Source organism: Bradyrhizobium sp. MV1.5, assembly GCF_055807615.1.
In genome coordinates, this window is sequence record NZ_JBVVPL010000001.1 from 12201 (window position 1) to 240505 (window position 228305).

Below are 228305 nucleotides of genomic sequence, written 5' to 3' on the forward strand. Positions count from 1 at the left end.
GCGGGTTATTCCCCCCCCACCCCCCCCCCCCCCCCCCCCCCCCCCCCCCCCCCCCCCCCCCCACCCCCCCCCCCCCCCCCCCCCTCCGCCCCCCCCCCCCCCCCGGCCACCGCTGCCCCGCATTCCGCTGCGCTCCATGCGGGCTACAAGCGCAGAAAGCTGTCGCCACGGTCCGTCCCGCCGTCGTCTTCCGACAAATCCCGCCGAATCCACCCCCGATTTGAACCTCTCCGCGTTTCGCGGCGTCAAATGCCCGGAATTTGCAGTCGGCGCCCCCCAATCATGGTGCCGGAGAGGGGCGAGAAATCAGATGGATGCAGCGAAAACGTCGGGCATCTTCATTCACCAATATGCGGGGCTGCCACACGGCCCGGCCTTCGAACATTGGCGCGAGCGGACTTTCGGAGCCTGCGGCCTGGATATCGGGCCGAGCCGGGGCGACAGCATCGATTGCCGGCTCCAGGTCAGCGTGGTCGATAATATCGCGCTCGCCATTCCCGAAGGCGCCTCCGCGCAATATTCACGCACCCAGAGCCACCTTGCCGACGGTAGCGACGATCTCGTCCTGATCGCGGCGCATGCGGGTCTCGTCCGCGTCGGGCAGAACGGCCATGCCGTGGAGCTTGCGCCCGCGCAGATGGTGCTCGTCGACATGGGCATCACCGGCACCGTCGGCCACACCGAGGAAGATCGCTTCACCACCATCCGCATGCCGCGCCGCGCGCTGCTCGAGATCAATCCGCGCGCCGAGGACAAGCTGTCGCAAGTGCTCTCGGATGGCGCGGTCGCCGAGACGATCTTCCGCTACCACTCCCTTGCGGCCCATCACGCGCCGCATCTCGACGCCGTCGGCCAGCGCCTCACCGCGCAGCACATGGTCGATCTCGTCGGCCTCCTGCTCGGCACCGACGCCGAGCATGCGAGTCTTGCGCGCGGGCGAGGTCATGCGGCGGCCCGTCTCGATCTCATGCGCGCCGACGTGATGGCTGCGCTTGGCCGCAACGATCTCTGCCTGTCCGAGATTGCCACGCGCTCCGGCCTCAGCCCGCGCCAGGCACAGCGCCTGTTCGAGCAGGCCGGAACGACCTTCACCGAATTCGTGCTGGAGCAGCGCCTGCTGCAGGCGCGCAAGCTGCTCAGCGATCCCCGTGCCAGGACCCGCAAGATCAGCGACATCGCGCATTCGTCGGGCTTCTCCGATCTGTCCTATTTCAACCGCGCCTTCCGCAAGCGCTTTGCCGCGACGCCGTCGGAACTGCGCGAGGCCTGAGCCGCGCCGAGAATTTGTGCGGCGCGCCGCTGCCACCGCAGTTGGTCCGCCCGCAGGGCAATCGCATATGGTATTTTGGGAGTTCTGAACGCGCGCCTCGTCCTTCGAGACGACCGCTTCGCGGTCTCCTCAGGATGAGGCTAAGCTGCATCGGTGCCCGTTAAAACTGCTGCCGCACGCTCGGTCCTCATCCTGAGGGCCCGCCAACGGCGGGCGTCTCGAAGGATGGCCTCAGAGACCCATATGCGATTGCCCTAGGTCCGCCCGGCCGGATGAGCTACAGTCTGCGCGGTCAGACGGCTTGACCGTTCGTCGCTTCGTCGTCGCTCTCTTGGGAAATGCAGTCAACGGACATGGCGCGTATCGTCGTGCTCGGCGCCGGATTTGCTGGTCTGTGGGCGGCCATCGGTGCCGCACGCAAGCGCGAGGAGATCGGCGCGGCCGGCCGTGACATCGAGATTCGTGTCGTCGATCGCAATCCCTATCACAACATCCGCGTCCGCAATTACGAGGCCGATCTCGGCGAGGTCGCGCTTCCGCTTTCGCAACTGCTCGATCCGATCGGCGTCAGTCACGGGATCGGCGAGGTCGAGGCCATCGATCCGGTACGTCGCGAGATTTCGCTGGTCAGGGGTGGCGGCGACGAGACGCTGGCTTATGACCGGCTGGTGCTGGCGCTCGGCAGCGAAGTGATGCGTCCGGACATTCCCGGCCTTGCCGAGCATGTTTTCGATGTCGACACTTATGCAGCAGCGCTCCGCCTCGAGGATCATCTCAATTCGCTCGGACGCAGCGCGCCTTCGCCGGGGCGTTCGACGATCGTCGTGGTCGGCGCCGGCTTCACCGGCATCGAGGTCGCGGCCGAGATGCCCGACAGGCTGGCGCGCGCCGGCATCACCGGCAGTCGCCGCGTCCTCCTGGTCGATCCCAATCCTGCGGTGGGCGCCACGATCGGCGCGCATGCGCGTCCCGTCATCGATGCGGCGTTGGCCTCGCTCGACGTCGAGACACGGCTTGGCGTGCGCGTCGTCTCCGTCGAGGCCGCCGGCCTGGGCCTGAGCTCGGGCGAGTTCATTCCGACGCGGACGGTGATCTGGTGTGCCGGGATGCGCGCGAGCCCCTTGGCCGCGAGCTTCCCGGACGCACGCGATCGCCTTGGGCGCCTTCTCGTCGATCCCCTGATGCGGGTTGCGGATGTCGGCGGTGTGTTCGCGGCCGGCGACGTCGCCTCGAGCGTGGTCGACGGCTTGCATCCGACCGTGATGTCCTGCCAGTTCGCGCGTCCCATGGGCCGCTTCGCCGGCCACAATGTGGTCGCCGATCTCGCGGGACTGCCGATGCTGCCGCTGCGGATCGACTGGTACGTGACCGTGCTCGATCTCGGCGGCTGGGGCGCGCTCTATACGGAAGGGTGGGACCGCGACGTCCGCGCCACCGGCGCCGCCGCGAAGGCAACCAAGCAGACCATCAACCGCAAGCGCATCTATCCGCCGCTGTCGGGGCGCAAGGACGAACTGTTCGCCGCAGCCGCGCCGACGGTGCAGGGGCCGCCGCCGACGTATGGCGCGCCGCGTGTTTGAGCTGACCCTGCACCCATGAGCCGGGCGAAGGAAGCAAAGGAAGGCAATGCCCGCCGAGGCTTTGACCCGACGCCGGCTGAGCCGTTGGGAACGGCATCACTGCAATCTCCTGGTCAGGACCTCCACGAAGCCGATAGAATGCTCTTTACATCTCGGGGGTGGACATGCGGCGGCGCGAGCTTCTTGCTATACTAGGCGCGACGGTAGCCTTACCTCTTGTGGCGCGTGCCCAGCCGGACTTGCCGATCGTCGCCGTGCTGGTGCCGGGACCTGCAAAAAACGCTGAAGATCGGATTGTGGCTATCCGTCAGGGCATGCGGGAGGCTGGCCTTACCGAGGGCATCAACTTCACCTTTGCTTGGCGCTACGCGGACGGTGTCTTCGACCGGTTGCCCGCCCTTGCGCTTGAACTCGCTGCTCTCAAGCCGCGCGTCATCATTGCTTCGGCTGCCGCCGCGCCGGTCGCGCACAAGATGCTGCCCGACCTGCCCTTGGTCTTCACATCCTATGCCGCAGATCCCATCAAAGCAGGATTCGCCGAAAGCTATGTGCACCCGGGCGGCCATGCGACCGGCAATGTGATGAGTGCGGTTGGCGGCGAGCAGGCACTTACCGGCAAGCGCTTCAATCTGTTCAAGGAGCTGGTGCCGGACCTGAAGGCGCTCGGTTTTATCGGTTCGTCGTCTCTTCTGGCCACAATCGAGCTGAACGCATTGCAAAGCGTCGCTGGTCAACTCGCCTTTTCGGTTGTTCGACATGAAGTTCGTGGGCTCGATGACGTCGAGGCCGCGGTTTCGGCGAGCATGCGAGATGGCGTTGATGCCCTCTATGTGTCCGGCGAGCCGCTGCTCTACAACAACATGCGCCGCGTCTTGCCCCTGGTGATGGCGCCGGGAAAACCGACGGTCGGCACTTATCCGGAATGGGGCCGCGCCGGGCTTCTGATGTCCTATTCGGCCGATCTGATCGACGACTTCCGCCGCGCCGGCATCTATGCCGCAAAGATCCTCGGCGGCGAAAAGCCTGCGAACCTGCCGATCGAGCAGGCCAGCAAGTTTGTGCTCGTCCTCAATCTCAAGACGGCCAAGGCTCTGGGCGTCACGGCGCCGGACCGCCTCCTGGCGGTGGCCGATGAGGTGATCGAGTCATGAAGGCACGGCCCTCCATTGCAAAGGCATGATAGCCTCATACAAGCGCTAGCGTTGCCCGCCGGGCAAAACACCCAAGCTGCCGGTCAACCCGCACCGCCCAAAATATTCCACTTTCCCGAAATTCGGAATTGCGTATATTCCGCCTCACTCCGGCCCAAGGAAGAGGGGCGTATCGCGATCGTCACGAACGCGGGCCGGACGGCGGTGGACGTTGGTCACATCGGCGCGAAGGACTTCGCAGGGCGGGCAACCGTGAGCGAAGGCGTCGCGCACACGACCGGTGTGATCGGCGTACGGCAAAATCGTGTGGTCCTGGCGCCCGGGGTCTGTGCGCCAAGTGTTGCGGTGATGTGGGTTGCCCAACCGGGCACGCGCGTCAGCCATCCGCAAGGCGACGGGGGCAATAGTGCATCGCTCCCCGGGGAGATCACGACATAAGCCGTAAAGCCACTGCGCAGGGAAGGCCGGATGTTTTGGCTTCACCTGTATGCCGCTGTGCAGATTTTTTATTGCAACTTCGCACAGTGGACCGCGGGTGCCAGCCGGCACCCGGTCTTCCCTGCGCCCTCTTTCAATCGAGGGTGAGGCGACCAAGCAAAGCTCGGGCGAAACTAGTCGCGAGGATGCGAAGGTGTGTCTACAAGTGAGATGTGAATCTAAGAGCGACGTTCTTGCCTACACTCCGTCATTGCGAGCGCAGCGAAGCAATCCAGCCTGTCTCTTTGGAGGGATTCTGGATTGCTTCGCTGCGCTCGCAATGACGATGTTGAAGCAGGTGTGCCTGAAAACTCAGTCTCGTGCCCCGGACGCAGCGCGTCACGAAGTGATGCGCTGCAGAGCCGGGGCCCATGTGTCAGCGGGCGGCGTGGCTTGCTGGTCCCCGCTCTGCGCAGCAACGCGGAGAGTGTCGCAGCGCGTCCGGGACACGAGAGGAAAGTATCGCGCGACATACCCCAGACATGAGAAAGCGCCCGTGGGGGGCGGGCGCTTTCTGTAGTCGACTTGGGGTTGGGGTCGTCTACATATCCACGTGGCGACTTTGGGGGGCTGATAAAGAGCCGCGTGAATTCCTGAAACTCAAATCTCCTTAGCGAACGAGGGAAACGTTCGAGCTGGTGATGGCGATCGGCTTGCCCGCCTTCATGACGCGAGCGGTCTGGGTCAGGCCTTCGTCTGAACTCGTACGCGCGGTGATCCCGAGACCCGCCACCGCGATGCCGGCAACGAGCGCGACAACCACGATCTTGAGGTGGGTCGAGCGATCTGCGCTGTAAATCGAGTGGTTCATGGAAGGCTCCTGCCGCCATCTACCCGAAGTAGTCGCCTGCGTGTTTGGGCAGGTTCATGCTTCCGGTGCCCAACAACCTAGTATTGGGGGGATTCGTTCCCAAGAGGCGATCACAAGAGCGTGACAGGACGTGAGAAGCCGCGATCAAAAACGGCCCTGGATCGTGCAATTTGGCAATTATTTCAAAGCTGTAATGTGCCTGTCTGGCGCCTTGCCGGCCGTTGATCGGCAAGGCGCCAAAAGCTGAAAAACCATTTGCCTGTGGCCGAAAAACACACGGCTTCTTAAGGCAAATCAGATGCTTCCGACCGTTTTCAACCTCGCCCTGGGGTGGATTTCAGCCTGCGACAGCACGGTCGTCTGGGCCCGGAACCGCTCGACCAGGGAACGCACGAAGGGACGAATTGCCGCAGAGGTGACCAGTACCGGGGCCTCGCCTTCGCGGGCGGCGCGCTCGAAGGCCTCGCGCACGCCGGTCATGAATTCCGACAGCTTCGAGGGCTGCATCGCCAGGCTGCGCTCTTCGCCCTGGCCGATAATGGATTCGGCGAAGGCTTGTTCCCACCGCGCCGACAGCGCGATCAGCGGCAGGTAGCCGCTGTAGGAGGTGTTCTGCGCACAGATCTGCCGCGCCAGGCGGGCGCGGACGTGCTCGACCATGGTGGCGGGATTGCGCGAGAAGGCGAGCGAGTCGGCGATGCCTTCCAGAATGGTCGAGAGGTCGCGGATCGAGATGCGCTCGGCGAGCAGCAGCTGCAGCACGCGCTGGATGCCGGAGACCGTGACCTGTCCGGGCACGATGTCCTTGACCAGCTCGCCCTGCTCCTTCGGCAGCTCCTTGAGCAGCTTCTGCACCTCGCCATAGGAGAGCAGGTCCGACATGTTGGCCTTGAGCAGCTCGGTGAGGTGGGTCGAGAGCACGGTCGCGGCGTCGACGACGGTGTAGCCCTTGAGCGAGGCCTCCTCCTTGAGGCTGGCATCGACCCAGGTCGCGGGCAGGCCGAAGGTCGGCTCGGTGGTGTGGATACCGGGCACCTGCACCTGGCTGCCGCCGGGGTCCATGACCATGAACTGGCTCGGCCAGATCTTGCCGGTGCCGGCGTCGACCTCCTTGATCTTGATGATGTAGGTGTTGGCTTCGAGCTGGACGTTGTCGAGGATGCGCACGGCGGGCATCACGAAACCCATCTCGATCGCGAGCGAGCGGCGCAGCGCCTTGATCTGCTCGGTCAGGCGATCGGTGCCGTCGGGGCCGTTGACCAGCGGCAGCAGGGCATAGCCGAGCTCGATCTTGAGGTCGTCGATCTTCAGCGCCGCGGAGATCGGCTCCTCCGCCGCAGCGGAGCCGGCTGCGCCCGGCGTTCCCGGCGCGGGTGCGGTCTTCGCAACTTCCTCAGCCCTGGCAGTTGCCCGGTTGCGGTTGCGGGCGTGCCAGGCGAGCGCGCCGGCGCCGGAGCCGAGCGCCAGGAAGGGAAGGGTCGGGATGCCCGGCAGGGCCGCCAGCACCAGCATGACCGCCGCGGACATCGCGAGCGCCTGCGGATAGCCGGAGAACTGCTTCATCAGCGCCTTGTCGGCGGCGCCGGACACGCCGGCCTTGGAGACGAGCAGGCCGGCCGCGGTCGAAACGATCAGCGCCGGCACCTGGGTGACGAGGCCGTCACCGACGGTCAGCAGCGTGTAGCTGCGGCCGGCGTCGGCAAAGGACAGGCCCTGCTGCGCCACGCCGATGATCATGCCGCCGACGACGTTGATGAAGACGATCAGAAGGCCGGCGATGGCGTCGCCGCGGACGAATTTGGAGGCACCGTCCATGGCGCCGAAGAAGCCGCTCTCGTCCTCCAGATCCTTGCGCCGCTGCTTGGCGACCGTCTCGTCGATCAGTCCGGCGGAGAGGTCGGCGTCGATCGCCATCTGCTTGCCTGGCATGGCGTCGAGGTGGAAGCGAGCGGCGACTTCGGCGATACGGCCCGAACCCTTGGTGATGACGACGAAGTTGACGATGATCAGGATGGCGAAGACGATGATGCCGATGACGAAATTGCCGCCCATCACGAAGCTGCCGAAGGCCTCGATGACGTGACCGGCGGCGTCCGTGCCCTCGTGCCCGTGCGACAGGATCAGGCGGGTCGAGGCCATGTTGAGCGACAGCCGCAGCATGGTCGAGATCAGCAGGACGGTCGGGAAAGCGGAGAATTCCAGCGGCGCCTGGATGAACAGCGAGGTCATCAGGATCAGGATCGAGAGCGTGATCGAAATCGCCAGGAACAAGTCCAGCACGATCGCGGGCAGCGGAAGGATCAGCACCACCAGAATGGTGAGGACGCCGAGCGCCAGGGCGATATCGCCGCGCTTGAGGATGTTGCCGATCTCGGCAAGGGTGGGGAAACCGGCGTTCGTGCCGCCTACGCCCTGTCCCGCGGTGACGTCGACCATGGTAGCTGCCCCTCCGCGCGACTGCCGTCCGCGCGCCCCAAACGTCTGCGCGGCGGCCGAAGGGCCGCCGTTCCGAAAGTGAGGCACCGCACTGGCGTCCACAGGGCACTCCCCGTTCTACGCGGCTGACGACACTCGACTCCACTGGGCAATTCTTGCCGGGTGTATGGTTAGCAAAGGGTTAATAAAGGGTGCGGCATGGGGGCTGACCGCGGTATTTGGGGGCTCTCAGGCCGTCATTACGGGGCGCGCGAAGCGCGAGCCCGGAATGACCGAGATGACCTACTTCGCCTTCTCTATCCGGGTCACCGTATAGCCCGAAGCAGCCTCCTCGGCTTCGAAAGTCACCTTGTCGCCGACCTTCACCTGCTTGAGCACGGCCGGGTCCTTGACGCGGTAGACCATGGTCATGGGTTCATCCATGCCGAGGTTTTTCGCGGGTCCGTGCTTGAGCGTGATCTTGCCAGCGCCCTCGTCGATCTTCTTGACCTCGCCACTGATCGCGGCGCCCTGGGCCGCCAGGGCACCTGTGGCAAGGCCGACGGCCAGCGACAGCGCGGCGGCGATACGGATGATGCGGTTCATGGGGACCTCCCTTGCGTTACTTCACGGTGACGTGGCCGACCATGCCGTAGTCGCGGTGGTCGGGAATCAGGCAGGAAAATTCGAACGTGCCGGCCTTGCTGAACTTCCAGAGGATCTCGGCTGTCTTGCTCGGCGCGAGCCTGACACCGTTCGGATCGTCGTGCTCCATGTGCGGATGCTTCTTCATCTCCACTGCATGCGCGAGATTCTCTTTGGTGGTGGCGAGCAGGAATTCATGGTCCTCCTTGCCGACATTGCGCAGCACGAAGCGGATCTGCTCGCCGCGTTTGACCTCGATCCTGGCGGGGGCGTAGTCCATCTCGTTCAGCAGGATCTCGATCGTGCGCGCGGATTTTTTGGGATCGCCGGGCTCGCCGGCCGAAAAGGTGCCGTGCCCGTTCTGGTCGTGGGCAAAGGCCGGCGCGGCCAAAAGCGCGGCCAGCGCGAGACCGAGCTTGATCGTCGTCTTCATTGGTATCTCCAGTTGGTGGTGGTTCATCGAAACGCTCACATCTTCATGTTCTTCATCGGCGGCCCGCCTGGTTGTTGCCGCACTGGCTCCGGGGCCGGCGGCGTGACTTCGTAGGCGACGGTGTCTTGCGGGAACTGGTAGGGGCCGGGATCGCGATAGTCGTCGCGCGCGAGGCCTTCGCGGATCTTCATCACCGTGAACATGCCGCCCATCTCGATCGGGCCGAACTGACCGGTGCCGGTCATCATCGGCAGCGTGTTGTCGGGCGCCGGCATCTCCATGTTGCCCATCGCCATGCCGGTCGAGCCCATCGCCATGCCGTCAGGCGCGAGCTTGCCGACGGCCCTGGCGAGATCCTTGCGCGACACCCCGATCATGTTGCGCATGTCGTGTCCCATCGCGTTCATGGTGTGATGCGACTTGTGGCAGTGGAACGCCCAGTCGCCGGGGTTGTCGGCGAGCATGTCGAACACCCTGACAGCACCGACCGGTACGTCCGTCGTCGTCTCCGGATATTGCGCGCTCTCCGGAATCCAGCCGCCGTCGGTGCAGGTCACCGCAAAGCTGTGGCCGTGCAAATGGATCGGATGGTTGGTCATGCTGAGATTGCCGATGCGCACGCGCACCTTGTCGCCGAGCCTGACCGGCAGCGGATCGATGCCGGGAAACACCCGCGCATTCCAGGTCCACATGTTGAAGTCGGTCATCTCGTTGACCTTCGGCAGATAAGTGCCGGGATCGACGCGATAGGTGCTCATGACGAAGACGAAGTCGCGGTCGACCGGGCGAAAGCTCGGGTCGCGCGGATGCACGACGACCATGCCCATCATGCCCATCGCCATCTGCACCATCTCGTCGGAATGCGGGTGGTACATGAAGGTCCCGCTCTTCCTCATCTCGAACTCGTAGACGAAGGTTTTTCCCGGCTGGATGTGCGGCTGGGTCAGTCCGCCGACACCGTCCATGCCGCTGGGAATGATCATGCCGTGCCAGTGCACGGTGGTGTATTCGGGCAGCCTGTTGGTCACGAAGATGCGGACCTTGTCGCCCTCGACGGCCTCGATCGTCGGGCCCGGCGACTGGCCGTTATAGCCCCACAGATTCACCTTCATGCCCTCGGCGAATTCGCGCACCACGGGCTCGGCAACGAGATGGAATTCCTTCCATTCGCCATTCATCCGGAACGGCAGCGACCAGCCGTTCAGCGTGACGACGGGGTGATAGTCCGGCCCGCTGACGGGGTGCAGCGGCGGCTGCATCACCACCTTGTCCATGTGCGGGCCTTCCGGAATGGAGGCTGCCTGCGCGCGGCCGCTGACGACGGATGCGCCGGCGAGCGCCGCGCTACCCAAAAATCCTCGGCGGGAATACATGTTGGCCCCCATGTCAGTGACCGCCATCGGCAGGCGCTGCCGCGGCGATGGTGGTTGAATTGTCGCCGTCAGCAGGCGCGCCGCCGCCATTGACGGCGGTCTGCAAGTCGGACTGGGCGAGGAAGAATTTTTGCCTGGCGTCGATCGCGCCGCGCAGCGAGGCCAGGCGCTGCCGCGCCTCGGTGAGCAGCGCGAAGATATCGACCTGCATGCTGGAGAAGCGGAGCTGCATCTCCTCGGTGATGATTTTTCGCAAGGGGATGATCTCGCGCTGATAGTGACTGGCGATGTCGTAGCCGGAGCGATAGATCCGGTAAGCATCGCGCGCCTCGGAGCGTACATTCACGGCGCGCTCGGTCAGCCGATTGAAGGCGAAATTGTAGGTCTCCGCCGCCTGCCGCACCCGCACCTCGCCGCCGTCGAAGATCGGGATCTGGAACTGGACGTCGAAGCCGCGCTCGCGGAACGGCGCGCCTTCCGGATCCCGGGTGCGGCGGGAGATGCCGGCGAGATCGAGCAGTGTCACGAAGCGCGTCGCCTCGGTGAGGTTCAGCGACTTCGCCAGCGCGGTCAGCTCGAGCCGCGCGATCTGAAGGTCGATGCGATGGGCGACCGCGTCGGCTTCGATCGACGGCAAAGCCTGCGGCCGGCGCGGCAGCGGCGGCAGCTGGTTGGGCAGGCGGAAGTCGAGGCCGCCGTCCCACAGCCCCATTAGGCGCGCCAGCTTTTCGCGCGCGCTCGTCGCCGTCTGTCGCGCGGTGGCGAGGTCGGCGGTGGTCTCGGCGTAAAACACCTGCTCTCGGGCCTGATCGAGCTTGTTGATCGAGCCGGTTTCGCCGAGCTTGACCGCGAGCTGCGCGGTCGATTCCGCCGTCGCCTTCGCATCCGTCAGCAACGCCGCCATCTCGTTGCCGCCAACGGCGCGCCAATAAGCGCGGCGGACGTCGGCAGCAAGCCGCAACGTCGCCAGGCTAGCTCGCAATTGCGCCTGGCGAAAACGATCGCGGGCGATGTCCGAGCGGAACGGCAGGGTGGCGAGCGCGAGGATGTCGCCGACAATTTGACGCTCGATTTCGCTGGCGCCGTTGCCCGAGATCCGCGAGACCGAGAACACGGGATTGGGCGGCAGGCTCTGCTCGACGAGATCGGCCTCGGCCAGCGCCAGCTCGTTATAGGCGGCCTGAAGCCCCTTGTTGTTGAGCAGTGCGATCTGCACTGCGGCCTCGACGCTGAGTGTTCGCGAGAGCAGCTGGCGAACGCGCGCGCCGACCGCGCCGGCTCCCTCGGCCGTTCGCACGAAGGCGACGTCCTTGTTGATGGCCTGGCTCGTCAACTCCGAGACGGCATTCATCCCGCTGTCAGGCGAGAAGGCGGCGCAGCCGGCAAGTCCGGGCGCGCAAAGGCCGAGCGAGGCAAGAACGAGCAGGCTTGGCGCGAGACAGTGTGTCATGGCGCGCTCCTACCGGTTTTGCTTGGGTTGCGGCGCGACTCTCTCGTTGCGCTCGCGCCATGGTGCGGGCGTTGCTGGCCGCAGGCTGGTGTAGGGCGCAATCGTCGAACGATAGCTGGCGCGCGCGACCTTGGCCGCGGGATCGGCAGGATCAGCGCCGGGGACTTGTGTCGTTGCCGGCATGCAGCCGGACAACCCCAATGCCGTCGCGGCCAGCAGCGGCCAAATGAATCGAAAGTGTCGTCCCCGCGCTGTGGATGCAGCGGCGGACTTCGCCCCGGAAAGCGTAAGCATGAGTCATCCCTGATCTGTCTGGAGACCACAGGTTCGCGCGCGCGGATGCGCGCTCGGCCTGACGTCGTCGCGCGTCAGATCAGGCGATGGGAGGGCGGTAGAGCAGGGGCCGCGCCGCGCTGTGCAGGCTGGCCACGATCTCGGGCGAGCAGGCGGAAACCGGCTGAAGCGGCTTTGCGACGCTGGGCAGGTCGGCCGGCAACGCGCTCACACACATCATCGCGCAGCACGGTCCCGGCGTACCCTTGCCGTCGTGATGATGCGGCGCGGGCGCGTCCTGCGCGGCGGTCTGGTGATGCGCATGCGGCCCGGCGTGGTCATGCGAGGCGCCGTCATGCGTGTGGCCGGCCTGCATCTGGTGATGCACCGGCACGAGGTCCGCGAGGAGCGCGTCGTCGAGGCACGGTGCTGGAGCGCTACCCCAGGCGAGGCTTGCGGCCGGCGCGAGCACGCAGAACAGATAGGCAAGGGCAATGAGGCGCCCCACCCTGATCCGCATCGATCGTGTCAATCGCAGCAACATTCCGCCGACATGCGCTCCGCGCGGCCATGTTGCACACGCTGATTGCAAATTAATGGCAAACCGCGCGTTCGCCAAGCTCCTTCTTACCGCAGTGCACCGTGCATGCCCAATATCGCGCCACAATGCTTGACCCTGTGGCGATCCGCGGGCCATGGTCCCGCCCGTGCACGCGCCAAATCAATCAGGACAGACACCTGAAGCATTCACGCCTGATTCGCGTCAGGCCTGGATGCGCCTCGTCATTGCGCTTCTGATCGGCTCGATCGGCGGCGTCGGCATGTGGGCGATCGTCGTCATGATTCCCGCGGTGCAGGCCGAATTCTCGGCGACGCGCGGCGCGGTGTCGCTGGCTTTCACCCTAATGATGTTCGGCTTCGGGCTTGGCGGCGTCATCGCCGGCAGGATCACCGACCGGTTCGGCATTGTGGCGGCGATGGCGATCAGCATCGCCTTCCTCGGCATCGCCAACGTGCTGGCGGGTCTGTCAGTCCAGCTCTGGCAGTTCGTGGCGGCCTATTTCCTGATCGGGCTCGGCACCTCGGCGACCTTCGCGCCGCTGATGGCGGAAGCCTCGCACTGGTTCGAGCGTTATCGCGGGCTGGCCGTGACAATCGTCGCGAGCGGCAATTATGTCGCCGGCACGATGTGGCCGCCGCTCGTGAGCACGGGCATGCAGACGATCGGCTGGCGTTACACGCATATCGGCATCGGCCTCGTCTGCGTGAGCCTGATGACCATCCTGGTGCTGGTCCTGCGCGCGCAGATGGGCCACGACAACGTTCACGATCATGCCAATGCAGCGCCGCCGCGGGTCGACCTCAAGCTCTCGACCAACACGTTGACGGTGCTGCTCTCGATCGCCAGCATTTCCTGCTGCGTTGCCATGGCAATGCCGCAGGTGCATATCGTCGCCTATTGCGGCGATCTCGGATATGGCGTGGCGCGCGGCGCCGAGATGCTGTCGCTGATGATGGCCTGCGGCATCGTCAGCCGGATCGGCTCGGGCTATCTCGCCGACAAGATCGGCGGCATCCCCACACTGCTGATCGGTGCGCTGGCGCAAGGCTTTGCACTTGTATTCTACCTGTTCTTCGACAGCCTGACCTCGCTGTATTTGATCTCCGCGATGTTCGGCCTGTTCCAGGGCGGCATCGTGCCGAGCTATGCCATCATCGTGCGCGAAGCGATGCCGGCGAGCGAAGCCGCAACTCGGGTCGGCATCGTGATCTTCGCCTCCGTGTTCGGCATGTCCTTCGGCGGCTGGGTGTCCGGCGTCATCTTCGATGCGACGGGCTCCTATGCCGCGGCGTTCGCGAACGGCGTGGCGTGGAACGCGCTCAATATCGGCATCGTCTTGACGCTGCTGATCCGCTCGCGGATGAATGCCGTCAGGACCGGTCCGGGCTTTGCGACCTAGACTGCCTGCCCCGCCTTCAGCAACGAACAACCCGTGATCTTGTAGCTGCCATCCGCCTGCTGCTCGAGCGTGTAGAGCGCTTCCCAGGCCTCGCCATTGGCATCGATGATATGGACGTGCTGGGCAATCCGGCTGCCCTCGCTCTTGCTGTCGCCGAATTCAAAGCTCTTGTGCCGGTAGACCGGCGGGTAGCCGTTTTGCACCATGGACATGAAGATGTCAGGCGCAGGGAAGATCTCTTGGATCGCCGGCGCGGCGTAGGAATAGGCCGCGCGCGCGTCGTCGCGGCCGAATGCCTGCTCCTGGGCGCGGATGATATCCTGTGCCGTCGCGACATCGTCGGCGCGCGCTGAGATGGGGCCGAAGGCGACACTGAGAAAGACCAGCAAGGCGGCGATGCGCATGACAGGCTCCGCGTTGAAATCCCGGCGGTGCCGATCCTAGCACATCTCTCGGGCTATCGCTTCCGCTTTGCAGCCGGCTTCGCGGACTTGGCGGCCGCGCGGACCCTGGCTTTCATGACAGGCTGCACCCGCAGCCCGTCAACGAACACGTCGAGCATTCGCAGCACCGAGGATTGCCAGCCGGGCTGGTCGTGCATGTAGCACATGCCGAAGAACGCGCGCAGCAAGTCCTCGGGACTGACGTCTGCCCGCATCGCGCCGGCCGCGGCTGCGCGATCGAGCAGCGAGCCGATCGCCTTGGTCAGGCGCTCAAAGGAAAAGGCATGCAACTCCGACCCGCTCTGCACCGCGAGTGCCAAGGCTGCCACCATGCCCTTCTTGGTAGCAACGAATTCGACCCCCGAGCGGAGCCATCGCCTGAGCGCGTCGACGGGATCCCCGTTCTTCAAATGCTCGGCGAGCTCGCTGAGCTGCTCGACCTCGCGCCGGTACACCGCCTCGAACAAATCCTCGCGGGTCGGAAAATGCCGATAGAGCGTGCCGATGCCGACGCCGGCGCGTTTTGCCACGGCTTCCAGGCTCGCCTCCGGACCACCCGCGTTGAACACGGCCTTGGCCGCCTCGAGCACGCGCTCGCGATTGCGCACGGCATCGGCGCGGGGCTTCCGGGTCTGGTCGGTGTGCTCGTCCATCCACGCAATGTAGATCACGAATTGGTTAGATTGAACCCTTACGGGGCTGCATCGCGTTGATGCGCACGGGCTTTTGACGAATTCCAAATATTTCCCGCCGGCTCTTGTTAAGCGGAGGCTGCCTCCGTATCTTCGCTGAAGACGTTGGCCCGGATGATGTTCGGGCGGCGCATGTCGACGGCGGCCACGGCGGTGGCGCGCTGCGCGACGACTCATGTCCATATCTGATCGGAGCCTTGTATGAACCACTCCATCAGCCTCACCGTGAACGGTGCGCGGCGCGATTTCGTCCTCGACGATCCGCGCGTCACGCTGCTCGATCTCTTGCGTGAGCGCCTCCATCTGACCGGAACCAAGAAGGGATGCGACCGCGGCCAATGCGGCGCCTGCACCATTCTCGTCGACGGCAAGCGCATCAATTCCTGCCTCGCGCTGGCCATCAGTCATGACGGCGCCGACATTCTCACCATCGAGGGCGTGGCGCGGGGCGACCAGCTTCACCCGGTGCAGGCCGCCTTCATCGCCCATGACGGCTTTCAGTGCGGCTTCTGCACGCCCGGCCAGATCATGAGCGCCATCGGCATGATGAGCGAGGCACAGGCCGGCAACGATCCCGAGCGCATTCGCGAATGCATGAGCGGCAATCTCTGCCGCTGCGGCGCCTATGCCGGCATCGTCGATGCCGTGCTCGACGCGCAGGCCGACATGGACGAATCCAATCAGAGGCGCACCGCATGAAGCAATTTGATTATGTCAGGCCCGCCACGGTCGCCGAGGCCGTCGCGGCCGCCGCGCAGCCGGGCGCGGTCTATCTCGCCGCCGGCACCAATCTGCTCGATCTGATGAAGGGCGGCGTCAGCCGTCCGGATCGTCTGGTCGATGTCAGCCATCTCGACGGGCTCGATCGCATCGAGCGCCTCGCCGAGGGTGGGATGCGTATCGGCGCACTGGTGAGCAACGCCGATCTCGCGCATGACGCCGACTTTGCCAAGTCCTACCCGGCCGTCGCCGAAGCGCTGCTCTCCGGCGCATCGGCGCAACTGCGCAACGCCGCGACCGTCGGCGGCAATCTGCTGCAACGGACGCGCTGTGCGTATTTCTACGACACCGCCAGCCGCTGCAACAAGCGCGAGGCCGGCAGCGGCTGCGACGCGCGTGAGGGCGAGAACCGCACCCACGCCGTGCTCGGCTGGAGCGAAAACTGCATCGCAACGCATCCGTCCGACTTCTGCGTGCCACTGGTCGCGCTCGACGCCATCGTCGAGATCGAGGGCAGGAACGGGCGGCGCGAGATCGCGCTCGACGAGCTGCATCGCCTGCCCGGCGAGACCCCCGAGCGTGAATCGGCGCTCGAACCGGGAGATCTCATCGTCGCGGTGCGCCTGCCGTCCGCTGCGCGCGGCTTTGCTGCTCATGCGCGTTATCTCAAGGTCCGCGATCGAACGTCCTATGCGTTTGCCGTCGTCTCGGCTGCGGCTGCGCTCCGGATCGAGAACGGCAAGATCGCGGAGGTGCGGCTTGCGCTCGGCGGTGTCGCCGCAAAGCCCTGGCGCGCTCGCGCTGCGGAGGACATGCTCAGGAACGTCGCGCCCGCGGTGGACGCTTTCCAGGAAGCCGCCTCGCGCGCGCTCGCCGACGCAAAACCGTCCGGCGACAACGCCTTCAAGATCGAGCTCGCGCGCCGCATCGTCGTGCGCGCGCTGAGCCTCGCCGCCGCCGGTACGCCCGCGCGCATCCCCGCGCTGCCGGCCTCTCCCTTTGCCTCGACCTCCGGAGCCATTCATGCCCGAGCTTAATCTCACCAGCGCGCCCGCTCATCTGCGCCACGGCTCGAACATCGGCCAGCCGCTGACCCGCCGCGACGGCGTGCTCAAGGTCAAAGGCCAGGCGACCTATGCCGCCGACAATCATCCGCCCGGCATGCTGTTTGCGGTGATGGCCGCCGCCAGCATTTCGCGCGGTCGCGTGACCTCGCTCGATGTCGCGGCTGCCAAGCGCCATCCCGGCGTCGTCGATGTCATGACGTCGGACCACAAGCCTGAACTCGCGATCGACCCCGAGATCAAGACCAATCCATTCGTGTTCCGGATGGAGGTGTTGCAGAGCAATGAGGTCCGCTACGCAAACCAGCCGATCGCCGTCGTGATCGCCGAGACGCTGGAAGCGGCGACGGAAGGCGCGGCGCTGCTGGCACCGCGCTACGAAACGCTGCCCGCGCTCGTCGGCCTCGATGCGGGTGAAAGCTTCGTGCCGCCGGTCGTCGGCGTCGGCAACCCCACGGAAAATCACCGAGGCGATGTCGAGGCGGGGCTCGCGTCTGCCGAGAAGCGGATCGACGCGATCTACGAAACGCCGCCGCAATATCACAACGCAATGGAGCCGCATGCGATCGTGGCTGCCTGGGACGGCGACAATCTGCAGATCGACATGCCGACCCAGGGCCTCATGCTGTCGCTGGCGCGCGTTGCCGAATTGTTCGGCATCGCGCACGACAAGATCCACATCCGCAGTCCGTTCCTCGGCGGCGGGTTCGGCTCGAAGGGGCTCATGGCCGGTCCTCCGGTGCTCGGCATCATGGCGGCAAAGCTCGTCGGCAAACCGGTCAAGCTGGTGCTGCGCCGTGAGCAGATGTACGGGCCGGTCGGTCATCGCGCGCCGACGCGGCAGCGGCTGCGCATCGGCACCGACCGCGAGGGGCGCCTGACAGCGCTCGATCACCACGCGCGCACGGTTTCGAGCACGTTCGATGATTTCTACGAGCCTGCGGCCGATGCCTCGCACACGCTCTATGCGGCGCCTGCGATCCGCACATCGCATGATGCCGTGCGCGTCAACACCGGCACGCCGTTGTTCATGCGGGCGCCCGGCGAGGCCACCGGCTCGATCGCGCTGGAGAGTGCAATCGACGAGATGGCATGGGCCTGCGGCATCGATCCGCTCGCCTTTCGTCTGAAGAACTATGCCGACGTCGAGCCGATCACCGGCAAGCCGTTTTCGTCCAAGGCATTGCGCGCCTGCTACGAGCAGGGCGCCGCGCGCTTCGGCTGGGCCAAGCGATCGCTCCAGCCGCGGCAGATGCACGACGACACCGGCCTTCTGGTCGGCTGGGGCATGGGCACCGCGACCTTCCCCGCGCTGATGTTCCAGGCCGAAGCGCGTGCCGTGCTTCGCCGCGACGGCTCCGGCGCCATGGAAATCGGCGCGCATGACATGGGGCAGGGTGCCTGGACGGCGCTGGCGCAGATTGCGGCCGACGAACTCGGGCTTGATATCGATCGCGTCGAGTTCAAGGCCGGGACGTCCGATCTGCCCGATGCCGGCATTGCCGGCGGCTCCGCGCACACCGCGACCGCGGGTGCCGCGATCCACAGCGCGGGCGCGGCCGTGATTGCAAAACTCGCCGATTTCGCCACCGGCGATGAGCGCTCGCCACTGTTCGGTGCCGGCAATGCCGGCGTGATCGCGCGCGATGGCAGGTTGATCCGGCGCGACGACGAGAGCCGCGGCGAAAGCTATTCCGAGATTCTCGCGCGCGCCGGTGTCGCCGAGGTCGAAGCGCGCGGCACCGGTGCGCCGAATCCGGCGGCAATGGAGGAGTATGCGATGCACGCCCATGGCGCGGTGTTTGCGGAGGTGAAGGTCGATCCCGAGCTCGGCCAGGTCCGCGTCACCCGCATGGTCGGCGCCTTCGCCGCGGGACGCATCGTCAACCCGCGCATGGTGCAGAGCCAGCTGTTCGGTGGCATGATCTGGGGCCTGTCCTTCGCGTTGCACGAGGAAGCCATAACCGACCGCCGCACGGGCCGGATCATGAACGCCAATCTCGGCGAGTACCATATTCCCGTGAATGCCGACGTGCCGCCGCTCGACGTGATCACGGTCGAGGAGCACGATCCGCACGTGAACGCGCTCGGCATCAAGGGTGTCGGAGAGATCGGCATCACCGGCAGCGCAGGCGCGGTCGCCAACGCGGTGTGGCATGCGACGGGCGTGCGCGTGCGCCGCTTTCCGATCCGGATCGAGGAGTTACTGACGTAGCCTGAGGCCGCGGGCCGGCGAGACCGTCTCGCTCCGTCGGGTGCTAATGCAGCTTCTTGCGAAGAGCCTTGAGCGCTTCTCGCTGCGACTCGATGTAGTTCGCGATGGCCTTGCGCAGCTCCTCCGAATGGAGCTTGTCGCTGTCGCGCTGCACTTCATCGAGTGCGGCCTCTGCATTTGCGAGCGTGATCTTCATAGCGAGCCCTGTTACGAAGCGGCTCCGGAAAGCGGAGGCTGCTTGGCTATCGCTCGAAACATATAGAGGATCAGGCTACGGAAATTGAGATGGCTCAAGCTCCGTATGATACCGGTGGCTCCGTGGGATTGCGGATAACTTCAAAACGTCGGCGGCGTGCAGGCCGAGATCACCTCGCACGGCTTGCCGCCGACGCAGCGGAAGCGATGCGGGCGACGGCTCTCGAAGTAGTAGGCATCGCCCGGATTGAGGATGCGGCGCTCGTCCTCGACGGTGACTTCGAGCTTTCCCGAGATCACGATGCCGCCTTCCTCGCCGTCATGGACGAGGTGAACGCGCCCGGTGTCGCTGCCGGGCTCGTAACGCTCCTTCAGGATCTGCAGGCTGCGACCGAACAGATTGTCGCCGACTTGCCGATAGGAGATCGGCTTCTTGCCGACCTCGGTCAGCTCTTCGCCGCGGTAGAAGATCTTGCGCCGGCTCTCCGGCTCCAGCGCGAAGAATTCGGCAAGGCCCATCGGAATGCCGTCCAGGATGCGCTTGAGCGCCCCCACGGATGGGTTCATCTGGTTGGATTCGATCAGTGAGATCGTCGAATTGGTGACGCCGGCGCGTTTGGCGAGTTCGCGCTGCGACAGCTTCTGGCGCGCCCGGATGAATCGCAGCCGTCCACCGATATCGACGCTCATGTCCCTGACCCGTGTTGCAAGTGTTGCGGATCGCGCAAATATGGACCGGCAGCCCCAGTCAAATCAATGGCTTGCAGCCCATCAGAAAAGGACTTGTTGCGCTTTTCAAGCCGTGCCTCTGGTAGCAGGTCAGCAAAGGAGCGTGGCCCGTGACCCTTCATCAGATTCCGAACACCATCAAGACCGACTCGTTCTGGATGCCGTTCACGGCCAACCGGCAATTCAAGAAGGCGCCGCGCCTATTCTCCTCGGCCGAGGGCATGCACTACACCACCGTCGACGGCCGCAAGGTGATCGACGCCTCCGCCGGCCTCTGGTGCGTCAATGCCGGCCACGGCCGCAAGCAGATCGCCGCCGCCGTCGAGCGCCAGCTGATGACGCTGGACTTCGCACCGTCGTTCCAGATGGGCCATCCGCTGGCATTCGACTTCGCCGAGCGTCTGGCCGAGATCGCACCAAAGGGCCTCGATCGCATCTTCTTCACCAATTCCGGCTCAGAGTCGGTCGACACCGCGCTGAAGATCGCACTTGCCTATCATCGCGCCAACGGCCAGGCGAGCCGCACCCGCCTGATCGGCCGCGAGCGCGGCTATCACGGCGTCGGCTTCGGCGGCACCTCGGTCGGCGGCATGGTCGCCAACCGCCGCGCCTTCGCCACCCTGCTGCCGGGCGTTGACCACATCCGCCACACCCATGATCTCACCCGCAACGCCTTCGCCAAGGATCAGCCCGAGCATGGCGCCGAACTCGCCGATGATCTCGAGCGTCTGGTCGCCCTGCACGGCGCCGAGACCATCGCAGCCGTCATCGTCGAGCCGGTGCCGGGCTCGACTGCGGTATTGCCGCCGCCGAAGGGCTATCTCCAGCGCCTGCGCGGGATCTGCGACAAGCACGGCATCCTCCTGATCTTCGACGAGGTCATCACCGGCTTCGGCCGCCTCGGCACGCCGTTCGCCGCCAACTTCTTCGGCGTTACGCCGGATCTGATGACGACGGCCAAGGGCATCACCAACGGCACCATTCCCTGCGGCGCCGTGTTCGCGAGCCGCAAGGTTCACGACGGCCTGATGGTCGGCCCGGAGAACGCGATGGAGCTGTTCCACGGCTATACCTACTCGGCCCATCCGGTCGCCTGCGCCGCGGGTATCGCCACGCTCGACATCTACAAGGACGAAGGCCTGCTGACGCGCGGTGCGTCGATCTCCGAATATTGGCGCGATGCGCTGCATTCGCTGAAGGGCCTGCCCAACGTCGTCGACATCCGCAATTGCGGTCTGATGGGCGCGGTCGAGCTGTCGCCGCGTGACGGTACGGTCGGCGTGCGTGGCTACGACGTCATGGTCGATTGCTTCAATCGCGGGCTGTACTTCCGCATGAGCGGCGATAGCTTTGCGCTGTCGCCTCCGCTCATCGTCGAGAAGAGCCACATCGACGATATCGTGTCGATCCTCGGTGATGCCATCAAGCGGGTGGCCTGATAATTGCTCTCGCCGTTGCGAGTTGCCTCTTGCAGCGGCGCGCGTGATGCCGCGGGAGTTTGACGAAGCGTGAAAGTTCTGATCCTCGGCAGCGGTGTCATCGGTGTCACCTCTGCCTACTACCTCGCGCGTGCCGGCCATGAGGTGACGGTGGTCGACCGTCAGCCCGAACCGGCGCTCGAAACCTCCTTTGCCAATGCCGGCGAAGTGTCGCCCGGCTATTCCTCGCCCTGGGCCGGTCCCGGCGTCCCGGTGAAGGCGGTCAAATGGCTGCTGATGAAGCACGGCCCGCTGGTGATCCGGCCGAAGCTCGATCCCGTGATGTGGGTCTGGCTGCTCAAGATGCTGCGCAATTGCACCAGCGAACGCTACGCGGTCAACAAGAGTCGGATGATTCCGATCGCGGAATATAGCCGCGATTGCCTGCGCGACCTGCGCCGCGACATCGGCATCCAGTATGACGAGCGCTCGCAGGGCACGCTGCAGCTGTTTCGCTACCAGGCCCAGCTCGACGGCACCGGCGAGGACATCGCCGTGCTCAAGCAATACGGCGTGCCGTTCGAGGTGTTGGACCGTGAGGGCTGCATCGCGGCCGAGCCGGCGCTGGCGGGCGTGAAGGAGAAGTTCGCGGGCGGACTGCGCTTGCCGCAGGACGAGACCGGCGATTGCCACATGTTCACGCAGGCGCTGGCCAAGCACGCCGAAGCGCTCGGCGTGCGCTTCATGTTCAACACCGGCATCGAGCGCATCGTCACCGACGGCGCGCGCGTCAGCGGCGTCGCGACCAGCGCCGGGATGTTGCTGGCCGACAGCTACGTCCTCGCGCTCGGAAGCTGGTCGTCGCGGCTGGTCGCGCCGCTCGATATTTCGCTGCCGGTCTATCCCGTGAAGGGCTATTCGATCACGGTACCGATCAAGGACGCTTCCGGCGCGCCGGAATCGACCGTGATGGACGAGAGCTACAAGGTCGCCATCACGCGCCTCGGCAATCGCATCCGCGTCGGCGGTACCGCCGAAATCTCCGGCTTCTCGAGCCAGCTCTATGATGCGCGCCGCGCCACGCTCGATCACTCCCTGACCGATCTGTTCCCGCGCGGCGGCGATCTCTCCAAGGCGACGTTCTGGAGCGGCCTGCGTCCGATGACGCCGGACGGCCCGCCCGTGATCGGCCCGACGAAGTACGCCAACTTGCACCTCAACACCGGTCACGGCACGCTGGGCTGGACCATGTCGTGCGGCTCCGGCCGCGTGCTCGCCGACATGCTGTCCGGCAAGAAGCCGGACATCGATGTGAGTGCGCTAACGGTGGATCGGTACAAGTACCGGTTCGGTTGAGACCTGTATCCCCTCGTCATTGCGAGGAGCTCTTGCGACGAAGCAATCCAGACTACCTCCGCGGTGAGAGTCTGGATTGCTTCGCTTCGCTCGCAATGACGGCTGCGCTACCCCGTCCCCGTCACGCAATTCACCCACAGCACCACGGCCTTCGCATCTTCGGTCGGGTTGGAAAACCGGTGCGGCCTCCGGCTTGCAAAGCGAAAGCTGTCGCCGGTCTTCAGCGACCACGTCTCGCTGTCCACCGTCAGCATCATCTCGCCTTCGAGCACGAGGCCGGCTTCCTCGCCGTCATGGGTGTAGAGCTCGTCGCCCGTGGAGCCGCCGGGCTCCAGATGTACCAGGAACAGATTGAGCCGGTTGTCGGCGCTGGCGGGGCTCAGCAATTGCTTGGACACGCCGGTGCGCCAGAGCTTCAGCTCGGGCCGCTGAAGCCCGCGCGTGACGATTTGGTCGGATGCGCCGTCGGCGCTCGGGCTCGCGCCGAACAGCGCGGCGATGCCGACGCCGAGCACGTCGGCGAGCGTGGCCAGCACGCGCAGCGACGGCGACGACAGGCCGCGTTCGATCTGGCTCAGGAAGCCGATCGACAGCTCCGTGCGCGCAGCGACCGTCTCGAGAGAGAATTGGCGGATGCGCCTGAGATCGCGGATACGGCGGCCGACCGCGACATCCATCGCCGGCTCGGCCGCTTTCGCCGTAGCCCTGGCGTTGGCTTTCACCTTCACCTTTATCTGCACCTTCTTCGCCGGCTTTGCGGCGGCCGGTCTGCGCATTCTCTTGCCACCGCTCACGTCAAACCGCTTCCTTCATGTGCATGAAAACCGCTTGCATCAGTCGTGAAAGTGTGACCAAATTTTCATATTGGTGAAAATAGGCCGAAACGGCTTGGCCCGCAACGTCTGCGATGACGAGATCCGCGAGCGCCGCCATCGGCCGGACCCAAAGGGGAATGCGATGAAGCGTTTTGGTCTGGCCGCGGTCGCGGCACTCGCGATTGCCGCAGCAGCGCCGGCTTCGGCGCAGCAAGTGCTGAAGGTCGGCTCGACGCCGACAGGCATTCCCTTCACCTTCCTCGACACCAAGACCAATTCCATCCAGGGCATCATGGTCGATCTCGTCACTGAAGTGGGCAAGGACGCCGGCTTCAACGTGCAGATCGAGCCGATGCAGTTCTCGGCGCTGATCCCGTCGCTGACATCGAGCAAGATCGACATCATCGCGGCCGCGATGTTCATCACCGCGCCGCGCAAGGAGGTCGTCGACTTCTCCGACCCGATCTACACTTATGGCGAAGGCCTCGTGGTTCCCAAGAGCGACACCAAGGCCTACGCCACCCAGGACGATCTCAAGGGCGAGACGGTCGGCGCCCAGGTCGGCACCGCCTTCGTCGACGCGCTGAAGAAGTCCGGCCTGTTCGCCGACGTCAAGGCTTACGACACCATCCCCGACATCCTGCGCGACGTGAACACCGGCCGCCTCAAGGCCGGTTACGCCGATTACCCGATCCTCGCCTACAATCTGAAGCAGGGCGGCTTCCCCGAGGTGCGACTCGTCGACAGCTACAAGCCTGCCACCGTCGGCTCGGTCGGCATCGGCGTGCGCAAGGGCGAGACCGCGCTGCTCGGCAAGATCAACGCCTCGCTCGCCAAGCTGAAGGCCAACGGCACCATCGACAAGATCCTCGACAAATGGGGCCTGAAGGCACAGGGTTGATCGCAAGAGGCCAATCGATGAAGGCTGATCGATGAAAGGCTTCTGGCACGACGCAGCCGAATTCTTCCCGATCCTGATGAGCGGCGTCGTGCTGACGATCGTCGTCACCATCGGCTCGCTGCTGCTGTCGACGGTGCTTGGCCTCGTCTGGGCGATGATGCGGGTCTCCGGCATCCGCGTCCTGTCGCTGCTCAGCGCCAGCCTGATCAACGTGATCCGCGGCATTCCGATCATCGTGCTGTTGTTCTACCTCTACTTCGTGATGCCCGATCTCGGCGTCACGCTGTCCGCGTTGCAGGCCGCGATCCTCGGGCTCGGCATCGCCTACTCGGCCTATCAGGCGGAAAATTTCCGCGCCGGCATCGAGGCCATCGACAAAGGGCAGATCGAGGCGGCGCAATCGATCGGCATGGGCTGGTGGCTGACCATGCGCCGGGTCGTGCTGCCGCAGGCGGTGCGCATCGTGCTGCCGCCCTACGGCAACGTCATGATCATGATGCTGAAAGACTCCTCGCAGGCCTCGACTATCACGGTGGCCGAGCTCGCGCTGCAAGGCAAGCTGATCGCATCCTCGACCTTCAAGAACACCAACGTGTTCACGATGGTCGCGCTGATGTATCTCACCATGAGCATTCCGCTGATCCTGCTGGTCCGTCACTTCGAGAAGCGGGCCGGCAAGAAATGATCGAGCTGACCGACGTCCACAAGAGCTTTGGCGAGAACGAGGTGCTCAAGGGCATCACGGCGTCCGTCCAGAAAGGCGAGGTGGTCTGCATCGTCGGCCCCTCCGGCTCCGGCAAATCCACCATCTTGCGCTGTATCAATGGTCTCGAAAGCTACGACAGCGGCGAGATCAGCGTCGAGGGATTGAAGGTCGATCGCGACGCGCCGTCGATCGTGAAGATCCGCACCCAGGTCTCGATGGTGTTCCAGCGCTTCAATCTGTTTCCGCACCGGACGGTGCTGGAGAACGTGGTCGAAGGTCCGCTCTATGTGAAGAAGGAGCCGCGCGCTGCCGCATTCGAGCGTGGCCGCGCGCTGCTCGCCCAGGTGGGCCTTGCCGAGAAAGCCAACGAGCATCCGCCGCAGCTCTCCGGCGGCCAGCAGCAGCGCGTCGCGATCGCGCGCGCGCTGGCGATGCAGCCCAAGGCCATCCTGTTCGACGAACCGACCTCGGCGCTCGATCCTGAATTGGTCGGCGACGTTCTCGGCGTGATGCGCAAGCTTGCCGACGACGGCATGACCATGGTCGTCGTCACCCACGAGATGGGTTTTGCCCGCGACGTCGCCGACCGCGTGCTGTTCATCGACGGCGGCGTCATCGTCGAGCAGGGACCGGCGAAATCGGTGCTCAACCAACCGCAGCATGCGCGGACGCAGGATTTTCTGCGCCGCGTGCTGCATCCGCTCTGACCGGTTCTTGCCATGACCACGCGCCTGCCTCTGCCGCCGTCTCTCTATGCCGACACCGCCGTCGCGCCGGTGGCCACGCCGCCGCTCGACATCGACAAGACGGTCTCGGTCGCCATCATCGGCGGTGGCTACACTGGTCTGTCCACCGCGTTGCATCTGGCGGAGCAGGGCGTTGAGGCGCTGGTGCTGGAGGCGCAGGAGCCGGGCTGGGGCGCATCCGGCAATAATGGCGGCCATACCAATCCCGGCCTGAAGCACGATCCCGATCAGATCGAGGCGGATTTCGGCACTGAGCTCGGCCGCCGCATGATCGCGTTCTCCTACGGCACGACGAACTTCACCCACGATCTGATCCGCCGCTATCAGATCCCGTGCGAGGCGCGGCAGAACGGCACGCTGCGCGCCGCCTATAACCAGGCCAGCGCCGCCGCGATCGAGACAACCGCGCGGCAGTGCATCGCCCGCGGCATGCCGGTGTCGTACCTCAATCGCGAGCAGCTGCGCGAGATGACCGGCACGGATCGCTACATCGGCGCCATGCTGGATACCCGCGGCGGCGACCTGCATCCGCTCAGCTACGCTCGCGGCCTTGCGCGCGCTGCGATCTCCGCAGGCGCGAAAATCCATGGCGAAACACCGGCACTATCACTCCGTCGCGAGGGCAGCCGCTGGCGCATCGAGACGCCGCGCGCGGTGGTGCATGCCGACAAGGTGCTGCTCGCGACCAACGGTTTTACGGACGATCTCTGGCCGGCGCTTCGCCGCACCATTGTGCCAGTGTTCTCCTCGATCGCCGCCACCGCGCCGTTGTCCGACGATGTTGCCCGTTCGATCATGCCGACGCGTCCCGTCCTTTACGAGAGCGGCCACATCACTGTCTATTACCGCATCGATCAGCAGAACCGCCTCTTGATGGGTGGTCGCGGTCCGATGCGCTGGATCAATTCGCCGCGCGACGTCGCCTATCTCATGCGATACGCCGAGCGGCTATGGCCGCAGCTCAAGGGCGTTGCCTGGACCCATGGCTGGAACAGCCGGCTCGCCATCACCAAAGATCATTACCCGCATGTGCACGAGCCCGCGGACAACATCCTGATCTCGCTCGGCTGCAACGGCCGCGGCGTCGCGCTCTCGACCGCGATGGGCGCGCAGCTCGCGCGACGTCTGATCGGCGGTGCCAAGGCCGAGATCGACATGCCCGTCACCGGCATCAAGCCGATCCCGATGCATGCCTTCTGGCCGGTCGGCGTGACGACGGCAGTGATCGCTGGTCGCGTGCGGGACCGGCTGGGGATCTAAGCTCAGCCTTCCGCCACCGCGTCCGCCCAAGGCTGGAAGATCTCGACGGCGCCGGAATTGGTGTCGCCGTCGCGCATCACGACGCTCGGGCAGGCGAACTTCTGCGGCAAGGACTGCACTCGCGCTTCTTCATAGTCGAATCGCGCCGCAAGCGTCTCGCGTGTGTCCGCCGGCAACCTGGTATCGCCGATCACGATCGCGCCTTCGCTGGCGTCGATGCGCGGTTGATGGATCGCGGCATCGAGATCCATGCCAAAGTCCATCGCAAACGACACGATCTGCATCACCGACGGAAGGATGCGGCGACCGCCGGAGGCGCCGACCGCGAGCCGCCTGCCGTCCTTGGCCTCGGCGATGACAGGCGTGTAGTTGGTGAGACAGCGCTTGCCAGGGGCGAGCGAGTTGGTGGTGCCCGGCGTCGGGTCGAACCACATGATGCCGTTGTTCATGGCGATGCCGGTGTGCGGCGTGACGTATTTCGAGCCGAAGGATGACAGCAGCGTCTGCGTCACCGCCGCGATGTTGCCGTCTCGGTCGACCACGGAGAAGTGCGTGGTGCAGGCGGGCGCCAGATAGTCCGCGCCGAGCGAACGCTTGCCGTCGGCATCACCCATATCCTTGAGCCGCTCGCGATAAGCCGATTGCAGGGCGAGCGCATATTCGGCGTAAGCGGCCGCATCGGGCGCGCGTCCCGGCTTCAGGTTCTGCTGCAACAGGCGCAGCGCATGCGCCATTGTCGGCCCGGCCGTGAGCTCCGGCGTCGCAAACACCTTGCCGCCGCGATAGGGGATCGCGAGGGGCTCGCGCAGATGGGCTTGGAACGCGGCGAGGTCCTCCACCGACAGCGCGCCGCCGTCGGCCCTGATGTCGGATGCGATACTCCTGGCGAGATCGCCCTGGTAGAAATCGCGCGGACCGGCGGCCGCGAGATGCGCCAGCGTCGCCTTCAGCGTGTCCAGCGGCAGTCGCGTCTCGGACTTGATGCCCCATGGCGCGCTTGGCGGGAGGCCGTCCTTCAGGAACGTTGCCGCGCTCGCGGGATAGCGCCGAAGATCGGCCGCGGACGCCGCGATCGTCAGCGTGGTCCACCAGTCGACCAGCAGGCCTTCGCCGGCGAGGGCGGCAGCCGGCGCGACCAGATCTTTCCACGGCAGCCTGGCGTGGCGGCGATGCGCCTCTTCCATGCCGGCGACGACCCCGGGCACGGCGATCGAACCGGGGCCGTGGATGTTGCGGTCGTCCTTGACCCGCTGCCAGGGGAACAGATCGGAAGCCGCGCCTTCGCCGCTGAGCGGATAATCGGCGGTGCGCAGACTTTGCGGCGCGCACATGCCGTAGTCGATCACCTCGTAGCGATTTTCCGCGGCACGGTAGAGCACCATCGCGCCGCCGCCGCCCATGCCGCTGTTCCAGGGCTCCAGCACGTTGAGCGCGAAGGTGGTGGCGACGATCGCATCCACGCAGTCGCCGCCCGCCGCCAGCACTTGCGCCCCCACTTCGGCCGCCCGCCGCGATTGCGCGGCGACGATGCCGCCTTTGGACGTGACGGCGGGCTTGCGGACGGTTTGGGCGTGGCTGAACTGGTGCGGCATGATGATGTCTGTGTGCTGTCTTCGGTTTGGCTTCGTTGCGCTGAGCTCCGCAATTGGCGGGAGCGCGCGAAGAATGGCACATCGCCCCCACCGAGAACATCGAAAGGGCGACGCGGCATGGCTGGTGTGAAACAGGCGGGGGTGGCGCCAACGCGTGAATGCCCGGGCATAGGCGAGCGGAAGCGACGCCGTCCTTCGGACGGCTATCCCCGGGCATCACGAGTTGAGAGACCGATCAGTGGGAAGCGGAAGCCGCAGGGCTCAGCGCGCGCGATCCAGTCGGCTGGCCTGATACTTGGCGTGCCATTTCGGGCCAGGCCCGCGCATGTAGTGGAGTTCGGGCCGGTAGGGATTGCCCGCGATCCGGATCAGCGTCAGCCATTTGCTGGCGACGAAGTTCAGGGGCTGGCGGAGCAGGGTCAGTGACGCGAGCAACATGGCATCACCTCAGTGCGGCTTGCCGAGCATGGCAGTGAAGGGGAGGTCGAAGATCTCCTCGCCGTCGGAGCCGCTGACATGGATCACCCAGTCGCGCCAATCCTCAGCGCCGGGCGTCAGGATCATCGCGTTCATGATCTGGGCGGCACGGTCGCGCGCCTCGGTCAGGTTGGTCACGGCTGTGCCGCTGCGATCGATCAGCGTGCCGTCCAAGTTGGAGCAATGAAAATAGACCTGGACCATATGCGTCTCCTATTGGGAGCGATTGGGACGGCAAACCGATACCATTCCAAGCCTTCGCGAAACATTCGGGTCGAGCCCGGTAAGGGAATCTACGGAGATTGGTCGGCGCCAAGCCCCCTGCTGGTTTGATCACAAGGGGGTGTTGATCAACTGGACGGCATTCCCACGGCATGGAACAACCCTGGACGGAAAGTCCGGGAGGCGCCGTGAACCACCTCACATTTTGGCGTGAAAGCCGAAGCCTGCATGCATGCGCGGGCGCCTTGGTGGTCCTCCTGACCCTCGCCTCGGTAGGCTCATCAGAACCGGTCCGCAAGAGCGGCTATGCGATCGGCACGGAGACCTGCGGCAGCGCCGATCTCGCCTTTCCCAGAATCCAGATCGACATGAAGGCGGGATTTTGCGCTGGCCTCGTCGCCAGCGAGGAGGATCCGCTGAAATTCCCGCGCTCGATCATCCAGGTGCCCGGTCGTGACCTGTTCGTGGTCGCCGACATGGCGGGCTGGGGCCATACCGATGGCCGGCTGCTGTTGCTCGACCCGCGGGCACCCCAGGGACAGCGGTTCAAGGAGCTGCTGACTGCAATCGAATATCCGTTCGGTCTCGTGATCGGCCCGGACAAGAAGCTCTATGCCTCGAGCGCGCAGACGATCTTTCGGTTCGATCCGCTCGCCGACAATCCGCGCGACACGGTCGAGACCATCGTCCGTCACATGCCGGGCCGCCGGATCACATTGCCCGACGGCGCCAGGGTCGACGAGAGCGCGCACCCGCTCAAGCAGTTTGTGTTCGACAGGAACGGCCGGCTGTTCGTCAATGTCGGCTCGCACAGCGACGACTGCATCACGCCGGCGCCGATCACGAGACCTTGCGCGGCGGCCGAGGGCGCTTCCGCGATGGCGTCGATCTGGCTGTTCACGCCGCCCCCGGGCGGTATCTTCCCGGCGTTGAAGCCTGGCGAACCCGACCCGCCGCACGGCGTCTATGCGCGGGGCCTGCGCAACTCTATGGCGCTGGCGCTGCACCCGAACTTTCCCGATGCGGGCTATGCCTTCCTGCAAGGCGAGAACGGTCGCGACCTGCCTGACATTTTCAAGCCGAACGAGGAGATCAACGCGATCGAGCAGGGCAGGCATTACGGCTGGCCCTATTGCTACGATCTGTCGACGCCGAGCCCCGAATTCAGGATCGTATTGCAGTCGGGGATCTACAAATCGCTGTGCACCGCCAACGCTCTCTACAAGGCGCCGTTCTCGCTGCTGCCGCCGCACGGCGCGCCGCTCGCGATGCTCTATTATCACGGTGCGAAATTTCCGGAGCTCGAGGGCAAGCTGCTGGTCGGCCTGCACGGCTATCGCCCGACCGGCAGCCGCGTCATCGTCTATGACGTCGACGACCACGGTTTCCCGAAGCCCGCCCCGGCGCCGGTGCGCTACCATGTCAGCTGCGCGGCCGATCCGACCCACAGCTTTCAGACCGAGGCCGGCGACGTCGCCGCCGCGCCGTTCGAGGAGCTGATCGCAGGCTGGCACCGCGTCAACGGCGTGCGGCCGCAGGGCGCCCCGGTCGGCATGACGGTCGCGGAGGACGGCGCAATCTGGCTGGTCGAGGACAAGAACCAGACCGTGATCCGGATCGACCGCACCGCGGGCGACGCGCCGCCGCCGTTGCCCTGCGACGTGCGCAGCCAGTTGCTGATCGATCAACTGGCGGTCTTCGTGGCCAGGGACGCGCAGAACAGCGTCCGGCTCACCAATTTGCGCAAGGGCCTCGTCGAAAAGCACTGCGTCGGCTGTCACTCGGATTTCGGCTTGAAGCCGGGCCAATCGGACGCACAGAAGGACGAGACGGTGCTTCGCTTCATGCTGTCGCAGGATGGCTGGATCTATCCTGGTGATCCCGATTCCGGCAAGTTGCGCACGCGGCTTCGTGGGTTAGGCGCAGAGAAGCTGATGCCGCCGGGTGGCGAAGGCCTGCCGAAGGCCGAGCCTGGTTACACGCGCCTGCTCGACACGGCGGATCTGCTGGTGTCAAAAATGGTTCCAGGAATCCGGATGCGGATCAAACCGGGCCCGCCGCAGCGCAAGTTCTTTGGCAAAACCAACAAGGAATGCGGCGAAATACCGGCTGCCAAGGTCGTCGTCGTGACACAAAGGAACGCTGTAGACAAACCCGGCTTCAGCCGCTTCTTCCGGCCGGCCGATCCCTATCTGAATGGCGAGTGCAGCGACGGCGATGGCTATTACATCCGGCAGGAATTTCTGGCGCCTGTGCAGTAGCGTTGTTCTCGTCCTTGCGACGGCACCGGCCCGAGCGGAAACAAAACTGTTCGAAAGCGTGCAGGTGACGCCATCAGGCGAATACACCTTCGGCATCGAAGGGCCTGCCGCCGATCTCGATGGCAATCTCTTCGTCGTCAATTTCGGCAAGCCCGGCACCATCGGCAAGCTGCCTGTCGGCGGCGCGGCGTCCGAGCCGTTCACGGCGCTGCCCGAGGGCAGCATCGGCAATGCCATCCGCTTCGCGCGCGACGGCACCATGTTCATCGCCGACTACAAGAAGCACAACATCTTCGCGATCCCGAAGGGATCGATCGAGCCCGCCCTCTGGTTTCACTCCGACGAGATGAACCAGCCCAACGACATCACCATCGCCCGCGACGGCACGATCTACGCGAGCGATCCGAACTGGAAAGGTCGCGAAGGTCACATCTGGCGCATCGCGAAGGGAGCCGACGGAACGGTGCAGGGACAGCTCATGTCGGCGCCGCGCGCGATGGGCACGACCAACGGCATCGATCTCAGCCCCGATGACAAGACGCTCTATGTCGGGGAATCCAGCAGCGGCCAGATCTGGTCCTACACGGTCGGCGGCAACGAGCTCACCAGTCCAAAACTCGTCAAGGCGTTTCAGCCCGACACCGTCGACGGCCTGCGCACCGACGTGGCCGGCCGCCTCTATGTCGCGCGCATCCTCAAGGGCACGATCACGTTGATGAAGGCCAATGGCGCGGTCGAGCGGGAGATCGCGCTCAGGGCCAAGGAGCCGACCAACCTCGCCTTCGGGGGCCACGACGGCAAGACGATCTTCGTCACCCAGCGTCAGGGCGGCTTCGTCGAGTCCTTCCGCACCGACCAGCAGGGCCGCGAGCACTGCCTCCAGCGCGGGCGCTGCTGAGCTTCACGAGCGATCTGCTTCCGGCGCAGGGCGGCGCGACAGGGACGGCATTCTTCTTGCTTGCATCTCGCCGCCGCGGAGATTTAGACATCTGTGGCACCCTCAAAGCGTCCACGGAGTGTTCGAGTGAAAGCCGTCCATACCGAGCTGCATCGCAGACATGATCCGCAATTCTTCCTGGTTCGCGGTGTGGTCAAGCGCACCACCGAGCAGCCCGAGCGTGCCGATCGCCTGCTCAAAGGGCTCAGGGACGGCAAGCATCACCTGGTCGAGCCAACCACATTTGGGCAGGGACCGCGTGCGCGCATCCATAGTCCGGAATATCTGTCGTTCCTGAGCGAGGCCTGGGACGCGTGGACCGCGCTCGGCGATTCCGGACCGGAGATGATCGGCAACATCCATCCGGTGCGCCACGCTGCGACCTATCCGACCCACATCGTCGGCAAGCTCGGCTGGCACACCGCCGACACCGCGGCGCCGATCGGCCCGGGCACCTGGGCCGCGGCTTGCGCTGCGACCGACGTCGCGGTCACCGCGGCGCAGATGGTGATGGACGGCGAGGACGCGACCTATGCGCTCTGCCGGCCGCCCGGCCATCACGCCTATCGCGATATGGCCGGCGGCTTCTGCTTCCTCAACAACAGCGCGATCGCGGCGGCGCATCTGCGGCAGAGGCACGAGCGTGTGGTGATCCTCGACGTCGACGTTCATCACGGCAATGGCACGCAAGGAATCTTTTACCAGCGGCCGGACGTCTACACGGTCTCGATCCATGCCGATCCCGTCGCATATTATCCTTACGTGTGGGGCTACGCGCATGAGCGCGGCGAAGGTCCCGGCCTCGGCACAAATCTCAACATTCCCCTGGCGATCGGCACCGGCGATAACGGCTATATCCAGGCGATGGACGTCGCACGCAAGGCGATCGAGTCCTTTGCGCCCGGCGCCCTCGTCATCGCGCTCGGCCTCGACGCCTCCGAGCACGATCCGCTCAAGGGCCTCGCCGTCACCACGCCCGGCTTCCGCCGCATCGGCCAGGCCATCGCGAAGATGGGCCTGCCGACCGTGTTCGTGCAGGAGGGCGGCTATCTCTCGGATATCCTCGGCGCGAACCTGACGTCGGTGCTGGCCGGATTCGAAGACGCGCGGTGAGGTGCGCGGAGTAGCCCGTCATTCTCCGTCATTGCGAGCGTAGCGAAGCAATCCAGAATCTTTCCCCGGAGGGACTCTGGATTGCTTCGCTACGCTCGCAATGACGATGTGGATGGTTAGGTCGACTTCATCAACATCTCAAAACATCCCGCTCGCCGCGAGCGCCTTGCAGACGTGCTGCATCTCGGTCTCGTCCGCGACCATGTCGAGCATGATCGTGGTCAGCCCCTTCGCGGCAAATTCCTTCAGCTTCGCGCCGATCTCCGCGTAGCTGCCGACAAGATAGGGGCAGTCGGCCTGGAAGGTCAGGAACGGCAGCAGCCAATAGCCATTGTCCGCGAGCTCGCCGCTCTGGCCCTCGTAGAGGCGCCGTTTCCACACGGAATCGCTGTTCTGCACGGTGAGCACGAGCAGCTCGCGATCGTCGGCATTGTCGCGGAAACGCGCCTTTGCCGCTTGCCGTGCCTCTTCTCGTCCCTCGCGGGCGAAAATTCCAAAATTCACGCCCGGCGCATCGAGGCCACGGTCGAGATCGGGCGGCAGCATCTGCATCTTGATGCAGCCGGTCTCCTTTGCGACGCGCCGTGCCGGCTCGGACTGGCCCGCGACCAGAAATTCCGGCATCAGCTCCGGCGGCAGGCGCGGCCGCAGTTGCAGGTTGCTTGCGCGGTAGAACCGCCCCTCGACAGTGGCCGGCCGCGGGCTTGCCAGCAACTGGCGCATCAGCGCAACGAATTCGCCGAGCCGGACATAGCGGTCGGCATGCGACTGCTCGTCGCCCAGCCCCTGCAGATCGCTGACCGCCGTCCCCGTGATCATGTTGAGATAGACCTTGCGGCCGTGGAGCTGCGCAAAGGACGAGACGAATTTCGCCGCCGTGAAGGGGTGCATGTAGACCGGATTGACCGCGATCAGCGGCGAGGATCGGGTCGTCTCGCTGATGATGTGCTGGGCCATCGCCCAGGGCTCGACGAACACGTCGTTGCCTTCGAACAGCAGGATGCCTTCGAAGCCGTTGCGGTCCGCGAACTGCGCCACCCGCATCAGCTCGCCGGCATATTTCTTGGGGTCGCGGTTGCGCGAAATCGCGGGAAAGACGCGCAGCCGCGGCAGTGTCATTCAGCCGCCTCCTGCAGCGGCCACGCATTGCGGGTGATGGGAAGGCCCCCGCTGGCGCGGGAGCCGTCGGCAATCGCGAGACGATGCGAGGGCGACGGCGAGATCAGCTGGAATCGCCACCCTTGCGGATCGTCGGCGATATCAGGCTTGAAGCTGATCTCGATCGCCTCGCGCGATACCTGCATCGCGAAGGCGTCGAGCGGCAAATTGAGGCCGAATCCCCTGGCCTTCAGATAGGCTTCTTTCAGCGTCCAGTAGTCGAAGAAGCGATCAGTCGCGGCGGGCTCCGGCAGCCCGCGCAGCGTTTCGACCTCTTCCGGCGCGAAGAACCGAAGCGCGGTCGACAGCGGCGCCACCCGACGCGACACGGTCTCGACGTCGACGCCGACGGCCTCATGCCCTGACACGACGCAGGCGACGCAGCCGTCGGCGTGCGACAGGCTGAAATGCAGCGTGCTCGAAGTCTTGGGCGATGCGACAAACGGCCGCCCGTAACGCCCGGCCGCAAACGACCAGTCGGTGGGTGCGACCTCAGGTGCGACGTGCGAGAGCGCAAGGCGCAACATCGCATGCGCGAAAATATACTGCCGCTGGTGCCGCTCGAACATGAAGCGGTCGGCTCGTACCCGTTCGTCGACCGAGAGCAGGCGCCGGCACGTATCGACCGCATCCGGCGCGTCAAAAGTCTCGATCAGTCCGACAAACAGTTCAATTCTGTCGTCTGCCATCAATTGGGCCCATGGCGTCAGGCCGGGGCCAAATCCCCTGCCATGACGGAAGAATCAACTGAGCAAGAAGCAACTGAGCGGACCGCTTGTAGCGGTCCACTCGGGCGAATCCTTGTCGATTGCTGGCCGGTTTACGGGCGCAAGCTTGTGCGAGACCCCAACTCGACACGCGAGCGGCCAAATCTGAACACTGAAGCCCGAAAACTGAAGCCTGAAGATTCGTGCGGCGTCCCGGCCGACGAGTCTTACGACTTCTTCTTCTTCTTCTTGGAGCCGCCCAGCATCGAAATACTGGCATCGACGTCCTTCAGCGCGGACTGCAACTTCTTCTTCTCGGCGCCGAGCAACTTCTGCAGGGCCTTGCGGTCCTTGTCGCTCAACGAGGTGCCCTTGGTAAATTTGATGAAACCCATAACGAACTCCCCGGTTGAAAATAATCGTCCAAATCAAAACGCGAGAATAATCTTGCGCGATGGCGCCAAATAATCAAGATGCAACTTGGTCATTCACAGCTTTGACGAGTGACCCCGTATTCGCCCGTGCTCTGCGGCCGGTCATGCCGCCCTGCGATCGAGCAATCGGCCGAGTGGCGCATTGGGTTGGACGAGAGCCGCCCCGAGCAGCGCGACGAGATCCTCCATCCACTGGCCGACCGTAGCGCCGTCGAGCAGCTCGCTCTTGTAATTGCACGAACCGCTGATTCCCGTCGACCGCTCCTTGAGCATCAGCGACAGCCAGGTCTGGTCGATCGGCAGCACCGGCTGGCCTTCGCGGGCGATGTTGCCGATCGATCCTGTCGTGAGATCAGGCAGATCGAGCGGCTGGCGCAGCGGATTTTGCAGGGTGAAATAGACCTGGAGCAGCGAGGCCGGATTGACCCCCTCCTGCTCCAGATGGTCGGCCAAGATGTTGAACGGCAGCTCCTGGCGCGCATGCGCGTCAAGCACGCTCTGGCGGACCCGGGCGACGGCCTGCGCGAACGACAGCTCCGGCGTGATTTTGGTGCGAACGATCACCGTGTTCTCGAACGGACCCACGATCCGGTCGGTGTCCGGCTGGGCGCGATTGGCCATGGCGGTGGCGATCGAGATGTCGTGGCGGCCGGTCCGCGCCAGCAGCACGGCTTTCAAGCCGGTCAGCAGGCACATGAACAGCGTGCAATTGTGCTGCCCGGCGAAGGCCGCGAGCCGGCCGATCAGCTCACGCTTGAGGCTGACCGGATGGTGCCTCCTGGACGGGCCCGGCCTTGATACGCCCTCGAAGAGGGGAGCCGCCCCGCGCAAATTCTCGGTCCAGTCGGCCGTCTGACGGCGGGCGGCATCGGTGCCGCACCACCAGCGCTGCCAGCGCGCCACGTCCGAAAAGGCCGGCGGCGGTTTCGGCAGCGGCATCGACCGATGGCCGGCCAGCGCCGCATAACGGTTCGATAATTCCTCGAACAGCACGCCGATCGACCAGCCATCGACAACGGCGTGGTGCAGCGTCAGCAGCAACACGTGATCGCAATCGTGGAGCCGCAACAGCCGGGCGCGCAGCAGCGGCGCGCGCGTGGTGTCGATCGGGACATAGGTCTCCTGTTCGATCAGGAGATCGATCTTGCGGAGCTCCAGCGCCTTGCGCCGCTTGTTGTTGTGGGGCTGACCGTCGCCGATCGTCTCGACGGTCAGGACACGGCCGAGGGCGCCGGGCGCGGCGATGCGGCTGACGGGCTCCCCGCCGCTCCAGCCGAAATGGGTCCGCAGCGATTCGTGCCGGCGCACGATCTCATCGATCGCCTGCGCCAATGCGGCCAGATTGAGCGGCCCCTGGAGACGGAAGGCGAAAGGCAGGTTGAACAGCGGCAAACCCGAAAGATTCTGCTCGATCCGCAGCATCTGGTCCTGCGCGATCGAGAGCGTGGGAGGGCTGCCTTCGGCCAGGCTCGCTGTAGCCAGCCTTGCGAAACTTGCGGCCGGCTTGCGCGGCTTTGCCGCCACGGCCTCGTCGACCCGCCGGCCAAGCTCGTCGATCGTCGGTGCCTCGAAGATGGTCTTGATCGGCAGCGACACGCCGAGCGCCCGGGCGACGCGCGCCATGACTTGGCCCGCCAGCAGCGAATGGCCGCCGAGGTCGAAGAAATTGTCGGTGACGCCGAGGCTCTCGACCTTCAGCAGGTCGATCCAGATGTCGGACAGCACCTTTTCGGTGAAGCGCCGCGCGGGCACGGCCGCATCCGGTCCGGACGTTTCCTGCTGCGCCGGCGCCAGCAGCGCGGCCCGATCGATTTTGCCATGGGCATTGAGCGGCACCTGATCCAGGAACAGGAACGCGGACGGGATGGCATGGCCCGGCAGCCGGCTCTTCAGGAAGTCGCGCAGCTCGCTGGCGCTGCTCCGGCTGCCGGATTTTGCGACGATATGAGCGATCAGCCTGATATCGCCGCCCGCTTCGCGGCGCGGCTCGACGATGCCGGCGCGCACACTGGGATGGTCGGCAAGCGCGTTCTCGATCTCCTTGAGCTCGATACGGTAGCCGCGGACCTTGACCTGATGGTCGGCGCGACCGAGGCATTCGATCGTGCCGTCGGCGCGGCGGCGGGCGAGGTCACCGGTCCGGTACAGTCGGCCGCTTGCTTTGCGCGAGAACGGATCGGGCAGGAAGCGCTGCCGGTTCTGCGCGGGATCGTTGACATAGCCGCGGCCGATACCGGCGCCGCCGATGCAGAGCTCGCCGGTCACGCCGACCGGCTGCGGCTGCAGGCCTGCGTCAAGCACGTAGAGCCGGGTGTTCGGCAGCGGCGCGCCGACCGGGACGTTGCCCGTCGTGGTCCTGGGCGCCCTGGTCAGGCGATGCAGCGAGACGTCGTCGGAGCATTCCGAGGCACCATAGGCGTTGATCAGCGGCACTTTCGGACAGCGGGCGAACCAGGCCTTGCAGAGATCGACGGGCAGCGGCTCGCCCGTCGAGATCAGAAGGCGCAGCCTCGCAAAGGCGCGTCGGATTTGTGCCTCGTCCATGCGATCGAGGATCCCGCGCAGCAGCGATGGGACAATCTCGAGCACCGTGATGCGCTCGCGCTCGATCTCGCGCGCGAGCAAGATCGGGTCCTGCACGATCGCGGTACCGCAGACATGGACGCGCGCACCGACCATGGGCCCCGCGAGGAACTGCCACACCGAGATGACAAAGCTCTGCGGCGCGGTCTGCGCGATCACGTCCCGGGACGAGAGGTTCAGCTCGGAGATGAGCGAGGCCAGATGGTTCGAAAGCCCGCGCTGCTCGATCATGACACCCTTGGGCGCGCCGGACGACCCGGAGGTGTAGATGAGATAGGCGAGGCTCGAAGCCGCGCGCCGCGCCGCACGGGCCGGCTTGGTCGACGCTGGCGCGATCGCGTCCTCGAGCTCGGCGATTTGAATGCGCTCGACCAGCGGTTCGAGCAGCGTCTCCGCCATGGACGACTGCGCCCGTCCGGTCAGCAGCATGCGGGCGCCGCTCGATCCGAGGATGGTTGCGAGCCGTGCCGGCGGCTGGTCGGGATCGAGATTGAGAAAGGCGGCGCCCACGCGTTGCACGGCGATCATCGCGGCAAGCAGGTCGGGCCCGCGATCCGCAAGCAAGGCGACCACGGCCTCGGCGCCGACGCCTTCGCGGGCCAGCCAGCGCGCGGCCGCCTGGCTGCGGCGCGCCAGCTCGCGGTAGCTCAGGGATGTGCGGCCGTCCGACACCGCGATCGCGTTCGGGGTCTTCTTGACCTGGCGGTCGAAACGTTCGCTCAAATTGCCGCGCGTGACGAAATTGGCCGGCACGCCCCGGCCCTGCGCCAGCAGCTGCCGGCGTTCGGCCTCGGTCAGGAGTGGCAAGTGCGAGATGCGCTGCTCGGGATCGGCGATGACGGATTTGAGCAGGGTTTTGAACTGAGCGGCCATGCCCTCGATCGTCGCCGCGTCGAACAGATCGGTGGCGTATTCGAAGAAGCCGGTGAAACGGCCGTCGGCCTCGACCAGTTCGAGCGTGATGTCGAATCGCGCCACCTTTGGATCGATCTCGATCCGCCGCGTCGACAGACCGGAGAAACGTGCCGCCTCGATCGATGCATTCTGGAGGATGAACATGATCCGGAACAGCGGATTGCCGTCCGTCCTTCTCGCGATCTGAAGCGCGCGCAGGACTTCTTCGATCGGGAGGTCCTGGTTGCGGTAGGCATCGAGTGTGACCTGCCGCACCCGGCGCAACATGTCGCCGAAGCTCGGATCGCCGCCAAAATCATTACGCAGGATCACGGTGTTGGCGAACAGTCCGATCAGGCGCTCGCTCTCGATCTGGTTGCGGTTGGCGATCAGCGAGCCGGTCGCGACATCCTCGTGTCCGGTGTGGCGGAACAGCAGGCACTGGAATACGGCGAGCAGGGTCATGAAGGGCGTGACGCCCTGGTTCTGGCTCAGCGCGCGCAGGTCGGCCGACAGAGTTTTGGAGAATTCGAGATAGTGACGGGCACCGTGGCCGCTCCAGACCTCCGGCCTTGGTCGGTCGGTCCGCAGCGGCAGCGTGGTGACGCCGTCCAGCTGCGTCCGCCAGTAATCGAGCTGCTCCTTGGCCGCCGGCGACTGCGCCCAGCTCTGCTGCCAGAGCGCAAAGTCGCGGTACTGGAAGGCGGGCGAAGGCAGTGCCGCCACGTCGTTCCTGCGCGCTGCCGAATAATGGGTGGCGAGTTCTTCCCAGAACAGCCGCTGCGACCAGCCGTCGGTGACGAGGTGATGGACATTGACCACCAGCGCGTGGCTGCTCTTGTCGAACGAGAGCAGCGTGACCCTCAGCGGCGCCTCGTGCGCAAGGTCGAACGTATGCTGCGCGAGCCGGAGCGCTTCGCGCCTGACAACAGCGGCCCGCTTGTCCGCGGCGCAGGGCTTGAGCTTGATCCGATCGAACTGCGGCGGCGATTGCAGCACAAGCTGCACCGGCTCGCCCTCGCGTTCGACGATGACCGACCGCAACGCCTCATGGCGCGCCGACACCGCGGCGAGGCCAGTAGAAAGTGCGGCGACGTCGAGCCCACCCTTGAGGAGCGCGACTTCGACGACGTTATAATTGTAGCGAGTGGGATCGAGCCGCGAGAGCACGTACATCCGCTGCTGCTGGAACGACAGCGGCGCGTCTGCTTCCGTGGCCTGGCGCCAGGCCGGCAGCATCGTCTGGGTTGCAGCGGTCTCGATCCGGGCCGCAAGCGCGGCAGCCGTGGCGCAATCAAACACGTCCTCGAACGAGAAATCGACATTGAAGCGTTCGCGCAGGCGCGAGCGCATCTGCGTCACCGCGAGCGAGTCGGCGCCGAGCGCGAAGACATCCTGATCGCTCCCGACCTGCGGCAGCTCCAGCAAATTGGCCCAGATCCCGGCGAGCTCGGTCTCCAGCGCGTTGTGCGGCAGACGCGCCTCCTCCTCGCCGCCGCCTACTGTTGCGATCAGCTCGGCGAGCGCATTGCGCTTGACCTTGCCGCTGGCGCCTTTCGGCAGCGTCGCCACGCTGCGGATCAGGCTCGGCACCTTGTAGGCCGCGAGCCGTTTCCGTGCGAACTGGCGCAACTGGTCCGAGGTCGCCTCGGAATTCGGCCGCAGCACCACGATTGCGGCGACGTTCTCGCCGAGCTTCTGGTGCGGGACGGCAAACACGCCGGCCTCCAGCACTGCCGGATGGCTGAGCAGAACCTCTTCCACCTCCAGAGGCGAGATCTTCTGCCCGCCGCGGTTGATGACGTCCTTGATACGGCCGACGATGAAGAGATAGCCGTCGGCGTCGAGATAGCCGAGATCGCCGGTCCGGAACCAGCCGTTGCGGAAGGCGGCCTGCGTCGCCGCCTCGTCATTATAGTAGCCGCGGCTCATGTTGGGTCCGCGCAGCATGATCTCGCCGTGCTCGCCGCTGGCGAGCGCGCGGCCCGTCTCGTCCATGATTGCGATCTCGGGGCCCGCGGCGCGGCCGACCGATCCGACCTTGCGCAGCTCGAACGGGTTGGCCGCGATCTGCGAGGCCGCCTCCGTCATGCCATAGGTTTCGAGCACGGGAACGCCGAACGTCGCCTCCAGCCCGTCGAGGATCGCAGGCGCAAGCGACGCCGAGGCGGAGCGGATCACGCGCAGCGACGACGATCGGGCAAGATCCGGGTTCGCTTCCGCCGCCGTCAGCAGCGCGCGATGAATGGTCGGCACTGCCGTGTACCAGGTCGGTTGCAGCTGCCGCATCCAGCCGAAGAAGGAGGATGCGTCGAAACCCTCGGTACAGATCACGCTGGAGCCCGCGGCCAGCGCCGTCAGCAGGCCCGAGATCAAACCATGGGCGTGAAACAGCGGCAGGACGTTGAGCAGACGATCGTGGGACGCAAGCGACAGCACGCGGCCGGCATTGTAGGCGGAGAGACAGACGTTGCGATGCGTCAGCGGCACCATCTTCGGCCGCGCCGCCGTGCCTGAGGTCAGCAGGATGAACGCGTCATCGTCGCCGCGCGAGGCGCCGATGCTGCTCGCCGGTCCAACCGCCGGCCCGACGAACGTACAGCCGCCGAGATCGTCTTGCGCCCCCCGCACGAAATCGATCACGGCAATATCGAGCGCCTTGGCGACATCGCGGGCCGCCGAGTTCGTGTCCGCCCGGGTGACGAGCGCCGTCAGCTTCAATTCGCTGAAATAGCGTTGCAGCTCGTCCGCCGTCAGATCGGGATTGACGGGGACGCAAGCGCAGCTCGAGGCGACCGCAATCAGGGCCATTGCGCTGTCGGCACCGCGCGGCAGCGCAACCGCAATACGGTCGGCAGGGGCGATGCCAAGCCCGCGCAGCGTGCGGACCAGATCCTGCGTCCGCTCGCCAATCCCGCCGTAGTTGAGGAGCGGCCGGCCGGGGGCGAGGAGGGCCGGGGCCGCCGGCGTCTTGCGGGCATGGAAATCGAGAAGACCGCCGATATCCGCGAATATCTTCGCTTCGGCCGTCGTGCTCGCTGATTCCCGCGGGGCTGGGTCTGTGACGTCCGACAATTCCGTTCCCTTTTGATCCGATTGGGCTATTCTTCCAAGAAGTTGGGGAACGCGTCCAGTCTGAGGTGAAGTTTTGGCCCCAAAATCTGTGGTTGCGGGGCCCTAAGCCCTTCGACGGAGTAATTGGTCGGGCGGAATCACCATGCTGGAGAATGAGCCGGGCACGGGAACGGAAGGCGGGCTGAAGCGCTGGCTCGAGGGCATCGGTCTTAGCCACTATACCGATCTCTTCGCGCAGCACCGTCTCGATCTCGACGTCATGGCGGACCTGACCGAATCCGATCTCGTCGAGCTCGGATTGCCGCTCGGCGATCGGAAGCGGCTCCAGCGGGCCATGACCGCGTTGTTCCGGGCTGAAACCGCGGAGAAGCCCGACGCGGCGGCGCGCCCGCAAATCCGGACGGAGGTCGGCGCCGAGCGGCGTCAGCTCACCACCATGTTCTGCGACATGGTGGATTCCACCTCGCTCTCGGTGCAGTTCGATCCGGAAGACGTGCGCGACATGATCGCGAGCTTCCGCGAAACCTGCGTCCGCGTGGTGAAGCATTACGAAGGTTTTGCTGCCCGCTTCGTCGGGGACGGTATTTTGGTCTATTTCGGCTATCCGACCGCACATGAGGACGACGCCGAGCGCGCCGTGCGCGCGGGGCTGGAAATCGTCCGGGTGCTGTCGACCGCCCGCGCGATCGAGCCGCGTGGTGCGCTCAGCCACTCACCCGCCGTCCGCATCGGCATCGCAACCGGTCTCGTCGTGGTTGGCGACCTCGTCGGACAGGGTACCGAAGAGCGCGACTCCGCGGTCGGAGAAACCGTCAATCTCGCCGCGCGCCTGCAAGGCCTGGCGCCGCCCAACGGCGTGGTGATTTCCACGTCGACCCAGTCGCTGCTGAAGGGGAAGTTCGACTACCGCGATCTCGGCGTCCACGCGCTCAAGGGCATCTCGGAGAAGGCCCAGGCCTGGCACGTGATGCGCGCCTCGCGGGTGGAGACCCGCTTCGCCGCCGCGATGGGCACGCGGCTGACCCCGCTCGTCAACCGCGAGGAGGAGATCGCGCTGCTGATGGGGCGCTGGCAGCAGGCCAAGGACGGCGAGGGCCAGGTCGTGGTCAAGTTCGGCGAGCCCGGCATCGGCAAGTCGCGCATTATCCAGGAGATATTCGACCGGATCGCGGGCGATCGCCATGGACAGGTCTCGTTCCAGTGCTCGCCCTATTACACCTCCACGGCGTTCTATCCGTTCGCCGAGCAGCTCAAATTCTCTCTCGGCCTCGATCGCGAGGATGCGTCCGTGCAGTCGCTGGCGAGCCTGGAGACCGCGATCGCCGCCGCTCATGGCGACATCGAGCAGGTTGCGCCGCTGTTTGCCGCGCTGTTGTCAATTCCGACCGGCGACCGCTATCCGCCGCTGGAGCTGTCGCCGCAGCAGCAAAAGGATGCGACCGTCGCGGCGCTGGTCAATCATTTCCTCGGCCTCGCGCGCGAGCAGCCGCTGGTGATCGCATTCGAGGATCTGCACTGGATCGACCCGACATCCCGTGAGGTGATCGATCTCCTGGTCGACCGGGCGCAGAACCGGCCGATCCTGGTCATCATCACCGCGCGCACCGAATTCCAGCCGAGCTGGAACGCCCATTCGCATATCACGACCCTGGTGCTGAATCGGTTGAGCCGGCAGTTGCGCGCGACGCTGGTCGAGCGCGTGGCGGGACGCGAGCTTCCCAAGGAGGTCATCGAGGAGATCATCGTCAAGACCGACGGCGTGCCGCTGTTCCTGGAGGAGCTGACCAAGACGGTTCTCGAATCCAACCTCCTGACCGAACGGCACGGGCGCTATGTGCTGTCGGGCCCGTGGCGGCAGCTTGCGATCCCGGCGACGCTGACGGACTCGCTGATGGCGCGGCTGGACCGGATGGGACCGTTCAAGCGGATCGCGCAGATCGGCGCCACCATCGGTCGCGAATTCTCCTACGAGACTCTGCACGCGGTCGCCAATACGCCCGCCGAACAGATCGAGGCCGCGCTCAATCACCTGGAGGAGGCCGGGCTGATCATGCGCCGCGGCCATCCGCCCGACGCGCTCTACTCCTTCAAGCACGTGATGATTCAGAACGCCGCGCATGCGAGCTTGCTGCACAGCGAGCGGCGCAAGCTGCATTCCCGGATCGCCCAGGTGCTCGCCGAGATGTATCCCGAGAAGACCGAGCGCGAACCGGAACTGCTCGCCCATCATATGACCGAATCCGGCCAGAGCGAGAGCGCCGCCAGCTTCTGGCTCAAGGCCGGCAAGCAGGCGGCCAAGAGTGGCGCCAATCTGGAGGCGATCGGGCATCTGGGCCGCGGCCTCAGCGTCGTGCAGGCCAATGCGCGCATGCAGGGCGCCGACGAGATGGAGCTCGAACTGCGCATCGCGCTCGGCAACGCGCTGATCGCCGCCAAGGGCTATGCCGTGCAGGAGGTCGAGGAGAACTACGTCCGCGCCCTCGAACTCGGCCAGCAGCTCGACGACGACGAAAAGGCCTTCGCCGCCACGCGCGGGCTCTGGGTCTGTCATTTCATCCGCGCCGATCTCACCCGCGCGCACGATCTCAGCGTCGAGCTATTGAAGTTCGCCAAGCGCGAGCGGCTGAACGAGGGGACGCAACCGGCGCAGCAGACCGGCTATCTGATCGAGGCGCATCGCTCGATCGCGATGACGATGCTCTATCGCGGGCGCTTTGCCGCGTCCCAGCACCATTTGCATCGCTGCATCAACCTCTACAGCCCCGACCTGCACTCCGATCTGATGGAGCGGCACGGCACCGATCCCGGCGTCGTCTCGCTGTCCTATCTCGGCTACCTCCTGTGGTTCCTCGGCCGGCCGGACGCGGCGCGCCAGCACAGCGAGCAGGCGATCGCGAACGCCGAGAAGATCCGCCATCCCTTCACGCTCGCCTTCGCGCTCGTGTTCGGCGCCTATCTCTGCCAGCATTTGCGCGATGTCGAGGGCACGCGCGACCACGCCAACCGCGCCATGATCATCGCCACCGAGCACAATTTCCTGCACTGGAAGCAGCAGGCGGCGATCCTGCGCGGGTGGGCGCTGGCGCAGCTCGGCGAGGCCGACGAAGGTCTCAGCCAGATGCGGTTCGGCCTTGACGAATACGAAGCGATGGATTCCTGGCTCGCCGGCTGCTGGTTCCGCTGCCTGCTCGCGGAGGCCTACGCCAAAGTCGGGATGCGCGATGCCGCCTTGCGCGCGCTGGACGGTGCGCTCGCGACCGCAAGACGGACCGGCGACCACTCCTACCTCGCCGAAGTCTACCGCCTGCAAGGCGAAATCACCCTGTCGGACGGGAATCCGGCCTCGGTGCAGGAGGCCGAGGATCTGTTCAACCTGTCGCTGGAGATCGCGCGCAAGCAGGGCGCGCTGTCCTGGGAGCTTCGCACCGCCGTCAGCCTCGCGCGCCTGTCGCACGAAGCCGGCAAGCGCGAGCACGCTCGTCTCCTGCTCGTACCGATCGTCGGCAAGTTCAGCGAGGGCTTTTCCACGCCGGACCTGAAACAGGCGATGCAACTGATCGACGAGCTCGGCGCGGACGCGCCTGTTCGTGAACAGGCCGATCCCGTGAGATGAGCGATCTTGCCGCCGCGCGTGCGCGTTACGTGGAGCTGATCGCAAAGCGCGAGCGGATCTCCTCGACGCGCCTGCTCGAAGCCCTCGCCACTGTTCCGCGCGAAAAGTTTCTGGCGAAGGGACCCTGGCGCGTCAAGAGCGAAGCGGCGCGCAACTATCGGCTGACGCCGGATGCCGATCCCGTTCATCTGCAGGACAATGTGCTGGTCGCGATCGATGCGCGCCGCAAGCTCGACACCGGACTGCCGAGCCTGTGGGCGCACTTCATCGATTTGCTCGACGTCGGGGAAAAAGACCGTGTCGTCCAGATCGGCTGCGGGCTCGGCTATTTCTCGGCCGTGCTGTCGAAGATCGTGGGGCCCAAAGGCAAGGTGCGGGCGATCGAATGCGATGAGCGGCTTGCGGCGCGCGCCGCAACCTATCTTGGCGCCTATCGCAACGTCGCGGTCGTCCGTGGTGACGGATGCGAGGACATCGGCGAACCCGCCGACGTGATCATCGTTCATGCCGGCTTCTCGCAGCCGCATCCGCTCTGGCTTCGGTCCCTTCGTCCGCGCGGTCGCCTTCTGGTGCCGCTGACCCAGCGAGATCGCGAAGGCGCCGCCCTCAAGATCACCCGCAAGGGCAAGGCGTTCGAAGCCGAGGCGGTGCAGCAGATCCGGATCTTCCCCGGTCAGGGTCGAGGCGTGACCGCGCTCGACGACCGCGTCGCCGACTGGTGGCAGCGTGCCTCCGCGCTGGCGCCGCTGCGCTTTCGCGGCATCGAGCAGGGGCTGCCGTTGGATTAGGGCGCACCGCGCCAAAGTGGTAACTATTGGGAAGTTGCACCCTGTTTTGTTCCCGGCGAGTTGTCTATATTTCCAGCTGGGCCCGGATGAACAGATGGATGACGGATTGAACGAAGGTGTGGTTGGCGATACCGCGAAGCTGATGATGCATCGGCTGATCGTGCGGAGGCTTCGCCGCGACCCATCTTTGGTCGAAAAGGCCAAAGCAGCTCATACCCGTCAGGCTGACCAGTTTACCGATTGGCCTTTCGTGCGCGAGTGGCAGGAGTTGCTTGCTCTTCCGACTGGAGAACTTGCGGTGAAACTGATCAGTCGCGATCGCGTGATGGTCAAATTGCGCAATTCGTCGCCATTCTTTCTCACCGAAGGCGTCCATTTTGGGGATTACGACATGCGCATCCGGCTACGAAGAGCTGCAAGACGAATCGTCGAACGCGCCTTGAGTACTCAAATTGCTTCTGATTGAGATCTGTGATGGCTGAGGGTGGCCCCCGTACGTGATTTCGAGGACTTGCTTAGAGTCGTCAGAGCCCTGGCCTTCGCATTTGACACGGATACGGTGTACATCGTTGGCAGTCAGGCGATACTGGCTTCCATGTCCGATGCGCCAGAGGCGACGAGGCAATCGCCGGAAATCGATGCCTTTCCAGCAAATGCAAAAGTCTAGGAAATGAAGGAGGCCAAGCACACGCGTGACGGTGTGCAGCCCATTGCGTCTGAACACATCGACGGCCTTTTTGGATCTGAAAGCCAGTTCCACCGCACGCATGGTTTCTACATCGATGGCGTCGATGAGACGACGGCTAAGCTCCCGAGAGGATGGCTGAACCGGGCGGTCAGGGTACAAACTGAAGTCGGGGGACGGACGGTGACCGGCGTGGCGCCTGCGCTGGAAGACCTCGTCGTGTCAAAACTCGCCAGGTTGGATGATAGGGATAAGAGGTTCGTCAGCGCGATCCATGGGACGCGGCCTTTGGACCTGGAGCTGATTGAGCAAAGGATACGTAAAACGGATCTTGATCCCACCGTAGCTGAGCAAGCGATCGCCTACGTCAGAAGCCTTGCGTCCGAAGGCTAGCCTTTCCTGCGGTCACCCCTCTGTTTCGCTTTACCTTGATTCAGATTGTGAGTTTCCAGCCTATCTATGCGCCGCTATGAGTACGGCCCATCGCCATACGAGCGCGCGCCATGCATTCCGTTGCCCTGCTGACCGCCAGCTACGCCAAGGATATCGAGCGCTTTTCGCTGCTCAGCGAGAGCATCGACACCTGGTTGACGGGCTACACGCGGCATTATGTTCTCGTTAACGATGAGGATCTGCCGCTGTTCGCGCGGTTCGCTTCCGAGAAGCGTGTCATCGTTCCGGCCTCGCGCTATTTGCCGAAATGGCTGTGGGCGCTGCCGCCGGCTCTCCAGTTCGTCAGCAAACGGCGCGTCTGGCTGTCGCTGCTGTCGTCACCTGTTCATGGTTGGCACATCCAGCAGATCCTCAAGATCGCCGGCGTCCTCAACGCGCCCGAGCAGCGCGTCTGCATCCTGGATTCGGACAATCTGTTCTTCCGCGAATTCGACGTCGGGCAATATGCCGGCGCTGAGAAGACGCCGCTATTCGTCACGCGCAACGGGATCGACGCCGCCCACCCCTTGCATGTCCTGTGGCTCCGCACCGTCGATCAGCTCCTTGGCATCAAGGACCGGTCCTTCCCCGCGGACGACTATGTCGGCAACGCGCTGGTCTGGGACAAGGACACCGCGCGTGCGATGACCGACGCGATCAAGTCGGCGACGGGATTGAACTGGGTTCTGGCACTGTGCCGGAAGAAGAAGTTCTCGGAATATCTCATGTACGGCCATTTCGTCGCGAACGGGCCCGGGCATCTCGCCACCCATCGGGTCACCGAGGACAGCATCGCGGTCTCGCATTGGGATGACACCCGCCTCGACCGCCCGGCCATCGAAGCGATGATGCATGCCGCTTCGCCCGACCAGGTGGCGCTGTGCATCCAGTCCTATTCGTCGACCTCGATCGACGACATCCGCGACGTGTTCCGTCTCAGCTCGCGCGACCGTCGCGGTCCGAGCCTTTCGCCCGATCACATGGGCGACGAGGCCGAATTCGAGGTTCCGAAAGCTCACTAGACCTTACACGTCTCTCGTGAACTTGCTGATCACGTTCATGAACGGCTTCGGCTTGAATTCGCCGTCGAGCGGCAAGGGGCGGTTCGGCTGCTTGTCCGCCCGCGCAAAGGTGCCGTTGATCCAGCTGTAGCGGTCCGAGAGGCCCCAGGTCAGGATCGAGCGCACCGGTCCGCTGGTCGAGATCGCGGTCAAGAGATCGTCGACGCGCTTGGCGACGATGGCATCGCGCACCGCCGGCGTCCCAGTCAGCTTCTGGTCGTCGACATCGAGCTCGGTGACATACACCTCCAGCCCCCAGGACCGCAGCTCGGTGACGAATTCAGCAAGCCCATGGGTGTCGATCTCGAGCTCGGCATGCAGATGCGATTGCAGTCCCACGGCGTGCAACGGCACGCCCTGGTCGAGCAGCTCCATGATGAGATGGCGGTAGGCCGCGCGCTTCGCGATGAACGTGTCCTTGGCCGACTCGATGTCGTATTCGTTGATCGCGAGCTTGACGAAGGGATCGGCCGCGGCCGCCGTGCGGAACGCCAGCGGAATCCAGCGATTGCCCAGATGCTGCGTCCAGAACGACTCGCGCCGGTCTTTCGGGCTGCGCGGATTGTCCGGGATCGGCTCGTTGACGACGTCCCACGACGTCAGCTTGTCCTTGTAATAGGAGACGACGGTGCCGATGTGGTCGACATAGGCGCGCTCGACGCCCTTGGTATCCTTGATCTGCTTGGTCCAGTCCGGAATGTCGTGATACCAGGCGAGCGCGTGCCCGCGCATCGTCAGGTCGTTCTGCCGGGCGAAATCCAGGATCGCGTCGGCACGTTCGAAGGCAAAGGTGTGCGCGTCGGGACGCAGCATCGGCCATTTCAGCTCGAGCACCGGAACCACCTGCGTGCAATAGGTGCTGATGGCTTCGCCGAGCCTGGGATCGGCTTGCAGATCCCAGAGCGTGGCCGCGGCACCAAATCCCTGATTGCGCTGGGCGAGTTTCGACGCCGTCGCTGCGGACGCCGATGCGCCCGCCGCGAGTGCCGCGGCGCTGCCGAGGAGAAATTCGCGTCTGTCGAGCCTGGTCACGGCATTCCTTAATCGGAACCAACGCGCCATCGTACCAAGCGACGCCTTGCAACGCCGGGGTTTCCCCTCGTTGGGTTAACTTTGCCATCTGCGAAATCACGGTTCCTTTCGGTGGCCCTGCCGCCGTCAGGGAAGGGCAAATTTAACGCTAACCCGCGAAAGCGGCCTCAAAGCCGCATTCGCCGCCCGATCTCCAGACTTATGTGACATTCTTCAGAGATGCTGCGGCGCAATTCGTTCGCCCTGCCATGGTCCAATTGATGAACGGCCGTCACACTCGCAACAATGTTGCCGGTCCCGTGCTCGCATGCTGAACCGCCATTTCTCGATTTATCTCGTCGCCTACATCCTGCCTGCGGCGGTGGGCTTCTTCGCCGTCACGGCCTACACCCGGCTGCTGACGCCGGCGGAGTACGGCGTCTATGTCGTCGGCATCAGCCTGGCGGGCATTCTGGGCGCGATCTTCTTCGCCTGGATCAAGCTCTCGGTGTCGCGCTATCAGGCGATGTCGGCCGAGGTGGATTTCCGCGGCACGGCAATGGTCGCCTTCGCGCTGACCGTCGCCGTCCTCTGCGCCACCACGCCGCTGGTCTTCCTGTTCCGCAGCGATCTCAGCGTTGGGCTGCTGCTGGCCAGCATGTTCGTCGCGATCATGGCGAATGCCGTCGATGTCGGCCAGGAGTTCGAACGCGCAAAACTGCGCCCTTACAGGTTCGCGGCGATCTCCATCGTGCGCAGCGTGTCGAGCGTCGGTTTCGGCCTGCTCGGCATCTGGCTCGGCTGGGGTGGATTGGGACTGCTCGCCGCATTCGGCCTGGGTTCGCTCGCCGGGATCATCCTGAACCTCGTCGGTGACCGCACCAGGATCGCGCGCTTTCAGCGCAGCCAGTTCGTGCAGCTCGCGCGCTACGGCCTGCCGCTGACCCTGGCCGGATTGTCCGTTGCGGTCTATTCAGCCTGCGACCGCCTCATCGTGGCTTATTTGCTCGGCAAGGACGCCGCCGGCATCTTTGGCGTCGCCGCCGATCTGCCGCGACAATTCATGGTCATGATCGCCTCCAGCGTCGCCGCGGCGACCGTGCCGCTGGTGTTCCGGTCATTGTCGGAGAAAAACACCGGGACGACGCGGGAGCGGCTGATCGAGAGCCTCGAGCTTCTGCTCGTCGTGGTCGCCCCCGTCGCCATCTGGCTCGCGCTCGCAGCCGACCAGGTCGCCGGCACGCTCGTCGGTGTCGACTTCCGCGCCGGGGTCTCGGCATTGCTGCCGACCCTGGTGCTCGCGCGCTTGTTCGGTATCGCCAATCAATTCTATGTGCAGATCAGCTTCCAGCTCGCCGAGCGACCGTTCATGCTGGCGGCGCAGTCGTTCCTGACGCTGGTCGTCAGCGTCGCGTTGATGTTCGTGCTGGTGGCCAGCCATGGCCTCTACGGCGCGGCGCTGGCGACGCTCGCAACCGAAGCGATCGGCTTCCTCGTTGCCGTCGTCCTGATGCATCGCGCCCATCCGGTCCCGTTCGACCTCCACCGCCTCGCCGGCGTTGCGGTCTCCGCTGCGGCGATGGCGGCTGCGATCCTCCTGGCACGATCCCAGGTCAATGGGATCGGCCTCGTCCCGCTCATGGTCGTAAGTCTCGCCGGCGGGCTCGCTTATGCCGCTGCCGGCTGGTTGCTGAACGTCGCAAACGTCCGGACGCTGTCGCTGCGTTTCCTGCGTACCTTCAACCGCAAGGCGCTGGGCGTTTAAGCCGCGATGTCTGACGAGGCTTGGCCTCACCGTCTGAAGCTCTGAAAGCGCCGCTTGGCCTGGCGATGGCTCGGTTCCGACGGGAAGCTGTCCAGGCGGAGGGCGATTTTGTTGCGTCGGTGGCCATAACCGTGCTTCTTGGGCGGCATGTCGGGAGCAGAGCAGATATGAGCCAAGGAATACCGGAAATCCGCGCGTCGGCGCAGTTGCTCGCCCGTTATCGCGAGCCCGACAACGCGCGGGGTATCCTCGAACTGGCGATTACAGCGATACCGTTCGTCGTCCTCTGGGCTCTGATTTGGGCCGCTCTTGACCAGGGCTATTGGTTTGCCCTCCTGCTGGAGGTGCCCGCGGCGGGTTTGCTGGTCCGCCTCTTCATGATCCAACATGATTGCGGACACGGCTCGTTCTTCCGCGGCCGCGTTGCGAACGATTGGGTCGGCCGAGCCATCGGTGTGATGACACTGACGCCATACGGCTATTGGCGGCATAATCACGCAGGCCATCATGCGAACTCCGGCAATCTCGATCGCAGGGGCCTGGGCGACATCGATACGCTGACCACGCGCGAATTTCTCGGGCGGTCGCGATGGCGTCGGACGCTGTATCGCTTGTATCGACATCCCCTCGTGATGTTTGGCGTCGGTCCCACATATTTGTTCATCTTGAAGCACCGATTGCCGGTCGGGATGATGCGTCGCGGCTGGAAACCCTGGCTGAGCACGATGGGCACGAACATCGGCCTCGCGGTTCTCGCCGTCACGATGATCCAGCTGGTCGGCTATGGGCCGTTCCTGCTCGTGCATCTGCCGATCGTTGTTCTGGCGGCATCGATCGGTGTCTGGCTGTTCTACGTCCAGCACCAGTTCGAGCACACGCACTGGGCCCACGACGAGACCTGGAATTTTCACGACGCCGCGCTGCACGGCAGCTCTCACTACCAACTGCCGGCTGTCTTGCGATGGTTCACGGCAAATATCGGCGTTCACCACATCCATCATTTGTCCAGTCGAATTCCCTGCTATCGCTTGCAGGACGTCTTGCGCGACCATCCGCAGTTCGCTGGTGTCGGGCGGATTACGCTGCTCCAGAGTTTGCGGACCGTGCGGCTGACCTTATGGGACGAGGAGCGGCAGCGGCTCGTCTCCTTTGGCGAGGCGGCCTTGTTTGGCAAGGCAGCCAAGCTTGTTTGAAAAGGCAGTGTCTTGACTCCAGTGGCTCAGCTTACGCCGCCCCCGCGCGGCCGCCGAATGGCGTGAATCCGCGCGATCGGAAGGCGATGGGCGTTCATCGTCCGTTCAACGTGGCTTCGCCGTCCGACGCCGGGCGCTGGGAGCCGTGTCACCGACCCCCGGTCATTCTGTCGCAGCGATAGACCGCCAGCTTCGGCCGCGCGCCGCCCTTCCGCCTGCGTCAACCGTCGTATATGAGATTTATCGCCAGAACGTGCCGAATGTCGCCACAGACGGAACGTAAGGCGGCTGCAATTTCTTAATTCAAAGATCGCAATCTGATCAATGACCGGCGGACTGGCATTTCGACCGAGGATGGCATGAGAAACCTGATGACAACGGCGCAATCCACCGTGGCGATGCGGCGTTGGGGGCCTCCCGGAATTGTGACCCTGGCGGCAATGCTCGCCTTTGCGGCCGTGGCTCCGGCCAATGCCGCCAAGCAGGCGCGTCAGCCAACCGAGGCGGTGGCGCCGCGCGAGGCCGGCGAACCGATCATGGCGATCGTCTCGATCAAGAGCCAGCAGGTCACCTTCTACGACGCCGAGGGCTGGATTTTTCGCGCGCCGGTGTCCACCGGCACGACGGGGCGCGAGACGCCCGCCGGCGTCTTCGCCATCGTCGAGAAGGACAAGGACCACCACTCGACCATGTATGACGACGCCTGGATGCCGAACATGCAGCGCATCACCTGGAACGGCATCGCGCTGCATGGCGGGCCGCTGCCGGGCTATGCCGCTTCGCATGGCTGCGTGCGAATGCCGTTCGGCTTCGCGGAGGGCCTGTTCGACAAGACCAACATCGGGATGCGGGTGATCATCTCGCCGAACGACGCGGCTCCGATGGACATCGTTCATCCCGCACTGTTCATGCCGAAGCGGGACGCCATTGCGGCGGCGCCGGGCCAAATCGGCAAGCTCTCCGGCGAGGCCGAGGAGGCCACAAGGGTGGCCGACGAGGCGAAGAAGGCCGCGACTTTGGCCGCGAAAGAGGCGGCATCGCTGCCGGCCTCGCTGCGCAAGCTCGAACAGCAGAAGACCCGCGCTGATGCCGAGCTCGCCTTCGCCGACAAGCAGCTCGCGGCCGCCAAGACCGATCAGGCCCGCGCCAAGGCCGAGGAGCTGAAGCAGAAGGCCGCCACCAGGGCCGCCGACGCGACGACGCAGCTCGATGCTGCCAAGATTGCCGCACAACCGAAGCGCGATGCGGTCGCGGCCACGAAAGAGGCGGCCAAGGCGGCAGCGGCCAGGAAGGCCGACGCCGTGAAGGCCGCGACCGACGCAAAGCTCGCGCTCGAGCCGGTCTCGGTCTACATCAGCCGTGCGACGCAGAAGCTCTATGTGCGGCGGAACACGCACAAGCCGGCACCGGACGGCGGCGGCGAGGTGTTCGACACCAGCATCGAGGTCCCCGTCACCATCCGCAATCCGGACCTGCCGCTCGGCACGCATATCTTCACGGCGATGGCGAAGAACGACGCCGGCCTGCGCTGGAGCGTGGTCACGATCGAAGACGGCGACAATGCCAAGGACGCGCTCGATCGCATCACCATCCCGCAGGAGGTGCTCGATCGCATCGCGCCGACCGCGTTGCCGCGGTCCTCGATCATCATCTCGGACGAGCCACTGAGCAGCGAGACCAACTACCGCACCGAGTTCGTCGCGGTGCTGAGCAACCAGCCCCAGGGCGGTTTCATCACGCGCAAGCCGACCGCGCCTCCGATGGCGATGGCGAGCGACGACGGCTGGGACAATGGCGGCAACGGCTTCGGCTTCTTCTTCCAGCGCGATCCGAACCCGCAGCCCGTCAATCCGCGCCGGCGCGGCCAGTATCAATATTATCAGCCGGCACAGCCGATGCAGCGGGGCTTCTGGTAGGAGGCGGGCAGATCGAAGCCCGTCAGGACCGCCGCGCCTCGATCACGATAGCCTGGATCTTGCCCTCGATCGGTCCGGACCCATGGCGCGCTCGGATCGCCTCGGCAACGATGTCGGTCGCAGCCTGAAGCTTGCTGGCATCGCGGGCCTCGATCTCGCTGCGCAGCGGCGTGCCCTGGCAGAGCGCGATCGCGACGTGCTCGGGCGATGGCGCGCGGCTTATTTCAGCTCGCGTTTCGATCGATATGTCACCGAAGCCTGCGCGTTCGAGGTCGGTTCTGATGACCGCCTTGTCGTGATAGCCGTGCGGCGTCCGGGCCATGAAACGGGGCGGGTCGTCGGGAAACAGCTTTTCAAGCGCTATCGTGGCTTCATGCGTCAGCACATTGTCCTCGATGCGGTCCCAGACGTTGAACACGAACGCGCCATTGCCGTTGAGGACGCGCTTCACTTCTCCGTAAGCCTTGACGCGGTCCGGAAAGAACATGGCGCCGAACTGGCAGCAGACCACGTCGAATTCGGCATCGTCGAAGGGCAGGGCCGATCCGTCGGCCTGGCGCCACGAGATGCGATCGTCGTCTGCCTGACGCTGCGCCGCGACGGCGAGCATCGGCTCGTTGAGGTCGGTCGCGACATAACGGACGCCGGGCGGCAGCGCCGCCGCCACCGCGCGCGTCACCGCGCCGGTGCCTGCCGCGATCTCGAGCAGCACGGAGGGAGAGCGGGCCGCGACACGTCTTGCGATGTCGTCGGCGTAAACGGCGAAGATCAGCGGGACCAGATATTCGTCGTAGAGTTTCGGGATCGAGCCGGCGAAAACCTTGTCAGTGTTGGACATGCTTGCCTCGCTGAAGGTTCGGACACGAGGCTCACGTTACCATGGATTTCTACCGCGCCAGCAGCCCGGTGAACCCGGTCGGTCCTGCATCCCCTTGCCGACCTCCGGCGTCATCGGCTCACGCCGACCTCGCGGATCGGCCGCGTGCCATCCCAGCTCAAAGCCGTCTGCCGGACCTTCTCGAAGAACGGCCCCTTGGTGCCGCTGATGTCGGAGATCTCGATCACGGTCCCTGGATGGGCCTGGGTGTCGAAATAGGCAAAGCGCCCTCTGTCGCCGCCGATCTGGCCCTCGTGGCCGATCCTGTAGCCGAGCCCGAGCGCCCTGTCGTAGAGCGCCTGGTAGTCGTGGCTCCAGTAGGACATGTGCTGGAGGCCTTCATGGCCGGACTCGAGGAATTCCCTGTACAGCGAGGGCGCGTCGTTGCGCTGCTGGATCAGCTCGATCTGGAGATCGCCGGAATTGGCCAGCGCGATGCTCATCTCGACGGCAGAGTTTTCGCCGCGATGGCGAAACCAGTCGGTCTGGATGCGATCCATGTAGTACCAGGGGCCGACGCCCATCACCTCGATCCAGTGCTTCATCGCGGCGTGGATGTCCCGCACCACATACCCGTTCTGACGCACCGCGCCGAAGATGCGGCTCATGCCGGCGCTCTCCTTGTTACCTTGTTCACCCGACCTCGCTTTACTTCACTTCAATGCCCGCGTCCTTGGCAACCTGCTTCCAGGCCGCGATGTCGCGAGCGTTGATGTCACGCTGCTCGTCGCCCGCCACGAATTGCGGCGTGATGCCGAGCCCGAGCAGCTTCTCCTTCACCTCGGCATCGGCGAGCGCGTCCTTCAGTGCCGCCGACAGCTTTCTTGCGATCGGTTCGGCAAGGCCCGCAGGCGCATACATCGCCCAGGACAGGCTGCGGTCGAACGGCACGCCCTGTTCCTTGTAGCTTGCGACATCCGGCAGGCTCGGCGAGCGCTCGCCGCAGGCGGCCAGCGCCTTGATCGAGCCGTCCTTCACCAGCGGCGTCGCGGTCGCCATGTCGAGCGTCGCCAGCGAGATGTGGCCGCCGAGCAGATCGCCGGCCAGTTTGGCGATGCCGTTGAACGGCACGTGGTCCATCTTGATTCCGGTCTGCTGCATCAGGATTTCCGCGCAGAATTGTCCGGTCGAGCCCACGCCCCAGCTTCCGTACTGGATCGGCTCGCCCTTTTTGGCCAGCGCGATCAGGCCCTTGATGTCGTTGGCCGCAAAATCCTTGGTCGCCACCAGCATGATCGAGGACGTGCCGATGCGCCCGATCGTGGTGAAGTCCTTGATCGAATCGTAGGGCAGTTTCGGATAGATCGCCGGCGCCAGCACATGCGTGGTCATGCCGCCAACGGTGATGGTGTAGCCGTCGTTCGCCGACGCCGCGACCATCTGCGTGCCGAGCGTGCCGGCAGCCCCGGTGTGGTTCTCGATATAGACGCTCTGTCCGAGCGTCTTGCCCATCCTGTCGCCGAGCAGTCGTCCGATCACGTCGCCGCCGCCGCCGGCCGCATAAGGCAGCAGCATCCTGATCTTGTGGGTGGGATAGGCGGCTGGGTCCTCGGCGCGCGCAGGCAGCATTGCAGAGGACGTTGCGACCAATGACAATGTTGCGGCGCGCAGCAGACGAAAATGGACGAAGCGCGCCATGACCCAGTCTCCCCAGATTGCTCTCCGCTTCTTTTGAGAGCGGAGTTGAAGCGCAAGACCGAACGAGCGATCGTGCCGACGGTTGACTAGCGAACGATCGTTCGTTAGTCAAGCCCGCATGGCTGTCCACACCACCAGCGCGGCGGAAGCGGCTGCGCCCACGACCCGCGCGCGCATCCTCGCCGAGGCGCTCGATCTGTTCGCGCAGAGCGGCTATGGCGGCGCCTCGATGCGCGAGCTCGCGCGTCGCGTCGGCATCCGCGAGAGCAGCCTCTACAATCACTTCGCTGGCAAGGCCGCGATCCTCGAGGCGATCGTCAGCGAGCACGGACCGGCCAGCTCGGCGAGCCGGCTGGAAGAGCCGCGCTACAGGCAGCTCGCGCGCCAGCCCGCCGCGTTCTGCCGGCAGTTTGCATTGGATCTCGTCGAGCAATGGTCAGATCCGCGCGAGCACCAGTTTCAGAAAGTCATCACCGCCGAGCGCAACCGCGTGCCCGGCATCCGCGCCAAATTTGCCGATCATTTTTACGCGCGCGAGCAGAGCATGATGACGGATTATTTCCGCGGTTTTGCGCTCGCCGGTCTGGTCTCGACGCCGGATCCGCGCGAGACCGCGCGACTGTTCGCGGCCGGGCTGATCTACATCCGTCTCGAGCATTACGTGATGGGCGCGGCACCGTCGCCGCGGCCGAAGGTGATCGAGGCGATCGACCGCTATCTCGCCTTCTTCCTGTCGCTGATCGCAGCGGATGGCGGGACGCAGGACAACAAGAAACGAAAAGCCAAGGGAGAGAATCGTGGCAAGGCTGCCCCTGATTGATCCGGAGACGACCAGCGGCGACATCCGCGCCTCGTTCGACCGCATGCCGGTCAAGCTGAATATTTTCCGCATGATGGCGCATGCCGAGGCCAACATGATCCCGGCGATGCGGCTCGGCAATTCGATCCTGCACAAGCAGAAGCTCAGTGCGGTCAATCGCGAACTCCTGATCCTCCAGGCCGCCCAGCTCGAAGGCGGCGCCTATGAGTGGCGCCAGCACGTGCCGATCGCGCTCGGGGTCGGCTGCACGCAAGCACAGATCGATGCGGTCGAGCGCGCCGACTACGATGCCGCCGGCTTGAGCGAGGCCGAGCGCGCGCTGCTGAAATTCGGCCGCGAAGTGGTCGAGAACGTTCGCGTTCCCCAGGCGATCTTCGCCGCCATGCGCGAGCATTTCAGCGACCAGGAGATCGTCGAATCCATCGTCGCGCTCGGCTTCTACATGATGATGGCGCGTGTCACCGAAGCAACCGAGACCGATCTTGATCCGGCAGCCGGCATGAAGGTCTATGACGGCGGCAAGAAATAGGCGGCTCGCATGTCCGAAAATCCCGAGACCAGGCCGGACCGCTATGTTCGCCCGCCGAGTGCGGAATCGCTGGGCGAAGCGCCGGGCAGGGGACGCCTCCAGGGCCGCCGGATCCTGATCGTCGGCGGTGGCCAGCGCGTGTTCGAGGCCGCCACCGATCCGATCGGCAACGGCCGCGCCATGAGCATTCTCTGCGCCCGCGAGGGCGCCAAGGTTGCGGTCGCCGATCTCAACCACACCTCCGCGCAGCAGACCGTCAAGCACATCACCGACGAAGGCGGCGAGGGCTTTGCCATCACGGCCGATGTCACCTCTGAATCCGACGTCCAGCGCATGATCGAGGAAGCACATCGCGCCATGGGCGGGCTCGACGGCATGGTCCTCAACATCGGCACCTTCGGCAAAGTCGGGCTCGACGCCGTCAGCCCCGAGGAGTGGAATGCGATCTACGACGTCAACGTTCGCGGCCCGATGCTGTGCTGCCGCGCAGGCCTGCCGAAATTCGACAACGGCGGCGCCATCGTCTTCATCTCCTCCATCGCCGCGCTGAAGGCCGGCTCGCAGATGGCGGTGTATGATTCCTCGAAAGCCGCGCTCGGCGGCCTCATGCGCAACATCGCCCATCTCGGATCGCGCTGCGGCATCCGCGCCAATCTGGTCTATCCCGGCCTGGTCGACACGCCGAACGGCCGCGAGGCCGGCGCCGGCCGCCCCTCGCGCGGCAAGGGCCAAATCCCGTTCGGCCGCCAGGCCACCGCCTGGGAGATCGCCTATGCCGTGCTGTTCTTCCTATCGGACGAGAGCGTCTACGTCACCGCGCAGACGCTCGCGGTCGATAGTGGGCTGAGCGGGATGTGAGAGGGCGCCTCGCGCCTATGGCCGGGGGGCGCGCGCTTGGCAGATCAGGTGGTCCAGCGAGACGCGTCCCGGCCCGTAGGCCATGATGGCGAGCGCCATCGCCGCCCAGGTGATGTGGATCGGCCAGCCGTCAGGCACGGTCAGCTCGACGATGGCGGTCATGAACAGCAGTCCGAGCGCCGCAAACCGCGTGCCGAAGCCGAGCAGGAGAAGGATCGGAAACATGATCTCTCCGCATCCGGAGAGGAATGCCATCACGGTCGGCGCCGGATAATGATAGGGCCCGCCCGGCAGATGCAGCATGAACTCGTCGCTGAACAACGTCACCGCGGTGTCGTTGAGCCTGAGGAAGCCTGCCCATTTGAGCATGCCGGAACGCCAGAACGGCACCGCCAGCGCGACGCGGAGCACGAGCTGAACGACCGACGGCGAGGCGACGGTCTGCAGGAGATGATTGGCCTTGTCGACGAGGAGCCCGAGCGAGGGGAGGCCGCCACCCGCCTGCATGCGTTGGTCCGTGATCATCAGACGTCTCCGAAAGCGATTGAGGTGAAGGCGCCCGCCTCGATCAGGCCGGTGATGTTCGAAGCGATGTCGAAGTCGGCCGCCGCGTCCAGCGCGCGTGCAGCGGCCTCGCCGAGCGGCCGACCCGACATCAGGCTGCTCGCGAATGCGGCTCCGCCGGGCGGCAGATGCCGGACCACGACATCGAATTCGGCGCGCGTGACCAACGCGTCCTCCGGTGTCGCAGCGTCGATGCGCCCGACCGGCGACGTGTCGCGATTGGCTGCGAATATCGTCACCGCCGCGAATTGCGACCGCACGATTCCCGCTGCCGGGTGCGGTACGAGAACGAGATCGCCCAGCCGCTCCGGCGCAACCGCTGCAAGCTGCGCCGGCGAGAGCGGTGCCGCGTCCGCGGCGTGATAGGCATCCAGCCAGGCCCGCTCGATGCGGGCGACATCCGCGAGCCATGGCATCATCTGCGCATGTTCATATTGCGCGATGAAGGCCGGGAAGTCGCGGCCATACTCGAACAGCAACGGTGAGATCGGCGGCGTCTGGCGAACATGGAAGCGCGCCATGGCGCGGAAGAAGTCGGTGCCGGTGATGCGCTGCACCGCCGGATAGATCGCAGCGAGCGCGTCGATCAGGCTGACCGTGACATTGTTGCGGTAGACATCGTAGCGCTTGCCGGGTCCCTTGCCGTTCGGACCGGTCACGATCTCAGGAGCAGGGCGCACCGGGTCCAGCAACGCCGGTGCAAAGGCTGCGGCAAAGCAAAGCTCAAGCGGCATGACGATCTCCCGTCAACCCGGCCGGGCGGCAACGATCGAGGATCGCCTGGGCAGCGGCGGCTTCCGCTTGCAGGACCGGCCAATCCGGGATCTTGCTGTCCCACTCGATCAGCGTCGGCACGCCGCCGCGGCGCTGGACCACGATCTCGTACAGCTTCCACACGGCGTCCGCGACCGGGCCGTCATGGCTGTCGATCAGCAGCAGATCGCCTTCGTCGTCGGCCTGCTCGGCATGGCCGGCGAGATGGATCTCCCCGACGCGCGCCAGCGGAAAGTCCGCGAGGTAGTCGAGTGCTGAGAATCCGTGATTGGTCGCGGATACGAATACATTGTTGATATCGAGCAGCAGCCCGCAACCGGTCCGTTCGGCAACGGCGCGGATGAAATCCGTCTCACTCATCGACGATTCGCGGAAGGCGACATAGGTCGACGGGTTTTCCAGCAGCAGCGGGCGGCGGATCGCGTCCTGCACCTGATCGATGTGATCGCAGACGTTTCGGAGCGTGGCTGCGGTGTAAGGCAGCGGCAACAGATCGTTGAAGAAGCTGGTCTCATGCGTCGACCAGGCGAGATGCTCGGATACCAGCGCGGGCTGGTAACGCGCCACCAGGCCACGAAAGCGGGCCAGATGCGCCTTGTCGAGCGGCTGCGGTCCGCCGATCGACATGCACACGCCGTGCAGCGACAGCGGATGGTCGCGGCGGATCGCTTCCAGCGCGCGATGCGGCGGTCCGCCTGCGCCCATGTAGTTCTCGGCGTGGACCTCGAAGAAGCCGCGTTGCCGTTTCGCGCCCAGGATCGCCTGAAGGTGTTCCGGCTTGAAGCTGGTCCCGGCGACGCCGCTGATGGGGGCGGAATAGCGGAGGGGCACCGCAGACATGTCAGGCGCGATGGCCGTCGTCATGGTTTCTCTCCGCTCTTCCCTGTTGTCGCGGTCGCGAGGCCGCGCGTCAGACCGGCTTGAGCGAGCCCTTCTTGCCGCCCGGCAGCTCGATGCTGGTGCAGGTGCCGCCCTGGACGAATTTCCAGGCATTGCCCTGGAAGTCAGCAGTCGAGGTGCCCTGGCAGGTCGTGCCCGGTCCGGCCGCGCAATCGTTCTGGCCCTTCAGTGCGACGCCGAAGCATTTTTCCTTCTTGGCCGCGACGGCCGCATCGCCCTCGGCCTTGGTCAGCGGAGCAGCAGTGGCCAGGGTCGCGAGTGCGGTCGACATGGCGCCGGCGAGAACAAGCGTGGTCACGGCAAGTTTGGCAGACATCGAATTCTCCTTTCGAGATGGCATCGCTTGGCAAGCGAAGAGCGCATTGTCCGGTTCGTCTCGCACTCGGCTCGCGTTACTGATCGAGCAGGTCACGAGTCCGTGAGGCCGTCAGATCGGCGCACGGCTGTGCGCTTGGATCGGATTAGCGGGTGACGGGTCGGTCAATCCAATGCCTAGTCTCTATCGAGACCTTAGCCGGAGAGCATTGGCGGCGGCACGCGGTGCCTGCCAGAGGTAACGAATGCACGCGTGCCGCGTAGAGCGGTAACAGGAGGTGGCCAGTCGCCGCTTTGCCGGAGAACGGAAACAGCGATGAATGTCAATCCCGGACGGCACCTGCGCGAGATCGCGAAGCTGACGGTCAGCATTCGGCTGGCCGTCTCGGCGCTGGTCCTGACCGCGATCCTTTTGACCGCGGCTCTCTCCAGCCTCCTGTGGTGGCGCACGGCGGAGGCGGCGAGCCGGCAGCTCGCATCGACCATCAACGAGCAGATCGTGGCCGCCGTCCGCAAGGAGGTTGCCGCGATCGTGGACGAGGCGCGTGCCGCCCACACCGCGATCCGCACCCTGTTCCTGCAGAACGTGCTCGACACCCGCGACGCCGACAAGCGCGAATTCGTGTTCCTGTCGCAACTGCAATCGCAGGCGACGATCTCCTGGGTTGCCTTCGGCTGGCCCGACGGGTCCTTCTTCGCCGCGCACAAGCTCGGCGACCGCCGCCTGGAGATGATGGAGATCTCGCTGACCGATCATGCCGGCCAGCGCCGCATCGATGAGTACGAGGTGGTGCCCGGCGACATCGAATTCGCCAATCGCCGTTTCGAGCCGACCGATTTTCGCGTCGCGGATCGCGCCTGGTTCAAGACCGGGCTGGCGGGCGAGGAACCGGAGTGGTTCAAGGTCATGGACCATCCGACCGGCGAGCGGCCGTCGATTGCCTTTGCCGGTCCGATCGACGTCTACCAGGAGCGGCAGGGCGTCCTCGCCATCGTCATCGAGTACACCAGGCTCGCGCGCTTCCTGTCGCAGCTCGAGGTCGGGCGCACCGGAACGGCCTTCATCATCGACGGCAGTGGCGAGCTGATCGCGGCGCCCGACAAGGATGCCGACGAGCTGCACGCCGCGAAGAGCGATACGACGCTGCTACCGCTGGCGCGGATGGCACTCGTGAAGGCGGGCGAGGATGGCCGCAAGGAAGCCTGGCGAAACCGGCTGACGTCAGCTGGCGGGGCTTACGAAGTGGCGCTGACGCCGCTGCCGTTTCCCGGCTGGTCGCTGGCGACCGTGATCCCCGAGGCCGAGTTCCTCGGTCCGGTCGAGACGACGCTGCGCCGCCTGATCCTCGGCCTTGCCATCGGCGCCGTGCTCGCAGCGCTGGCCTCGGCGATGCTGGCGCGTTCCGTCATCGCCGCACCGCTGTCGCGCGTCGTGGGCGAGCTGCGTCATGTCGAAGCCTTCGCGCTGGAGCAGGTCCGCCGCCATCCGTCGCGGCTCAAGGAGATCGCGAGCCTGTCGGGCGCGATCGCCGAGATGGCGGCCGGCCTGTCGGCGTTTCGCAAATTCATCCCGGCCGATCTGGTCCGCTCGCTGTTGCGCCAGGGCGTCGAGGCAAGGCCAGGTGGCAGCATGCAGGAGCTCAGCGTGATGTTCGTCGACATCGCCGGCTTCACCGGGCTGTCCGAGCGGCTGGGCGACCGTGTCGTGCCGCTGTTGTCGCGCTATCTCGACCTCGCCTCCGAGGCCGTCGTCGCCAATGGCGGCACCATCGACAAGTTCATCGGCGACGCCGTCATGGCGTTCTGGGGCGCGCCGCAGCCGCAGGCCGACCACGCGCTGCGCTGCTGCCGCGCGGCGCTCGGCTGTTGCAGGGCCATCGCGGCGTCGGGCCTTGCCGACGATCTCGGTCAGCCGCTCCAGATCCGCATCGGGATCAACTCCGGCCGCATGCTGGTCGGCAATATCGGCTCCGAGCTGCGCCTGAATTATACCGTGATCGGCGATGCCGTGAACGTCGCGAGCCGCCTCGAGGGCGCCAACAAATCCTACGGCACGCAAATCCTCATTGGCGAAGCGACCGAACGTCTCGCACGCAGCGCCATCATCACGCGCGAGATCGACAGCATCGCCGTGTATGGACGCGAGGAGGGGTTTGCGGTCTACGAGTTGGTCGGACTCGTCGGGGAGAGCGGCGACGAGACGCTCGATTGGATCGTCCGCTATGAACAGGGCCTCGCGAACTATCGCGCGCGCCGGTTCGCGGCTGCACTTGCTGATTTTGAAGCCGTGCTGAACATGCGCGGCCCGGATCGTCCGGCTGAACTGATGCGCGATCGCTGCGGGCAGTTGGTCGAGAGCGCGCCTGATGTTGCGTGGCGCCCGGTCGCGGCACTGACGACGAAGTAGTTGCGAAAGATTGGCGTGCTGACGGACGAGAGCTGGCGACGATCCCGTCTGCATGATACGCAACTGGCACCCGCCCTCTTGCGCTCCCGGACTACCTCGAGACATGAAAATCACACTGCTGAAATCCGAAGACTACGCCCGCTCGCCCTGGAAGAACGGCGGCGGCATCTTCACCGATATTGCGGACGCCCATCGCGCTGGTTCCTCAGCGAAGGATTGGGACAGCCTGCTGTGGCGCTTCGCGGCTACGCCGATCGTGGCGCCCGGGCCGTTTTCCCATATGCCCGGCATCGACCGTTTGCAGATGGTGGTCGGCGGGCGCGGACTGGTGCTGAAGTCGCCCACCCAGGAGTTCGACGAGCGCGAGCCGTTCACCACGGTGCGCTTCACCGGCGAGCTCGAGATCGTGACCAGGCTCGAGGAAGGGCCAGTCGAAGTTGTGAATTTGATGGGCCGGCGCGGTGCGGTCGCGCTTGAGCTCGAAGCGCTCAGGGAGCCCGGTGAGCGGCGATTGTCCGCCGGCACGCATCTCATCTATGCGGCGCGCGGCGACTGCGGCATCCGTCTCGACGGCACGGATTTTTCGATTTCGCACGAAAACACCTTGAAAGTCGAACTGACCGGGGTGTCGACGCTTGCGCTCGTCTCGGGACTGGCCGTGCTGGGCTCTATCCAGGTCGTCGGCTGAACAGCGTTCCCGCCCATCAGAGCACTGCGTACAATCCGTGCAACTGGCTAGGTTGACGCCGTCGCGCCGGAGCACGATATCTGCCCTGATGCAGACCGCCGCCCAAAGCACGATGTGGGTGGCCACGATATGAACGGGCAGATATGACCGCGCCAGACAAGAAATCCGCCACGCTGTCCGACGGAGTCGTCGATTGGCTGATCAACGGAACGCGCGACGAGCGCTTCATCGACAATATCTTTGCGGAGATGTGCATCCGGCTTCAGCAGGCCGGCATTCCGCTGGCGCGGTCGACGCTTCACGTGCTGATCCAGCACCCGCAATGGCTGGGCGCCCGTTTCATGTGGTCCGACGGCATGCGCGAGGCGGAGATTGCACGGGTCGACCATGACGTCCGCGAGCGGTCCGAATTCATCGGCAGTCCCGCCAGCGAAATGTTCGACGGCGCGACCGAGTTGCGCGAAAATCTCGAGCGGGACCCCGCGCTCGGCCGCAAGCACACGCTCTACCGCGAGATGCGCGCGCAGGGCCTCACCGACTATGTGGCCTGGCCGCTCTATCACACGCTCGGCAAGCGCCATCTCGTCACCTTTGCGACCAACCGGCCCGGCGGCTTCGACGACACCCATGTCGCTGCCCTCAAGAACCTATTGCCTGTCCTGGCGCTGGTCAGCGAGATCCGTGTCAAGAACCGGCTGGCGCGGACGCTGCTCGAGACCTATGTCGGCTCCCATGCCGGTGAGCTCATCCTGGCCGGCGCGACGCGGCGCGGCACCGGCACGACGGTGCGCGCCGCGATCATGATCTGCGATCTGCGCGACTTCACCAAGATTTCCGACAATTGGCCGCGCGACGACGTCATCGATCTGCTCAACGACTATTTCGACGCGATGTCGGAGCCGATCGCGCGTCATGGCGGCGAGATCTTGAAATTCATCGGTGACGGCCTGCTTGCGATCTTCCCGCTGAGCGAGCCCGAGGCCTGCGCAAACCTGCTGCATGCCGTGACCGAAGCCCGTCAGGCCATGACCGCGTTGAACGAGCGCAACAACGGCACCGGCCGCGCGCCGTTGAACTACGGCATCGGCGTCCATGTCGGAGACGTCATGTACGGCAATATCGGATCGTCCACCCGGCTCGACTTCACCGTGATCGGTCCCGCCGTGAACATGGCCTCGCGGCTCGAAGCTCTGACCAAGCAATTGGGAAAGAAAGTGTTGCTGTCACGCGACTTTGCCGAGCTGGTCGAGCGAGAGTTCGAGCTGGAGCATGTCGGAAAATATGAGGTGCGCGGCTTCAGCGATCCGATCGAGCTCTTTGCGTTTTGAAGATGACGGGCGCCCCCTGGGCTACGCAGCGGGCGAGCTTCGAGTCCTGTTGCCAACGCAGGATTGTGTGACTACGCTCGGGCGAAGCCGCCCAAGCGTTTTCATCCAAGCGTGTCATCGATCGGCCGCACGTTCATGCCAAAATTCCTCCGCATCGGACTCCATCAGTCGAACGTATCGGGTTACACGTCGAAGGCGTGGTGCGTCCGGCGCGTCGGCACGGCGATCCTCCTGAAATGGGGCGCCGTGGAGGTCCAGGGCGCGGGTGACGGACGAAAGGTCTACTGGACCCGTCTGCCGCAGGAGAAGACAATTCGCTGCGGCAGCGCGCAGCGTGCCCAGGATTACGCCAAGGCCGCGATCGCGCGGCGCCGCAATCATCGTTATGAACCGCTCGTCGGCGCCATCGTGCTCCGACGCCGACCGGCCGCAGGCAGCACCGAACTCAAGCGAGCGCTCGCCACGATCCTGATCGTCGATATCGTCGGCTCCACCGCAAAAGCCGCAAAGCTCGGCGATGCCCGCTGGACCAAGATCATGGGTCATTATTACGCGGCGGTCCGCAAGGAGCTGAAGAGCTCGCGAGGCAAGGAAGTCACGACCACGGGCGACGGCGTGCTGGCGACGTTCAAGACGCCGGCTGCCGGCATCAATTGCGCGACCGCGATCCAGAAGGCCGTGCGTACGCTCGGCCTCGAGATCAGGGTCGGCCTGCATGCCGGCGAATACACCGTGAGCGGCACCGAGGCGGTCGGCCTCGCCTTCCACATCGGCACCCGCGTCGCCGCAAAGGCGCGCGCCGGTGAAGTCTTGGTCTCCGGCGCGGTGAAGGAGCTGATGACGACGCAGTCCGAGATCCGCTTCAGGGATCACGGCCTGCATCAGCTCAAGGGCGTCCCGGAAAAATGGAGGCTCTATAGAGTGGAGGGGTGAGAGTGGGTGAAGCTCTCACCGTCCTTCGTAAACGGGTGGACGCTTCTGCGCCTCGGCATCCCGCCCTTCCTGGAAATCCCTCGTCGTGAGCAGCGCGCGATATTGGTCGCCAAGCTTGGCGAGCGCGGTCTCGGGGTCTTCGAGCGCAAGGCGCGAGGACGCCATGGAGGTCTTGATGCCGAGGGGAGCGCATGCGGCGATCTTCTCGGCGATCTCGACAGCCTTCGCGAGGGCGGAGTCGCGGTTTGCTGCCACCTCCTGAACCGTTCCGATCCGGAGCGCTTCGTTCGCATCCCAATGATCGCCCGTGAGAATGAACCGCATGGCATTTCCCCAGCCGGCTTCTCGGGGGAAGCGGACGGTTGAACCGCCTCCGGGAAAGCGGCCGTGTGTGTTCTCGTCCTGGCCGAAATCCGTGTCTTCCGATGCGATGCGGACGTCCGCAACGAGGAAGATCTCGTGGGCCATATTCCAGGTGTCGCCATGCACCGCGACAATCAGCGGCTTGGTGAGCGCCGGCTTGGTTCGCCCGAGCGGGTCGATGAAGCCGGGTCCCTCCATCATCGTCCTTCCCGATTGGGCGAATGCCTTGTAGGCGTCGACATCGACACCTCTGGAGAAGCGTTCGCCGTAGCCGAACAGAACCGCCGCACGCAGCGAGGGATCCCGATCGTACTGGTAGTAGGCTCTCGCCAGGTTTTCCGTCGCCTCCGGATCCAGCCGATTGTCGATGCCGGGCCTGTTGATGCCGATCAGCACGATGTGGCCTTTGCGCTCGATGGTGATCTTGGTCCGCTCACTGTACGGAATGTCCGCCATCGGCGCGGACTCGTCAGGTTGTGACATCTGGATTCCATCTTCCCATGCTTGGGCCTGCAACGCGACTGGTCTCGAAACAGCGGTCATGACCGATGCCGATGATGTCGCTCCGGCGCGGGCCGGTCGATGCGATCACCTGAATGATGAGAGCGCTGCAACGATGATGTGGTACCGTGCGGGGAATTGCATCAGGGCCGACACGCGCGATCGTGCGTATCCGAAAACGCGTCTACGTTTTCGAAATGACGATGAATGAGGGTGTGGGCTCAAGAGCGTGCCGGAGCTATGGCGGGTTTGGGACTGAGGCGATGCGCGCGGGGCGCATCCGCGCCCTCATCTCATCTGGACGACGATTTTCCCCTTGGCTCGTCCCTTTTCGAGATAGGCCAGCGCCTCTTTCGCCTGTTCGAGCGGAAAGACCTTGTCGATCACCGGCCGGATGCGCTCCGCCTTGAGGAGCTCGCCGATCTCGGCGAGTTGCCTGCCGTCCGGGTGCACGAACACGAACGAATAGTCCGCGCCCATTTTGCCGGCGTGGCGAATGATCTTGCGGCTCAGCCATCCGAACAGCAGCACCATGAAGACATTCATTCCCCGGGCGCGCGCGAACGCGGCGTCCGGCGGCCCGACCAGCGAAGCAATCCTGCTCCCCCGCTTCAGGATACGAAGCGATGTCTCGAGCGCGTCGCCCCTGAGCGTACCCAGCACCGCGTCGTAATCCCGCAGCACCGCCTCGAATTGCTGGGTTTTGTAGTCGATCACCTCGTCAGCCCCGAGGCTGCGCACCAGATCGATGTTTCCAGTGCTGGTCGTCGTCCCGACTTTGGCGCCCAGATGTTTCGCGAGTTGGATCGCGAATGTGCCGATGCCGCCGGCGCCCGCGGGGATGAACACCTTCTGGCCGGGCTTGAGACGTATGTGCTCCCTAAGAGCTTGCCATGATGTCAGGCCGACCATCGGGATCGAGGCCGCGTGCACGAAGTCCAGATTCGGCGGCTTGAGCGCGGCGGCATCCTCCGGCACGGTCGCGAATTCGGCGAGAGCGCCGGTGCCGTGATCGAAGATGCTGGCGAAGACGGCGTCGCCCGGCTTGAAGCGGGTCACGCGGCTTCCGACCTCGACGACAAGGCCCGCGAGATCGCTGCCCAGCGTGGCCGGCAACTGAAACTTGAGGATCGGCTTGAACGTTCCCTTCGGAATCATGTTGTCGATCGGGTTCAAGCCCGCGGCGTGAACCTGGACCAGAATTTCGTTCGGTTTGGGTGTCGGCAGCGGGACCTCGGCGAACGCGATCTGGTCCGGCTTGCCGTAACGCTTGAAAATGAGGGCTTTCATTTTTCCTCTCGGTCCGAAGGTTCTTCGCAACAGCAAGCTTGCGGCCGTCAGAAAGCCCGCGCGGTGCGGGCGGGCTGCGGCGCCGCCGTCGCGTCGAGCCGCAAATCCTTTCGGATCCCGGCATCCACCAGGACTGCAGGCGCAAACCTGCGTAGCAACCGCAGGCGCTTCGCAAGGCTGCCGGCCGCGTATTTGAGCTGCGGGTGCGCCGCGCTCGCGGCCTTCAGTACGGTCTCGGCCACCACGCCGGGCTGTTCGGCCGTCGCCATCACCTCGTTCACCCGCTTGGTCACGCCGGCGCGCGCCTCGCGATATTCGTCGAACGTGGCGTCGGGCTCCATGAAGTTCGCGTCGAACGGGGTCTTGGTGTAGGCGGGCTCGACCACGGAGACCCGGATGCCCCGCGTGCGCAGTTCATGGTCGAGCGATTCCGAATAGCCCGCCACCGCGTGCTTGGTCGCGGCATAGAGCGCGCCGTAAGGCATCGGCAGAAACCCGAGCACCGAGCCGATATTGATGATGCGGCCGCTTCCATTGCGCCGCATGTGCGGCACCACGGCGCGCGTCATCCGGATCAGGCCGAAGAAGTTCGTCTCGAAAATCGCGAGCGCCTGCTCCATTGAGCTCTCTTCCGCGCCGGCAGGGGCAACGCCGAAGCCGGCATTGTTGACGAGCAGATCGATGCGGCCCTCGCGCCGGATCACTTCGCCGACGGCGGCTTCAACTGATGCATCGCTGGTGACCTCGAGGGCCAGCATCTCGAAAACCTGCTTGCCTGCTTGGGTGCCCCGCCTGCTGGTGCCGAACACCTTGTAGCCGGCGTTCGCGAGCCGCTCCGCCGTGGCCTGGCCGATGCCTGAGGAGGCGCCGGTCACCAGCGCGATCTTCGGTGTAATCCTGTTCATAATGCCTCTCCGACGCCACGACCGGGTCTGAATTCGTTTGATTACGATCGTAACTATTGATATACATGACGACCGTAATTATAAAAGTCAAGCCCCGCCTCTAAGGATCGGTCCCATGCGCGTCTCAAAGGAACAGGCCGCCAAAAATCGCGAGCATATTCTCGAGACCGCCTCTCGCCTGCTGCGGGAGCGCGGCATCGCCGGCGTCGGTGTCGACGCACTCGCCGAGGCGGCCGGGATGACGCACGGCAGCCTTTACAGTCAGTTCGGCTCCAAGGAGCGGCTGGTCGAGGAAGCCGTGGCCCATGCGATCAAGGCCAAGGGCCAGGAATTGCCCGAGACGTTCGCGCTCGAGGACTATGTTTCGGAATATCTCTCGCCGGGGCATCGCGACGATCCCGCCGCCGGCTGCCCCTTCGCTGCGCTCGCCTGTGAAGTGTCACGTCAAGGCAGCGGCCTGAGGGCGCGCTTCACCGCCGGCGTGCGCGGCACGATCGCGCTGCTGAGCAGCCGGATGGCTTCCACACTGAAGCCGCGCCAGCGCGAGGACAAGGCGCTCGCAGCCGCCGCCTCCATGGTCGGCGCCCTCGTGCTCGCCCGCGCCGTGGACGATCCCAAGCTGTCGGACGATATCCTTCGCGCGACGAGGAATTCACTGGCGGGGTGACATCGTTCGCGGCGCGCCTATTTTCGGTTCGCTCCGGTGGAGCCGGAACCCGGCATGGCCTGCTGGCCTCCTTGCGTTTGCCTGGTGTCGTTGTCGCCTGGCCGCGCCGTGGAGGACTTCGCCGGTGCGTTCGCGCCGCCGCCATTGTTGTCCGATGACGTGTTGAGGCTGGAGGCTCCTGCTCCCGTCGTGCCGCCGGTGCCTGAGGAGTCGATGCTCGACCCGGTCCTGGACGCACCCGCGCCGCCTTGCGCGAATGCGGCAGGGGGGAATGCGAGAGCCGCAACGAGCCCTGCGAGAACCAGCTTTTTCATGTCCGCTCCTTTGCTTGACGTCGTCACATGCCGTGCCGAGGCAAAGATCTGGGGACGCACCTGTTCCTGCGGGGCAGCGCAAATCCGGCAGCAGCGACGATCAAGTCATCCCGAATTCACCGCGCGCGGGGCGATCCGTTCCTGCGCTTGCGGCGTCAGCTCGTAGCGGTCGCCGGCTTTCACCAGCCAGCCCGCCTCGATCATGCGTCGCGTCATGCCGGCGCTGCACAGCGGGTGGCTGCCGCCGGGATGAAACAGCGCGCCCTCGCGTTCGATCAGGTAGCCGTAGAGCCGCGCCTGTCGAAGCGGGTTTTGCATCCCTGGTGTGGGCGCCTCCATGGTCTCTCGCGCAGTCCTCCATCAGGCGGCCCCGGCCTGTGGCCCGGGGGCGGGGCTTCGAGCCGAGGCCGCCATTGCCGGAATCGCAAGGACCCGGCGCGGCCCAATACGCGACGGCCCAAGGTCGTTCCTACAAAGTCGCTCCTATCCGCCGTTGCTATCTCCGGAAGGGTGGCGGCAAGGCGAGGGGCCTAGGCCGACCAACGATCCTGCTCTTCCTGGTGGGCATGCTCGTTCAGCCGTTCGGCGATCTGATCCGCGATCTCGTCCGACTCGGCCGAGGCAACCGGCTCGCCCTTGTGGGTCCTGAGCTTGTCCTTGTCGGCTTCGATCGGGAAATCGTCGGGCTTCAGTCCGGCATCCCTGGTCATGGCGCGCCTCATTGTGTCTCGCATCCGGAAAACACGGATGCGGGCCGTTCGTTGCTGGAACTATGAAGCCGCGATCGAGAGTCACAGCCGGCTCAATCGCCGCGCGCCCCGCGGGGCTTCATCGCCGGGGTTGAGCGCCGCCGAACCCGTCGGCGATGTCCCGGTCGTTACGCCGTGCGTGTCGGTCTTGGTCATCTTCACCTCCCTCGAAAAGACCGCAACGCGCCTTGCCGCAGGAAGTGCCAATCGAGGATGTCGGATGCAGTGCACGTCAGTTGCGAGCCTGCGCATCCCCGAGATGGCCCCGCTTGCGGGATTGCGGAATTGATCACAACCAGAGCTTGCGCCGCCGCCGGAAAACCTTCAGTATGCATTCTGGCTCAGGATCGATCTCAAGTTGAACGATGCCGCCGCGTCACGGCGTCGTCGTCCCGGCATCGCCCGACATCCGCGCTTCACCCTGGAAACCTCATGACCCGCATCGACGCAGTCGACTGCCACGCGACCATTGCAATCATCGGCGCGGGCCCGGCGGGCCTGTCGACCGCATGGTTCCTGTCGAAGAACGGGTTTCACAACGTCACGGTGCTCGAGAAGCTCGGCCAGATCGGCGGACTCTGCAAGAGTCTCACCGTCGACGGCATGAGCTATGACCTCGGTGCCAATTACGTCACCTGGGCCTACCAGGAGACGCTGGAGATCGCGCAGGAGGTCGGCGCCACCACCTATGCCGAGGAGCCCTACACCTCGATCGACATCGCGCCTGACGGCAACAGCTTCACGTACCGATCGCTCATGGAGGCCGTGCTCTACGACCCCTACACCAAGTCCACGATCTCGTTGTGGACCTTCCTCTGGGCGGCGGTTCGATATCTCTATATCCGCTGGCAGCTGAGCGGCGTCATCGACGCGCCTGACTATCTCGACAAGATCCACGAGCGCCCCGAGCTCTGCGTCGACTTCAAGTCCTGGCTCGCAAAACAGGATCTGATGCCGCTCGCCACCCTGTTTCAGTTTCCGATCACGATCATGGGCTACGGCCAGCTCGACGACATCGCGACGCCCTATGCGTTGCGCTACATGTCGGTTCGGACGTTCTTTCCGATGGTGTTCGGGCACGGCCCCGTCAACTGGATCATCGGGAGCTGGCCGCGGCGTTTCACCGACGGGTTTCAGCGGCTGTGGGAACGGGTGTCCTGGCGCCTCAACGTCCGGCTCAACGTCAACATCACCAAAATCGAGCGTTCGGCGGCCGGTGTCCGGATCGACATGGAATATCCCGAGCAGGATCTGAACGACCTCAAGATCGTCAAGGACAGCAAGCTCTATGATTATCTGGTGCTCGCCTGTCCGTTGACGACCGACGTGTTCGCGCAGCTCGGCCTTGCTGCCAATGCCGCGGAGCAGAACGTGAATCGCGAGATCAAGTTCAATCCGTACTGCATGACGACGTTCTGGATCGACATGAAGATGGATGCGCCGGTCGCGCCGGTGCTGCCGCTCACCGAACAGGGCACGCCGTGGGCGGTCGCGCGGCAGTTTCAGGATAGCGGCAACATGTTTACGCAGTTCTACACGCGCCCCAGGGACAAGCAGACCAGCGACGAGGTCATCGCGGAGGTCAAGCGCCTGACCAAACTGCTCGGCGGCACGATCGACACCAGCCAGCCGCGCTGGCACACGTTCGACGAGTTCACCTACTTCCAGCACTTCACGCCGGACCAGATCAAGACCGGCATCTATGCCGACCTTGCCCGCATGCAGGGCGAAGACCGCACCTTCTACGTCGGCGGCGCCACCGACTTCGAGCTGGTCGAGCCGATCGTCGTCCATTCGAAATACATCGTCGAGAAGCACTTTGCCGGCGGCGTCCGCGCAAACTAGCGGGGCGGGGAGGTCATCAGCGGATCGTCACCGCACGCCCGTGCCCTTGCAGCGCTGGCACTTCACCACCTTGTCGCCCTTCTTGAGCAGGCCTTTGCCCTCGCAGTTCTTGCATTTCTGCTTCTTCTTGATGTTCGGGCCTTTTTCACTGGTCATGGAGGTCTCCTGCCGCGAGAGAGCGGTCAACTATCGCACCGTATGAGAGGGCTCGGCAGGGGCGATCATCCAGACGGGCGCCGACAGCCTCGGCCACACCGTCATAGCCTCAAAAAGCTGGCGCCGCACTACGAGTTCACAAGGTGTCGCCCTTCAAAACCAGATTTCGTTCGCAGGCGAAGACCCGAGAGCCGACCCGCAACAGATTACAGGTCTGCCACCGCCCGGTGCGGATGGGCCTTCGAGGCCGCCGCCACCCGTTGGCTATTGCACGTGGAACAAAGTTGAACTATCTAGCCGCCGCATCGGGGGGTGGATCTGACCGTGGCACGAAAGCTGTCGTGGCCGGCCGGTAACAACGCTCCGGAATGTAGAAATCGGTTCAGCGTCGTGGGGAGATGAGCTGCCAATGGTGAAGGCATCAACGCTCGACCGGATTTTCGCAATTCTGCTCCTGATCGGGGCCGGGCTTCACGCTTTTGGATCGATCGCATCCTTCCCATTCGGGAGCACCGAACTGGTCTGGGCTCTCTCGGGAAGCCTGGCCGCCGGCTTGACCTCTGCGATCAATCTGGTTCGTGCCGGCCGGCCCGAAGACACCGCCGTGGCACGGTTATCGCTCGTCGCCAGCCTTTGCTGGGCCATCGTCGCAATAGGTTTCGGTGCAGCCATCGGCAGTCTGGTCGATCCCCGCGTGATGTGGCACCTCGTCTGCGCACTGGCGCTCGCGGCCTTCAGCCTGCGGACCATGACCGGGCGTGCTGAAGCCATCGCCTGAGCCGCAGAGCAGCACGGCGGGCTTCCAGCTTCTATTTTGCGCCCGAGAAAACATCCGCTGCGTAGACGACCTTGCCGCCCACGACCGTCAGCAGCGACGCCGTGGCGCCGATTTGCTCGACGGGGACGGACAGGAAATCCCGATCGAGAATCGCGAAGTCGGCGAGCTTGCCGGTCTCTAACGTGCCGCGCCGCGTCTCGTCGAAGCAGAACCAGGCGCTTCCCACGGTGTAGAGGCGCAAGGCATCTTCGCGGCTGGGTGTTTCGTCCGGCCCGCGCGTCGAGTGTCCGCCGACGGTCTTGCCGTCGAGCATCCATTGCAGCGCCACGAACGGATTGTAGGATGCGACCCGATGCGCATCCGTGCCGGCGCCGACATGGACCCCCATGCGCAACGCCGTGGCGATGGGCGGCATGCTGCGTGCAGCTTCGCCGGCCTGCGCCACGATACGGTCGCCTCCGAGATACATCGCGTCCTGCATGGTCCAGCCGACACCAAGGGCTTTCATGCGCGCCAGCGTTTGGGGCGAGGTGTTGTCGAGATGGGCGATGGACCAGCGCAACGGCGCGAGCGGCGTCTCCTTGTTGACCTCGTCATAGAGGTCCAGGAGGTGATGGACGGATTTGTCGTCCTGCCAGTGGATGGTGACTGTCAGCCCTTGTTTGGCCGCCCAGCGAATGATCTCGCGAAACTTGTCGTTGGCGGCCGCGTCGGGCGCATTGTTGTTGTACATGGCGCCGGTGATCCGCTCGCCTAGTCCGTTGAACCGCAGCATGTCGTCGCCAAATCCCATCGGCAGGAACGGCGTGAGAGCCTTGTACTCCTCGAATTCCGCCCCGACATTCTGGGCGAACAGGCTGTAGGCAACCCGAACCGAAAGCGATTTGTCACGCCAGAGCTTTTGCAAGGCGGCGTAATGGCTGGGATAAATGCTGAAGCCGCCGGGATCCACGATCCCGGTCACGCCAAGACGATTGAGTTCCGTGAAGAACTGCCGGGTCCCGGCGACATTCTCTTCGAAATTCGGCCTCGGCAGCCGATCGAACAGCGCGGAGATACTGACGATGGAGCCGTTGAGCCAGCCCGTGGCGTCGCCCGATGCGGCCGTGATACCGGCCGGCAACTGATCCGCGGACATCCCGAGCGCTTGTTGCGCCTTCGGCGTCATCAGCACCGCCGAATAGAACAGCTGGATGTAAGCCGGATTGTCGGGAACGGCCGCCATCACCTCGGCGAGCGTTGGCCGCCGCTTCTCCGCAAATTGCAATTCGCTCCAGCCACCGGCGACGATGATCCATGACGCCGGGCGCGCTTGTGCCGCCTGGCGCAAGCGTTCCATGGCCTCAGGGATAGTCTTTGCCCCGATCCAGTTGACCTCGGTTGCGTAGGTCAGTCCCGCGCGCACCGCGTGAATATGGGAATCGATCAATCCCGGAATGATGGTGCGTCCACCCGCGTCGACACGGCGCGTCGCGGGCCCGATCAGGCCTTCCATGGAATCGTTGCCGCCGACTGCAACGATCTTGCCGTCGCGGACTGCGAGAGCCTGCGCGATCGTCGATGCGGGATCCAGCGTCACGAGCTTTGCGTTCGTGACAATGAGGTCGGCCTTTTGCGCGTAAGCCAAACTGGCCCAGCACGAGATCACCAAAATCGCCAGAAGCTTTCGCATCATCAGTCCCAATATGAGAGAGGCCGAAGCGGCGCCACACATCCGCCGTCGGGTGCGCTCGCGGACATCGCGTGTCGTAACGGGGAGTGTGGTGATCCTGACCAAGTCTGGCACCAACAAAATCAGCCGGTCCACTGGAAATTTTGATAAAGGCCGAAGTATTTGATTTTGCAGCCCGCCTTCGCACGGTTCGCTTGCCATTTGTGGCTCCGGCGTGCCTAGCCGAAGCTCGCGAAGCGAGCGAAGGCTAGTGGGCCCGGCAGGGCTCGAACCTGCAACCAGACCCTTATGAGCGGCCGGCTCTAACCATTATGCTACAGGCCCGCCGCGAGACGGCCCGCGGGACTACGCGGCCGGCAACGGTGCGCGTTCGTTTACAGATCGCGATGACAGCGCACTTAATCCGCGAGCTTTCGAGCCCATGCATTGAGTGCACCTAATCAGAAGCCCTTGAACCCGTGAAAGCCGAAGTATCTCGCACGATCAAAAGGCAATTCGATTGGCTTATTCCATTGGGGTAAGCCTTGACATCTTTCGGACACCGAAGCCTGTCCCGTGGACGTCGATTGTTATCAATGTCTTCCGAAGCGTCATTCTGTCGTCCCAGAACCAATCGGCGATGAGATCGGCTTTTGGCGGTAGTTCGCCTTCCAACGTCCACAGCCTGTCTTCCCAATTTCTATTGCGAAGTCTGCTCGATACCTCAGACAGCATGCCGGCAGATAAGTCTGGGATGGCGCACAAGTCTTCGAAGTCGCGCGCACCGATGTCTTGATCCGTGGTATTGAGACGGAATACGCCCATTGGATAGTCGACGTAGAAGGATGAGAAGCGTGCGGCCGCCCTCAGAGCATCATCGTGGCGTGAGTCGTTTGCTACAAATTCGTCCTGATCGGTTATCCAAGTGACGTTGCCATAAGGCCGTGACCAGAGCGAGAGTAAGATAGCCGTGATGTGAACTTTTCGAAGCATGCCCTCGAGTGCGCGAGGATTCCATTTTTCCTTTAGGTTGAGCGCCTCGAGCAGAGAGATCGACTCTCCGGGCGCGATGGATAGCCATTTCTTTTTCTTATCGATCGCGATAGCGACGAGATGGCCGTCGAGTCCAGCGGCGGCGGCTAGAAATGGGACGAGTGCGCTTTGTCGAAGCGGGTCATCAAGTCTTTTGTAAGCCATCCGACGCCCATTGGTCAGATGTCTACGCGCTGCTTGATTAGATGATTGCCACTCATCAATGCCTCCTCGAGCAATGAGGTAGCAGTAGATCAAATGGGTCGCTTTCTTGTGCTCTCCACCATAGTCCGAAGCGATGACTAAATGCGCGCTTTCGCGAGGCGTTGGCTCTGACGCGGCAAGTATTTTCTGAATCGAATGACCCCACCCCCACAATTTTCGCGCGGCTATGTTGCGGGGCGTGAGTAACTGCCAACGATCGTTGTTCTCGGGAACTAGGATCATGTGGTTTTGAGCCTTCGAACCCGTGAAAGCGACCTAGGCTGCACTATCGCAGCAGTGCGGATCGACCATAGGACAGCTACATAGCTAGAGAGTTTCTTTCTCTTTGCGGCAACAACGATAATTCGGTTGGGGTACGCGTCTGCGCGGCTCCCAATCCGGAAAGTGGAGAACATTATCCTTTCGAAGTTGAGCCGCCAGTTGATTGACGGTAGTCAATCTCACTACATGCTTGGCCAGAACGAGTGGCCAGAGATCTTTGTAGAGTATCGGATTTGCCTTTTCAGGCGCCAGTGTAGCTAAGGCTTCGCGCGCTTTGCTCTTCTCAGATTCAAGAAATGTGCTCGCTTCATTTTCAGCCATTTCGTGAAGTGAGCCGAACATCTCTGTCTGGCGGGATTTGGCTTCGGCCTGATCGACCTTCGTTGCGGCGCGAGTGGCCGCTTGAGCTTCGAGCGCCTTGACTTGGCAATCTCGGAAAACCTCTAAGCCACGATCATGTCTTGTCCCGTAAAAGAGTGAGTACAAAGGGCGATCTCGGGCCGGGCGCAAAATCGTTGTTTCGCACACATGCTTGAAATTGCCTGCTTGAAGGATGCATTTCGTGAATGCGTCGATTAAGACTTCTTTGCGTTGATCGGATGTGGCTGCTTGGTTAAGTCGTTGCCGCCAATCTCCAGAGGGTAGCAACTCGTTTAGGCCTGTCACTACGGCAGGATCATTGATGCTGGCGGCACGATTGATGAACTCGAACATAAAATTGAACAAAACTTCCGAATTCGGCCGCGCCAATAGCGGTTGAAGTGTGTTGAGTGGAATCCGCCAGCCCTTCGGATCTAAGAGGAAGAATGAAAATGCGTCCTTTGGGATTTTTGACAGTATGGTGGGTACGAGGACGACAAAATCCCCTTTTTGCGGTATGATCTGAACGTCTGGAAATTTCGGCGGAAGCTTTTCAAGTTCTTTAAATGCCGTGGGCGACTTTTCGATTAGTATCGCCGTCATCTTCACGTCGCGGCCGTTACTCTTCCACGCTGCTTTTGCTGTGCGGAGCGCGCGCAGCGCAATTCCGAACGACGTATCTTCGTGATTCTCATTCGCGCTTTGCCAGGGCCCTGCAAAGCCATCAACATAAACAATGTGAGGGTAGGCACTCGCGGTTTTGTGCACGAGCGCTTCCAGGTACTGCTCGAGCAGGACGTGCTTTACATAAGCCTGCTCACGGCCCTTATAATCTTCAATATCGACCATTATTACTCGGCTGCATCAGCAAATCGCTGTTTAGTTGGAAATTGGCTCCATTCTTCGCCATCTAGATCGCGGCCGCCTGACTTCGGGCGAATGCCACCCCACTGCTTGAAGAAGAATGGGACACCCTCGGAAAGACATTGATCGCGGACTTCGCGAACCCAGTCGGGGTTCATCGGACGCGCACGGGGGCCGCTCTCGCCGCCGACAATTACCCAGTCAATTCCCGTTAGATCGAGCTTCCCAATGCGTCCGATGAGCGGCTCGATCGAAAGAAAACGGACGCCAGTCGGAGCGTCTTGGAGGTGCCTTACGCGACTCAGCTTCGTGCCGTCTTCGACAGAGACACCAAACCAGATGTGGTTTGGACCATGACCATCTTTATATCGACGCCTCAAAAAGTTTCGCATGACTGAGGAGCGCTTAGTTAGGACTTGGAATGTGTGCCAATGAGCACTTTCCATTGTGTCGCATACTCGGGAGATGAAGGCGCTCGGTATTTCCTTGTGGAATAGATCGCTCATTGAATTAACGAAAATCATTCGAGGTTCACGCCAGCGTAGTGGCTGCTCTATGCGCTCGGGACGTAGCGTAAGGTCGAAACCGGTCTCGAAAGGGTGGCCCGGCGTCCCCCGAAAGCGCTCCGAAAATCGCTCGGCATAACAATTGTCACAGCCTGCACTGATCTTCGTGCAACCCGTCACAGGGTTCCACGTCGCGTCGGTCCACTCGATCGATGTCGAATTTGCCATGGCGTAACCTTGAAGCGAGAGTGTAATCCATCACAGTCTGAGATGGTAGAGGTCTTGGTTCTTCTACGAACCATTACCGGAAATTCGGCGCTTTGACCTTAAGGCGCTAAGCGTAGGTCCGGGATGCAAACGTCGCGCGGGTGTTTGATCGGACTGGCGTCGCGAAGGAGCACGTCGAGTGCAGGGAGCGCAACGTCCGACGTCTGGTGGGCCCGGCAGGACTCGAACCTGCAACCAGACCGTTATGAGCGGCCGGCTCTAACCATTGAGCTACAGGCCCCGCCGCGAGACGGCCCGCGAGAGGCGCGGCCGGCAACGGTGCGCGGTTCGTTTACAGGGACGGAGGCGGGGGTGCAATGCTGGCTCCGGCGGCTGGAAACGCCGGCGCGGCAGGGTCTAAGATTTTTGAATAACCGAAATTGGCGATGATGCCCTTATAGTCCTGTTTTGCCCGACGGCGCAAGCCCGTCTCGCCGAGCCTTCGCCCCCGCCCTCTGGCAATCGCGCCAGGGGCTCCGCTTTTCGATTCTGTAACCCCTTGTAATTTCAAGATCTTTCTACTGTGCATGGGGTTGTTTTCGCACATTTTGTTGGGAGGGGTCTTCCGATCCCCTCCAATGCCTTGCTGTCGCGCCGCAGGCGCGGCAGTTCCCCGGCGCTAGTCCACCGACACGCCGGCGAACTCCACCACCTTGCGCCACTTCTCGGTCTCGTCGGTGACCAACTTGCCGAACTCGGCCGGCGTCATTGGCTTGGGGATGCCGCCGGTCTCGGTGAGGCGCGCGACCAGCTTGGGGTCCTTCAGCGCCTCGTTGACGGCCTTGTTGAGGATCTCGATCACGTCAGGCGGCGTGCCCTTCGGCGCGGAGATGCCGTAGAAGCCGACCGATTCGAAGCCGGGCAAAGTCTCGGCGATCGCGGGCACGTCGGGCACGCTCGGCCAGCGCTGCGGCGAGGTGACGCCGAGCGCGCGGACATTGCCGCCCTTGGCCTGCTCCATCGCGGAGGGGAGATTGTCGAAGATCAGCTGCACCTTGTTGGAGATGATGTCGGGGAACGCGATCGCAGATCCCCGATAGGGCACGTGCACCATGTCGCACTTGGTCATCACCTTGAACAGCTCCGCCGACATGTGCACCGAGGTGCCGTTGCCGGACGAGGCAAAGGAGATCTTGCCGGGATTGGCCTTGCAGTAGTCGATGAACTCCTGAACCGTCTTGGCCGGGAACGCGTTGGAGACGACCAGCATGTTGGTGAGCTGCATGATGCTGGCGACCGGCACGGTGTCGCGCAGGAAGTCGAACGGCAGCTTCTTGTAAAGCGAGGTCGAGATCGCGTTGTTGGGCGCGACGAACAGCAGCGTGTAGCCGTCCGGCGGTGAGGTGATCGCGGCAGCGGCCGCGATGTTGCCGCCGGAGCCGGTGCGGTTCTCGACGATGAACTGCTGGCCGAGGCGGTCGGTCAGCCACTGCGCCATGATCCGCGCCACGATGTCGACCGGGCCGCCGGCGGAAAAGCCGATCAGCCAGTGCACGGGACGGTCGGGATAAGCGGCGGAGGCGGGAGGTGCGGCGCCCAAAAGTGTTGAAAGGAAAACCAGCCCGAAAATACTGTTACGCAAAATTCGCAACATGACGCCTCCCATTGTTCTATTGTCGTTGGGCCGCATGCTTTCACAAAATCGGGGCGCTGCCTACATCGCCGCAAGTCGATGTTGACGCGCCCCCGCCGGGACCGTCCATGAGATTCGCGATCACCGTTCTTCTCGGCGCGGCGCTGCTGGTCAGCCCCGCCGCCGCTCAAACCGGAGGCAACGCCATTCCGACCACCGGCCTGACGATCAGCTTGGGCACCGCGACGCCCGGCGGGGGCTTTCCGCTCTATGGCAACGCCTTTGCGCAAGCGATGAACGCGGCCGATCCGCAAGCCATCATCGCCCCGCGCAACACCAAGGGCAGCAACGAGAACATTCCGCTCTTGGAGAAAGGCGCGCTCGATCTCGCTCTGGTGGCGGGCGAGCCGGCCTATGAGGCCTTCGCCGGCATCGGCCGCGCGCCAGTACGGCTGAAGATCCTCACGGCGATCTATTCCAACCCCGGCATGTTCGTGGTGCGCGCGGACAGTCCCTACAAGACCATTCGCGATCTGGTCGGTCAGCCCGTCGCATTCGGCGCCAAAGCCTCGGGCCTGCCGATCCTGGCGCGCTACGTGCTCGATGGTCTCGGGTTGAAGCAGGACGAGGATTTCAAGGCGATCTATCTCGACCGCGCCGGCGACGGCCCCGCGATGGTCGAGGACGGCCGCGTCGCAGCACTCTGGGGCGCCGGCATCGGCTGGCCCGGCTTTGCTGCGGTCGCCTCGAGCGGATCAGGCGCGCGCTTCATTGCGCCCAGTGCTGAGGAGATCACGCGCATCCGCGCCAAACACGCGTTCCTGAAGCCGCTCACCGTGCCGGCCGGCAGCTACCCGAACCAGTCCGAACCGATCGCCTCGCTCGGCTCCTGGAGTTTTGTGCTGACGCGGGAAGATTTGCCCGACGATATCGCCTACCGGCTCGCGAAGACGCTTCACGGGATCGAGCCGGCATTCTGCAAGCAGCTCGCGCAAGCCTGCGAGACCACGGCCGCAAACACCGTCGCCGCCGCGCCGAAGCCGGAGCTGATCCATCCAGGCGTGATGAAGTATTTTCGCGAGATCGGGGTGGTGAAGTGACGGTCGCAACAAGCGACCGTCATTCCGGGGCGATGCAGAGCATCGAGCCCGGAATCTCGAGATCCCGGGTCTGGTCCTTCGGACCATCCCGGGATGACCGCTACGCGGTCACTTCTTCACCATCGCACACGCCGGGTCCGGCGGACCGAACGCCTTGTCGCCCGAGATCGTCGTGAGGATCTTGTAATAGTCCCACGGATATTTGCTTTCCTCCGGCGTCTTCACCTGCACCAGCCAGAGGTCGTGCACCATCAGATTGTCCTCGCGCAGTTTGCCGTTGCGGGCGAAGAAATCCTCGATCGGCTTTTCCCGCATCTTGGCTGCGACCTTGAGCGGATCGTCGGTGCCGGCGTCCTTGATGGCGTTGAGATAGTGCATCACGCTCGAATAGACGCCGGCCTGCCACATCGACGGCATCTTGTTCATCTTGGCGAAGTAGCGCTTCGACCATTCGCGGGTCTTGTCGTCCAGGTCCCAATAGAACGACGTCGTCAGCAACAGGCCCTGCGCCGCCTGCAGGCCGAGGCCGTGGATGTCGGTGATCAGCGCCAGCAGTGCCGCCATCTGCTGGCCGCCCTTGAACACGCCGAACTCGGAGCCGGTCTTGATCTCGTTCATGTTGTTCGGCGGACCCGCCGCGATGCCGATGATCTTGGCCTTGGAGGCTTGCGCCTGCAGCACGAACGAAGAGAGGTCGGGCGTTGCCAGCGGCGGCTTCACCGAGCCCAGCACCTTGCCGCCATTGGCGGTCACGACCGCCGAGGCGTCGCGCTCCAGCGAATGGCCGAAGGCATAATCGTCGGTGATGAAGAACCAGCTGTCGCCGCCGCGCTTGACCACCGCATCCGCGGTACCGACCGCGAGCGCGCGGGTGTCGAACACCCACTGGATCGCGTAGGGCGAGCAGAACTTGCCATGGAAATCCGCGGTGCCGGTGGAGTGGGTGATGAACAGCCGCTTCTTCTCGTTGGCCATGTTCTGAACCGCGAGCCCGACCGCGGAGACCGGCACGTCGACGATCAGATCGACCTGGTCGACGTCGTACCAGCGCCGTGCAATCGCGCCGCCGATATCGGCCTTGAGCTGGTGGTCGCCGACGACGATGCTGATCGGCTTGCCGAGCACGGTGCCGCCGAAATCGTCGATCGCCATCTGCGCCGCCGTCACCGAGCCCTGGCCGGTCGGCGCCGAGGCCGGACCGTTCATGTCGGTGAGCACGCCGATCTTGACGACATCGTCGGACACCTGCGCCACTGCGGCGCCCGGCAGCAGCGTCGTCGCCAGGAACGTCGTCGCCAGGAACGTCGCTGCAACGCCGGCAGCCACCGGCAGTCCAAATCTCGTTGGCTTCATGCTTATCCTCCCCTGATCCGGCGCGTTGGCCGGTGTACCCCCGGGTATGGCCCGGCTGAATTGGTTTCTTTTGCAACTATTTGGGGGCGGGCGTCAACGTCAGGCGGCGAAGCGGATTTGTCCGGCCGGCGAGGGATCGTAGCCGGTCAGCTCCTCGGCGCGCTGGAGCAACCGCTTTTCGCTGAGGAACCGGATCAGGCCCTGCATGGCGGGGCGGAAATAGCTGCGCTGCCGCATCGCGAGGTCGAAATTCTCCCAGACCAGCGGCACGAAATCGAGGCCGGCCGAGCGCGCCGCCGCACGCGTCGCAATTCCGCAATCGGCTTGTCCCGCGCGGACGATCTCGGCGAGATCCGGCCCGGTCAGGGCCGGCGTCTCGATCCGGCGCAAATCGCGCGTCGAGGCGCCGGCGCGCTTCAGCAACACATCCAGCAGCATTTGCGCGCCCGTGCCCTGTTGCCGCATCGCCATTTTGGCCCCGAGCGCGAGCACGTCGGAGAGGCCGCGCAGCCGCTTGGGATTGCCCGGTGGCAGCACGAGACCCTGCTCGCGGCGCACGAACGCGACCAGCAATGCATCATGCAGGTCCGGAGCGTCTCGCAGAACCGTCGCATTGGCGTCCGCGGCAAGATTGCCATCGGCATCGAGGCTGTGGAAGTGCACCGCCACGGCCATCACCTCGTCGCGCTGCAAGCGCTCGAGCCCGCGCGCGCTGCCCTCGCTCATCGATCCCAGCCCCGAGCCGGATTCGCGCAGACTCCAATCCAGAAGCTCGTCCTGGCTGCCGCCGACGACCGGCGGCGGCTCAGCAATCAGCATGCCGGCCGGACGCGCCAGTCCGGACAGCACCCAGAGGTCGAGCTCGTGCCGCGGGAAGAGCCATTTGCCGGTCACCTTGGTGCAGGGGATCGCACCGGTGGTGACGAGTTCGTATAGCTTGCGTTCGCCGAGCCGAAGATAGTCGGCGGCTTCGCTGGTCGTCAGGAATTCCATCCTGCATTCCTATGCAAATTCTTGCTTCTTTTTGGAGCTCGACGCAGGTGGAATTCTGCATTTCCAGTTTTGTCCGCTACGACCATGCCTGATCATCTCGCTGCTTTGCAACACATCCCCACGCGCGATCTCTGCTTTGGTGAACGATCCTGAATCGCTCGCGTGGCGCGGACCTCGCGGCTGTCGCGCGCGCCGCATTGCCGGAATTTCCCGACACGGCGGGACAATGAGCAGACGCGTCACGAGTGCGGCGCAATCGATCATCATCATGATCGCGTCATAGCCTGTGGGAACCCGATCATGGCCGTCCGCCGCCTCTCCGTTGCACTCGCGCTTTTCTGCGGCCTCGCCGCGAGCGTTGCGGCGTCATCCGCGGAGGAACGCGCGATCGTGCTCGCCACGACCACAGCGACGCAGGAGTCCGGCCTGCTCGATTACCTGCTGCCGATCTTCCGTGACAAGACCGGCATCGAGGTGACGGTGATCGCGCGGCGCGCCGACGAGGTCCTCGAGGGGGCACGCAGGGGCGAAGTCGACGTCGTGCTGATGCATGCACGGCCGCAGGAGGAGAAATTCGTGGCCGACGGTTTTGCCGCGAAGCGCTTCGACGTGATGTACAACGATTACGTGCTGATCGGGCCAAAGAGCGATCCCGCCGGCGTCAAGGGCAAGGACATCGTGACCGCGCTGAAGGCAATCGAGGCCAAGGGCGTGCCGTTCGTGACGCGCGGCGACCGCTCGGGCACCCATGCCGCCGAGCTCGCGCTCTGGATCGTCGCCGGCATCGACATCGCCCGCAACAAGGGCGGCTGGTATCGCGAAGCCAAGCAGGGCATGGCCTCAGCCCTCGACGCAGCGCGCACGGCGAACGCCTATGTGCTGTCCGACCGCGGCAGCTGGATCGCTTTTCGGGAGCGCGGCGATCTCGACATCGTCGTCGAAGGCGACAAGCGGCTGCTCAATCAGTACGGCGTGATGCTGGTGAACCCCGCGAAGTTTCCGAACGTGAAAAAGGAGCTGGGGCAGGACTTCGTCGACTGGCTGATCTCGCCCGACGGACAGGCGGCGATCGCCGGATACAAGGTCGACGGACAACAACTGTTCTTCCCCAATGCGGACAAGTCGGGCGGCTGACGTTGGTATCGCCAGCGGTTGCCAAACCGGGCGATGCATGGTCCATCATGATGCATGACCCAGCGCCTGCCGCCATCGCTGACGCCGCTCGACTCCGCGCTCGCCGCGTTGCTGACAGGGTGTGATCCGCTCGCGCCGGTGGAGTTGCCGCTGGGCGAAGCGGCCGGCTGCATCGCGGCCGGCAATCCGCTGCTCGCGGCGCGACCGTCCCGTGACGTCGCTGCCGCCGATGGCTGGGCGTTACGCGCCAATGATCTGGTCGGCGCGTCCTCCTATTCACCGCTAGCTCTCGCAAGAGCGCCCGCCTGGGTCGATGCCGGCGACGCGATGCCGGCGGGATGCGACTGTGTGCTCGATGCCGACGCAGTCGAGCTGTCTGGTCCGCTCGTCCAGGTGTTGGCGGAGGGCGTGCCGGGGCAGGGCGTCAGGCGCGCTGGAAGTGATATCGACGGACGCACGCCTGCCGCGGCAGATGGGTATCCGGTCGGTCCTGGCGCTCTGCTGCTCGCGCGCGCCGCCGGACTGGACCGACTGAACGTGCGCCGTCCGCGGCTGCGCATTGTCAATGTACCAGGCGCAACGGGGACCATGCATCTGATTGCGGAGATCGCTCGCGCCGCAGGACTGGATGTGCACACGAGCGAGGCCGGCGCGCGAGACGCGGGATCGATCGCGGAGGCGTTTGGCGTGCCCACCTGCGATCTCCTGCTGACGATCGGCGGCAGCGGTGTCGGTCGCAACGATGCAGCGGTCACGGCGCTGGCCCAGCGTGGTGACGTGATCGCCCATGGTCTTGCGCTCCAGCCCGGACGCACCGCCGCGGTCGGGCGGCTCGGAACCGTTCCTGTCGTCGCCTTGCCGGGATCGCCGGATCATGCGCTTGCGGTCTGGCTTGCGCTCGTGCTGCCGCTCGTCGAGCGGCTGTCGGCGCGGCTGCCGCGCCGACAGTTAACTTTGCCGCTCGCGCGCAAGATTGCATCCAGCGTCGGTATCGCCGAAATGGTTCTGCTGGCGGAGGAACATCATGCGTGGGTGCCGCTTGCGGTAGGAGAATGGCCGCTCCAGGCAATGGCCGGTGCGGATGCATGGCTGCTTGTTCCCGCCAGCCACGAGGGATTTCCAGCAAGCGCGCCGGTCGATGCCTATCTGATGCGGGAATGATATGGGTCTTGGCATGACGATGATCCCGCAATCGCAAACCCGCAGCGCGCTCGAGCAGGAGCAGTTCCTCAAGATCCTTTCCCGCGAGGACGCCTTGGCTCGCTTCGAGGCCGAGCTGTTCCCGCGCGCTCTTTTGAGCGAAACGCGCAAACTCGGTGCTGCGCTCGGTGCGTCGCTCGCTGAAGACATCACTGCGCCGATCGACGTGCCGCCGTTCGACCGTTCCAATGTCGACGGTTTTGCGGTGCGCTCAGCGGACCTTGCGACAGCCGGCGAAGGCGCGCCGGTTCGGCTCGGGCTGAATGGCGAGACCATTCACTGCGGCACCGTACCGGCGCTGCAAGTGGAGGCGGGAACGGCAACGCCGATTGCCACCGGTGGTCCGCTGCCGCGCGGTGCCGATGCCGTGGTCATGGTCGAGCATACCCAGCCGGCGGGATCGGGTGCGATCGACGTCCGTCGCGCGGCCTCGCCCGGGCAATTCATATCCTACGCAGGGTCCGATATCGCGCGCGGCGAGGCGCTGCTGCGCGCCGGCACGATCATCGGCTCGCGCGAGGTCGGCATGCTGGCGGCCTGCGGTCTTGCCGAGGCGAGCGTGGTGCGCAAACCTCGTGTTGCCGTGATCTCCACCGGTGACGAACTGGTTCAGCCGGGCGAGGTGCTCGCGCCCGCTGCGATCTACGACACCAACGGCGCGATCGTCACTGCTGCGATCGACGAGAACGGCGGTGAGGCGGTTTTCCTCGGCGCCATTCCCGACGACGAAGCCCAGCTCGAAGCCGCCATGCGCCGTGCGCTGGCGGACGCCGACATGCTGGTGCTCTCCGGCGGCACGTCGAAAGGCGCGGGCGATCTCTCCCATCGCATCATAGGCCGGCTCGGCCAGCCCGGCATCATCGCGCATGGCATTGCGCTCAAGCCCGGGAAGCCGCTGTGCCTTGCGGTGTGCGACGGCAAGCCGGTGGTGATCCTGCCGGGTTTTCCGACCTCCGCGATGTTCACCTTCCACGACATGATCGTGCCAATGCTGCGCAAAATGGCCGGACTGCCGCCGCGCTCCGATGCCAAGGTGAACGCGACCGTGCCGGTGCGCATTGCTTCCGAGCTCGGCCGCACCGAATTCGTCATGGTCTCGCTGGTCGGAGGCAAGGACGGCTTGATCGCCTATCCCTCCGGAAAGGGGTCGGGTGCGATCACGTCGTTCGCGCAGGCCGACGGTTTTCTGCGCATCGACGCGCTCGCCGACCAGATGCCGGCCGGAACCGAGGCCGAGGTGACGCTGTTCACGCCACATGTGCGGGTGCCCGATCTCGTCATCGTCGGCAGCCATTGCACCGGGCTCGATCTCGTCACGGCGCAACTCGCGCATGCCGGCCTGACCGTGCGTTCGATCGCCGTCGGTAGTCTCGGCGGACTTGCGGCGGCGCGGCGCGGTGAATGCGATCTGGCGCCGATCCATCTGTTCGACGACAAGAGCGAGACCTACAATACGCCTTACCTGATCGAGGGGCTTGAGCTCGTGCCGGGCTGGCGGCGGATGCAGGGCATCGTGTTCCGCAAGGGCGACAAGCGTTTCGAAGGCCACAGTGCGAGGGACGCCGTCGTCGCGGCGCTCGCTGATCCCTCCTGCATCATGGTCAACCGCAATCAAGGCGCCGGCACGCGCATCCTGATCGATCGTTTGCTCGGTGGTGCGCGCCCGGAGGGCTACTGGAACCAGCCACGCTCGCACAACGCGGTGGCCGCGGCGGTCGCACAGCACCGCGCCGACTGGGGCATGACCATTGCTCCGGTCGCCCATGCGGTAGGCCTCGGTTTCATTCCGCTCGCGGAGGAGCATTATGACTTTGCGCTGGTGACGGCACGCAAGCAGCGGCCTGCGGTGCAGGCCTTTCTCGCCGCACTCAGCTCGGACGAGGCGCGTGCCGCACTGGAGCGCGCGGGATTCCGGCCGGCGTAGAGCTTGATTAAGGCGCCGCATCCAGCGCGGCCAGCCGCTCGGCTTCCGCGATATCCTCGACCGTGTTGGCATTGAAGAATGGATCGAGCGGCTCGGTCGGCCACGTCACCGTCGCGAGCGGGTAGCGCGCGGTCCAGCGGTCGATCTTGCGGAGGTCTTCGACCACCAGCGCGTGACGCAGTTCGTCGCGCAAACCAACGCGCCACAAGCCTATCACCGGATGCGACTGGCCGTCCGATGCCGCGACGGCGAGCTCGGCATTCGCGGCGAGGCGTTCTTCGTGCAAGCGCGCGACCAGATCGCGCGGCAGGAAAGGGCAGTCGCCGGCGGCACTGAGCACCCATTCCACCTCAGGCTGGTTCGCCGCGGTCCAGTCGAGCGCGGCAAGGATGCCGGCGAGCGGACCGGGAAAGCCGGGCACGTCGTCGGCGACGACCTGCAAACCGAATGCAGCGAAGCGGGCGGGATCGCCGTTGGCATTGAGGATCAGCCCGCTGCATTGGGGCGATAGGCGCGCGATCACGCGTTCCAGGATGGTGCGGCCGCCGATAGTGCGCATCGGCTTGTCGCCGCCGCCCATGCGCCGGGCGAGGCCGCCGGCGAGCAGCACGCCTTGCGTGCTCGGAAAGCTAATCGTCACCACCTTCACCCTTGCGCTTGTGCTTGGCCGATTCCTCCTCGACATAAGCGAGGTTCTGGTCGTAGACGATGCGCTCCTCGCCTGACAACGCGATGAACCGTTTGCCGCGCGCGCGGCCGACCAGCGTCAAGCCCACCTGCCGGGCGAGATCGACGCCCCAGGCGGTGAAGCCGGAGCGCGACACCAAAATTGGAATTCCCATGCGGACCGTCTTGATCACCATCTCGGAGGTGAGCCGTCCCGTGGTGTAGAGGATCTTGTCGGAGGCATCGACGCCGTGGCGGTACATCCAGCCCGCGATCTTGTCGACGGCGTTGTGACGGCCGACATCCTCGGTGTAGCAGAGCGGATCGCCCTCCCTGCACAGCACGCAGCCGTGGATCGCACCGGCCTCCAGATAGAGCGAGGGCATGGTGTTGATGGTCTGAGTCATCTGGTAGAGCCAGGAGGTGCGCAGCTCCGCCTTCGGCAACGCGACGCTCTCGACCGCCTCCAGCAGATCGCCGAAGGCGGTGCCCTGCGCGCAGCCCGATGTCTGCGTGCGCTTCTTCAGCTTGGCTTCGAAATTGGTGTGGTGCTCGGTGCGCACCACCACCACCTGGAGGTCGTCGTCGTATTCGACCTCGGTGACCGCGTCGTTGTATTTCAGCATGTTCTGGTTGAGCAAATAGCCCAGCGCCAGATATTCCGGATAGTCGCCGATCGTCATCATGGTGACGATCTCCTGCGAATTCAGGTAGAGCGTCAGCGGGCGCTCCACCGGCACCTTGATCTCGATCCTGGCGCCGGACTGGTCGGTCCCGGTCACGCTCTCGGTGAGGCGCGGGTCGTCGGTGTCAGGGACGATCAGGGGCGCTGGGGCTTTGTCGATCTTCATCATGGCCGCGACGTTAGCATGACATTCGGGTCAAGCCGATATAAGCATGCTAGCGAGAGAACGAAATGCCGCCTATTCGTCATTGCGAGCGAAGCGAAGCAATCCAGGCTGCCGCCGTGGATGCATTCCTGGATTGCTTCGCTGCGCTCGCAATGACGGAGGAGAGAGTGGTTCCATCAAGGACCAAGTCGCTCGCGGAGACGGAGCTGGAATGAAAGTCGTCGGCCTTGCAGGCTGGAGCGGTGCGGGCAAGACCACGCTGTTGACGCGGCTGATCCCGCATTTCAATGCGCTTGGCTTGCGCGTCTCGGTCATCAAGCATGCGCATCACCAGTTCGATGTCGACGTGCCCGGCAAGGACTCCTGGCGCCATCGCGAGGCCGGCGCTGCCGAGGTGCTGGTTGCTTCGTCAAATCGCTGGGCGCTGATGCACGAGTTGCGCGGGGCGGCAGAGCCGCGTCTGCCGGAACTGTTGAGCAAATTGTCGGCTGTCGATCTCGTCCTGGTCGAGGGTTTCAAGCGCGAGCCGCATCGCAAGATCGAGGTGCATCGCGCCGCCAACGACAAGCCGCTGCTGTTTCCCGATGATCCCGGAATTTTCGGCATCGCGGCCGATGTCGCCATTGAAACCCGACTGCCGACCGTCCATCTCGACGATATCGCCGCGGCCGCGGAATTGCTGCTGCGCGCGGCGATGCCGGTCGAGGAAGCGGTCGCGAAAAGCGCTGCGATGCGTTGACGAGGCACCATGGCGCAGTTGTCGGACGATTGTTTTGCCTTCGGCGGACCAATGATGTCGGTCGACGAGGCCGTTGGCCTGATCACGACGCGCGTCAACGCGATTGTCGATCTCGAAACCGTGGCGCTCATCGACGCTGATGGGCGCGTGCTGGCCCGCGATATCGCGGCGCCGCTGCCGCTGCCGCCCTTCACCAATTCCGCTGTTGACGGCTACGCCGTGCGCAACGCCGATCTTCCTGATAGCGTCGAGCGGGCACTCCCGCTCGACGGCCGCATCCAGGCCGGCGGTCTGGCACTGGCGCCGATCAAGGCCGGCCACGCCGCGCGCATCTTCACCGGCGCGCCGGTGCCGCCGGATGCCGAAACGGTCTTCATGCAGGAAGATGTCCGCCTCGACGATGCCGGCCGAATTGTGCTGCCGCCGGGGCTGAAGCCGGGCGCGAACGTCCGCCCTGCGGGAGAGGACATTCCCCAGGGCCACATTGCGTTGCGCGCAGGCCAGCGCTTGCTGCCGCAGCATGTCGCGCTCGCGGCGGCGTTCGGCCTTGTCGGGCTCGACGTCGTCAGGCGCATCCGCGTCGCGGTGTTCTCGACCGGTGATGAACTGGCCTCTCCCGGCGAGCCGCGCGCGGCCTCGCAGCTGTTCGACTCGAACCGCTTCATGCTGATGGCGATGCTGCGTCGGCTCGGCTGCGACGTCAGCGATCTCGGCATTTTGCGCGACGAACGTATCTCGCTTGCGAATGGCCTGAAGCAAGTCGCAGGCACGCACGATCTGATCCTCACCACCGGCGGCGTCTCGACCGGAGAGGAGGACCACGTCAAGGCGGCGGTCGAGAGCATCGGCTCGCTGGTGTTGTGGCGGATGGCGATCAAGCCGGGACGGCCCGTGGCGATGGGCATCATCGACGGCACGCCGCTGATCGGATTGCCGGGCAATCCCGTCGCGAGTTTCGTCACCTTCGTGCATGTGGTGCGGCCGACGGTGCTGGCGCTTGCGGGCAGCCTGCCGGAGCAGCCGTTGCCGATCCCGGTGCGCGCGGCATTCACCTACAAGAAGAAGGCGGGCCGACGGGAATATGTTCGCGCCTCCTTGCGGCGCACGCTGGACGGCGCACTCGAGGCAATCAAGTTTCCACGCGAGGGAGCGGGGCTGTTGTCCTCTCTCGTCGACACCGACGGCCTCATCGAGCTCGGTGAGGAGGTCACGCGTGTCGAGCCGGGGCAGAGCGTGGGTTTCTTGTCCTATGCCGATCTGCTCTGAGTCTGGATGTTGTGTTGGCGTTGACGTCATCGACCCCTCCCGCCATGTTGCGCCGATGACCAGAACGACGCTCGATCTCACCGGACTGAAATGCCCGCTGCCCGCCCTGAAGACGCGCAAAGCGCTGAAGCCGCTGCAGCCGGGCGATCAGCTCGAAGTGTACTGCACCGATCCCCTGTCGGTGATCGACATTCCGAACCTGATCCGAGAGACCGGCGACACGGTAGAGATCACCGAGCGCAACGACGCGCGCATCGTGTTCTTGATAGAGAAGGCCGATCGCTCGATAGAAAATATCAATGGTGCGCTGCCCACTTAGCCGGCAGTCACTCGGTTGATACCTACCTTTTGTCTATCGACATCGATCATCACTTCTGCCCCAATCGACTTCCTCCGCCGAGACGCGGAGGTCGAGTCGTGCCCTGCGATATGCGGAGCAAATGGGCCATCGAAAGAAGCCCGGCCGTGGCGTCGGGCATAGTCCCCAAGGCAAGGGGTTTAACGTCTCGGATGCGCGTGACGATCCTGGCGCGCGTCGATCATTGTGCGGAGCAGCAGGGACAAAGGCTGCGCTGCAACGGCTGAGGAACAGGACCATCGTGGCAGGCCGTTCAGAAGGGCGGCTTTAGGGGAGAAATGCATGTCTACCATCGAGAGCGCGGGAACACTTTCGGGTGCCGGCGCAGGTTTTCTGGATCGCGAGCGGACCATCGCGACCGCCGGGTTCAATCGCTGGCTGGTGCCGCCGGCTGCGCTGTGCATCCATCTCTGCATCGGCATGGCCTACGGCTTCTCGGTGTTCTGGCTGCCGCTGTCGCGCGCGATCGGAGTGACCGCGCCGAAGGCGTGCGCAGAGATGTCGCTGTTTCAAGAGCTGTTCACGACCAGCTGCGACTGGAAGGTCGCCAGCATGGGATGGATGTACACGCTCTTTTTCGTGCTGCTCGGTATCGCGGCTGCAGTCTGGGGCGGCTGGCTGGAGCGCGTAGGCCCGCGCAAGGCCGGCTTCGTCTCGGCGCTGTGCTGGTGCGGCGGCCTCTTCCTCGGTGCGATCGGGATTTACACCCATCAGCTCTGGCTGTTGTGGCTCGGTTCGGGCGTGATCGGCGGCATCGGTCTCGGCCTTGGCTATATCTCGCCGGTCTCGACGCTCGTGAAGTGGTTCCCGGACCGTCGCGGCATGGCGACCGGCATGGCCATCATGGGTTTCGGCGGCGGCGCCATGATCGGCGCGCCGCTGGCGAACCTCTTGATGAACTACTTCAAGACCCCGACCTCGGTCGGCGTCTGGGAGACCTTCGTCACGATGGGCGTCATCTACTTCGTGTTCATGATGATCGGCGCGTTCCGCTATCGTTTGCCGCCGCCCGGCTGGCAGCCCGAGGGCTGGACCGCGCCGTCGAAGGCCAACGCGATGATCTCAAAGGCCAACGTCCATCTCAACGACGCGCACAAGACGCCGCAATTCTGGCTGATCTGGTGGGTGCTGTGCCTGAACGTCTCGGCCGGCATCGGCGTGATCGGCATGGCCTCGCCGATGCTCCAGGAGATCTTCGCCGGCAAGCTGATCGGCCTGCCTAACGTCGGCTTCAACGCGCTCGATGCGGGACAGAAAGCGCAGATCGCCGCGATCGCCGCGGGCTTCGCCGGATTGCTGTCGCTGTTCAACATCGGCGGCCGCTTCTTCTGGGCATCGCTGTCGGATAAGATCGGGCGCAAGAACACCTACTATACGTTCTTCATCCTCGGCATCGTGCTCTACGCGCTGGCGCCGACTTTTGCGGCGATGGGTTCGAAGCTGCTGTTCGTGCTTGGCTTCGGCATCATCCTGTCGATGTATGGCGGCGGCTTCGCCACCGTGCCGGCCTACCTCGCCGACATGTTCGGAACCCAGTTCGTCGGCGCCATCCATGGCCGGCTGCTGACGGCGTGGTCTACCGCGGGCATCATCGGCCCCGTCGTCGTCAACTACATCCGCGAGTTCCAGCTTGCGGCGGGCGTGCCGCGCGATCAGCTCTACAACACGACGATGTACATCCTCTGTGCGATGCTGATCGCTGGCCTGATCTGCAACTATCTGATCAAGCCAGTCGATTCGAAATGGCACATGAAGGAGGCCGATGTCGCGAAGTTGCAGGCGGCAAGCGCCAGCGCCGCCGCCGCGGGACCACACGGCTCCTACGGCATCGGATTTGGCGGGCTTGACGCCAAGGCGGCGATGTTCTGGGCCTTCGTCGGCGTCCCCCTGCTTTGGGGTGTTTGGAAGACATTAGAGAGCGCGGTCAAGATCTTCTGACCGCCGTCGAGACGGAAGCGGGATGCTCATCAGGCGTCCCGCTTCGTTGGCCTTTCAGACATCATCAAGAATGGGACTTAGGGGATTGAAATGATTCGCAACCGAACTTGCCTTCGAATTTGCCTTGCGGCCGTGTTGGTCGTCGCTGGCCTTCATGCCGCATCCGCGCAGACGACAACGACACCTGCAGCGCCTGCTGCAACGACCGAAGCCAAGCCTGGCAAGATGAAGCTCACCATGCAGAAGCTGAAAGACATGAAGGCGAAGTGGGCGGCCAACAAGCCGAAGCTCAAGGCCTGTCGCGCCGACGTGAAAGCCAAGGGCCTCGCCGGCGATGACCGCTGGTTCTACATCGAAGAGTGCATGAGCAAGACCTGAGATCAGGTTCCGTCCGACGCTTGCATAAAAGGGGCATGGCGGGCGACCGCCTGCCTCCTAAATCATTCTAGAGACGCTCTAAATTGTCTTGCATCTGGCATGCCAGAGATTAGAGTTGCGTTAAATTTGGCTTGGTCGGCGGGACGCGGGAACCGGTGGTTCCGCTGATCGAGTCAGGAAATGAAGACTGATCGCCTTGGCGGTCCGGTCCAAACTCACCACGCATTTGAAGAGAACGCGACGTCTCCATGAGCAGCAACGACGACGTTCACAAGGTTCGCGAGTTCGAACATCCCGGCCAGGGACGGAAGCGCGCCAAATCCACGCCCAAGGGACGGCAGGTCGACCCCACCGCCGCGCACGAGATCGCGCAGCTGCTCGGCGACAGACCGCGGCGTCGCGACCTCTTGATCGAATATCTGCATCTGATCCAGGACAAGTATCGCCAGATCTCGGCTGCGCATCTCGCCGCGCTCGCAGACGAGATGAAGCTCGCGTTCGCCGAGGTGTTCGAGACCGCAACCTTCTACGCGCATTTCGACGTGGTGAAGGAAGGCGAGCCTAACATCGCCCCGCTGACGATCCGCGTCTGCGATTCGCTGACCTGCGCGATGCTGGGCGGAGAGAAGCTGCTCGCCGATTTGCAAGATGCGTCGGGTCCCGGCATCCGCGTGGTGCGTGCGCCCTGCGTCGGTCGTTGTGATACGGCGCCTGCCGCGGAAGTCGGACACAACTTTGTTGACCACGCCACGGTCGCCAATGTCATGGCGGCGGCGAAGGCTGGCGACACCCACGCGCATCTGCCCGAATATGTCGGCTATGACGCCTATGTCGCGGGCGGCGGCTACAAGCTGCTCAATCGCCTGCGCTCGGGCGAGCTGCCGACGGACGACCTGCTGAAGGCGCTCGATGAGGCCTCGTTGCGCGGTCTCGGCGGCGCCGGCTTCCCGACGGGGCGCAAATGGCGCGCGGTGCTTGGTGAACCCGGCCCGCGGCTGATGGCGATCAACGGCGACGAGGGCGAGCCCGGCACGTTCAAGGATCGCGTCTATCTCGAGAGCGATCCGCACCGCTTCATCGAGGGCATGCTGATCGGCGCCCATGTGGTGCAGGCCTCGGATATCTACATCTACCTGCGCGACGAATATCCGGCATCGCGCGAAATCCTCGAACGCGAGATCGCGAAGCTCCCGCCGGGCGGTCCGACATTGCATATGCGCCGCGGCGCCGGCGCCTATATCTGCGGCGAGGAATCCTCGCTGCTCGAGAGCATAGAGGGCAAGCGCGGCCTGCCCAGGCACAAGCCGCCTTATCCATTCCAGGTCGGCCTGTTCGGCCTGCCGACGTTGATCAACAACATCGAGACCTTGTGGTGGGTGCGCGATATCGTCGAGAAGGGTGCCGACTGGTGGAAGGGCCACGGCCGCCATGAGCGGCACGGCCTGCGCAGTTTCTCGGTCTCGGGCCGCGTGAAGAATCCTGGCATGAAGCTCGCGCCTGCTGGCATCACCGTGCGCGAGCTGATCGACGAGTATTGCGGCGGCATGGCCGATGGCCATCAGTTCTACGCGTACCTCCCCGGTGGTGCGTCCGGTGGCATCCTGCCGGCGGCGATGGACGACACCCCGCTCGATTTCGGCACGCTCGAAAAATACGGCTGCTTCATCGGCTCGGCGGCGATCGTGATCCTGTCGCAAAAAGACAGCGTGCGCGCGGCCGCGTTGAACCTGATGAAGTTCTTCGAGGACGAGAGCTGCGGCCAGTGCACGCCGTGTCGCGTCGGAACCCAGAAGGCTGCGCTGCTGATGCAGCAACCGGTCTGGAACCGCGCTCTCCTGGACGAATTGAGCCAGGCGATGCGCGATGCCTCGATCTGCGGGCTTGGACAGGCGGCATCGAATCCGCTTGCCACCGTGATCAAATATTTCCCTGACGAGTTCAAGGAAGCGGCCGAATGACCAAGATGACGTTTGAGCTCGACGGCAAGCAGGTCGAGGCCAATGCAGGCGAGACGATCTGGCAAGTCGCAAAACGCCAGGGTCGCGAGATTCCGCATCTGTGCTATTCGCCGGCGCCGGACTATCGCCCCGATGGCAATTGTCGCGCCTGCATGGTCGAGATCGAGGGCGAGCGAGTGCTCGCGGCGTCCTGCAAGCGCACGCCATCGGTCGGCATGAAGGTGAAGACCGAGAGTGCGCGCGCGGTTTCCGCGCAAAAAATGGTCATGGAGCTGCTGGTCGCCGATCAACCGGCGCGCGAGACCTCGCACGATCCGGACTCCAAATTCTGGCACTGGGCCGAAACCACTGGGGTCACCGAGAGCCGCTTCCCCGCCGCCGAGCGTTGGGCGACCGATGCCAGCCATCCGGCGATGCGCGTCAATCTCGACGCCTGCATCCAGTGCGGCCTGTGCGTGCGCGCCTGCCGCGAGGTCCAGGTCAACGACGTCATCGGCATGGCCTATCGCAGTCATGGCTCGAAGATCGTGTTCGACTTCGACGATCCCATGGGCGAGTCCACCTGCGTCGCCTGCGGCGAATGCGTGCAGGCCTGTCCGACCGGGGCGTTGATGCCGGCGGTGATGCTGGACGAGAAGCAGACCCGCGTCACCTATGCCGACAAGAAGGTGGATTCGCTTTGCCCGTTCTGCGGCGTCGGCTGCCAGGTGACCTACGAGGTCAAGGACGAGAAGGTGATCTATGCCGAGGGCCGTGACGGCCCCGCCAACCGCAACCGGCTTTGCGTCAAGGGCCGCTTCGGCTTCGACTACATCCACCATCCGCATCGGCTGACCAAGCCGCTGGTGCGGCTGCCGAATGCGAAGAAGGATTCCAACGACCAGGTCGATCCGGCCAACCCGTTCACGCATTTCCGCGAAGCGAGCTGGGAAGAAGCGCTCGACATCGCGGCCAAGGGCCTCGTCAAGATCCGCAACGAGAAGGGCGTGAAGGCGCTTGCCGGCTTCGGCTCGGCGAAGGGCTCCAACGAGGAGGCCTATCTGTTCCAGAAGCTGGTGCGCACCGGCTTCGGTTCAAACAACGTCGACCATTGCACACGTCTGTGCCACGCCTCGTCGGTCGCGGCGCTGTTCGAAGGCCTGAGCTCGGGCGCGGTGTCCGCGCCGTTCTCGGCTGCGATGGACGCCGAGGTCATCATCGTGATCGGCGCAAACCCGACCGTGAATCATCCGGTCGCCGCGACCTTCATCAAGAACGCGGTCAAGCAGAACGGCGCAAAGCTGTTCGTCATGGACCCGCGCCGGCAGACGCTGTCGCGCCATGCGACCAAGCATCTGCAGTTCAAGCCGGGCTCCGATGTCGCCATGCTGAACGCGATGATCCACACGATCATCACCGAAGGGCTGACCGACGACCAGTACATCGCCGGCTACACCGAGGGGTTCGAGGACCTCAAGGAGAAGATCAAGGAGTTCACGCCGGAGAAGATGGAGGCGATCTGTGGCGTCCCGGCGCAGACCCTGCGTGAGGTCGCGCGAACGTATGCGCAGGCAAAATCGTCGATCATCTTCTGGGGCATGGGCATCAGCCAGCATGTCCACGGCACCGACAATGCGCGCTGCCTGATTGCGCTGGCGCTGATCACCGGCCAGGTCGGCCGCCCCGGCACCGGCCTGCATCCGCTGCGCGGCCAGAACAACGTTCAGGGCGCTTCCGATGCCGGTCTGATCCCGATGTTCCTGCCGGACTATCAGCCGGTCGGCCGCGACGACATGCGCGGTGCGTTCGAGAAGCTGTGGGGCCAGGATCTCGATCCCGTGCGCGGCCTGACCGTGGTCGAGATCATGAATGCGATCCATGCCGGCGAGATCAAGGGCATGTATATCGAGGGCGAGAACCCCGCGATGTCCGACCCCGATCTCCAACATGCGCGCCAGGCGCTCGCGATGCTCGATCATCTCGTGGTGCAAGATCTCTTCGTCACGGAGACCGCGTTCCACGCCGACGTCATCCTGCCGGCCTCGGCGTTTGCCGAAAAGGAAGGCTCTTTCACCAACACCGATCGCCGCGTGCAGCTCGCGCGCCAGGTGATCAAGCCGCCGGGCGATGCGCGGCAGGATCTCTGGATCATCCAGGAGATCGGCAAGCGCATGGGCCTGCCGTGGAATTATGCCGGGCCCGGCGATGTCTTCACCGAGATGGCAGAACTGATGCCGTCGCTGAAGAACATCACCTGGGAGCGGCTGGTCCGCGAGGGCGCGGTGACCTATCCGGTCGACGGTCCCGACGTGCCCGGCAACGAGATCATCTTCACCACGGGATTTCCGACCGCGAGCGGCCGCGGCAAGATCGTGCCGGCTCACGTCATCCCGCCGGACGAGATCCCCGACGCCGAATATCCGATGGTGCTCTCGACCGGCCGCGTGCTCGAGCACTGGCACACCGGCTCCATGACCCGCCGCGCGCAGGTGCTCGACCAGATCGAGCCCGAGGCGGTCGCGTTCATGTCGCCGAAGGACATGCACAGGAAGAAGCTCGCGCCGGGCGATTTCATCCGGCTCGAGACCCGCCGCGGCGCGGTCGAGGTCAAGGTCCGGTCCGACCGCGACGTTCCCGAGAATATGGTGTTCATGCCGTTCTGCTACGCGGAAGCGGCGGCGAATTTGTTGACAAATCCGGCGCTCGATCCGTTCGGCAAGATCCCGGAGTTCAAGTTCTGCGCGGCCAGGGCCGAGCGCGCCGAAATGCGCGACGCGGCGGAGTAGGACGGCGGGCGGTCGTTAGGCGGCGCGAGGATCCATCCAATATCCGGCGTCGTCCTGGCGAAAGCCAAGACCCATACCGCGTGATCCATCGATTGTGGCTGGTCGCAGTACCGGGCTAGAATTTTCGCTAAACACCCCCCTGGGGTAACGGGTCCTGGCTTTCGCCAGGACGACTCGGAGAGAGAGTGCGCCGTACTCGTCCCTTCGCTCCTAGCAGCGGCGGTGGTAAACATCGTCCATGTCCAAAGCCACCCCAGCCACACGCGCGCTCGCGGCCGCCGGTGTTGCCTTCACCGTCCATACCTACGACTACGATCCCGATGCCGAAAGCATCGGCCTCCAGGCGGCTGCCGCACTCGGCGAGGATCCCGCGCGCGTCTTGAAGACGCTGATGGCGCTGGTCGACGGCAAACCGGTCTGCGTGATCGTCCCGTCCGACCAAGAAGTTTCGATGAAGAAGCTCGCCGCCGCGACAAGCGGCAAGTCGGCGCAGATGATGAAGCCGCCGGAGGCTGAGCGCCTCACGGGGTACAAGGTTGGCGGCATCAGCCCGTTCGGGCAGCGGAAGCCCGTGCGCACCGTGATCGAGAGAAGCGCGCTTGCGCATGACCAAGTGTACGTCAATGGCGGTCAGCGTGGGCTGCAGGTGCGGCTCAGTCCAGGCGATGTGCGGGACGTGTTGGAGGCGATTGCCGCAGAACTGGTCGCCTGAGCGCCGGGCTCTGCTACTGCTTTTGCAACAGCTTTAGCCGACAGCGTAGCGCTTCGCGAATGTGTGTGCGCGCGAGCTGCTCCGCTTTGCTGCCGTCGCGAGCCGCGATGGCGTCGATGATGGCCTGGTGCTCACCGTGGCTGGTCGAGGGGCGGCCGGATACCGTGAACGTGGTTGGACCGAGCAGGGCGATCCAGTCCTGCAATTCCCGTGAAGCGTTATCGAGATAGCGGTTGCGCGCGGCGCGGCAGATCGCTTCGTGGAAGGCGCGGTTGAGCCTTGCCATTTCTCTTGCCATTTCTCCTGCCATCTCGGCCGCGTCGGTCTCGGACGCTTCGACAAAAGCCTGCTCGATATCCCTGAGTGCATCGATCTCGGGCGTCGAGGCGTGCTCGGCGGCAAGTCGGGCGGCGGCGCCCTCCATGATCTCGCGCATGGCGTAGAGTTCGAGCACCTCGGAGATGTCGAGGTTGCGTACGATCAGGCCGCGGCCTCCGGCAGGTTCGACGAACCCGCGTGCGGCAAGCCGCCCCAGAGCTTCCCGCACCGGGGTGCGGCTGACCTTCAGCCGCTGGGCGACCTCTTCCTCGCGTAGGCGGTCGCCCGCGCGGTAGCTGCCGGCCTGCAGCGCCTCGCAGAGCGAGCGGAACACGGCCTCGCCGAGCGCCACGCCCCCGCCGCGCGCGATCGAGCCGCCTGCCTTTTTCGGACGTCTTGCCATCCATCCTCGTGGGCTCGCGCATCCTGCCCATGCAGCGGTGCCACTTGCCGGACGTCTGTATATCTTTGTATACAAAGGTGCGCAATGGCCAACCGTATTGACCGGGGCCGCCGGCGGGCAGAATGTCTCCAACTTCGTCGCATCGGGCAGACGGCATGAGCAGCAAATACGATGTGCTGGTGATCGGCGGCGGCAACGCGGCGCTGTGCGCGGCGATCAGCGCGCGACGCGGTGGGGCGTCGGTGCTGGTGCTCGAAGGCGCGCCAAAATTCTATCGCGGCGGCAACACGCGCCACACCCGCAACATGCGCTGCGCCCATGACGAGGCGACCGAAATCCTCACCGGCCCCTACACCGAGGAAGAGTTCTGGGAGGATCTGCTGCGCGTCACCGGCGGCCAAACCGACGAGGCGCTCGCCCGGCACATGATCCGTGAGTCCAAGGATATCTTGAACTGGATCGTCGAGCAGGGCGTGCGCTGGCAGCCCTCGCTCGGCGGCACGCTGAGCCTCGGTCGCACCAACTCGTTCTTCCTCGGCGGCGGCCGCGCGATGCTGAACGCGCTTTATCTTACCGCCGAGAAGCTCGGCGTCGAAGTCGAATACAACGCCGAGGTCACGGACCTCGTGATCGAGGACGGCATGTTTCTCGCCGCCCGTCTCAAGCGACCGATCAAGGGCGACACCGAGATACGTGCGACGTCGCTGGTCGCCGCCGCCGGCGGGTTCGAGGCCAACATCGAATGGCTGAAGCAATATTGGGGCGAAGCCGCCGACAATTTCCTGATCCGCGGCACGCCCTATAACCGCGGCTCAATCCTGAAGATGCTGCTCGACAAGGGCGTGCAGGAGGTCGGCGATCCCACCCAGTGCCATGCGGTCGCGATCGACGCCCGCGCGCCGAAATTCGACGGTGGCATCATCACGCGCCACGACTCGGTCGTGTTCGGCATCGTCGTCAACAAGCACGCGCAGCGTTTCTATGACGAGGGCGAGGACATCTGGCCGAAGCGCTACGCAATCTGGGGCCGGCTGGTCGCCGCGCAGCCCGACCAGATCGCCTACATCATCTTCGATTCCACCGTGGTCACGAGCTTCATGCCGACGCTGTTCCCTCCGATCGCAGGGCAGACGATTGCCGAGCTCGCCGGCAAGCTCGAGCTCGATCCGGCCGCGCTGGAAAAGACCATCACCGAATTCAACGCGGCGGTGCAGCCCGGCACCTTCGACCACACCATTCTGGACGATTGCCGTACCGAAGGCATCACGCCGCAGAAGACGCATTGGGCGCGGCGGATCGAGACGCCGCCCTATCTTGCCTATCCGGTACGGCCCGGCATCACCTTCACCTATCTCGGCACGCGCGTGACCAGGGAAGCGCGGATGCTGATGGCTGACGGCAAGCCGTCGGCCAACATGTTCGCGGCCGGCGAGATCATGGCCGGCAACGTGCTCGGCAAGGGCTATGCCGCCGGCATGGGCATGACCATCGGCAGCGTGTTCGGACGGATCGCAGGACGGGAAGCGGCGAAACATGCACGCAACTAGAATTCTCGACGAAGCCGACCGCCTGATGACGGTCTGTAATTCCTGTCGTTACTGCGAGGGTCTTTGCGCGGTTTTTCCCGCCATGGAGATGCGGCGCGCCTTCTCCGACGGCGACCTTAATTATCTCGCCAATCTCTGCCATGGCTGCGGCGCCTGCTACGTCGACTGCCAGTTCTCGCCGCCGCACGAATTCAACGTCAACGTCCCGCAGACGCTGGCGATCGCGCGCGCGGAATCCTACGCGGCCTATGCCTGGCCGCAGGCGCTGTCCGGTGCCTTCGCACGCAACGGTCTCGTCATCAGCATCGTCGCCGCGCTGAGCATGGCCGCTTTCATCCTCGGCTTCGCGGCCCTGAACGACCGCAGCGTGCTGTTTGGCGTGCACACCGGCCCCGGCGCGTTCTACAAGTTGATGCCGCACAACGCGATGGCGGCGTTGTTCAGCGCCGCCTTCCTTTATGCGATCTTCGTGCTAGTGATGAGCGTGCGTGCGTTCTGGCGGGATATCAGCCCGCCGATCGGCGGCCGTGCGGACGGTGGCTCCATCTTTCAAGCGATGCGCGACGCTGGTGAGTTGCGCTATCTTCATGGTGGCGGCGTCGGCTGCTACAATGAGGATGACAAGCCGACCGACCGGCGCAAGCTTTTCCATCACCTGACCTTCTACGGCTTCCTGCTCTGCTTCGCCGCGACCTCGGTCGCCACGCTGTATCACTATCTGCTCGGCCGCGAGGCGCCGTATCCGTGGTGGGATCTGCCAGTGGTGCTCGGCACGCTCGGTGGCCTCGGCCTGATCATCGGCCCGATCGGCCTGTTCGTCGCGAAGATGCGGCGCGATCCGGCGCTTCTCGACGAGCAGCGCTACGGCATGGATGTCGGCTTCATCGCCATGCTGTTCCTGACCGGCTTCACCGGCATGCTGCTTCTGATTCTGCGCGAGACTGCAGCCATGGGGCCGCTGCTGGCGCTGCATTTGGGTGCAGTGTTCGCGCTGTTCATCACCATGCCCTACGGTAAGTTCGTGCACGGCATCTATCGCTTCGCGGCGCTGGTGCGTTACGCGCAGGAGCGACGCAGTGAAGCCGGCTCCTGAGATTCAGACGATCGGAAGCGACCGATGAGGGCATCGCGCCTCGCCTGATTGAGGCGCCTCGCGCATCCCGCTCACGCTACCTCGCGTTCCGCGCCTGAGGCCTGCTCGCGAGCCATCGTCGTTGCGGTGACGTAGTCGGTCTTGCCGGTGCCGAGCAGCGGCACCTTGTCCACCACCATGATCGCCGCGGGAACGGTCAGCTCGGACGCGCCGATCGCCTTGGCCTGGCCCTGCATTGCGCTGCGCTCGGCAGTCTTCTCTGTCGTCAGCAGCACGATGCGCTCGCCCTTGCGGGGATCCGGGATCGACACCGCGACCGATGCGGCCTGCGGCCACAGCGTCGTCGCGATGTTCTCGACCGCCGACAGCGAGACCATTTCGCCGGCGATCTTGGCAAAGCGCTTGGCGCGGCCCTTGATGGTGATGAAGCCGGCCGGGTCAATGGCGACGATGTCGCCGGTGTCGTGCCAGCCCTCGGCGAGCGGTTCGAGCACGCCGGGATTGTCGGCCCTGAGATAGCCGAGCATCACATTCGGTCCGCGCACCGAGAGGCGTCCGCCTTCCTCGATGCCGGGGACCGGGTCGAGGCGGCTTTCCATCAGCGGCGACAGGCGTCCGACCGTGCCGGGACGATTGGCCATCGGCGTGTTCATTGCCAGCACCGGCGCCGTCTCGGTGACGCCATAGCCTTCGAGGATGCGGATGCCGTAACGCTCCATGAAGACCTGCCGGGTGCGATCCTTGACCGCCTCGGCGCCGGCGATCACCAGGCGCAGCGTACGGAAGTCATAGGCATGCGCCGAGCGTGCGTAGCCGGTGAGGAACGTGTCGGTGCCGAACAGGATCGTGGCGCCGGTCTGGTAGATCAGCTCGGGCACGATCCTGTAGTGCAGCGGCGAGGGATACATGTAGATCGGAATGCCCGCGAGCAGCGGCATCATCATTCCGCCGGTCAGCCCGAAGGAGTGGAACACCGGCAGCACGTTGAACACCTTGTCATTGGCGTTGGCATCGACCCGCGCCAGCGCCTGTGCGGCGTTCGCAAGGATATTGCGGTGGGAGAGCACCACGCCCTTGGGCGTGCCTTCCGAGCCCGACGTGAACAGCACGACGGCCGGATCGCTCGCCTGGCGGACGACTCGCGGCGCGGTGCCGGCGAGCAGGCCCTTGATCTTGTCGGCCGTGCCGATCGAGGCGCGGACATCCTCGAGATAGACGACGCGAACTTCCGCGGAGATCGCGGTCATCAACTTGTCGAGCTTGCCCTTCTCGATGAAAGCTTTCGACGTCAGCACGGTCTTGACCTGTGCGGCTTTCATGGCGGCGAGCACAATGACCGGGCCAGCCGAGAAGTTGAGCATCGCCGGCACCCGGCCGATGTTTTGCAGCGCCATGAAGACGACGGCAACGCCTGCGGAATTCGGCAGCAGCACGCCGACATTCTCGCCGACAGCGGTGCCGTTCTCCAGCTTTCGGCTCAAGACCTGGGCGCCCAGGATCAGCTTGCGATAGGTCAGCTTGGTGCCGAGCGCGTCCTCGACGATGACCTTGCCGGTGTCGCGGTCGCGATAGGCGTGTCCGAGCGCCTCGAACAGGGTGTGATCGAGCATGGCGTTCTTTACCATGGCGTCGATCATCACGTCCTGAAGTGCCGCGCCCGCGGCATTGCGGCGCGCCTTGCCCTTGAGCGCCGCGTCGACCGGAAGCTTGACCGGCGGCAGGATGGTCACGGTCACTCGCGGAAACCACGAGCGCTTGATCTGGCTGCCGTTGAGATAGCTGAGATGCGAGCGCTGGGCGCCTTCGATGCGGACCGGGACGACGACCGCGTCCGACTTGTCCGCGATCATCGCGGTGCCGTCATAGACCTTCATCAGCGAGCCGGAGACGGTGATGCGTCCTTCGGGGAAAATCACCACCGGCTCTCCGGCGGCGACGAGCTTGATGAGGTCGCGCGCGGCCAGCGGCTTGCTGGGGTCCATGGTGTAGTGCTTGACCACCCGCAGGAACGGCTTGGCCCACCAGGCCTTGGCGATGCCGGTATCGACGGCGAAGCTCGCGTCGATCGGCAGCACGGCGTGCAGCAGCGGGCCGTCGATCAGGCTGACATGGTTGGGCGCGATCAGCATGCGCGTGCCAGCAGGCGGCAGGTTCTCCAGCCCGCGGACCTCGGTGCGGAACAGCGCGCGGAACAGCAGCCCGCCAAAGTCGCGCACGCCTTCCTTGCCCCACTTCGTCAGCACGAACCAGACTGCGCCGAAGCTGGCGACGCCGAGACCGAAGAATATCCAGCCGATGTGCAATCCGCCGGCCTGCAGCAGCGCGACGAACAGCGAGCCGGCCACCATGAAGGCGGCCTGCAGCACGTTTCCGGCGGCGATGATCCGGGCGCGCTCGGAGGGGGCGGACCAGGCCTGGACGGCGGCGAAGGACGGCACGACGAACAGCCCGCCGCCGAATGCGAAAGCGACGAAATCGACCAGCATGCGCAGTCCCGCGAACGAGGTTGCGAAGTCGCCCGCGGTGATGTCCTGCCCCTTGGCGGTGACGCCGATCGCCCATGCGAGGTCGATGCCGGCAAACCCCATCATGATGGCGCCGATCGGCACCAGCGCGAGGTTCGGGCGAACGTGGCTCAGATTCGCGGCGAACAGCGAGCCGATGGCAATGCCGATTGCGAAGATCGCGAGACACAACGTCACCACGCCCTCGGTACCACCGATGACCTCCTTGACCAGCGCCGGCAGCAGCGAGAGCACGATGGCGCCCACCAGCCAGAACCAGGAGACGATCACGGTGCCGTCCCACAGCCGGTGGTCGGCGTGCAGCGTCTTCAACAGGCCGAGTGTCGAGGTCCAGGGATTGGCGTTGACCGGCAGATCGGGCGCGGACGGCGTCGTCGCGGGAATGCGGGAGGCGAAAGCCCAGGACAGCAGGGCCAGCACGACCACGGCCGATGCGACCCAGCCCATATGCGCGGAGCCGGCCACGAACTGGCCGCCGGCAACGGTGCCGAGCAGGATAGCCATGAAGGTCGCGCCTTCGACCAGCGCGTTGCCGGTCGCGAGCTCGCCGAGCTCGAGCTGATCCGGCAGCATCGCGTATTTCACGGGACCGAACAGCGCGGCGATGACGCCGAACAGTGCGAGCGCGGCGAACAGCAGCGGCACCGAGTGCAGGAAAAAGCCGGCCGCGGCAAAGCCCGCGGCAAAGATCTCGGCGAATTTGAGCCGCCTTGCGACGACGGATTTGACGTATTTGTCGGCGAGCTGGCCGCCGAGCCCGGACAGGATGAAATAGGGGAAGATGAAGACGGCGCCAGCGACCGTCACCAGCGCATCTCCGTGGCCGGTTGCGGCGCTGTAAAGCAGGATGATGACGAGTGCGTTCTTCAGCACGTTGTCGTTCAGCGCCGAGAAGAATTGCGCCCAGAACAGCGGCGCGAAGCGGCGTGACGACATCAAATCCCTGATCATGACTAGTCCTGTTTTGGAAACGCTGTCTGAGCTTGTTTCATTGTCGGGTGGGCCGTCGGGACCGGAAGAGATGCGACGGGCATTTGCGGGTTGACGACGATCGTCCCCGGCCTGCTCTGCGCCTTTGCCTTCCGATCCTGTTGGTCTCCGCGTGGCGACGTTTGGTTCGCAAATGGTTGGTCGCGGCTCTATCACGCCCCGGCAACGGTGGCGTGCGCGCCTCAGGTGAGATGGGCGAGGCGGCGAAAGGGCGAGAGGCGGCCGAGCAGGCTGATGTGGCGGCCCTCATGGCGGGCACGGCCGCGGTTGGCCCGCCACATCCGGAAGGTCGCCCGGCGCTCGGTCAGGACGCCGGCAATGTCGCAGGCATTTGCAATGCGATCGATCGGCCCCGTCGCGAACCGTAGGAAGGCGCGGCCAAATCCGGTCACGAGAGCGGTGGCGTCATCGACGAGGGTGGAGGCGATATCAACAGCGAGGGTTTGCATTTTGCAGGTCTCCGGGTTAAATTGAACATTGTTCAAATGAGTATCCTGAAAATGAACAATGTTCAAGACGAATCGTTGCGGGACCGAAAAAAATCTCGACGGCGGCAGCAGATCGTGGAGATCGCTCGCAGCATTATTGCGACTAAGGGACTGAAGTCGTTGAAAGTCCGGGACGTGGCGGACGCCGCCGGCTGCTCGGTTGGAAGTGTCTATAACGAGTTCGGCGACTTCGACGGCGTGATCCTGACCGTGAATCGGGAGACCGTTAATGCGCTGACGGTGCGGCTGCGCCAGGTTCCGGCCGAAGATCCTGTTCGCCAGCTCTACGGGCTGGCTGCGACCTACCTCGAATTCTTCGCGGGGCACGCCAATCTGCTGCGCTCGCTGTTCGAACATCGAATGGAGGACGACCGCCCTTACCCCGATGACATCCTTCAGATGGTGATGGACGCCTTCGCGTTGATGCACGCGCCCCTGGTGCGGCTGCTTCCGAATGCAGACGACGTGCAGATCGCGCTGCTGTCACGCACCCTGTTTTCCGCCGTGCACGGGATCATCTCGCTCGGCCTCGAAGAGCGCATGCTGGCCGTGCCACCGCAGATGCTGCGCCAGCAGGTCGAGCAATTTCTGGATGCGCATCTCGCGGGGCTCGGGATTCTGCCAGTACGATAAAGTGCTGAGCGCTGCTACGCGCTGGCGGCCTTACGCTGCCGCGAGGTGACGACGACGACGTCCGTCGTCCCGTTGTCGACCTGAACAATGTTGCGTCCGTTCTCCTTGGCGCGATAGCAGGCGGCATCCGCACGCCGCATCGCGTCCTCGAGGGTGGTGTTGCCGTCGGTGATGCAGGTAACGCCGATACTGGCCGTCACTGCAAAGCAACGATCATCCCACGCGAAGACAGATAGCTCGAGCGACCGGCGCAGCCGTTCGGCGATATCCACGGCGTCGTACGGCGTGCATTGCGGAAGGATTAAGCCGAATTCGTCACCGCCGAGCCGGGCTACCAGGTCGTGCGGCCGCCGCTCCTGTTGCAGGAGACGCGAGATCTGGCAGAGCAGGCGGTCGCCGGCGAGGTGACCGCAGCTGTCGTTGACCTCCTTGAACTGGTCGAGATCGAGCAGGATCAGGCCCAGCGAACCCGCCGCGGTGTCGTCCAACTCGCTTTGCAGGCGGGCCTCGAAGGCGCGGCGGTTGGACAAGCCGGTCAGCCAGTCGTGCGACGCCTGCCAGGCCAGGCGCTCCTTCTCGGCATGCAGGGCATCCTCGAACGCCTGTCGTTGCAGCACCAATCGCCGCGTGTGCCAGATCAGCAGCAGGATCAGCGTCACGGCCGTGACGACATTGATGCCAGTCAGCGTCATCTTGATGGCGCGCGAACCTTCGCCGAGGACGGTGGAGAACCGGTTGGCGTGCACCGTGAACTGAGTGTTGAGCTCCGAGAGCCGCGACGACAATAATTGCAGGCGGTTGCCGTCCTGAACCGCCCCGTTCTTCAATTCTGACCGGATGACCTCGCCGAACACGCTCAGCTCCAGCAGCATAGGGTCGGTGGCAGCCCACTCGCGGATCGCTTCCTTGAGAAAGCTGACCTGTTTGAAGTAGCGAAACAGCCAGATCAGTCCCGGCACGTCATCGGGATGGTTGCCGCCTTGCAGGAAGCCGATGCGGGCGGCCTCGACGTCCACCGGATCGCGCTCGAGCGCCCAGCGTGCGAACTCGTCGCCGATGGGAACGGCCAGCGAGGCCTGATATTGCGCAAACTGGCTGGCGTCGCCCGAATGCAGATAGAGATTGAGGAAATAGACGGCGTTCTTCTGCGAGCGTGACCACAACGCTTCGCCCGCGACATAGGCGCGGACCGAGGACATCACCTCCAGGCTGAACCCGGCGATCGCCGCCTGCAGCAGAACGACCGTGACGAAAGGCGAGACGAGCTTGATGACGTGAAGGAAGCTGCGTCCCTTTGTCGACGGCGCTGTTCTGCGAAACACCTTGCGTTCCCCAAGTCGCTCAACGACCCCAGCGGAGCGATCCGCTCATAACGCGGATGACCCACGAAAGGTGCTTAACTCGACTTGAAAATGCCAGGAGACTGCATCGCAGGGTGAAGGCGTTGTGAACTGGATGCTTGCAGATCGTCGCAAATGCCGCCGAACCGGAACTGACGCGGCATCGGCGCGCCGATGTCGCGCATTTGCCCCAAGTGGTTTACCTGATGGAGAGATTGCTCTGGCGCTAGACCAGCACCGGCTTGCGCACGCGGCCGGCGTCGCCGAAGACGCGCAAATAACGTTCGATCTCGGAAGGCAGGCCGGTCGCCTTCTCGGGATTGTCGGAAAGCTTGACGGCCGGATGTCCGTCGACCGACGACACCTTGCACACCAGCGAGATCGGATCGAGGTTGAACGAGCCGTCCGGCGTGCAGCCGACGAAATCATTGGTGAGATTGGTGCCCCAGCCGAAGGAGAGCCGTACCCGGCCGGCGAAGTGGTGGTAGGTCTCCTCGATCGAGCCCACGTCCATCGCGTCGGAGAAGACCAGCAGCTTGTCCCTGGGATTGCGGCCCTTCTGCTCCCACCATTTGATGATCTCCTCGCCGGCCTGTATCGGGGGCGCGCTGTCGGGGCGGAAGCCGGTCCAGTCTGCGACCCATTCCGGCGCATCGCGCAGGAACGCCTTGGTGCCGAAAGCGTCGGGGAGCGCGATCAAGAGGTTGCCGCCATAGGTCTGGCGCCACTGGTCGAGGATGCGGTAGGGCGCCCAGCGCAACTCCTCGTCGTCCCTGGCCAGCGCAGCCGCGACCATCGGCAGTTCATGGGCGTTGGTGCCGATGGCTTCGAGATCATTGTCCATCGCGAGCAGCACGTTGGAGGTGCCGATGAAGGACGGGCCCAGGCCTTCCTTCACGGCCTCCACGCACCATCGCTGCCAGAGGAAGCCATGGCGGCGACGGGTGCCGAAGTCGGAGAGCCGGAGGCCATCAAGCTTGCGCAAGCGCTCCACCTTGGTCCACAGCTTGGCCTTGGCGCGGGCATAGAGCACGTCGAGCTCGAAGCGGCCGCGGCCCTTTATCGCCGCGCGCGAGCGCAATTCGTTGAGGATGGCGAGCGCAGGAATCTCCCACATCGTGGTATGGCTCCACGGCCCGTGGAAGTGCAGCTCGTACTGGCCTTCGACCTTGCGAAGCTCGTATTCGGGCAGCCGGAATTCGGCGAGCCAGCGGATGAAGTCCGCCGAGAACATGTGGGTCTTGCCGTAGAAAGTATTACCGGCAAGCCAGATCAGCTCTTTCTTGGTGAAGCGGATGGTGCGGGCGTGGTCGAGCTGGGCGCGCAGCTCGACCTCGTCGATGATTTCGGCGAGCCGGACATGGCGCGATCGGTTAATGACCGAGAATGTCACCTGCTGGTTCGGGTAAGATTCCCGAATCATTTGCAACATCAATAGCTTGTAGAAGTCGGTATCAAGCAGGCTGCGGATGATGGGATCCAGCCGCCAGCTGTGATTGTAGGTCCGGCTCGCAATGTCGGTCACTGTCATGGGGGAATTCTAGCGTGGCCGCCCCGGCGCAACCAGTGGGTTTGACGGGGATCAGGTTTTCGCGGGGACGGGGTGCGAGGCCGTCGCCGCCACGGTCTCGAGCTGGCTTCTGATCCAGCGATGCGCCGGGTCCTTCTGATAGCGCTGGTGCCAGACCATGAACATCGGCAGCTCGGCCAGCGTTCGCGTGCGCGAGGCCAGCGGAATCCGCACATGCGCGAAGCCGTGCATCACGCCGGGCGCCAACAGGCTCGGCATGCTCGCCAGCATCTGCGAGCCACGCAGGAAGGACGGCACGCCGGAGAAGCTCGGCACGGAGATCGCGATGTCGCGGTGGAAGCCGTCGGCTGCAAGCCGGCGATCGAAGTCGAGCCGCTCATTGTCAGTGTAGACCACCGTGATGTGACGCGCCGCGAGATAGGCGCCGCGCGTAGCCGGCGCGGCACGCGCTTTGGAGTCGTAGTAGCAAACGTAATGGTCTTGCAGCAGGCGCTTCTGCACGATGTCCACGCCGGATGGCGGTAACGGCGTGATCAGCAGGTCGCAGCGGTTTTCCCGCAGCATCGCCGGCGAGGGCGACTGCGAGGGGATCACGCGCAGGTTCAGGTTCGTCACTTGCGCGGCGACATGATCGAAGAACCGCGGCAGCAGCAGGTCGCGCTGGAAGTCGTTCGCAGCGATTGTCAGCGAAAGCTGCGCGCTCGACGGCTCGAACGTGACGCCACCGGCAAAGCTCCTCATCTCGTCGATCAGCGCTCGCGCCTTTGCGGCGAGCGCCTGGGCGTGCGCCGTAGCCACAATGCCGCGGCCGGATTTGGCAAACAGCGGATCGCCGACGATCCGCCGCAGCTTATTCAGGGCGTGGCTGACCGCGGATTGCGTCAGGCCGAGCCGCGTTGCGGCCGCCGTCACCGAGCCTTCTTCCAGTACGGCTAGGAACAGCTCCAGCGCGTGGCCATCGAGCGCCAAATGATCGATTTTTTTCATGGTATTCATTATAATCGATCTATTTATCTTGAGAATAGCCTGCGTCATCATCTCCCGATAAGCCGTGCGCCCCAACGGGGCGCCAGAGGGAGAGACAACGCCGATGCATGCCCAGGCGCCAGCCTTGCGGGATCCCCGCCTCAACCGCCCCGCGCCGTTCACGCCACCGCTTGGTGACGGTGGCTTCTTCCAGCGCGACCGTTCCATGCATCCGCCGGCGCACGCGCCGGGCTACAAATCCTCGGTGCTGCGCTCGCCGCGCCAGGCGCTGCTGTCGCTTGAGAACTCGGTCTCGGAGATCACGGGGCCGGTGTTCGGGCACAACGACCTCGGCCCCCTCGACAACGATTTGATCCGCAACTACGCCAAGGACGGCGACCCCGTCGGCGAGCGCATCATCGTCCACGGCCGCGTGCTGGACGAGACCGGCCGCGGCGTCCCGAATACGCTGGTCGAGTTCTGGCAAGCCAATGCCGGCGGCCGCTACCGGCACAAGAAGGACACGTATCTGGCGCCGATCGATCCGAATTTCGGCGGTTGCGGCCGCGCGCTCACCGACGACACCGGCAACTATTATTTCCGCACCGTGAAGCCGGGACCGTATCCCTGGCGCAACTACGTCAACAGCTGGCGTCCCGCTCACATCCACTTCTCGGTGTTCGGCTCGGGCTTCGCACAACGCCTGATCACCCAGATGTACTTTGAGGGCGATCCCCTGATCCCGGTCTGCCCGATCCTGACGACGATCCCGGACAAGGATGCGCTGGAGCGCCTCGTCGCGCCGCTCGACCTCAACGCATCGGCTCCGTTCGACTCGCTGGCCTACCGCTTCGACATCATCTTGCGCGGCCGGCGCTCCACTTACTTTGAAAATCGCACCGCAGGGAACTAGGTCCATGCCGCAGCCGCTCAACTACCTCAAGGAAACCGCCTCGCAGACGGCCGGGCCCTACGTGCATATCGGGTTGATCCCGGCCATGGCCGGCTTCGACATTTTCGAGAAGAACTTCTCCAACGTGCTGGTGACGCCGAACACGCAAGGCGAACGCATCACGCTGGAGGGCAAGGTGATCGACGGCAGCGGCACGCCGCTGCGCGACGTGCTGCTGGAGATCTGGCAGGCCAACGCGACCGGCCGCTACAACCATCCGGCCGATCGGTCGATCGGCTCGCTGGACGAGGAATTTCGTGGCTGGGGCCGCGCCGGCTCCGACTTCGAGAGCGGTCTCGTCACCTTCGAAACCATCAAACCGGGCGCGATCATCGACAAGACGGGCCGCAGAGGCGCTCCGCACATCAATGTCTGGATTGTCGCGCGCGGTATCAACATCGGTCTCAACACGCGCCTTTATTTCTCGGACGAAGAGGCCGCCAACGCCGCCGACCCCGTGCTCAACCTGATCGAGCAGCAGGTCCGGCGCTCGACTCTGATCGCAAAGCGCAGCGAACGCGCCGGAAAGATCGTGTATTCCTTCACGATCAATTTGCAGGGGCCGGAAGAGACGGTGTTCTTCGACGTGTGATCGTCTCAGGTCTCCTCGCCGTGGAGCTGCGCGCGAAAGGCGCGCGGTGACACGCCCGTGGCGGCGGCGTAGACCCGGCTGAAATAGGCAGGGTCCTCGAAGCCCAGCGCATAGGCGATCGTCGAGACCGGCAAATTGGTGTAGACGAGGTTGCGCCGCGCTTCGCGGATCAACCGGTTGAGGATCAGGTGAGAGGCGGTGTCGCCGGTTGCTGCCCGCGTCACCCGGTTGAGATGGGTCGGCGTGATCGACAGCGCACCCGCGTAGTCCGCGACGCTCCAGCGTTCCAGATGATGCTGTTCCAGCAGCGCTTCAAATCGGCGGAATAGACCGCTTTCAGCCGTGCCGTTGCCACCGCTCTCGCCGGTGAGCGCGCGGGCGACCAGCCCAATCATGGCCGCCGACAGTGCACGCAGCACATGCGCTCGGCCGAAATCGCGCGCGGCATGTTCGGCAAAGATCTGCTTCATGGTGGTCCGGATCTGCGGCGTGCCGCGCATCACGGCCGAGCGCGATAAGGCACCGCGCAGTCCTTCGGAGGCGAGCAGCGCTTCGTCCAATATTTCCGCGGCGATGGTCAGTACCCAGCCCTGGGTATCAGGAACGAAACGGAACCCATGGACGTGGCCGACAGGTACGTTGACGATCTGCATCGGCTTCAGCTGCACCACGCGCCCGTCGAGCGTGGCTTCGCCGCCTCCGCGCTCGATCAGCAGCACCTGGTGCAGCCGGGCATGGCGGTGCACGGCCAGCGTCCAGTCGTGCAGCACCGAGCGCGACGCTATCGTCTCGCAATGCACGACATCGGGCAGATCGCCGGACTCGCCGAACAAATTGTAGACCCGGATCGCCGGGGCGGGGGCTGCGCTTCTCATGTTCGAATAGTACAAGATAAAGACGAAAGCCTCCATCGGTCAGCGGCACTGAATCTGCAAGAAAGTGCCGAGGAGGACGCAAAAATGAAAGTCCAGGTCTGTATCATTGGCGGCGGGCCGTCCGGGCTGCTGTTGTCCCAGCTTCTGCACCTCAAGGGCATCGACACGGTCGTGCTGGAAAAATACAGCCGCGACCACGTGCTTGCCCGGATCCGTGCCGGCGTGCTCGAGCACGGCTTCGCCAGGCTGATGCGCGAGGCACAGTGCGGCGAGCGGATGGACCGCGAGGGCGAGATCCACAAGGGATTCGAGATCGCCCATGACGGCGTGCTCTCCCAGATCGACCTTTACAAGCATTCCGGCGGCAATTCGGTGCTGGTCTACGGCCAGACCGAGCTGACGCGCGACCTCTACGAGGCGCGCGACCGCCTCGGCGGCAACGTCGTGCACAATGCCGAGGACGTGACGCCGCATGACCTGACCTCGGACCGGCCGTACGTGACCTATCGTTCGAATGGGGAGACCGTTCGAGTCGATTGCGACTATATTGTCGGCGCCGACGGCTTTCACGGCGTCAGCCGCAGGTCGATCCCGAAGGACGTGCTGCGGGAATACGAAAAGATCTATCCGTTCGGCTGGCTCGGCGTGCTGTCGCGCACGAAACCGGTCTCGCCGGAGCTGATCTATGTGAAGCACGAGCGTGGCTTCGCGCTGTGTTCCTTGCGGTCGCAAGTGCTGAGCCGCTACTACGTCCAGGTGTCGCTCACCGACAAGGTGGAGGACTGGAGCGACGATGCGTTCTGGGCCGAGCTGAAGCGTCGTTTGCCGGACGAGGTAGGCGGCCGCTTGATCACGGGGCCGTCCATCGAGAAGAGCATCGCGCCGTTGCGCAGCTTCGTCGCCGAGCCGATGAGCTACGGCCGCCTGTTTCTCGCCGGCGATGCCGCCCACATCGTGCCGCCGACCGGCGCGCGCGGGCTGAACAGCGCCGCCTCCGACATCTATTATCTCTACCACGCCATGCTCGCGCACTATCAGAACGGCGATGATTCCGGGCTTCAGGGCTATTCCGCCAAGGCGCTGGCGCGGATCTGGAAGGCGCAACGCTTCTCGTGGTGGATGACGATGTTGCTGCATCGCTTCCCCGACCGTTCCGAGTATGAAGACAGGCTTCAGCAGACGGAGCTGGAGTATCTGCTGTCGTCCGAGACGGCGCAGCGCCTGCTGGCGGAGAACTATGTGGGGTTGCCGTTCTAGCGTGGAGTGGACCCGAAAAGCGGTGCGACGCTGCGCTACTTTCCTTCTAGGATGTTCACCGGCGTCCAATCGGACGCCGGTGGATTTGTAGCGAGCGCAGTCGCGCGCTTGCCAAAAAGCGCTGACGCCGAATCCATTTCCGCCGTTCGCCCGAACGCATCAGCCGCCTTCGCAAACTCCCTTGCCCGCCAGCACGCCAGCCCTTCCGCATACGCGGCGGCAACCTTCGTCTGCCCGGCACTCTCCGTGCCCTTCTCCGCGAGGGGCTCGAACACCTTAATCGCCTCGCCGCGTCCTATCACTTTGATGGAGTCGAGCTCGCGCCATTTGAAAGTATTGCCTGTCTGCGCGACCGTCGTTTCTGAGGCCATGATTGCGGTGCCATAATATTTGTTGGCGCCTTCGAGCCGCGAGGCGACGTTCACGGTGTCACTCATCACGGTGTAATTGAAGCGGCGGCGGGAGCCGATATTGCCGACCACGGCCTCGCCGCTGTTGAGCCCGATGCGGTGCGACAGGCCGTGGCCGGCGAAGGCGGCGCTGCCGGCGTTGAGTTCCGCCAGCTTTGCGTGACATTTCAGTGCGGCATGGACGGCGTGGCGCGCATGCGCTTGATCGTCGGCGGGCGCACCGAACATGGCGACGATGGAATCGCCGATATATTTGTCGACATAGCCGCCATGGCTCTCGATGATGTCGGTCATGGCCGACAGATATTCGTTCATCAGCGTCACCAGCTCGCCCGGCGTCATCGTCTCGGCGATGGAGGAGAAGCCACTCAGGTCGGAGAAGAACATGGTGACGTTGCGCATTTCGCCGCCGAGCGCCGGCATCTTGCCGGAGGCAACCATGGTGTCGATCACTTCGGGGGCGAGATAAAACGCAAAGCTCTTGCGCAGGAATCGCTCGTCACGATCGGCCAGCACGAAACGGTAGCCGATCATCATCGCGAGCGCGGCGAGGCTCGCGAGCGCGGGCTCCGTCAGCGGCAGCGCCAAGGCATGGACGAATGCACCGACGGCCACAGCGGCGTATACCGCGATGAGGCCGAGCCATGCGATCAGTGCGCCACCCGGTGCGAGCACGCAAGCCGCGCAGGCCACGATCGCCGCGAACACGATGGTGAGAATGCTCCGCAGTGGAAAGCCGAGCTCGGTCACCGCATCGCGTTCGATCAGATTTCGCACGGCGTTGGCATGCACGAAGACGCCCGCGATGTCGCTGCGGGCCTTTTGTGCGGTGCTTGCCGGGGCGGGCTGGGCGCATCGTGGCCCCGGCGTTCCGTCATATCCGCCGGACAGTCGCATCGAGGTGAGCTTGCGATCGTCGAAATTCAGGGCGGTGCCGAGCAGCACGACTTTGCCGCCGAAGGCGCGGCGGAAGAAATCGCGGTCGCCTTTTTCGACGCAGGCGCGCAGATCGGCGAAGGAGAAAGTCGGGATGTCGCGGCCGAGTCCTCGAAAATTGAGCGCCAGTGTATTCGGCACCGCGCTCGGAATTGCATAACCGGACAATTCGGCCGCTCCGGACGGTGCAGTCTCGGGTTTTCCGGCGAGCGCGCGCGCGGCGAGCTCGACCGCCATCGCGGGGACCGGCTTGCCGTCGATCGAGAAGCTCAGCGGCATCCGCCGGATCACGTCGTCGGCGTCGGTATGGACGTTGAGGGCGCGGATATTGTTTCTCACCGCCAATTGCTGCGCGCGGTCGGGCCTTTCCTGATGGTCGTTGCTCAGGATCTCGCCGAGCACCAGCCTGCCGCTGTCGGAAAGCTTCCGCAGGGCGATGAGATAGTCTCGGTCGAATCCCTTCAGTCGCGCGCCAAGCGGCGCATCGCCAAAGGGAATCTCCGACTGCTCGATCGAGCTCGGAAAGATGACGTCGAAGCCGATTACCTTGGCGCCGCCGTCGGTAATGCTGCCGAGCACCCGGCCGATCTCGCGCGTCCAGGTCAGCGTTGGCGACCCCTTGAAGGGAGGCGTGTCGTAGGTCTCCCCGTCGATTGCCACGACCACCACAGGCGACGTGGCGGGATCGCGGCGGTCGACCACGAGCTTGCCGCGTACTGCCGTGAGGATGTCGAGCGACAGGCCCTGCAGCGTCTGGAACGGCGGAGACGTGACGACGGCGCCTGCAAGAAGCGCAATCAGGATCGCTGGAACGATGTCCCGTCTGCCGATCCGCCGCATCGCCCCGCCGCTAGCTGCCTATTCGAGCCGCAGCAGGCGCCCGACGATCGGTGTCGGCGACGACGTGGCGCTGGGATCGACCTGGAAGGCGTAACGCTTGGAGCCGAGGATGGCGAGATAGCTGCCGCCCGGCGTCAGCGACTTCCCGGCCTTGGCGAAGTCATAGAACTTGCCTCCGACCATCGTCTCGCTCTTGAGCGGCACGCTGATTGTGGGCTCCTTGCCATCGGTGCGTTCGATCACCAGGGTGCTGCCGCTCTTGGCCTGCACCAACGGCGCGACGCCGTAGAGCGTCGGCAGCTTGGCCGGAGCGTTGCCCTTGGCGTCCGACCGCATGGTGCGGAAGGTCGTCGCGGCACTCTGGTTCGCCTCGCGCTCCGACAGTTTTGCCGCGTTGGTATCGCAGGGCACCTTTTCCCGCTTGACCTCGCCGAGTTGCACGGTGCTCTGCTCGGTGCCGACCATGACGACGCCTTCGCTGATGGTCTCGCGCTGGCACGATTTGAGATAGCTGAGCGTAATGGTTGCCTTGGGCCCCAGCTTGATGATCTTGCCCGGCGCCACATAATCCATGAACGCGACACCGTCGACCTTGCCTTGCACGTCCTCGACGATGGCGGCCGGGGTCTCCGCCAAAGCCGGGGCAGCAAGACAGCATGCGCCGACAACAGCGCCGATCAGACTTTTCATGGGAATTCTCATCCAATTCGACCGATACTTGCCCGGTCCCCGTCCAGGCCCGATGCTTAGCAGCGAAACGCCAAGGTAAGTGTGACCGGAATCACTCTCAGATATTGGTGCACTCTATCAGGAAGAGGTTCAAACCGGCGACCGGAGAAAATAGTGTGCCGGCAAGCTGTTGGCCGGATGGATAATTTCATTCGGCTGGACGGCCTCGACCGGGTGGCCCTCAGCTGCGCTCTCTATAATGGGAGCCAGCGTGCTAATGGGAGCCGGCGTGGCTCGGACTTCTGGTGCGGCGTCGTCTGTTTACCGGCCGCGATCTCCACGACTTTGCCCCATCGCGACAGGAAGGCTAGCTGTCACGAACAGGCTGAGTTGATAGTGGTCATATGCAAGCTACCGAGGTCGGCACGCCGATGATTTTTAGCGCGGTATGCAACGAGGTCCAGCTTTCTTGCCCGCTGCACGGGGGAGCGTGCGCCCGCCCGCGTCGCTGCGCGTTGGCCGCAATTTAACTGGCTCGCTTTGCAGGGCGTTAACCGTGGCGGAATGCACTCCGCGCGGATCATTGTCGCGCCCCAGTGTTGGTTGCAAATACGTTTGAGTCTTACGGTGGATGTTTTCATGTTGAGAGACGGCAAATATGCCGCCTGGTTCAGGACCCCGCGCGGTCAGGGCACGGGCGTCGTGCATCTGGCGGAGGGACGAATCTCCGGCAGCGACAGCTTCTTCACGTATGGCGGCTCTTACCAAATCGACGAGCAGCGCTTCACGGCGGTTCTGACCACGCGGCGACATGCCGAGGGGCCGCCGACCGTGTTCGGGCTCGACGAAGTCGAGGTCAAGCTCTCGGGCGTGTGCAGCGGCGCGATGGCGACCTGTTCCGGAACGGCCGAGCAGGCGCCCGATGTGGCCTTCGAGGCGACGCTGATCTACAGCCAGGACGAGGCGCCGGCCGTTGACGCCAGAGGTGCGGTCGTAAAGCTCAATGCCGACAAGCTGCCCAAGGGGCTCGACGGCCGTTCGCGATCGCGCCATCCGTTTGCGCCGGGATCGCCCGGCTCAGAACGGAATAGACCATAAGTCCACGTCTCATCCCGCCTGATCGACTTCGACGATGTCGTCAGGGCTGCTTAAGCGGATGAGCCTTCTGGTGCCAGGCCCAGGCGGTGCGGATCACGGTCGGCAGATCCGAATGTCTCGGCACGAAATTCAGCGCCTTTCGCGCTGCGGAGGGATCGGCGACCAGATAGGTGGGATCGCCGGCGCGGCGCGGTTTGACGGTGTGGGGCACCTCGCGCCCGGTCTCCTGCCTGATGGCGGTCAGGATCTCCCGCACCGAAAAGCCGGAGCCGGTGCCCAGATTGAAGCTGCCGCCGGCATGCCCTTGCTCCAGCAGTTTCAGCGCCGCGACGTGCGCGGCGGCGAGGTCGGTGACATGGATGTAGTCGCGGATCGCGGTGCCGTCGGGCGTCTCGTAGTCCTCACCGAACACGGCAAAATCCACATGGCCCTGTAACGCCATCATGGCGCGCGGAATGAGATGAGTTTCATTGTCACGCAATTCGCCGATGCCGCCGGCAGGATCGGCGCCGCTGGCGTTGAAATAGCGCAGACAGAACGCGCCAAAGCCGTAAGCCGACCGATAATCGGCGAGCATGCGCTCGATCATCCACTTCGATGCGCCATAGGGGTTGATCGGCGCGCAGGGGAAGTCTTCCGGCAGTTCCTTGGAATCGGCATTGCCGTAGACGGCGCCGGTCGAGGAGAACACGATACGATGGCAACCCGCATTGCGCATCGCCTGCAACAGCGACAGCGTGCCCTGCACATTGTTGATGTAGTACTTTTGCGGGTCGGTCATGGACTCGCCGACGAGGCTCGCCGCCGCGAAATGCATGACAGCCGTGATTTTATGCTCGGCGAAGGCGCGCGCCAGCGTGGCGCCGTCGAGCAAATCGCCTGTTACCAGCGGACCGGCGACGAAGCCGCGATGACCTGTCGACAGATTGTCATAAACGACGGGCTGATAGCCGGCCGCGGTCAGTGCGCGGCAGGCATGCGAGCCGATATAGCCCGCGCCTCCCGTAACGAGGACAGTCGGTCGGTCGGTCATGTCTGCTTACCTCGAGGTGAAATCAACGATCATCCATGCGCCCGTGGCCAGCACCAAATCGGCACACAGCACGAGCACCGCAAGCGTCAACCATTCGAAACGCTTGCCGAAGGCAGGGACGTGTCGAGTCGCGCCACGGGACACGACATCACTCAAGGAGAGAGCTTCCGAAGTGACCTGTCCCAATGTGATTGCCTCAGTTCAACAGTTGATCGATCGGGCGAGCATAGATCGATCTTCGCTGTATGCAACCCACCGAGGCTCGGCGCGAGTGCCTTCTTCATTTAGCTCGCATTGACCCTATCGCTGCGAAAGGGTGGACGCGCGCATCGCGGCAACCGAAGCTTTAAGCAAGAAAAATAAGGTGATGCCGAGTAAAGGAGTGACGGAAACATGGCACAGATCTGGATGACGTATGACGAACTCGCCGGCCTTAGTGGCTGCACGCCTGCCGAGGCCAGAATGCGGGCCATCCATTTGTCACTTGATCGCCGCAAAAGCCGCGATGGCGCAACCCGCGTTAAGCTCGATCTGGCGCTGACGGCTAAATTTTTCGCATCTGTCCGGGACGCCGATTTTGATCTGGACGGCGCCATCGAGGCGCTCCAGGCCACCCATCGGCAGATGGCAGAACTCCTGACGCCGAACCAGTTCCTGGGCCAGCGCCGCTCGGCTTAGCCCCCGCACGCGATCGCTCAGGCTTCGGGTATGAGGAGCCGAGATTCTCGCGATAGTTGTCCCGAATCAGGCATAAATCTCCATCCGGAATTTCCATTGCTGGCCGGGGTTTAACCGCAGCGGACCGCAGAGCCTGCAGGAGGATGCCATGAGGAACGACAGCAATCGACACTACGCGACACTGGTGGGAGCGGCGATGCTGGGTGGGCTGATCATCATGACAGCCGCAACGGCGAACGCAGAGCTCGTGAAGTTGCAGGCCGATCTTAAAGGCAGCAACGAAGTGCCTCCGAACAACTCGCCTGGAACGGGCAAGGCCGAGGCGACCTACGATACCGAGGCGAAAACCCTCACCTATACGGTCAGCTTTGCCGGCTTGACCGGGCCAGCGATGGGGGCACATTTCCATGGCCCCGTGGAGCCCGGCAAGAACGCCGGCATCGTGCTGCCGTTCAAGACGGTCCAAAGCCCGATTCAGGGGAGCTCAACGCTCACCGATGCTCAGGCTGCGGACCTGCTGGCCGGGAAATGGTACGCGAACATTCATACGGCCGCGAACCCGGGCGGTGAACTACGCGGACAAATGACGAAATAGCGACGGCAACTTCCTGATGCGGACGTGCAGGCCATGCATCCCCTCAGGAGGGCGGTCTCGGTAAGAAGGCCAGGATTGTTTGAGCCAGGAGGACCCCGACGGTCCCGCCTGCCGCTTTTTGCAGCACGTCCAGGAAACCTGGATCACGATCGGGCGTCATTGCTTGCAGGATCTCGAGCCCCATTGCGACGGCCACGACAAGCGAGCAGGCGAGGGTGAGCCGACCGGGCAACAGGAAGGACAAGAGAAATCCCAGCAGCCCGTAGGCGCTGAAGCGCTCGATCACGACGACCCAATAAGCCTCGTGATGACCGATAAGCACGGGTCTCCCCGCCAGTGTCGCAAGCGTGGCATAGACGATGAGCGCGAAGCAGATTCCTGCGGCTGCGATAAGGTGGTTGCGGCGCATGGGACGACCATAGCCGGATGGGAGCCGGGCCGCGTTGAAAGATGAGAGTATCGTTAAGGCTGATTGAGCAGGGCGCCCGGTGCGGAGCGTTTTGCCGTCTCGGGTTAACGGCTCAATGCAGTCAGGCCACCAGCACCGCGTCGGTCGGCAATCTAGCGCTCTGCGCCGAGCCGCGTGACTCGACCAACTCGTTGAAGCGCGGGAAGGGCAGTGGAGCGGAGACCAGATAGCCCTGCCCTTCCTCTACGCCGCATGAAATAAGCGCCCGGACCTGCTCCTCCGTCTCGATGCCTTCCGCGACCACCGTCATTTGGAGGTCCTTCGCAAGTGCGACCAGCATCTCCACGATCGTGGCAGTCGATGCGTCCACGGTGATCGTGTCGACGAAGAATTTGTCGATCTTGATTGTATTGGCGCCCAGGCCCTTGAGCCGGGATAGCCCGCTATGACCGACGCCGACGTCATCGATGGCGACGCGAAACCCGTAGTCCCTGAGTTCGCTGACCACGGCTGCGGCGCGTGCGAGATCGTCGAGCTCGTCGCGCTCGGTCACCTCGATGACGATCTGGCGTGCGGAGACGTGCGCCGCCATGACCGTGCGGCGGAGCGTTTCAATGAAGCCCGCACTCAAGAGATGCTCTGGCACGACGTTGAGGGAGAGCTTAAAATCCTTGTTTGCTTTCAACAGCGGCTGGAGATCCGACAGCGCTGATCGCAGGATCTGCCAGGTCATGACCTGGATGCGGCCGCTGGATTCCGCGAGCGGGATGAAGTTCATCGGAGGCACGATCGATCCGTCTTTGAGCAGCCACCGAGCCAACACCTCGCAGCCCTTGATCCGACCGGTCTTGAGGTCGAAGATTGGCTGGTAGTACGGCTTGAATTCGTTCGCCGCCAGCCCGCGATCGAGATCGGCGACGGGCCCTTCCATGCGGCGGCTCCGCGCCAAAAGCCCGCCGAAGAGCGCGCCGATTGCAAACGCTACGGCCAGCGTCGGCCAGTAAGCCTCGCTGTTCCACGTCGAGAGGATGCCGCGTTCGAGGCGGATGGTCGCATGGAGTGGGAATCGAGCGGAATTCTTGTCGAGATCGATCGGGGCCTGCAAGGCTTTGTCGGGATCGAGCAGGAATTCGCCAAGTTTCTCGCCGTTGCTCAAGGCGAGGATCACTTCGCTATGGGCGCGCAACTCGGCGGGCATGATATCGAACAGGCTGGCGTTGACGCCAAGAATGGCGACCAATGCGGCGTTGCCATTGATGTCTTTGAGCACGCCCAGGGCATCGCCGCCGAATTGCTCGACACGGAAGAGCGAGAGGCTCTTGTCGTGCGAGGGAAGCATATCCCGGCGGTCGATCCATCCCTTATCGAATTCCAACGTTTCGGAATAGGCCGAACAGATCACCGAGCCGTCAGGGTTGACGAGGCGCACGTCCTTGATCGCGGAACGCTGGTAGACGTGGAGCCGGATCGCCTGCAGCGTCGCGGGCCCGCAATCGGCAAGATCGCGCCGCGCGAGTTCGCCCAAACTCGCGCCGGCAAAATCGACCGCAAATTCGGCGCGACGCAGAACGACCTCGGTCAATTCGTCGAGCTGATGGGCCTGCTGGTACCGAATGAACGAAGTCGCCGCAAAGTGGCCGGCCACGCCGAACGTGGCCGTGCTCGCGAGCACGAGCGCCGCAAATGCGAAAGTCGGTCGCTGCAATCTCATTCGGCCCGGCGGAACAGAGGGAAGCGTCGGCCGATCCTAGTCAGGACGCGCTAAGATAGGGTTTAATGGCCGGACGAGGCATGTGGAACCGGCCTTTGGGGGCGGGCAGGCGAGAGGCCCGTCTACCCCGCACCGGGGGGGCCCAATCGAACAATGCCTCTTAACTTTCCGCTCCCAAGTTCTGGCGGCCCAGTCGATGCCGGAGGGAAGCGGGTGCGGGATTGTAGGACGCGATGGGAGCCTGCCGGGTGCCGCCACCATGCTGTGGCCGGGTGGCCCGCAAGCGCAAGACCACGAAGGCGATATTGATAGCCAACCAGACCAGGATGACGGAAATGGCAAGATGTGCCACGGCCAGACCTCGCGATGAAGTTGGGGCCAACGCGAGCACGCTGGTTCGGTTCCCTGGCGAACAGGGTTAGAGCGCTTTTATTTCATGCAGCTGGATTCGAGGCTTTCGAGCGGACGGGGGTCTCAACTTGGCTTGAGTCCTGGCCCCAGTCCGATCAGCAACACGGCGCATTCGTTCTTCGTCAGAACCGGCGATCGCGCGTCCGCGGCCATCATGACGTCGTTGGCGGAACACCGCCGCATGCTCGCTAGGCCTTTTTTCTCGCCTTCGTTTTCAACGAAAGCCCAAGGCGCAAGGCCATGCGCTTGATCGCATCGGGTGATCGTCCGAGCTGTTTCGCCGCCTCCTCCAATGAAGCCGAAGACTTGGCCAACTCCATCAGCCGGCGGTCTTCCTTGAACGACCAGGGCTTGCGCGCCATAACCGAAATCATCCTCTCGTCGCGACAAAGACAAAGCCGCCAAGCGGACCCATGTCGCTCGACGGCTTTGCTTGGGTGGGGCCGAGCTTGGGGGAGCCCGGTGAGACGATGGATAAGCGATCGGTGAGACTTCGCAACAAACAACGCGGATTAAGCTAACCGCTCAACCTTACCGCGCGTAATCCGGGCTTCGTGGCTCCGTATTATCACGGAGGTGTCAATGCTGATCAGCAGCCGTCGCCGCGCTTTGAATGAGTTGAAGCCGAACTTATCGACCGGCGTTTCTGGAGGCTGCATGCACTGCGTGAACCCGGATTAACATCCGTCCGGATCTAACTTCAATCAGTGAGACGTTTTGTCATTTCCAGGCTCCCAGCTGTCGGCACGACCAAACTTCAATCAGCTCCTTGCACAAATTTCATCATCACCTGATAAAACTTTCAGCGGTGCCAATCTTGAAGTCGTCACAACGACAAGATGAAATGCAATGGGAGGAATGCGCCGGAAAAACGGGACATTCAAATGTTGGCAATTGTGGTTTTGGGTTCGATCTTCGCCGCGGGTTTTGCTTGCGGTTATGGTGCGAGGGCGTGGCGCTCGCGCAAGCGATCGGCAAGATATCGTCTCTATGCGCCCTATACTCCCGCGGCAACGGGGGCGGGACGAAGTCGGTCGCCGTCGTAATGGTGGAATTTCGCGCCTGGCGTGTTTGCCGAACGATCTCCGTGGCGTGATCGAAATAACCATGTGCGGTTAGGTTAACTTGTCGCAATTCTTGAGAGCTTCGCCAACGTCACCTAGAACATATCGATTGATAGTGAAGGTTTAGTCGCCCCGATTTTTCCGGGGTCCGCGTTGGGTAGGCGTAAATGACGTATCTGATTGCATTGCTGGGCGCGATAATTTGCATCCTTATTTTGATCGTTTTCGTTCGCGCCTATGATCGACACCTGAAAGCTCTTCCAGGTCCCTGGATCATGGACGAGGCTCATTCGAATGACTGAAAGGCACAACGCGCCCCGCAGGTATTTCGTTGATGCCCAAGGGAAACGGGTGCTGATAGGGCTGTCGCTTCCGGAAACGGCGGAGTTCGAAGCGCTGGACGTCACATTGGGAGAGACGGTTCAAATCGTAGCCGAAATCGGTCCGACCGATGAAGTCGCCGCGGCGGACGAGGCTCGATGGCTTGAGCTTTATTCCAAACACGAAGGAGCCTGGCGGGCGTGGATCGCACAAAGCCAGGCGGAGCAGCCACAAGATTCAAGCTTTGTTAACTATGTCTGACCGATGTTAGCGGTCCAAATCTCGAACCTGGGATGGCCCAAATGTTTCAGCTGTTCCTGAGAGCGCGCGCACACAACTTTCTCAGCTCCCGCCGTGAGGACAAGGGCTTCAAGGCCCGTACCGTCGAGCGCGATGCGGAGACGGACCGGGTTCGAATCGATGCCGTCATGGTGGCGATCGATGCGGCATTGCGCGATGCGGAGAGGGAGCAGGTCGGCCTCGGACGACGCGTTGATGACGCGCTCGCGCGTGCATCCGTCACGTTCGGAAACGGCACCGATGAATATCTGGAGCGGGAGGCGCTCGACAATCATCACCAGGATCTCTTCGCGGCGGACATCTCCAATGGCCAGCGCCGACTCAAGGAATTGACAAGCAGCATTGCTCACTTGAAGTTCGTCAGGACCGCAATGCTTACGCGTTTTCCCGATTTCAAGCCGCCGCAACTCAACCATTGACGGCCGCACGCTCCCGGGTTGCTTCTCTGACGAGAAGACACGGCTCGGGTGCAATGAGATCGATCAGTTTTTCAACTGCATAGGGTCCTCGGCGCAGGACATCGCCTCTTCGTCCAGGCCGAGGTCGGTGATGCGATATTCGATGCCTTGTTGACCGTATCGACTTTCCACCCAGCCATTTGCCAGCAGGGTAGCCTTGATCACCCTTCGATCTGGCAGCATCGAATCATTGATCCAGCCGCCGTTGCGCAAGTACCGAAGAAATTGAAGATGATGAATATTCATTGCTGACGCCGTGGGCTCACGAGCACTGTGAAAATCTCACCTGACCGCGGATGCGGGACCGACGCAACGTGAGACGCGCCTTAATCTTACTCGTTAGGATTACTGCGCCGGCAAAGATTCGCCTCAACATCCGGCCGCGATCCCGATTGTTCCAAGCCCGGCCTGCATCAACCGGGCACCAGGCTCTGCAAGCCAGACTTGCTAGGTTCTGTGAGGATAGAACGGTCGTTGATCGCTGTGCGTCGCTGCCTCGTACTGGTGCTTACAATCTTGGCTGCTCAGGCAAACGCTGCTGAAGAAGTTGCGGACCCCAGATCTGAGCAGTTGCCCGGAGCAATAGGGCCTGACGCAGAAGCGATCTCGCCGGATTCCTTGATATCTCGCGACGAATGGAGCGCGCGAATTGTACTGGCCAAGAAGCGGGCCGAACGGGCTCGGCGAGGCTGGCGCTTCGGCCAGTCCGTTCTCGGATCATCTCCTGCCGAGGCGCGCGAGAAGATTGCGACGGAGCGTGTCCTTAACGATGGCACCCTGCAGCCGGAAGACATCGTTGCCACGGATAAGGGGCTTTTCTTGTTTCGGGGTCGTCCGGACGGTCAGCCCCCTGACTTTGCGCCGATTCTCGCCGTTAGTGAGGCCACCCCAAGCTGCATTCCCTGAATGCATGGTACAGCAACCCGGCTTTAGCTTGCCGCCATTTGTTGTTAGGTTGCTTGATTATTGATGGTATTCTAGAGCTTTTCAAATGCGTATGGCCGTTCGCGCAGGCGCCGCCGCGCTCTTTTTGGGGGGCGCAAAGTGCACTCGCGATTTCGGCGGCGGTGGCGGGTGCCTGCAACGTAGCCGTTGCCAGGCGTTTCCGCCTCGCCAACCCGGGAACCCGGCAGCAGGCAGTGCCAAGGGATCGGCGCAGGACGAGCGGATCTATTTCGACAGGTTCGTCGCCAATGGCGGGAAGATCGACGATTCTCCCAAGGCGAATCAACTGAGCAAATAGAAGCGGCACTTTTTCATGACCAAGCGCGAACTGGAGCAGACGCCAAGGCAGGCCGGCGACGCTCGTATGACCGAAGTGGAATTCGCGCTGGTTCTGTCTCGAATCATTTCGTCGGTCAGCTCCGACCAAGATAGTTTGCGCCAGACGGTTTACGACCTGGCGCGGTACAAGCTGAGTGAGCAACTGCACTCTTTAGGGATGCCCGCCAGCGAGGAGTTGAAGGCCAGAGAGGCGCTGGAAGTAGCTATCCAGGGTGTTGAGGCCTTTTCAAGGGATACCGAGCTGCAGCTGCCTGTTCCACTGGGGGCGGCTCTCGCGCCCCTCGCGATTTCGGACCTCAGAGTGCAAACCGAGAGGGATACCGCCAGGACGATATGGTCAGATCCCGCGTCCCATGAATCTGGCTCCGTCGCTAAGAAGCGCGGAAATGGCTCTCTCGCAGTGATCGGCCGGACGCTGGCTGTGCTCGTGTTCTTGGTCTGCGGCCTGCTTGCGGTCGTCTATCGCGACGATCTCGTGCGGATGGGCGGAAGGCTGCAAGTTGCCAATACTGCTGTGGTCGCTCCCAAACCTGCGGTTATGGTTGACTCCGCCGAGGCCGCGAAACCTACTCGTTTGCTGCCGACGGATTTCGGCGTCTACGCATTGAGCGAAGACAGGCTGTTCGAATTGAATCCGCTGCCGAACAAGGCCCAGGACGCCCGGGTCGCGATTTCGCCGACGATGAAACTGACCAAGCAGCCGGTTCTTCAGGATGGTTACCCCAAGTTCATCGTCTATCGCCGTGAGGCGGCCCTGAACATTCCCGAGCGTGCCGAACTTCGGATCATCGCGAAGGTCGCCCACTCGATTACCTATGATGCGGCCGGCAAACCCGTCGAGACGCCCGACGACGGGTGGTACATCCGCAACATCTCGTTTCCCTATCGTGTCGCGCCCATCAAGGAGAACGCCGAGATGTACGAGATCCAGCCGGAAAACGGCGGGGCTGCGCTGTCGCCCGGCCGTTACGGTCTGGTCCTCAAAGGCCAGCTCTACGACTTCGTCATTGGTGGCGACGTTAAGGATCCGCGCCATTGTCTGGAGCGGCTGACGGCTACAAATGGGACTTTCGTTTCCCAATGCCGTCGGATGTGACTCTGGCTCCCGCGGTACTCGGCGGACGCAGGTGTCTGCGGGCCGAAGCTCCTTCCTTTCCATTTGATTAACGAAGCGCCGGGCTTTTAATTCGAATGGCCCGCGGCGCTTGAGCCGTATTTCAAGACGCTTCTTGTAGGTTTCCCCGAACAACATGTGGGGAGCGCTCAGATGCGCAAGGCAACAATCACTCTACTGGCCGCGTCCGCGGTGCTCGCAATGGGGATGCAGCACAGCGCTACGGCGGGCTTCGTCGGAGCTCCGATGTCGCTCCGCGGTGCAATTCAGAGTATCAAGTTCGATGCGCCGACGCTGCCGCCGATGGCCTTCACGGCCTTTTGCCTCAAGTACCAGAGTGAGTGCAAACCCCGCCGCATGATCTTTCGCGGGGGACGGCTCAAGCTAACTCAGGAGCGTCTGACAGACTTGCGCGCAATCAACCGGCAGGTGAACTTTTCCATCCGGCCGCAGCCCAACCCTGACGGGATTGCGGGCGAGAAATGGCTCCTTCATCCCGTCGCGGGGGATTGCAACGACTACGCGGTGACGAAGCGCCATGACCTCATCAAGAAGGGGTGGCCCGCGCGTTCTGTTCTGCTGAGTGAGGTCGTGACGGGCTGGGGCGAACATCATCTCGTGGTTGTGGTACGTACTTCTGGGGGCGATCTCGTCCTCGACAACCTGACCGATAATATCCTGCCCTGGTCCAAGAGGGCATATCGCTGGGTCCGAATTCAGACACCAAAGAACCCGAACTATTGGGCGTCGCTCGGCGACCGCAACGCCTGATCCGCGCAGCGAGACCGGCTTCGGTCGTAATGGCGACTTCGAGCGGATCCTCGCTTTTGCCGTATCTCACAGAAAACCCATTCGGTCGCCTTCGATCCACAGGCACGTTAGTTGCCCGGTGGCATAGGCCCCGGTGTCAATGTTGATCCGATTCGGTCGAATGTCGGGCGTTCGAACCGGCGTATGCCCGTGGACGACGAGCTTTTCGAACACCTCGTTATGTTGAAGGAAATCTTCGCGTATCCAGCACAGATCGGCCAGCGATTGATTGGCAAGCGGTATGCCTGGACGAACACCTGCATGAACGAAAAACAGGCCGTCGAAGGCAAAGCAAGGTCTCAGGCGCTGAAGGAAGCTTAAATGTGAGGCGGGCAACGCTTCCGCGAACTCTGCCGCCAACCGCGACTGGTCGGCCTCGCTTGCGTTGCGGGGCGGACGGATCCCATAGGATACCAGGGTTTCCTGCCCGCCGACTTGAAGCCACATCGGCAAGGTGGCGGGGGCGTCGATGAAAATCGTCAGGAATGTCTCATGGTTGCCCAGGACGAAAACGGTGTCGTTCTCTTCCTCAAGGCGCAAGAGGTATTCTATCACCTCTTTGGAGCGCGGCCCGCGATCCACATAATCTCCCAGGAAGACGCGAACAGAACGTGGACACGGCCTTCGTCTCAGGTCGGTATCGATCTTCGCATTGACCTTCTCGAGCAGGTCCAGTCGACCGTGGATGTCCCCGACTGTGTAAAAGCGTAGCTGAGGGGTAGAGCTGAAGCCGGAAGGCAGTCGTTGGTCGGGCAGAGCCTGCATAGTCGCGACGCCCCGATGTGGCAGCGGTTAGGAGCCCGACAGGCACGTCGGGAGTCCGGTTCGCCACCTACTATCAGAAATTCGACCGGGGCAAGCCAAAGGTCGTTCTTGCGCTGACCTTGTCGTCTCTGGATAGTCTCGACAGCACAGATACGAGATAACCCACCTGCAAGCCCGTGACTGTCAACGCGGTCATCATCACCGTGGGCCAGAGCCCAAGGTCGCCTCTAATTGAAATGGCGGCGTCGATTACGAAGATGAGGAGATGGGCGGGCAACAGCGTGAATACGTTGTACCGGGCGTTGCCGACGAGCAAGCCGATCACAGTAGCGAGCAGGGTGACGCTGACCATCTTGGACCTCTGGCCTAGTCTTGGCTCATCTTTCTTAACAAGGTCTGAAGCTGTTCCTATGTGAGTTCGCCAGGGCAGGAGTGGATGTGCGGAGGGATGTGGTCGGTCTCGTGTCAAAAAAGGTTCAACGCGCGCACAAATATTGCTCAACAGATAGTCAGCTCCGCATTCGGAAACGTCTTTTCAGGTAGTTAGATGTACGGTATGGTTAGCAAGTTGATACTTCAAGTTTTCACATTTTTGGTCGTTTTCTGTGACGAGTACCACTCAGAATGATGGAGGCGTTTTCGTCTCCCGCGGCCGTTCCGGGCTTGGCCAAAATTTGGCGTCGTGCTACCGGCGGGCGGCGTTTTCGAGGCGCGCCAATTTCGCCTTCTTCACCATCGGTGCGGTCGAGCTCCTTTGCGTGGCAACGGCGGCCTTCGCGTCGGCGTGGGTCTATCACGAACTGGCTTCGACCCCCAGTCTGCGGACGAAGGTTTACCTGCTGGCATCCTGCTTCATCGGAGTCGCGGAGGTCTGCATCGCCGCGATGGCAGGTCAATTCCTGCACCTTCAGAAGCAGCGCGAGAACCGGTTCGTCTCTGCCGGAATCGGAACCGCTGCCATCACGTTCGTCGTCCTGACCTCGCTTCTGTTCATTTTCAAATTGTCGGATGTCTATTCCCGGGGCACCTTGATCCTGCAGTTTGTGACTTGCTTGATGGTGGTCGGGATTGTCCGGCTGGCTGCTTATCGCGCCTTCCAAAACGCTGCCGAGCAGGGAGCCCTGCAAAGGCAGCGTGTGGTGCTCGTCGGGCGTCAGGACGATTGCGAAGAATTCGCGAACCAGCTGAGGAGATCGGGCGCCGGGATCGAAGTTCTTTCCTGCCCGGTTCTCTGGGACGCTCTGTCCGTGAAGGCCGCTGGTTTCGATCGCGTGACTGGCGCCGGTCTGGTTGAGCGATGCAGGTTTCTGCAGCCCGACAGCATCATTCTGCTCGTCGACAGAAAGCACGAGGACGGAAGCGCTGGAATGCTGCTGTCGCTTCTGAGGCAGATCCCCGCCGACGTTTATGCCGTGCCGACGCACAGGGACATCTTCTGGGCGACCGCGCAGACGGCCGAGGTCGGCGGTCTTGCCACCTTCGCACTTTCGCGCAAGCCGCTGACCCTGTTCGATCTGCTCGTGAAGCGGACGTTCGACATCATCGCGGCGATCGCCGGGCTGATCGTGCTCTCCCCCGTGCTGCTGCTCTCGTCGCTGGCGGTGAAGCTCGATTCGAGGGGGCCGGTTTTCTTTTTCCAGACCCGCCACGGCTACAACAACGAAGCGATCCGCGTCCTGAAGTTCAGAACGATGTACGTGTCCGAAGACGTCGAATTCCGCCAGGCGTTGAAGGGTGATCCGCGCGTGACCAGGATCGGTCGCATCTTCCGCGCGACCAGCATCGATGAACTGCCGCAGCTCTGGAACATTCTTCGGGGCGACATGTCCGTCGTTGGTCCGCGGCCGCACGCGATCACGCACAACGAATTGTTCACGCCGCACATCGACAGCTTCGATCGCCGGCATACGGTCAAGCCCGGCCTGACGGGCTGGGCCCAGGTCAACGGACTCAGGGGCGAAACGAACACGCTCGAGAAGATGCAAAAGCGCATCGAGCACGATCTTTATTACATCGACAACTGGTCGCTGCTGCTTGACGTCAAGATTATCTTGCTGACTCTGTTTTCAGGCAAGACCTATCGCAACGCGTGGTAAGCGATCGCGGAGGCTTCGCGGGTGATGCCGCAAGCCTGACGGGATGGGATTTCTGCGTTCCCATCCCTTGGAAAGACTGAAGAGATCAGTATTCAGTGTAGACGCTGAGGAAGGCCGTGCCGCCATACGGGCGGTACGCGTCGTACAACCCGTAGCAGGCATAGCGATCCGGGCAGCGGCAGAGATTGACGACCCGGCAGCCCCGGGGGCCGCATCGCTCGACGTGGCATACGTCGAGCAATGCGCGGCGTGGCGCCACGTTCTGCGGCTGCGGAATAACGGAGTAATCCGCTGCGACGGCCGCCCCTGCGGACATAATCAGCACGGCTCCGGCAATTGTCGACTTAAACATCCGCGTCTCCTTATTCATCCTGTCCAGCATCAATATCTAGAAGCGCTCCGAATACTCATACCGAAAATCCTTCGTCGATGGTAGGGTTCCCAAGATGGCTTCTTTCCGCTCGCGGCCGCCAAGGTCCATGTCGATGCAGCTACGCGTTCCATAATAGCATACCTGCACCCTGATGCGATCGCTGCAGGTGTTTTCGGCGTAGATCCAATGGTTGAACAGGCGGTCGTTGTTGGGAAGGGCGCGAGATGCGGCGGACAGCCTGAGGCAGATCGCGCCGGTCGGGCTGCGGTGTCGGCGGGATGAGAGATCGTCTGATGGCGGAGGGGCGACTCCAAACGTGGCTCCAACGCCGGAACGCTGCATTTGGGCCTGGGCATTCGGAGTGACGAGAAACTGCGCCGCTACGCAGAACGCGAGGCACGTTTGGCTACCCGGCTTCTTCAGGACCAACTGGTTTTCTCCAAGAGGGCGATTAGCTGGATGCTGACTCTGATAGGGTCAGCAAGACTTTATACCCTCGATTGGAGTATCCAAAAATGAATTCTGCCGTGATGCCGTTCCGCCGCGTCCCTCTGGGCTTTACGAGGCCGCTCATGGCATTGGTGCTGGCGGTCCTGACGAGCGGATGCAGGGCGGATGATGTCACCATTAACGTTGCGGGCGCCCGCACAAATGATCCAGGTCAGGAAGCTGCGATCAAGACCGGCTCACTTTCTGAAGCAATCGAGATCGTACGAAAGGATGAGAAACAACGCACCAGCCCGGTGACGTACAAGATCAATCTGCCCGCCGAAGCTCAGATCCTGGACCAGCCCCTAGTCATCTCAGGTCTCGAACAGCCCGCAGGTTCTCGCGTCATCATCACTGGCGTCGTCGGTGGCACGAGAATATCAGGCGCAGCCTTCGTACAGAAATATCTGAAGCCGTCGCGCTCCGGGGATGGGCGCTACGAATACAAGTTGCCGTTTTCCGATTTGCCCGGCGATGTGGCGCAGAAACTGCTTCGGAAGCTGGCGAGCGTGTCGCCGAGGCAGTTGATGATCCGGGCCAATGGCAAGAAGGTGCTGCGATCGACGAGGTGGCCCAATAGCGGCTTCCTGCCAGTGGTCGAGATCGTGGACGGTCCTGTGAGTTCTGCCGCGATCATGTCGTTCGCCGACCTGCCGGACGGAGTGCGGCGCTCCCCCGACCTATGGTTCGGTGGATATCTCACTGATTCCTATCTCTTCGTGAACGCACGGGCTCTCGCCGTCGATTCGAGGGGAGTGCAGACGGACCGGCACAGGTTAAGGGCGGACGGCAAGCCACCGGAAAGGGTGTTCTTCTACAACGTGGCGACCTTTGCCCAGTGCAACTCGTTCTTTTACGATGCCTCGGCGAGGACGCTGAATTTCTGCTCCGAGGACCCGATCGAGACGCTCGAGGTGCCCGTGCTTGACACCTTGCTCACGGTTTCAGGATCTCGAAATCTGACCGTTCGGGACATCGTCTTCGAACTCGCAATCGGGACCGCCGTTACAGTGCGCGACAGTTCGGCGATCAATTTCTCGAACATCATCCTCCAATTGGCGGGAGCCGATGGAATTACCTATGCGAACTCGAATGACTGCCGGATCGATCATACCAGCATTCGCGGCGTCGGTGGACGAGGGGCATGGCTGTCCGGCGGCGATCGCGCGAGCCTGACGCCGGGGCGTATCTCGATCGAGGATAGCAGCATCCAGGACTTCTCCCTCATCTACCGTACCTTTTCGCCGGCAGTGCAAATGGACGGCGTCGGAATGAGCGTCCGCCGAAGCGTCATCTTCAACGGACCGCAGTTCGGAATCCTCTATTCCGGGAACGATCACGTTATTGAGGACAACCTCATGGCCCAGCTTCTCACCGAAGCGGGCGATTCCGGTTTCATCTACAGCGCGCGCGACTTCACCAGCCAGGGCACCATCATTCGCCGAAACATACTGCTTGGGACGGGCGGACAATACTTCAAAGACGCAAGGGGAATTTACCTTGACGAGTTTTCGAGCGGGAATCTCGTCACCGAAAACGTCTTCGTGGGCATCCCATACGGGATACTGATGAATGGCGGTAAGGATAACAAGTTACTATCAAACCTTTTCATTCTAAGTTCGCCATCGATTTGGAGCGCCGCATTGGGATATGCATCGTGGTGGCAGGTATGGCGGAACGATCATATGCAGGTTCCAGGTGGGCTCAGCGTTCGGAATTTGTACAGCTTGCCCATCGATAAGGAGCCTTGGGCGAGCCGTTATCCCGAACTCGCCGGCTACAAAGGTTCGGACCTTCTCCGGCCCGAAAGAAACCTGATCGAAGGAAACAAGTTCATGGGCGCTGGGGTCATCACGGCCTTCGACGGCAATATTCCCACGGCCGAGGTCCGGAATAATACTGCTGTCGTGTACCGGGGTAGCCTCCAGCTTCTCGAGCGCATGCGCAACTGGATTGCGCCGTCGCAATTCGGCGAGACTCTTGCACTCGTTTCGTCTGAACTCGATCGTCATGGCTTGACTGGGCACATTCAATTGTGTGCACCGGATCGGGCTGGAGCCCAGCTGCCAGGGGATCGCCTTGCAACGCTGTCCGAGTTCAAATGACCAAGAAACGTGTTCTGATCGTTTATCGGTCTTTTTTTCCGTCGTTGTCGCATCTCGGACCCGCCACAGCGATCCGCAACCTCATGCACAACATGTCGAAAGATTATGATTTTCATCTGGTGACACTCAACTACGACTTCACCAGCGGCGTCCCCATGTTCGAAACGCCGCTTCATCGTGAGCGGATAGGGGCTGCCACAGTAGAATATATTCCGACGGGGATCGCCGGATTGCGCATTCTCTTCGATCGCGTCAGGGAAGACTTCCACGTCGTCGACATTCAGTGTGCCTTCGACCCGCTGGTTGCGATCCCCACGCTCATCCTGAGCCGCCTGGGACTTCTGGGGGACAAGCGCGTCTTTCATACGCCGCACGGCATCTTCATGGATGTGATCATGTCGGCGTCTGCCACGAAGAAACGTCTGTTTTGCCGGCTGGCCGATCTGATCGGCCTATATCGCGGGGTCGTTCATCTGGCGGGCTCTCCGGCGGAGGAGCACGATATTCGCCGCAATCACCTTCGTCCACAAAACGTGCTGGTGGTTTCGCAGTTCGTCGAGGACAATGCGCTTTGGCTGACAAGAAGAGAGAAGCAGCCGGGGCGGCTCAGGATGGCGATGGTTGGTCGCGTCACGATGCAGAAGAACGTCACCTTTGCGCTCGACGTCGTGCGCCGCCTCATCGTTGCGTCCTCGCTCGATATCTTCGGCGAGGTTGATGACGGCGCTTATGCGCAACAATGCGTTGAGATGGTGCGAGCCGGAACCGGACAATGCGACGTCACGTTCAAGGGAAACCTGCCCAAGGACGAACTGTTCGCACAGCTTGCGGAATATGATGTCCTCCTGCATCCGACGCTGGGCGAGAATTTTGGCCATTCGATCGTCGAGGCACTGACGCTCGGGCTGCCCGTGCTGGTCAGCGACAGGAGCCCCTGGACAGACGTCGCGGCGAGCAACGCGGGCTGGGCACTCTCGCTTTCGGAGCCGAACTCCTTCGTCGAGAAGCTCCAGGCGATTCACGCGATGGGTCCGGAGGCGTGGTCCGGGCTCAGCGAGGGAGCCCTTCGCTATAGCCGCGCAACCTTCGACGTCCAAGCCACGTCCGAGCGATACCGACAGGCCTATGGTTGAGTTCCGGGTCGTGCGCCTGAGGAAGAGGAATTCCGCGATATGCAATTGATCACCATGCAGAAGGGCGCGTTTTGCGCGCTTCGTCCGTCGCTGTGGCGGTTATTGAGCATGCGGATAGCTCCCGCCATCGAGCACATGGAGGCGCTGTCGCGCCTTTCCTTTCAGACGGTCGTGGATGTCGGCGCGAACAGGGGGCAGTTCGCGGTCATGGCCCGGCGCCTGTTTCCGCAGGCGCAAATCTACTCCTTCGAGCCTCTCTCGGAGCCGGCCGCCCGCTTCACCAAAGCGCTCGGCCGGGATGACAGGGTCCGGCTCTTTCCCTGCGCCATCGGCCCGACTGCCGGGCGAGCCAGCATTTACGTGACGAGCCGTGACGATTCTTCGTCGCTCCTGAAGCCGGGATCGGCCCAAAGCGATATATTCGGAGGGCAGACCGCCCGAATGGACGAGATTGCCGTTTGCCGGCTGTCGGATTGTCTCGAGGCGGGAGCCATCCGGGGGCCGGCTCTCCTGAAGGTGGACGTTCAGGGGGGCGAACTCGACGTGCTGCAAGGCTCTGCCGACCTCATTAACCAATTCGAGGCCCTGTATATCGAATGCTCGTTCATACAGCTTTATGATGGCCAGCCGTTGTTCGGCGACATCTCGCGTTGGGCCGAGGAACATGGATTTCAGCTGGGAGGAGTCTATAACCAGTATGTTGATCCGCGACATGGCCCGGTGCAGGCGGATTTTCTTTTCCTCAAGACAGCCCCGTCCGGGGCCGACCCGCGATGAGATTGCCCGTTTTCCTCACAGAGAATCTCGCGATCCTGCGCAACCTCGCTAGGGGAGGCCTACTCAACGCGGCGGGGCTCGGCTTCAGCTTCTATGTCGTCGCAATCTGCTATCCCGGCATCAAGGGAACGGCGGCCCAACTCATGGATTTGCGGAGCGGCATTGTCACTCAGGCTGATGTTGGGGGGGGGAGCTTATTCGTTGCAGTCCCCGCGCTCTTGCTGGGCTTGTTGGTGTTTGCCCGTCACGGTGTGTACGTGGCGGTCCGCCGATCGCAGCCGATTCTGATCTTCCTCCTGGTTTATTCCGGCCTGATCGTTCTCGCGTCAGTGGCTGCAGCCGAATATATCGAGTCATCAGGGCAAATCGTCCAATATGTCGTCACGCTGGGTGCATTCCTGCTCTGTCTCTGCTTTTGGCAGGCGCCAGCGCAGAGCGCGGATGACGCGCTCGCGATGGCATTTTTGGCGCTGGCCGCATCCCTCAGCGCCGCCGCGGTTGTTCAAGGATTTCACGAGTATCGATGGGTCGGTCTCATCCACCCCAATCACTATGCTCGATATGCCTATATTGCGTTGGTGATCCACTCTCTAGTAGTTAAACGAGTGAGCCTGCCTGTATTTCTGATCTGCTTCGCCGCAACTTACATAGTTAGTGCGCGAACCATCATGATAGGTACGCTCTTGTTTTACCTTGGGTATCTCGCCTTTGCGAATTACCGAGCACTCTTCAGTCGCGCGCAGCAGATTACCAACGTTCGCATGCTCGCAACTTGCCTAATGATTCTCCCAGTCGCACTTTTGATCTTGCCCTTCTTTACCGACACTGACCGGCTGATTGACAAGGTCACGAATGATCTGGCGCTTTTCGACCCAGATCGAGGAGTTCTTTCGGGATTCACCGGTCGGACCGAGTCGTGGAATGCGTTCTTCGGGGCAATCGACGAGTATGTGTTCTTCGGATATGGCTTCCGTTCCAGCCGCTACAATCTGCATGCAGTCCACAGTGGCATCCTATCTTACTTCATGGACTTTGGCCTCTTGCTTGGTGGCCTCTTGCTGCTCGTTGTTGCCGGCCGAGGACTATATCTGGTCTGGATTGGCACGAAGCACAATGATCGCAGGGCTTTGCTTTGCGGGTTGGCGGTCGCCACCACGCTGCTGATCCAGTGGTTTGAGCCGGACAATTTCAATATCGGCTTTATAGGGTCTTTCTTCTTCATGCTCTTTCTATCGTACACGCCCTCGATAAGGCGGCGGTACATGTCGACTTCACTGCGTCATGCGAGGTTGCCGCAAGGGCAGCCATCACTACAGCCTGTGGCTGATATCTCTTAGTCGTCAGCGCGGTTCAACGTCGGATTCTTTCATATGCCGCTAGATCATTTTCAGTCCTGCAAGGAAATTGTTCGCCACGTACTGTTTCGCTTTGGGGCGGACGAAATCATCAATGTTTCGAGGCGCGTGCGTGGTCGTAACACGAGCCACATGCGAGAAGCTCAACTAGATAAGGTATTTTCAGACATCTATGTGAACGGAGTCTGGATCGAAAATGCACAGCAGGCGAGTCTCTCAGGCTTGGGCTCTTCGCCGATGGCAACCGAATCACTGACCCATCAGCTCTCACAGTTTTTGCGAGATGTCGAATGCACCAGGCTAGTTGATATAGGCTGTGGCGATTTTAACTGGATGGCTCGCGTTACCGGCCAGTTCGACTACCTCGGCATCGACATCGTCCCGTCGTTGATCGCTTCTCACAACGAGGTATACGGCAATTCAAAGAGGCGCTTTGTTTGTATGGATGCAGCGAAGCAGCCCCTCGAACGCTGGGGTGACGTAGCGATATGCCGTGAAGTTCTTTTTCACCTTTCGTTCAAGAATTCTCTTGCGCTCCTCAACAATATAAAGTCCGCCGGCTTCAAGTACGTCTTGCTCACCAGCGATAGTTCGATGTGGTTCAATTCCGATATTCGAGACGGGGATTTTCGGAGAATCAACCTCATGCGGTCTCCATTTGGTCTTCCCGCTCCGAAACTCCAACTCCGGGACGATGGGGTTTCGGGCGGGCGAATACTCGCTGTATGGGATGCCGGTGCCCTGAGTTTGCTGCCCCATACTGAGTGATGACGATGTCCATTCGTCGAGATCTGGGGTCGTCGTTGTGGGCCGACGCGGTTTTTATCGTTACTGGAGCGCATTGAAATGTTAAAGGCAGGCATTCAAATTCTGTTGTTTTTCGTGCCGTGGTCAATTCGTCATTGGGCCTTGAATGCTCTTTTTGGTTTTTCGATTGACGCAAATTCTCGCATTGGCTTGTCGATTGTCCTTGCTGATGAGGTTACTTTGGCAAAGGGAGCTTTGCTTGGTCACTTCAACTACGTCGGACGCCTCGACCGCCTGGAAATGCATGAGGATGCGATTATTGGCAATTTCAACTGGATTACCGGGCTTTCCCGGAAGCTGAACTCTCCGTTCTTTAAGAAGAACCCGGGACGCCGATCAGAGTTGCTGATGAAGCATGCGAGTCTGATTGCACACCAGCACTATATCGATTGCTCCGATCGAGTTGAACTCGGTATGTACAGCGGACTTGCGGGAGTTCGTTCGCAATTGATAACGCATGGCATCGAGCCGCTGTCGTGTAGGCAAACTTGCACACCGATCATTGTCGGCGATTATACAATGGTGGGATCTGGTTCGCTTATCACGAAGGGGGTCAAGATTCCGAGCTATTGCCTGGTGAGCGCCGGTTCCGTCGTCGGTCATGTAAAGCCGGAATCCTATTCTCTCATCGCGGGCAATCCTGCGGTTCACGTCCGCAAAGTGCCGGAGACTGCCAAGTTCTTCTCCCGTACGAACGCAATTATCCATTGATTGGAGTAATCGGATTGCTAGCCTTGCTCGGTCTGATATGAAGGCGATCCTGTTCTCCACCGTTGCGGGATGGCTCGCTAGGCTGCTCGCAATTCTGTTGAATCTGGCGGGCACTCCGATGGTTCTCGACAAGCTGGGGCCGTCGCGGTTCGGTCTGCTGCTCGTCATTTTGAGCGTCAGTTCCTGGATCGGATTTGCCAATGTTGGCATGGGCCGAGTGATTGCAAATACCGTCGCTCGAACTCGAAGGAATGCGAGTGCCTTTAAGACCGAGACCGTGTCGCTCGCTACGGCGCTCTCAGCAATTCTCAACATCATGCTGTTTAGTGCTGCAGCAGTTGCCTTGATGATTTTCATGTGGCTGGTGCCGCTCAATGAGACGATTCTCACAAACTGCAGCGAGTTTATTGTTACGATCCTAGTCGTATTCTTCGGCTTGGCTCTATGGTTCTTCCTTTCGATCTTTGAGGGAATTGACGCAGGGCACCATCAGTTGCACCGACTTTATCTTTTCCAACTGGCGAGTTATGTACTGTCGTTCGTTTTGTTGATCTTTGTATTTCCGGCCCATCCATCGATCGCCTTCGCTGCTGTTATTTTGAGTCTCGGTTTTCTATTAGGTTCAGTTTTTCATGCGCTAGACGTTGTGCGCCGGAATCGAGGTTTGTTTTCAAGCGACTGGAGGTGGAAACCGCGGATTGCTCGCCGCTTACTGCTGAGCTCGCTTGATTTTACAGTTATCAGCCTCGGTATAGGAATCCTGTATCAACTCGCAACCGGACTCTTCGGTTTCATCGCGGGGCCCGATGCCGTCATAGAGCTTGGGATATTCATGCGGTTGATGCAGTCCTACGGGGGACTGGTCATTGCATTTACGTATCCGTTGTCAAACATAGTCGCGACAAAGCTCAAGATGCGGGACGAGTTATCGGCCGTGTGGATCGTGCGACTCAGTGGGGCCATACTGCTGGCTGGATCTTGTCTGGCGGGAGCAATCTTCTGGCTATTCGGTAATTTGGCGTTGTCAATCTGGCTACGTACGACGATTGAACTGGACCGTCTGTTTCTGACGGGAGCATCGTTGCTAATTGTTCTGAGCGCTTTGCAGTTCTTTCTCTGCGCTTTACTCATTGGTACGTCCAATATCAGGGAAGCTGCGAGACTGCAGGTATGGCAATCGCTCGTCTATGTGCCGATTGCTTGCGTATTTTTCAACGTTTGGGGGCAGGGGGGCGTCCTGCTTGCCATGGATACTGTCATGAGCATGGGTCTCGCTATCATGATCAGATACGTTTGGAACCACTCCGTGCTCAGAGGGGCTTTCGCGATTCAGTTGGTAGGGCGAACGAGACCTTCCACAACGATCTGACAATGCCAATTCTGCACAGATAGCGCGCTATAGGTGCCCGTCGAAGTCTTCCGAAATTGTCATCGAGCGGGTGATGCCATGACACGCCATGGCAAACGCATCGCCTCTCAACGAACGACAACAGATGTTCCCGGAATGTGAGGATCGACTCCCTTGCGCGCAAGCTGGACTGCAAATAGCTGCCGGTTCTTGGTTGGAACCGTATTCATCCGCTTAACCAGTTGAGCTTGGTGAGGTCGGGCAGCGCCGAGGAATATCTCGATCGCCTCCGCGTAAAGCTCGCTTCGCAGCAGCAAGCAAAATTCGTCTATCACCCTGGACTGAAGTGTTTCCGAAAGAGCCGGAAAGATCGCAAACGCTGCGCGATTTCTCGGAATTGCGAGCCAACCCTCGTTGGGTCCGACCTGGTACGACATATCGAGGTAACGGAGGTATTCCTGCCGGAGACCCATGCGAAGGCTTTCGATCTGAAACAACGAAAACCATAGATACGGATCCGAGGGTAAGCACGACAGTGCTTCCACGACGATGTCTCTGCTGCGCTCAAGAGCGGCGTCCGTTCCCGATGACGCGTCGAACTGCCCGCGGACAATCGCCAGTTCTACAACAGCCGTATCGTGGGCCGCGGTGGCATTGCAGCGGACCAACCTACCAGTCTCGCGATAAAGCCGGAGTTTCACTTCCAATCGGTCGAGCGGGAAGGTTTCCCCGCCGGTAATGCGATTCGAGAATTGCTCTAACGGAAGCTGTCGCCAAAATGTCTGCAGCGTAGAAGCCGACCACGCGAGCGCACCCAGCCCCAGCACGGCCGCAAGGAGACGGGTGATACCGGCTGCAACCGCGCCCGGGAAATCGCCCTGCCTCAACCAACTAGCCCGGCTGCGAGTACTTGGGATCGTAGTAGTAGCTGGTCCCGTATCCTTCATATCGCTTCAATAGGTTCGTGTCGGCCTTGTTCATGATCACGCCAAGCAGATTTTCTCGAACCGGCCGGGCATTCGCCAATGCACGTTCCAGAACGTCAATATTAGTCTTTCCCCACTCGAGGACCAGGAGATACGTCGGAATGAAATGTCCGGTCGAGCGAACATCGATCACCGGCGCCAGCGGGGAGAGGTCGACGACGACATAGTCATATGTGCTGCTAAGGCGCTCGATAAGCGCCCGCATACCTTCGGATGCAAGGATCTCGCTGGTGTGCGCGATCGGCGCGTGGATCACGGTGGGCAGGAAATCCAGACCGGTGGTACTTTCCCGAAGAACGACATCCTCGAAGCTGCGCTGCCCCGTGACAAGGTCGACGAGACCGGCGGCTGCGTTTGGAGCCATCAATTTGGTTAGTGATGGATTCCGAAGGTCCGCGTCGATCAAAATCACCTTATGCCCGGACTGGGCGCTGAGCAGCGCAAGGCCCGCGGCAGTGGTCGATTTACCCTCTCCGGGAAGTGCTGAGGACAGGCCTACAACGCGGCCGGTGCGTACCCGGCTGTTGAGGTCTATGGCGGACTTTATCGACCGGAGTCCCTCGGCGTATCTGGAGAACGGCGAATGGACCACGGCCCAGAAAGCTCCGGCATCTGCCCGCATCTCGTGGGGTGACGGCGGAGCATCGTGGGGCTTTATAGCGGGCGCTGGAAGCACGGGAAGAGTCGCGAGGCAGTCGGTTGCCAGCAAGCGCTCCACCTGGTCGCTGGTACGCACCACGCGATCGGACAGGTCCCGCATGAGGCTGATGCCGAAGCCCAGCATCAGACCGCCCGCACACGAGATCGACAGAACGAGAATGGTCTTTGGACTGCTGCGCTTGGACGGCCGGCCGGCGCTCGAAATGATCCGCGCCTCCGTGATCGGGAACGACTGCTGCTGGATCGATTCCGTGTAGCGTTGCAGGAACGTCTCATACATCGAGCGGTAGGTCTGGGAGTTGCTCTCGAGTTCCTTCAGTTGAACTTGAGCCTGTCCGCCGATTTGAGATCGGGCGACGGCGGCGTCGAGCGCGCGTTGTGCTTCATCTTCGCGTTGTTTGGCGATCTCGTAGTCGCTCTTGTAGGTCTCGGCAAGGCGACCGAGCTCCGCCGCGATCGACTTGGCTATTTCGCGCATCTGGTTACGCAGGTTGACTGCCGCCAGATGGCTCGACCCGTACCTTGTAGAAAGGTCAGCCTCCCGATTGGCGATCTCCAGATATTGGGATCTCAACTTGCTCACGACTTCGCTTCGCAGCGTATCCGTCACGGTCGCGTCGCGAACGTCCGACTTCATAACCTGTTCAATGCGATCGAGGCGTGCGCGCGCGTCTGTGGTGACCGTCCGTGCAGCGAGGATCTGGCTGTTGAGCTCGGCGACCTGCTGTTCGGAAATCGACCGTCCGCCGGCATCGACAATGTTGTTCTTGCTCTTGAAATCGACGATCGACCGGTCGGCAGAGAGCGCCTGCTGCTTGAGCTCCTGGATACGGCTGGAAAGCCAGTCGCCCGCGCGGCGGGCCGACTGGTACTTGGCGTCGAGTTGATCGTTGATGTACGCCTCGGCGACGGCATTGGCCACTTGGGCGGCCCGTCCCGGCAAGGCGGAGCGATACGCTATCTCGATCACATAGGTGACGCCAACGCGCTTTGCAGAGAGGTTCGTCGAGAATTCGCGGAGCGCGCGCCGCTCGAGCTCATCCTGAGACTCATCCCCGGGTTCGAACAGTTGGTAGAAATAATATAGGAGATTGCCGACAAAACCTCCGCCGTAACGAGAGAATTCGGGCTCTTGCGCCAGATGCAGGTCGCGAAGCACCGATCGCGCAATGTTGTCGGACTTGATCAACTCGAGCTGACTATCCACCGCGGGCGAGTCAACGGGAACTTCGGTGAACAGGGAGTTTTGGGACGAATAGGGCTGAAGCTTTCTTGTGTCGATGATGATCGTCGCCTGCGCGGTGTAGGTCGAGCGGACCACCATGAGATAAGCGGCCCCCAAGGCGAGGGTGGTCAGCGTCGCAATCAAAAAGACCGGGTACTGGCGGCGGACGAAAGCGAGGACAGCTGCGAACATCTGATCGGGCGACACAAAGTCCGCACGGTCGATCTCATGTTCCTCAGGCTTCAGGAGCTGGAGCATTTGGGAATCATTGTGATGCGGCGACCCGCGACGGCCGCCTGTTTGCTCACGCAATAGCACATGCCGGCCTGCGCCAGCATGTGTTTCAAATGACAGATTTCGCCAGCATTGCTGTTACGGGCTTACCGAACTCGAAACGGTACCGGAAGTGTTGTTCGTGAACGTATTTCCCAACCCGGTGACGCCCGATGTATAAGTGAACGGGCTGGTATTGGTGCCGTTTCCGCCGATCGCTTGAGCACCGCCACCGCCGCCGGCGCCGAACTGGAGCGGGTTAGTCTGACCTCCGCCGGCACCACCGCCGCCGCCACCGCCGCTAGCTCCAATCGGCCGATCGCCGGCGCCGGCAGCGAAGGCAAGCACCACGTCCTGGTCCTTGGTGTTGAGGATCGCCTGCTGAATCTCGGTAGCAAGAGCGGGATTGGTCCGGACGACGATCTTGGCAGCCTGCGCCAAGCCAGCGCCGATTGCCGCTTTCTGGTCCTTGTTGGCATTCGAGATCAAATTGATGATCGGCTGAAGCGTGGCAGCGTCCCCTGAGACCAGGTCACGTATAGAACTGACAAGCTCGGCGCCACCGGTGGGGGACTTGGAAAGAAGGTCCGCCGGGTTGCCTAGGAATTGAGCCGTGGCCTGAGGCGAGCGCTGGGCCGACGCTGGTGTTGCTAACTGAGCGGTTACGCACATCGCGAGGATCGTCGATGCTGCGACACCGCTGAGTTTTCGCTTGAAAGTGTCTTGGGACATAACCTGAACCTCTCGAAAAATGCATGAAATGTTAACCAGATAGTGCCGCAGACATCCATGTCTGTCGAGGCTTTCCGGACTTTGGTTCATTTCAAAGTTAACTGCCCGTGGTCTGCTACCGGCCTTTGCGTCTGGGCTAGGGCAGCACCAAGAAGAACGATTACAGTACCTGCATAAGCGGGTATTTGCAGGGAGAAATCAATGAGGGAGTGCAGGACGGCGACCGTTGATATGGCAAGGGCGGCACGCGGGAGCGTACGGGAGCGCTTGGGGTCGAGGCAGGCGCGGAGCAAGATGGCCATCGCTCCGACCCACGCCAGGACCAAAATGCCGGCCAGCACCAAGCCGCCTTCCGCCGCGATCTCAAGGGAGACGTTATGGGCCCTGTCCCACACGCCCCAGCCTGAAATCTGGTTGCTTCGGTAGGCGGCGAAGCTCCAGCGGAATGAACCCAGGCCGGTTCCGAGCCATGGAAAGTCTGAGATCATCCGCAGAACCGAGGCAAGGACATTGGCGCGGCCGCCGCCGGCCGCGCCTTCCGTTTCCAGCCGCTCGCCCAGACCACTATCGAAGCTTTGATAGACTGCCAAAATGACCACGAGGGCAGCGCCGAAGGCGAGCCATTTGCGAAGCTGGGGCGACATTTCCGATCTGAAGCTCAACGCAAAGGCTACGAGCAATCCGGCAAAGCTGCACGCCACCCCCGCCCGGGAGCCAGTTAGAACCAGTGCCAGGAGGGAAAGGCCAAAAAAGGTGCACGGGAGCGCCAGGTTGTGCCAACTGACGTGAACTGTAGAGGGCCGGCGTTTGCCAGATCGACGCTTCTTACGGAGATTGAGGCGCCGAAGCATGAGCAACAGCCATGCAATGGCGATCGACCCGAAATAGACCGCCGCGGCATTGCGGTTCGTGAACGTCCCGGTGAGATTGCCGGCATAGGCGATCTTCTCCTGCCACAGCACCAAATTGGGCTCGAGCGCATAGGAGCAAATCGCGTAAACGCCATAGAGCCCGCCCGCCCAGGCGATCGTGCGCAATAGGCGGCGCGAGAGCGTCTCGTCGGCACCGCACATGTAGCCACCCGTGAACAGCAGCAGGTTGAGTAGTGGGGTGCCGATCGCGAGATAAGGCTGCCCCATAGCGATAGACGCGCTGGCCTCAAGGGGCGTTCCCAAGATCTGGCTGGCCTGGGCCCAGATCGGATGGACCAAGGGATCTGATGGTGCCCGACTTACCACCTGCAGATAAAGGGTGGCTGCATAGCTTGCGACGATCGTGACAATTGTGGCTGCAAGAAACAGCGGTGAAGCTATAGCCGGCGGTCGCAGGGCGAGCCCGACCACCGCTATGCCTACGAGACCGCACCAAAGGGAAATGGCGACGGAGGACACCGATGCGAACGGGAAGGGCATGATCGCCACGACCGTGAACAACAATGCGGCAAACACATCGGAGGGCTGCCGCGGCTTGAGGGCAACCATCGCCGTCTTCAAGACGACGACGTATCGCCTATCGCGCCGCACGCGGATCAGGGAGCCGTTACGACTAGGTTCCGAAGGGCCGCAGCATTGTAGGCTGCAACGATCGGATCGTTGACCGTGGCGGTGACTAGCCTGATGTAAGTCATCAGCTTGGCCGATTCGACCGCTGGAGCGTTCGACGTGTACAAAACGTCCTTGTTCCGGATCAGCACTCTCGTCGCCAGGAAATAGGTCGACGGATCCCGCATGTTGAAATTGTACACGATTGGAATGATCGGGGTCGTGAAGCGGCTCACATCGATGCCCAGCATGGCGGCAACCTCTCGCCGCTCGCCGCGGTAGAGGAAGATCGCGCCTGGATCAGCCAGCGTATCGTTCAGGCCGCCCGCCTTGCCCACGGCCTCGGCCACCGAAATCCGCCAGGCGTCGAAATTGAACTGACCCTGCTGGCCTGTTGCACCAAAGGCCACGAATGTCTGCGGCTCACGATAGACGTAGACCGTATCGTTCGGATGGACCCAGATATTGTTGGACGGCTCGTATACCAGCGCCCCGAAAGGCACGGTCGCCTGCTTGCCGTTGCGCTCGAGCATGACCCAGGTGTCGAAGCCTTGCCCCTTGGGGCCGCCGGCGCGCGTGATCGCGTCCAGCAGGTGCTCGCCGGCAGCATTGGCAGGGTAGCGAACCGGATTGTTCACTTCGCCGAGCACGCTGATGAGCGACGTCCGCTGGTCAATGAGGGCCACCACAGCTTGCGGCTCGATAGCCCGATTCTTCAGTGCATCCGCAATTGCTTGCTGGACTTCGGCAGGCGTCCGCCCCTGCGCCCGGACGGCGCCGGCATAGGGAACCGAAATATTGCCGTTGTGGTCCACCGTCTGGTTCGGCAGTGCGATAAAGTTGCCGGGCCGAACACCCGCTTCAGCCGGGATAAACAGGCCGCCTGCGGCAGCTTCGAAGATCGTGACGCTGACGACGTCGCCTACGCCAAACCTGATTTCACGGGGGGGCTGACGATCCGGATACGTAACCGTCAACCTGCCTGTATTGCGTGCCAGTACGGAAACGACGTCCGAATTGACACGCACCAAGGCGTACGGAAGGCTGTTTTCATCAACCGGCGCCTCGCTTTTTACAGCTTGGCCAGATGGACCAGAAGTCGGCAGTGCACTGCACCCGGCCAGAGCAATCATGGCGCAAAGGGCAACACCAGCTAAGAACTTGGTTTTAAATTCAATCCCCATGTGGTCGGAACTATCACGGGCTTCGCGAAATCTCTAAGTGAATCTCCGGTTAGTGAGAGTTTGGACGACGGCAGTTGCGGTTTTGCAACAATTCTGCGAGACTTGATTATGCGTTATTGAGCTGGACGAGCTCCTGGCAGTGCGCTGTATCTCCGGTTGCCCAGGGGATTTCTACTCGGGGAGAGCGAATGAGTGGCCAATTCCGGCCATGGACGAGCCCAGCGGGCCGCCATTTTTATGACTTAGGATTTTTTCAGCCGTGTTTTTGATGCGAGTTGCCACGGGCGCCGTGGTGCTTGGAATTCTGTGCCTGACCGTAATGCCTGCCACGGACCGGCCGGTGACCGGCCTGGATCGCAACATCGAGCATTTCCTGTGTTTTGCGCTTGTCGGTTTTGCCGCGGCGCTGTCGTTCCCGGCGGTGAGCAGGTCGCTCTGGCCTTTGGCGATTCTTTTCGCGTTAGGGATCGAGCTCGCTCAGATACCGCTGCCAACGCGCCATGCGCGCACATCCGATTTCCTGATCGACGCGCTGGCCGGATGTATCGGGCTTGGGATCGGAAAGCTTGTATACCTCGGCCTGCCGAAGAGAATCACCGGCTAGAGCTGCTCCCGGCGTAGCCACCCTTCGACTGTGAGCTGCTGGAGCTTCCGAAGGGGCTCGCAAATGGGCTGTTGAAGCCGGTGCTGGTGCTGACGCCCTGATTGGTTCTAACCGCTGAGGTCGGTCCGCCAGTCACAGCGGTTCCCCCCTGGCGTTGCTGGGTGACGGTTTGAGTGGGGGTTTGCGACACGCCTTGCGCCATCGCCCCACCTACGGCAAACAACAACAGGGTCAGTATGGCAGCTCCATATCTCATGACACGCTCCCTTCTTAGCATCGATCGGCCACTTTTAACCCGCCGCGACGGCGAGAAATTCCGGGCGGCACTGCGTTAGCTGCCAATAGTGTTCAAAAACAGCAAACTGACCGGCTCTTTCAGTATAGGTAGGATGGACGTGGCGCGCCAGATCTCCTTGGGGACCGACGTAGACAACCGCTTTTTCCTCGAAATTGATCAGACAGGCGACCCCGTAAGGCGTTCTGCTGTCGCGCTCCATGGGAACTGGATAGACGAACTGGGCCAAAGCCGCCTCGACCTTCGACGCGATCATAGTCTGGAAGATCTCCTTTCGATCTGTGACGACCGCGTGGAGCGCATTGATGGATCTTCTGGGATCGTCGTCCGTGGCGGCAAGCAGGGCCGCTCCGCCACCTGGTGATCCGGCGGTCCAGTCAAGAACCGCCCCCAGGTACCGTGGCGGTCGGTCGAGCCGGACTATCCCATAGGCAGCATACGACAAGCTCACTCCCCCGCCGGTCGCAACCCATTTCCGCTCCGATATCGCGCTGCCGACGGTGCCCGTCCTTCGGATAATTTGCCCGGTTGGCGATGCGCCGAGGTCTGGCGAGTCCGGACGGTCGAAGTCGTCGAAAAAGGCCTTGGCGGGGCGGCTCAAGCCGGCGCCGTCTGAAACCGTCGCCGCGAACAGCGTCAATCTCACGATGGTCGAATTCCAGCTTCCACCTACACCGCTGCCAAGTCGGACGAGATTCAGTCCCACTGGCATTTCACAATCTATGGTCTTGAGAGCCTTTCCATTGAGCGACGCTGCGAGTCCTTTTGCACCTTGAACCAGACAAACGGTAAACCGCATCAACGGGGGCACGATACCGAGCGAAACCTCGCTGGGGATACCCTTGCTCACAACCTTCACACAGAAAACCCGCTCGCGCTGCTGGATTTCGACGTAGTTGTCGGGGTCGGCGTATTCGCACCACAGCGATCCCGATGACACAAATCTCGGCGCGTCGGCGGTGACAAGGACGGAACGCTCAAGGCGTGATAAATAGCGGTCAGCGTCAATCAGCATGACCTTGTCGCCGCTGCGCGATGTGGCGCAAAATGTCGATCTCCAGGCACGCTGTTCCAGCTGCGGCGAATGGAATTCGAATGTAACGTCGAACCGCGCCTGCGTCGTCACTCTCAGCGCAAGGCTCGCAAAACCGTCCGCAGCAACTGTCGCCCGAACTTGTTCCCACCACGGCTTGTCGGTCTGCATCAACTGAATTGGGATAGCGACCGGCGGGGCTGCCGACCCGTCCGGCTTCAATTGCAGGATGCATAGCTCCACCTTGACCAGTTCGCCCAAGTAGCCGCTTACAACCCGCAAGGCTAGGGATCCCGTCAGCGGTTGTCCGCGCTTGACGGCGAAGTGCCGGTTCCCCCCCATCTCGACGTAGAACTGGTCAGCGCCTTCTCCTCGCACTTGCAGGCGGCCAGACGTTGCGTTGATCTTGGTGAACGTGACGTCCCTGCCGGCCATCGGCGTTACCTGCCATCCGGAGGGGAGTAAAGCTTCAGTGGAAAAAACGGCATCCTCAACCCCGTTCAGGGCCGCTTCCTCGATCGCAATGCCGGCCGGATCCCCGAACACCTCGTGGTCCACGTAGCGTAGATTGCCACGAAGGAGCTGCGCGTGCTGCTTCGATGCTGTTCGATCCAGAAAGTTCAGATCTGCAAGCGGTGCAGGATTCTGCTCGGCGGCTTTGGACTGGCTGCAAAGCAGTGCGAACAAGGCCGAACTCAAAATCTCCCTGCGTGTAGGCATCATCTCAGGTTCCCGCTGCAGCCCTAGATATTGGCAGACGCGCTATCTCCGAGCAAGTTCGGCGCCGCGCAGGGCAACTAAATGCGTTCCGCATTCTGCATCGATCGCGCATCCGTTGCGGTGCAGCCGGCATGCTTCACCGCCCCGCCGCTCCGCTGGTCGCGAGTCCGCTAGGCGTGCAACATGAATGCGTCGTGGGTGTGAATGTAGCCAGCATCCCCCATGGCCTGCATATAGAGATGCGCATCCTGCGCGGTCGAATTCGCGTGCCATTCAAGCAATACCTCGTTGGACGGCAGCGGGACTTCGCCATCAAACGTGCTTGCGCTGTGGGCGACGGACGGACGGAAGAGAAATCCATCTGCAGCCTGGCCAATTGCAACGCTGGCGGCTTGAAGCGATGGCGCCGGCGCCGGTGCAGCGACATCCTTCGCGGGAGGATCGATGACGAACGTTCCGCCTTGTCCGTCGCTGGACAGATTGAAAGTCGAGTGCGTATAGTCGCCCACCAGATTGAGATGTGCAGAGTGATTTTGCGCGTCGGTAACTGTTAACACGCCGCCTGATGTATTTCCGGAGTACGAAACCGAGGTGCCAGACCCATAGGCAACGTCCCTCAGGTCGAGGATGTCCGAGGCGGTTGGGTCGCCATTTCCCGAGAGACCAAGGATTATTCCGGTGAACTTGCTGGCCTCATCCAAGATCAGCATGCCCGTGTTCTGCTGGAACGTAATCGAGGCCGATACGGTGCCAGCAAGTTCGAGGCTGCCACCGGCTTCAATCGTATAGTGCGGGCTGTCGCCGTTCGGGGCGGTACCATCCACCGGACAAAAACCGAGGCTGACAGCCCTAAGCCCGGTCGCGCCGTCGCCATTAAGGTCCTGGTGCATCGTCAACTCCAGCGAGCGCAGTGCATCGCTTGAGCCGGAGACCGAGTCGGCAAAAATCGACAGGAAGTTACCGTTCGCATCGGTGGTTGCGACCGTATAAAGGCCGGTTCCGACAGCCTTCCAGGCGACGTCGTAGCCGGTCCCCGTCTTCTCGGCGCCGAGGAAATTGTAGCTTGGGAATTGATCCGTGGTGATCGCGGCGCCCCCCAGTTTGAACGCCACATCGCTGCTGCCTGTGACAAAGTGGAGGCTGCTTCCGACCTGCTTCAGGGTCGTGCTGCCCGCCGCCTCAATGATCTTGATGGGCAGGCCGATCGTCCCGTCGACGTTCAAATCCTGATGCATCACCGACTCCAGCGAGCGCAGTGCATCGCTTGAGCCGGAGACCGAGTCGGCGAGGATCGACAGGAAGTTGCCGTTCGCATCGGTAGCCGCGACCGAATAAAGATCGGTGTCTATAGCTTTCCAGGCGACATCGTAGCCGGTCGTCGTTTTCTCGGCGCCAATGAATTTGTAGCTAGGTAACTGGTTCGTGGTAATCGCGGCACCCGCCAGTTTGAACACGACATCGGTGCTGCCTGTGACAAAGTGGAGGCTGGTCCCGACCTGCTTCAAGTTCGTGCTTCCCGCCCCTTCGATCAGCTTGCTGATCTCGAGCACGTTCGATCGCTCGCCTGTGTTGCCGCCTGCGTCCGTAGCGGTGGCCGAGAACGAGTGGGTGTCTCCGGAAAGTGATCCGACGTTGATGCTCCAGCTGCCATCGCTCTTGGCGTTTCCGGAACCGATCAGGGTCGTGCCGTCGTAGAGAGCGATGGTCGCGCCGGCCTCGGCGGTGCCAGTAACGGTCGATTGACCTGGCGTGAACGAGACGACGACGGGCTTGACGGGAGCCGTCGTGTCAACCGTCACCGTGAGGGAGGTGGAGGCGGAGCTTACATTACCGGCACCGTCCATGGCCTTGACCGTGAACGTGTGGTTGCCCTCCATCATGGCCGCCGTCGCGAACGACCAGCTGCCGGTCGTGCTCGCAATCGTGGTGCCGATCTTCGTCGATCCGTCGAAGATCTGGACCGTGCTGCCAGCCTCGGCGTTGCCCTTTAGCGTGACTTGATTCTGGTTGGTGATGCCATCGCCGACGGTTGCGCTGTCGGGCGCAAATGAGGCAATGATGGGGGATGTGGGCACCGTCGTATCGACGGTCACGGCAAGTGCGTTCGACTCCGAGACGATGTTGCCGTTCTGATCCGCTGTCTTCGCTACGAACGAGTGAATCCCGTCAGTGAGGTTCCCCGTTGTGAACGACCACTTTCCGGTGCTGTCGGCAACCGCCATGCCGAGCTTGGACGAGCCGTCAAACACCTGGACCGTTGCGCCGACGGCAGCCGAGCCGACCACCGTAATTTGTTTGGCCTTGGTGATGCCGTCGCCGGCGACATTGCTGTCGGGCGTGTACGAGTTGATCTGAACGGATGGCGGTTTGGAGGAGTAGGCGCGAATATAGTTGACGAGCATGTCTCCGCCTACCGCCGAGTTCGGATCGGTGATGGCCGGCCCGTACAGTGCCAAATTGGCGAGGATGTACATAGGAGTGTGCATGTCGTCCGGTGTGGCGATCTGGAACGCCTTCGCCCCGTCGACATACCAGGTGATCGTATCGGGCTCCCAATCCAGGCCGTAGGTGTGGAATCCTGATGACATCGAGGGCAGGTAAATTCCGCCTCGCTCGAGTTCCATGCTGCCGGTCGCAGAACTATGCGACGTCATGTATGCGATGTTGTCGCCGATCGCCTCCATGATATCCAGCTCCTGCGCGGGCACCGTACCGAAAACTGCGCTGTTGGTAGGCAACAACCAAAATGCGGGCCACAGGCCTTGGCCGGCCGGCAGCTGGGCGCTCATCTCGAAGTAGCCGTAGAGCTGCGAGAAGGAGTGGTAGCTCGTGATCATGCCCGACGTGTACTGGGCATTGTTGATATAGGGCTGGATCGTGGGATCAGCAGCGCCGGCATGGAGATCGAGGACACCGTCTTTCACGGTCCAGGGTGTCACTGAACTCGTGGGCGCGTAGTTGCTATTGATGTACCAGTTGACCTCCTGGTTGCCATCGATCCTGATTCCGTTATTGGCCGCCCACCAATAAGTCGAATCCCAAGTGCCGCTCGTGCCATTCCACAGGTTGAGCGAGTTGAAGTCGTCCGAAAACGTGAGTGTGGCCGTTTTAGCGAGATTGTTCGGATCGATCGACATAGCGCTCTCCTTGCTGGGAAATTGCTACTGCATCCTCCGTCCTCCCGACGTTAACGCGGGACTTCGACCTGTTTCGGTGACTAAAGGGGGGCTGATCGAATTGCTAAAATCTTATAAATCGCAGGTTTGGCGGTTTCCGCCTCATGACGCTGGGGGCAGTGGGAGCGTCGGACGCGGGGGCGATGCTCCTCCTTGGAGGTCGCGGTGTGACGGTGGGCAGCTGTGCCGTATCGGACCGTTGCTTCTGAGGACTTGTGGTCTCGATACGTGGTCCGCGACAGATATCTCCCGTCGGGCGGTCGACCCGATTCGATGAAGATGGTAAAAGAGCATCATCCGTGATCGTTACATCGCGCCTGGTTGCCAGCTACGCGGGCCGGCCGCCTCCCAGCGATACAATTCTCGACTGAAGAGGTGAGCGGGATAGGAATGGACTCCCTTGGTCAGAAGTTCGTTGGATATAACCGCATTTGCTGTACTCTTGGGTAGGTGAACGCGGGCCGTTTCCCTCCGCTCGAAATGAGGTCCGATCATCAGCTGTTACGTTCCACGCGGGAAAGCGCTTAGGGCACTTTGTGAGGATGGGCACATCTTCATTATTAATATGTTTGCTCGGCTGAACCGGGCCGTTGCGTGATAAACAGTATTTTAACAACAGGACGAGATTTGGCCTTGTTTCGCGGGCGAGGGCTGCACCGAACCAGCAGTCGTCAGGCGATCAAGGCGGTAGAGGTTTACATATGACGGGAGCTTTCACTTACGGCCTCGCTGGAAGACGGGTTTTCGTCGCCGGCCACCGCGGCATGGTGGGATCAGCCATCATGCGCCGCCTTGCTTCTGAAGGCTGCACTGTCCTGCATGCCAATCGCAGCGAGCTCGATCTTTCGAAGGAGCAGCCGACCTTGCGGTGGCTGGAGGAAAGCCGTCCGGATGTCGTGATCCATGCTGCTGCCAAGGTCGGCGGCATTGCGGCCAACAGCAATTTCCCCGTCGATTTTCTCTGCGATAATCTGGCCGTCGAACTCAATGTGATCCGCGCAAGTCATGCGGTCGGCGTTGGACGACTGCTATTTCTCGGCTCGTCCTGCATTTACCCGAAGCACGCCAAGCAGCCGATTGCCGAAAGCGAACTTTTGACGGGACCGCTCGAGCCGACCAACGAATGGTACGCGATCGCCAAGATCGCCGGGCTCAAGATTTGCCAGGCCCACCGTCGGCAGTATGGAGACGATTTCATCTCGGTCATGCCGACAAACCTGTATGGTCGCGGCGACAATTATCATCCGGACCATAGCCATGTACCGGCAGCGCTAATCCGCCGCTTCCACGAGGCCAAGCTCTCCGGAGCCTCGACAGTGTCGGTCTGGGGTACGGGCAGCCCACTTCGCGAGTTTCTCAATGTCGACGACTTCGCCGACGCGTGCGTTTTCCTCCTGAAGAACTACTCGAGCGATCTGCCCATCAACGTCGGTAGCGGTGACGAAGTCTCTATCGCGGATTTTGCTGCCATGGTGGCAAAGGTCGTGGGTTATGAGGGTAACTTGGTTTTCGATACCTCCAAGCCGGATGGCACGCCGCGCAAGCTGCTCGACAGTTCGCGGATTCGGCAGCTGGGCTGGCGTCCGAACACGCCACTGCTGACGGGGTTGACGGGGGCGTATGAAGATTTTCTGAACGGTTACGGCCGTCATCTGGAAGTCAATTCGGCTAACTGACGACTTCAACGCTTTTTCTAGACGCAATTTTTGGTTCCATTTAATAGTTGGATTGTGCCTGATGCGTATTTTGTTGGTCGGCATCAACTATGCGCCCGATCTTATCGGTGTTGCGAAATACAATGCGGAGCTTTGTGAGAGCCTTGTGGCCGAGGGTCATGAGGTGAAAGTGGTGACTGCACCGCCATACTACCCCGCTTGGCAGATTCCGGAGGGCTTCAAGAGCCATTATTTCGGGACACGAGAGCTCAATGGGGTCGAGGTCACGCGCACGCCGATATATGTGCCGCGGAAGCCGACGGGTGCGAAGAGGCTGCTGCATCACGCCTCGTTTGCGCTGACTAGCTCGTTGCCGGTGCTCACGAAGGCGCTTGGATGGCGGCCAGATGTCATGCTGTCCACCGCCCCCTCGTTGATGTCGTCGGCAACGGTTGCGTTTGTCGCGCGGCGGATCGGTGTAAAGTCCTGGCTCCACGTGCAGGATTTCGAGGTTGATGCCGCCTTCGATCTCGGAATTCTTCGGAGCGGCGCGTTGCGGAAGCTAATGCTCGAGACAGAGTCGCGTATTCTTCGGTCGTTCGACCGGGTGTCGTCGATTTCGCCGCAGATGGTCGATCGGCTGCTTGCCAAGGGGGTCCCTCGAGAGCGGGTCGTCGAGATCAGAAACTGGATCGACACGACCGCAATTTTTCCTCGGGCAAAACAGACCAGATACCGCGCTGAACTCGGCGTTTCCGGAAGCGATGTCGTCGGATTGTATTCGGGTACGATGTCCAACAAGCAAGGCCTCGATCTCGTGATCGAGGCAGCCGCTATGCTGGAGGACAGTCATCCAGAGATTCATTTCGTTCTAGCAGGAGAGGGGCCAGACAAGGCCAGGTTGATGGAACTGGCAGCCGGCCGCTGCAACGTTCATTTCCTCGGACTGCAGCCCAACGAGAGCTTCAACGAGCTGATGGCGACGGCGGATCTGCATCTCATTCCGCAGAAGGGTGAGGCTGCCGATCTGGTCCTACCGTCCAAGCTCGGCGCCGTGCTTGCTTCCGCTCGCCCGGTGATCGCGATGGCGAGCGAAGGCACTGGGCTTGCCGAGGAGGTCAGGGGAGCCGGAATCGTCGTTTCACCCGGGAATACACGTGGCTTGGCGGACGCGATTTGTACGCTCGCTCAGGATCGGGCGCTCTGCGCAGCGTTGGGGGGGGAGGGGCGGAAGCGATCTCTCGATCGTTGGGATCGACGAACCATTGTTGGTCGCTGGGCCTTGGAAATGAGCGCGATGCGGAGCGTTCCGCCCGCCCTCGATGGGCAAGCGACCAAGACCAAGAACTTGCGGGACGACATGTCGGTGAAGGACGCGATCCCGCTGCCCTGACGGCGCCGGCACTCCCAGCCCGGATGGAGCGAAGCGAAACGGAAAGGCCTATCCGCTGATACGTCGGTCCGCGCCGCCGTGCTAAAAGCCTAAAAGCGTCTCGACGTTCTCGCCCCGATGGCGTGAACCGAAAAGGGCAGCCGATCACTCATGGCGCGGATAGTATCTGAAACCGTGCTGCTTGATCAGCTCATCTCGTCTCGCCGACGCGAGATCTTCCTGCATCATCTCACGCACCATGCTTTCGAACGAAGTCTTGGGCCACCAACCAAGCTTCTCCCTGGCCTTGGAAGGATCGCCCAGCAGGGTCGCGACTTCCGTTGGACGGAAGTAGCGCGGATCGACGGACACGATGCATTTCCCGGTAGCAGCATCATAGCCCCTCTCATCGACGCCTGTGCCTTCCCAACGAATTTGTACCCCCACTTCGCTCGCAGCAAGGTCGACCAAGTGCCGAACCGAATGCTGCACGCCGGTCGCAATGACATAGTCCTCCGGCGCGTCCTGCTGCAGCATCAGCCATTGCATTTCGACATAGTCGCGCGCATGCCCCCAGTCGCGGAGGGCGTCGAGATTGCCCAAATAGAGACGCTCCTGCAGGCCGAGATGGATGCGAGCCAACGCCCGCGTGATCTTTCGCGTGACGAAAGTTTCGCCGCGAACGGGAGACTCGTGATTGAATAGGATTCCATTGCAGGCATACATGCCGTATGCCTCACGATAGTTGACCGTTATCCAGTAGGCATAGAGCTTCGCTACCGCGTAGGGAGACCGTGGATAGAACGGAGTGGTTTCCTTCTGCGGAATCTCCTGTACCAGGCCATACAGCTCCGACGTGGAGGCTTGGTAGAATTTCGCTTTATTTTCGAGCCCCACGATTCTAATAGCTTCGAGAAGCCGAAGCGTGCCGAGAGCGTCCGAATTCGCGGTATACTCCGGTTCTTCGAACGAAACGGCCACGTGGCTTTGCGCCGCGAGATTGTAGATTTCGTCCGGTTGTACTTGTCCGACGATCCTGATCAGGCTGGAGGAGTCCGTAAGATCGCCATAGTGGAGTCGAAAGGGCGGATTGGGCTCGTGCGGATCGAGATAGAGATGATCAATACGATCGGTATTGAAGAGGGAGGTCCGGCGCTTGATGCCGTGGACCTCGTAACCCTTCTGCAGAAGAAGTTCAGCCAAATAAGCGCCGTCCTGGCCGGTGACGCCCGTAATAAGTGCTCGTTTCTTTGTCATATCAATCCCAAAAATGAACACTTGTGCTTACACGAAATTGATAGGGTTAGGGAGGGTGAAACCTAGCGAAAATCAAGCCTAGATTAACGGCCTACTCGATCCATCGGTATGCTCCGAAATCCTCTTTATGGTTACTCTGAGCCTGCTTGCCAACGGGGAGGATCCTCGAAAGGCATGCTTCGAACGGCCGCTACAAAGCGCCAAGCGGGCGCGTCCAATACTGGGGATCAGTTCCCCGATTCCGCCCGCAGGACGACGTGATCTTCCCCCGAAAGAGTGGACAGGTTTAAGGGGCTTTTAGCTCCATCTCGATCAGGGCGATGTATCCGATGGCGGAGTAGCCCGGTTCGGTTGTAGAAACCCTCGATGAAGGCGAAGATATCGCGCGGGGCCTCGGCGCAGGTCTTGTAATCGCGATGATGGACCAGCTCGGTTTTCAAGGTATGGAGAGAAGCTCTCCGTCGGGCCGTTGTCTTAGCAATCGGCCTTGCGGCTCATCGATGCGACGATGCCGGCGCCGGTGAGGACCTTGCGATAGGCGCGTGAGGCATATTGCACGCCGCGATCGGAATGATGGATCGATCCGGCCTGCGGCCGCTGCTGCTGGATGGCCATCGTCAGCGCGGTGGATGCGAGTTCGATCTGCATATGATCCCGCATCGCCCAGCAGACGATCTTTCGGCCGAACAGGTCCATGACGGCCGCCAGGTACAACCAGCCCTCCGCGGTCGGGATGTAGGTGATATCGGCGAGCCAAACCCGGTTGGCGCTGCGGCGTAAAGTCACGCGCGATCAGGTTCGGCGCGATCGGCAGATCGTGACGACTGTCGATGGTGCGAACCCGACGGGGTCGCGCCATGATCGCTCGAATGCCATATCGACGCATCAGCCGTTCGATCCGGCCGCGGCTGGCGCCACGCCCCTGCGTCCGCAAAGCGGCATGGACGCGCGGGCTGCCATAGCGCTGACCGCTGTCGTGATGGACCTGACGGGTCTCGGCTAGGAGCGTGGAATTGGAGTCCGCACGCGCGCTCACGGGGCGCTCGCGCCATGCGTAATAGCCGGCCGACGAAACCTCGAGCACGGCGCACATCAGCCGTACCGGATAAGTATCGCGATGGTCCTCGATGAAGCGGAAGCTCATGTCTGTGTTCCGGCGCTCCATACGCAGCCGTTCGTTCTCCTGGCGCAACCGGGCGATCTCGAAGCCTGGTCCGCCGACATCGGCGTCGCCTGCGTGGTCGGGCGCCACGCCGCCGATGCCGGCTCCTGCCGGAGCTTGTCAATCCAGCGCCGCAGCACCGAGTCGCGCAGACCGGGTTCCTTGGAAACCGACCCGACCGAGCGACGGCTCGACACCACCAGTTCGACTGGCCTGGCGCTTGTACTCTTCGGTGAACGACCTACGTTGACGTTCCATTCGACACCTCCGCGCTCAATGAGCCTACTACAGGTGTCCACTCATTCGGAGGAGGTTCAGCCAGCCCTTAACGTTGATGGGTGAGGTTAATCGTAGCCATCGTTTGTCGTCTCATCACTCGGCCTGTATTTCCTTGAATTCCCAAGGGCAGGTCAGGATGCTTGATCGAACTGAGCAGACCGTTGAGCCGGCTAGCCGGGAAAGGCGCATCAGCCACCATCTCTTGGCGATTTTCTTCTTCGGGGCCGCCGGCCTGGCCATGATTGCTTGGATTGTGGCGCTTGGCTGGGTAGGTTTTCGTTTGATACTCTGGATTGTTTCCTGAATTAGATTGTGCCTACGATGAACGACTTATCGCCTTCCCGATCATTTCCTCCTGCGGATCTACGAGTTCATCCGAAACGAAGTCATGGCCGACGCTTGGCTGGCACGAGCCTGGTCGGAGCTGCCGCGAGACAGCGGGCGGAGCGGCTGTCCACAGAGATCGAACGCCGCGGACTTGCCTGCAAGCGAATCGCCTGGCCGGAAAAGACTAGCATTAGTAATGGTGCAGGCGGGCGCCCGCGAATCGCTGAAGACGTCCTCAACCTAATCGCTCGATGCATACTGCGTACCGACGGAGGTCGCTGGCGAGGCAATAGCCAACGTTCAAGAATTTCGGTTCAGTCCGTCTCGAGCAATTAAGAGGAAAGGCTCCGGCACCATGATCCCCACACAATCGTGCGTCGTGGTTAGGTCGTAACGCGAGGCGCCGTACGATCCACGATTTTATGCGCTTCGGACAGCAACACAGCTCGTCAAACATGGATGATCTCGTCCGCACCAATCTGTGGCTTGGCCGCATCCGGCAAGCCCGCCATGAAATGCTTGTTGCGCTTTTGGAATGCCCAAGCCCCGAGCTCACGAAGCGTCTTGCCGCGCTATCAGAAGCCGGTCCGGGCCGCGCAACGGCACGTGCTGAAGCGATGGCTGGAGCAAGGATGACAAGAGGAAAGGGGCGGGCCGCTGGGGGCATTGCGCTTGGAGAGCTTGCCGATTCCATGCCCTGTCGATCGCGCAAACTGTGAGAATCTCGATGTTGTTCAATCGTGCGCCATGCGCGCAAGGAGCGTGGCGGTATCGTCAAGCCGTCCCGCCTGGTAGTTCAACTGCTCGATATCCATGGAAACCTGAATCGCCTCAGCTATCCGACCTGCCTCTGCGCAAGCCTGCGCTGCCCTGGCGATCCGCTCGGCTTGCCAGCAGTTTAGCATGGATTTCTCAAGACACGATTTGACGGCTGCATCGATAATTTCCGCATTCATAAGAAATCCGATTCCGCTGAGAGGTTTGAATCCTCGCATGCACGCTTTGCTTGGTGCGGAAGTCCAGCGATTTGGCTCGATCGTGTAACTCACTGGGAGCTCAGTGAGATACGGTCGTGAGCTCATGGCAACGGTGATCGCGTGTTGCTTCTCAACTCGCCTGTCTCGAGGGCAGAGTGTCAGTCGGCTTGCAAACATGGATCTGATTCACTTGTAGTGCAGTTTGGAGGATCTCTGGTGGGCGTTCGGCTGCCGCAATGGAGTGGAACTCTGGCGTCGCTTGGCACCAAGACAGTCACCAAGAATCATCAGGAATCATGATGTCGACACACTGCTCACTCTTGATGAGCACCGCACTATTCAGGACGACTCCTATGGCTTCTGCATTTGTCTTCGCCTTGATCTTCTGCGCCGGCGTCATGTTGGGCTATGCACTGCGTACCTGGCGCTTGCAACGAACGACGACGAACGAACCCTCCGGTACCTCGCGCAGAACGGCCCGATCGACTCCCAGCTCGGCATTTGGACACGTCCGACGTGCCTTTTAGTCCTCGTCCAGGGTGCGAGCGACACCTCGGTTCTCACGACCATAGGCGACACATGACATGACCCAGCCGATGAGGGACGCACCGCGGCGCTACATCGTGGACGGTACAGGACAGCGCGTCCTTTTCGGTTTGACGATTGCGGAAACCATCGAGTTCGAGACGTTGGACAAGCCGGACGCCCCCCTCGATCCTGGCCCTCGCTTCGATCAGAACAAGCCCGGGCAACGCTGGCTGGAGCTCTACGCCAAGCATGAGCGGGCCTGGCGCAACTGGATGGCCGACACGCGAGCAGGCCGGGAAATGCCGCACGTGCTCAACTAAGTGACGCCGTTAGCTTCGTGACTGCCGAGGCCATCCGTTTGCATCAGGAAACAATCTCCCCCAACGGATCGGCAGACATATCCTGGGCTACTATCCCGGGCTCGTCATACCGCGAGCATCCGGCTGCCTTGTATGCTCATGAGAGTCAGATTGCCCGTCGCGTAGGCGCCCGTATCGATGTTGACCCGGTTTGCCAGGATTTCGGCGGTGCGCACCGGCGTGTGACCATGAACGATATATTTGCCGAACTGCTCTTCGCTCTGAAGGAACTCTTCGCGAATCCAAAGCAGGTCGCTTTCGCTTTGCTCGGACAAGGGGACACCTGGGCGAACGCCGGCGTGGACAAAGAAAAAGTCTCCACAGGTAAAGCTATGCCGTAGTTCGTCCAGGAACTCCAGATGCTCCCCCGGCATTGCGCGGATCAAGTCGCGCAGTATCGACGCCGGGTCGTCGCGCTTCAGGTCTGGCGGCGCGAGTCCATAGGACATGAGCGTCTGGACGCCACCGATGCGAAGCCAATCTTCAAACAACGATGGGTCTTCGAAAACCCTCACCAGAAATGCCTCGTGGTTTCCCTTGAGAAAAATCGAGTTTCCTCGCCGGCTTCGTTCAATCAAGAGGTCAAGGGTGGCCCGCGTGTCCGGTCCGCGATCGACGTAGTCGCCCATGAACACCTCGATCGCATAGCGTGGCCGACTGTGGGCCACGTCGGCATCGATGACCCGCAGCATGGGCTGCAGCAAATGCGAGCAGCCATGAATATCCGAGATCGCGTAAACTCGAACGCCGTCCGGCAGTTGCGGCCTGTGAATTGGCGGGTGTGATCGGGCAAGAGATGTCATGGCGCGCACACTCGGTGAGGTGGTGAGGATCATTTCGCCAAGTCGGTCCACGGCCGGACCTTATTGAAGAGTGCCGCCTCTCAGACGGCCCGATTGCGCCGAAGGAAAGGAGGATATCCGCTTGCTTAGCTTGTCGCCGCGCGCTGAGCAAATCAGCCAATTCCGCCAGGGGCTGCATCGCTCAGCTGCCGGTTGATGCATGCGTCGCTCAAGACGGTTGAGAGGATACAGCTTCAGATCGCAATTCATCGGATTTCTAGTAATCGAATCGTGTCGCTTGCGGAGGTACTCGATGCGGGCAACAGGCGGTGCATCAAAGATGAGCTGGTATTGCTTCATTGCAAGCGCCCGACCGAATTCGAAGTGGAACTTGATTCAAAATAGGGCAGCGCGTTTCGATCGTGTGTCAGCACTGTGACGCAATCTCGTGCTCGATGACTCAACAAAACGCGATGCATTCATGCATCGCAAAAGTTTCGCGTGCAGCGCCACAATATCGCTGTGTTCACTTCACAGTTTGCGTTCGGGGAAGTGACGGATCTTCAGCATCACGGATCAGCGTCAAGCATTCTCGATAGCAGAGGTTCGAATGGCTGTTGCAACTTATGGTTCTGAAAGCGCTGGTGCACTGTCGTCAACGCGCGGCACGGCTCTTCAGCGGCCTTTTCAGATCGTCATCATCGCTGCTGACCTGCTGCTCATCCTGCTCAGTTACGGTGCAGGGGCGGCGCTCTACAATATCGCGCTTGCCTCCACTGGCGACGGTGCATCGATGGGGGCGGGATTGATCGTCGGCGTTGTGTTCGTCGCGGTTGCATATTCCCAGGACGTCTACGCTACGCATCGCTTGCTGAATCTGGTCTGGCAGCTGCGCAAGGCCGTCTTCATCTGGTTGGCGTCGCTGACGATCCTCGCGGTCGCGGCATTTCTGCTGAAATCGACGGACAATCTGTCTCGCGGCACAGTGATCATTTTTGCTGCAATCGGCGGCGCCGGATTGGTCAGTCTGCGCTTTGTCTGGCAGTTCGTACTCGCGACAAACTATGCCAGAAGCCGGTTGGTCGATCGCAAGGTGATCCTGTTGAGCCTGAAGCCGCTCGACTTCACCTCAAGCCGCTTCAAGGATTTGCGCAGGAACGGTTTCGACGTCATGCGTCATTTCGTGCTTGGGATCGACAGCGGCGATGGCCATTGGGAGCGGCAGATTCGCGATGTCATTCGGCAGTCTCGCCAGGCGGACGTCGATGAATATCTTCTAGCGATCGATTGGAACGAATTGCCGATGCTTCGAAAGATCGGGCCCTTTCTGCGCGCTGTGCCCCAACCGGTACGCCTTTTGCCGGACGATTCCATCGCCGACCTCGTGTCGCGCCCATTCCTGCCGGTCAGTGGGACCGTGGCGGTCGAAATTCAGCGGCCGCCGCTCAGTGTTTTCGAGCGTCTCCAAAAGCGCTGTCTCGATGTAGGGGTAGCCTTGTTGGCGCTCGTCATACTTACACCGCTGCTGCTGACAGTCGCCGTTCTGATCAAGGTCGGATCGCCGGGAGCTGCCATCTTCCGCCAGTCGCGCCGAGGGTTCAACGGCAAGCCGTTCGAGATATGGAAATTTCGGACCATGACGGTCTGCGAAGACGGACAGACGATTACCCAGGCCACCAAGCGCGATGCTCGGGTCACCAGGATCGGGCGTTTCCTTCGCATGACGAGCATCGACGAGTTGCCGCAGCTTTGGAATGTCTTGCGAGGCGACATGTCCCTGGTCGGGCCGCGCCCGCATGCGCTCGCCCATGACAATTACTACGACGAACTCATCAGCAAATACGTCTACCGCCACCACATGAAACCGGGCCTGACAGGCTGGGCTCAGGTCAACGGCTTCCGGGGCGAAACCCCGACGATCGACCTGATGGAAAAAAGGGTGGAATATGACGTCTGGTACGTGAGCAATTGGAGTATCTGGCTGGATCTGAAGATCATGGCGCGTACGGCCTCGACGGTTCTGTTCCAGGAGGCCTACTAATAGGATCCGCCTAGGGGGCCGGCGGCACCTATGAGCCGTCAGCTTCCGTTGCCGGGGGGCTTCTTGAAGAGGCGAAGGACGGCGTCCCGCAGCGCTAGCATTGGCGGCACCAAGACGAAGAACGCTCCCATGGCGACTGAGACGACGACGTGGCGAAGCGAAAAAGGCTCGTCATGCTCGAGTTCTCGGTGATTCGGATCGAGCGGGGCAGGGGCAAGAGTGGTCGCCATTGGCCGGGATTCCCGGCGGGCCTTACGCGGGGGAACCACGATCAACACGAAAAGAATGTTGAGCAACACCCAGATGCTCAAGACAATAAGAGCAATCACCATCCGAACCTGCCGAAAAAGTACGAAGAATATGAGCTCACGTTAGCCTCCTGAACCTCGGAAGGAAAGGTGCTCAAAGAATCGGCAGCCCAAGCTTCGGTCACGATGAACAGCCCTGCGTGCCAGGGGCAAGTTTGTGCAGGAAACACGTCACAATCTACTATCTTTCGTCCGGATCGCTGTCGTCAATCCATGCCTTGGGCTATGGCAGAGATCGTCATTTGTGGATTCCGGATGAATACGGAGATTGGACGCGCATCGGCCGACCATAATGTCGCTTGGCGGGTTGGTTCCGACGTCTTCGTGACTCCGGAACTCAATAGAGCCCGCTGACGCATCTTCGCCCGCCGGGCGTCCCGCCATGGCTGCGAATGTCCGACGGTCGCTTCAGTCCGTTCGTGCAGACGACGGGGCCGAAAAGTGGGCCCTCAGCAGCCTATCTCCGGAAGGCTCCGCGGCGGTCGTCAGCCGATCGGGGCATGCGCGAGGGGCGCGGGGCCGCAGACTGTGCGGCTTGCGCCCCCTTCGCTCTAGGAATGTTCGACGTAATAGCTGTTGCGGTGCTTACCCTTATACGCCTCGATGCGTCCAAGCATCTTCGGGTTGGCGCGATTGAGGACGGCACCCAGCAGCTTCTTCTGAAGGATCTCCGATCCCGAAATTGATTCTTGAAGCGCAGCTCGCGTGGTTGCTCCCCATTCGATCACATAGACCATTGCATCGATGAGGACGCTGAACGCCTTGGAGTCCGCCACCGGCATCACGGGGGCAAGGTCGATAATGATATATTCGTAGTGTTCCCGTAGCATTGCGAGCAGGTCGGCCATTGGCTTCGATGCGATGACGTCGGCCGAATTGACCATGCGCGAAGCAACGATGGAGGGCAGGAAATCGAGACCGGTCTCCTTGCTTCGCTGCACGTGATAGCTGAAGCCCGTGGGATCACTGAGGGCCTCGACCAGTCCGCTGTTGGCGTTCGGTGCGAGTTCCCGTGTGAGCGAACGCGTATGCAAGTCGCCGTCGATCAGGATGGTGCGGTGACCGGTCATGGCAATTAATTGAGCGAAATTGGCCGCGACCGTCGTTTTTCCTTCTTTTGGCAGCGACGATACAATGCCAATGACCTTAATCTCTCGGGTCATGCGCGCAACGTCGATCGAAACCTTGATGTTGCGCAACGTTTCGGCAAACCGCGAGAAGGGATGATCGACGACGTAGCGGGATAGTCCCGCTTCGTCAGCTTTCGCGGATGCCGAAAGCAACGCGCGCGTCTTTGTCGGCGGCCGGATATCTGGCAGAACGCCAAGACACTTCACGCCGAGTTCGTCCTCGACCTCTCCGGGGGTCCGCAAGACGTCGTTGAGGAGCTCGCGGGCAAAGGCGGCGCCGAAGCCGAGACAGAGGCCGCCTACCAGGCCCCCCACCAAGGCCAAAACCGTCCGCGGCGAACTTTTGCGATCAGGCTTGGTCGCAGTGCTGATCAGGCGTGCCTCGCTGAGCGGGAAGCTCTGATTTTGGGTGGCGCTTTGCAGCTTCTCCAGGAAGTTATTGTAGAGATTGCGATAGGTGTCGGCCGCGCTTTCGAGATCGCGCAGCTTGACTTCCGCCTGGCCGGTGTGTCCCGCCTGGGCGACCAGCTCTTTCACGTTCTTGTCGAGAGATGCCTCTCGACTTTTTGAGATCTCGTAGTCGCTGCGATAAGCGTCCCCGATCCGATGAAGCTCATCGGCGATATTCTTGCGCAGTTCCTCCATTTTGTTGGCCAAATTGACCGTCGCAAGATGAGTCTTACCGTAACGCCTTGACCAATCGGCATATTGGGCCTGCAAATCGAGGTACTGGGCGCGCAGGCGCGTAATGACCGAGTTGTTAAGGGCGTCCGTCACCGTCGGCTGGGCGAGGTCCTGGTCGGAAATCGCCTCGATCCGATCGAGGCGCGCCTTGGCTTCGGCCGTGGCCGCCCGCGCCTGAACCAGCTGTGTATTCAAGTCCGACAATTGCTGCTCGGACATGAGGCCGCGGCTGGTTCCGACGATATTGTGCTCTGCCTTGAAGGTTTGCACCGCGCGGTCGCTGGCCGTCGCCTGCTCGCTGAGTTCGACGCTCCGCTGCTGGAGCCATTCGGTCGCGCGTTTCGTGGACTGGTATTTTGCTTCCAGTGCACCCACGATGTAGGCATCGGCGATCGCATTGACGATCTTGACCGCCTTGTCCGCGTTGTGTGCGCGATAACTGAGCGACAAGACGTATGTGGTCAGGACGCGCTCGACCCTGAGACTCTTTTGAATCGATTCGACCACGGCATGCTCGATCCGCTCCTGTGTGGGCGGTTCGCCGGATGCGAACACGGACATGACCTTGCCCATGACGACGGCGAGAAGTCCTGGATTGGAGCCGTTGAATTCCGGATCCTCGGTGAGCCGCAGGCGGCGAACGACTGAAAGGATGAGATCGTCAGAATTGATGACTTCGACCTGGCTGTCGACATAGCCGGTGTCGATCAGAGCGCTGCTGGTCCCGCTGTCCTTGTCCAGAACCTGGGTTTGCCGGGTATCCATCATGATACGGGCGTTTGCCGTATACATCGGCTTTGCCAGCACCAGATAGACGATCACCAGAGCCAGCGAAGCGCCAACTGCCGCCGCGATCAGCGGCCATTGTCGACGAAGGACGTCGGTCACACGGTCAAAGCTGAGGACCGCGCCGCCAAACTCGATGCCGAACCGGTGTCCCGATTGGAAGTGCTCTCTAGGCTGATACATCTGAAATTCGCTGCCTTAATGCTCAAGGATCAATTCGGGAGGGGAACAGGTTTGAATGGGTTGGCCAGTTTGGTCTTCCATTCGCCTTCCAAGAGCGCTCCGCCCCGAGACTGCGTCGGCCTGTTGTCTCTCGGCTGCAATTGGGCGCTGGAGCCGTCTTCTCCCGCCGCGGAATAGCCTGCTTGCACGGCGAGGTCGCCGAGACGCTGCGTGAAATCCCTGATCTTGCGCGCAGCGTCCGGCTTCGTCGACGTACACAGCGCTTCTGCGAGCCGCAGCGCTGCGCCGATGGTCGAGCGGTCGGGGGAAGCCGATTCGGAGATGAGCGTCTGCACCGACGGCAACACCGATGGACTGGTCGCAATATACGAGGAGAGACGAGACCTCAGCTTCTCTTTGTCGTTGCGCAGCCGTTCCAGAAGCGAAGACGGCGCCTTCACGAAGGCGTCGAGTTCGGTTTGTGAGGCGCGGTCCGAGAATCCGACGCATTGAGCTCGGGTGGGACCGACGCCCGATGCGATCAGAGCAAATCCCGTCAGGATGATCGGTAGCCATCTCGGCTTCGCACGACGCGTCACTTCGCAGCTCATCCGTGTCCCTTCGTCGTTGCTGCAAAACCAGTACACATGAAGAGTGGCAGTCAACTGTGTCAATTTTTGTGCGACGCAAAAGCGGGCTTCATTCGGGCGCGCTTGCCATCAATTGCCATATCAGTGTCTTACCTCACGTTGGTTGTGCAACCATGATTTGCAATGCCTGCGAGATCATCACAATGCTGCCCGCGAATTTTGCAGTTTGAAAATTTATGAGGCGGTCGCAAAAATCCTGTCGCGAAATTGACACACGAAAATTGTTCCAGCGACACCGGCGCGCGTGCGAAAAACATCTTCATACAAGCCAAATCGCAACACCGCCGGGTTTCGCGCATACTTTGTTCGCAAATGCTCGCGACCATTCGCCGGCGAGTCAGTTCGTTCGTCGCGATGCTTCTCGATCAGCAAAAATGGCGCAAAGTTGTCGCGCGCATGTTCGAATGACAGAGAGCATTGAATTTATCGCTGGTCGTCATGCGTCATACGCGAATCCTCAATCGTGACGATTGAAAGCACGCAAAGACCTGATACAGACTGCTGCGGTGCAACAGCTACGGAATGTCGATGTGACGGAGTTGGTTCATCGTGAGAAAGCGCATGTCCTGCCGCTCGACAGCATCCGGGGTATCGCCGCGACATCTGTGGTGATCCACCATCTCCTGTTGATGCCGACCTTTCTCGCGGCATTCCCGCACAATGCATGGATCAATTGCTCGTTCTTCAGAAGCGCGTGGCTATTGGTCGACTTGTTCTTCGTTCTCAGTGGCATCGTGATGTCGTTGAGCTACGTCGAGGGCGACTTCGGACGCTTCTCGCTGCGCGAATTCATGGTGCGGCGTCTGGCGCGGGTCTATCCGCTTCACATCGTCATGCTGATCGCAAACCTGCTGTTCCGCCTTCTGCGGATCGGCTTGGTCGCCGCAGGCGTCGTGGCTGCCGCGCCAGCCGCCTTCGAGGTGAACAATGCCTATTCCTTCCTGCTCAACGTCTTTCTCCTGCATTCGATGGGACTGATCGACTATCTCAGCTGGAACGCTCCGAGCTGGAGCATTAGTGTCGAATTCTACACCTACCTGGTGTTCGGCCTGATCGTCCTGCTGGCCCAGCGCATGCGTTCGCTGTCGTGGTTTTACGCCGTCTCCGGGCTGGTCGCGGTCGCAAGTCTGGTCGTCATCGTCTTCGTGCTCGACAAGAGGAGTCTGGGACTCCAGACCGATTTCGGTATCCTTCGCTGTTTTGTGAGCTTCTTCCTCGGTGTCTTGACCGTCAGGATCGTTCGTCGCCTGCCAGGCAAGCCGAGCCCTGCCGTGCAGGGAATGCTGCAGTTGATCGCCATGATCGCCAGTATCGTGCTGGTCAGCCTCGCCGAGACCAATCCGGCGGCCACCTTCCTGGCGCCGCTTGTTTTCGCAGCCTTCCTCGGCAGCCTGCTGGCGTTTCCGGATGCGTTGCTGGTGCCGAAGATTCTGGTGGCGCGGCCGCTGGTGTGGCTGGGGCGCAGATCCTACTCCATCTATATGGTGCATGCGCTCGTGGTGCTTTTCGCGGAGTACTTCGTGCGGGCACTCGGGCCAAGGCCGATCGCTGCGCTCGATTCGATCTGGGCGGGGCTGCCGGCCACGCTGAATCTTGTGATCTCCCTGGCAGCTGTGCTGGTGGTTTCGAACTTCAGCTATCTCTACGTCGAGATTCTTGGCGGCAAGCTGCTTCGCAATGTTCTCGGAAGCCGGCCCGATTTTTCGCCATCTCCCGCGCCATCGGCGCGGCTGACGAATTGAGGCGAGCATGACGGCCCTAGCGCTGCAGCGCCCGCAGATCACGCTGGTCAGCCTCAACATCGAGGCGATCGCGCTCGGGGTTTATCTGGTCCGGGACGCTTTCGGCGGGGTGATCCGCTACTACACCAGCATCTTTCATCTGGACACGCTCTGGTACCTGCCCGACGGCGTTGCGCTGCTGTGTCTGGTCCAGTTCTTCGTGCATTGCATTTTGCGCAATCGCAGCACTCTGGCGCTCCTGGTGTTCGCGCAGATCATGCTGTCGCTGGTGCTCGGCTACTTCATGATGGGCACCGCGACCGCCGCGATCTCGGCTTTCAAGATGATGCTGCCGGTCTTTGTCGGATTCTGCTTCTGCGATTCCAGCCTGGGTTCTTACCGAAAGCTGCTGTCGGTCATCGCCGTGACCTTCTATCTCTCCGTCATCGGCGTGTTGTTGACGAAGTTCTACCTCATGCCCTGGGTCGGCTACAAATATGAATCCTTTGGCGCCGTGCGCGAGGCTGGCCGGCTGTGGTGGGCCTATGGCGGTGACGATCAGCGCCTGATGGGCTTTGCCGCCGACAATACCATGGCCGCATTCTTCATCCTCGTGTCGTTTGCGATCACGTCGATCCGCAAGAGCACGCTCTGGTGCCTTCTGTACGGCTCGCTTGCGGTTTACGTCATTCGTCTGACCACCAGCAAGACGACCATGATCGTTCTTGTGCTGTACCTGGTGCTGCTGGTGCTGGTGCGAATGCTGCCGGAGAAGTCGCGCTTCCCCGCGATCCGCGCGATCGCGTTGTGGTCGTTCGCTGCGATCCTCGTTCCATTCTTCATGATCGTGGTCGCATCGGGCACCGCAGCGGTGCCGCACTCGACCCTGTTCAGCATTCTCGACCGCATCAATAACAGCTGGCAGCTGCCGTTCGTCTACATGAGCCAGCTGATGCCGATCGGCCTGGTCACCGGGTGCGGCGCGGGTTGCTTCAACTATCCGCAGAAGCTGTTCTCGCCGCTCGCGGCGTACTGGGTGCCGGTCGACAATTTCTACATCGGAACATACCTGATGTTCGGACTTCCGTTCGTCGCATTCATGGTGATGGTGTTCCGGGCCAACTTCGGAGCGACCGACGTCTACAAGTTGACGCTGCTCTTCGTGGTCAACCTGTTTACGATCACGGTCCTGAACTACGGCCCGGCATCGGGACTTCTGATCATCGCCTTGAGCTTCAGCGAAGTATTCTCCCGGCGGGCGACGTCCGCGCGGGCAGCCGATACCGTTCCGATAGAGTTGCCGCGGCCGATCCGCTCGTTGGAGGGTCTCGGCGTCGATATGCCGGGGACGGCAGCGCGTGGGAGCAGGTGAGATAAACGATGCATAGACGGCTTGCATTCATCGATACGCTGCGCGGCATTGCCGTGTTGGCGGTGCTGTTCCAGCACGTGCTCGAGGTGATTGTCCAGAAGCACCCCACCGGCGCGTATTATTGGGTCTTCCACGATGCGATCGGCTACTACATGAACTTCGGCCGGTTCGGAGTCGTGCTGTTCTTCTTCGTTAGCGGATTCGTCATCCCATTCAGTTTTCCGGACAGCGCTACTCCCGTGCGCGATTTCACGATCAGCCGCTTCTTTCGGCTCTATCCGGCGTACTGGACGTCGATGGTGATCGGGCTCGTCACGATGCAGGTGCTGGAGTCCAACGCCTACCCGTTGTCGCAGGTCATCGCGAACGTGACGATGCTGCAGACTTTCGTGAACATCCCGAACCTCTGGGTCTTCTACTGGACGTTGGCGATCGAGCTCCTGTTCTATGTCGGATGCACCATCCTTTTCGCGATGGGATTGCTGAACCGGCGCTTTACGGCGGTCGGGATTGTCATTGCTGCGGCGCTGGTCGGGACAGCCGCCGCACTTCTGGTCGAAAGCAGGACGGTGTCGTCGCTGATGGAGGTTGGGCTGAACCTTTCTGCGATGTTCCTTGGCAAGGTCATCCGCGACACCGTCATCGGCGGAAAGCTGCGATGGCCGCACGTCGCCGTTTGTACGGTGTTCTATGCGATCTTCGCCATCACGCTGGCGGAGAGGCGGTTCGGCGGCGTCTATCAGGAAAACTTTTTCTACAGTTATTCGATCGGGGCGGCTTATGTCTGCGCTGCGCTCGTCTTCATCGCGTTTGCGGCGTTCGGCGAGAGGTTGGCCTGGCGCCCGATGGCGTTCGTGGGAACGATCAGCTATTCCGTTTATTTGATGTCGCCATTCGTGATCGTCTGGATCCATCGTCTCGTCTGGCTCGGTGATGGACCGCTGGGATGGGCCGCCTTCGCCGCGCTGGTCGCAGCACTGTCGATCCTGGTCAGCTGGTCGACATATGCGTTCGTCGAGAAGCCCAGCATCTCGTTCGGCCAAAGGTTCCGGTCGAAGCGCAGGAGGGCGGTCGTTCTCGAGCCGGCGCTCAGCGCGCAAGGGGCAGCGGAGTGATCGAAACAACGCGCCAGCCGAATACCGGATACGACGGATCTTTCGTTCCCTCCGTCCAGGGACTTCGTGGCATTGCGGCGCTGAGCGTGCTGATGGATCATTTCTACGACATGCCCAAGGGAGGCGTGTACGACATTCCGGATCCCGGCTTCCTGCCGCCGCTCTGGCTCTGGCTGCAATCGGTGATCAATGTCGGCGGCCACGGTGTCGAGCTGTTTTTCATGATCAGCGGCTTCCTGATCCCGGCCAGTCTGGTGCGGCACGGCTCGCTGCCACGGTTCTTCTTCGACCGTATCCTGCGCATCATGCCGGTGTTCGTCGTGCTGCATCTCGCGCTCTTCGTGATTGGCCCGATCGTGGGCTACAAATTCTTCCGCGGGATCGATTTGGCTGGCTATCTGGCGATCTTCACGGCCAATCTGTTCTTCGTGCAGGATGCTCTCGGGTTGCCCATCGCTCAGCAGAATGCCTGGACTTTGACTTACGAATGGGCGTTCTACATCTGGTTCGCGCTGACATTCTCGGTCTGGCGCCTCGGAGGCAGAATGCTGGCGGCGCCCTTGATCTTGCTGGGCGTGGCCTGTCTCCTGCATTGGCCGATCACGGCGTTCTTCTGCGTCGGCATGCTTCTCAGCGCCACGGGTTGGCGCATCTCCATTCCGGGACCTCTTGGTTTGATGGCAGGCCTCACTTGCGGGGTCGCGATGTACGCGAGCCTGGTGCTGTTTCACCCGTTCGTGGGTCTTGTTCCGGGCCTTTTGCTGTTCGCCATGGTGCTGGCCCCGGACTCCGGCCTCGCCAGGGCCCTCAGCACGCCGGTCCTGCAGTATGTCGGCAAGATAAGTTACAGCCTGTATCTCGTGCACCCGTTTGTCCTGTTTCCCTTGCAGGTGATCGGGCTCAAGCTCGTCGCTGTCGGTGTCGACCGTTGGTTGCTGTGGGCAGCATTCATCCTGCTTGGCTCGTTGATGTCGCTGATCGCAAGCGCGATCAGCTACGAGTTGATCGAGGTCAGGCTGAGACGATTGTTGGATGGCGCGGTCCGTAGCATGTTCTTTCGGTCGTTGAGCAAGATGGAACAATCCGCCTAGACGATCGCAATATCCGTCACGGTCAACTCACGTTACGGCCGGCAAGCTTGCGGTAGGATGGCAACAGGCCCTCGGCGATGCGATCCCAGTTCAACGGACCGGCTGCTGTCTGCCGTGCACCGTCGGTCAAGGTCGCGGCAAGCGACTTCGAGGTCAGGACGCGTTCGAGCGCATCGGCCAAGGCGGCCGCGTTGCCAGGCGGGACCAGAAGCCCGTTCACTCCGTCTGTCACGACGTCAGGAATGCCACCGGTGGCGCTGGCGACGACGGGACGGGAATTGCCGTAAGCAGACGCCAGCACGCCGCTCTGCGTCGCATCCTTATAGGGCAGGGCGACCACGGTCGCGGACTGAAACAATTGTCCCGTATCCCCGGGCGAGATATAGGCGTCGATCGTTTTGACCGTCGGCATCGCCTCCATGCGCGCGCCGAGCCGCGTCATCTCGGGACCGCGGCCCGCGACGATCGCTTCGTGCGCCACGCCGCGCCGGTCCAGCAGGTCGATCGCGTCGATGAAGACGTCCAACCCCTTGTAGGCCCACATCCGCCCAAAAAACAGGATTCGTGCAGAGTCGGGTTCGATGGCGGCGGCGCGCGTCGGGGGCACCATGAGCACGCCGTGCATGCTGGAGACGATTTCTCCATTGAAGTCCGGCGACGCATGGCGAAAGTCCGCAATGCAGCTCTCGCCGTGCGTCGTGACGACTGACGCTGCCGCGCGCATGCGCGCGCGCCAGCCATCCTCGCGTGGAGAGGTGCCAGAACCGCCCTCCGAATGCGGAATCGCGTCGTGAACGGTCAGCACCAACGGGATTCCAAGCGGTCGCAGGAATTGGATCAGCTTGGATGTGTAGACCTCCGGAACTTCGTGACAATGAACCACGTCTGGACGAAACGAAATTATGTCCATGAATGAAGCCGGAATGCCGATGGCGCCGGCGCGGCGCAGGCTCAGATCGCGAATCCTCGTGTTGAAGGGAGTCGTCGCCTCGATATCGGCCAGTTCCCACTGCTGGTTCGCATCCTTGCGGTTGAGGACGAGGCGAACATCGCAATGGCGCGCCAACCCCGATGCGAGCCGGTAGGAATATTCTGCGAAATGCGGCGCGTAGATCGCCACGCGCAAGCGCCTGGAATCGCGATTGAAGGTTGTGGTAGGCGAATTCATCAAGGCATCCATTTTGCATCACATCGCTGAGCCCGTTGGAGTGTAGTCCACGATTTGAACTCACTTCCACGCTAAATCGGATGATTGATGGCGCTCATCTGATTGCCACAACGCCGTCGTACTGCTGCGCGATTGCTGCCGCCATCGGGACGGAGTGGAAGATGGCGACGTTACGCGCGGTCATCGATTGCCTATTTGTCTAGCGGGCGATTGTGATTGGATCTGTCGGAATTGGGTCGATTTTTTGATGAACGTCACTCCGGGAAAACAACATCAGGTCGTGGTCGCGTTGTTGTGGTCGCTGGCGCAGAATTGGGGCGGCCGTGCGCTGTCGTTTGTCCTGTTCTTGATATTGGCGCGGCTGCTCAATCCTGCGGATTTCGGTCTTGCCGCGCTGGTTGGCTTCATCCTGCTGCTCCTGAGCTCCATTTCTGAATTCGGGTTTGGTGATGCGTTGATCCAGCGACGCACGCTCGAGCCTGCGGACGTGACGCTGCCATTTTTCTGCTCACTGGCGGCATCGACCATCCTTGCGGTTCTCATCGCCCTGCTGGCGACCGATATCGAGCGTTGGCTCGACGTGAAGGGACTTGCCCCGCTCTTGACGGCCGCGAGCCTCTCGCTTCCGATCGGTACCGCCACGCTGTTCCAGGAGGCGCTCTACAAGCGCCAGATGGATTTTCGCGTGCTTGCGCTCAGGACCATGGTGGCGACCGCGATCTCCGGAGTGGTCGGGATCGCCTGTGCTTATGCCGGGTTCGGCGCTCTCAGCCTCGTGATCCAGGTGGTGGTTCAGAGCGCGGTCAGCGGCCTGTGGCTCTGGAGCCAGCCCAGATGGCTCCCGATGCGCAGCTACGATCTGAAGAGCTTGCGCGAACTTTCCGGCTACAGCATCCATGTCGTGTCGAACAGGCTGCTGGACTTCGCCATCGTGCGGACGATCGACATGATCATCCTGTCGCTCTATGGCGTCGCAGCCTTGGGCATCTACACGGTGGGCGCGAGAGTTTACATCATTCTCATGCAGTTGCTGACACAGGCCGTCATGGACGTCGCGCTGAGCGCACTGTCCAAGATCGCGCATGAGCGTCAGCGTATTGCAGACGCCTATCTGCGCAGCGTCAGCCTCGGAGCATTGATTGGCTCTCCGGTCTTTGTGCTCCTGGCGGCGATCGCGCCGGAGTTCTCCCTGCTGCTGTTCGGTTCAAAATGGGCCGGCAGCGAAGCCGTGATGAGGCCGCTGATGCTCATCGGCGCCATCCAGACAGTGCAGTTCGTGAACAGCGCCTATTTCGGCGCCATGGGCAAGCCCAACTACGTCTTCCTGCTGAACATTCTCAAATTCGGCACCGTGGTACCCGCAATGTTCCTGCTGCCTTCGCACGACATTGGTCAGCTGGCCACCATCTTCGCTGTCGCACAGCTCGTCGTGACGCCCGTGACATTCGCGCTGGCGCTCAGGCTGCTGGGCCTGAGCTGGAACCAGTTTCTGCGGCCCGTCGCAGGCTGCCTTTGCGCCATCCTTCTTGCCTATGGCGCAGTTGCGCTATGCCGCGAAGCGACCCCGGACATGAATCCCTATTTGCGGATAGGACTGCTCTCGTCATGCTTCGGGGCGACCTATCTGATGAGCATCTTGCTGTTCTGGCGGAAGCAGTTGTTCTCGTTGATCGCTTTCGTCGTGAAGCGTGGTGCGACCGCCTGATGAAGACGAGGAAGACGTCGTGAAGCAATTGATTCCGGTACCTGTTCGCAAGCATCTCCGAGGCTGGCTCAACAGCGCGAAGAACACGCCCTTTGCGGTCGATTTGCTCGAGTTGCGCAGGTGGCAGATCGCCAGGAAGGCTATCGGTGCCAGTGCCGCGCCGCGCAACAACCCGCGCCGGCTCGTCCTGCTCCCGTCCGACCCCTGGAGCATTCATCAGTCGCGCGGCGATGAGGCCATGATCGAGGCGGCCGTCGGCGAGATGAAGAAGGCCCATCCGAACATCGAAGTCTACATTGTCACCGCCACCAAAGCGGCAAGCGCGGACGTGCGGGCAATAGGCTTCAAGCCGCTCGAATTCTGGAGGCAGCCGTTTTCCTATACGACGGTGGCGCAGGAGCTTTCTCTCACCAGGCCGGATTTCGGATTGGTTCTGGGGGCAGATGTGCTGGACGGCTACTATTCCCCCGTGGACGCGGCTCGCATGCTGCTCGTCGCCGATCTCATGGCAGCGTGCGGCGCCAAGGTCAGCGTGCTCGGATTCAGCTTCAACTCCCGTCCGGCCAAGGCATTGCGGGAGGTGTTTCGGCTGCTCGATCCCGGCGTGGTCTTGAATCTGCGCGATGCACTATCGCTTGAGCGCTTCAGGGAGTTCGCTCCGAATCGTGCTCAGCTCGTCGCTGATTCCGCATTCATGCTGGTGCCGCAGGCCGAGACCGCGGCTGTGAAGCAGATTGCGGCCGCGATTGCGGAGCAGCGCAGACAGGGACGTAACGTCTTTGTCTTCAATATCCATCCGATGTTGTTCAGGAAATCCGAGCCGGCCAAGTTGCAGCGAATGATCGAACTCGCGGCGAGCGCAATGGGGCGCATGTCTCGAGAGCATAGCGCGAGCTGGGTGTTGCTCGCGCACGACTATCGCCCGGGGATCGCCGACGATAATTGCCTTCGACCGCTGGGCGGTCGCCTGCGCGCAGCGCTGGGCGACCATATTCATCATGTCGAGCACGTTCTGTCGGCTAGCGAGATCAAGGCGGTCGTCGGTCTGGTGGACGGTGTCGTCACCGGCCGCATGCATCTGGCGATTGCGGCTCTCGGACAGGGAACGCCAGTTGCGGCGATCACATACCAGGACAAGTTCCAGGGTCTGTTCGCTCATTTCGGTGTGAGCGAATCGCTTCTTCTCTCACCGGAGCAGCTTCTCGCGGGAGACAATCTCGAGAAGTTTCTGCTGAGGTTCCTCGGCGCCTACAAGACGGCTGGCGCGCAGGTCCGCAATATGTTGCCGGCAGTCATGGAGCTGTCCCGCGCCAACATCGCTCCGCTGCGGGGCGATGGTTTGATGTCGGTTGACGCGGCGACCGACGGCAAGGTCGCCTGAGGGAAGCGGGCGGACCTCAGTTGGCGGCCTGCTCCGTCTCGTCGAAACGCACGGACGTCTTGCTGACAGACGTCTTGTTGGTGACAGGCGTCTTGGCGGACGATTGCTCTTTGCGAGGCGATCCAAATTCGATGTCGGCCGCACGATTGATCAACCGCCGTGCCGGGTTCTCGAAATAGGCATAGGTGCGATCGGCGATGATGGTCAGGATCGCGCAGCAGGCCAGGGCGAAGAGGCCAAATTGATCCGGACGCAGCCCAAGCGCGGTCCACAACGGCTTGAATACAGCGATGAGTACGGCGTCGTGCAGCATGTAGATCGAATATGAGGTGTTGCCGAGCCGCCCGAGGAGGCGGCTGCCGGGAATTTGCACGAAAGCGCTCTCCCCGACGGCAGTGAGCAGGATCGCGCAGGAGAACAGAATGATTGCCAGATCCGGCTTGGCGAAGACGTTCAGGACAAGCACGGAGATCCCGAACAGGGCGATGCCGGCGAAGACGACCGGCTTGTGCCGATACGGATGCGACAACCTGAACAATATGGCGAGCAGGATTCCATTCAAGAAGCTAGGCAGCGCACGGAGCATCCCGTAGTCGTAATTGGCTCCATACATCTGCGATCGTTCCTGCCAGATCGGCAGATGGCCGTGGGCCAGGACCAGATAGAGCGCGGCAACGATGGCGGCCAGCACCAGCGGATGGACCTTGCGTGCAAGCAGCATAAGCAGGGGAAAGATCAGATAGCAGAAGAATTCCGCGCTGATCGACCAGGACGGAGAGTTGAAGCTCAAATGATCGGTAACGCCCCAGGCTTGAAGCAGCACGAGGTTGTACAGGAAGTCCAGCGGCGTCGACCTCGCCGATTGGTCCAGACCGAACCCGATCAGCAATACGAACACGAGCAAAGTCAGAAAATGCAGCGGATAGATCCGCGCAATGCGGCGGATCATGAACCGGGAATATGCTTTGAGACCACGGGCGTCAGACGGATAGGAATAGGAGATCACGAAGCCGGACAAGATGAAGAACATGTCCACGAAAAGGCCATAAGATCCGTTCCAGACCGGTGCAATGCCGCTGTCGATGGTCTTCAGATGGAAAATGAAAACGCCGAGAGCGGCAACGAAACGGTAGAAGTCGAGAACGACGAACCGTCTTGCTTCATTGGCTTCCATCGCGTGTCGAATTCCTTGCGTGACGCTACTTTCTGCTTAGCGGTCAATTGTGACGCAAGTTCGCTGGGCCGGCGTTCGGCTGTAGGCGAATAGCCGTTATGCGGCTTATGCCTCGCGACAAGGCAGCCGCCTAATTATTGAACGGCGCCGGGACTGGCCTGAGCTGGTTCCGGCGCCTGAGATGTTGACGTGATCCTGCGGACGTTCCGCCGTGGTCAGACGAACAGGAAATCGTGGCTCGTCAGGCTGGCCACGTTGACGCTCTTCAGGAGAATCGAGTCGCTGGCCGAAAGCGTGACCAGGGCGTTCGCGCCGGACTGCGTGATTTGCAGATGGCCATAGTCCTCGGCGAGGAGCTTCGAGATCTGGATCACGTCGTGAGTGGCGGCGTTGCCGGCCTGGAAGTTGACGATCTGGTCCTGGCCGTGATCGTAGACGATCGTGGTCGAGCTTGGCGCCGCCGAGAACAGGTCATTGCCGGCCCCGCCCTGGACCGTCACGCCGCTCGCAACCGCCGTGACGTTGTGCGTGCCGTCGGTTTTGGTGGCGTCGAAGAACTGGAGCGCGTTGGCCGCATTGTAGTTTTCGTGCTGCGTCGTTCCGGCCTGTCCGTTGAAGTTGAACAGGAAGACGTCCTTCGAACCGTCGGCGTTGTTGGCGATCTCCTGGGTCTTGGAACCGGAACCGTCGTAGATGTCGGTCAGCTTGCTGCCGTCGTTGTTGATGACCTGGGTATAATCCAGAGTGCCATCGGCATGGGTCCGCGTAAGCTCGACGATATGCCCCAAGGCATCGAGGTGCTGATGCTGCGTGGTGTAGGACTGCCCCTTGATGTTGTAGCCCCAGTTGTCGGACGTGCCATCGGCGTTGGTAATGTAGGCGGCGGTCTTGACGCCGTTGGTGTAGGCGGTCGTGGAGCTATAGCCGTCGCTCTTCGTCGTCACCTCGCTGGTCAGAACGCCCTTGGCGTCGTACCAATCCGAGGTTTTGGTCCCGTCTGAGCTCTGGACCAGCGTGAAGGCGAGGCTGCTATCGGCGTGGGTGCGCACGATGTTGGTCAGGAAGCCGGTCGAATCGTAGCTGTCGTGCTCGTTCGTGTAGGTCTGCCCCACGATATTGAACTGGAACACATCCTTCGAACCGTTGGCGTGGTAGTCGGTCTCCGTCATCTTGACGCCGGAGGCGTTGTAGTTGCTCACCACGCTGCTGCCGTCGCTATTAACGACCTGGCTATAGTCGAGCGACCCGTCGGCGTGCGTGCGGACTACTTCGGTTGTGACACCGGAGGGGTCGAGGTGCTGGTACTGCGTGCTATAGCTCTGACCTGTTATGTTGTAGCTGTAATTGTCGTGGCTCTGGTCCGCATTGGTGATGTAGGCCGCGGTCTTCACACCGTTGGTGTAGATCGTCGTTGCGCTGTAGCCGCTCGTCTTCTCCAGAACCTCACTGGTGAGAATGCCGCTGGCGTCGTACCAGTCCGAGACTTTGGTGCCGTCGCTGCTCTGCTGCAGCTTGAAGGCCAGGCTGCCATCGGCGTGCGTGCGAACCAGCGAGGTGAGGAAGCCAGCCGCATCGTAGATATCGTGCTCGGTCGTGTAGGTCTGGCCGGTTACGTTGAGAAGCCAGATATCCTTGCTGCCATCGGCGTTGTAGTCAGTCTCCTTCGTCCGCTTTCCCGCCGCGTCGTAGTTGGTGACGACGCTGCTGCCGTCGTTGTTGATGACCTGCGTATAGTCGAGCGTGCCGTCAGCATGCTTGCGGGTCACGGCCGTGACCTTGCCGGATGGATCGACGTGCTGGATCAGTGTGCTGTAGCTCTGGCCGGTGATGCCATAGGCGTAATTGTCCTGGCTGCCGTCGGCATTCTTGACGTAGGCGTTGGTCTTGACGCCGTTGCTGTAGAGCGTCGTCGAGCTGAAACCGTCGGCCTTTTGGACGACTTCGCTGGTGAGGCCGCCGGCGGCGTTGTACCAATCGGTGGTCTTGGTGCCGTCGGTCGTTTGCGCCAGCTTGAATGCCAGGCTGCCATCGGTGTGGAGGCGCGTCAGGGTCGTGAGAAATCCAGTCGTATCGTAAACGTCGTGCTCGGTCGCGTAGTTCTGGCCCTTGATGTTGTAGGTCCAGACGTCCTTGCTGCGATCGGCATGGTAGTCGGTCTCGACCAGCTTGACCCCCGTGGCGCTATAGGTGGTGATCACGCTGCTGCCGTCGCCGTTATAGACCTGTGTCGAATCGAGCGAGCCGTCGGCATGGCTGCGGACCACGGACGTGACCTTCCCGGCCGAATCGAGGTGCTGGACCTGGCTCGTGTAGCTCTGCCCCTTGATGTTGTAGGTATAGTTGTCCTGGGTGTGGTCGGCGTTCTTGACATAGACCGTGGTCTTCACGCCGTTGGTGTAGATGGTCGTCGAATAATAGCCGTCCGACTTTTGCACGACTTCGCTGAGAAGCGTGCCGGTCGTGTTGTAAGTGTCGGTGGTCTTCGTTCCGTCGGTCGCGGAATGGACGGAGGTGGTCTTCACGCCGCCGGTGTAGCCGATCGCGTCTTTAGCCCCATCGGTGTAGACGATCGTGGTCGAAGTGGGCAGTCCGCTTGCGTTGAGGCCGGTGTCCGCTTTCGACAGGAGGTTGCCGCTGGCGTCATAAGTTTTCGTGCTGCTCCAGGTTGCGGCCGAGTTGGTGACGGAGAAGGAATGGCCGCCCTGGATCTTGGACAGTGCATTGCCGTAATGCGCGATCATATAGTCCATCGTCGCTTTCGACGCGACGGGCAGGACATGCGAGTCGGTTAGCGTGATGGTTTGAAGCGCCGCCGACGTGCTCAGGTCGGACAGTTGCGGCACGATGTCGGCGGCCGTGCCGCTGACACTGGTTCGGGTGTCAGGCGGAGTGGGGGTGGTCGCAGGCGCGTCGATCTCGATGATCAGCGGGTGATCGCTGACCGGAATCGTAATCGTGCTGACGTCGGTGTAGCTCGCGATCGCGGTGGTTCCGGTCAGCGTGTCGTACACCTTGACCGAATGATGCACGCCGCCAAGATTCACCGTAACCGTCTGGGTCGGATTGGAGATCTCGGCATCGGCCGCATCATTCCAGAGCTTCGGCTCCGCCCAAACGACAAGCTCGTAGGCGCCATTGCTCTTGCCGAGCACCATGCTGTTGCCCGAGGCCGGCATGTTGCTCAGGGTGTAGTTCAGTGGATGAGTCGGCTGCAGGTCGCCCTTGCCGTCATCGGCCAGAATGTTCGTCAGGTTATGAATTGCCGTCGCAGCGAGCTTCGGCGTTCCGTCGGAGTTGAATAGACCGAAATTGGCTTCGGGATTGGTATTGCTGGCGGACGAGTCGCGGTCGAACATCTCGTAGAGATAGGTCGCACTCACGCCAGCCTTGTAGGCATCGACCAGGGTGTTCAAGATCGACTTGGCCTGGACCGTCTCGTCGACGCCGAGATATTGGGTATTGGCTTGGGTGGTGTAGCCGGTCTCCGTAATCATGACGGGCTTTCCCGGCGCGGCGGTCGAGACCGCGCTCAAGGTGGCAGCAAGTGAGCTGCTGGTCGTCAAGCTGGTGCTGACATAGGCATGCGCATTGGCGAAATCGACCGAGCCCGACATGTTGCCGAGCTGGCTGTAGCCTTGGGGATCGTTGTAGGCGAGCGACAGATTGACGACGGGAATGCTGGAGAGCGTGCCGTCTGCCTTGACCGCCTGATAGAGCGCGCTTTGGAACTGGGCAGCGGCGCTAAGGCTCGAGCTGCCATTGTAGCTGAAGGGCTGGTGATTGGCCTCGTTGAGCCCCTCGATGGCGCTGATGCTGCCTGGATGGCTCGCCACGAACTTTTCGAGCGACACGATATACTTCTGAAGGCCGGCCGTGCCCAGCTGGGGCAGGGCGGAGGACACCAGGAAGTCGAATTTGTAGCCGGCAGCCGCCAGCCCTTCAACGACCGGTTGTGCGGCGGGGCTGGTTCCCATCGCGTCGCGGAGATGGGTGACGCCGAGATACTTCAGGTCATCGACCATCAATGCGAGGTTATTGTAGTCGGTCCACCCGAAGCCGGCATGCGTGTTGACGCCGATGGAGTTGATGAAGCCGCTTGCGGAGAGGACGGTTTGATCTGACGACATTTCACACTCGAATTTCTACGCGAACGAAATTGCTCGCAGGGATTTGCGTTCAACCTTCTCGATCGAGTGTGAATTTCAGATAAAAATCGGAGCTACAAATCGAGAGCGATCAGCAGTTCCTCGCAGGAACAGGTCGACTCTGATTCAAGACAATAACGATGTCGTGCCGACGCAGCATGACCTGAACATGGCGCTTCCAAGAATTCGCAAGATTTCACTGCTGAATATATGCGCATGTCGCGTTTCAACGATGCATGTGAGTTGGCGCGGATGCGGTGTGAAAATTGTCAGGCCGAGCAAATCACTCAGTATTCTCGTACTGGTTGTCCGTCACTTTGCCGCTTCTTGGGGCGAAGCAGATGAGTTCCATGGGCGGGAACTTCGCGAGCATGGGCAGAGTGTCAGTGCCATCAGTTCCAAAGCGGATTTGCGAGGCGAACCGGTCGACAGATCAGCTTGGGCGCGCCATGAGGAGAAAGTTTCCGCGCCAGCCGACCGCAGCCGTGGCGATTGCGGCGATGACGATTTTTCCGGCAAGCCACGCCGCCGGTTCGCTCGGCGCGTGACTGAGCGATCCGATCAGGATGGCGGCTGCGAGCGCCTGAAGCACCAGGGGCCAGCGCGGGAACGCACCGAATCTGAGGGTGGGGCCAAGCCCGGCCACGATCGCTGCGAGCGTGGCGATCGAGGCGCAGGTGACTGCTGCTTGTGGCGAGAGGCCGGCCCAGACGGCAAGCAGGGAGAACGCCGCAACAATTACAAGCTGCCCGGCAGCGATGAGGACGAGCCTGGTCGCGAGCTTTTCCAGGTGGGGAACGACCGCGATCGTCGCCTGCAGGTGGGTATGGAGGAAGTAGAAAGCAGCGATCGCCGGCCCTGTCGCCAGAAAGCCCTCGACGCTCTCCCGCGGAACCAGGATGCGGGCGGCGTCCGGAATGAAGGCGACGAGCCCGCCCAGCAGGACCAGGGTTGTGCAGATCATGAACTCGAACATGTGCCGCGTCGATTGTCTCGATGTCGTGGCGCTCCCGTGCTCGAAATCATTGACCACGTCAGGATAACTCACGGTGTGGATCGCCGCGTTGAGGACCCAGAAGGGACGTTGCAGCAGGTCGAGCGCAATGGAAAATCCTGCACCGGCTCCTGTGGCGCCCAGTCGCCCGACGACGATGACGCGAAGCAGAACCGGCACGGACAAATGGATCACGGACGCGCCGGCCGCAAGCATGCCGTAACGCGAGAAGTCCTTCCAGTCAGCCAGCATTGTTCGCAGCGACACGCGATCCAGCGGCGTGCGATATGCGACGAGACCGGCAAGGAGTCCAAGCAGGTGACCCGATGCGATGCCGAGCAGCGTCGCTTCAGCCGTGCCTGTGATCATTCCGCCCGAGACGGCTCCGCCCAAAAGAGCTGTCGCACGCAAGGCAAGAAGGGAGGAGGCGGTTCCCAGCCGGTTCGACAGACGTACCGACAAGAAATACAGATCGGTCGAGCCCTGAAGAACGGCCACGCTGATGCCGAGGGCGACCAGTCTTGGCGTGAGGCCGCTGATCAAGGAGGCGCAGCTCCCGACGGCAACGAGCGCGCCGGCGCTCATGAGCGCCGCTGCAAAGAGCGACGATCTCAGTCGAGCAGCCTCGTTCTCCTTGGCGGCTGCAAGAAAGCGCAGCCCCGCGAGCTGCAGCCACTCGAACATGAGGACGCAGAGCAACTGGCTCGAGGCCATTGCGAGAGAATAATTGGTGTAGTCGGCGGCAGGCAACAGGTGACTGATCACAAAGATCAGGATGATCGCTGCTGCGCTTTGGTAAACGTAGCCAGCGATCGCGAAGAGACGTGTCATCTCGGAATGAAGCTACTCTTTGCCACCGCATGCGCTTGTGGCACCCCGGCTATCGCCGGGCGCACGGACGACATCCGTTGCTGCCGCAATTGTTCATACAGGTTCTTGTACGACGACAATACGTCGGAAAAGATCCACTTGTTCGTGTCCGCAATAAGCCGACGGCTGATCTCGTCGATCTTGTGCGGATCCGCAGCGATTTCGCGCATGCTCCTGGCCAGAGATTGTGGATCCGCTTCGGTCAACCACCCCGTCATGCCATGCTCGATCGCCTCCGGCATGCCGCCAAAGTGCGTACCGAGCAGCGGTCTGCCCGCCGCCTTGGCGTCCGCGACGACGAGCGGGCCAGGATCGTGCCAGATGGATGGAGCGACCACGACGTCGACTTGCCTGTAGAACTCGTCGGGAGATACGAATCCCATGAACTCGACCCGTGCATGCGGCGCCAGTGCTCTCAGGCGCTGTTGTTCCTGATCGCCCAAGCGGCCGGCAATCATCATCCGGATCCGATCGGGTGGCAGCATGGCAAGCGCTCGCATGAGATTGTCGATGCCCTTCTCCTCGGTGATCCGTCCGATGAAGCCGAACGTCACTTCCGTCGTGCAGACAGGCCGCGGGTAGGGTGAGCGCGGCGGCTCGGTCGAGGCGTTGCGGATGACGGTGCGGATCGGCGTCTCGGCAAACATGCCCATATCGGTGTGAATGGAAAGGACGCGCTCGCTGACGCCGACCACGGCATCGAGCCAATGCGTCGCCCGCTTGCGGTGGTACGTCAGGATCCCGCAGCTCGTACAGGTGCGTTCGCAAGAGTGGCCCTTGTCGAAGCGGGAGCAGCGTGGACACGTCAGATAGTAATCATGAAGCGTATGCAGGACCGGAACTCCGAGCTTGGCGGCGACCCGCCAGATCGCAGTAGTCAGGCCCGATAAATTATTGGAATGCAGAACGTCCGGCTTGAAGGAGCGAATGCGCTCCGCGATCATCGGGGCCTGGATCTGCCAATCGTCGATCGCATGCCAGATGCTTCGTTTCACGACGTTCTTTTGCTCCGTGAACGGCGCATACACGTTTTGCACCGGTGCGGAATAGACGTTGATACCGTTGCACAGTTCACGCCCCTGCTCGGGTGCGGATGCGGCGCGTACCACCTCGACCTCGTCGCCGCGCTGAGCCAGGCCCTCGGCAAACCTCCGGGCGAAGATCTCTGCTCCGCCGACGATCTTCGGTGCCTGCGGGGTCGGATAAAGTGTGGATGTCAAAAGGATCTTCATCGCGTCAACCTCAGTGTGCCGATCGGATTACCGTGCCGGCCGTATATCCAGTGCGGGAATGGCGTCATTATTGGCGGAGATCAGGACCGGCGTGCTCGAAACCGGCAGCCAGATCCCGGAGGCTGGCCTTGCGGTTGCATCGCAGGGCGCCGCGAAAGTCGCGCCTGGCAGATCGCCCTTGATCCGGACCTCGTAGCGTCGATCCGGATCTTCGGACCAGACCGCGACTTTGCCGCCGTTGGTCGAGGATGCTCCGATCGACATCACCCCATTGGCAAGGCTTCTTCGTTCGGCGGTTAGGGTGGAACGGACGAATGCCCAGGCGCCATGCGCTGCGCAAGCTACGGGTTTGGGCGAATTGTCGAAACCGTAGACGCCAAAATTGTCCTCTAGCTCGGCTGGATTCTGACCACTATTTTTGAGCTCATAGATCCACATCCCCTTGAGCCAGCGCGCCGCTGTCGAGGCCCACAGGATAAGCTGTGCCGTGTTATCGGCCTGGGCCTGCTCGCTGACACCGCATTTGTTCGCTGCCGTGGTCCAGCCAGTTTCGGTTACGTAAATGGGGAAGTCGGGATTGCCGCTCGCTTGGCCGACCAGCCGATGGAACGCCGTGAGCCGGTCGATAATCTCGGTCGAAGTGCGCTTCGCCGGCGCCATGCAGAAATTGTAAAGATGAATCGAGGCGCCATCGGCGTATTGAAGGATACCGGTTTGCAGCATCTTCTCCGTCCACGTCCAACCGGGATCGTCGCCGATCGCGCCGACGACGAAAGGCGCATTCGGCGCCGCCTGCTTGACCGCCGGGCGTGCTGCCTTGGCGAGGGCCAGGTAATTCTCCGCCGAGAATGAAGGGTCCTTCTTGGCTGCCAGATTCCACTCGTTCCAGAGTTCGAAGATCGGGCGCTGCGGCGCTACCGATCGCGCGGCCGCTGCCGCATAGTCCGCGAACCGCAGCCGGGCTTCGTCCGTCGTCGGGGGCGACGAGTTCGGCACGAGGTGATGACCGAATGCAAGGATGAGGAGCGGCCGGGCGACGCCGGACTGAACCTGCGCGTCGAGCCTGCCCAACCGCGGCGTGAAGCCCATCCGACGCCCCGGCAATTCGAAATCAGACCAGGGAAAATCGTCGCGGAAGGCGTTAAAGCCCAGTTGCTTGATCTGACTGACGTTCACGGAGGGCACGTAGCCTCGCGAACTGACCGGCCCTCCCAGTCCCTGATGGGTGCCGATACCCAACAGGAATCTGCTTTCAAGCGTCTGAGCCTGTTGAGCGCATGCCGGAACAGACAGAGAAACAGATGCGATGAGGCTCGCGATCCGGAGAAACCCGTTGCGACACAAGGTGCGGTGGCCTGCCATCGCCTAGATCATACTCGTCATCATTTCTCGCCTGCCGCGACTCACCTCAAAAAGGCTTCGACAGGTCCGATTGCAGTGCCACGCTCTGCTCGACCCCACTCTTGTTATCGCCGAGGAGTTCGACATAGACCTGATGCAATTGGCGGTGTGTCTTCTGGACGTCATAAAACTGCTTGAAGCGATCGTAGCCGCGTTGCCCCAGGACCTTGAGATCGAGATCGAGCATCCGTCGGAAGCCGTCGATGAGAGGTTGAACCGCGACAGGCTCGCAAAGCACGCCAGTGACGCCGTCAACGACGATTTCAGGGAGCGCTCCGCTGTGGAAGGCCAGGATGGGCTTGGCCGCGCGCATCGCTTCCAGAGCGACGAGGCCGAAGGCCTCCCATCGTGACGGGATGACGACGAGATCGGCCGCCTCCAGCTGAGCCTCGATTTGTTGACGATCCAGCCAGCCTAGCAGCGAGACGTTGGCGGGAACCGCAGCTCCGTCGAACTTGTTGACCACGGAGGCGCCGACAATGCGAACATCCAGGACATCTTCGAGGGATCGTGCGGCCTCGATCAGGAGATCGAAGCCCTTTTGTCGATCAAGGCGGCCGATGAAAAGGACCTTGGCCTTCTTTGAAGTCCAATCTGTCGCAACGCCGTGCGGCAGTGGGCGGCTCTTGGAGATGCCATTGTGCACCAGGGTCAGACGGTCAGTCGGAATTCCCGCCCGAACCGCTTCATTGAATTCATCGCCGGAAATGCAGATGATACGATCCGACGTGCGGGCCAGAAGAGTCTCTGCAGCTTTTGCCGCCAGATGGCTCAGGCGGCCGGTCTCTCGCGAGAATGCCCAGCCATGCGGGCAATAGACGACGCGAGGACCTTCAGAACGAGCGGCCAACGCGGGCCGTAGAACGAGTCCGGCAAACGACGAATGGAGATGCATGACGTCAGGCTTGAAGGCGTCGAGCGCCTGCATGCTCGCCCGCAGCATCTGAAATAGTCCGGCGATACTGCGGCCCGATCTGTCGAAGGTCGTGATCTGGCTGTCATCGATTCCAACGAGGTCGTGGCGATGATCCGATGGCACAACATAGTGCACGTTCTCCGCGCCGAAGCTCGCTTGCTGCTGCGGATGCAATTCGTTCAGGTAGCTCGCTATCCCACCCCGGATGGTTTCCGCGACATGCAGCACCTTCACCGCCTGCCTTGCGGAGGATTGAGTTGGGACAATCGACATGGCGCATCCTTAATTGAGCATCAATGGATGCGATCACAATCCATCCAATCCATAGCGAGATTTGGGCAGCGGTGTGGTGTTGTTGCGCCGCGATGCTGAAGCTCGCGTCCTTCGAAGGCGAACGTGCGCATGGAACTCGATGGATGCCGAGCCGCCGTCAGTCGCTATGCGCGCGACGCGAGAAAATCCAACAATGCTCGCGCCGAGTCTTGCCACGAGTATAATGCAAGACGATCTTGTTGCTTTCTGCGCTCCTGATCAGAGATTGCGCCAACTGCCAACCTTTCGAGCATAAGCTGTTGCAGCGATCGAGCGTCGTTGGCGCAAAAATAAGCAGCTGCTTCGCCGCACGTTTCCATAACCGCGTCAGCCGTTGAGGCTATGACCGGACAGCCGAAGATCATGGCTTCAAGTGGCGGTACACCAAAGCCCTCGTAAAGAGAGGGAAAGACGAACGCCAGAGCGTGTGCATACAGAGCTGCAATCTCCCCGTCCGCCAGGCGTCCCGCCAGAAGCAGGCCCGATTCGCCCCCGCCCAGATTGTCTTGAAATACCTTGCTGTTGTCTCCGCCAACAATGACGAGCGGAACGTCCTTTCGTTCGAGCAGCCGCGCGGCCTCGATTGCAACGGCGAGATTCTTGTTCTTGGTTCTGGAGCCGACAAAGAGAAAATATTTTCCCCGGTGAAGCCCTAGTCGGTCGAGAATACCGGGATCAGGCGTTGTGGACGCGAAATGCTCCGCGCTATTGGGGAATATCGGAATGTCTGTTTTCGAAAGGCCAAGCATTGCGGCCAGTTCATTGCGAGAAAAGGCCGATACGGTCGCGATCGTGGCCCGGCGTGCAAGCAGGCGGCCCATCGTGCGGTGGACGGCCAGATAGCGCCAATTGAAGAAATCGGGCCGGCGGAAGACCTGTGCGTCGTGGATGACGACGATATGATCACGATGAATCACAGGTCCGGCATTGGCTAGGCTGATCAGGCGACCTCCAGCGGCGGCGCGCGCGAGTTCAATCTGATCCCAGGCATGTCCGCTCAACCGTCCTATCCTGCGAACCTTGATGCGGGTGAGATTGATCGCTTCGCTCGTCTCGCTCGGCACGAGCAATTGCCACTCGGCTCCTCTGAGGGCAGCGGGCGATTGGTCGGACGCAAGCAGGGCATCGATCGCTTTGACCAGTTCGGCGGCATAACGCTGAACGCCGGTCAGCTTTTGCGAGAGAAAGCGGCCGTTGATGAAAAGCTTCAATTTTGTGCCGTTCGGGTTGTCGGTGCCACAAAGCGTGGGTCGCGATTTGTGCTTTCGAACCAAATGTGAGCGCGGAAAGAAGCAGCCCGAAGGCACGGAATTATGACGGCATCGGTCGCTTGATCGTGCTGATCGTTCTGCGCTTCCGGGGAACACTTGTTGAAAATCTTGCCGGGCAGCCGGGAGCCTTTTATGGACGCGTCTGATGTTGCGTCGGCAGGCAACGCGCGCCCTTCTGGTTAACTTGGAAAGGCTGACATACGAAGCGCCGGGCATTAAGCTTGCCGATGCGAGGGGCTGTTCTCCATTGCTGAACCCTTGCCTCTGCCGGTTCGGTCTGGCAATGCGGTATATGAGGACGAACAACGGAGTTTATTTTGGCCCCCGTGGTGGTTACCGGCGCTGCCGGCTTCATCGGCATGCATGTCTGTGAGCGCTTGCTTGCGCGCGGGGAACGAGTTGTCGGCATCGACGCAGTGACCCCTTACTATGATCCCGCGCTCAAGCGCGCTCGCCTCGAGACGCTCAAGCATGATGCTTTCACGTTCCACGAGATCGACCTTGCAGATTTCGCTGCGGTGACGCGTGTGTTCGACGAGGTCTCGCCCGACCGCGTGGTGCACCTTGCGGCGCAGCCCGGCGTGCGCGCGTCGATCGACGATCCCATCACCAGCATCCGCGCCAATTGTGATGGCTTCGTCACCGTGCTCGAAGCCGGCCGGCGCCACGGTCTGGCGCATCTGGTCTACGCCTCGTCGAGCTCCGTGTATGGCGCCAATCGCACCTTGCCGTATTCGACCGAGCATTCGGTCAATCATCCGGTCAGCCTCTATGCCGCGAGCAAGAAGGCCAACGAGCTGATGGCGCACACGTTCGCACATGTTCACAAGCTGCCGGTGACCGGTCTTCGCTTCTTCACTGTCTATGGTCCATGGGGCCGGCCCGACATGGCCGCCTGGCTCTTCACGCGCGCGATCTTTGCGGGTGAGCCGATCAAGCTCTTCAATCATGGAAATATGTGGCGCGATTTCACCTATGTCGACGACATCGTCGAGGGCGTGATCCGCACCCTCGACCGGCCCGCGACGCCGAATCCCGCGTGGAACGCCGAGCAGCCGGAAAATTCGTCGAGCGATGCGCCGTATCGGGTCTACAACATCGGCAACAACCGCTCGGTCAATTTGATCGAGTTCGTCGAGACACTAGAGAAGATCATCGGCAAGCCCGCGATCCGCACGCTTTTGCCGATGCAGGCTGGCGACGTCCTCGAGACGCGCGCCGACATTTCGCCCCTGCAACGGGACGTCGGCTTTACGCCCTCGACTCCGCTGGCGGATGGCTTGGGCCGCTTTGTCGAATGGTATCGAAATTATCACCGCGTATAAACCCCTCTCTCGAGTAGCTCACACGTGTCCCAAAAAATTATCCCCCTGATCATGTGCGGCGGTGCCGGAACGCGGCTGTGGCCGGCTTCGCGCGAGGTGCGCCCCAAGCAGTTCCTGCCGTTGTTCGGCACGCGCTCGACCTTCCAGGACACGCTGTTGCGCGTCTCGGAGGCCTCGCTGTTCGATCGTCCGATCGTCATCACCAATGCCTCCTATCGCTTCATGGTGCTGGAGCAGCTCGCCGAAATCGGCATCGAGGCCGACGTGATCCTGGAGCCGATGCGGCGGGATTCCGGCCCGGCGATCGCAGCCGGCGCGGTGTTCGCGCAGAACCGCTCGAGTGAGGCAATCGTGCTCGCGCTCGCCGCCGACCACGTGGTGCAGGACAACGCCGCCTTCGTCGCGGCGTGCCGCCAGGGCCTCACCGCCGCGAGCGCCGGGCGCATCGTGACGTTCGGCGTCAAGCCGGAACGGCCGGCGACCGAATACGGCTATATCAGCCCGGGCGAGGTCATCTCCGGCGAGGTGCACGCGGTCGCGCGCTTCGTCGAGAAGCCGGATGCGGTGAAGGCGGCCGACTACGTCAATTCCGGCTATCTCTGGAACAGCGGCAACTTCATGTTCCCCGCCACTGTGTTGCTTGACGAATACCGCAAGGTCGACGCGGCGAGCGTCGAGGCGATTTCCAATGCCGTGAGCAATGCCGGCCGCGATCTCGGCTTCGTGACGCTGGAGCCCGAGGCGTTCGGCGCGGCCAAGGCGATCTCGATCGACTATGCGGTGATGGAGAAGACCGCGCGCGCCGCGGTGGTGCCGGTGTCGTGCGGCTGGTCCGACGTCGGCTCCTGGCACGCGGTGTGGGAATTGTCGGACAAGGATGCGCAAGGCAATGCCGCACACGGCACCGCCGTGTTCGAAGATAGCCGCAACTGCAACGTCACCACCGATGCCGCGCTGGTCGCACTCGAAGGCGTCGACGATCTCATCGTGGTGGCGACTGCGGACGCGGTTCTCGTCTCGCGCCAGAAGGATGCCAACGGGCTGAAGCGGCTGGTCACGAAACTCAAGGCGGTCGCACCGAAGGTCACCGAGGAGCACCTCAGGGTGCATCGGCCTTGGGGCAGCTACCAATCGGTCGACAATGGCGAGCGCCATCAGGTCAAGCGCATCGTGGTGAAGCCCGGCGGGCGGCTGTCGCTGCAAAAGCACCATCATCGCGCCGAGCACTGGATCGTGGTCCGCGGCACCGCCCGCGTCACCGTCAACGAGACCGTCAAGAGCGTGCATGAGAACGAGTCCATCTACATCCCGATGGGCGCGGTGCACCGGATGGAGAACCCCGGTAAAATCATGCTGGAGCTGATCGAGGTCCAGACTGGAAGCTATCTCGGGGAAGACGACATCATCCGGATTGAAGACGACTATCAGCGCTCTTGAGCAGAGTGTCGCTCCAACATTCCGCGAACATTTGGAAACTGTCCTGTGAACTGCCATGATCGGAACAGGATGTTATGACCGACGACACGCACACGATCCGCTGCGGCGGGCTCACCGCGACCATCAAGGCGCAAGGCGCGGAGATGTGTTCGCTGGCGAGCGATGCCGGCGTCGAGTTCGTCTGGCAGGCGGAGCCGGCCTGGCCGCGCCATGCGCCGCTGCTGTTTCCGATCGTCGGGCGCCTCGCCAATGACGAATTGCGGCACCGGGGCAGGAGCTACCGGATGACCCAGCACGGCTTCGCGCGCGACAGCCGCTTTGCGTGGGCGGAACGTGGCGAAAGTCGCTGTGTGCTGGTGCTCGAAGACAGCGATACGACGCGCGCGCTCTACCCCTTCGCGTTCCGCCTGACGGCAACCTATGCGCTCGACGAATCCGGTCTCGATCTTTCACTCGTGATCGCGAACACCGGCAAGGAGATGTTGCCGGCCTCGCTCGGCGGCCATCCCGCTTTCAATTGGCCGCTCCAACCGGGACTGGCGAAAGAGAGCTACGCGCTGAGCTTCGCGCACGCAGAGCCATCTCCCGTCCGCCGTCTCGACGGCGGCTTGCTGCGTCCGGCAATAGAGCCGAGCCCGATCAAAGGCTCCGTGTTGCCCTTGTCCGAAACCCTGTTCGTCGACGACGCACTCATCTTCGATCGGATCGCGAGCAATTCGGTCCGCTACGCCGCGGAGCAGGGCGCGTCCACCGGGCCGTGGTTGGAAATGTCATGGCGCGGCTTTCGCGAGCTTGGCGTCTGGTCGAAACCGTCGGGCGCTCCGTTCCTCTGCATCGAGCCCTGGCGCGGCTATGCCAGTCCCGCCGGCTTCGACGGCGAATTCACTGACAAGCCGGGCTTGATGCACATCGCGCCCGGAACGGAAGAGCAGTTGTCATTCCGGGTTGAGGTTGGATCGTCCTGAGGCCGGACGGCCTTCGCGCATCTCGAGTTCTCAGACCTCGATCCGCGTGAGGTCCTCGCCGAGCACGACAGGGCCCGCGTAGTCCCGTCTGGCGTCCGCAAGCAGCGCGTTCAGCATGGAATCGTCGGTGCGAGGCCGGTGATGTGTCAGCGCGAGCTTCTTGACGCCGGCCTTGGCCGCGACCTTGCCGACTGTATCGCCGCAGGCGATCGTGAATTTCGCAAGCCGGCGCAGGTGCTCGTTGTTGATCTCCGGCGTGGCGAGAAAGCAGCACTGGACCAGCAGGTCGGCCCCCTCAGCCAGTCGCTCGAGACCGGGGCAGGGCACCGTGTCGCCCGAAATTGCTATGACCTTGCCCTCGGCCTCGAAGCGATAGCCGAGACACATCCAGCGTGCGAGGAAGGCCGGCGACATGTCGAGGCCGTCGCCATGCGAGACGAGTTCGGCGCTGATCTTCCAGCGCCCGGTGTCGAGAACGGGGCCGGGTATAATGTCCGTCGCGACGACCGGTTTCCAGCCGCCGAAGCTCGGCTCGCCCTGATCGCGCCAGGCGATGTCCTTGTCGTAGACCTGCGTGACCAGCGTATCGACGAGCCGTTCGGTATCCGGTGGTCCATAGATGCGCAGGTCGCCCTTGCGCCCGTGCAACCATGAATTGAGCATCACATCGTAGAGGTCGCCGATGTGGTCGAAATGGTGATGGGTGAGAAAGACCGTGTTGATGGAGCCGAGCGGCACGCCGGCCTTGCTGAGCTGCACCATGACGCCGCGGCCTGCGTCGATCAGGATATTTTCCTCGCCGAGCCTGATCAGCGTGGTCGTCGCCATGCGGCGCGGGTCCGGGCGCGGGCCGCCGGTGCCGAGCAGGATGACTTCCATGGCGCCACCTCTTGGGGCAGACTTTTCGGGACGCCACAGTAGATTTGAAGCGTTTGGCGAGACAAGCGGCGGCGGAAGGGGCTTCAGCCCTGCACGACTGCCGCTTGTGCGGGGCTCCCGAACATGATGCGCGGGACGAGAAGTGTGGGCCAATTCATACTTAATACGGCTAGATCGTGACCAATGTTGTTTGGGCGCGATAACGCGCCTAGTATTGCAGCAGGCAATTCGAGGGGGCTCGAACAGTCGTGAATGTACGTTCACAGGACGGCGCGCTCGGCGACCTGAGCTTCCAGGTCGGCCCGCAAGCACACAGGACATCCAACATCGTGGCTGATTCCGCAGTTCAGGAATTGCGTGTCGCCGGCCGCGAGCGGCTGATCGTCGTCGAGGACGATCCGGTGACGCGGACGATGCTGGTCGGTTATTTCAGCGAGAACAATTTCGACGTGGTCGGCGCCGGCTCCTGCGCGGAATGCCGCCAGGCGCTGCGCACGCGGACCGATCTCGTCTTCCTCGACGTGCAGCTGCCGGATGGCGACGGCTTCGATCTCGCCAAGGAGATCCAGGCGACCAGCAACGCGGGCATCATCTTCGTGACGCGCCGCGACACCGACGTCGATCGCATCCTCGGCCTCGAGGTCGCGGGCGACCACTACGTCACCAAGCCGATCGATCTGCGCGACCTGCTCGCGCGCGCGCGAAGCGTGCTGCGGCGGCGCTCGATCGACCGCAAGGCGGCGCGCAACCACAATTCGATCGCCTTCGGCGACTGGATCATCGACCTGACGCGGCGCGAGCTGCTCGGCAGCGACGGCAAGCCGGTGGCACTGACGCGCGCCGAATTCGACCTGCTCGCGGCGCTCGTTGGCGCCGACGGCAGGCCGCTCAGCCGCGACTATCTGATCGAGGTCGTCAGCAATCGCCAGGCCGAGGTCGACATCCGCACCGTCGATGCCTTGGTGGCGAGGCTGCGCCGCAAGCTCGTCGGCAGCGGCACGCCCGTCGTCACCACGGTCACCGGCGTCGGCTACAAGCTCGCGCTGAGCGAGCGGCTCTAGACGCAGGCCCAGCACGAAATCGTGTCGGCTGCGCCATCGGGTTCAGCCACTGAACCCGACCAGGAACCGAATCGCGAGAAAGGCCGACAATGCCACGGCGCCGGTCGCGACGATTGCAAACAAAACTCTCAAACTATTGTGCATGATCTCTATTCAGGTTCGGTTTCAAAGTTCGGTTTCAAAAATGTCGTTCGTCCAATCGCTGCTCGTCTCAAGGCAGCCAACTCTAATTTTATTGGCGTGATGCGACCCGCTTCCACTTGGCCTCGACGCGAGCCTTGATCAGGCGGACCCGGGCTTCCTGTGCTGCCCAATATGCCCTGCTCGCGACCGCCGTGCCTTGACGGTAACGCGCGTAAACGTCCTTCGGCTGTGCCGGTCTCTTTTGATTGTGCGCTGACTTCTGATTGTGCGCTGACTTCGAGACGGCGGGCGCCGGAGTTGGCGCCGGTGCTACGTCTTGGACGGCGGCGGCCTGGTTTCCCACATTCGTCGAGTTCATGGAGACAAGACGATTGCGGGCGCGATGACAATAGACCTGGGAGCGCGGAGTCATGGACTCCTCGTCATGACCGGCTCGATATTTCATCAGGGCTCGGCAAAGGTCCCCGCCTGCCAGGCGCCATGCGCGACTCAGATAGAGAACGCCGTAGTGGATGTTGATGTCGGGCTCTGCGAGCTCTGTGTTATGTCCCCGAAATCCGAGCATCGCTGCCGTTTCGGGTCGAACCTGCATGAGGCCGATCTCGCCGACGGCGCCGATGGTGGCCGGATTGTATCCGCTTTCAACGAAGACGACGGCCTCGGCTATGTCGGCGGGCAGATCGGTCTTGGCCGTTTCTCTTTCGATGATTTTTCGAATCGCCGCCCGCGAGGCCGGCGTCTCTCCAGCGCCGAGATCTGCATCGTGACCGCCAGCCGCCAACGCCGGTTCCGCGGCGTTCAGAGCGCTGCCCTGAGCGTGTACGGAGTTGGATGCCAACCAAAGCACGGCAATCGCAACGTGTGTCCACGTCGCGCGGGCATTGATGTGTGTTCGATCCCGCAGCATGGACCACGTATTATATCTTTCGAGTTAACAACCGATTTTCTGGCGGTCCGTCGTGCGGCCCGGTTCGGACCGCGCGAGCGGCCAGCGGCGCAGCGAGGCTATCGCGACCGCGAGCTCTGGTCGGTTGATGTGCCTTGCGCCGCCCCAGCCAATTTGTCGTCGACCGCATAGAGCGTGCAGGTGGGCGACCATTTTGTGCAGGCGCCAAGTGAATCGCGCTGGGCGTCGTCGACCGTTGCCCGCCCCGAACGCCAGCCGTAACCGCCGTTCGGCGACACCGCAAAAGCCTTGTGCGGCATCGTGCTGGCGAGATAGCGCGCAAACTCGGCGCGCGCCGCCTCGCTGAGCTGGCCCGGCGGCGGCAGCGGATCAGGCGGGCTCAGAGCATCGTGGCCGAGACCTCGCTCGCGCAGGAAAGCGTCGAGATACGGCGTCCATTGCGGACGGCTCACCACCGAATAGAGATAGTGGCCATCGTCGCCGTAAGGCGGCGCCGCGATGAAATTCGCGTTGCCGCCACTGGCGCGAAATCCGTCATGGAGGCGGCGCGCGAGGTCGGGACCGAAGTACGAATCGTTGGCGGCGTAGACCCACAGCATCGGCGCGCGAGAGGTTTTGCCGAACGTGGCGAAGGCCTGCACCAGCCCGTTGGGATTGCAGACGTCGTCGTCGTCGCGCGAGCCGCGCCCGCCGGCAAAGTTGATCGCGGCGGCGAGACCCGCTGGCGCCTGCGCGGTCAAGGCGACGGTGGCGAACCCGCCGGCGGAATGGCCGACCGCGATCATGCCTGATGTGCTGACGTCGGCCCTGCGCGTCATCGCCTCGATCGCCGCGCGCAAATCCGCCACGGCGACCGCCGCGGCCGGCAGATAAGCGGCATTGGCGCAGCCGCCGACGCTATCGACGCGCCCACCGGGCGAGGTGCCGTAGCCGCGCCGCATCACGATCAGCGCGGCAAAGCCGCGCCGGGCATATTCGAGAGCGATGCCGTAATATTTGTGCGCGGACATTGTAGCGCGATCGTCGAAGCTGCGCGGCGAGCCGTGGCTGAGCAGCGCCAGCGGATAGCGCCTGGTCCCGGCCGGCCGGACCAGGAACGCCTCCAACCCCTGCGGTCCGGCCTCGGCCATCGGGATACGCAAATCCTCGGTGTAGAACTCCGCGGCCGTCGCATCGGGCACGATGCCAGCCGTCGCAAGCCAGGCCATCAGAACAACCAGAAGCCTCTGAAACAGCGTCATGCCCCGACTCGAAAAGCCCCGATCGGAAGACCATAGCATGATCTCAGGAACGGCCGCCCCATCGCGGGTGTTGTGCTCTTGGCGCGGGCTTGGCCGATGCTATGGTATCGCGCAATTCTACGACAGGACGAGGTATATCCAGTGGCTGATGTTCATCCCGCGGCGGGCAAGCAGGCCTCGCCGGACGCGCTGACCAACGTTCCGCGGCTGGTGACGGCCTATTTCGCCGGCAAGCCCGATGTCGCGGATCCCGCGCAGCGGGTGGCGTTCGGCACCTCCGGCCATCGCGGCACCTCGTTCAAGACCAGCTTCAACGAGGGCCATATCCTGGCGACGACACAGGCAATCTGTGATTATCGACGTGAAAAGGGGCTGACCGGCCCGCTCTTTATCGGCATCGACACCCATGCGCTGGCCGAGCCTGCGCTGGTCAGCGCCATCGAGGTGTTCGCGGCCAACGGCGTCGACATCATGATCGACAAGGACGGCGGCTACACGCCGACGCCGGTGATCTCGCATGCGATCCTGACCTACAACAAGGGCCGCACCTCGGGCCTTGCCGACGGCGTCGTCGTCACGCCCTCGCACAATCCGCCCGAGGACGGCGGCTACAAATACAATCCGCCGCATGGCGGACCGGCCGACACCGACGCGACCTCCGTGATCGAGAAGCGAGCCAATGCCTATCTCGCCGACGGCTTGAAGGGCGTGAAGCGCATCGACTACGCCAGGGCACGCAAAGCTGCGAACGTCCACGCCTATGACTTCATCACGCCCTATGTCGCCGATCTCGGCAACGTCATCGATCTCGACCTGGTCAAATCCGCCGGCGTCAATATCGGCATCGATCCGCTCGGCGGCGCCGCCGTGCATTATTGGCATCCGATCATCGAGCGCTACGGCCTGAAGGCGACCGTGGTGAACAAGGCGATCGACCCGACCTTCCGCTTCATGACGGTGGATTGGGACGGCAAGATCCGCATGGACTGCTCATCGCCTTATGCGATGGCGAGCCTGATTGCGATGCGCGACCGCTTCGACGTCGCCTTCGCCAATGACACCGACGCGGACCGCCACGGCATCGTGACGCGCACCGGCGGCCTGATGAATCCGAACCATTATCTCGCGACCGCGATTTCCTATCTGTTCGCGCACCGCCCGAACTGGGGCAAGGACGCCGCGATCGGCAAGACCGTGGTGTCGAGCTCGATCATCGACCGCGTCGCGAAAAAACTCGGCCGCAAGCTGGTCGAGACCCCTGTGGGCTTCAAATGGTTCGTCGATGGCCTCCTCACGGGCGGCTTCGGCTTCGGGGGCGAGGAGAGTGCAGGCGCCTCGTTCCTGCGCCGCGACGGCACGGTGTGGACCACCGACAAGGACGGCATCATCCTCGGCCTGCTGGCGGCCGAGATCATGGCCAAGACCGGCCGCGATCCGAGCCAGCTCTTCAACGATCTCACCGCCGAGTTCGGCATGCCCCATTACGCGCGCATCGACGTCGCCGCGACCACGCCGCAGAAGAACATCCTGAAATCCGTCACACCGGAGCAGCTCGGCCTGAAGGATCTCGCCGGCGATCCCGTCCGCGCCACCCTGAGCAAGGCGCCCGGCAACGGCCAGCCGTTCGGCGGCATCAAGGTCGAAACCGATTTCGGCTGGTTCGCCGCCAGGCCGTCAGGAACGGAGGATGTCTACAAGATCTATGCGGAAAGCTTCCGCAGCCCCGAGCACCTGAAGGCGATTCAACAGGAGGCTCAGGCAGGGTTGGCGAAGGTGTTCGGGGCGTAGTCAAAGCGCCGCTCCCGCGACCCGTCCAGACTCGCCGTATCAACAGGTGACATCACCCGCGAAAGCGGGTGATCCAGTACGCCGTGGCGCCAGTTGAGTGAACCAACGACCGCCGCGGAGTACTGGATCCCCCGCTTTCGCGGGGAATGACAGCGGACGGGTTTGTATACACGATTTTAGATAAAGGTACTATAGTACGAAATTTTGGCGCTTGAATGATTCTCTTCCTCCACTATTGTATACATAACGTATTCATAAGCCTTGGGAGTGAGACCGGTGACAAAACCCTTCCCGATGAACGCCTGGTATGCCGCCGCTTGGGACGCCGACGTGAAGCCCGCGCTGCTGCCGCGGACGATCTGCGGCAAGCACGTTGTGATGTACCGCAAGGCCGACGGCTCGGTGGCCGCGCTCGAGGATGCCTGCTGGCATCGCCTGGTGCCGCTGTCCAAGGGACGGCTCGAAGGCGACACCGTCGTCTGCGGCTATCACGGCCTGAAGTACAATGCGCAAGGGCGCTGCACCTTCATGCCCTCGCAGGAGACCATCAACCCGTCGGCCTGCGTGCGTGCCTATCCGGTGGTCGAGCGTCATCGCTACATCTGGCTCTGGATGGGCGATCCCGCGCTGGCCGATCCTGGGCTGGTACCCGACCTGCACTGGAATCACGACCCGGCCTGGGCCGGCGACGGCAAGACCATCCACGTCAATTGCGACTATCGCCTCGTGCTCGACAATCTCATGGACCTCACGCACGAGACGTTCGTGCACGGCTCGTCCATCGGCAACGAGGCGGTTGCAGAGGCGCCGTTCGACGTCACCCATGGCGAGAAGACGGTGACGGTGACGCGCTGGATGCGCGGCATCGAGGCGCCGCCGTTCTGGGCGAAACAACTCGGCAAATCTGGCCTCGTCGACCGCTGGCAGATCATCCGCTTCGAGGCGCCGTGCACGATTGCCATCGACGTGGGTGTGGCGCCATCAGGCACCGGCGCGCCCGAAGGTGATCGCTCGCAGGGCGTCAACGGCTTCGTGCTCAACACCATCACGCCGGAGACCGAGAAGACCTGCCACTATTTCTGGGCCTTCGTGCGCAACTATCAACTCGGGGAGCAGCGCATCACCACCGAGATCCGCGAGGGCGTCTCCGGCATCTTCCACGAGGACGAACTGATCCTCGAAGCGCAGCAGCGCGCGATGGACGAGAACCCTGATCGCATCTTCTACAATCTCAACATCGACGCCGGCGCCATGTGGACGCGCAAGCTGATCGACAAGATGGTGGCAAAGGAAAACCCGCCCCAGCATCTCCAGGCCGCGGAGTAAGCCGACATGGCCGAGCGTGAGGTCGACCGCTCCGTCTCGCAGACGGTGAAGGCGCAGCTCGCGCTGCGCGACCAGCTCCTCTCGGGCTCGTTGCGCCCCGGCGAGCGCATCTCCGAGCTCCAGGCGGTGGAGACGACCGGCGCCTCGCGCACCCCGGTGCGCATGGCGCTGGTGCGGCTGGAGGAGGAGGGCCTCTTGGAGGCGATCCCCTCTGGCGGCTTCATGGTGAAGGCGTTCTCCGAGCGCGACATCTCCGATTCCATCGAGCTGCGCGGCACGCTGGAAGGGCTCGCCGCGCGCTTTGCCGCCGAGCGCGGCGTTTCCGCGCGCGAGCTCGAGCCGCTCAGGGAGTGCCTTGCCGCGATCGACGAGTTGTTGCGCCAGGTCCCGATCTCGGTCGATGCGTTCTCGTCCTATGTCACGCTGAACGCGCGCTTCCACGCCCTGCTCACCGAACTGTCGCGCAGCCCGCCGCTGATCCGGCAGATCGACCGCGCCTCGTCGCTGCCGTTTGCGTCCCCGAGCGGTTTCGTGATGGCGCAGTCGGCGCTGCCCGAGGCACAGCAAATCCTGATCATCGGGCAGGAGCACCACCGCGTCGTGATCGACGCCATCGAGAACCGCGAAGGCGCCCGCGCCGAGGCGGTCATGCGCGAGCACGCGCGGCTTGCGGTGCGCAATCTGCGGCTCGCGCTACGCAACCGGACCCATCTCGACCTGCTGCCGGCGCTTGCGCTGATCAAGTCCGCAACCGATTGAGGGAAGTGCCATGCGCTTCATCGAAACCTGGAGTCCGGCCACGCTCGTTTCGACGCGCGATCTCGCGCCCGGCATCCGCGAATTCCTGATCCGGCCGGACCAGTTCGACGGCGCCGCCTATCCGGTCGGCAGCCACATCAATATCAGCGTCACCATCGACGGGCAGCCCGAGACGCGGTCCTATTCGCTGGTCGGGGAAGCCTCGTCGCGGGGTTTAAGGATCGCGGTGCGCCGCGCCGAGGATTCACGTGGCGGCTCGCGCTATATGTGGTCCTTGCAGCCGGGCGCGCGGCTCGACATCACGACGCCCGCCTCGCTGCTCGCGGTTGATTGGGCGCGCCAAAACTACTGCCTGATCGCCGGCGGCATCGGCATCACGCCGATTCTCGGTGCGGCGCAGGCGCTGGCCAAGCGCGGCGCCGATGTCACACTGCATTACGCTGTCCGCTCGCGCACTGAGGCCGCCTATCTCGACGATCTCGCCGCAACGCTGGGTGATCGCCTGGTCGTTCACGCCAGCGATGAGGGCAAGCGGCTCGATCTCGACGCCCTGTTCGCCTCGGTGCCCAAGGATGCGCTGGCGCTGTTCTGCGGCCCGATGCGGATGCTGGATGCCGCGCGCCACGCCTGGATCGGCGCCGGCCATCCGCTTCCCGATCTCCGCTACGAGACATTCGGCTCCAGCGGCACGCTGCCGACCGAGACGTTTCGCGTGCGCCTGAAGGGCTCAGGTGTCGAGCTGGAGATCCCGCGCGAGCGCTCGATGCTGGACGTGCTGAATGCCAGCGGCCACGAGGTGATGTACGATTGCAAGCGCGGCGAATGCGGCCTGTGCGCCATCGACGTGGTCGCCATCGACGGCGAGATCGACCATCGCGACGTCTTCTTCAGCGACCATCAGAAGCAAAGCAACCAGAAGATCTGCGCCTGCGTCTCGCGCGCACGGGGCACCATCACGGTGGACACGCTGCTGCGGGCGGATCCGGTCTGAGGCAGCTGCCCGGCCTTCATGGTTCGAGACGCGCCGTAAGGCGGCGCTCCTCACCATGAGGGTCTAAAGTCTCGCCGCGAAGAAGGACCTCATCCTGAGGAGCTCGCCAAAGGCGAGCGTCTCGAAGGATGCGCCGCAGAGGGTCTACGCCGCGTATGTCGCCCGCAACTTCTTCGTTTCGAGCAGGGCCAGGACGCCATCCGCCGACACCGGCCGGCTGATGAGATAACCCTGAACTTCGTCGCAACCGATCTGGCGTAGATATTCGAGCTGGTCGGCGGTCTCAACGCCTTCCGCGACCACGCCGATGCGCAGGTCGCGCGCGAGCCCAATCACCGATTTCACGATCGCGGCGCAGTCCGGCTGCACCAGCATGTCGCGGATGAAGGATTGGTCGATCTTGATGCGGCTGAACGGCAGCTTGCGCAGGTAAGTCAGCGAGGAGAAGCCGGTGCCGAAATCGTCGAGTGCCACGGTGACGCCGAGCTCCAGCAGCGCATTCAGGACGGACGCGGCCGAGCCGTATTTCGACAGCAGCATCGATTCCGTGATTTCGATCTCGAGCCGGTGCGGCGCGACCTTTGCGTCCGCAAGCGCCTGCACGATGATCTGGAGGAGGCCGTTGTTGTGAAACTGCGCGGCCGAGAAATTCACGGCGACCCTGATCTCTTTGGGCCACTCGGCAACCGTCGCGCAGGCGCGGCGGACGACCCATTCGCCGATCTCGTGGATCAAGCCGGTTTCCTCGGCGATGGGAATGAACTCGCTCGGCGGCACCAGCCCGCGCTGGGGATGCTGCCAGCGCAGCAGCGCTTCGAAGCCGGTGATGCGGTTGCCGCCGAGGTCGAGGAATGGCTGGAACACCAGGAACAGCTCGTCCCTGGCGATGGCGCCTTCCAGATCGGATTGCAGCGCCTTGCGGTCGCGGGACGAGCGGTCGTCCGCTTCCTCGAAGAAGCAGACCGTGCCCGGCCCGGCCTTCTTGGCGCGGTAGAGCGCGGCGTCGGCGTTCTTCATGACATCGAGCGGCGTATTGCCGTCACGCGGCGCCAGCACGATGCCGACGCTGGTCGCGCCGACGATCTGGCGGCCCTCGATCCGGAACGGTTCGTCGAAGGCCGCGACGAAGCGCTCGGCGATCTCGAGCGCATCCTCCGGCCGCACCAGATTGGCCATCACCAGCGCGAACTCGTCGCCGCCGATGCGTGCGACATGCTCGGCCGCGCGGGTGCAGCGTTGCAGGCGACTCGCGATCTGGACCAGAAACTCGTCGCCGGCGGGATGGCCGAACTTGTCGTTGACCTCCTTGAAACGATCGAGATCGAGCAGAAGCACCGCGAATTCCTCGCCGGAGAGGCTGAGCCGTTTCAAGGCGCCATCGAGCGTTTCGCTGAAGGCGACGCGATTGGGCAGATGGGTCAGCGGGTCCTGCCGCACCGAACGCTCGGCCTCGATCTGCCGCATCACGCGCCGTGCGAACGCGAATGAATTGACGAACACGCCGCGCAACAACACGCTTCCGTAGACCACGACGAGAAAGGCGATCAGCAGGAAGGCGAGGTCGCCATTCCTGCCGAGGCAGATCGCGATGCCCAGGAAAATGGGCGCCGTGAATGCGATGGCCGCGATCGGGATCGTGGCGAATGCAAGCGCGCCGCCGGCCAGCATTCCCGAGCAGAGACAGGTGATGACGAGCTGCCCGCCGGTCGAGGCGCCTGCAAAGAACGCGACCGGGACGATGCCCCAGGCGGCGCCGAGAAGAGCGGCATTGCGCACCAGCCGGTGCATGGCGCGGCGCGAGACGAATTGCGGCTTGGTGATGCGGCGCGCGGCGTGGGATTGCAGACCGAACGCGATCGCGGCGCCGGCCACTGTGAGGGCCCAGATCAGCGCGAACATCCGGTCGGGCGACTGCCACAGCGCGATCGCCAGCACGATGGCGTTGCAGGCATTGGCGAGCATGATGCCGACCGAATAGCCGAGCACCAGCGACATCTGTTCGGCGCGGATATGGCCGGTGACGGCTTCGTCGGTTGCGGGACCGCCAAAGGCCGACAGATCGCCGGCAAACAGCCGCGCGAAATAGCTGGTCGTTTGAGTCCGCATTCCAGAGCCTAGCAGCACGAGCCGCTTGTCCGGCCCGGTCCGGAGAATTCGCTGCAAACCTTTGACGAACTATGAATTATCCGAGCTTGTGACGATTGCTGTGACCACTTCTGCGTGTTCGTGACGTCGTATCGATAACAAATCGATACAAATGCCTGGCGCTGGCGTTACCGCGGTCGCGGACTTGGGGTGAAGCTCCTGGACCGGAATGAACGGATGATAATCGCCTGTTTGGCGTCACAGCTTGTTTCTGTTCTTGCTCGCTCCCCTCAATTTCGGAGTGTCCGGCGTCGATTTCGCCCAATCGGCCATTTGAAGGCAGGTAAGCAGGTCAACATAGCTGTCACTGCCGCCAGCCGTTGCTTCGCCTTCGCATCGGTCTCGAAGGCTGCCGGAATTCGTGAGCCATTCGGAATGAAGCTGTTGCAGGGCAGAATTTTCGTCGCGCATACAGTCGTCGTAGGACTGCGGCAAATCCAGCGCCATCGCCTTGTCAGTGGCTACGGTTGCCTTGCAGGTCGCTTCGACATTGAGTTGGGGCACGCGTTCGCTGACTGGAATCGCTGTTTGGCCGCCCATCATCGCGAAGGCTAGAAATAGAATCTTCATGCAGAACTCCCCCTGGCGAGATCTTACTGAAGTCGATTTATCAGACGACGGGCGAGCTTGTGTCCTATTGATCTGAATCAAGAGGACGAAGGAGCTTGTCTCTCCGACGAGAGCGCCACGGACACGGGCGCAATATGGAAGCTGGTATCCTTCAACCGCGCGGCGGACCGGAAGAGATTCTTGCGCTCCGGTTCTTCCTCACACCACCCGGCACTCCGAACAGCCAGGCCGCAGCTTCTATTCCAAGAATGTGAGCCAAGTCGCAGTGCGGCAAATGTTGCACGTTCTCTGGCGCGCCTACGCCGGCCCGCGCACGCTTGACACAGATCAAGACGAACTGACCGACTTTGCGAGATCAAGAGATTTTGGGGTTTAAGCCAACGGAGTTTATTTCCATGGACATCACCCGTCGCAATGTAACGATTGGAGGTATGAGCCTGCTCGCCAGCGCCTCCACGGCCACGTCAACTCGTGCCGAGCATGGTGAATTCTTCGGCATCGGCGACGGACTTGAGGAGTTCGCACTCGCCACAGACGCTTATATCTTCGGCTACCCCTTGGTGACGATGGAGATGACGCGGAGAATCATCACCAACGTCGCGACGCCGGTCGGGACGCGGGCGCCGATGGGCCAGATCATCAAGCTGCGCAAATATCCTGACGCGTCCTTCCGCGACGTGACGGCGCCGAATGCGGACACGCTTTACACGACTGCGTTTTTCGATGTGGGCAAGGAGCCGTGGGTGCTCAGCATCCCCGACATGAAAGACCGTTACGCGCTGTTTCCGATGCTGGACGGCTGGACCACAGTGTTCCAGGTTCCGGGCAAGCGGACCACCGGCACCGGCGCGCAAACCTGCGCGATCACAGGCCCTGGTTGGAAAGGCGAATTGCCGGCCGGCGTCACGGAGTACAAATCGCCTACAAGCATCGTTTGGCTGCTTGGCCGTATCTATTGCACCGGAACGCCGGAGGATTACGCGGAGGTCCACAAACTCCAGGACGAATTCAAGCTGGCGCCGCTGAGCGCCTACGGAAAACCGTACACGCCGCCGGCGGGCACGGTTGATCAATCGCTCGACATGAAGACGGCGGTGCGCGAGCAGGTCAACCGCATGGGCGCGGTGGCCTATTTCACACTGCTCTGCGAACTGATGAAGAGCAATCCGCCTACGACCGCGGATGCACCGCAAATCGCCAAATTCGCCCGGATTGGCATCGTACCGGGCCAGGACTTCGACGCGAGCAAGCTCAAGGCGGATTTCGTCAAGCGCGTGCCCGAGGTCGGCTTTGATCGGATCATGCTCCAGTTCAAGGTCAACAAGGACGTCAAGGACGAGAATGGCTGGGCCTTCACGACCAAAACCGGCATCTACGGTACCGACTACCTGATGCGGGCGCTCGTCACCGCCATTGGACTCGGCGCCAACCGGCCGCAGGATGCCGTCTATCCGACTTCGCAGAAAGACGCGGACGACCGGAAATACAGCGGCGCGCATAAATACGTCATGCACTTTGCCAAGGGCCAGCTTCCGCCGGCGCTCGGCTTCTGGTCGGTGACGATGTACAACGGCGAGTATTTCTTCGTGGCCAATCCGATCGACCGCTATTCGATCAGCGCGCGACAAAATCTGAAATCCAATCCGGACGGCTCGACCGATCTCTACATTCAGAATGAATCCCCGGACAAGGACAAGGAGTCCAACTGGCTCCCGGCGCCCTCCGGCGACTTCGTTCTGATGATGCGGCTGTACTGGCCGAGCGAAAAGGCTCCCTCCATCATCGATGACTCCTGGAAACTTCCGCCGGCGAGGAAGGTGAGCTGAGGCACTAGCGCAAATAGGTCGAATTGTTCGCCAGCAATTTGGGGCAGACAAATGATGCGCGCCACGTCCAGGCAGACATGTCAGCTCTGGCTCATCCTCTTGAGTTTCGGCGCTGCTATGGCGCCACTCGGTTGCGTGTCCGATGCGGCATACGCGGATGAAAGTGGTGTTTCGTACTGGCTCCCCGGCCGCTTCAGTAGCCTCGCGGCAGCCCCCGCGGTGCCGGGCTGGTCCATGGCGGAGGTATACTATCACACGTCCATATCGGCGTTCGGGGCCACAGCTGCGGCCAGAGAAATTCGGTTGGGCGGAATTCCAAGGACAGTGAACGTCAGTCTGGATCTACATCTCAATGCGCAGGCCGATCTCCTGCTGCTCAATCCGACTTACACGTTCGCGACGCCGCTGCTGGGCGGACAATTCGCCATCGGCGTGACGGGCCTGTTCGGGCGATCGAGCGCCGACCTCAATGGGACGCTGATGGCGGGCATCGGACCGTTCGGGGCAACCCGCTCGGGGAGCATCGGCGACTCCATCACTTCCATCGGTGACCTCTATCCCCAGGCGACACTGAAGTGGAATACAGGCGTTCACAACTTCATGACTTATGTGACGGGCGACATTCCAGTCGGCGCCTACGATCCAAACCGCCTTGCCAATCTCGGCATTGGCCGCGGCGCTATCGATGGCGGCGGCGGTTACACCTACTTCAATCCGCAAGCAGGGCACGAATTTTCCGCCGTCGTGGGACTTACCTACAATTTCAAGAACAACGACACCCAATATCAGAACGGCATTGATTTTCACTTCGATTGGGGCGCTTCCCAGTTTCTCTCGAAGCAGGTCTTTGTCGGGCTGGTGGGATATGCCTATCAGCAGATCACCGACGATGCCGGACAACACCCGATCCTCGGTGGCTTCCGGTCACGCGTCCTCGGCGTAGGCCCTCAGGTCGGCTTTCTGTTTCCTGTTCGAGACATGCAGGGGTACCTCAATCTGAAGGGATACGGTGAATTCGCTGCCGCGAACCGGCCGGCGGGCTGGAATACCTGGCTGACGTTTTCGATTTCACCAACGGCACCCACCAGCACGATAACGCCGACGCGGCCAATCGTGACGAAATAGGCGTCGATCGGTGACGGCGACGCTGGTGCGGCCGCAAGACCTCGGTAGATGGCTCAGCGTCCCAATTGCTTCGGATCGTAATAGAACCGTTCTTCGATCAGCTTGTCGTCCCGCCAGGTCTGCCATGCGATCTCATCCAACGTTCGGATGATGCCTTCGGCGTTGGTGAAGCTGAAGGTCCAGCGCGTGGCGACATGGTCGCCTTCGATCAGGCTCGGCCCGATGCGCACTGCCTTGACCTCCTTGAAGGCTGCCAGCACGCCGCGCTCCTTGGCCGCGAGCTTGTCGCGTCCGACGAGGGGTTCGGCCTGGTTTTCACAGGTGGCAGCGTTCGGCGTGTAGTAGTCGAGGATCGCCCCGACGAAATCCCCGTCCTCCAATCGTTTGGCAAAAGCTTCGACGACATCACGGCTCGGCATGGCGCACCTCACGAGTAAAACCGACTAATAGTCGGTAAATACCGACCGACGGTCGAAAAGTCAACTGGCTGTCCTCGTCCGTTTCGACTACAGCAGACCCATGGCCAAACAGGCGGAGCGGCGCGCAGCGACATCGGAGGCGATCCTGACGGCGGCGCGCCGCCTGTTCGGGACGCAAGGCTTTGCCGCGACGACGATGGACGAGATCGCCGAAGCCGCCCACGTCGCCAAGGGCGCGGTCTATCATCACTTCAAGACCAAGGAGGCGGTGTTCGAAGCGGTGTTCGACCAGGTCTCGCGCGATCTCGTCGCCGAGATCGACAGCACGGCTCGTGCCGAGAAGGACGTGCTCGCCGCGATGGTCGCAGGCACCCAGCATTATTTCGCCGCGACCGCCAAGGGCCCGACCAGCCAGATCATCCTGCGCGACGGCCCGGCCGTGCTCGGTTGGGAGCGCTGGCGCGAGATCGACGCCAAACATTTCGGCGGCAAGCTGCCGCGCGCGATTGCGGCGGCGATGGAGGCCGGCCTGATCGCGCGGCAGCCGGTCGAGCCGCTGGCCCGGCTGCTGCTGGGCGCGGTGACGGAGGCCGCGGTCGCCTGCGCCGGACGCGCCGATATCGCAAGGGCGGGCGCGGAATACGCCCGTGCATTCAGGTCGCTGGTCGAGGCGCTGCGCGTCGCTGCATGATCGTGCTAAGTGATGATTGGAAACGCCCACACCAACAAAAAGAACAGTAGCGCATGAACGCAACTTCCTCCCTGATGCTCTCCGACCCTGAATTCGACTACGTCATTGTCGGCGCCGGCTCTGCCGGCTGCGTACTCGCCAACCGGCTATCGGCTAACGGCAAGCACAGCGTGCTGCTGCTCGAGGCAGGCCCGAAGGATTCCAACATCTGGATCCACGTGCCGCTCGGCTACGGCAAGCTGTTCAAGGAAAAGACCGTCAACTGGATGTACCAGACCGAGCCCGAGCCCGAACTGAAGGGCCGGCAGGTGTTCCAGCCGCGCGGCAAGACGCTGGGCGGATCGAGCTCGATCAACGGTCTCCTCTATGTCCGCGGCCAGCACGAGGATTACGACAGATGGCGTCAGCGCGGCAACGCCGGCTGGGGCTATGACGACGTGCTGCCCTATTTCAAGAAGGCCGAGAACCAGTCGCGCGGCGCCGATCAATATCACGGCAGCGGCGGCCCGTTGCCGGTGTCCAACATGGTCGTGACGGACCCGCTGTCGAAGGCATTCATCGATGCCGCGGTCGAGACCGGTCTGCCCTACAATCCTGATTTCAATGGCGCCACCCAGGAAGGCGTCGGCCTGTTCCAGACCACGACCCGTAACGGCCGCCGCGCCTCGACGGCGGTGGCCTATCTCGGCCCCGCCAAGGCCCGCGGCAATCTCAAGATCGAAACTGGTGCGCTCGGCCAGCGCGTGCTGTTCGAGGGCCGCCGTGCGGTCGGTGTTGAATACCGTCAGGGCGCCAATTTGCGCCGCGCCCGCGCGCGCAAGGAGGTCGTGCTGTCGAGCGGCGCCTACAACTCGCCGCAACTGCTCCAGCTCTCCGGGGTCGGACCCGGCGACCTCCTGCGCAAGCACGGCATCGATGTCGTGCTGGACGCGCCGGGCGTCGGGCACGATCTCCAGGACCACATGCAGGTCCGCATCGTCATGCGCTGCTCGCAGAAGATCACGCTGAACGACACCGTCAATCATCCGCTCCGCCGCACGATGGCCGGCGCGCGCTATGCGCTGTTCCGCAAGGGGTGGCTGACGATTGCGGCCGGCACGGCGGGCGCCTTCTTCAAGACCAGTCCGCGGCTGGCCTCGCCGGACATCCAGGTCCACTTCCTGCCGTTCTCGACCGACAAGATGGGCGAGAAGCTGCATGATTTCTCCGGCTTCACGGCGTCGGTATGCCAACTGCGTCCCGAAAGCCGCGGGTCCTTGCGCATCAAAAGCGCCGACCCGACAGTGCCGCCGGAGATCCGCATCAACTACATGTCGACCGAGACCGACCGCACCACCAACGTGGAAGGTCTGAAGATCCTGCGCAAGATATTGCATGCGCCGGCGCTGAAGCCGTTCGTGGTTGACGAGTACGATCCCGGAGCGAAGGTGTCCACGGATGCCGAGCTGCTCGATTATTGCCGTGAGCGCGGCAGCACGATCTACCATCCGACCTCGACTTGTCGTATGGGCAATGATGCGCTCGCGGTGGTCGATCAGCGGCTGAAGGTGAGGGGCCTGGAAGGCCTTCGAATCGTCGACGGCTCGATCATGCCCGATCTGGTATCGGGGAACACCAACGCGCCGATCATCATGATCGCCGAAAAGGCCTCCGACATGATATTGGAGGATGCGCGGTAAATCCGCGCACGGAAAGGGACCAGGGCTTGGCTACGCGATTCAAGATCGGCACACGCAAGAGCGCGATGGCGCTGGCACAGACGGAAGAGATCGCGCGCCGCCTGACCGCTGCCATGCCCGATCTCGACGTCGAGATCGTCAAGTTCGACACCACGGGCGATCTCGACCAGACCAGCAAGCTGCTGCCCCATGGCGGCAAGGGCGGTGCCTTCGTGGCGCAGATCCGCGCCGCCGTGCTGTCGGGCGAACTCCAGGCGGCGATGCATTCGCTGAAGGACATGCCCGGCAACGAAGACACGCCCGGCCTCGTGATCGGCGCCACGCTGTCGCGCGATCCTCCCAACGACGCGCTGGTGCTGCGCGATGGCGTGACGCTGGAGGCGCTGCGTCAATTACGTGGCAAGGGTTTCAAGATCGGCACCAACGCCGTCCGCCGCGCCGCCTATGCGCGGCGATTGTTTCCCGACGTCGAGATCATCCACTTCCGCGGCGCCGCCGACACGCGCGTGCGAAAACTCGACAATGCCGAGAAGCAGCGCCTGCCGGATGGCGGCGCGGTGGGGCCTGCGGATGCGCTCATCATGGCGCGGTCCGGCCTCGACCGCGTCGGCCTGTCACAGCGCATCGCCTACGAGTTTACCGCAGCGGAAATGCTCCCGGCAGCGGGGCAGGGCATCGTCGCCGTCGAATGCGCGGCACAGGACTGGCAGACGCGTCGCATCCTCGCATCGATCGACGATCCCTCCGCGCATGCCTGTGCCGATGCCGAGCGCGAAGTGCTGTGGGTGCTGAACGGCCATTGCAATTCGCCCGTGGCGGGCTTTTCGACCATTGCGGGCGATCAGATGTCGCTCACCGCGTCCGTGCTCGATCTCTCCGGCAACACCATCATCGAAGCGTTGCGTTCGGGCCCCGCCAATCGTCCACGCGAACTCGGCCGTGCGGTAGGACTGGATCTGCTGGCCAAGGGCGCCGCCGAGATCATCGAGCGCAGCCGACCGCGGTAGGTCGGCCGCGTGGCTTGGCATGGGTGCGATGATGACATCATGCGCCTGTTTTGCCCGACGGGTCAAATGTTGGCGCGACCTGATGCGATCACGGCGCACCTGATTTCCGTCCGCCCTAAGTCATTGATCGGGCGTAATCTCTCTACTGTGCATGGGGTTGTTTTCGCGTTTTTTTGTTTTTCCGCTCCCCAGGCGCAAAATAAATCAGCCCCGAACCCGCTTCAGCATCTGCTCGACATGGGCGATCGGCGTCTCCGGCTGGATGCCGTGGCCGAGATTGAAGATGAACCGCCCTTGCGCAAAATTCGCCAGCGTGTTGTCGACCGCGCGGTCGAGCGCGGCGCCGCCCGTGATCAGCACCAGCGGATCGAGATTGCCCTGAACCGCAACCTTGCTCTGCACACGCTCCCGGATGAAGGCCGGCTCCGCGGTCCAGTCGATGCTGACCGCGTTGACACCGGTCGCCTCGACGAAACCGGGCAATTGCGCACCGGCACCGCGCGGAAAGCCGATGATCTTGGCGTCCGGCACCTTGGCGCGCACGCCATCGACGATGCGCCGCGTCGGCTCGACCGACCAGCGCGCGAATTCGGCGGGCGGCAGCACGCCGGCCCAGGTGTCGAAGATCTGCAAGGCGTTGGCGCCGGCGGCAAGCTGCGCCAGCAGATATTCGATCGAGTTCTCGACCAGCACGTCGATGATCTCTGCGAACGCCTCCGGATGCCGGTACGCCATCATCCGCGCCGGCGCCTGGTCGGGCGTACCCTGGCCGGCAACCATGTAGGTCGCCACCGTCCACGGGGCGCCGCAGAAGCCTATCAGCGCGATCTTGGGATCGAGCGCACCGCGCACGATCTTGAGGGCCTCGAACACCGGGGCGAGCTTGCCGAAATCGGCGTGCTTCGCCAGGGTTGCGACCTTGGCTGGATCATCCAGCGGCTCGAGCCGCGGACCCTCGCCGACCTCGAAGCGCACGGACCGTCCGAGCGCATAGGGGATCACCAGGATGTCGGAGAAGATGATCGCCGCATCGAAGCCGAACCTCCGGATCGGTTGCAGCGTCACTTCGGCGGCGAGCTGCGGGTTGAAGCAGAGATCGAGGAAGCCGCCGGCCTTGGCCCGCACCTCGCGATATTCCGGCAGGTAACGGCCGGCCTGCCGCATCATCCAGACCGGCGGAATGACCTGCCGCTGGCCGGAGAGGACGTCGATGAAGGGTTTTGTCGCAGATTGGGGCACGAACGGTCCTGAGATGGTTACGGCTCCTGATACACCGCCGCGGCCCTGAGCGGAACAGGGGAACCAAGCGCAATTGGGCCGCGTTGACCAGCCAACGGAGGACGAGACCATGGCTGAGACATTCAACCCCGCGCCGCATGACAAGCACGCCGACGATCTGCACGAAGCGCTCGCCGCCGACCGCCACGCCAAGCTCGACGCTGGCCTGAAGGATACCTTCCCCGCTTCCGATCCCGTGAGCGCCGCCCAGCCAACGCCCTCGAAGGCCGATGCGGAGGCCGACAATCCCTCGCTCTGGGACAAGGTTAAGGCCATCTTCAGCTAACCGCGGGTGCGCCGGATTCCGATAGGTTTGCTAAAGCCTTGTTAGCGATGCGCTGATTCCGGCGTCCGTACGACTACGGGAAACCGGGGACATCGTTGCATATTTCTCCCGGCCTTTCAGGTTTCACTAACAGAAGCAGCAGAGTTTCCGATCTTCGGAGAATTCTGCCGCATGAGTGCTGTGACCAAAAGAGCCGGATGGAGCCGCCTGCCGCTGCGGGCGGCTGCGTTCGTCGCGCTGACCTGCGTGGCCATCCTCGGCGTCAGCGGCTGGCGGGAATGGGCGGCCCGCGACGCGGTGCTCAAGGGCGCCGAGGCAGAGATGGCGAATGTTGCGCGCTCGTTGACGCAGCATGCCGAGGACAGCCTCGATCTGCTGGATTCAGGCGTCGTCGGCGTCGTCAGCCGGCTGGAGATGGACGGCACCGAGCCGGCCACGATCGCCAAGCTTCGAACCCTGCTGGAGGCGCGCAAGAAGGCGATAGAGCGCATCCACAACCTCGCCATCATCGACGACCACGGCAACTGGTTGACCTCGCCCGGCACGATCGGCTCGACGCTCAACGACGACGCGTTCTTCCGTTATCACCAGCTCTCGCCGAAACGGGAGCCCCATGTCGGCCGGCCCGTGAAGAGCCTGCTCGACGGCGAGTGGGTCGTCACCCTGTCGCGCCGTTTCAACAAGCCGGACGGCAGCTTCGGCGGCGTGGTGCTCGCGACCATCAGCTCGGGATATCTCTCGCATTTCTACGAACAATTCGAGATCGGCCGCAACAGCTCGGTGGCGTTGACACACGGCGACGGCCTGATCATCGCGCGCTACCCGAGCAACGAGAAATTCATCGGCCGCAGCGTTGCCAATACGCCGCTGTTCCGTGACGCCGGCCTGCAGCGGCCGGGCGGCGTCTATCATTTCAAGTCGCCGCTCGACGGCGCCGAGCGCGTCAGCTTCTTCAAGCGCTCTGGCCGTTATCCGCTGGTCCTGCTTGCAACCGTCGACAAGGACGAACTGCTGGCGCCCTGGCGTGCTGCGGCGATCTCTCGCATGCTCTACGTGCTCGCGCTGGTCATGCTGCTCGCGATCATCGGTGCTGTGCTGGTGCGGCAGTTGCAGCGGGGCCAGAGCATGGCGGCCGCGCTGGTCGAGAAGGAAGCGCATTTCCGACTGCTTGCCGAAGGCTCCAGCGACATGGTGACGCGTATCGGGCTCGACGAGCGGCTGCGCTATGTCTCGCCGTCGTCGATTGGCGTCGTCGGCTGGCGCGCCAATCAGCTGATCGGTACCCTCGCGCTGGCCGGCGTTCACGCGGACGACCGGCCGCAGGTCCAGGCTCTCGTCGATGCCATGAAGCGCGGCGAGAAGGAGGAGGTGCGCGTCACCTATCGCAACGCGCACCGGCAGAATGCCGAAGTCTGGCTCGAATCGACCATGCGGGTGACCCGCAAGGAGAATGGCAGCGTCGACGGCGTGGTCGCGATCTCGCGCGACATCACCGAGCAGAAGAAGCTCGAGACCCGGCTCGAAACGCTCGCGATCGAGGACAGCCTCACCGGGCTTGCCAATCGCCGCCGCTTCGATGAACGGCTGAAGGAGGAGTGGGCGCGTGCCTATCGCGAGCGCTCCAGCCTCTCTTTGCTGATGATCGACGTCGATCACTTCAAGTCGTACAACGACGAATACGGCCATCCCGCGGGCGATGCCTGCCTCCGGCAGGTGGCGCAGATCATCGCCGCCGAGATGCATCGTTCCGGCGATCTGGCGGCGCGTTACGGCGGTGAGGAGTTCGCCATGCTGCTGCCGAACACCGACGCTGCCGGCTGCGCCCTGATCGGTGACCGGATCCGACGGGCGATCCGCGATGCGGGCCTCGTCCACACCAGCAACCATGCGGCCGGCTGCGTGACCGCTTCGCTCGGCGGTGCTGCGTGCCGGCCGGCGCTGGAGCGCACGGCCGGCGTGGTCTCGCTGATCGAGGCCGCCGACCAGGCGCTCTATGCCGCCAAGGAGGCCGGGCGCAACCGGCTGATGATGTCGGGCGAGGTGAGCAACCTCCTGCTCAAGGCGTCCGGTCAGTAGCCTCAATAATGCGGGGGGCGCTCATTGGCGGCTCCCGGCGCATTCGCCTCGGCCTCCTGCAGCCGCTCGCCGAGCTCTGCGATTCTCCGCGTCAGCGCGTCGATCTGCTTCCACTGCGCGGTGATGGTCTGGTTCAGCGTCTCGATCGCGTCGTCCTGGTAGGCGAGGCGGGTCTCCAGCGTGTCGATGCGCTCGCCCAGCGTCTTGATCTCATTCGTCACGTGCCGCGTCCTTATTTCGTTCGGACAAGCCAAGTTGTTGCAAGCCAGGTTCTCGCAAACCATGGCCGAGCGCGACACGTTCGTCGAACACGAAGCATTCGCCGCGCCAGCGGCTCTCAGCTTCCGGCACCTCTTCCAGATATTTGAGAATGCCGCCCTTGAGGTGATAGACCTCGGCAAAGCCGCGCGCGAGCAGGTGCGCGCTCGCCTTCTCGCAGCGGATGCCGCCGGTGCAGAACATCGCGATTTTGCGGTGTTTGGCGGAATCGAGCCGCTCGGCCGCAAAATCCTTGAACTGGCCAAAGCTCCTGATGCCTGGATCGAGCGCGCCCTCGAACGTCCCCATCGCCACCTCGAAGGCGTTCCTGGTGTCGAGCACCAGCGTGTCGGGCGCCGCGATGAGCGCGTTCCATTCGGCCGCATCGACATAGATACCGACCTGCCGCGTCGGATCGGCGGCTTCGTCGCCGAGCGTGACGATCTCCTTCTTCAGCCGCACCTTGAGCCGGCCGAACGGCATCGCCTCGGCGGTCGAGAACTTCAGTTCGAGATTGTTCAACCTGCCGCCGAACATATCGCCGTGCGCGAGCTCATGGGCGAGCGCGTCGATCGTCTCGCCCGGGCCCGCGACCGTGCCGTTGATGCCCTCCTGCGCGAGCAGCACGCTGCCCTTCAGCGCCAGGCCGGCGCAGAACGCGCGCAGCGGCTCGCGCAGCTCGCGGTAATCGGGCAGGGCGGCGAATTGGTAGAAGGCGGCGACCTTGCAAATCATGGCGCCCGTTTAGCAGGCGGGGCGCGCCCGGAAAACCCGCAACGAGCAGCTCTATTCCCAACGGATGGCAGCCATTTCCCTGGCATGCCAGCATTGCCCCGGCGGGCCGGAATGTGTCATGTAGGCCCGGCTTTTTCCGAAACGACACGCCATCCGCGCCAGACGCCAATGAGAGCAAGAATTCGATGAGAAACTTCCATTTCCCCGGCAGGTCCACGGTCCACGCCACCAACGCGATGGTGGCGACCTCGCATCCGCAGGCGTCGCTCGCCGCGATCGAGGTGCTGCGCGAGGGCGGCACGGCGGTGGACGCGGCCGTCGCGGGCTCGGCCATTCTCGGCGTGATCGAGCCGCAATCGACCGGCATCGGCGGCGACTGCTTTGCGCTGATCCAGCCGCGCGGCGAGGGCAAGATCATCGCCTATAACGGCTCCGGCCGCGCCCCGAAGGCGGCGAACGCCGACTGGTATATCGAACGCAAGATCAACTCCGTGCCGCTGACCTCCGCGCATGCGGTCTCGATCCCCGGCGTGATCGACGCCTTTGCGACCGTTTTGCGCGATCACGGCAAGTTCGGCTTCGACCGGCTGCTCCAGCCCGCGATCAAGGCCGCTGAGGAAGGCTACGTCGTTGCCCCCCGCATCGCCTTCGACTGGAAGAACCAGTTCGAGAAGCTGAAGGCCGGCACCAACACGGAGCGCTATCTGCTGCCGCACGGCAAGCCGCCGGTGGCCGGCGACGTCATTCGCCAGGCCGAGCTCGGCAAGACGCTGCGGGCGATCGCCAAGGACGGCCGCGACGCCTTCTACAAGGGCCCGATCGCGGAAGACATGGTGGAGACCCTGCGCGGAATCGGCGGCCTGCACACGCTCGACGATTTCGCCGCGCATACCACCGAGACGACGACGCCGATCGGCACCATGTACAAGGGCTATGACGTCTGGCAGTGCCCGCCGAACGGACCCGGCCTCACCATGCTGCTGATGTTGAACATCCTGTCGCGGTTCGACCTGACGAAATACGCGCCGCTCAGCGTCGAGCGTTTCCACCTCGAAGCCGAGGCCGCGCGCATCGCCTACATGCATCGCGAGTTGCATGTCGCCGATCCCGAGCATATGCAGGTCGAGGTCGCCAGGATACTCGCCAAGGAATACTGCAACGAGCACATCGACAAGATCCGCATGGACGGCATGCTCGACCTGCCGAACGTCGCGCCACCGATGAACCCCTCGACCATCTACATCACCGTCGTGGACAAGGACCGCAACGTCTGCTCGTTCATCAACTCGGTCGCGCATTCCTTCGGCTCGGCGATCGTCTCGAACAAGACCGGCGTTTTGCTTCAGAACCGCGCCGGTGGCTTCCGCATCCAGCCCGGCCACCCCAATTGCATCGCCGGCGGCAAGCGTCCGCTGCACACGATCATGCCGAGCCTGCTCACCAAGGGCGGCCGCTCCGTGATGCCGTTTGCGGTGATGGGCGGACAGTATCAGCCGGTTGGCCAGACCCATGTGGTGACCAACATTCTCGATTACGGCTGCGACGTGCAGGAGGCGATCGATATGCCGCGCGGCCTGCATTACGAAGGCCAGTACCAGCTCGAGGACAGCGTGCCGGCCGATATCGTCGAAGGCCTGAAGAAACTCGGCCACAAGACCACCAGCGTCGTCGGTCCGCTCGGCGGCGCGCAGGCGATCTGGATCGACTGGGACAAGGGCACGCTCACCGGCGGTTCCGATCCGCGCAAGGACGGTTGCGCGCTGGGATACTGATCGCCGCGTGCGGGGTTCCCCGCGCAAGATCAGGAAAAGTTGACGAAGGGCGGCGCGGCATTTGCTGCGTCGCCCTTTGTCGTTCGGAACGGAGTTCATTGCTTCAGGTTAAGGGCCGATGAGCGGTGCCGGCGTGCGCTGCTTGCTCGAAGCGGCGGAGGCCCTCCATGTCCGAAAAGCCAGGTTCCGGACCATCCGGATTCGATCGGCGCGCTTTCATGGCGGGCGCCGCCGGCAGTGCGCTGGTCCCTCTGACGGCGCGTGCGGCCGCGCAGGATGCGAGCGTGTCGACCGCCCAGGATCCGGCACTTCCTGTCGATGTCACGCTGCGGGTCAATGGCAAGGACAAGCGCCTGCGCATCGACGCGCGCACGACGGTGCTGGACGCGCTGCGGGAGCATCTCAAGCTCACCGGCAGCAAAAAGGGCTGCGACCACGGCCAATGTGGTGCCTGCACGGTCCTGATCGACGACCGGCGCGTGGTGTCGTGTCTGACGCTCGCGCTCGCGGCCGAGGGGCAGGAGATCACGACGATCGAAGGCCTTGCCACCGACGATCATTTGCATCCGATGCAGCAGGCCTTCGTCGACAACGACGCGTTTCAATGCGGCTATTGTACGCCGGGCCAGATCATGTCCGCCGTGGCCTGCGTCAAGGAGGGACACGCGGGCAGCGAGGCCGATATCCGCGAATACATGAGCGGCAACATCTGCCGCTGCGCCGCCTATCCCAACATCGTCGCCGCCGTGAAGCAGGCCGCGCCCGAGATCATGAAAGGCTAGGGGCATGCGATCGTTTTGGTATCAAAGGGCAACAGACCCTGACATGGCCGTGCAGGCGCTCAGCGCTGCCGCGGCTGCGAACAATCCGCTGACCAAGGCTACGGCGCAGCCGCTCGCGGGCGGCACCACGCTGATCGACCTGATGAAGCTGGACGTGATGCGGCCCGCCGCGATCGTCGATATCAATCCGCTGGCGCGGGGCTGGTCCGCGATTGAGTCCGGCAGTGACGGCTTGCGGCTCGGCGCGCTCGCCAAGATGTCCGACGTGGCCGCCCAGGCCGAGATCCAGCGCAATTATCCGGTGATCGCGAACTCCCTGAAGCTCGCCGCCAGCGCGCAGCTGCGCAACATGGCAACGCTCGGCGGCAACGTGATGCAGCGAACGCGTTGCAGCTATTTCCGCGATGTCTCTTATGAGAATTGCAACAAGCGCAATCCCGGCTCGGGCTGTGCCGCCATGGACGGCGTCAATCGCATGCATGCGGTGCTCGGTACGTCCGATCAGTGCATCGCCACCTATCCCGGCGATTTTGCCCAGGCATTGATCGCGCTGGATGCGGTGGTCGAAATCACCGGCAGGTCCGGCACGCGCAATCTGCCGTTCGCAGAGTTGCACAAGGCACCCGGCAGGACGCCCGAGATCGAGACCACGCTTCGGCCTGGTGAGCTGATCTCTGCGTTCTCCGTTCACGGCCGCTGGCCGCGCTCGGTGTATCTCAAGGCGCGCGACCGTCAGTCCTACGAGTTCGCGCTGTCGTCGGCTGCGGTCGCGCTCGACGTGCAGGATGGCTCGATCAGGGACGCGCGTGTCGCGCTCGGCGGCGTCGCGACCGTGCCGTGGCGGGCGCGTGAGGCGGAGGCGCTGCTGAAGGGACAGAAATTCGATGACGGTCTGGCGCAACGCGTGGCCGACGCCGCGTTTGCCGACGCCAGGGGCCGCCGGCACAACAGCTTCAAGATCGCGCTCGGCAAGCGCGTGGTGGCGCGCGCGCTCCAGCAGGCCGTAACGATGGAGATCTGATCATGACCGCTGCAGCTCCCGAGCCGAAAGCGAACATGGGCAAGCCGGTCCCGCGCTATGACGCGGCCGCAAAGGTCACGGGACGGGCGACATATGCGTCAGACATGCCGCTCGACAATCCGGCCTACGCATTCCTGGTCACCAGCGCCATCGCCAAGGGCCGCATCGACAGTTTCGATCTCGATGATGCCAGACGGGTCCGTGGCGTGATCGACATCGTCACGCACGAGAACGCTCCGAAGCTGAAGGAATCGAAACTGTTCAGCAATGGCGGCTATGCCGGCACCACGATCCAGCCGCTGAAATCGGCCGACATCGCCCATGACGGCCAGATCATCGCCGTCGTCATCGCCGAGAGTTACGAGGCGGCGCGCGAGGCCGCCAATCGCGTCAAGGTCAGCTACACGGCCGTGGCACCGAGTGCGAGCTTCGACTCGCCGGGGATCACCACGGCAGCGGCAAAGGGACAGAACGCACAGTTCAAGGAAGACCCGGAGGTCGGCGATTTCGCCAAGGCGTTCGACGCGGCCGAAGTCAAGCTCTCCGCCTCCTACGACACGCCGACCCAGCACCACAACCCGATGGAGCTGTTTACGACGAGCTGCGCCTGGATGGGCGACGACCTCGTCATCTACGAGGGCAGCCAGTATGTCTATGGCCTGAAGAACGGCGTCGCCGAGCAGCTCGGCATCGATGCCGACAAGGTCCGTGTCGTCAATCCCTATGTCGGCGGCGGCTTTGGTTCGCGCGGCTCGATGACGCCCCGCACCGCCATCATCGCCGGCATTGCCAAACGCCTGAACCGGCCGATCAAGCTGGTGCCGACCCGCGACCAGGGTTTCACCATCGCGACCTACCGCGCCGAGACGCGCCATGAGATCATGCTTGGTGCGGATCGGGACGGCAAGCTGGTGGCTTTGAGGCATGACGGCGCGGAGGTTTCATCGCGTCCGGATGCCTATTGCGTCGGCGGCACCAAGACCACGACGCGGCTCTATGCCTGCCCGAACGTCGCCAGTCTGGTGTCGATCGTGCGCGCCGACCGCAACACGCCCGGCTTCATGCGCTCACCGCCGGAGGTGCCGTATCTCTTTGCGCTTGAGAGCGCGATGGACGAGCTTGCGGTGAAGCTGAACATGGACCCGGTCGAGCTCCGCCGCATCAACGACACCAACGTGGAGCCGATCGGCGGCAAGCCCTATACGTCACGGTCGTTGATGGCGTGCTTCGACGGGGCCGCCAGGGCGTTTGGCTGGTCGCAGCGTTCGCCGCAGCCGAAATCGATGTCGGACGGCGACTGGCTGATCGGCTATGGCTGTGCCGCCACTTGCTATCCGACGCAGATGGCGCCGTCTGCCGCGCGCGTCCGCCTCCAGCGCGACGGCCGTACCCGGGTCGAGATCGCCGGTCACGAGATCGGCACCGGTGCCTATACCGTCATCGCCCAGACCGCGGCCGAGCGGCTCGGCGTGCCCCTGGAGAAGGTCGCGGTCTTCCTGGGTGACAGCGATCTGCCGCCGGCGCCTGTTGCCGGCGGTTCGAACTCGACTGCCAGCACCTGCTCGGCGGTGATGATGGTGTGCGACCGGATTCGTCAAAGGCTGTTCAAGGCCGTGATGCCGAGCGACAGCCTTGCCGACAAGGCCAAGGAGACTGTCGGCATCAGCCAGGCGCCGAGCACGCAGGCGGCGCAGAGCGATCGTCCACTCGATCTCGATGAGGCCTTCGACGCGCTCGGCGTCGGCATCGTCGAGGAATATGGCGAGTGGAAGCCCGAAGGCGCGCCGCTGGATTCCTTCACGGCGATGCACAGCGGGCACGCGCGGCTCGTCGGTGGCCATCAGATGAAGGACAAGATCGCCTATGCCTTCGGTGCCGAGTTCGTCGAGGTCCGCGTCAACCGCTTTACCCATGAAATTCGTGCGCCGCGGCTGGTGGGAGCGTTCGCGGCGGGCCGCATCATGAATCCGCGCACGGCGCGCAGCCAGCTCATGGGCGGCCTGATCTGGGGCATGTCCTCGGCGCTGCTGGAGGCCACCGAGATCGACGAGCGCAATGCGCGCTACGTCAACGACAATCTTGCCGACTATCTGGTGCCCGTGAATGCCGACGTGCCCAGTGTCGAGGTGATCCTGCTCTCCGAGCAGGACGATCGCATCAACCCGGCAGGCGTGAAGGGCCTCGGCGAGCTCGCCAATGTCGGCACCAATGCGGCGATCTGCAATGCGATCTATCACGCCACGGGCCAGCGCATCCGCAAGCTGCCCGTGCGGCTGGAAAATATCGAGGCCTGAGGGGTGGAAACGGAGTCGGCGTTGCGCTAGACACCTTGCGCCTCAAACGGAAGGTCTCTTATGCAGCGTTTACAGCGCGTGCTCCTCGCCATCATGTCGGCACTCGCGATCACCGTGATCGCCGGCGTGTCCGATTTCGTTTCCACCACGGCCTCGGCCCAGACCGCAGGGAAGACCATGACCACAGCTTCAGGTTTGCAGATCACCGACAGCGTCGCCGGCACCGGCGCTTCGCCGAAGCCCGGCCAGATCTGCGTGATGCACTACACCGGCTGGCTCTACGAGAACGGCCAGAAGGGCAAGAAATTCGACTCGTCGGTCGACCGTAACGAGCCGTTCGAATTCCCGATCGGCAAGGGCCGCGTCATCGCCGGCTGGGATGAGGGTGTTGCCTCCATGAAGGTCGGCGGCAAGCGCACGCTGATCATTCCGCCGCAGCTCGGCTATGGCGCCCGCGGCGCAGGCGGCGTGATCCCGCCGAACGCGACGCTGATGTTCGACGTGGAATTGCTCGGGGTGAAGTGAGCCCGTAAACAAAAAGACCGGCCTCCGGCCGGTCTTTTCGCTTTCAGTGCGACGGTGTTATCTCGTCTTATTCCGTCGCGCGCTTGGCTGCGGCCGCGGCGCGATCGACCGCGTCTTTCGCGGCATCCTTGGCGTCGCCCATGGCCTGCTGGCCCTTGCCCTTCACTTCCTGGACCGCACCTTCACCCTTCAGGCGTTCGGATCCGGTGGCTTCACCGACGCCCTGCTTGGCCTTGCCCATTGCCTCGTTTGCGGTGCCCTTGATCTTGTCGGTCGTGCTACCCATGAAACTCTCCTGCGGTTTGCTCGCTGGGACAACGTCCGACGGTTACAAGGGTTCCGTTTTTGTTATGGCTCGATGTCGCGGCTTTGGGTTAGTTTGCCGCACACGGAACCAATAGAAAGCAAGTCCCATGACCGGCCATGACCATTCGCATTCGCACCATGACCACGATCACGACGATCGCTGGAAGCATGACGGCGTGCGCGTCATTCCCGGCAACCAGCTCGATACCAACGTGCCGTCGACGGCGGGCATGGACCGCGCGGCCGCGATCAATTTCGCGCGCGTCGGTGCGCAGAAATTGTGGGCGGGCACGGTCAGCATCAAGCCCGACGCCAAGACCGGCGCGCATCACCATGGCCATCTCGAAAGCGTGATCTATGTGGTGAAGGGCAAGGCGCGAATGCGCTGGGGCGAGAGCCTGCAATTCACTGCGGAAGCCGGCCCCGGCGACTTCATTTTCGTCCCGCCCTACGTGCCGCATCAGGAGATCAACGCCAGCCCGGACGAGGTGCTGGAATGCGTGCTGGTGCGCAGCGACGGCGAGGCGGTCGCGATCAACCTCGACATCGAGCCGGTCGAGAAGCCCGAGACCGTGCTGTGGGTCGATCCCATTCACCGCGATCCGAACGAGAAGAAGTAGGGCTGGCCCAAGACCGCGTCGGGCGATGCGACAGAACCCCGCAGGTTAGAGAGCGAAAAAATATTCGGAAGCGCTGTCGGGTGGCAGCCCAGCCGTCCGTCCTTGGGCAGAACCCCGCCCAAGGAGCTCCGATGCCCAGGATGATTTTCCTCAATCTGCCCGTGACCGACCTCAAGCGCGCCACTGCCTTCTACGAGGCGGTCGGTGCGGCCAGGAACCCGCAATTCAGCGACGAAACAGCGAGCTGCATGGTCTTTTCCGAGACCATCTACGCGATGCTGACGACCCACGAGAAATTTCGGCAGTTCACGCCGAAGCCGATCTCGGATGCAAAGACCTCAAACCAGGCACTGTTCTGCCTGTCCGCGGACAGCCGGACCGAGGTCGACGATATCGTCGGCAGGGCCGCGGCTGCAGGCGGGGTCGCCGATCCCAGCCCGAAAGACGAATACAGCTTCATGTACGGCCGCAGCTTCGAGGATCCGGACGGCCACATGTGGGGTGTGAACTGGATGGACATGGCAGCCTTCGCCGCGCAGTCCGAGATGGCGAACGCCTGATCTAAGCCCACGACAGCAAGAAGCCGAAGAGGAGCATTCACGATGTCCAAGGTCGTTCCCTGCATGTGGTTCAACGGCGATGCCGAGGAAGCCGCGAAATTCTACGTCTCGCTCGTGCCGAATTCGGCGATCACGCATGTTCAGCGCAATGTTTCAGATGGCCCGTCCGGCAAGGAAGGCTCCGTGCTCGTCGTCGAATTCTCGGTGGCGGGACAGCCTTTGGTCGCGCTCAACGGCGGCATGAAAATGGAATACACCCACGCGATCTCGCTGATGATCCATTGCGACGATCAGGCCCAGGTCGACAGCGTCTGGAATGCGTTCCTGGCCCATGGCGGCAAGGAAGAGCAGTGCGGCTGGCTCAGGGATCGCTGGGGCGTGGCCTGGCAGGTGGTGCCGAAGGTGATGTTCGAATTCCTCTCGAGCCCCGACAAGGCGGCTGCCGCACGCGCGATGCAGGCCATGATGAAGATGGTCAAGCTGGACGTGGAGGCGCTGCGGCGGGCGTTCGAGGGCAAGTCGGCGGCGTGAAGCGCGTGCCCTTGCCACATACTCACTGTCATCGCCCGGTCGAGCCGGGACATGACAGCGGAATTTGAGGCGAAGGTCCGCCGCTAATAATTGATCCGCAGCCCCACGCCGCCATGGATGGTGTTACCCACCGGCTGCGGGCCGAGCGTGCCGTTGGCGAACAGGTCGACGATCCAGCCCTTCTGCACGCGGAAGCCGAGCCGGCCGCCATATTCGAACCAGCCCTGGTTGCCCATGGTCGGCACCACCACGCCGTCGCCGGTCACGGTGGCGACGATGCCGCTATGGCCAGCGAATGACTGCACCCAGCCGCCATTGATGTTGGCCTCAATATTGCTGCCGTAGAGATGCGTCCACTGGCCGCCGATCTTGACCAGGCTGGTGCGGTCGGTGCCGGTCGCGATGCTGGCGTCGAACGGATTGAACGCCACTGCGCTGTCCGTATAGCCCGAGACGCGCTGCCAGAGCTGCCAGACCTCGATCGAGGCGGCGATCTCGTCGCGGGGCGACACGCGGCTCATCCAGCCGGCGCGGCCATAGACGGCGTAGTTCGCGGCGTTGGTCGAACTCGTGACGCTCACCGGTCCGAGGCTGGTGCTGTAGCTGCGGGTGTAGCGCGCCTTCTCCCACGGCGTCAGGATCGTGCCGACGTCGAAGAACGGACGCGACGAGCCCCAGTCGGTGAAATCATAGCGCAGCGCGAACGCGCCGATCGGCGCGCTGGTGATGTTGTAGCCGCCCTCGCTGTACTGCGTGTAGGCGATGCCGGCGAGCAGCGACAGATTGTTGGTCAGCTCCTTGCGGCCATGAATGCCCGCCGAGAACGAGCCGGCGGAGCCGAATGCGCTGACGCAGTTGCTGCAATTGACCTGCTCGTTGACGCCGAGCAGCACCGTGCCGAGCACCCGGTTGGTGATCATCTGGTTGAAGCGCTGGTTGGCAAGGCCGCCGATCGAGCCGCCGCTGGAATCCGCGCCAGTCGGCGTCGGGCTCGGCGAGGATGACGGATAAGGGCTCGGCGACGATGACGGGTTGGGGCTGGGCGAGGGCGAGGGGCTGTGGGTCGGCGACGGCGAGGGTGAATAGCTCGGCGCCGGGGTGGGCGTCGGACCTCCGCACTCGGACTCGCACGCCGTGGCGGCTGCCGCCGGACGGGCATCGACCGCGATCAACGCAAACGCAGCCACGGCGGTCAGCACGCTCGCGAGCATGAAGCGCCTGACGTTGAATACTTCCATCGTCAGCGCCCGCACAGCATGCCGTCGTCATGGGCGGCGGGCGTGATGGTCGGCGACGCGTCCGCATATTGGTTGACCGCGCA

Annotated in this window: 199 protein-coding genes, 2 tRNA genes and 1 pseudogene (1 of these 202 only partly in view); 103 read left to right on the plus strand and 99 right to left on the minus strand. The window is 62.8% G+C overall.

Going from position 1 to position 228305, the window contains the following annotated elements:
- The first annotated feature begins 310 nt into the window (after positions 1-310).
- The 3 genes from AC0L2J_RS00080 to AC0L2J_RS00090 all read left to right on the plus strand — a co-directional run bounded on the left by AC0L2J_RS00080 (position 311) and on the right by AC0L2J_RS00090 (position 4001).
- On the plus strand, positions 311-1270 hold the full coding sequence (locus AC0L2J_RS00080) for a helix-turn-helix transcriptional regulator (protein ID WP_473251445.1): 960 nt from the start codon (positions 311-313) through the stop codon (positions 1268-1270).
- Positions 1271-1623: 353 nt separating this feature from the next.
- The gene (locus AC0L2J_RS00085) at positions 1624-2850 is read left to right on the plus strand and encodes an NAD(P)/FAD-dependent oxidoreductase (RefSeq protein ID WP_007606305.1); all 1227 of its coding nucleotides are present in this window, start codon (positions 1624-1626) and stop codon (positions 2848-2850) included.
- A gap of 239 nt (positions 2851-3089) precedes the next feature.
- Positions 3090-4001: an ABC transporter substrate-binding protein gene (locus AC0L2J_RS00090; RefSeq protein WP_157234035.1), complete on the plus strand. Its 912-nt coding sequence runs from the start codon at positions 3090-3092 to the stop codon at positions 3999-4001.
- A 1087-nt stretch (positions 4002-5088) separates the two neighbouring features.
- Here AC0L2J_RS00090 and AC0L2J_RS00095 read toward each other — a convergent pair.
- The 8 genes from AC0L2J_RS00095 to AC0L2J_RS00130 form a co-directional block, all read right to left on the minus strand.
- Positions 5089-5289, minus strand: coding sequence for a hypothetical protein (locus tag AC0L2J_RS00095; protein WP_007600553.1), 201 nt, complete (start codon positions 5287-5289; stop codon positions 5089-5091).
- 294 nt (positions 5290-5583) lie between these two features.
- On the minus strand, positions 5584-7725 hold the full coding sequence (flhA, locus tag AC0L2J_RS00100) for a flagellar biosynthesis protein FlhA (protein WP_063993785.1): 2142 nt from the start codon (positions 7723-7725) through the stop codon (positions 5584-5586).
- 282 nt (positions 7726-8007) lie between these two features.
- On the minus strand, positions 8008-8310 hold the full coding sequence (locus AC0L2J_RS00105) for a copper-binding protein (protein WP_007606312.1): 303 nt from the start codon (positions 8308-8310) through the stop codon (positions 8008-8010).
- A gap of 16 nt (positions 8311-8326) precedes the next feature.
- On the minus strand, positions 8327-8782 hold the full coding sequence (locus tag AC0L2J_RS00110) for a cupredoxin domain-containing protein (RefSeq protein ID WP_473386340.1): 456 nt from the start codon (positions 8780-8782) through the stop codon (positions 8327-8329).
- A gap of 35 nt (positions 8783-8817) precedes the next feature.
- Entirely contained in the window at positions 8818-10155 is a 1338-nt protein-coding gene (locus tag AC0L2J_RS00115; protein ID WP_473386869.1) for a copper oxidase, read from the minus strand.
- A 13-nt stretch (positions 10156-10168) separates the two neighbouring features.
- Entirely contained in the window at positions 10169-11605 is a 1437-nt protein-coding gene (locus AC0L2J_RS00120; RefSeq protein WP_473386342.1) for a TolC family protein, read from the minus strand.
- Between the two features lie 9 nt (positions 11606-11614).
- Positions 11615-11899: a hypothetical protein gene (locus AC0L2J_RS00125; protein WP_473386344.1), complete on the minus strand. Its 285-nt coding sequence runs from the start codon at positions 11897-11899 to the stop codon at positions 11615-11617.
- 79 nt (positions 11900-11978) lie between these two features.
- Positions 11979-12422, minus strand: coding sequence for a hypothetical protein (locus AC0L2J_RS00130; RefSeq protein WP_473386348.1), 444 nt, complete (start codon positions 12420-12422; stop codon positions 11979-11981).
- A gap of 151 nt (positions 12423-12573) precedes the next feature.
- Here AC0L2J_RS00130 and AC0L2J_RS00135 point away from each other — a divergent pair, with 151 nt between their 5' ends.
- Complete coding sequence (locus AC0L2J_RS00135; protein WP_473386350.1) at positions 12574-13839, plus strand: MFS transporter; 1266 nt, start codon at positions 12574-12576, stop codon at positions 13837-13839.
- Here AC0L2J_RS00135 and AC0L2J_RS00140 read toward each other — a convergent pair.
- Complete coding sequence (locus AC0L2J_RS00140; protein WP_473386353.1) at positions 13836-14243, minus strand: DUF4864 domain-containing protein; 408 nt, start codon at positions 14241-14243, stop codon at positions 13836-13838. The two genes, AC0L2J_RS00135 and AC0L2J_RS00140, sit on opposite strands and share 4 nt — an antisense overlap.
- A gap of 53 nt (positions 14244-14296) precedes the next feature.
- Positions 14297-14935, minus strand: a complete 639-nt coding sequence (locus tag AC0L2J_RS00145) for a TetR/AcrR family transcriptional regulator (RefSeq protein WP_179950135.1) — start codon at positions 14933-14935, stop codon at positions 14297-14299.
- Positions 14936-15175: 240 nt separating this feature from the next.
- Here AC0L2J_RS00145 and AC0L2J_RS00150 point away from each other — a divergent pair, with 240 nt between their 5' ends.
- From AC0L2J_RS00150 to AC0L2J_RS00160, 3 genes are read left to right on the plus strand one after another with little or no spacing between them, the layout of a single operon-like run.
- Positions 15176-15673 carry a (2Fe-2S)-binding protein gene (locus AC0L2J_RS00150; protein WP_007606326.1) on the plus strand — a complete coding sequence of 166 codons (498 nt, stop codon included), beginning with the start codon at positions 15176-15178 and terminating at the stop codon, positions 15671-15673.
- On the plus strand, positions 15670-16731 hold the full coding sequence (locus AC0L2J_RS00155) for an FAD binding domain-containing protein (RefSeq protein WP_473386355.1): 1062 nt from the start codon (positions 15670-15672) through the stop codon (positions 16729-16731). Before AC0L2J_RS00150 ends, AC0L2J_RS00155 begins: the two co-directional genes overlap by 4 nt.
- Complete coding sequence (locus AC0L2J_RS00160) at positions 16718-18973, plus strand: xanthine dehydrogenase family protein molybdopterin-binding subunit (protein WP_473386357.1); 2256 nt, start codon at positions 16718-16720, stop codon at positions 18971-18973. The genes AC0L2J_RS00155 and AC0L2J_RS00160 overlap by 14 nt, the downstream gene beginning before the upstream one ends.
- A 43-nt stretch (positions 18974-19016) precedes the next feature.
- Here AC0L2J_RS00160 and AC0L2J_RS00165 read toward each other — a convergent pair whose 3' ends face one another.
- Together AC0L2J_RS00165 and AC0L2J_RS00170 are read right to left on the minus strand one after the other, a co-directional pair.
- Positions 19017-19169: a hypothetical protein gene (locus tag AC0L2J_RS00165; RefSeq protein ID WP_167552259.1), complete on the minus strand. Its 153-nt coding sequence runs from the start codon at positions 19167-19169 to the stop codon at positions 19017-19019.
- Between the two features lie 140 nt (positions 19170-19309).
- Positions 19310-19858, minus strand: a complete 549-nt coding sequence (locus tag AC0L2J_RS00170) for a cupin domain-containing protein (protein ID WP_007606338.1) — start codon at positions 19856-19858, stop codon at positions 19310-19312.
- A 149-nt stretch (positions 19859-20007) separates the two neighbouring features.
- Between AC0L2J_RS00170 and aptA the strand changes: the two genes are divergently transcribed.
- Together aptA and AC0L2J_RS00180 are read left to right on the plus strand one after the other, a co-directional pair.
- Positions 20008-21336 (plus strand): omega-aminotransferase AptA, encoded by a 1329-nt coding sequence (gene aptA / locus AC0L2J_RS00175; RefSeq protein ID WP_473386360.1) that lies wholly within the window; start codon positions 20008-20010, stop codon positions 21334-21336.
- 69 nt (positions 21337-21405) lie between these two features.
- Positions 21406-22671 (plus strand): D-amino acid dehydrogenase, encoded by a 1266-nt coding sequence (locus AC0L2J_RS00180; protein ID WP_473386363.1) that lies wholly within the window; start codon positions 21406-21408, stop codon positions 22669-22671.
- A 107-nt stretch (positions 22672-22778) separates the two neighbouring features.
- Here the strand turns inward: AC0L2J_RS00180 and AC0L2J_RS00185 are convergent, their stop codons facing one another.
- Together AC0L2J_RS00185 and AC0L2J_RS00190 are read right to left on the minus strand one after the other, a co-directional pair.
- The gene (locus AC0L2J_RS00185; protein ID WP_473386365.1) at positions 22779-23447 is read right to left on the minus strand and encodes a helix-turn-helix domain-containing protein; all 669 of its coding nucleotides are present in this window, start codon (positions 23445-23447) and stop codon (positions 22779-22781) included.
- 19 nt (positions 23448-23466) lie between these two features.
- The gene (locus AC0L2J_RS00190; protein ID WP_473386367.1) at positions 23467-23604 is read right to left on the minus strand and encodes a hypothetical protein; all 138 of its coding nucleotides are present in this window, start codon (positions 23602-23604) and stop codon (positions 23467-23469) included.
- A gap of 24 nt (positions 23605-23628) precedes the next feature.
- On the opposite strand from AC0L2J_RS00190, the gene AC0L2J_RS00195 reads away from it, so the two are divergent.
- The 4 genes from AC0L2J_RS00195 to AC0L2J_RS00210 are packed head-to-tail and all read left to right on the plus strand — an operon-like array spanning position 23629 to position 27099.
- A complete protein-coding gene (locus AC0L2J_RS00195; RefSeq protein WP_473386369.1) occupies positions 23629-24387 on the plus strand; it encodes an ABC transporter substrate-binding protein in 759 nt (252 codons plus the stop codon).
- Between the two features lie 31 nt (positions 24388-24418).
- Positions 24419-25072, plus strand: coding sequence for an amino acid ABC transporter permease (locus AC0L2J_RS00200; RefSeq protein WP_007600584.1), 654 nt, complete (start codon positions 24419-24421; stop codon positions 25070-25072).
- Positions 25069-25800, plus strand: a complete 732-nt coding sequence (locus AC0L2J_RS00205; RefSeq protein WP_007606347.1) for an amino acid ABC transporter ATP-binding protein — start codon at positions 25069-25071, stop codon at positions 25798-25800. The genes AC0L2J_RS00200 and AC0L2J_RS00205 overlap by 4 nt, the downstream gene beginning before the upstream one ends.
- A 12-nt stretch (positions 25801-25812) precedes the next feature.
- Positions 25813-27099: an NAD(P)/FAD-dependent oxidoreductase gene (locus AC0L2J_RS00210; RefSeq protein WP_473386371.1), complete on the plus strand. Its 1287-nt coding sequence runs from the start codon at positions 25813-25815 to the stop codon at positions 27097-27099.
- A gap of 2 nt (positions 27100-27101) precedes the next feature.
- Here the strand turns inward: AC0L2J_RS00210 and AC0L2J_RS00215 are convergent, their stop codons facing one another.
- The 3 genes from AC0L2J_RS00215 to AC0L2J_RS00225 form a co-directional block, all read right to left on the minus strand.
- Positions 27102-28691, minus strand: a complete 1590-nt coding sequence (locus tag AC0L2J_RS00215) for a gamma-glutamyltransferase family protein (RefSeq protein WP_007606350.1) — start codon at positions 28689-28691, stop codon at positions 27102-27104.
- 261 nt (positions 28692-28952) lie between these two features.
- A complete protein-coding gene (locus AC0L2J_RS00220; protein WP_007606352.1) occupies positions 28953-29129 on the minus strand; it encodes a hypothetical protein in 177 nt (58 codons plus the stop codon).
- Positions 29130-29138: 9 nt separating this feature from the next.
- Positions 29139-29372, minus strand: coding sequence for a DUF6894 family protein (locus AC0L2J_RS00225; RefSeq protein ID WP_007606355.1), 234 nt, complete (start codon positions 29370-29372; stop codon positions 29139-29141).
- A gap of 206 nt (positions 29373-29578) precedes the next feature.
- On the opposite strand from AC0L2J_RS00225, the gene AC0L2J_RS00230 reads away from it, so the two are divergent.
- From AC0L2J_RS00230 to AC0L2J_RS00240, 3 genes are all read left to right on the plus strand, one after another.
- On the plus strand, positions 29579-31651 hold the full coding sequence (locus AC0L2J_RS00230; protein WP_473386373.1) for a PQQ-dependent sugar dehydrogenase: 2073 nt from the start codon (positions 29579-29581) through the stop codon (positions 31649-31651).
- A complete protein-coding gene (locus AC0L2J_RS00235; protein ID WP_063993769.1) occupies positions 31608-32549 on the plus strand; it encodes an SMP-30/gluconolactonase/LRE family protein in 942 nt (313 codons plus the stop codon). Before AC0L2J_RS00230 ends, AC0L2J_RS00235 begins: the two co-directional genes overlap by 44 nt.
- Positions 32550-32675: 126 nt before the next feature.
- Positions 32676-33701: a histone deacetylase family protein gene (locus AC0L2J_RS00240; RefSeq protein WP_473386375.1), complete on the plus strand. Its 1026-nt coding sequence runs from the start codon at positions 32676-32678 to the stop codon at positions 33699-33701.
- A gap of 138 nt (positions 33702-33839) precedes the next feature.
- Here AC0L2J_RS00240 and AC0L2J_RS00245 read toward each other — a convergent pair whose 3' ends face one another.
- From AC0L2J_RS00245 to AC0L2J_RS00260, 4 genes are all read right to left on the minus strand, one after another.
- Complete coding sequence (locus AC0L2J_RS00245) at positions 33840-34820, minus strand: LLM class flavin-dependent oxidoreductase (RefSeq protein ID WP_473386378.1); 981 nt, start codon at positions 34818-34820, stop codon at positions 33840-33842.
- Positions 34817-35548 carry a 4'-phosphopantetheinyl transferase family protein gene (locus AC0L2J_RS00250; protein ID WP_063993767.1) on the minus strand — a complete coding sequence of 244 codons (732 nt, stop codon included), beginning with the start codon at positions 35546-35548 and terminating at the stop codon, positions 34817-34819. Before AC0L2J_RS00250 ends, AC0L2J_RS00245 begins: the two co-directional genes overlap by 4 nt.
- 245 nt (positions 35549-35793) lie before the next feature.
- Entirely contained in the window at positions 35794-35961 is a 168-nt protein-coding gene (locus AC0L2J_RS00255) for a hypothetical protein (RefSeq protein WP_007606370.1), read from the minus strand.
- Positions 35962-36102: 141 nt separating this feature from the next.
- A complete protein-coding gene (locus AC0L2J_RS00260; RefSeq protein WP_473386380.1) occupies positions 36103-42552 on the minus strand; it encodes an amino acid adenylation domain-containing protein in 6450 nt (2149 codons plus the stop codon).
- Between the two features lie 142 nt (positions 42553-42694).
- Between AC0L2J_RS00260 and AC0L2J_RS00265 the strand changes: the two genes are divergently transcribed.
- The 5 genes from AC0L2J_RS00265 to AC0L2J_RS00285 all read left to right on the plus strand — a co-directional run bounded on the left by AC0L2J_RS00265 (position 42695) and on the right by AC0L2J_RS00285 (position 49092).
- Positions 42695-46165, plus strand: coding sequence for an ATP-binding protein (locus AC0L2J_RS00265; RefSeq protein WP_473386383.1), 3471 nt, complete (start codon positions 42695-42697; stop codon positions 46163-46165).
- Entirely contained in the window at positions 46162-46953 is a 792-nt protein-coding gene (locus AC0L2J_RS00270) for a protein-L-isoaspartate O-methyltransferase family protein (RefSeq protein ID WP_473386385.1), read from the plus strand. Before AC0L2J_RS00265 ends, AC0L2J_RS00270 begins: the two co-directional genes overlap by 4 nt.
- A gap of 94 nt (positions 46954-47047) precedes the next feature.
- Positions 47048-47419 carry a hypothetical protein gene (locus AC0L2J_RS00275; protein WP_473250551.1) on the plus strand — a complete coding sequence of 124 codons (372 nt, stop codon included), beginning with the start codon at positions 47048-47050 and terminating at the stop codon, positions 47417-47419.
- Positions 47420-47623: 204 nt separating this feature from the next.
- Entirely contained in the window at positions 47624-48031 is a 408-nt protein-coding gene (locus tag AC0L2J_RS00280) for a DUF6036 family nucleotidyltransferase (protein WP_473386386.1), read from the plus strand.
- Between the two features lie 110 nt (positions 48032-48141).
- Positions 48142-49092: a DUF6492 family protein gene (locus AC0L2J_RS00285; protein WP_473386387.1), complete on the plus strand. Its 951-nt coding sequence runs from the start codon at positions 48142-48144 to the stop codon at positions 49090-49092.
- Positions 49093-49095: 3 nt separating this feature from the next.
- On the opposite strand, the gene AC0L2J_RS00290 is transcribed toward AC0L2J_RS00285, so the two are convergent.
- Entirely contained in the window at positions 49096-50163 is a 1068-nt protein-coding gene (locus AC0L2J_RS00290) for an endo-1,4-beta-xylanase (RefSeq protein ID WP_473386389.1), read from the minus strand.
- A 307-nt stretch (positions 50164-50470) separates the two neighbouring features.
- Between AC0L2J_RS00290 and AC0L2J_RS00295 the strand changes: the two genes are divergently transcribed.
- From AC0L2J_RS00295 to AC0L2J_RS00305, 3 genes are all read left to right on the plus strand, one after another.
- On the plus strand, positions 50471-51907 hold the full coding sequence (locus tag AC0L2J_RS00295) for a lipopolysaccharide biosynthesis protein (RefSeq protein ID WP_473386391.1): 1437 nt from the start codon (positions 50471-50473) through the stop codon (positions 51905-51907).
- A gap of 167 nt (positions 51908-52074) precedes the next feature.
- The gene (locus AC0L2J_RS00300; RefSeq protein WP_063993761.1) at positions 52075-53100 is read left to right on the plus strand and encodes a fatty acid desaturase; all 1026 of its coding nucleotides are present in this window, start codon (positions 52075-52077) and stop codon (positions 53098-53100) included.
- A gap of 359 nt (positions 53101-53459) precedes the next feature.
- Positions 53460-55016: a L,D-transpeptidase family protein gene (locus AC0L2J_RS00305; protein ID WP_473386392.1), complete on the plus strand. Its 1557-nt coding sequence runs from the start codon at positions 53460-53462 to the stop codon at positions 55014-55016.
- Between the two features lie 22 nt (positions 55017-55038).
- Here the strand turns inward: AC0L2J_RS00305 and AC0L2J_RS00310 are convergent, their stop codons facing one another.
- From AC0L2J_RS00310 to AC0L2J_RS00320, 3 genes are all read right to left on the minus strand, one after another.
- The gene (locus AC0L2J_RS00310) at positions 55039-55854 is read right to left on the minus strand and encodes a class I SAM-dependent methyltransferase (protein ID WP_473386395.1); all 816 of its coding nucleotides are present in this window, start codon (positions 55852-55854) and stop codon (positions 55039-55041) included.
- A 110-nt stretch (positions 55855-55964) separates the two neighbouring features.
- The gene (locus AC0L2J_RS00315) at positions 55965-56501 is read right to left on the minus strand and encodes a VOC family protein (RefSeq protein ID WP_473386397.1); all 537 of its coding nucleotides are present in this window, start codon (positions 56499-56501) and stop codon (positions 55965-55967) included.
- Positions 56502-56541: 40 nt separating this feature from the next.
- The gene (locus AC0L2J_RS00320) at positions 56542-57531 is read right to left on the minus strand and encodes a Bug family tripartite tricarboxylate transporter substrate binding protein (protein ID WP_473386399.1); all 990 of its coding nucleotides are present in this window, start codon (positions 57529-57531) and stop codon (positions 56542-56544) included.
- 118 nt (positions 57532-57649) lie between these two features.
- Between AC0L2J_RS00320 and AC0L2J_RS00325 the strand changes: the two genes are divergently transcribed.
- Genes AC0L2J_RS00325 through AC0L2J_RS00335 form a run of 3 tightly spaced genes read left to right on the plus strand, consistent with a single transcriptional unit; the run spans position 57650 to position 59738 of the window.
- Positions 57650-58351 (plus strand): TetR/AcrR family transcriptional regulator, encoded by a 702-nt coding sequence (locus tag AC0L2J_RS00325; protein ID WP_473386401.1) that lies wholly within the window; start codon positions 57650-57652, stop codon positions 58349-58351.
- A complete protein-coding gene (locus tag AC0L2J_RS00330) occupies positions 58329-58880 on the plus strand; it encodes a carboxymuconolactone decarboxylase family protein (RefSeq protein WP_473386404.1) in 552 nt (183 codons plus the stop codon). The genes AC0L2J_RS00325 and AC0L2J_RS00330 overlap by 23 nt, the downstream gene beginning before the upstream one ends.
- A gap of 9 nt (positions 58881-58889) precedes the next feature.
- A complete protein-coding gene (locus AC0L2J_RS00335) occupies positions 58890-59738 on the plus strand; it encodes an SDR family NAD(P)-dependent oxidoreductase (RefSeq protein WP_473386406.1) in 849 nt (282 codons plus the stop codon).
- Positions 59739-59753: 15 nt separating this feature from the next.
- Here AC0L2J_RS00335 and AC0L2J_RS00340 read toward each other — a convergent pair whose 3' ends face one another.
- Genes AC0L2J_RS00340 through AC0L2J_RS00355 form a run of 4 tightly spaced genes read right to left on the minus strand, consistent with a single transcriptional unit; the run spans position 59754 to position 62292 of the window.
- Entirely contained in the window at positions 59754-60263 is a 510-nt protein-coding gene (locus AC0L2J_RS00340) for a DoxX family protein (protein ID WP_473386409.1), read from the minus strand.
- A complete protein-coding gene (locus AC0L2J_RS00345) occupies positions 60263-61036 on the minus strand; it encodes an HvfC/BufC N-terminal domain-containing protein (RefSeq protein ID WP_473386412.1) in 774 nt (257 codons plus the stop codon). The genes AC0L2J_RS00340 and AC0L2J_RS00345 overlap by 1 nt, the downstream gene beginning before the upstream one ends.
- Positions 61026-61940, minus strand: a complete 915-nt coding sequence (gene bufB / locus AC0L2J_RS00350; RefSeq protein ID WP_473386416.1) for an MNIO family bufferin maturase — start codon at positions 61938-61940, stop codon at positions 61026-61028. The genes AC0L2J_RS00345 and bufB overlap by 11 nt, the downstream gene beginning before the upstream one ends.
- 46 nt (positions 61941-61986) lie before the next feature.
- Positions 61987-62292: a BufA1 family periplasmic bufferin-type metallophore gene (locus tag AC0L2J_RS00355; RefSeq protein ID WP_007600627.1), complete on the minus strand. Its 306-nt coding sequence runs from the start codon at positions 62290-62292 to the stop codon at positions 61987-61989.
- A 315-nt stretch (positions 62293-62607) separates the two neighbouring features.
- Between AC0L2J_RS00355 and AC0L2J_RS00360 the strand changes: the two genes are divergently transcribed.
- From AC0L2J_RS00360 to AC0L2J_RS00375, 4 genes are all read left to right on the plus strand, one after another.
- A complete protein-coding gene (locus tag AC0L2J_RS00360; protein ID WP_473386419.1) occupies positions 62608-64698 on the plus strand; it encodes an adenylate/guanylate cyclase domain-containing protein in 2091 nt (696 codons plus the stop codon).
- A 103-nt stretch (positions 64699-64801) separates the two neighbouring features.
- Positions 64802-65386, plus strand: coding sequence for a HutD/Ves family protein (locus tag AC0L2J_RS00365; RefSeq protein WP_473386423.1), 585 nt, complete (start codon positions 64802-64804; stop codon positions 65384-65386).
- A 143-nt stretch (positions 65387-65529) separates the two neighbouring features.
- Positions 65530-66714, plus strand: coding sequence for an adenylate/guanylate cyclase domain-containing protein (locus AC0L2J_RS00370; protein WP_473386426.1), 1185 nt, complete (start codon positions 65530-65532; stop codon positions 66712-66714).
- 135 nt (positions 66715-66849) lie between these two features.
- A complete protein-coding gene (locus AC0L2J_RS00375; protein ID WP_063996669.1) occupies positions 66850-67647 on the plus strand; it encodes an adenylate/guanylate cyclase domain-containing protein in 798 nt (265 codons plus the stop codon).
- 15 nt (positions 67648-67662) lie between these two features.
- Here AC0L2J_RS00375 and AC0L2J_RS00380 read toward each other — a convergent pair whose 3' ends face one another.
- From AC0L2J_RS00380 to AC0L2J_RS00390, 3 genes are all read right to left on the minus strand, one after another.
- Positions 67663-68493 carry an enoyl-CoA hydratase-related protein gene (locus AC0L2J_RS00380; RefSeq protein WP_231171065.1) on the minus strand — a complete coding sequence of 277 codons (831 nt, stop codon included), beginning with the start codon at positions 68491-68493 and terminating at the stop codon, positions 67663-67665.
- Positions 68494-68799: 306 nt separating this feature from the next.
- Entirely contained in the window at positions 68800-69801 is a 1002-nt protein-coding gene (locus AC0L2J_RS00385) for an NADP-dependent oxidoreductase (protein ID WP_473386429.1), read from the minus strand.
- A 47-nt stretch (positions 69802-69848) separates the two neighbouring features.
- Complete coding sequence (locus tag AC0L2J_RS00390; protein ID WP_473386431.1) at positions 69849-70706, minus strand: oxidoreductase; 858 nt, start codon at positions 70704-70706, stop codon at positions 69849-69851.
- A 115-nt stretch (positions 70707-70821) separates the two neighbouring features.
- Here AC0L2J_RS00390 and AC0L2J_RS00395 point away from each other — a divergent pair, with 115 nt between their 5' ends.
- Positions 70822-71373: a TetR/AcrR family transcriptional regulator gene (locus AC0L2J_RS00395; RefSeq protein ID WP_063993745.1), complete on the plus strand. Its 552-nt coding sequence runs from the start codon at positions 70822-70824 to the stop codon at positions 71371-71373.
- Positions 71374-71390: 17 nt separating this feature from the next.
- On the opposite strand, the gene AC0L2J_RS00400 is transcribed toward AC0L2J_RS00395, so the two are convergent.
- From AC0L2J_RS00400 to AC0L2J_RS00410, 3 genes are all read right to left on the minus strand, one after another.
- A complete protein-coding gene (locus AC0L2J_RS00400; RefSeq protein ID WP_473386432.1) occupies positions 71391-71687 on the minus strand; it encodes a hypothetical protein in 297 nt (98 codons plus the stop codon).
- Positions 71688-71792: 105 nt separating this feature from the next.
- Positions 71793-72005, minus strand: a complete 213-nt coding sequence (locus AC0L2J_RS00405; RefSeq protein WP_473386434.1) for a hypothetical protein — start codon at positions 72003-72005, stop codon at positions 71793-71795.
- A gap of 212 nt (positions 72006-72217) precedes the next feature.
- Entirely contained in the window at positions 72218-72397 is a 180-nt protein-coding gene (locus tag AC0L2J_RS00410) for a hypothetical protein (RefSeq protein ID WP_473386436.1), read from the minus strand.
- Between the two features lie 471 nt (positions 72398-72868).
- On the opposite strand from AC0L2J_RS00410, the gene AC0L2J_RS00415 reads away from it, so the two are divergent.
- Complete coding sequence (locus tag AC0L2J_RS00415; protein WP_473386439.1) at positions 72869-74281, plus strand: FAD-dependent oxidoreductase; 1413 nt, start codon at positions 72869-72871, stop codon at positions 74279-74281.
- 27 nt (positions 74282-74308) lie between these two features.
- Here AC0L2J_RS00415 and AC0L2J_RS00420 read toward each other — a convergent pair whose 3' ends face one another.
- Positions 74309-74437 carry a hypothetical protein gene (locus AC0L2J_RS00420; protein WP_007600646.1) on the minus strand — a complete coding sequence of 43 codons (129 nt, stop codon included), beginning with the start codon at positions 74435-74437 and terminating at the stop codon, positions 74309-74311.
- 409 nt (positions 74438-74846) lie between these two features.
- Between AC0L2J_RS00420 and AC0L2J_RS00425 the strand changes: the two genes are divergently transcribed.
- The gene (locus AC0L2J_RS00425; protein WP_473386440.1) at positions 74847-75215 is read left to right on the plus strand and encodes a hypothetical protein; all 369 of its coding nucleotides are present in this window, start codon (positions 74847-74849) and stop codon (positions 75213-75215) included.
- A 31-nt stretch (positions 75216-75246) separates the two neighbouring features.
- Here the strand turns inward: AC0L2J_RS00425 and AC0L2J_RS00430 are convergent, their stop codons facing one another.
- The 7 genes from AC0L2J_RS00430 to AC0L2J_RS00460 form a co-directional block, all read right to left on the minus strand.
- Positions 75247-76887 carry an amidohydrolase gene (locus AC0L2J_RS00430; protein ID WP_473386441.1) on the minus strand — a complete coding sequence of 547 codons (1641 nt, stop codon included), beginning with the start codon at positions 76885-76887 and terminating at the stop codon, positions 75247-75249.
- Between the two features lie 251 nt (positions 76888-77138).
- Positions 77139-77211: transfer RNA gene (locus AC0L2J_RS00435), tRNA-Ile, on the minus strand.
- 180 nt (positions 77212-77391) lie between these two features.
- Complete coding sequence (locus tag AC0L2J_RS00440) at positions 77392-78345, minus strand: hypothetical protein (protein ID WP_473386443.1); 954 nt, start codon at positions 78343-78345, stop codon at positions 77392-77394.
- 84 nt (positions 78346-78429) lie between these two features.
- Positions 78430-79593: a three-Cys-motif partner protein TcmP gene (tcmP, locus tag AC0L2J_RS00445; protein WP_473386444.1), complete on the minus strand. Its 1164-nt coding sequence runs from the start codon at positions 79591-79593 to the stop codon at positions 78430-78432.
- 2 nt (positions 79594-79595) lie between these two features.
- On the minus strand, positions 79596-80342 hold the full coding sequence (locus AC0L2J_RS00450; protein WP_473386446.1) for a DUF5131 family protein: 747 nt from the start codon (positions 80340-80342) through the stop codon (positions 79596-79598).
- Positions 80343-80546: 204 nt separating this feature from the next.
- Positions 80547-80622 (minus strand) — tRNA-Ile (locus tag AC0L2J_RS00455).
- 378 nt (positions 80623-81000) lie between these two features.
- Positions 81001-81975, minus strand: a complete 975-nt coding sequence (locus AC0L2J_RS00460) for a Bug family tripartite tricarboxylate transporter substrate binding protein (RefSeq protein ID WP_473386448.1) — start codon at positions 81973-81975, stop codon at positions 81001-81003.
- Positions 81976-82082: 107 nt separating this feature from the next.
- Between AC0L2J_RS00460 and AC0L2J_RS00465 the strand changes: the two genes are divergently transcribed.
- On the plus strand, positions 82083-83054 hold the full coding sequence (locus AC0L2J_RS00465) for a TAXI family TRAP transporter solute-binding subunit (protein ID WP_473386449.1): 972 nt from the start codon (positions 82083-82085) through the stop codon (positions 83052-83054).
- Between the two features lie 108 nt (positions 83055-83162).
- Here the strand turns inward: AC0L2J_RS00465 and AC0L2J_RS00470 are convergent, their stop codons facing one another.
- Complete coding sequence (locus AC0L2J_RS00470) at positions 83163-84407, minus strand: ABC transporter substrate-binding protein (protein WP_473386451.1); 1245 nt, start codon at positions 84405-84407, stop codon at positions 83163-83165.
- A 99-nt stretch (positions 84408-84506) separates the two neighbouring features.
- Positions 84507-85400: a helix-turn-helix transcriptional regulator gene (locus AC0L2J_RS00475; protein ID WP_063993729.1), complete on the minus strand. Its 894-nt coding sequence runs from the start codon at positions 85398-85400 to the stop codon at positions 84507-84509.
- A 300-nt stretch (positions 85401-85700) separates the two neighbouring features.
- Between AC0L2J_RS00475 and AC0L2J_RS00480 the strand changes: the two genes are divergently transcribed.
- From AC0L2J_RS00480 to AC0L2J_RS00490, 3 genes are read left to right on the plus strand one after another with little or no spacing between them, the layout of a single operon-like run.
- The gene (locus AC0L2J_RS00480) at positions 85701-86534 is read left to right on the plus strand and encodes an ABC transporter substrate-binding protein (protein ID WP_473386453.1); all 834 of its coding nucleotides are present in this window, start codon (positions 85701-85703) and stop codon (positions 86532-86534) included.
- Positions 86535-86588: 54 nt separating this feature from the next.
- Positions 86589-87695 (plus strand): molybdopterin-binding protein, encoded by a 1107-nt coding sequence (locus tag AC0L2J_RS00485; RefSeq protein WP_473386454.1) that lies wholly within the window; start codon positions 86589-86591, stop codon positions 87693-87695.
- Positions 87696-87708: 13 nt separating this feature from the next.
- Positions 87709-89658: a molybdopterin biosynthesis protein gene (locus tag AC0L2J_RS00490; protein WP_035974796.1), complete on the plus strand. Its 1950-nt coding sequence runs from the start codon at positions 87709-87711 to the stop codon at positions 89656-89658.
- A 7-nt stretch (positions 89659-89665) separates the two neighbouring features.
- Here the strand turns inward: AC0L2J_RS00490 and mobA are convergent, their stop codons facing one another.
- The gene (gene mobA / locus AC0L2J_RS00495; RefSeq protein ID WP_473386456.1) at positions 89666-90343 is read right to left on the minus strand and encodes a molybdenum cofactor guanylyltransferase MobA; all 678 of its coding nucleotides are present in this window, start codon (positions 90341-90343) and stop codon (positions 89666-89668) included.
- Entirely contained in the window at positions 90288-91178 is an 891-nt protein-coding gene (gene fdhD / locus AC0L2J_RS00500) for a formate dehydrogenase accessory sulfurtransferase FdhD (RefSeq protein ID WP_063993726.1), read from the minus strand. Before fdhD ends, mobA begins: the two co-directional genes overlap by 56 nt.
- Positions 91179-91386: 208 nt before the next feature.
- Between fdhD and mobB the strand changes: the two genes are divergently transcribed.
- The 8 genes from mobB (at position 91387) to ybaK (ending at position 101289) form a co-directional block, all read left to right on the plus strand.
- The gene (gene mobB / locus AC0L2J_RS00505; RefSeq protein WP_473386458.1) at positions 91387-91914 is read left to right on the plus strand and encodes a molybdopterin-guanine dinucleotide biosynthesis protein B; all 528 of its coding nucleotides are present in this window, start codon (positions 91387-91389) and stop codon (positions 91912-91914) included.
- Between the two features lie 9 nt (positions 91915-91923).
- On the plus strand, positions 91924-93180 hold the full coding sequence (locus AC0L2J_RS00510; protein WP_473386459.1) for a molybdopterin molybdotransferase MoeA: 1257 nt from the start codon (positions 91924-91926) through the stop codon (positions 93178-93180).
- A 55-nt stretch (positions 93181-93235) separates the two neighbouring features.
- A complete protein-coding gene (locus AC0L2J_RS00515; protein WP_007606513.1) occupies positions 93236-93499 on the plus strand; it encodes a sulfurtransferase TusA family protein in 264 nt (87 codons plus the stop codon).
- A gap of 321 nt (positions 93500-93820) precedes the next feature.
- Positions 93821-95476, plus strand: a complete 1656-nt coding sequence (locus AC0L2J_RS00520; RefSeq protein WP_063993723.1) for an OFA family MFS transporter — start codon at positions 93821-93823, stop codon at positions 95474-95476.
- 90 nt (positions 95477-95566) lie between these two features.
- Positions 95567-95854, plus strand: a complete 288-nt coding sequence (locus AC0L2J_RS00525; protein ID WP_007606515.1) for a hypothetical protein — start codon at positions 95567-95569, stop codon at positions 95852-95854.
- 248 nt (positions 95855-96102) lie between these two features.
- Positions 96103-97812: an NADH-ubiquinone oxidoreductase-F iron-sulfur binding region domain-containing protein gene (locus AC0L2J_RS00530; protein WP_473386460.1), complete on the plus strand. Its 1710-nt coding sequence runs from the start codon at positions 96103-96105 to the stop codon at positions 97810-97812.
- A complete protein-coding gene (fdhF, locus tag AC0L2J_RS00535) occupies positions 97809-100577 on the plus strand; it encodes a formate dehydrogenase subunit alpha (RefSeq protein WP_473386462.1) in 2769 nt (922 codons plus the stop codon). Before AC0L2J_RS00530 ends, fdhF begins: the two co-directional genes overlap by 4 nt.
- Before the next feature lie 238 nt (positions 100578-100815).
- Positions 100816-101289 (plus strand): Cys-tRNA(Pro) deacylase, encoded by a 474-nt coding sequence (gene ybaK / locus AC0L2J_RS00540; RefSeq protein ID WP_473249148.1) that lies wholly within the window; start codon positions 100816-100818, stop codon positions 101287-101289.
- Between the two features lie 13 nt (positions 101290-101302).
- Here the strand turns inward: ybaK and AC0L2J_RS00545 are convergent, their stop codons facing one another.
- Complete coding sequence (locus tag AC0L2J_RS00545; RefSeq protein WP_473249149.1) at positions 101303-102010, minus strand: GntR family transcriptional regulator; 708 nt, start codon at positions 102008-102010, stop codon at positions 101303-101305.
- Positions 102011-102165: 155 nt separating this feature from the next.
- On the opposite strand from AC0L2J_RS00545, the gene tcuA reads away from it, so the two are divergent.
- Positions 102166-103557, plus strand: a complete 1392-nt coding sequence (tcuA, locus tag AC0L2J_RS00550; protein WP_473386463.1) for an FAD-dependent tricarballylate dehydrogenase TcuA — start codon at positions 102166-102168, stop codon at positions 103555-103557.
- A complete protein-coding gene (gene tcuB, locus AC0L2J_RS00555; RefSeq protein WP_473386465.1) occupies positions 103544-104650 on the plus strand; it encodes a tricarballylate utilization 4Fe-4S protein TcuB in 1107 nt (368 codons plus the stop codon). Before tcuA ends, tcuB begins: the two co-directional genes overlap by 14 nt.
- A gap of 71 nt (positions 104651-104721) precedes the next feature.
- Here the strand turns inward: tcuB and AC0L2J_RS00560 are convergent, their stop codons facing one another.
- Complete coding sequence (locus AC0L2J_RS00560) at positions 104722-108126, minus strand: acyl-[ACP]--phospholipid O-acyltransferase (protein ID WP_473386467.1); 3405 nt, start codon at positions 108124-108126, stop codon at positions 104722-104724.
- 221 nt (positions 108127-108347) lie between these two features.
- Positions 108348-108614 (minus strand): hypothetical protein, encoded by a 267-nt coding sequence (locus AC0L2J_RS00565; RefSeq protein WP_063993716.1) that lies wholly within the window; start codon positions 108612-108614, stop codon positions 108348-108350.
- Positions 108615-108665: 51 nt separating this feature from the next.
- Here AC0L2J_RS00565 and AC0L2J_RS00570 point away from each other — a divergent pair, with 51 nt between their 5' ends.
- A complete protein-coding gene (locus tag AC0L2J_RS00570; RefSeq protein WP_084777376.1) occupies positions 108666-109286 on the plus strand; it encodes a TetR/AcrR family transcriptional regulator in 621 nt (206 codons plus the stop codon).
- Between the two features lie 14 nt (positions 109287-109300).
- Here AC0L2J_RS00570 and AC0L2J_RS00575 read toward each other — a convergent pair whose 3' ends face one another.
- The 3 genes from AC0L2J_RS00575 to AC0L2J_RS00585 form a co-directional block, all read right to left on the minus strand.
- The gene (locus tag AC0L2J_RS00575) at positions 109301-110608 is read right to left on the minus strand and encodes a GGDEF domain-containing protein (RefSeq protein ID WP_473386468.1); all 1308 of its coding nucleotides are present in this window, start codon (positions 110606-110608) and stop codon (positions 109301-109303) included.
- 244 nt (positions 110609-110852) lie between these two features.
- Positions 110853-112157 (minus strand): nicotinate phosphoribosyltransferase, encoded by a 1305-nt coding sequence (gene pncB, locus AC0L2J_RS00580; RefSeq protein ID WP_473386470.1) that lies wholly within the window; start codon positions 112155-112157, stop codon positions 110853-110855.
- Between the two features lie 51 nt (positions 112158-112208).
- A complete protein-coding gene (locus AC0L2J_RS00585) occupies positions 112209-113153 on the minus strand; it encodes a LysR family transcriptional regulator (protein ID WP_473386472.1) in 945 nt (314 codons plus the stop codon).
- Positions 113154-113247: 94 nt separating this feature from the next.
- Between AC0L2J_RS00585 and pcaH the strand changes: the two genes are divergently transcribed.
- Complete coding sequence (gene pcaH, locus AC0L2J_RS00590) at positions 113248-114036, plus strand: protocatechuate 3,4-dioxygenase subunit beta (RefSeq protein ID WP_473386473.1); 789 nt, start codon at positions 113248-113250, stop codon at positions 114034-114036.
- 4 nt (positions 114037-114040) lie between these two features.
- The gene (gene pcaG / locus AC0L2J_RS00595; protein ID WP_473386475.1) at positions 114041-114667 is read left to right on the plus strand and encodes a protocatechuate 3,4-dioxygenase subunit alpha; all 627 of its coding nucleotides are present in this window, start codon (positions 114041-114043) and stop codon (positions 114665-114667) included.
- Positions 114668-114672: 5 nt separating this feature from the next.
- Here the strand turns inward: pcaG and AC0L2J_RS00600 are convergent, their stop codons facing one another.
- Positions 114673-115578 carry a helix-turn-helix domain-containing protein gene (locus AC0L2J_RS00600; RefSeq protein ID WP_007606553.1) on the minus strand — a complete coding sequence of 302 codons (906 nt, stop codon included), beginning with the start codon at positions 115576-115578 and terminating at the stop codon, positions 114673-114675.
- Positions 115579-115626: 48 nt separating this feature from the next.
- On the opposite strand from AC0L2J_RS00600, the gene pobA reads away from it, so the two are divergent.
- Entirely contained in the window at positions 115627-116799 is a 1173-nt protein-coding gene (gene pobA, locus AC0L2J_RS00605; RefSeq protein ID WP_007606554.1) for a 4-hydroxybenzoate 3-monooxygenase, read from the plus strand.
- Positions 116800-116834: 35 nt separating this feature from the next.
- Here pobA and AC0L2J_RS00610 read toward each other — a convergent pair whose 3' ends face one another.
- On the minus strand, positions 116835-118985 hold the full coding sequence (locus AC0L2J_RS00610) for a CHASE2 domain-containing protein (RefSeq protein ID WP_473386478.1): 2151 nt from the start codon (positions 118983-118985) through the stop codon (positions 116835-116837).
- 18 nt (positions 118986-119003) lie between these two features.
- The gene (locus AC0L2J_RS00615) at positions 119004-119675 is read right to left on the minus strand and encodes a hypothetical protein (protein WP_473386479.1); all 672 of its coding nucleotides are present in this window, start codon (positions 119673-119675) and stop codon (positions 119004-119006) included.
- Between the two features lie 618 nt (positions 119676-120293).
- On the opposite strand from AC0L2J_RS00615, the gene AC0L2J_RS00620 reads away from it, so the two are divergent.
- The gene (locus tag AC0L2J_RS00620) at positions 120294-120752 is read left to right on the plus strand and encodes a hypothetical protein (RefSeq protein WP_473386480.1); all 459 of its coding nucleotides are present in this window, start codon (positions 120294-120296) and stop codon (positions 120750-120752) included.
- Between the two features lie 40 nt (positions 120753-120792).
- Here AC0L2J_RS00620 and galE read toward each other — a convergent pair whose 3' ends face one another.
- Both galE and AC0L2J_RS00630 read right to left on the minus strand, forming a co-directional pair.
- Positions 120793-121785 carry a UDP-glucose 4-epimerase GalE gene (galE, locus tag AC0L2J_RS00625; protein ID WP_473386482.1) on the minus strand — a complete coding sequence of 331 codons (993 nt, stop codon included), beginning with the start codon at positions 121783-121785 and terminating at the stop codon, positions 120793-120795.
- Positions 121786-121791: 6 nt separating this feature from the next.
- On the minus strand, positions 121792-121941 hold the full coding sequence (locus AC0L2J_RS00630; protein WP_473386484.1) for a hypothetical protein: 150 nt from the start codon (positions 121939-121941) through the stop codon (positions 121792-121794).
- Positions 121942-122178: 237 nt separating this feature from the next.
- Here AC0L2J_RS00630 and AC0L2J_RS00635 point away from each other — a divergent pair, with 237 nt between their 5' ends.
- Together AC0L2J_RS00635 and AC0L2J_RS00640 are read left to right on the plus strand one after the other, a co-directional pair.
- On the plus strand, positions 122179-122463 hold the full coding sequence (locus AC0L2J_RS00635) for a hypothetical protein (RefSeq protein WP_247282658.1): 285 nt from the start codon (positions 122179-122181) through the stop codon (positions 122461-122463).
- Between the two features lie 148 nt (positions 122464-122611).
- On the plus strand, positions 122612-123058 hold the full coding sequence (locus AC0L2J_RS00640; protein WP_473386485.1) for a CHRD domain-containing protein: 447 nt from the start codon (positions 122612-122614) through the stop codon (positions 123056-123058).
- A 43-nt stretch (positions 123059-123101) separates the two neighbouring features.
- Here the strand turns inward: AC0L2J_RS00640 and AC0L2J_RS00645 are convergent, their stop codons facing one another.
- The 3 genes from AC0L2J_RS00645 to AC0L2J_RS00655 form a co-directional block, all read right to left on the minus strand.
- Complete coding sequence (locus tag AC0L2J_RS00645; RefSeq protein WP_473386486.1) at positions 123102-123467, minus strand: VanZ family protein; 366 nt, start codon at positions 123465-123467, stop codon at positions 123102-123104.
- Positions 123468-123588: 121 nt separating this feature from the next.
- Positions 123589-125178, minus strand: coding sequence for an EAL domain-containing protein (locus tag AC0L2J_RS00650; RefSeq protein ID WP_473386488.1), 1590 nt, complete (start codon positions 125176-125178; stop codon positions 123589-123591).
- Between the two features lie 599 nt (positions 125179-125777).
- The gene (locus AC0L2J_RS00655) at positions 125778-125951 is read right to left on the minus strand and encodes a hypothetical protein (RefSeq protein ID WP_162847250.1); all 174 of its coding nucleotides are present in this window, start codon (positions 125949-125951) and stop codon (positions 125778-125780) included.
- 996 nt (positions 125952-126947) lie between these two features.
- Here AC0L2J_RS00655 and AC0L2J_RS00660 point away from each other — a divergent pair.
- Positions 126948-127235 carry a hypothetical protein gene (locus AC0L2J_RS00660; RefSeq protein WP_473386489.1) on the plus strand — a complete coding sequence of 96 codons (288 nt, stop codon included), beginning with the start codon at positions 126948-126950 and terminating at the stop codon, positions 127233-127235.
- Between the two features lie 41 nt (positions 127236-127276).
- A complete protein-coding gene (locus AC0L2J_RS00665) occupies positions 127277-127693 on the plus strand; it encodes a hypothetical protein (protein WP_473386491.1) in 417 nt (138 codons plus the stop codon).
- 63 nt (positions 127694-127756) lie between these two features.
- On the opposite strand, the gene AC0L2J_RS00670 is transcribed toward AC0L2J_RS00665, so the two are convergent.
- Entirely contained in the window at positions 127757-127978 is a 222-nt protein-coding gene (locus tag AC0L2J_RS00670) for a hypothetical protein (protein ID WP_473386492.1), read from the minus strand.
- 745 nt (positions 127979-128723) lie between these two features.
- Here AC0L2J_RS00670 and AC0L2J_RS00675 point away from each other — a divergent pair.
- The 3 genes from AC0L2J_RS00675 to AC0L2J_RS00685 all read left to right on the plus strand — a co-directional run bounded on the left by AC0L2J_RS00675 (position 128724) and on the right by AC0L2J_RS00685 (position 130901).
- A complete protein-coding gene (locus tag AC0L2J_RS00675; RefSeq protein ID WP_473386494.1) occupies positions 128724-128975 on the plus strand; it encodes a hypothetical protein in 252 nt (83 codons plus the stop codon).
- 15 nt (positions 128976-128990) lie between these two features.
- Complete coding sequence (locus tag AC0L2J_RS00680; protein ID WP_473386496.1) at positions 128991-130112, plus strand: hypothetical protein; 1122 nt, start codon at positions 128991-128993, stop codon at positions 130110-130112.
- Between the two features lie 171 nt (positions 130113-130283).
- Positions 130284-130901: a transglutaminase-like cysteine peptidase gene (locus AC0L2J_RS00685; RefSeq protein ID WP_473386497.1), complete on the plus strand. Its 618-nt coding sequence runs from the start codon at positions 130284-130286 to the stop codon at positions 130899-130901.
- Between the two features lie 66 nt (positions 130902-130967).
- Here AC0L2J_RS00685 and AC0L2J_RS00690 read toward each other — a convergent pair whose 3' ends face one another.
- Both AC0L2J_RS00690 and AC0L2J_RS00695 read right to left on the minus strand, forming a co-directional pair.
- Positions 130968-131705, minus strand: coding sequence for a metallophosphoesterase family protein (locus AC0L2J_RS00690; protein ID WP_473386499.1), 738 nt, complete (start codon positions 131703-131705; stop codon positions 130968-130970).
- Between the two features lie 73 nt (positions 131706-131778).
- Positions 131779-132057: a hypothetical protein gene (locus AC0L2J_RS00695; RefSeq protein ID WP_473386502.1), complete on the minus strand. Its 279-nt coding sequence runs from the start codon at positions 132055-132057 to the stop codon at positions 131779-131781.
- Between the two features lie 253 nt (positions 132058-132310).
- Here AC0L2J_RS00695 and AC0L2J_RS00700 point away from each other — a divergent pair, with 253 nt between their 5' ends.
- Entirely contained in the window at positions 132311-133801 is a 1491-nt protein-coding gene (locus AC0L2J_RS00700; RefSeq protein WP_473386504.1) for an exopolysaccharide biosynthesis polyprenyl glycosylphosphotransferase, read from the plus strand.
- 85 nt (positions 133802-133886) lie between these two features.
- Here AC0L2J_RS00700 and AC0L2J_RS00705 read toward each other — a convergent pair whose 3' ends face one another.
- Complete coding sequence (locus AC0L2J_RS00705) at positions 133887-134153, minus strand: hypothetical protein (protein WP_473386507.1); 267 nt, start codon at positions 134151-134153, stop codon at positions 133887-133889.
- A gap of 536 nt (positions 134154-134689) precedes the next feature.
- Here AC0L2J_RS00705 and AC0L2J_RS00710 point away from each other — a divergent pair.
- The 7 genes from AC0L2J_RS00710 to AC0L2J_RS00740 all read left to right on the plus strand — a co-directional run bounded on the left by AC0L2J_RS00710 (position 134690) and on the right by AC0L2J_RS00740 (position 142920).
- Positions 134690-136768, plus strand: a complete 2079-nt coding sequence (locus AC0L2J_RS00710) for a right-handed parallel beta-helix repeat-containing protein (protein ID WP_473386509.1) — start codon at positions 134690-134692, stop codon at positions 136766-136768.
- Positions 136765-137901 carry a glycosyltransferase family 4 protein gene (locus AC0L2J_RS00715; RefSeq protein ID WP_473386511.1) on the plus strand — a complete coding sequence of 379 codons (1137 nt, stop codon included), beginning with the start codon at positions 136765-136767 and terminating at the stop codon, positions 137899-137901. Before AC0L2J_RS00710 ends, AC0L2J_RS00715 begins: the two co-directional genes overlap by 4 nt.
- A gap of 39 nt (positions 137902-137940) precedes the next feature.
- Positions 137941-138678 (plus strand): FkbM family methyltransferase, encoded by a 738-nt coding sequence (locus tag AC0L2J_RS00720; RefSeq protein ID WP_473386514.1) that lies wholly within the window; start codon positions 137941-137943, stop codon positions 138676-138678.
- 2 nt (positions 138679-138680) lie between these two features.
- The gene (locus AC0L2J_RS00725; RefSeq protein ID WP_473386516.1) at positions 138681-140015 is read left to right on the plus strand and encodes an O-antigen ligase family protein; all 1335 of its coding nucleotides are present in this window, start codon (positions 138681-138683) and stop codon (positions 140013-140015) included.
- A gap of 33 nt (positions 140016-140048) precedes the next feature.
- Complete coding sequence (locus AC0L2J_RS00730) at positions 140049-140801, plus strand: class I SAM-dependent methyltransferase (protein WP_473386519.1); 753 nt, start codon at positions 140049-140051, stop codon at positions 140799-140801.
- A 78-nt stretch (positions 140802-140879) separates the two neighbouring features.
- Positions 140880-141551 (plus strand): acyltransferase, encoded by a 672-nt coding sequence (locus tag AC0L2J_RS00735; RefSeq protein WP_473386523.1) that lies wholly within the window; start codon positions 140880-140882, stop codon positions 141549-141551.
- A gap of 37 nt (positions 141552-141588) precedes the next feature.
- Positions 141589-142920, plus strand: a complete 1332-nt coding sequence (locus AC0L2J_RS00740) for an MATE family efflux transporter (RefSeq protein ID WP_473386526.1) — start codon at positions 141589-141591, stop codon at positions 142918-142920.
- A gap of 107 nt (positions 142921-143027) precedes the next feature.
- Here AC0L2J_RS00740 and AC0L2J_RS00745 read toward each other — a convergent pair whose 3' ends face one another.
- The 5 genes from AC0L2J_RS00745 to AC0L2J_RS00765 form a co-directional block, all read right to left on the minus strand.
- On the minus strand, positions 143028-143786 hold the full coding sequence (locus AC0L2J_RS00745; protein WP_473386528.1) for a hypothetical protein: 759 nt from the start codon (positions 143784-143786) through the stop codon (positions 143028-143030).
- Positions 143787-143790: 4 nt separating this feature from the next.
- Positions 143791-146028, minus strand: coding sequence for a polysaccharide biosynthesis tyrosine autokinase (locus AC0L2J_RS00750; protein WP_473386530.1), 2238 nt, complete (start codon positions 146026-146028; stop codon positions 143791-143793).
- A 114-nt stretch (positions 146029-146142) separates the two neighbouring features.
- Positions 146143-146775, minus strand: a complete 633-nt coding sequence (locus tag AC0L2J_RS00755; RefSeq protein WP_473386532.1) for a hypothetical protein — start codon at positions 146773-146775, stop codon at positions 146143-146145.
- Positions 146776-146861: 86 nt separating this feature from the next.
- Complete coding sequence (locus AC0L2J_RS00760) at positions 146862-148256, minus strand: O-antigen ligase family protein (protein ID WP_473386534.1); 1395 nt, start codon at positions 148254-148256, stop codon at positions 146862-146864.
- 47 nt (positions 148257-148303) lie between these two features.
- Positions 148304-149500 carry a polysaccharide biosynthesis/export family protein gene (locus AC0L2J_RS00765; protein ID WP_473386537.1) on the minus strand — a complete coding sequence of 399 codons (1197 nt, stop codon included), beginning with the start codon at positions 149498-149500 and terminating at the stop codon, positions 148304-148306.
- A gap of 268 nt (positions 149501-149768) precedes the next feature.
- Here AC0L2J_RS00765 and AC0L2J_RS00770 point away from each other — a divergent pair, with 268 nt between their 5' ends.
- Entirely contained in the window at positions 149769-150104 is a 336-nt protein-coding gene (locus AC0L2J_RS00770; protein ID WP_473386872.1) for a VanZ family protein, read from the plus strand.
- Positions 150105-150394: 290 nt separating this feature from the next.
- Here the strand turns inward: AC0L2J_RS00770 and AC0L2J_RS00775 are convergent, their stop codons facing one another.
- Complete coding sequence (locus AC0L2J_RS00775; protein WP_473386541.1) at positions 150395-152119, minus strand: hypothetical protein; 1725 nt, start codon at positions 152117-152119, stop codon at positions 150395-150397.
- A gap of 203 nt (positions 152120-152322) precedes the next feature.
- Complete coding sequence (locus AC0L2J_RS00780; RefSeq protein WP_473386543.1) at positions 152323-155289, minus strand: Ig-like domain-containing protein; 2967 nt, start codon at positions 155287-155289, stop codon at positions 152323-152325.
- Positions 155290-156029: 740 nt separating this feature from the next.
- Here AC0L2J_RS00780 and AC0L2J_RS00785 point away from each other — a divergent pair.
- On the plus strand, positions 156030-157004 hold the full coding sequence (locus AC0L2J_RS00785) for a GDP-L-fucose synthase family protein (RefSeq protein WP_473386546.1): 975 nt from the start codon (positions 156030-156032) through the stop codon (positions 157002-157004).
- Between the two features lie 61 nt (positions 157005-157065).
- Positions 157066-158376: a WcaI family glycosyltransferase gene (locus tag AC0L2J_RS00790; RefSeq protein WP_473386548.1), complete on the plus strand. Its 1311-nt coding sequence runs from the start codon at positions 157066-157068 to the stop codon at positions 158374-158376.
- 144 nt (positions 158377-158520) lie between these two features.
- Here the strand turns inward: AC0L2J_RS00790 and gmd are convergent, their stop codons facing one another.
- A complete protein-coding gene (gene gmd / locus AC0L2J_RS00795) occupies positions 158521-159612 on the minus strand; it encodes a GDP-mannose 4,6-dehydratase (RefSeq protein ID WP_473386550.1) in 1092 nt (363 codons plus the stop codon).
- A gap of 286 nt (positions 159613-159898) precedes the next feature.
- Positions 159899-161032 (minus strand): annotated as a pseudogene (locus AC0L2J_RS00800) (IS3 family transposase).
- A gap of 157 nt (positions 161033-161189) precedes the next feature.
- Here AC0L2J_RS00800 and AC0L2J_RS00805 point away from each other — a divergent pair.
- Entirely contained in the window at positions 161190-161357 is a 168-nt protein-coding gene (locus tag AC0L2J_RS00805) for an RNA-binding protein (protein WP_473386552.1), read from the plus strand.
- Between the two features lie 757 nt (positions 161358-162114).
- On the opposite strand, the gene AC0L2J_RS00810 is transcribed toward AC0L2J_RS00805, so the two are convergent.
- Entirely contained in the window at positions 162115-162429 is a 315-nt protein-coding gene (locus AC0L2J_RS00810) for a hypothetical protein (RefSeq protein WP_473386554.1), read from the minus strand.
- 512 nt (positions 162430-162941) lie between these two features.
- Here AC0L2J_RS00810 and AC0L2J_RS00815 point away from each other — a divergent pair.
- On the plus strand, positions 162942-163205 hold the full coding sequence (locus AC0L2J_RS00815) for a hypothetical protein (protein WP_473386556.1): 264 nt from the start codon (positions 162942-162944) through the stop codon (positions 163203-163205).
- A gap of 104 nt (positions 163206-163309) precedes the next feature.
- Here the strand turns inward: AC0L2J_RS00815 and AC0L2J_RS00820 are convergent, their stop codons facing one another.
- Positions 163310-164047: a metallophosphoesterase family protein gene (locus tag AC0L2J_RS00820; protein ID WP_473386875.1), complete on the minus strand. Its 738-nt coding sequence runs from the start codon at positions 164045-164047 to the stop codon at positions 163310-163312.
- A 589-nt stretch (positions 164048-164636) separates the two neighbouring features.
- On the opposite strand from AC0L2J_RS00820, the gene AC0L2J_RS00825 reads away from it, so the two are divergent.
- A complete protein-coding gene (locus AC0L2J_RS00825) occupies positions 164637-166067 on the plus strand; it encodes an undecaprenyl-phosphate glucose phosphotransferase (protein WP_473386559.1) in 1431 nt (476 codons plus the stop codon).
- Positions 166068-166105: 38 nt separating this feature from the next.
- Here the strand turns inward: AC0L2J_RS00825 and AC0L2J_RS00830 are convergent, their stop codons facing one another.
- The 3 genes from AC0L2J_RS00830 to AC0L2J_RS00840 all read right to left on the minus strand — a co-directional run bounded on the left by AC0L2J_RS00830 (position 166106) and on the right by AC0L2J_RS00840 (position 169748).
- On the minus strand, positions 166106-166399 hold the full coding sequence (locus AC0L2J_RS00830) for a hypothetical protein (protein ID WP_473386561.1): 294 nt from the start codon (positions 166397-166399) through the stop codon (positions 166106-166108).
- A 527-nt stretch (positions 166400-166926) separates the two neighbouring features.
- The gene (locus tag AC0L2J_RS00835; RefSeq protein ID WP_473386563.1) at positions 166927-169158 is read right to left on the minus strand and encodes a Wzz/FepE/Etk N-terminal domain-containing protein; all 2232 of its coding nucleotides are present in this window, start codon (positions 169156-169158) and stop codon (positions 166927-166929) included.
- Between the two features lie 29 nt (positions 169159-169187).
- The gene (locus AC0L2J_RS00840) at positions 169188-169748 is read right to left on the minus strand and encodes a hypothetical protein (RefSeq protein WP_473386565.1); all 561 of its coding nucleotides are present in this window, start codon (positions 169746-169748) and stop codon (positions 169188-169190) included.
- 569 nt (positions 169749-170317) lie between these two features.
- Here AC0L2J_RS00840 and AC0L2J_RS00845 point away from each other — a divergent pair.
- The 4 genes from AC0L2J_RS00845 to AC0L2J_RS00860 are packed head-to-tail and all read left to right on the plus strand — an operon-like array spanning position 170318 to position 175086.
- Complete coding sequence (locus AC0L2J_RS00845; protein WP_473386567.1) at positions 170318-171529, plus strand: acyltransferase family protein; 1212 nt, start codon at positions 170318-170320, stop codon at positions 171527-171529.
- A 7-nt stretch (positions 171530-171536) separates the two neighbouring features.
- The gene (locus AC0L2J_RS00850) at positions 171537-172880 is read left to right on the plus strand and encodes a hypothetical protein (RefSeq protein ID WP_473386570.1); all 1344 of its coding nucleotides are present in this window, start codon (positions 171537-171539) and stop codon (positions 172878-172880) included.
- A gap of 8 nt (positions 172881-172888) precedes the next feature.
- Positions 172889-173995 (plus strand): acyltransferase family protein, encoded by a 1107-nt coding sequence (locus tag AC0L2J_RS00855; protein WP_473386572.1) that lies wholly within the window; start codon positions 172889-172891, stop codon positions 173993-173995.
- Positions 173992-175086 (plus strand): acyltransferase family protein, encoded by a 1095-nt coding sequence (locus tag AC0L2J_RS00860; protein WP_473386574.1) that lies wholly within the window; start codon positions 173992-173994, stop codon positions 175084-175086. The genes AC0L2J_RS00855 and AC0L2J_RS00860 overlap by 4 nt, the downstream gene beginning before the upstream one ends.
- Positions 175087-175108: 22 nt before the next feature.
- On the opposite strand, the gene AC0L2J_RS00865 is transcribed toward AC0L2J_RS00860, so the two are convergent.
- A complete protein-coding gene (locus tag AC0L2J_RS00865) occupies positions 175109-176254 on the minus strand; it encodes a glycosyltransferase family 4 protein (RefSeq protein ID WP_473386576.1) in 1146 nt (381 codons plus the stop codon).
- Positions 176255-176501: 247 nt separating this feature from the next.
- Here AC0L2J_RS00865 and AC0L2J_RS00870 point away from each other — a divergent pair, with 247 nt between their 5' ends.
- Together AC0L2J_RS00870 and AC0L2J_RS00875 are read left to right on the plus strand one after the other, a co-directional pair.
- On the plus strand, positions 176502-177959 hold the full coding sequence (locus tag AC0L2J_RS00870) for a lipopolysaccharide biosynthesis protein (protein WP_473386578.1): 1458 nt from the start codon (positions 176502-176504) through the stop codon (positions 177957-177959).
- A gap of 19 nt (positions 177960-177978) precedes the next feature.
- Positions 177979-179340 (plus strand): polysaccharide pyruvyl transferase family protein, encoded by a 1362-nt coding sequence (locus AC0L2J_RS00875; protein ID WP_473386580.1) that lies wholly within the window; start codon positions 177979-177981, stop codon positions 179338-179340.
- A 16-nt stretch (positions 179341-179356) separates the two neighbouring features.
- Here AC0L2J_RS00875 and AC0L2J_RS00880 read toward each other — a convergent pair whose 3' ends face one another.
- The 7 genes from AC0L2J_RS00880 to AC0L2J_RS00910 form a co-directional block, all read right to left on the minus strand.
- A complete protein-coding gene (locus AC0L2J_RS00880) occupies positions 179357-180514 on the minus strand; it encodes an acyltransferase family protein (protein ID WP_473386581.1) in 1158 nt (385 codons plus the stop codon).
- Between the two features lie 215 nt (positions 180515-180729).
- Positions 180730-184641 carry an RHS repeat domain-containing protein gene (locus AC0L2J_RS00885; protein WP_473386583.1) on the minus strand — a complete coding sequence of 1304 codons (3912 nt, stop codon included), beginning with the start codon at positions 184639-184641 and terminating at the stop codon, positions 180730-180732.
- 451 nt (positions 184642-185092) lie between these two features.
- Complete coding sequence (locus AC0L2J_RS00890) at positions 185093-186484, minus strand: hypothetical protein (RefSeq protein WP_473386584.1); 1392 nt, start codon at positions 186482-186484, stop codon at positions 185093-185095.
- Positions 186481-187755 (minus strand): glycosyltransferase family 4 protein, encoded by a 1275-nt coding sequence (locus tag AC0L2J_RS00895; RefSeq protein ID WP_473386586.1) that lies wholly within the window; start codon positions 187753-187755, stop codon positions 186481-186483. Before AC0L2J_RS00895 ends, AC0L2J_RS00890 begins: the two co-directional genes overlap by 4 nt.
- Before the next feature lie 27 nt (positions 187756-187782).
- Complete coding sequence (locus tag AC0L2J_RS00900) at positions 187783-189117, minus strand: cellulase family glycosylhydrolase (protein WP_473386587.1); 1335 nt, start codon at positions 189115-189117, stop codon at positions 187783-187785.
- Between the two features lie 46 nt (positions 189118-189163).
- A complete protein-coding gene (locus AC0L2J_RS00905; RefSeq protein ID WP_473386589.1) occupies positions 189164-190345 on the minus strand; it encodes a glycosyltransferase in 1182 nt (393 codons plus the stop codon).
- Positions 190346-190509: 164 nt separating this feature from the next.
- On the minus strand, positions 190510-191595 hold the full coding sequence (locus AC0L2J_RS00910) for a glycosyltransferase family 4 protein (protein ID WP_473386591.1): 1086 nt from the start codon (positions 191593-191595) through the stop codon (positions 190510-190512).
- Between the two features lie 377 nt (positions 191596-191972).
- Here AC0L2J_RS00910 and AC0L2J_RS00915 point away from each other — a divergent pair, with 377 nt between their 5' ends.
- From AC0L2J_RS00915 to AC0L2J_RS00925, 3 genes are all read left to right on the plus strand, one after another.
- Complete coding sequence (locus AC0L2J_RS00915) at positions 191973-192980, plus strand: NAD-dependent epimerase (protein ID WP_007606872.1); 1008 nt, start codon at positions 191973-191975, stop codon at positions 192978-192980.
- Positions 192981-193004: 24 nt separating this feature from the next.
- The gene (locus AC0L2J_RS00920; RefSeq protein ID WP_473386594.1) at positions 193005-194417 is read left to right on the plus strand and encodes a mannose-1-phosphate guanylyltransferase/mannose-6-phosphate isomerase; all 1413 of its coding nucleotides are present in this window, start codon (positions 193005-193007) and stop codon (positions 194415-194417) included.
- A 74-nt stretch (positions 194418-194491) separates the two neighbouring features.
- Positions 194492-195382 (plus strand): aldose 1-epimerase family protein, encoded by an 891-nt coding sequence (locus tag AC0L2J_RS00925; protein ID WP_473386595.1) that lies wholly within the window; start codon positions 194492-194494, stop codon positions 195380-195382.
- A gap of 30 nt (positions 195383-195412) precedes the next feature.
- On the opposite strand, the gene AC0L2J_RS00930 is transcribed toward AC0L2J_RS00925, so the two are convergent.
- Entirely contained in the window at positions 195413-196261 is an 849-nt protein-coding gene (locus tag AC0L2J_RS00930; RefSeq protein ID WP_473386598.1) for an MBL fold metallo-hydrolase, read from the minus strand.
- A gap of 248 nt (positions 196262-196509) precedes the next feature.
- On the opposite strand from AC0L2J_RS00930, the gene AC0L2J_RS00935 reads away from it, so the two are divergent.
- Complete coding sequence (locus AC0L2J_RS00935; RefSeq protein WP_063993550.1) at positions 196510-197322, plus strand: response regulator; 813 nt, start codon at positions 196510-196512, stop codon at positions 197320-197322.
- 232 nt (positions 197323-197554) lie between these two features.
- Here AC0L2J_RS00935 and AC0L2J_RS00940 read toward each other — a convergent pair whose 3' ends face one another.
- Positions 197555-198373: a transglycosylase SLT domain-containing protein gene (locus tag AC0L2J_RS00940; RefSeq protein ID WP_473386600.1), complete on the minus strand. Its 819-nt coding sequence runs from the start codon at positions 198371-198373 to the stop codon at positions 197555-197557.
- A gap of 98 nt (positions 198374-198471) precedes the next feature.
- Complete coding sequence (locus AC0L2J_RS00945; protein WP_473386602.1) at positions 198472-199614, minus strand: alpha/beta hydrolase family protein; 1143 nt, start codon at positions 199612-199614, stop codon at positions 198472-198474.
- Between the two features lie 141 nt (positions 199615-199755).
- Here AC0L2J_RS00945 and pgm point away from each other — a divergent pair, with 141 nt between their 5' ends.
- The 4 genes from pgm to AC0L2J_RS00965 all read left to right on the plus strand — a co-directional run bounded on the left by pgm (position 199756) and on the right by AC0L2J_RS00965 (position 204478).
- A complete protein-coding gene (gene pgm, locus AC0L2J_RS00950; RefSeq protein ID WP_063993548.1) occupies positions 199756-201402 on the plus strand; it encodes a phosphoglucomutase (alpha-D-glucose-1,6-bisphosphate-dependent) in 1647 nt (548 codons plus the stop codon).
- Positions 201403-201678: 276 nt separating this feature from the next.
- On the plus strand, positions 201679-202728 hold the full coding sequence (locus tag AC0L2J_RS00955; RefSeq protein ID WP_473386607.1) for an aromatic ring-hydroxylating dioxygenase subunit alpha: 1050 nt from the start codon (positions 201679-201681) through the stop codon (positions 202726-202728).
- 6 nt (positions 202729-202734) lie between these two features.
- Positions 202735-203487: a GntR family transcriptional regulator gene (locus AC0L2J_RS00960; protein ID WP_063993546.1), complete on the plus strand. Its 753-nt coding sequence runs from the start codon at positions 202735-202737 to the stop codon at positions 203485-203487.
- Between the two features lie 10 nt (positions 203488-203497).
- A complete protein-coding gene (locus AC0L2J_RS00965; protein WP_473386609.1) occupies positions 203498-204478 on the plus strand; it encodes a PDR/VanB family oxidoreductase in 981 nt (326 codons plus the stop codon).
- A gap of 144 nt (positions 204479-204622) precedes the next feature.
- Here the strand turns inward: AC0L2J_RS00965 and AC0L2J_RS00970 are convergent, their stop codons facing one another.
- Together AC0L2J_RS00970 and AC0L2J_RS00975 are read right to left on the minus strand one after the other, a co-directional pair.
- Positions 204623-206584 (minus strand): putative bifunctional diguanylate cyclase/phosphodiesterase, encoded by a 1962-nt coding sequence (locus tag AC0L2J_RS00970; RefSeq protein ID WP_473386611.1) that lies wholly within the window; start codon positions 206582-206584, stop codon positions 204623-204625.
- 237 nt (positions 206585-206821) lie between these two features.
- Positions 206822-207193 (minus strand): hypothetical protein, encoded by a 372-nt coding sequence (locus AC0L2J_RS00975; RefSeq protein WP_473386614.1) that lies wholly within the window; start codon positions 207191-207193, stop codon positions 206822-206824.
- A gap of 395 nt (positions 207194-207588) precedes the next feature.
- Here AC0L2J_RS00975 and AC0L2J_RS00980 point away from each other — a divergent pair, with 395 nt between their 5' ends.
- Positions 207589-209019 (plus strand): DUF1254 domain-containing protein, encoded by a 1431-nt coding sequence (locus tag AC0L2J_RS00980; protein WP_473386616.1) that lies wholly within the window; start codon positions 207589-207591, stop codon positions 209017-209019.
- Positions 209020-209070: 51 nt separating this feature from the next.
- Positions 209071-210144 (plus strand): SphA family protein, encoded by a 1074-nt coding sequence (locus AC0L2J_RS00985; RefSeq protein WP_473386618.1) that lies wholly within the window; start codon positions 209071-209073, stop codon positions 210142-210144.
- Between the two features lie 53 nt (positions 210145-210197).
- On the opposite strand, the gene AC0L2J_RS00990 is transcribed toward AC0L2J_RS00985, so the two are convergent.
- Positions 210198-210563, minus strand: coding sequence for a nuclear transport factor 2 family protein (locus AC0L2J_RS00990; RefSeq protein ID WP_473386621.1), 366 nt, complete (start codon positions 210561-210563; stop codon positions 210198-210200).
- A 100-nt stretch (positions 210564-210663) separates the two neighbouring features.
- Between AC0L2J_RS00990 and AC0L2J_RS00995 the strand changes: the two genes are divergently transcribed.
- From AC0L2J_RS00995 to hemC, 3 genes are read left to right on the plus strand one after another with little or no spacing between them, the layout of a single operon-like run.
- The gene (locus AC0L2J_RS00995) at positions 210664-211254 is read left to right on the plus strand and encodes a TetR/AcrR family transcriptional regulator (RefSeq protein WP_007606906.1); all 591 of its coding nucleotides are present in this window, start codon (positions 210664-210666) and stop codon (positions 211252-211254) included.
- Positions 211255-211307: 53 nt separating this feature from the next.
- Positions 211308-212933, plus strand: a complete 1626-nt coding sequence (locus AC0L2J_RS01000) for a GMC family oxidoreductase (RefSeq protein ID WP_473386625.1) — start codon at positions 211308-211310, stop codon at positions 212931-212933.
- Positions 212934-212959: 26 nt separating this feature from the next.
- On the plus strand, positions 212960-213940 hold the full coding sequence (hemC, locus tag AC0L2J_RS01005) for a hydroxymethylbilane synthase (RefSeq protein ID WP_473386627.1): 981 nt from the start codon (positions 212960-212962) through the stop codon (positions 213938-213940).
- A 204-nt stretch (positions 213941-214144) separates the two neighbouring features.
- Here the strand turns inward: hemC and hemE are convergent, their stop codons facing one another.
- A complete protein-coding gene (gene hemE / locus AC0L2J_RS01010; RefSeq protein ID WP_473386629.1) occupies positions 214145-215179 on the minus strand; it encodes a uroporphyrinogen decarboxylase in 1035 nt (344 codons plus the stop codon).
- Positions 215180-215288: 109 nt separating this feature from the next.
- Here hemE and AC0L2J_RS01015 point away from each other — a divergent pair, with 109 nt between their 5' ends.
- Positions 215289-215504, plus strand: a complete 216-nt coding sequence (locus AC0L2J_RS01015) for a hypothetical protein (RefSeq protein ID WP_007595236.1) — start codon at positions 215289-215291, stop codon at positions 215502-215504.
- A 171-nt stretch (positions 215505-215675) separates the two neighbouring features.
- Positions 215676-217580: a sensor domain-containing diguanylate cyclase gene (locus AC0L2J_RS01020; protein ID WP_473386631.1), complete on the plus strand. Its 1905-nt coding sequence runs from the start codon at positions 215676-215678 to the stop codon at positions 217578-217580.
- Between the two features lie 2 nt (positions 217581-217582).
- Here AC0L2J_RS01020 and AC0L2J_RS01025 read toward each other — a convergent pair whose 3' ends face one another.
- On the minus strand, positions 217583-217801 hold the full coding sequence (locus AC0L2J_RS01025) for a SlyX family protein (protein ID WP_007606917.1): 219 nt from the start codon (positions 217799-217801) through the stop codon (positions 217583-217585).
- A complete protein-coding gene (trhO, locus tag AC0L2J_RS01030) occupies positions 217791-218573 on the minus strand; it encodes an oxygen-dependent tRNA uridine(34) hydroxylase TrhO (protein ID WP_473386633.1) in 783 nt (260 codons plus the stop codon). Before trhO ends, AC0L2J_RS01025 begins: the two co-directional genes overlap by 11 nt.
- Positions 218574-218758: 185 nt before the next feature.
- Between trhO and ggt the strand changes: the two genes are divergently transcribed.
- The 5 genes from ggt (at position 218759) to AC0L2J_RS01055 (ending at position 224967) form a co-directional block, all read left to right on the plus strand.
- Positions 218759-220345, plus strand: coding sequence for a gamma-glutamyltransferase (ggt, locus tag AC0L2J_RS01035; RefSeq protein ID WP_473249302.1), 1587 nt, complete (start codon positions 218759-218761; stop codon positions 220343-220345).
- Between the two features lie 167 nt (positions 220346-220512).
- Positions 220513-221127, plus strand: a complete 615-nt coding sequence (locus tag AC0L2J_RS01040; RefSeq protein WP_473249303.1) for a (2Fe-2S)-binding protein — start codon at positions 220513-220515, stop codon at positions 221125-221127.
- A 4-nt stretch (positions 221128-221131) separates the two neighbouring features.
- Entirely contained in the window at positions 221132-222148 is a 1017-nt protein-coding gene (locus AC0L2J_RS01045) for an FAD binding domain-containing protein (RefSeq protein ID WP_473386635.1), read from the plus strand.
- A gap of 2 nt (positions 222149-222150) precedes the next feature.
- Complete coding sequence (locus AC0L2J_RS01050) at positions 222151-224442, plus strand: xanthine dehydrogenase family protein molybdopterin-binding subunit (protein ID WP_473386637.1); 2292 nt, start codon at positions 222151-222153, stop codon at positions 224440-224442.
- Between the two features lie 60 nt (positions 224443-224502).
- Positions 224503-224967 carry an FKBP-type peptidyl-prolyl cis-trans isomerase gene (locus tag AC0L2J_RS01055; RefSeq protein WP_007606926.1) on the plus strand — a complete coding sequence of 155 codons (465 nt, stop codon included), beginning with the start codon at positions 224503-224505 and terminating at the stop codon, positions 224965-224967.
- A 67-nt stretch (positions 224968-225034) separates the two neighbouring features.
- Here AC0L2J_RS01055 and AC0L2J_RS01060 read toward each other — a convergent pair whose 3' ends face one another.
- Entirely contained in the window at positions 225035-225253 is a 219-nt protein-coding gene (locus tag AC0L2J_RS01060; RefSeq protein ID WP_007606928.1) for a CsbD family protein, read from the minus strand.
- A gap of 127 nt (positions 225254-225380) precedes the next feature.
- On the opposite strand from AC0L2J_RS01060, the gene AC0L2J_RS01065 reads away from it, so the two are divergent.
- From AC0L2J_RS01065 to AC0L2J_RS01075, 3 genes are all read left to right on the plus strand, one after another.
- Complete coding sequence (locus AC0L2J_RS01065; RefSeq protein WP_007606929.1) at positions 225381-225893, plus strand: cupin domain-containing protein; 513 nt, start codon at positions 225381-225383, stop codon at positions 225891-225893.
- Between the two features lie 131 nt (positions 225894-226024).
- Positions 226025-226453: a VOC family protein gene (locus AC0L2J_RS01070; protein ID WP_473249307.1), complete on the plus strand. Its 429-nt coding sequence runs from the start codon at positions 226025-226027 to the stop codon at positions 226451-226453.
- Positions 226454-226495: 42 nt separating this feature from the next.
- Positions 226496-226984, plus strand: coding sequence for a VOC family protein (locus AC0L2J_RS01075; protein ID WP_247372609.1), 489 nt, complete (start codon positions 226496-226498; stop codon positions 226982-226984).
- An 83-nt stretch (positions 226985-227067) separates the two neighbouring features.
- Here the strand turns inward: AC0L2J_RS01075 and AC0L2J_RS01080 are convergent, their stop codons facing one another.
- Both AC0L2J_RS01080 and AC0L2J_RS01085 read right to left on the minus strand, forming a co-directional pair.
- Positions 227068-228222, minus strand: a complete 1155-nt coding sequence (locus AC0L2J_RS01080) for a hypothetical protein (RefSeq protein ID WP_473386640.1) — start codon at positions 228220-228222, stop codon at positions 227068-227070.
- 2 nt (positions 228223-228224) lie between these two features.
- Positions 228225-228305 carry the 3' end of a FecR family protein gene (locus AC0L2J_RS01085; protein ID WP_063993530.1) on the minus strand. It continues 621 nt past the right edge of the window, so the window shows 81 of its 702 coding nt (coding positions 622-702); its start codon lies off the right edge, out of view; its stop codon occupies positions 228225-228227.

What these genes read in the sequence shown, in the direction of transcription:
- AC0L2J_RS00080 (WP_473251445.1), top strand. Translation starts at nt 311, where the DNA reads ATGGATGCAGCGAAAACGTCGGGCATCTTCATTCACCAATATGCGGGG.
- AC0L2J_RS00085 (WP_007606305.1), top strand. Translation starts at nt 1,624, where the DNA reads ATGGCGCGTATCGTCGTGCTCGGCGCCGGATTTGCTGGTCTGTGGGCG.
- AC0L2J_RS00095 (WP_007600553.1), bottom strand. Translation starts at nt 5,289, where the DNA reads ATGAACCACTCGATTTACAGCGCAGATCGCTCGACCCACCTCAAGATC.
- flhA (WP_063993785.1), bottom strand. Translation starts at nt 7,725, where the DNA reads ATGGTCGACGTCACCGCGGGACAGGGCGTAGGCGGCACGAACGCCGGT.
- AC0L2J_RS00105 (WP_007606312.1), bottom strand. Translation starts at nt 8,310, where the DNA reads ATGAACCGCATCATCCGTATCGCCGCCGCGCTGTCGCTGGCCGTCGGC.
- AC0L2J_RS00110 (WP_473386340.1), bottom strand. Translation starts at nt 8,782, where the DNA reads ATGAAGACGACGATCAAGCTCGGTCTCGCGCTGGCCGCGCTTTTGGCC.
- AC0L2J_RS00115 (WP_473386869.1), bottom strand. Translation starts at nt 10,155, where the DNA reads ATGTATTCCCGCCGAGGATTTTTGGGTAGCGCGGCGCTCGCCGGCGCA.
- AC0L2J_RS00120 (WP_473386342.1), bottom strand. Translation starts at nt 11,605, where the DNA reads ATGACACACTGTCTCGCGCCAAGCCTGCTCGTTCTTGCCTCGCTCGGC.
- AC0L2J_RS00125 (WP_473386344.1), bottom strand. Translation starts at nt 11,899, where the DNA reads ATGCTTACGCTTTCCGGGGCGAAGTCCGCCGCTGCATCCACAGCGCGG.
- AC0L2J_RS00130 (WP_473386348.1), bottom strand. Translation starts at nt 12,422, where the DNA reads ATGTTGCTGCGATTGACACGATCGATGCGGATCAGGGTGGGGCGCCTC.
- AC0L2J_RS00135 (WP_473386350.1), top strand. Translation starts at nt 12,574, where the DNA reads ATGGTCCCGCCCGTGCACGCGCCAAATCAATCAGGACAGACACCTGAA.
- AC0L2J_RS00140 (WP_473386353.1), bottom strand. Translation starts at nt 14,243, where the DNA reads ATGCGCATCGCCGCCTTGCTGGTCTTTCTCAGTGTCGCCTTCGGCCCC.
- AC0L2J_RS00145 (WP_179950135.1), bottom strand. Translation starts at nt 14,935, where the DNA reads ATGGACGAGCACACCGACCAGACCCGGAAGCCCCGCGCCGATGCCGTG.
- AC0L2J_RS00150 (WP_007606326.1), top strand. Translation starts at nt 15,176, where the DNA reads ATGAACCACTCCATCAGCCTCACCGTGAACGGTGCGCGGCGCGATTTC.
- AC0L2J_RS00155 (WP_473386355.1), top strand. Translation starts at nt 15,670, where the DNA reads ATGAAGCAATTTGATTATGTCAGGCCCGCCACGGTCGCCGAGGCCGTC.
- AC0L2J_RS00160 (WP_473386357.1), top strand. Translation starts at nt 16,718, where the DNA reads ATGCCCGAGCTTAATCTCACCAGCGCGCCCGCTCATCTGCGCCACGGC.
- AC0L2J_RS00165 (WP_167552259.1), bottom strand. Translation starts at nt 19,169, where the DNA reads ATGAAGATCACGCTCGCAAATGCAGAGGCCGCACTCGATGAAGTGCAG.
- AC0L2J_RS00170 (WP_007606338.1), bottom strand. Translation starts at nt 19,858, where the DNA reads ATGAGCGTCGATATCGGTGGACGGCTGCGATTCATCCGGGCGCGCCAG.
- AC0L2J_RS00185 (WP_473386365.1), bottom strand. Translation starts at nt 23,447, where the DNA reads ATGCGCAGACCGGCCGCCGCAAAGCCGGCGAAGAAGGTGCAGATAAAG.
- AC0L2J_RS00190 (WP_473386367.1), bottom strand. Translation starts at nt 23,604, where the DNA reads ATGGCGGCGCTCGCGGATCTCGTCATCGCAGACGTTGCGGGCCAAGCC.
- AC0L2J_RS00195 (WP_473386369.1), top strand. Translation starts at nt 23,629, where the DNA reads ATGAAGCGTTTTGGTCTGGCCGCGGTCGCGGCACTCGCGATTGCCGCA.
- AC0L2J_RS00200 (WP_007600584.1), top strand. Translation starts at nt 24,419, where the DNA reads ATGAAAGGCTTCTGGCACGACGCAGCCGAATTCTTCCCGATCCTGATG.
- AC0L2J_RS00205 (WP_007606347.1), top strand. Translation starts at nt 25,069, where the DNA reads ATGATCGAGCTGACCGACGTCCACAAGAGCTTTGGCGAGAACGAGGTG.
- AC0L2J_RS00210 (WP_473386371.1), top strand. Translation starts at nt 25,813, where the DNA reads ATGACCACGCGCCTGCCTCTGCCGCCGTCTCTCTATGCCGACACCGCC.
- AC0L2J_RS00215 (WP_007606350.1), bottom strand. Translation starts at nt 28,691, where the DNA reads ATGCCGCACCAGTTCAGCCACGCCCAAACCGTCCGCAAGCCCGCCGTC.
- AC0L2J_RS00220 (WP_007606352.1), bottom strand. Translation starts at nt 29,129, where the DNA reads ATGTTGCTCGCGTCACTGACCCTGCTCCGCCAGCCCCTGAACTTCGTC.
- AC0L2J_RS00225 (WP_007606355.1), bottom strand. Translation starts at nt 29,372, where the DNA reads ATGGTCCAGGTCTATTTTCATTGCTCCAACTTGGACGGCACGCTGATC.
- AC0L2J_RS00235 (WP_063993769.1), top strand. Translation starts at nt 31,608, where the DNA reads ATGGCTATTACATCCGGCAGGAATTTCTGGCGCCTGTGCAGTAGCGTT.
- AC0L2J_RS00245 (WP_473386378.1), bottom strand. Translation starts at nt 34,820, where the DNA reads ATGACACTGCCGCGGCTGCGCGTCTTTCCCGCGATTTCGCGCAACCGC.
- AC0L2J_RS00250 (WP_063993767.1), bottom strand. Translation starts at nt 35,548, where the DNA reads ATGGCAGACGACAGAATTGAACTGTTTGTCGGACTGATCGAGACTTTT.
- AC0L2J_RS00255 (WP_007606370.1), bottom strand. Translation starts at nt 35,961, where the DNA reads ATGGGTTTCATCAAATTTACCAAGGGCACCTCGTTGAGCGACAAGGAC.
- AC0L2J_RS00265 (WP_473386383.1), top strand. Translation starts at nt 42,695, where the DNA reads ATGCTGGAGAATGAGCCGGGCACGGGAACGGAAGGCGGGCTGAAGCGC.
- AC0L2J_RS00270 (WP_473386385.1), top strand. Translation starts at nt 46,162, where the DNA reads ATGAGCGATCTTGCCGCCGCGCGTGCGCGTTACGTGGAGCTGATCGCA.
- AC0L2J_RS00275 (WP_473250551.1), top strand. Translation starts at nt 47,048, where the DNA reads ATGGATGACGGATTGAACGAAGGTGTGGTTGGCGATACCGCGAAGCTG.
- AC0L2J_RS00280 (WP_473386386.1), top strand. Translation starts at nt 47,624, where the DNA reads ATGAAGGAGGCCAAGCACACGCGTGACGGTGTGCAGCCCATTGCGTCT.
- AC0L2J_RS00285 (WP_473386387.1), top strand. Translation starts at nt 48,142, where the DNA reads ATGCATTCCGTTGCCCTGCTGACCGCCAGCTACGCCAAGGATATCGAG.
- AC0L2J_RS00295 (WP_473386391.1), top strand. Translation starts at nt 50,471, where the DNA reads ATGCTGAACCGCCATTTCTCGATTTATCTCGTCGCCTACATCCTGCCT.
- AC0L2J_RS00300 (WP_063993761.1), top strand. Translation starts at nt 52,075, where the DNA reads ATGAGCCAAGGAATACCGGAAATCCGCGCGTCGGCGCAGTTGCTCGCC.
- AC0L2J_RS00305 (WP_473386392.1), top strand. Translation starts at nt 53,460, where the DNA reads ATGAGAAACCTGATGACAACGGCGCAATCCACCGTGGCGATGCGGCGT.
- AC0L2J_RS00310 (WP_473386395.1), bottom strand. Translation starts at nt 55,854, where the DNA reads ATGTCCAACACTGACAAGGTTTTCGCCGGCTCGATCCCGAAACTCTAC.
- AC0L2J_RS00315 (WP_473386397.1), bottom strand. Translation starts at nt 56,501, where the DNA reads ATGAGCCGCATCTTCGGCGCGGTGCGTCAGAACGGGTATGTGGTGCGG.
- AC0L2J_RS00320 (WP_473386399.1), bottom strand. Translation starts at nt 57,531, where the DNA reads ATGGCGCGCTTCGTCCATTTTCGTCTGCTGCGCGCCGCAACATTGTCA.
- AC0L2J_RS00325 (WP_473386401.1), top strand. Translation starts at nt 57,650, where the DNA reads ATGGCTGTCCACACCACCAGCGCGGCGGAAGCGGCTGCGCCCACGACC.
- AC0L2J_RS00335 (WP_473386406.1), top strand. Translation starts at nt 58,890, where the DNA reads ATGTCCGAAAATCCCGAGACCAGGCCGGACCGCTATGTTCGCCCGCCG.
- AC0L2J_RS00340 (WP_473386409.1), bottom strand. Translation starts at nt 60,263, where the DNA reads ATGATCACGGACCAACGCATGCAGGCGGGTGGCGGCCTCCCCTCGCTC.
- AC0L2J_RS00345 (WP_473386412.1), bottom strand. Translation starts at nt 61,036, where the DNA reads ATGCCGCTTGAGCTTTGCTTTGCCGCAGCCTTTGCACCGGCGTTGCTG.
- bufB (WP_473386416.1), bottom strand. Translation starts at nt 61,940, where the DNA reads ATGACGACGGCCATCGCGCCTGACATGTCTGCGGTGCCCCTCCGCTAT.
- AC0L2J_RS00355 (WP_007600627.1), bottom strand. Translation starts at nt 62,292, where the DNA reads ATGTCTGCCAAACTTGCCGTGACCACGCTTGTTCTCGCCGGCGCCATG.
- AC0L2J_RS00360 (WP_473386419.1), top strand. Translation starts at nt 62,608, where the DNA reads ATGAATGTCAATCCCGGACGGCACCTGCGCGAGATCGCGAAGCTGACG.
- AC0L2J_RS00365 (WP_473386423.1), top strand. Translation starts at nt 64,802, where the DNA reads ATGAAAATCACACTGCTGAAATCCGAAGACTACGCCCGCTCGCCCTGG.
- AC0L2J_RS00370 (WP_473386426.1), top strand. Translation starts at nt 65,530, where the DNA reads ATGACCGCGCCAGACAAGAAATCCGCCACGCTGTCCGACGGAGTCGTC.
- AC0L2J_RS00375 (WP_063996669.1), top strand. Translation starts at nt 66,850, where the DNA reads ATGCCAAAATTCCTCCGCATCGGACTCCATCAGTCGAACGTATCGGGT.
- AC0L2J_RS00380 (WP_231171065.1), bottom strand. Translation starts at nt 68,493, where the DNA reads ATGTCACAACCTGACGAGTCCGCGCCGATGGCGGACATTCCGTACAGT.
- AC0L2J_RS00385 (WP_473386429.1), bottom strand. Translation starts at nt 69,801, where the DNA reads ATGAAAGCCCTCATTTTCAAGCGTTACGGCAAGCCGGACCAGATCGCG.
- AC0L2J_RS00390 (WP_473386431.1), bottom strand. Translation starts at nt 70,706, where the DNA reads ATGAACAGGATTACACCGAAGATCGCGCTGGTGACCGGCGCCTCCTCA.
- AC0L2J_RS00395 (WP_063993745.1), top strand. Translation starts at nt 70,822, where the DNA reads ATGCGCGTCTCAAAGGAACAGGCCGCCAAAAATCGCGAGCATATTCTC.
- AC0L2J_RS00400 (WP_473386432.1), bottom strand. Translation starts at nt 71,687, where the DNA reads ATGAAAAAGCTGGTTCTCGCAGGGCTCGTTGCGGCTCTCGCATTCCCC.
- AC0L2J_RS00405 (WP_473386434.1), bottom strand. Translation starts at nt 72,005, where the DNA reads ATGCAAAACCCGCTTCGACAGGCGCGGCTCTACGGCTACCTGATCGAA.
- AC0L2J_RS00410 (WP_473386436.1), bottom strand. Translation starts at nt 72,397, where the DNA reads ATGACCAGGGATGCCGGACTGAAGCCCGACGATTTCCCGATCGAAGCC.
- AC0L2J_RS00415 (WP_473386439.1), top strand. Translation starts at nt 72,869, where the DNA reads ATGACCCGCATCGACGCAGTCGACTGCCACGCGACCATTGCAATCATC.
- AC0L2J_RS00420 (WP_007600646.1), bottom strand. Translation starts at nt 74,437, where the DNA reads ATGACCAGTGAAAAAGGCCCGAACATCAAGAAGAAGCAGAAATGCAAG.
- AC0L2J_RS00425 (WP_473386440.1), top strand. Translation starts at nt 74,847, where the DNA reads ATGGTGAAGGCATCAACGCTCGACCGGATTTTCGCAATTCTGCTCCTG.
- AC0L2J_RS00430 (WP_473386441.1), bottom strand. Translation starts at nt 76,887, where the DNA reads ATGCGAAAGCTTCTGGCGATTTTGGTGATCTCGTGCTGGGCCAGTTTG.
- AC0L2J_RS00440 (WP_473386443.1), bottom strand. Translation starts at nt 78,345, where the DNA reads ATGATCCTAGTTCCCGAGAACAACGATCGTTGGCAGTTACTCACGCCC.
- tcmP (WP_473386444.1), bottom strand. Translation starts at nt 79,593, where the DNA reads ATGGTCGATATTGAAGATTATAAGGGCCGTGAGCAGGCTTATGTAAAG.
- AC0L2J_RS00450 (WP_473386446.1), bottom strand. Translation starts at nt 80,342, where the DNA reads ATGGCAAATTCGACATCGATCGAGTGGACCGACGCGACGTGGAACCCT.
- AC0L2J_RS00460 (WP_473386448.1), bottom strand. Translation starts at nt 81,975, where the DNA reads ATGTTGCGAATTTTGCGTAACAGTATTTTCGGGCTGGTTTTCCTTTCA.
- AC0L2J_RS00465 (WP_473386449.1), top strand. Translation starts at nt 82,083, where the DNA reads ATGAGATTCGCGATCACCGTTCTTCTCGGCGCGGCGCTGCTGGTCAGC.
- AC0L2J_RS00470 (WP_473386451.1), bottom strand. Translation starts at nt 84,407, where the DNA reads ATGAAGCCAACGAGATTTGGACTGCCGGTGGCTGCCGGCGTTGCAGCG.
- AC0L2J_RS00475 (WP_063993729.1), bottom strand. Translation starts at nt 85,400, where the DNA reads ATGGAATTCCTGACGACCAGCGAAGCCGCCGACTATCTTCGGCTCGGC.
- AC0L2J_RS00480 (WP_473386453.1), top strand. Translation starts at nt 85,701, where the DNA reads ATGGCCGTCCGCCGCCTCTCCGTTGCACTCGCGCTTTTCTGCGGCCTC.
- AC0L2J_RS00485 (WP_473386454.1), top strand. Translation starts at nt 86,589, where the DNA reads ATGACCCAGCGCCTGCCGCCATCGCTGACGCCGCTCGACTCCGCGCTC.
- AC0L2J_RS00490 (WP_035974796.1), top strand. Translation starts at nt 87,709, where the DNA reads ATGACGATGATCCCGCAATCGCAAACCCGCAGCGCGCTCGAGCAGGAG.
- mobA (WP_473386456.1), bottom strand. Translation starts at nt 90,343, where the DNA reads ATGTCGAGGAGGAATCGGCCAAGCACAAGCGCAAGGGTGAAGGTGGTG.
- fdhD (WP_063993726.1), bottom strand. Translation starts at nt 91,178, where the DNA reads ATGATGAAGATCGACAAAGCCCCAGCGCCCCTGATCGTCCCTGACACC.
- mobB (WP_473386458.1), top strand. Translation starts at nt 91,387, where the DNA reads ATGAAAGTCGTCGGCCTTGCAGGCTGGAGCGGTGCGGGCAAGACCACG.
- AC0L2J_RS00510 (WP_473386459.1), top strand. Translation starts at nt 91,924, where the DNA reads ATGGCGCAGTTGTCGGACGATTGTTTTGCCTTCGGCGGACCAATGATG.
- AC0L2J_RS00515 (WP_007606513.1), top strand. Translation starts at nt 93,236, where the DNA reads ATGACCAGAACGACGCTCGATCTCACCGGACTGAAATGCCCGCTGCCC.
- AC0L2J_RS00520 (WP_063993723.1), top strand. Translation starts at nt 93,821, where the DNA reads ATGTCTACCATCGAGAGCGCGGGAACACTTTCGGGTGCCGGCGCAGGT.
- AC0L2J_RS00525 (WP_007606515.1), top strand. Translation starts at nt 95,567, where the DNA reads ATGATTCGCAACCGAACTTGCCTTCGAATTTGCCTTGCGGCCGTGTTG.
- AC0L2J_RS00530 (WP_473386460.1), top strand. Translation starts at nt 96,103, where the DNA reads ATGAGCAGCAACGACGACGTTCACAAGGTTCGCGAGTTCGAACATCCC.
- fdhF (WP_473386462.1), top strand. Translation starts at nt 97,809, where the DNA reads ATGACCAAGATGACGTTTGAGCTCGACGGCAAGCAGGTCGAGGCCAAT.
- ybaK (WP_473249148.1), top strand. Translation starts at nt 100,816, where the DNA reads ATGTCCAAAGCCACCCCAGCCACACGCGCGCTCGCGGCCGCCGGTGTT.
- AC0L2J_RS00545 (WP_473249149.1), bottom strand. Translation starts at nt 102,010, where the DNA reads ATGGCAAGACGTCCGAAAAAGGCAGGCGGCTCGATCGCGCGCGGCGGG.
- tcuA (WP_473386463.1), top strand. Translation starts at nt 102,166, where the DNA reads ATGAGCAGCAAATACGATGTGCTGGTGATCGGCGGCGGCAACGCGGCG.
- tcuB (WP_473386465.1), top strand. Translation starts at nt 103,544, where the DNA reads ATGCACGCAACTAGAATTCTCGACGAAGCCGACCGCCTGATGACGGTC.
- AC0L2J_RS00560 (WP_473386467.1), bottom strand. Translation starts at nt 108,126, where the DNA reads ATGATCAGGGATTTGATGTCGTCACGCCGCTTCGCGCCGCTGTTCTGG.
- AC0L2J_RS00565 (WP_063993716.1), bottom strand. Translation starts at nt 108,614, where the DNA reads ATGCAAACCCTCGCTGTTGATATCGCCTCCACCCTCGTCGATGACGCC.
- AC0L2J_RS00570 (WP_084777376.1), top strand. Translation starts at nt 108,666, where the DNA reads ATGAACAATGTTCAAGACGAATCGTTGCGGGACCGAAAAAAATCTCGA.
- pncB (WP_473386470.1), bottom strand. Translation starts at nt 112,157, where the DNA reads ATGACAGTGACCGACATTGCGAGCCGGACCTACAATCACAGCTGGCGG.
- AC0L2J_RS00585 (WP_473386472.1), bottom strand. Translation starts at nt 113,153, where the DNA reads ATGAATACCATGAAAAAAATCGATCATTTGGCGCTCGATGGCCACGCG.
- pcaH (WP_473386473.1), top strand. Translation starts at nt 113,248, where the DNA reads ATGCATGCCCAGGCGCCAGCCTTGCGGGATCCCCGCCTCAACCGCCCC.
- pcaG (WP_473386475.1), top strand. Translation starts at nt 114,041, where the DNA reads ATGCCGCAGCCGCTCAACTACCTCAAGGAAACCGCCTCGCAGACGGCC.
- AC0L2J_RS00600 (WP_007606553.1), bottom strand. Translation starts at nt 115,578, where the DNA reads ATGGAGGCTTTCGTCTTTATCTTGTACTATTCGAACATGAGAAGCGCA.
- pobA (WP_007606554.1), top strand. Translation starts at nt 115,627, where the DNA reads ATGAAAGTCCAGGTCTGTATCATTGGCGGCGGGCCGTCCGGGCTGCTG.
- AC0L2J_RS00610 (WP_473386478.1), bottom strand. Translation starts at nt 118,985, where the DNA reads ATGCGGCGGATCGGCAGACGGGACATCGTTCCAGCGATCCTGATTGCG.
- AC0L2J_RS00615 (WP_473386479.1), bottom strand. Translation starts at nt 119,675, where the DNA reads ATGAAAAGTCTGATCGGCGCTGTTGTCGGCGCATGCTGTCTTGCTGCC.
- AC0L2J_RS00620 (WP_473386480.1), top strand. Translation starts at nt 120,294, where the DNA reads ATGTTGAGAGACGGCAAATATGCCGCCTGGTTCAGGACCCCGCGCGGT.
- galE (WP_473386482.1), bottom strand. Translation starts at nt 121,785, where the DNA reads ATGACCGACCGACCGACTGTCCTCGTTACGGGAGGCGCGGGCTATATC.
- AC0L2J_RS00635 (WP_247282658.1), top strand. Translation starts at nt 122,179, where the DNA reads ATGGCACAGATCTGGATGACGTATGACGAACTCGCCGGCCTTAGTGGC.
- AC0L2J_RS00640 (WP_473386485.1), top strand. Translation starts at nt 122,612, where the DNA reads ATGAGGAACGACAGCAATCGACACTACGCGACACTGGTGGGAGCGGCG.
- AC0L2J_RS00645 (WP_473386486.1), bottom strand. Translation starts at nt 123,467, where the DNA reads ATGCGCCGCAACCACCTTATCGCAGCCGCAGGAATCTGCTTCGCGCTC.
- AC0L2J_RS00650 (WP_473386488.1), bottom strand. Translation starts at nt 125,178, where the DNA reads ATGAGATTGCAGCGACCGACTTTCGCATTTGCGGCGCTCGTGCTCGCG.
- AC0L2J_RS00655 (WP_162847250.1), bottom strand. Translation starts at nt 125,951, where the DNA reads ATGGCGCGCAAGCCCTGGTCGTTCAAGGAAGACCGCCGGCTGATGGAG.
- AC0L2J_RS00660 (WP_473386489.1), top strand. Translation starts at nt 126,948, where the DNA reads ATGACTGAAAGGCACAACGCGCCCCGCAGGTATTTCGTTGATGCCCAA.
- AC0L2J_RS00665 (WP_473386491.1), top strand. Translation starts at nt 127,277, where the DNA reads ATGTTTCAGCTGTTCCTGAGAGCGCGCGCACACAACTTTCTCAGCTCC.
- AC0L2J_RS00670 (WP_473386492.1), bottom strand. Translation starts at nt 127,978, where the DNA reads ATGAATATTCATCATCTTCAATTTCTTCGGTACTTGCGCAACGGCGGC.
- AC0L2J_RS00675 (WP_473386494.1), top strand. Translation starts at nt 128,724, where the DNA reads ATGCGTATGGCCGTTCGCGCAGGCGCCGCCGCGCTCTTTTTGGGGGGC.
- AC0L2J_RS00680 (WP_473386496.1), top strand. Translation starts at nt 128,991, where the DNA reads ATGACCAAGCGCGAACTGGAGCAGACGCCAAGGCAGGCCGGCGACGCT.
- AC0L2J_RS00685 (WP_473386497.1), top strand. Translation starts at nt 130,284, where the DNA reads ATGCGCAAGGCAACAATCACTCTACTGGCCGCGTCCGCGGTGCTCGCA.
- AC0L2J_RS00690 (WP_473386499.1), bottom strand. Translation starts at nt 131,705, where the DNA reads ATGCAGGCTCTGCCCGACCAACGACTGCCTTCCGGCTTCAGCTCTACC.
- AC0L2J_RS00695 (WP_473386502.1), bottom strand. Translation starts at nt 132,057, where the DNA reads ATGGTCAGCGTCACCCTGCTCGCTACTGTGATCGGCTTGCTCGTCGGC.
- AC0L2J_RS00705 (WP_473386507.1), bottom strand. Translation starts at nt 134,153, where the DNA reads ATGTTTAAGTCGACAATTGCCGGAGCCGTGCTGATTATGTCCGCAGGG.
- AC0L2J_RS00710 (WP_473386509.1), top strand. Translation starts at nt 134,690, where the DNA reads ATGAATTCTGCCGTGATGCCGTTCCGCCGCGTCCCTCTGGGCTTTACG.
- AC0L2J_RS00715 (WP_473386511.1), top strand. Translation starts at nt 136,765, where the DNA reads ATGACCAAGAAACGTGTTCTGATCGTTTATCGGTCTTTTTTTCCGTCG.
- AC0L2J_RS00720 (WP_473386514.1), top strand. Translation starts at nt 137,941, where the DNA reads ATGCAATTGATCACCATGCAGAAGGGCGCGTTTTGCGCGCTTCGTCCG.
- AC0L2J_RS00730 (WP_473386519.1), top strand. Translation starts at nt 140,049, where the DNA reads ATGCCGCTAGATCATTTTCAGTCCTGCAAGGAAATTGTTCGCCACGTA.
- AC0L2J_RS00735 (WP_473386523.1), top strand. Translation starts at nt 140,880, where the DNA reads ATGTTAAAGGCAGGCATTCAAATTCTGTTGTTTTTCGTGCCGTGGTCA.
- AC0L2J_RS00740 (WP_473386526.1), top strand. Translation starts at nt 141,589, where the DNA reads ATGAAGGCGATCCTGTTCTCCACCGTTGCGGGATGGCTCGCTAGGCTG.
- AC0L2J_RS00750 (WP_473386530.1), bottom strand. Translation starts at nt 146,028, where the DNA reads ATGCTCCAGCTCCTGAAGCCTGAGGAACATGAGATCGACCGTGCGGAC.
- AC0L2J_RS00755 (WP_473386532.1), bottom strand. Translation starts at nt 146,775, where the DNA reads ATGTCCCAAGACACTTTCAAGCGAAAACTCAGCGGTGTCGCAGCATCG.
- AC0L2J_RS00760 (WP_473386534.1), bottom strand. Translation starts at nt 148,256, where the DNA reads ATGGTTGCCCTCAAGCCGCGGCAGCCCTCCGATGTGTTTGCCGCATTG.
- AC0L2J_RS00765 (WP_473386537.1), bottom strand. Translation starts at nt 149,500, where the DNA reads ATGGGGATTGAATTTAAAACCAAGTTCTTAGCTGGTGTTGCCCTTTGC.
- AC0L2J_RS00770 (WP_473386872.1), top strand. Translation starts at nt 149,769, where the DNA reads ATGCGAGTTGCCACGGGCGCCGTGGTGCTTGGAATTCTGTGCCTGACC.
- AC0L2J_RS00780 (WP_473386543.1), bottom strand. Translation starts at nt 155,289, where the DNA reads ATGTCGATCGATCCGAACAATCTCGCTAAAACGGCCACACTCACGTTT.
- AC0L2J_RS00785 (WP_473386546.1), top strand. Translation starts at nt 156,030, where the DNA reads ATGACGGGAGCTTTCACTTACGGCCTCGCTGGAAGACGGGTTTTCGTC.
- AC0L2J_RS00790 (WP_473386548.1), top strand. Translation starts at nt 157,066, where the DNA reads ATGCGTATTTTGTTGGTCGGCATCAACTATGCGCCCGATCTTATCGGT.
- gmd (WP_473386550.1), bottom strand. Translation starts at nt 159,612, where the DNA reads ATGACAAAGAAACGAGCACTTATTACGGGCGTCACCGGCCAGGACGGC.
- AC0L2J_RS00805 (WP_473386552.1), top strand. Translation starts at nt 161,190, where the DNA reads ATGCTTGATCGAACTGAGCAGACCGTTGAGCCGGCTAGCCGGGAAAGG.
- AC0L2J_RS00815 (WP_473386556.1), top strand. Translation starts at nt 162,942, where the DNA reads ATGACCCAGCCGATGAGGGACGCACCGCGGCGCTACATCGTGGACGGT.
- AC0L2J_RS00820 (WP_473386875.1), bottom strand. Translation starts at nt 164,047, where the DNA reads ATGACATCTCTTGCCCGATCACACCCGCCAATTCACAGGCCGCAACTG.
- AC0L2J_RS00825 (WP_473386559.1), top strand. Translation starts at nt 164,637, where the DNA reads ATGGCTGTTGCAACTTATGGTTCTGAAAGCGCTGGTGCACTGTCGTCA.
- AC0L2J_RS00830 (WP_473386561.1), bottom strand. Translation starts at nt 166,399, where the DNA reads ATGGTGATTGCTCTTATTGTCTTGAGCATCTGGGTGTTGCTCAACATT.
- AC0L2J_RS00835 (WP_473386563.1), bottom strand. Translation starts at nt 169,158, where the DNA reads ATGTATCAGCCTAGAGAGCACTTCCAATCGGGACACCGGTTCGGCATC.
- AC0L2J_RS00840 (WP_473386565.1), bottom strand. Translation starts at nt 169,748, where the DNA reads ATGAGCTGCGAAGTGACGCGTCGTGCGAAGCCGAGATGGCTACCGATC.
- AC0L2J_RS00850 (WP_473386570.1), top strand. Translation starts at nt 171,537, where the DNA reads ATGACGGCCCTAGCGCTGCAGCGCCCGCAGATCACGCTGGTCAGCCTC.
- AC0L2J_RS00855 (WP_473386572.1), top strand. Translation starts at nt 172,889, where the DNA reads ATGCATAGACGGCTTGCATTCATCGATACGCTGCGCGGCATTGCCGTG.
- AC0L2J_RS00865 (WP_473386576.1), bottom strand. Translation starts at nt 176,254, where the DNA reads ATGAATTCGCCTACCACAACCTTCAATCGCGATTCCAGGCGCTTGCGC.
- AC0L2J_RS00870 (WP_473386578.1), top strand. Translation starts at nt 176,502, where the DNA reads ATGAACGTCACTCCGGGAAAACAACATCAGGTCGTGGTCGCGTTGTTG.
- AC0L2J_RS00880 (WP_473386581.1), bottom strand. Translation starts at nt 180,514, where the DNA reads ATGGAAGCCAATGAAGCAAGACGGTTCGTCGTTCTCGACTTCTACCGT.
- AC0L2J_RS00885 (WP_473386583.1), bottom strand. Translation starts at nt 184,641, where the DNA reads ATGTCGTCAGATCAAACCGTCCTCTCCGCAAGCGGCTTCATCAACTCC.
- AC0L2J_RS00890 (WP_473386584.1), bottom strand. Translation starts at nt 186,484, where the DNA reads ATGACACGTCTCTTCGCGATCGCTGGCTACGTTTACCAAAGCGCAGCA.
- AC0L2J_RS00895 (WP_473386586.1), bottom strand. Translation starts at nt 187,755, where the DNA reads ATGAAGATCCTTTTGACATCCACACTTTATCCGACCCCGCAGGCACCG.
- AC0L2J_RS00900 (WP_473386587.1), bottom strand. Translation starts at nt 189,117, where the DNA reads ATGGCAGGCCACCGCACCTTGTGTCGCAACGGGTTTCTCCGGATCGCG.
- AC0L2J_RS00905 (WP_473386589.1), bottom strand. Translation starts at nt 190,345, where the DNA reads ATGTCGATTGTCCCAACTCAATCCTCCGCAAGGCAGGCGGTGAAGGTG.
- AC0L2J_RS00925 (WP_473386595.1), top strand. Translation starts at nt 194,492, where the DNA reads ATGACCGACGACACGCACACGATCCGCTGCGGCGGGCTCACCGCGACC.
- AC0L2J_RS00930 (WP_473386598.1), bottom strand. Translation starts at nt 196,261, where the DNA reads ATGGAAGTCATCCTGCTCGGCACCGGCGGCCCGCGCCCGGACCCGCGC.
- AC0L2J_RS00940 (WP_473386600.1), bottom strand. Translation starts at nt 198,373, where the DNA reads ATGCTGCGGGATCGAACACACATCAATGCCCGCGCGACGTGGACACAC.
- AC0L2J_RS00945 (WP_473386602.1), bottom strand. Translation starts at nt 199,614, where the DNA reads ATGACGCTGTTTCAGAGGCTTCTGGTTGTTCTGATGGCCTGGCTTGCG.
- AC0L2J_RS00960 (WP_063993546.1), top strand. Translation starts at nt 202,735, where the DNA reads ATGGCCGAGCGTGAGGTCGACCGCTCCGTCTCGCAGACGGTGAAGGCG.
- AC0L2J_RS00965 (WP_473386609.1), top strand. Translation starts at nt 203,498, where the DNA reads ATGCGCTTCATCGAAACCTGGAGTCCGGCCACGCTCGTTTCGACGCGC.
- AC0L2J_RS00970 (WP_473386611.1), bottom strand. Translation starts at nt 206,584, where the DNA reads ATGCGGACTCAAACGACCAGCTATTTCGCGCGGCTGTTTGCCGGCGAT.
- AC0L2J_RS00975 (WP_473386614.1), bottom strand. Translation starts at nt 207,193, where the DNA reads ATGAAGATTCTATTTCTAGCCTTCGCGATGATGGGCGGCCAAACAGCG.
- AC0L2J_RS00980 (WP_473386616.1), top strand. Translation starts at nt 207,589, where the DNA reads ATGGACATCACCCGTCGCAATGTAACGATTGGAGGTATGAGCCTGCTC.
- AC0L2J_RS00985 (WP_473386618.1), top strand. Translation starts at nt 209,071, where the DNA reads ATGATGCGCGCCACGTCCAGGCAGACATGTCAGCTCTGGCTCATCCTC.
- AC0L2J_RS00990 (WP_473386621.1), bottom strand. Translation starts at nt 210,563, where the DNA reads ATGCCGAGCCGTGATGTCGTCGAAGCTTTTGCCAAACGATTGGAGGAC.
- AC0L2J_RS00995 (WP_007606906.1), top strand. Translation starts at nt 210,664, where the DNA reads ATGGCCAAACAGGCGGAGCGGCGCGCAGCGACATCGGAGGCGATCCTG.
- AC0L2J_RS01000 (WP_473386625.1), top strand. Translation starts at nt 211,308, where the DNA reads ATGAACGCAACTTCCTCCCTGATGCTCTCCGACCCTGAATTCGACTAC.
- AC0L2J_RS01015 (WP_007595236.1), top strand. Translation starts at nt 215,289, where the DNA reads ATGGCTGAGACATTCAACCCCGCGCCGCATGACAAGCACGCCGACGAT.
- AC0L2J_RS01020 (WP_473386631.1), top strand. Translation starts at nt 215,676, where the DNA reads ATGAGTGCTGTGACCAAAAGAGCCGGATGGAGCCGCCTGCCGCTGCGG.
- trhO (WP_473386633.1), bottom strand. Translation starts at nt 218,573, where the DNA reads ATGATTTGCAAGGTCGCCGCCTTCTACCAATTCGCCGCCCTGCCCGAT.
- ggt (WP_473249302.1), top strand. Translation starts at nt 218,759, where the DNA reads ATGAGAAACTTCCATTTCCCCGGCAGGTCCACGGTCCACGCCACCAAC.
- AC0L2J_RS01040 (WP_473249303.1), top strand. Translation starts at nt 220,513, where the DNA reads ATGTCCGAAAAGCCAGGTTCCGGACCATCCGGATTCGATCGGCGCGCT.
- AC0L2J_RS01045 (WP_473386635.1), top strand. Translation starts at nt 221,132, where the DNA reads ATGCGATCGTTTTGGTATCAAAGGGCAACAGACCCTGACATGGCCGTG.
- AC0L2J_RS01050 (WP_473386637.1), top strand. Translation starts at nt 222,151, where the DNA reads ATGACCGCTGCAGCTCCCGAGCCGAAAGCGAACATGGGCAAGCCGGTC.
- AC0L2J_RS01055 (WP_007606926.1), top strand. Translation starts at nt 224,503, where the DNA reads ATGCAGCGTTTACAGCGCGTGCTCCTCGCCATCATGTCGGCACTCGCG.
- AC0L2J_RS01060 (WP_007606928.1), bottom strand. Translation starts at nt 225,253, where the DNA reads ATGGGTAGCACGACCGACAAGATCAAGGGCACCGCAAACGAGGCAATG.
- AC0L2J_RS01065 (WP_007606929.1), top strand. Translation starts at nt 225,381, where the DNA reads ATGACCGGCCATGACCATTCGCATTCGCACCATGACCACGATCACGAC.
- AC0L2J_RS01070 (WP_473249307.1), top strand. Translation starts at nt 226,025, where the DNA reads ATGCCCAGGATGATTTTCCTCAATCTGCCCGTGACCGACCTCAAGCGC.
- AC0L2J_RS01075 (WP_247372609.1), top strand. Translation starts at nt 226,496, where the DNA reads ATGTCCAAGGTCGTTCCCTGCATGTGGTTCAACGGCGATGCCGAGGAA.
- AC0L2J_RS01080 (WP_473386640.1), bottom strand. Translation starts at nt 228,222, where the DNA reads ATGGAAGTATTCAACGTCAGGCGCTTCATGCTCGCGAGCGTGCTGACC.